Source organism: Halosimplex salinum (assembly GCF_003730195.1).
GTDB lineage: Archaea > Halobacteriota > Halobacteria > Halobacteriales > Haloarculaceae > Halosimplex > Halosimplex salinum.
Genome location: NZ_QWGG01000001.1, coordinates 111,561 through 337,542, shown reverse-complemented (window position 1 = coordinate 337,542; position 225,982 = coordinate 111,561). Strand labels below are relative to the sequence as shown.

General features: G+C 67.8%; 212 protein-coding genes, 2 tRNA genes and 1 pseudogene (2 of these 215 only partly in view). 112 read left to right on the top strand and 103 right to left on the bottom strand.

Going from position 1 to position 225,982, the window contains the following annotated elements; all coding sequences use genetic code 11:
• The 3 genes from D1409_RS01605 to D1409_RS01595 all read left to right on the top strand — a co-directional run.
• On the top strand, positions 1-649 hold the 3' end of the coding sequence (locus D1409_RS01605) for an FAD-binding oxidoreductase (protein ID WP_123533376.1). The gene continues 842 nt to the left of window position 1, outside the view; 649 of the gene's 1,491 nt are visible here — the last part of the coding sequence; the start codon falls outside the window, past its left edge; the stop codon is at positions 647-649.
• 85 nt (positions 650-734) lie between these two features.
• Positions 735-884 (top strand): DUF7512 family protein, encoded by a 150-nt coding sequence (locus D1409_RS25800; RefSeq protein ID WP_449404901.1) that lies wholly within the window; start codon positions 735-737, stop codon positions 882-884.
• A gap of 2 nt (positions 885-886) precedes the next feature.
• The gene (locus tag D1409_RS01595) at positions 887-1,876 is read left to right on the top strand and encodes a sulfite exporter TauE/SafE family protein (RefSeq protein ID WP_206424952.1); all 990 of its coding nucleotides are present in this window, start codon (positions 887-889) and stop codon (positions 1,874-1,876) included.
• Between the two features lie 55 nt (positions 1,877-1,931).
• Here the strand turns inward: D1409_RS01595 and D1409_RS01590 are convergent, their stop codons facing one another.
• Positions 1,932-3,014, bottom strand: a complete 1,083-nt coding sequence (locus D1409_RS01590) for a methyltransferase domain-containing protein (protein WP_123533370.1) — start codon at positions 3,012-3,014, stop codon at positions 1,932-1,934.
• Between the two features lie 151 nt (positions 3,015-3,165).
• Here D1409_RS01590 and D1409_RS01585 point away from each other — a divergent pair, with 151 nt between their 5' ends.
• The 3 genes from D1409_RS01585 to D1409_RS01575 all read left to right on the top strand — a co-directional run bounded on the left by D1409_RS01585 (position 3,166) and on the right by D1409_RS01575 (position 7,094).
• Entirely contained in the window at positions 3,166-4,062 is an 897-nt protein-coding gene (locus tag D1409_RS01585) for a helix-turn-helix transcriptional regulator (RefSeq protein WP_123533368.1), read from the top strand.
• Positions 4,063-4,352: 290 nt separating this feature from the next.
• Positions 4,353-4,781 (top strand): universal stress protein, encoded by a 429-nt coding sequence (locus tag D1409_RS01580; RefSeq protein WP_123533366.1) that lies wholly within the window; start codon positions 4,353-4,355, stop codon positions 4,779-4,781.
• 132 nt (positions 4,782-4,913) lie between these two features.
• Positions 4,914-7,094, top strand: coding sequence for a heavy metal translocating P-type ATPase (locus D1409_RS01575; protein WP_123533364.1), 2,181 nt, complete (start codon positions 4,914-4,916; stop codon positions 7,092-7,094).
• Between the two features lie 48 nt (positions 7,095-7,142).
• Here the strand turns inward: D1409_RS01575 and D1409_RS01570 are convergent, their stop codons facing one another.
• The gene (locus D1409_RS01570) at positions 7,143-7,934 is read right to left on the bottom strand and encodes a 2-oxo acid dehydrogenase subunit E2 (protein ID WP_123533362.1); all 792 of its coding nucleotides are present in this window, start codon (positions 7,932-7,934) and stop codon (positions 7,143-7,145) included.
• A gap of 677 nt (positions 7,935-8,611) precedes the next feature.
• On the opposite strand from D1409_RS01570, the gene heR reads away from it, so the two are divergent.
• Positions 8,612-9,454 carry a heliorhodopsin HeR gene (gene heR, locus D1409_RS01565; protein WP_268895801.1) on the top strand — a complete coding sequence of 281 codons (843 nt, stop codon included), beginning with the start codon at positions 8,612-8,614 and terminating at the stop codon, positions 9,452-9,454.
• Between the two features lie 143 nt (positions 9,455-9,597).
• On the opposite strand, the gene D1409_RS01560 is transcribed toward heR, so the two are convergent.
• Together D1409_RS01560 and D1409_RS01555 are read right to left on the bottom strand one after the other, a co-directional pair.
• Complete coding sequence (locus D1409_RS01560; protein ID WP_123533359.1) at positions 9,598-9,954, bottom strand: DsrE family protein; 357 nt, start codon at positions 9,952-9,954, stop codon at positions 9,598-9,600.
• A gap of 123 nt (positions 9,955-10,077) precedes the next feature.
• Positions 10,078-11,523, bottom strand: a complete 1,446-nt coding sequence (locus D1409_RS01555; RefSeq protein ID WP_123533357.1) for a dihydrolipoyl dehydrogenase — start codon at positions 11,521-11,523, stop codon at positions 10,078-10,080.
• Positions 11,524-12,204: 681 nt separating this feature from the next.
• Here D1409_RS01555 and D1409_RS01550 point away from each other — a divergent pair.
• From D1409_RS01550 to D1409_RS01540, 3 genes are all read left to right on the top strand, one after another.
• A complete protein-coding gene (locus D1409_RS01550) occupies positions 12,205-13,242 on the top strand; it encodes an NAD(P)/FAD-dependent oxidoreductase (RefSeq protein ID WP_123533355.1) in 1,038 nt (345 codons plus the stop codon).
• An 80-nt stretch (positions 13,243-13,322) separates the two neighbouring features.
• Entirely contained in the window at positions 13,323-14,036 is a 714-nt protein-coding gene (locus D1409_RS01545) for an NAD(P)H-hydrate epimerase (protein ID WP_123533353.1), read from the top strand.
• A 99-nt stretch (positions 14,037-14,135) separates the two neighbouring features.
• Entirely contained in the window at positions 14,136-14,888 is a 753-nt protein-coding gene (locus D1409_RS01540; RefSeq protein WP_123533351.1) for a proteasome assembly chaperone family protein, read from the top strand.
• 68 nt (positions 14,889-14,956) lie between these two features.
• On the opposite strand, the gene D1409_RS01535 is transcribed toward D1409_RS01540, so the two are convergent.
• Complete coding sequence (locus D1409_RS01535; protein ID WP_123533349.1) at positions 14,957-15,340, bottom strand: winged helix-turn-helix transcriptional regulator; 384 nt, start codon at positions 15,338-15,340, stop codon at positions 14,957-14,959.
• Between the two features lie 283 nt (positions 15,341-15,623).
• Positions 15,624-15,791, bottom strand: a complete 168-nt coding sequence (locus D1409_RS24230; protein ID WP_164471529.1) for a hypothetical protein — start codon at positions 15,789-15,791, stop codon at positions 15,624-15,626.
• Between the two features lie 100 nt (positions 15,792-15,891).
• On the opposite strand from D1409_RS24230, the gene D1409_RS01530 reads away from it, so the two are divergent.
• Both D1409_RS01530 and D1409_RS01525 read left to right on the top strand, forming a co-directional pair.
• A complete protein-coding gene (locus D1409_RS01530; protein ID WP_123533347.1) occupies positions 15,892-16,875 on the top strand; it encodes a D-2-hydroxyacid dehydrogenase in 984 nt (327 codons plus the stop codon).
• 105 nt (positions 16,876-16,980) lie between these two features.
• On the top strand, positions 16,981-18,306 hold the full coding sequence (locus D1409_RS01525; protein WP_206424951.1) for a YncE family protein: 1,326 nt from the start codon (positions 16,981-16,983) through the stop codon (positions 18,304-18,306).
• Positions 18,307-18,416: 110 nt separating this feature from the next.
• Here D1409_RS01525 and D1409_RS01520 read toward each other — a convergent pair whose 3' ends face one another.
• The 3 genes from D1409_RS01520 to D1409_RS01510 all read right to left on the bottom strand — a co-directional run bounded on the left by D1409_RS01520 (position 18,417) and on the right by D1409_RS01510 (position 21,252).
• A complete protein-coding gene (locus D1409_RS01520) occupies positions 18,417-19,226 on the bottom strand; it encodes a DUF7537 family lipoprotein (protein ID WP_235853476.1) in 810 nt (269 codons plus the stop codon).
• 300 nt (positions 19,227-19,526) lie between these two features.
• The gene (gene hpt / locus D1409_RS01515; protein ID WP_123533345.1) at positions 19,527-20,072 is read right to left on the bottom strand and encodes a hypoxanthine/guanine phosphoribosyltransferase; all 546 of its coding nucleotides are present in this window, start codon (positions 20,070-20,072) and stop codon (positions 19,527-19,529) included.
• Positions 20,073-20,154: 82 nt separating this feature from the next.
• The gene (locus tag D1409_RS01510) at positions 20,155-21,252 is read right to left on the bottom strand and encodes a BMP family ABC transporter substrate-binding protein (RefSeq protein ID WP_123533343.1); all 1,098 of its coding nucleotides are present in this window, start codon (positions 21,250-21,252) and stop codon (positions 20,155-20,157) included.
• Between the two features lie 240 nt (positions 21,253-21,492).
• Here D1409_RS01510 and D1409_RS01505 point away from each other — a divergent pair, with 240 nt between their 5' ends.
• The 3 genes from D1409_RS01505 to D1409_RS01495 are packed head-to-tail and all read left to right on the top strand — an operon-like array spanning position 21,493 to position 25,312.
• Complete coding sequence (locus D1409_RS01505; protein WP_206424950.1) at positions 21,493-23,232, top strand: ABC transporter ATP-binding protein; 1,740 nt, start codon at positions 21,493-21,495, stop codon at positions 23,230-23,232.
• Positions 23,229-24,320, top strand: coding sequence for an ABC transporter permease (locus D1409_RS01500; RefSeq protein WP_123533341.1), 1,092 nt, complete (start codon positions 23,229-23,231; stop codon positions 24,318-24,320). The genes D1409_RS01505 and D1409_RS01500 overlap by 4 nt, the downstream gene beginning before the upstream one ends.
• Positions 24,320-25,312, top strand: coding sequence for an ABC transporter permease (locus tag D1409_RS01495; RefSeq protein ID WP_123533339.1), 993 nt, complete (start codon positions 24,320-24,322; stop codon positions 25,310-25,312). The genes D1409_RS01500 and D1409_RS01495 overlap by 1 nt, the downstream gene beginning before the upstream one ends.
• Positions 25,313-25,330: 18 nt before the next feature.
• Here the strand turns inward: D1409_RS01495 and mobA are convergent, their stop codons facing one another.
• Positions 25,331-26,011, bottom strand: a complete 681-nt coding sequence (mobA, locus tag D1409_RS01490; RefSeq protein ID WP_123533337.1) for a molybdenum cofactor guanylyltransferase — start codon at positions 26,009-26,011, stop codon at positions 25,331-25,333.
• Positions 26,012-26,131: 120 nt separating this feature from the next.
• Between mobA and D1409_RS01485 the strand changes: the two genes are divergently transcribed.
• Entirely contained in the window at positions 26,132-26,965 is an 834-nt protein-coding gene (locus D1409_RS01485; protein ID WP_123533335.1) for a molybdopterin synthase, read from the top strand.
• 72 nt (positions 26,966-27,037) lie between these two features.
• Here D1409_RS01485 and D1409_RS01480 read toward each other — a convergent pair whose 3' ends face one another.
• The 15 genes from D1409_RS01480 to D1409_RS01410 all read right to left on the bottom strand — a co-directional run bounded on the left by D1409_RS01480 (position 27,038) and on the right by D1409_RS01410 (position 41,867).
• Positions 27,038-27,424, bottom strand: a complete 387-nt coding sequence (locus tag D1409_RS01480; protein ID WP_123533333.1) for a hypothetical protein — start codon at positions 27,422-27,424, stop codon at positions 27,038-27,040.
• Positions 27,425-27,521: 97 nt separating this feature from the next.
• Positions 27,522-28,712 carry a molybdopterin molybdotransferase MoeA gene (locus D1409_RS01475; protein ID WP_123533331.1) on the bottom strand — a complete coding sequence of 397 codons (1,191 nt, stop codon included), beginning with the start codon at positions 28,710-28,712 and terminating at the stop codon, positions 27,522-27,524.
• Between the two features lie 81 nt (positions 28,713-28,793).
• Positions 28,794-29,030 carry a DUF7511 domain-containing protein gene (locus tag D1409_RS01470; protein WP_123533329.1) on the bottom strand — a complete coding sequence of 79 codons (237 nt, stop codon included), beginning with the start codon at positions 29,028-29,030 and terminating at the stop codon, positions 28,794-28,796.
• Between the two features lie 110 nt (positions 29,031-29,140).
• A complete protein-coding gene (locus tag D1409_RS01465) occupies positions 29,141-30,451 on the bottom strand; it encodes a P-loop NTPase (protein WP_123533327.1) in 1,311 nt (436 codons plus the stop codon).
• A gap of 78 nt (positions 30,452-30,529) precedes the next feature.
• On the bottom strand, positions 30,530-31,369 hold the full coding sequence (locus D1409_RS01460; protein ID WP_123534775.1) for a HEAT repeat domain-containing protein: 840 nt from the start codon (positions 31,367-31,369) through the stop codon (positions 30,530-30,532).
• A complete protein-coding gene (locus D1409_RS01455) occupies positions 31,362-32,321 on the bottom strand; it encodes a hypothetical protein (protein ID WP_123533325.1) in 960 nt (319 codons plus the stop codon). The genes D1409_RS01460 and D1409_RS01455 overlap by 8 nt, the downstream gene beginning before the upstream one ends.
• Complete coding sequence (locus D1409_RS01450) at positions 32,318-33,022, bottom strand: molecular chaperone TorD family protein (RefSeq protein ID WP_123533324.1); 705 nt, start codon at positions 33,020-33,022, stop codon at positions 32,318-32,320. Before D1409_RS01450 ends, D1409_RS01455 begins: the two co-directional genes overlap by 4 nt.
• Positions 33,019-33,846, bottom strand: a complete 828-nt coding sequence (locus tag D1409_RS01445) for an ethylbenzene dehydrogenase-related protein (protein ID WP_123533321.1) — start codon at positions 33,844-33,846, stop codon at positions 33,019-33,021. The genes D1409_RS01450 and D1409_RS01445 overlap by 4 nt, the downstream gene beginning before the upstream one ends.
• 54 nt (positions 33,847-33,900) lie before the next feature.
• A complete protein-coding gene (gene narH, locus D1409_RS01440; RefSeq protein WP_123533320.1) occupies positions 33,901-34,971 on the bottom strand; it encodes a nitrate reductase subunit beta in 1,071 nt (356 codons plus the stop codon).
• Positions 34,968-38,045 carry a nitrate reductase subunit alpha gene (locus D1409_RS01435; protein WP_235853475.1) on the bottom strand — a complete coding sequence of 1,026 codons (3,078 nt, stop codon included), beginning with the start codon at positions 38,043-38,045 and terminating at the stop codon, positions 34,968-34,970. Before D1409_RS01435 ends, narH begins: the two co-directional genes overlap by 4 nt.
• Positions 38,042-38,236 carry a hypothetical protein gene (locus D1409_RS01430; RefSeq protein ID WP_123533318.1) on the bottom strand — a complete coding sequence of 65 codons (195 nt, stop codon included), beginning with the start codon at positions 38,234-38,236 and terminating at the stop codon, positions 38,042-38,044. The genes D1409_RS01435 and D1409_RS01430 overlap by 4 nt, the downstream gene beginning before the upstream one ends.
• On the bottom strand, positions 38,233-39,705 hold the full coding sequence (locus D1409_RS01425; RefSeq protein WP_123533316.1) for a cytochrome b: 1,473 nt from the start codon (positions 39,703-39,705) through the stop codon (positions 38,233-38,235). Before D1409_RS01425 ends, D1409_RS01430 begins: the two co-directional genes overlap by 4 nt.
• A complete protein-coding gene (locus D1409_RS01420) occupies positions 39,705-40,424 on the bottom strand; it encodes a QcrA and Rieske domain-containing protein (protein ID WP_123533314.1) in 720 nt (239 codons plus the stop codon). The genes D1409_RS01425 and D1409_RS01420 overlap by 1 nt, the downstream gene beginning before the upstream one ends.
• Positions 40,424-41,050, bottom strand: a complete 627-nt coding sequence (locus D1409_RS01415) for a hypothetical protein (RefSeq protein WP_123533312.1) — start codon at positions 41,048-41,050, stop codon at positions 40,424-40,426. The genes D1409_RS01420 and D1409_RS01415 overlap by 1 nt, the downstream gene beginning before the upstream one ends.
• 160 nt (positions 41,051-41,210) lie before the next feature.
• Positions 41,211-41,867 (bottom strand): helix-turn-helix domain-containing protein, encoded by a 657-nt coding sequence (locus D1409_RS01410; protein WP_123533310.1) that lies wholly within the window; start codon positions 41,865-41,867, stop codon positions 41,211-41,213.
• A 316-nt stretch (positions 41,868-42,183) separates the two neighbouring features.
• Here D1409_RS01410 and D1409_RS01405 point away from each other — a divergent pair, with 316 nt between their 5' ends.
• From D1409_RS01405 to D1409_RS01380, 6 genes are read left to right on the top strand one after another with little or no spacing between them, the layout of a single operon-like run.
• Entirely contained in the window at positions 42,184-45,351 is a 3,168-nt protein-coding gene (locus tag D1409_RS01405) for a molybdopterin-containing oxidoreductase family protein (protein ID WP_123533308.1), read from the top strand.
• Positions 45,351-46,526 (top strand): 4Fe-4S dicluster domain-containing protein, encoded by a 1,176-nt coding sequence (locus tag D1409_RS01400; protein WP_123533306.1) that lies wholly within the window; start codon positions 45,351-45,353, stop codon positions 46,524-46,526. Before D1409_RS01405 ends, D1409_RS01400 begins: the two co-directional genes overlap by 1 nt.
• Entirely contained in the window at positions 46,523-47,380 is an 858-nt protein-coding gene (locus D1409_RS01395; RefSeq protein ID WP_123533304.1) for a TorD/DmsD family molecular chaperone, read from the top strand. The genes D1409_RS01400 and D1409_RS01395 overlap by 4 nt, the downstream gene beginning before the upstream one ends.
• Positions 47,370-48,431 (top strand): ethylbenzene dehydrogenase-related protein, encoded by a 1,062-nt coding sequence (locus tag D1409_RS01390; protein ID WP_123533302.1) that lies wholly within the window; start codon positions 47,370-47,372, stop codon positions 48,429-48,431. Before D1409_RS01395 ends, D1409_RS01390 begins: the two co-directional genes overlap by 11 nt.
• Entirely contained in the window at positions 48,431-49,462 is a 1,032-nt protein-coding gene (locus D1409_RS01385) for a HEAT repeat domain-containing protein (RefSeq protein WP_123533300.1), read from the top strand. The genes D1409_RS01390 and D1409_RS01385 overlap by 1 nt, the downstream gene beginning before the upstream one ends.
• The gene (locus D1409_RS01380) at positions 49,459-50,202 is read left to right on the top strand and encodes a hypothetical protein (protein WP_123533298.1); all 744 of its coding nucleotides are present in this window, start codon (positions 49,459-49,461) and stop codon (positions 50,200-50,202) included. Before D1409_RS01385 ends, D1409_RS01380 begins: the two co-directional genes overlap by 4 nt.
• 39 nt (positions 50,203-50,241) lie before the next feature.
• Here the strand turns inward: D1409_RS01380 and D1409_RS01375 are convergent, their stop codons facing one another.
• On the bottom strand, positions 50,242-50,871 hold the full coding sequence (locus D1409_RS01375) for a DUF302 domain-containing protein (protein ID WP_206424949.1): 630 nt from the start codon (positions 50,869-50,871) through the stop codon (positions 50,242-50,244).
• A 355-nt stretch (positions 50,872-51,226) separates the two neighbouring features.
• Here D1409_RS01375 and D1409_RS01365 point away from each other — a divergent pair, with 355 nt between their 5' ends.
• From D1409_RS01365 to D1409_RS01355, 3 genes are all read left to right on the top strand, one after another.
• Positions 51,227-53,044 (top strand): LEA type 2 family protein, encoded by a 1,818-nt coding sequence (locus D1409_RS01365; protein ID WP_123533294.1) that lies wholly within the window; start codon positions 51,227-51,229, stop codon positions 53,042-53,044.
• A 144-nt stretch (positions 53,045-53,188) separates the two neighbouring features.
• Positions 53,189-53,509 carry a cupin domain-containing protein gene (locus tag D1409_RS01360; protein ID WP_123533292.1) on the top strand — a complete coding sequence of 107 codons (321 nt, stop codon included), beginning with the start codon at positions 53,189-53,191 and terminating at the stop codon, positions 53,507-53,509.
• Positions 53,510-54,013: 504 nt separating this feature from the next.
• Complete coding sequence (locus D1409_RS01355) at positions 54,014-54,283, top strand: hypothetical protein (protein ID WP_123533290.1); 270 nt, start codon at positions 54,014-54,016, stop codon at positions 54,281-54,283.
• A 283-nt stretch (positions 54,284-54,566) separates the two neighbouring features.
• On the opposite strand, the gene rdfA is transcribed toward D1409_RS01355, so the two are convergent.
• Positions 54,567-55,223 carry a rod-determining factor RdfA gene (rdfA, locus tag D1409_RS01350; protein WP_123533288.1) on the bottom strand — a complete coding sequence of 219 codons (657 nt, stop codon included), beginning with the start codon at positions 55,221-55,223 and terminating at the stop codon, positions 54,567-54,569.
• An 826-nt stretch (positions 55,224-56,049) separates the two neighbouring features.
• On the opposite strand from rdfA, the gene D1409_RS01345 reads away from it, so the two are divergent.
• Positions 56,050-57,216 carry an alpha-D-ribose 1-methylphosphonate 5-triphosphate diphosphatase gene (locus D1409_RS01345; protein ID WP_123533286.1) on the top strand — a complete coding sequence of 389 codons (1,167 nt, stop codon included), beginning with the start codon at positions 56,050-56,052 and terminating at the stop codon, positions 57,214-57,216.
• 110 nt (positions 57,217-57,326) lie between these two features.
• Positions 57,327-57,524: a DUF7511 domain-containing protein gene (locus D1409_RS01340; RefSeq protein WP_123533284.1), complete on the top strand. Its 198-nt coding sequence runs from the start codon at positions 57,327-57,329 to the stop codon at positions 57,522-57,524.
• 89 nt (positions 57,525-57,613) lie between these two features.
• Here the strand turns inward: D1409_RS01340 and D1409_RS01335 are convergent, their stop codons facing one another.
• Positions 57,614-58,228: a DUF7344 domain-containing protein gene (locus D1409_RS01335; RefSeq protein ID WP_123533282.1), complete on the bottom strand. Its 615-nt coding sequence runs from the start codon at positions 58,226-58,228 to the stop codon at positions 57,614-57,616.
• 707 nt (positions 58,229-58,935) lie between these two features.
• On the opposite strand from D1409_RS01335, the gene D1409_RS01330 reads away from it, so the two are divergent.
• Positions 58,936-59,286: a HalOD1 output domain-containing protein gene (locus D1409_RS01330; protein ID WP_206424948.1), complete on the top strand. Its 351-nt coding sequence runs from the start codon at positions 58,936-58,938 to the stop codon at positions 59,284-59,286.
• Here D1409_RS01330 and D1409_RS01325 read toward each other — a convergent pair.
• Both D1409_RS01325 and D1409_RS01320 read right to left on the bottom strand, forming a co-directional pair.
• The gene (locus tag D1409_RS01325) at positions 59,283-60,653 is read right to left on the bottom strand and encodes a nucleotide sugar dehydrogenase (RefSeq protein ID WP_123533280.1); all 1,371 of its coding nucleotides are present in this window, start codon (positions 60,651-60,653) and stop codon (positions 59,283-59,285) included. The genes D1409_RS01330 and D1409_RS01325 overlap by 4 nt on opposite strands.
• A complete protein-coding gene (locus D1409_RS01320) occupies positions 60,650-61,633 on the bottom strand; it encodes a Gfo/Idh/MocA family protein (protein ID WP_123533278.1) in 984 nt (327 codons plus the stop codon). The genes D1409_RS01325 and D1409_RS01320 overlap by 4 nt, the downstream gene beginning before the upstream one ends.
• A gap of 455 nt (positions 61,634-62,088) precedes the next feature.
• Here D1409_RS01320 and D1409_RS01315 point away from each other — a divergent pair, with 455 nt between their 5' ends.
• Positions 62,089-62,634, top strand: coding sequence for a DUF7344 domain-containing protein (locus D1409_RS01315; RefSeq protein ID WP_123533276.1), 546 nt, complete (start codon positions 62,089-62,091; stop codon positions 62,632-62,634).
• Positions 62,635-63,533: 899 nt separating this feature from the next.
• Here D1409_RS01315 and D1409_RS01310 read toward each other — a convergent pair.
• Positions 63,534-63,809, bottom strand: coding sequence for a winged helix-turn-helix domain-containing protein (locus D1409_RS01310; RefSeq protein ID WP_123533274.1), 276 nt, complete (start codon positions 63,807-63,809; stop codon positions 63,534-63,536).
• A 293-nt stretch (positions 63,810-64,102) separates the two neighbouring features.
• Here D1409_RS01310 and D1409_RS01305 point away from each other — a divergent pair, with 293 nt between their 5' ends.
• From D1409_RS01305 to D1409_RS01290, 4 genes are all read left to right on the top strand, one after another.
• Positions 64,103-64,681, top strand: a complete 579-nt coding sequence (locus tag D1409_RS01305; RefSeq protein ID WP_123533272.1) for a metal-dependent hydrolase — start codon at positions 64,103-64,105, stop codon at positions 64,679-64,681.
• A gap of 273 nt (positions 64,682-64,954) precedes the next feature.
• Entirely contained in the window at positions 64,955-65,437 is a 483-nt protein-coding gene (locus tag D1409_RS01300) for a DUF7344 domain-containing protein (RefSeq protein ID WP_123533270.1), read from the top strand.
• A gap of 69 nt (positions 65,438-65,506) precedes the next feature.
• Positions 65,507-66,106 (top strand): acyltransferase, encoded by a 600-nt coding sequence (locus tag D1409_RS01295; RefSeq protein ID WP_123534771.1) that lies wholly within the window; start codon positions 65,507-65,509, stop codon positions 66,104-66,106.
• The gene (locus D1409_RS01290; RefSeq protein ID WP_123533268.1) at positions 66,103-67,206 is read left to right on the top strand and encodes a DegT/DnrJ/EryC1/StrS family aminotransferase; all 1,104 of its coding nucleotides are present in this window, start codon (positions 66,103-66,105) and stop codon (positions 67,204-67,206) included. The genes D1409_RS01295 and D1409_RS01290 overlap by 4 nt, the downstream gene beginning before the upstream one ends.
• Before the next feature lie 48 nt (positions 67,207-67,254).
• Here D1409_RS01290 and D1409_RS01285 read toward each other — a convergent pair whose 3' ends face one another.
• Positions 67,255-69,009, bottom strand: a complete 1,755-nt coding sequence (locus tag D1409_RS01285) for an asparagine synthase-related protein (RefSeq protein ID WP_123533266.1) — start codon at positions 69,007-69,009, stop codon at positions 67,255-67,257.
• Positions 69,010-69,602: 593 nt separating this feature from the next.
• Here D1409_RS01285 and D1409_RS01280 point away from each other — a divergent pair.
• The 4 genes from D1409_RS01280 to D1409_RS01265 all read left to right on the top strand — a co-directional run bounded on the left by D1409_RS01280 (position 69,603) and on the right by D1409_RS01265 (position 73,317).
• Positions 69,603-70,511 (top strand): polysaccharide deacetylase family protein, encoded by a 909-nt coding sequence (locus D1409_RS01280; RefSeq protein WP_123533264.1) that lies wholly within the window; start codon positions 69,603-69,605, stop codon positions 70,509-70,511.
• Positions 70,512-70,732: 221 nt separating this feature from the next.
• Positions 70,733-71,698, top strand: a complete 966-nt coding sequence (locus D1409_RS01275) for an NAD-dependent epimerase/dehydratase family protein (RefSeq protein WP_123534769.1) — start codon at positions 70,733-70,735, stop codon at positions 71,696-71,698.
• A gap of 84 nt (positions 71,699-71,782) precedes the next feature.
• Entirely contained in the window at positions 71,783-72,766 is a 984-nt protein-coding gene (locus tag D1409_RS01270; RefSeq protein ID WP_123533262.1) for a glycosyltransferase family 2 protein, read from the top strand.
• Between the two features lie 278 nt (positions 72,767-73,044).
• Entirely contained in the window at positions 73,045-73,317 is a 273-nt protein-coding gene (locus tag D1409_RS01265; RefSeq protein ID WP_123533260.1) for a hypothetical protein, read from the top strand.
• A gap of 58 nt (positions 73,318-73,375) precedes the next feature.
• Here D1409_RS01265 and glmS read toward each other — a convergent pair whose 3' ends face one another.
• Positions 73,376-75,187: a glutamine--fructose-6-phosphate transaminase (isomerizing) gene (gene glmS / locus D1409_RS01260; RefSeq protein ID WP_123533258.1), complete on the bottom strand. Its 1,812-nt coding sequence runs from the start codon at positions 75,185-75,187 to the stop codon at positions 73,376-73,378.
• Positions 75,188-75,381: 194 nt separating this feature from the next.
• Positions 75,382-75,879 carry an HTH domain-containing protein gene (locus D1409_RS01255; RefSeq protein ID WP_123533256.1) on the bottom strand — a complete coding sequence of 166 codons (498 nt, stop codon included), beginning with the start codon at positions 75,877-75,879 and terminating at the stop codon, positions 75,382-75,384.
• A gap of 349 nt (positions 75,880-76,228) precedes the next feature.
• On the opposite strand from D1409_RS01255, the gene D1409_RS01250 reads away from it, so the two are divergent.
• Positions 76,229-76,900 carry a DUF502 domain-containing protein gene (locus D1409_RS01250; RefSeq protein ID WP_123533254.1) on the top strand — a complete coding sequence of 224 codons (672 nt, stop codon included), beginning with the start codon at positions 76,229-76,231 and terminating at the stop codon, positions 76,898-76,900.
• 4 nt (positions 76,901-76,904) lie between these two features.
• Here D1409_RS01250 and D1409_RS01245 read toward each other — a convergent pair whose 3' ends face one another.
• From D1409_RS01245 to D1409_RS01230, 4 genes are all read right to left on the bottom strand, one after another.
• A complete protein-coding gene (locus tag D1409_RS01245) occupies positions 76,905-77,525 on the bottom strand; it encodes a hypothetical protein (protein ID WP_123533253.1) in 621 nt (206 codons plus the stop codon).
• 97 nt (positions 77,526-77,622) lie between these two features.
• Positions 77,623-77,907 carry a DNA-directed RNA polymerase subunit L gene (locus D1409_RS01240; protein WP_123533251.1) on the bottom strand — a complete coding sequence of 95 codons (285 nt, stop codon included), beginning with the start codon at positions 77,905-77,907 and terminating at the stop codon, positions 77,623-77,625.
• A gap of 73 nt (positions 77,908-77,980) precedes the next feature.
• Entirely contained in the window at positions 77,981-78,253 is a 273-nt protein-coding gene (locus tag D1409_RS01235; protein WP_123533249.1) for a C2H2-type zinc finger protein, read from the bottom strand.
• Positions 78,250-79,650 (bottom strand): hypothetical protein, encoded by a 1,401-nt coding sequence (locus tag D1409_RS01230; protein WP_235853473.1) that lies wholly within the window; start codon positions 79,648-79,650, stop codon positions 78,250-78,252. Before D1409_RS01230 ends, D1409_RS01235 begins: the two co-directional genes overlap by 4 nt.
• A 184-nt stretch (positions 79,651-79,834) precedes the next feature.
• Between D1409_RS01230 and D1409_RS01225 the strand changes: the two genes are divergently transcribed.
• Positions 79,835-80,704, top strand: a complete 870-nt coding sequence (locus D1409_RS01225) for a cytochrome c oxidase subunit 3 (protein ID WP_123533247.1) — start codon at positions 79,835-79,837, stop codon at positions 80,702-80,704.
• A 40-nt stretch (positions 80,705-80,744) separates the two neighbouring features.
• Positions 80,745-80,987 (top strand): DUF7385 family protein, encoded by a 243-nt coding sequence (locus D1409_RS01220; RefSeq protein WP_123533244.1) that lies wholly within the window; start codon positions 80,745-80,747, stop codon positions 80,985-80,987.
• A 19-nt stretch (positions 80,988-81,006) separates the two neighbouring features.
• On the opposite strand, the gene D1409_RS01215 is transcribed toward D1409_RS01220, so the two are convergent.
• The 3 genes from D1409_RS01215 to D1409_RS01210 form a co-directional block, all read right to left on the bottom strand.
• Complete coding sequence (locus tag D1409_RS01215) at positions 81,007-81,360, bottom strand: hypothetical protein (protein ID WP_123533242.1); 354 nt, start codon at positions 81,358-81,360, stop codon at positions 81,007-81,009.
• A gap of 74 nt (positions 81,361-81,434) precedes the next feature.
• Positions 81,435-81,611 carry a hypothetical protein gene (locus D1409_RS24225; RefSeq protein ID WP_164471528.1) on the bottom strand — a complete coding sequence of 59 codons (177 nt, stop codon included), beginning with the start codon at positions 81,609-81,611 and terminating at the stop codon, positions 81,435-81,437.
• Between the two features lie 192 nt (positions 81,612-81,803).
• Positions 81,804-81,877: transfer RNA gene (locus D1409_RS01210), tRNA-Thr, on the bottom strand.
• Positions 81,878-82,104: 227 nt separating this feature from the next.
• On the opposite strand from D1409_RS01210, the gene D1409_RS25340 reads away from it, so the two are divergent.
• Entirely contained in the window at positions 82,105-82,734 is a 630-nt protein-coding gene (locus D1409_RS25340; RefSeq protein ID WP_123533240.1) for a plastocyanin/azurin family copper-binding protein, read from the top strand.
• On the opposite strand, the gene D1409_RS01200 is transcribed toward D1409_RS25340, so the two are convergent.
• Complete coding sequence (locus D1409_RS01200; protein ID WP_123533238.1) at positions 82,735-83,721, bottom strand: class I SAM-dependent methyltransferase; 987 nt, start codon at positions 83,719-83,721, stop codon at positions 82,735-82,737.
• Positions 83,722-83,841: 120 nt separating this feature from the next.
• Here D1409_RS01200 and dph5 point away from each other — a divergent pair, with 120 nt between their 5' ends.
• Positions 83,842-84,624, top strand: a complete 783-nt coding sequence (gene dph5, locus D1409_RS01195; protein WP_123533236.1) for a diphthine synthase — start codon at positions 83,842-83,844, stop codon at positions 84,622-84,624.
• Here dph5 and artA read toward each other — a convergent pair.
• From artA to D1409_RS01170, 5 genes are all read right to left on the bottom strand, one after another.
• The gene (gene artA / locus D1409_RS01190) at positions 84,613-85,638 is read right to left on the bottom strand and encodes an archaeosortase A (RefSeq protein WP_123533234.1); all 1,026 of its coding nucleotides are present in this window, start codon (positions 85,636-85,638) and stop codon (positions 84,613-84,615) included. The genes dph5 and artA overlap by 12 nt on opposite strands.
• Positions 85,639-85,803: 165 nt before the next feature.
• Entirely contained in the window at positions 85,804-88,863 is a 3,060-nt protein-coding gene (locus D1409_RS01185) for a DUF7282 domain-containing protein (RefSeq protein WP_123534765.1), read from the bottom strand.
• A 604-nt stretch (positions 88,864-89,467) separates the two neighbouring features.
• On the bottom strand, positions 89,468-90,220 hold the full coding sequence (locus D1409_RS01180) for a VOC family protein (protein WP_123533232.1): 753 nt from the start codon (positions 90,218-90,220) through the stop codon (positions 89,468-89,470).
• A 48-nt stretch (positions 90,221-90,268) separates the two neighbouring features.
• Entirely contained in the window at positions 90,269-90,706 is a 438-nt protein-coding gene (locus tag D1409_RS01175; RefSeq protein ID WP_123533230.1) for a TIGR04206 family protein, read from the bottom strand.
• Complete coding sequence (locus D1409_RS01170; RefSeq protein ID WP_123533228.1) at positions 90,703-91,812, bottom strand: OBG GTPase family GTP-binding protein; 1,110 nt, start codon at positions 91,810-91,812, stop codon at positions 90,703-90,705. Before D1409_RS01170 ends, D1409_RS01175 begins: the two co-directional genes overlap by 4 nt.
• A 144-nt stretch (positions 91,813-91,956) precedes the next feature.
• Between D1409_RS01170 and D1409_RS01165 the strand changes: the two genes are divergently transcribed.
• Entirely contained in the window at positions 91,957-92,157 is a 201-nt protein-coding gene (locus tag D1409_RS01165) for a VNG_1110C family protein (protein ID WP_123533225.1), read from the top strand.
• A 63-nt stretch (positions 92,158-92,220) separates the two neighbouring features.
• Here D1409_RS01165 and D1409_RS01160 read toward each other — a convergent pair whose 3' ends face one another.
• Together D1409_RS01160 and D1409_RS01155 are read right to left on the bottom strand one after the other, a co-directional pair.
• A complete protein-coding gene (locus D1409_RS01160) occupies positions 92,221-93,057 on the bottom strand; it encodes a TrmB family transcriptional regulator (RefSeq protein ID WP_123533223.1) in 837 nt (278 codons plus the stop codon).
• Between the two features lie 142 nt (positions 93,058-93,199).
• On the bottom strand, positions 93,200-94,189 hold the full coding sequence (locus D1409_RS01155; protein WP_123533222.1) for a transcription initiation factor IIB: 990 nt from the start codon (positions 94,187-94,189) through the stop codon (positions 93,200-93,202).
• Positions 94,190-94,488: 299 nt separating this feature from the next.
• On the opposite strand from D1409_RS01155, the gene D1409_RS01150 reads away from it, so the two are divergent.
• The 5 genes from D1409_RS01150 (at position 94,489) to D1409_RS01130 (ending at position 98,998) form a co-directional block, all read left to right on the top strand.
• Positions 94,489-94,977, top strand: coding sequence for a 50S ribosomal protein L11 (locus tag D1409_RS01150; RefSeq protein ID WP_123533220.1), 489 nt, complete (start codon positions 94,489-94,491; stop codon positions 94,975-94,977).
• A gap of 242 nt (positions 94,978-95,219) precedes the next feature.
• A complete protein-coding gene (locus D1409_RS01145) occupies positions 95,220-95,858 on the top strand; it encodes a 50S ribosomal protein L1 (RefSeq protein WP_123533218.1) in 639 nt (212 codons plus the stop codon).
• A 1-nt stretch (position 95,859) separates the two neighbouring features.
• Complete coding sequence (locus D1409_RS01140; RefSeq protein WP_123533216.1) at positions 95,860-96,900, top strand: 50S ribosomal protein L10; 1,041 nt, start codon at positions 95,860-95,862, stop codon at positions 96,898-96,900.
• 5 nt (positions 96,901-96,905) lie between these two features.
• Positions 96,906-97,256, top strand: coding sequence for a 50S ribosomal protein P1 (gene rpl12p / locus D1409_RS01135; protein WP_123533215.1), 351 nt, complete (start codon positions 96,906-96,908; stop codon positions 97,254-97,256).
• Positions 97,257-97,396: 140 nt separating this feature from the next.
• Complete coding sequence (locus tag D1409_RS01130) at positions 97,397-98,998, top strand: long-chain-fatty-acid--CoA ligase (RefSeq protein WP_123533213.1); 1,602 nt, start codon at positions 97,397-97,399, stop codon at positions 98,996-98,998.
• A 28-nt stretch (positions 98,999-99,026) separates the two neighbouring features.
• On the opposite strand, the gene D1409_RS01125 is transcribed toward D1409_RS01130, so the two are convergent.
• Entirely contained in the window at positions 99,027-99,452 is a 426-nt protein-coding gene (locus tag D1409_RS01125) for a hypothetical protein (protein ID WP_123533211.1), read from the bottom strand.
• Between the two features lie 169 nt (positions 99,453-99,621).
• Between D1409_RS01125 and D1409_RS01120 the strand changes: the two genes are divergently transcribed.
• Positions 99,622-100,860 (top strand): tripartite tricarboxylate transporter permease, encoded by a 1,239-nt coding sequence (locus D1409_RS01120; RefSeq protein ID WP_123533209.1) that lies wholly within the window; start codon positions 99,622-99,624, stop codon positions 100,858-100,860.
• 471 nt (positions 100,861-101,331) lie between these two features.
• Here D1409_RS01120 and corA read toward each other — a convergent pair whose 3' ends face one another.
• On the bottom strand, positions 101,332-102,309 hold the full coding sequence (gene corA, locus D1409_RS01115) for a magnesium/cobalt transporter CorA (RefSeq protein WP_123533207.1): 978 nt from the start codon (positions 102,307-102,309) through the stop codon (positions 101,332-101,334).
• Positions 102,306-102,476, bottom strand: coding sequence for a hypothetical protein (locus tag D1409_RS24220; protein ID WP_164471527.1), 171 nt, complete (start codon positions 102,474-102,476; stop codon positions 102,306-102,308). The genes corA and D1409_RS24220 overlap by 4 nt, the downstream gene beginning before the upstream one ends.
• Positions 102,477-102,594: 118 nt before the next feature.
• On the opposite strand from D1409_RS24220, the gene D1409_RS24215 reads away from it, so the two are divergent.
• On the top strand, positions 102,595-102,768 hold the full coding sequence (locus D1409_RS24215; protein WP_164471526.1) for a hypothetical protein: 174 nt from the start codon (positions 102,595-102,597) through the stop codon (positions 102,766-102,768).
• Between the two features lie 28 nt (positions 102,769-102,796).
• Here D1409_RS24215 and D1409_RS01110 read toward each other — a convergent pair whose 3' ends face one another.
• The 3 genes from D1409_RS01110 to D1409_RS01100 all read right to left on the bottom strand — a co-directional run bounded on the left by D1409_RS01110 (position 102,797) and on the right by D1409_RS01100 (position 105,553).
• Positions 102,797-103,444 (bottom strand): DUF6517 family protein, encoded by a 648-nt coding sequence (locus D1409_RS01110; protein WP_123533205.1) that lies wholly within the window; start codon positions 103,442-103,444, stop codon positions 102,797-102,799.
• A gap of 38 nt (positions 103,445-103,482) precedes the next feature.
• Positions 103,483-104,967, bottom strand: a complete 1,485-nt coding sequence (cysS, locus tag D1409_RS01105) for a cysteine--tRNA ligase (protein WP_123533203.1) — start codon at positions 104,965-104,967, stop codon at positions 103,483-103,485.
• A 61-nt stretch (positions 104,968-105,028) separates the two neighbouring features.
• The gene (locus tag D1409_RS01100) at positions 105,029-105,553 is read right to left on the bottom strand and encodes a DUF7523 family protein (protein WP_123533201.1); all 525 of its coding nucleotides are present in this window, start codon (positions 105,551-105,553) and stop codon (positions 105,029-105,031) included.
• 125 nt (positions 105,554-105,678) lie between these two features.
• Here D1409_RS01100 and D1409_RS01095 point away from each other — a divergent pair, with 125 nt between their 5' ends.
• Both D1409_RS01095 and D1409_RS01090 read left to right on the top strand, forming a co-directional pair.
• Positions 105,679-106,554: a CbiX/SirB N-terminal domain-containing protein gene (locus tag D1409_RS01095; protein WP_123533199.1), complete on the top strand. Its 876-nt coding sequence runs from the start codon at positions 105,679-105,681 to the stop codon at positions 106,552-106,554.
• Positions 106,555-106,645: 91 nt separating this feature from the next.
• Complete coding sequence (locus D1409_RS01090; RefSeq protein WP_164471572.1) at positions 106,646-107,806, top strand: DR2241 family protein; 1,161 nt, start codon at positions 106,646-106,648, stop codon at positions 107,804-107,806.
• 24 nt (positions 107,807-107,830) lie between these two features.
• Here D1409_RS01090 and D1409_RS01085 read toward each other — a convergent pair whose 3' ends face one another.
• Both D1409_RS01085 and D1409_RS01080 read right to left on the bottom strand, forming a co-directional pair.
• On the bottom strand, positions 107,831-108,409 hold the full coding sequence (locus tag D1409_RS01085; RefSeq protein WP_123533195.1) for a DUF7524 family protein: 579 nt from the start codon (positions 108,407-108,409) through the stop codon (positions 107,831-107,833).
• Between the two features lie 99 nt (positions 108,410-108,508).
• A complete protein-coding gene (locus D1409_RS01080) occupies positions 108,509-108,703 on the bottom strand; it encodes a methytransferase partner Trm112 (protein WP_123533193.1) in 195 nt (64 codons plus the stop codon).
• 102 nt (positions 108,704-108,805) lie between these two features.
• Between D1409_RS01080 and D1409_RS01075 the strand changes: the two genes are divergently transcribed.
• Positions 108,806-108,985 (top strand): hypothetical protein, encoded by a 180-nt coding sequence (locus D1409_RS01075; RefSeq protein WP_123533191.1) that lies wholly within the window; start codon positions 108,806-108,808, stop codon positions 108,983-108,985.
• 106 nt (positions 108,986-109,091) lie between these two features.
• Here the strand turns inward: D1409_RS01075 and D1409_RS01070 are convergent, their stop codons facing one another.
• Positions 109,092-110,477: an adenylosuccinate synthase gene (locus D1409_RS01070; RefSeq protein WP_123533189.1), complete on the bottom strand. Its 1,386-nt coding sequence runs from the start codon at positions 110,475-110,477 to the stop codon at positions 109,092-109,094.
• Positions 110,478-110,758: 281 nt separating this feature from the next.
• Here D1409_RS01070 and D1409_RS01065 point away from each other — a divergent pair, with 281 nt between their 5' ends.
• Positions 110,759-111,064, top strand: a complete 306-nt coding sequence (locus D1409_RS01065) for a hypothetical protein (protein ID WP_123533187.1) — start codon at positions 110,759-110,761, stop codon at positions 111,062-111,064.
• Positions 111,065-111,090: 26 nt separating this feature from the next.
• Here the strand turns inward: D1409_RS01065 and D1409_RS01060 are convergent, their stop codons facing one another.
• Positions 111,091-113,928 carry a DUF7527 domain-containing protein gene (locus D1409_RS01060; RefSeq protein WP_123533185.1) on the bottom strand — a complete coding sequence of 946 codons (2,838 nt, stop codon included), beginning with the start codon at positions 113,926-113,928 and terminating at the stop codon, positions 111,091-111,093.
• A 142-nt stretch (positions 113,929-114,070) separates the two neighbouring features.
• On the opposite strand from D1409_RS01060, the gene D1409_RS01055 reads away from it, so the two are divergent.
• The 10 genes from D1409_RS01055 to D1409_RS01010 all read left to right on the top strand — a co-directional run bounded on the left by D1409_RS01055 (position 114,071) and on the right by D1409_RS01010 (position 123,939).
• Positions 114,071-114,475, top strand: coding sequence for a DUF7541 family protein (locus D1409_RS01055; protein WP_123533183.1), 405 nt, complete (start codon positions 114,071-114,073; stop codon positions 114,473-114,475).
• 140 nt (positions 114,476-114,615) lie between these two features.
• Positions 114,616-114,864 carry a DUF6684 family protein gene (locus D1409_RS01050; RefSeq protein WP_123533181.1) on the top strand — a complete coding sequence of 83 codons (249 nt, stop codon included), beginning with the start codon at positions 114,616-114,618 and terminating at the stop codon, positions 114,862-114,864.
• Between the two features lie 188 nt (positions 114,865-115,052).
• The gene (gene ctaD, locus D1409_RS01045; protein ID WP_123533179.1) at positions 115,053-116,852 is read left to right on the top strand and encodes a cytochrome c oxidase subunit I; all 1,800 of its coding nucleotides are present in this window, start codon (positions 115,053-115,055) and stop codon (positions 116,850-116,852) included.
• Between the two features lie 390 nt (positions 116,853-117,242).
• Positions 117,243-117,527 (top strand): DUF7520 family protein, encoded by a 285-nt coding sequence (locus D1409_RS01040; protein WP_123533177.1) that lies wholly within the window; start codon positions 117,243-117,245, stop codon positions 117,525-117,527.
• A gap of 265 nt (positions 117,528-117,792) precedes the next feature.
• A complete protein-coding gene (locus tag D1409_RS01035) occupies positions 117,793-118,062 on the top strand; it encodes an NADH-quinone oxidoreductase subunit J (protein WP_123533175.1) in 270 nt (89 codons plus the stop codon).
• A complete protein-coding gene (locus D1409_RS01030) occupies positions 118,059-118,454 on the top strand; it encodes a hypothetical protein (protein WP_123533173.1) in 396 nt (131 codons plus the stop codon). Before D1409_RS01035 ends, D1409_RS01030 begins: the two co-directional genes overlap by 4 nt.
• Positions 118,454-118,759, top strand: coding sequence for an NADH-quinone oxidoreductase subunit NuoK (nuoK, locus tag D1409_RS01025; RefSeq protein WP_123533171.1), 306 nt, complete (start codon positions 118,454-118,456; stop codon positions 118,757-118,759). The genes D1409_RS01030 and nuoK overlap by 1 nt, the downstream gene beginning before the upstream one ends.
• Position 118,760: 1 nt before the next feature.
• Positions 118,761-120,854, top strand: a complete 2,094-nt coding sequence (gene nuoL, locus D1409_RS01020) for an NADH-quinone oxidoreductase subunit L (protein WP_123533169.1) — start codon at positions 118,761-118,763, stop codon at positions 120,852-120,854.
• Positions 120,854-122,413, top strand: a complete 1,560-nt coding sequence (locus tag D1409_RS01015) for a complex I subunit 4 family protein (protein WP_123533167.1) — start codon at positions 120,854-120,856, stop codon at positions 122,411-122,413. The genes nuoL and D1409_RS01015 overlap by 1 nt, the downstream gene beginning before the upstream one ends.
• Positions 122,407-123,939 (top strand): NADH-quinone oxidoreductase subunit N, encoded by a 1,533-nt coding sequence (locus tag D1409_RS01010; RefSeq protein WP_123533165.1) that lies wholly within the window; start codon positions 122,407-122,409, stop codon positions 123,937-123,939. The genes D1409_RS01015 and D1409_RS01010 overlap by 7 nt, the downstream gene beginning before the upstream one ends.
• Positions 123,940-124,127: 188 nt before the next feature.
• Here the strand turns inward: D1409_RS01010 and D1409_RS01005 are convergent, their stop codons facing one another.
• Positions 124,128-124,601: a redoxin domain-containing protein gene (locus tag D1409_RS01005; protein ID WP_123533163.1), complete on the bottom strand. Its 474-nt coding sequence runs from the start codon at positions 124,599-124,601 to the stop codon at positions 124,128-124,130.
• A 120-nt stretch (positions 124,602-124,721) separates the two neighbouring features.
• On the opposite strand from D1409_RS01005, the gene D1409_RS01000 reads away from it, so the two are divergent.
• Complete coding sequence (locus tag D1409_RS01000) at positions 124,722-125,669, top strand: mechanosensitive ion channel family protein (protein WP_123533161.1); 948 nt, start codon at positions 124,722-124,724, stop codon at positions 125,667-125,669.
• Positions 125,670-125,690: 21 nt separating this feature from the next.
• Here D1409_RS01000 and surE read toward each other — a convergent pair whose 3' ends face one another.
• On the bottom strand, positions 125,691-126,566 hold the full coding sequence (surE, locus tag D1409_RS00995; protein WP_123533159.1) for a 5'/3'-nucleotidase SurE: 876 nt from the start codon (positions 126,564-126,566) through the stop codon (positions 125,691-125,693).
• Positions 126,567-126,710: 144 nt separating this feature from the next.
• Here surE and D1409_RS00990 point away from each other — a divergent pair, with 144 nt between their 5' ends.
• On the top strand, positions 126,711-127,301 hold the full coding sequence (locus D1409_RS00990) for an NUDIX domain-containing protein (protein ID WP_123533157.1): 591 nt from the start codon (positions 126,711-126,713) through the stop codon (positions 127,299-127,301).
• A 22-nt stretch (positions 127,302-127,323) separates the two neighbouring features.
• On the opposite strand, the gene D1409_RS00985 is transcribed toward D1409_RS00990, so the two are convergent.
• The gene (locus D1409_RS00985; protein ID WP_123533155.1) at positions 127,324-128,712 is read right to left on the bottom strand and encodes a cytochrome P450; all 1,389 of its coding nucleotides are present in this window, start codon (positions 128,710-128,712) and stop codon (positions 127,324-127,326) included.
• 397 nt (positions 128,713-129,109) lie between these two features.
• Between D1409_RS00985 and D1409_RS00980 the strand changes: the two genes are divergently transcribed.
• From D1409_RS00980 to D1409_RS00930, 12 genes are all read left to right on the top strand, one after another.
• Positions 129,110-129,811, top strand: a complete 702-nt coding sequence (locus D1409_RS00980) for an O-methyltransferase (RefSeq protein WP_123533153.1) — start codon at positions 129,110-129,112, stop codon at positions 129,809-129,811.
• A gap of 46 nt (positions 129,812-129,857) precedes the next feature.
• Positions 129,858-131,726 carry an ABC transporter substrate-binding protein gene (locus D1409_RS00975; RefSeq protein ID WP_123533151.1) on the top strand — a complete coding sequence of 623 codons (1,869 nt, stop codon included), beginning with the start codon at positions 129,858-129,860 and terminating at the stop codon, positions 131,724-131,726.
• Between the two features lie 115 nt (positions 131,727-131,841).
• Positions 131,842-132,444 carry a chemotaxis protein CheC gene (locus D1409_RS00970; protein WP_123533149.1) on the top strand — a complete coding sequence of 201 codons (603 nt, stop codon included), beginning with the start codon at positions 131,842-131,844 and terminating at the stop codon, positions 132,442-132,444.
• Positions 132,445-132,696: 252 nt separating this feature from the next.
• A complete protein-coding gene (locus D1409_RS00965; RefSeq protein WP_123533147.1) occupies positions 132,697-133,953 on the top strand; it encodes an RNA-guided endonuclease InsQ/TnpB family protein in 1,257 nt (418 codons plus the stop codon).
• Between the two features lie 85 nt (positions 133,954-134,038).
• A complete protein-coding gene (locus D1409_RS00960; RefSeq protein ID WP_123533145.1) occupies positions 134,039-135,694 on the top strand; it encodes a long-chain fatty acid--CoA ligase in 1,656 nt (551 codons plus the stop codon).
• A gap of 120 nt (positions 135,695-135,814) precedes the next feature.
• Positions 135,815-136,969, top strand: a complete 1,155-nt coding sequence (locus D1409_RS00955; RefSeq protein ID WP_123533143.1) for an acyl-CoA dehydrogenase family protein — start codon at positions 135,815-135,817, stop codon at positions 136,967-136,969.
• 271 nt (positions 136,970-137,240) lie between these two features.
• Positions 137,241-139,142, top strand: a complete 1,902-nt coding sequence (locus D1409_RS00950; RefSeq protein ID WP_123533142.1) for a 2-oxoacid:acceptor oxidoreductase subunit alpha — start codon at positions 137,241-137,243, stop codon at positions 139,140-139,142.
• Between the two features lie 3 nt (positions 139,143-139,145).
• Positions 139,146-140,084, top strand: coding sequence for a thiamine pyrophosphate-dependent enzyme (locus D1409_RS00945; protein ID WP_123533140.1), 939 nt, complete (start codon positions 139,146-139,148; stop codon positions 140,082-140,084).
• Positions 140,085-140,208: 124 nt separating this feature from the next.
• A complete protein-coding gene (gene lrpA1, locus D1409_RS00940; RefSeq protein ID WP_123533138.1) occupies positions 140,209-140,637 on the top strand; it encodes an HTH-type transcriptional regulator LrpA1 in 429 nt (142 codons plus the stop codon).
• Positions 140,638-140,785: 148 nt separating this feature from the next.
• A complete protein-coding gene (locus D1409_RS24210) occupies positions 140,786-140,938 on the top strand; it encodes a hypothetical protein (protein WP_164471525.1) in 153 nt (50 codons plus the stop codon).
• A gap of 232 nt (positions 140,939-141,170) precedes the next feature.
• Positions 141,171-142,790, top strand: coding sequence for a DHH family phosphoesterase (locus D1409_RS00935; protein WP_123533136.1), 1,620 nt, complete (start codon positions 141,171-141,173; stop codon positions 142,788-142,790).
• Between the two features lie 69 nt (positions 142,791-142,859).
• A complete protein-coding gene (locus D1409_RS00930) occupies positions 142,860-143,651 on the top strand; it encodes a CBS pair associated ParBc domain-containing protein (protein ID WP_123533134.1) in 792 nt (263 codons plus the stop codon).
• Positions 143,652-143,666: 15 nt separating this feature from the next.
• On the opposite strand, the gene D1409_RS00925 is transcribed toward D1409_RS00930, so the two are convergent.
• Positions 143,667-144,650, bottom strand: a complete 984-nt coding sequence (locus tag D1409_RS00925) for a winged helix-turn-helix domain-containing protein (RefSeq protein ID WP_123533133.1) — start codon at positions 144,648-144,650, stop codon at positions 143,667-143,669.
• 106 nt (positions 144,651-144,756) lie between these two features.
• Between D1409_RS00925 and D1409_RS00920 the strand changes: the two genes are divergently transcribed.
• The 10 genes from D1409_RS00920 to D1409_RS00875 all read left to right on the top strand — a co-directional run bounded on the left by D1409_RS00920 (position 144,757) and on the right by D1409_RS00875 (position 155,805).
• Positions 144,757-145,827 (top strand): ABC transporter ATP-binding protein, encoded by a 1,071-nt coding sequence (locus D1409_RS00920; RefSeq protein ID WP_123533131.1) that lies wholly within the window; start codon positions 144,757-144,759, stop codon positions 145,825-145,827.
• The gene (locus tag D1409_RS00915) at positions 145,824-146,639 is read left to right on the top strand and encodes an ABC transporter permease (protein ID WP_123533129.1); all 816 of its coding nucleotides are present in this window, start codon (positions 145,824-145,826) and stop codon (positions 146,637-146,639) included. The genes D1409_RS00920 and D1409_RS00915 overlap by 4 nt, the downstream gene beginning before the upstream one ends.
• A 359-nt stretch (positions 146,640-146,998) precedes the next feature.
• Positions 146,999-147,979, top strand: a complete 981-nt coding sequence (locus tag D1409_RS00910; protein ID WP_235853472.1) for a hypothetical protein — start codon at positions 146,999-147,001, stop codon at positions 147,977-147,979.
• An 80-nt stretch (positions 147,980-148,059) separates the two neighbouring features.
• Positions 148,060-149,760 (top strand): acyl-CoA mutase large subunit family protein, encoded by a 1,701-nt coding sequence (locus tag D1409_RS00905; protein WP_123533127.1) that lies wholly within the window; start codon positions 148,060-148,062, stop codon positions 149,758-149,760.
• Between the two features lie 214 nt (positions 149,761-149,974).
• Positions 149,975-151,366, top strand: a complete 1,392-nt coding sequence (locus D1409_RS00900; RefSeq protein WP_123533125.1) for a substrate-binding protein — start codon at positions 149,975-149,977, stop codon at positions 151,364-151,366.
• Between the two features lie 131 nt (positions 151,367-151,497).
• A complete protein-coding gene (locus D1409_RS00895; RefSeq protein WP_123533123.1) occupies positions 151,498-152,487 on the top strand; it encodes a branched-chain amino acid ABC transporter permease in 990 nt (329 codons plus the stop codon).
• Positions 152,484-153,614 (top strand): branched-chain amino acid ABC transporter permease, encoded by a 1,131-nt coding sequence (locus tag D1409_RS00890; RefSeq protein ID WP_123533121.1) that lies wholly within the window; start codon positions 152,484-152,486, stop codon positions 153,612-153,614. Before D1409_RS00895 ends, D1409_RS00890 begins: the two co-directional genes overlap by 4 nt.
• Positions 153,611-154,372 carry an ABC transporter ATP-binding protein gene (locus D1409_RS00885; protein WP_123533119.1) on the top strand — a complete coding sequence of 254 codons (762 nt, stop codon included), beginning with the start codon at positions 153,611-153,613 and terminating at the stop codon, positions 154,370-154,372. The genes D1409_RS00890 and D1409_RS00885 overlap by 4 nt, the downstream gene beginning before the upstream one ends.
• Positions 154,369-155,112, top strand: a complete 744-nt coding sequence (locus tag D1409_RS00880; protein WP_123533117.1) for an ABC transporter ATP-binding protein — start codon at positions 154,369-154,371, stop codon at positions 155,110-155,112. Before D1409_RS00885 ends, D1409_RS00880 begins: the two co-directional genes overlap by 4 nt.
• Positions 155,113-155,118: 6 nt before the next feature.
• On the top strand, positions 155,119-155,805 hold the full coding sequence (locus D1409_RS00875; RefSeq protein WP_123533115.1) for a thioredoxin family protein: 687 nt from the start codon (positions 155,119-155,121) through the stop codon (positions 155,803-155,805).
• Between the two features lie 135 nt (positions 155,806-155,940).
• Here D1409_RS00875 and D1409_RS00870 read toward each other — a convergent pair whose 3' ends face one another.
• Positions 155,941-157,896 carry a methyl-accepting chemotaxis protein gene (locus tag D1409_RS00870; protein ID WP_235853471.1) on the bottom strand — a complete coding sequence of 652 codons (1,956 nt, stop codon included), beginning with the start codon at positions 157,894-157,896 and terminating at the stop codon, positions 155,941-155,943.
• Between the two features lie 272 nt (positions 157,897-158,168).
• On the opposite strand from D1409_RS00870, the gene D1409_RS00865 reads away from it, so the two are divergent.
• The 5 genes from D1409_RS00865 to D1409_RS00840 all read left to right on the top strand — a co-directional run bounded on the left by D1409_RS00865 (position 158,169) and on the right by D1409_RS00840 (position 167,072).
• A complete protein-coding gene (locus D1409_RS00865; protein WP_123533113.1) occupies positions 158,169-160,088 on the top strand; it encodes an acetate--CoA ligase in 1,920 nt (639 codons plus the stop codon).
• A 212-nt stretch (positions 160,089-160,300) separates the two neighbouring features.
• The gene (locus D1409_RS00860) at positions 160,301-162,439 is read left to right on the top strand and encodes a bacterio-opsin activator domain-containing protein (RefSeq protein WP_164471524.1); all 2,139 of its coding nucleotides are present in this window, start codon (positions 160,301-160,303) and stop codon (positions 162,437-162,439) included.
• 192 nt (positions 162,440-162,631) lie between these two features.
• Entirely contained in the window at positions 162,632-164,635 is a 2,004-nt protein-coding gene (acs, locus tag D1409_RS00855) for an acetate--CoA ligase (protein ID WP_123534759.1), read from the top strand.
• Between the two features lie 503 nt (positions 164,636-165,138).
• On the top strand, positions 165,139-166,695 hold the full coding sequence (locus D1409_RS00845) for a polysaccharide deacetylase family protein (RefSeq protein WP_123533107.1): 1,557 nt from the start codon (positions 165,139-165,141) through the stop codon (positions 166,693-166,695).
• A gap of 53 nt (positions 166,696-166,748) precedes the next feature.
• A complete protein-coding gene (locus D1409_RS00840) occupies positions 166,749-167,072 on the top strand; it encodes a DUF5783 family protein (RefSeq protein ID WP_123533105.1) in 324 nt (107 codons plus the stop codon).
• Positions 167,073-167,613: 541 nt separating this feature from the next.
• Here D1409_RS00840 and D1409_RS00835 read toward each other — a convergent pair.
• The 5 genes from D1409_RS00835 to D1409_RS00815 are packed head-to-tail and all read right to left on the bottom strand — an operon-like array spanning position 167,614 to position 171,988.
• Positions 167,614-168,075, bottom strand: coding sequence for a NuoI/complex I 23 kDa subunit family protein (locus D1409_RS00835; RefSeq protein ID WP_123533103.1), 462 nt, complete (start codon positions 168,073-168,075; stop codon positions 167,614-167,616).
• 46 nt (positions 168,076-168,121) lie between these two features.
• The gene (locus tag D1409_RS00830) at positions 168,122-169,195 is read right to left on the bottom strand and encodes a complex I subunit 1/NuoH family protein (protein ID WP_123533101.1); all 1,074 of its coding nucleotides are present in this window, start codon (positions 169,193-169,195) and stop codon (positions 168,122-168,124) included.
• Positions 169,195-170,880 (bottom strand): NADH-quinone oxidoreductase subunit D, encoded by a 1,686-nt coding sequence (locus D1409_RS00825; protein ID WP_123533099.1) that lies wholly within the window; start codon positions 170,878-170,880, stop codon positions 169,195-169,197. Before D1409_RS00825 ends, D1409_RS00830 begins: the two co-directional genes overlap by 1 nt.
• Positions 170,877-171,578, bottom strand: a complete 702-nt coding sequence (locus D1409_RS00820; protein WP_123533097.1) for an NADH-quinone oxidoreductase subunit B — start codon at positions 171,576-171,578, stop codon at positions 170,877-170,879. The genes D1409_RS00825 and D1409_RS00820 overlap by 4 nt, the downstream gene beginning before the upstream one ends.
• A gap of 2 nt (positions 171,579-171,580) precedes the next feature.
• Positions 171,581-171,988: an NADH-quinone oxidoreductase subunit A gene (locus D1409_RS00815; protein ID WP_123533095.1), complete on the bottom strand. Its 408-nt coding sequence runs from the start codon at positions 171,986-171,988 to the stop codon at positions 171,581-171,583.
• 230 nt (positions 171,989-172,218) lie between these two features.
• Between D1409_RS00815 and D1409_RS00810 the strand changes: the two genes are divergently transcribed.
• Positions 172,219-173,016 carry a class I SAM-dependent methyltransferase gene (locus D1409_RS00810; protein WP_206424947.1) on the top strand — a complete coding sequence of 266 codons (798 nt, stop codon included), beginning with the start codon at positions 172,219-172,221 and terminating at the stop codon, positions 173,014-173,016.
• 19 nt (positions 173,017-173,035) lie between these two features.
• Here D1409_RS00810 and purE read toward each other — a convergent pair whose 3' ends face one another.
• The 3 genes from purE to D1409_RS00795 form a co-directional block, all read right to left on the bottom strand.
• Positions 173,036-173,689, bottom strand: a complete 654-nt coding sequence (purE, locus tag D1409_RS00805; RefSeq protein WP_123533093.1) for a 5-(carboxyamino)imidazole ribonucleotide mutase — start codon at positions 173,687-173,689, stop codon at positions 173,036-173,038.
• Between the two features lie 49 nt (positions 173,690-173,738).
• A complete protein-coding gene (locus D1409_RS00800; RefSeq protein ID WP_123533091.1) occupies positions 173,739-174,950 on the bottom strand; it encodes a 5-(carboxyamino)imidazole ribonucleotide synthase in 1,212 nt (403 codons plus the stop codon).
• 63 nt (positions 174,951-175,013) lie between these two features.
• Positions 175,014-176,750, bottom strand: a complete 1,737-nt coding sequence (locus tag D1409_RS00795) for a flippase activity-associated protein Agl23 (protein ID WP_123533089.1) — start codon at positions 176,748-176,750, stop codon at positions 175,014-175,016.
• 199 nt (positions 176,751-176,949) lie between these two features.
• Between D1409_RS00795 and ribH the strand changes: the two genes are divergently transcribed.
• Together ribH and D1409_RS00785 are read left to right on the top strand one after the other, a co-directional pair.
• Positions 176,950-177,360 carry a 6,7-dimethyl-8-ribityllumazine synthase gene (ribH, locus tag D1409_RS00790; RefSeq protein ID WP_123533087.1) on the top strand — a complete coding sequence of 137 codons (411 nt, stop codon included), beginning with the start codon at positions 176,950-176,952 and terminating at the stop codon, positions 177,358-177,360.
• Positions 177,361-177,384: 24 nt separating this feature from the next.
• Positions 177,385-178,536, top strand: a complete 1,152-nt coding sequence (locus D1409_RS00785) for a pyridoxal phosphate-dependent aminotransferase (RefSeq protein WP_123533085.1) — start codon at positions 177,385-177,387, stop codon at positions 178,534-178,536.
• Between the two features lie 514 nt (positions 178,537-179,050).
• On the opposite strand, the gene D1409_RS00780 is transcribed toward D1409_RS00785, so the two are convergent.
• The 3 genes from D1409_RS00780 to D1409_RS24205 form a co-directional block, all read right to left on the bottom strand.
• Positions 179,051-179,530, bottom strand: a complete 480-nt coding sequence (locus tag D1409_RS00780; RefSeq protein WP_123533083.1) for an adenylyltransferase/cytidyltransferase family protein — start codon at positions 179,528-179,530, stop codon at positions 179,051-179,053.
• A complete protein-coding gene (locus tag D1409_RS00775) occupies positions 179,527-180,060 on the bottom strand; it encodes a Mov34/MPN/PAD-1 family protein (RefSeq protein ID WP_123533081.1) in 534 nt (177 codons plus the stop codon). Before D1409_RS00775 ends, D1409_RS00780 begins: the two co-directional genes overlap by 4 nt.
• A gap of 274 nt (positions 180,061-180,334) precedes the next feature.
• A complete protein-coding gene (locus D1409_RS24205) occupies positions 180,335-180,661 on the bottom strand; it encodes a hypothetical protein (protein WP_164471523.1) in 327 nt (108 codons plus the stop codon).
• A gap of 285 nt (positions 180,662-180,946) precedes the next feature.
• On the opposite strand from D1409_RS24205, the gene D1409_RS00770 reads away from it, so the two are divergent.
• A complete protein-coding gene (locus tag D1409_RS00770; RefSeq protein ID WP_123533079.1) occupies positions 180,947-182,857 on the top strand; it encodes a DHH family phosphoesterase in 1,911 nt (636 codons plus the stop codon).
• 16 nt (positions 182,858-182,873) lie between these two features.
• On the opposite strand, the gene D1409_RS00765 is transcribed toward D1409_RS00770, so the two are convergent.
• Both D1409_RS00765 and D1409_RS00760 read right to left on the bottom strand, forming a co-directional pair.
• A complete protein-coding gene (locus D1409_RS00765; RefSeq protein WP_394339013.1) occupies positions 182,874-184,550 on the bottom strand; it encodes a phospholipase D-like domain-containing protein in 1,677 nt (558 codons plus the stop codon).
• A 78-nt stretch (positions 184,551-184,628) separates the two neighbouring features.
• Positions 184,629-185,918 carry a HEAT repeat domain-containing protein gene (locus D1409_RS00760; RefSeq protein ID WP_123533077.1) on the bottom strand — a complete coding sequence of 430 codons (1,290 nt, stop codon included), beginning with the start codon at positions 185,916-185,918 and terminating at the stop codon, positions 184,629-184,631.
• Positions 185,919-186,229: 311 nt separating this feature from the next.
• On the opposite strand from D1409_RS00760, the gene D1409_RS00755 reads away from it, so the two are divergent.
• Positions 186,230-186,667: a plastocyanin/azurin family copper-binding protein gene (locus D1409_RS00755; protein ID WP_123534755.1), complete on the top strand. Its 438-nt coding sequence runs from the start codon at positions 186,230-186,232 to the stop codon at positions 186,665-186,667.
• 73 nt (positions 186,668-186,740) lie between these two features.
• On the opposite strand, the gene D1409_RS00750 is transcribed toward D1409_RS00755, so the two are convergent.
• The 10 genes from D1409_RS00750 to D1409_RS00705 form a co-directional block, all read right to left on the bottom strand.
• Positions 186,741-187,391 (bottom strand): 30S ribosomal protein S3ae, encoded by a 651-nt coding sequence (locus tag D1409_RS00750; RefSeq protein WP_123533075.1) that lies wholly within the window; start codon positions 187,389-187,391, stop codon positions 186,741-186,743.
• Positions 187,388-187,660, bottom strand: coding sequence for a KEOPS complex subunit Pcc1 (locus D1409_RS00745; protein WP_123533073.1), 273 nt, complete (start codon positions 187,658-187,660; stop codon positions 187,388-187,390). Before D1409_RS00745 ends, D1409_RS00750 begins: the two co-directional genes overlap by 4 nt.
• Complete coding sequence (locus D1409_RS00740; RefSeq protein WP_123533071.1) at positions 187,657-188,808, bottom strand: hypothetical protein; 1,152 nt, start codon at positions 188,806-188,808, stop codon at positions 187,657-187,659. The genes D1409_RS00745 and D1409_RS00740 overlap by 4 nt, the downstream gene beginning before the upstream one ends.
• Positions 188,809-189,273: a 30S ribosomal protein S15 gene (locus tag D1409_RS00735; RefSeq protein WP_123533069.1), complete on the bottom strand. Its 465-nt coding sequence runs from the start codon at positions 189,271-189,273 to the stop codon at positions 188,809-188,811.
• Positions 189,274-189,592: 319 nt separating this feature from the next.
• The gene (locus D1409_RS00730) at positions 189,593-190,984 is read right to left on the bottom strand and encodes a DUF7289 family protein (protein WP_123533067.1); all 1,392 of its coding nucleotides are present in this window, start codon (positions 190,982-190,984) and stop codon (positions 189,593-189,595) included.
• A gap of 188 nt (positions 190,985-191,172) precedes the next feature.
• Positions 191,173-191,973 carry a DUF7289 family protein gene (locus D1409_RS00725; protein ID WP_123533065.1) on the bottom strand — a complete coding sequence of 267 codons (801 nt, stop codon included), beginning with the start codon at positions 191,971-191,973 and terminating at the stop codon, positions 191,173-191,175.
• Positions 191,970-192,431, bottom strand: coding sequence for a DUF7266 family protein (locus D1409_RS00720; protein WP_164471522.1), 462 nt, complete (start codon positions 192,429-192,431; stop codon positions 191,970-191,972). Before D1409_RS00720 ends, D1409_RS00725 begins: the two co-directional genes overlap by 4 nt.
• A 55-nt stretch (positions 192,432-192,486) precedes the next feature.
• Complete coding sequence (locus tag D1409_RS00715) at positions 192,487-193,434, bottom strand: DUF7261 family protein (RefSeq protein ID WP_123533061.1); 948 nt, start codon at positions 193,432-193,434, stop codon at positions 192,487-192,489.
• Positions 193,422-194,078, bottom strand: a complete 657-nt coding sequence (locus D1409_RS00710; protein WP_235853469.1) for a DUF7288 family protein — start codon at positions 194,076-194,078, stop codon at positions 193,422-193,424. The genes D1409_RS00715 and D1409_RS00710 overlap by 13 nt, the downstream gene beginning before the upstream one ends.
• Entirely contained in the window at positions 194,075-194,668 is a 594-nt protein-coding gene (locus tag D1409_RS00705) for a DUF7287 family protein (RefSeq protein WP_235853468.1), read from the bottom strand. The genes D1409_RS00710 and D1409_RS00705 overlap by 4 nt, the downstream gene beginning before the upstream one ends.
• A 227-nt stretch (positions 194,669-194,895) precedes the next feature.
• Between D1409_RS00705 and D1409_RS00700 the strand changes: the two genes are divergently transcribed.
• The 4 genes from D1409_RS00700 (at position 194,896) to D1409_RS00685 (ending at position 198,547) form a co-directional block, all read left to right on the top strand.
• A tRNA-Ala gene (locus tag D1409_RS00700) sits at positions 194,896-194,967 on the top strand.
• A 168-nt stretch (positions 194,968-195,135) separates the two neighbouring features.
• Entirely contained in the window at positions 195,136-195,588 is a 453-nt protein-coding gene (locus D1409_RS00695; protein ID WP_123533059.1) for a peroxiredoxin, read from the top strand.
• A 60-nt stretch (positions 195,589-195,648) separates the two neighbouring features.
• On the top strand, positions 195,649-197,286 hold the full coding sequence (locus D1409_RS00690; RefSeq protein ID WP_123533058.1) for a hypothetical protein: 1,638 nt from the start codon (positions 195,649-195,651) through the stop codon (positions 197,284-197,286).
• Positions 197,287-197,368: 82 nt separating this feature from the next.
• Entirely contained in the window at positions 197,369-198,547 is a 1,179-nt protein-coding gene (locus D1409_RS00685; RefSeq protein ID WP_123533056.1) for a hypothetical protein, read from the top strand.
• 86 nt (positions 198,548-198,633) lie between these two features.
• Here D1409_RS00685 and D1409_RS00680 read toward each other — a convergent pair whose 3' ends face one another.
• On the bottom strand, positions 198,634-198,882 hold the full coding sequence (locus D1409_RS00680) for a hypothetical protein (protein WP_123533054.1): 249 nt from the start codon (positions 198,880-198,882) through the stop codon (positions 198,634-198,636).
• Between the two features lie 88 nt (positions 198,883-198,970).
• Here D1409_RS00680 and D1409_RS00675 point away from each other — a divergent pair, with 88 nt between their 5' ends.
• Entirely contained in the window at positions 198,971-199,930 is a 960-nt protein-coding gene (locus D1409_RS00675) for a hypothetical protein (protein WP_164471521.1), read from the top strand.
• 70 nt (positions 199,931-200,000) lie between these two features.
• Here the strand turns inward: D1409_RS00675 and D1409_RS00670 are convergent, their stop codons facing one another.
• From D1409_RS00670 to D1409_RS00650, 5 genes are all read right to left on the bottom strand, one after another.
• Positions 200,001-200,243: a hypothetical protein gene (locus tag D1409_RS00670; protein ID WP_123533049.1), complete on the bottom strand. Its 243-nt coding sequence runs from the start codon at positions 200,241-200,243 to the stop codon at positions 200,001-200,003.
• Between the two features lie 90 nt (positions 200,244-200,333).
• Positions 200,334-202,436, bottom strand: a complete 2,103-nt coding sequence (locus D1409_RS00665; protein WP_123533047.1) for a type II secretion system F family protein — start codon at positions 202,434-202,436, stop codon at positions 200,334-200,336.
• Positions 202,433-204,955: a type II/IV secretion system ATPase subunit gene (locus D1409_RS00660; protein ID WP_123533045.1), complete on the bottom strand. Its 2,523-nt coding sequence runs from the start codon at positions 204,953-204,955 to the stop codon at positions 202,433-202,435. The genes D1409_RS00665 and D1409_RS00660 overlap by 4 nt, the downstream gene beginning before the upstream one ends.
• 135 nt (positions 204,956-205,090) lie before the next feature.
• Complete coding sequence (locus D1409_RS00655) at positions 205,091-206,236, bottom strand: pyridoxal phosphate-dependent aminotransferase (protein WP_123533043.1); 1,146 nt, start codon at positions 206,234-206,236, stop codon at positions 205,091-205,093.
• Positions 206,233-206,721 (bottom strand): Lrp/AsnC family transcriptional regulator, encoded by a 489-nt coding sequence (locus tag D1409_RS00650; RefSeq protein ID WP_123533041.1) that lies wholly within the window; start codon positions 206,719-206,721, stop codon positions 206,233-206,235. The genes D1409_RS00655 and D1409_RS00650 overlap by 4 nt, the downstream gene beginning before the upstream one ends.
• A gap of 151 nt (positions 206,722-206,872) precedes the next feature.
• Here D1409_RS00650 and D1409_RS00645 point away from each other — a divergent pair, with 151 nt between their 5' ends.
• Positions 206,873-207,217 carry a hypothetical protein gene (locus D1409_RS00645; RefSeq protein WP_123533038.1) on the top strand — a complete coding sequence of 115 codons (345 nt, stop codon included), beginning with the start codon at positions 206,873-206,875 and terminating at the stop codon, positions 207,215-207,217.
• 51 nt (positions 207,218-207,268) lie between these two features.
• Here the strand turns inward: D1409_RS00645 and D1409_RS00640 are convergent, their stop codons facing one another.
• The gene (locus D1409_RS00640) at positions 207,269-208,066 is read right to left on the bottom strand and encodes an HpcH/HpaI aldolase family protein (protein ID WP_123533037.1); all 798 of its coding nucleotides are present in this window, start codon (positions 208,064-208,066) and stop codon (positions 207,269-207,271) included.
• A 192-nt stretch (positions 208,067-208,258) separates the two neighbouring features.
• Between D1409_RS00640 and D1409_RS00635 the strand changes: the two genes are divergently transcribed.
• Positions 208,259-208,831 carry a thioredoxin family protein gene (locus tag D1409_RS00635; RefSeq protein WP_123533035.1) on the top strand — a complete coding sequence of 191 codons (573 nt, stop codon included), beginning with the start codon at positions 208,259-208,261 and terminating at the stop codon, positions 208,829-208,831.
• Between the two features lie 117 nt (positions 208,832-208,948).
• Positions 208,949-209,179, top strand: a pseudogene (locus tag D1409_RS00630) (SDR family NAD(P)-dependent oxidoreductase); the annotation flags it as partial.
• 52 nt (positions 209,180-209,231) lie between these two features.
• Here the strand turns inward: D1409_RS00630 and gfo6 are convergent.
• The gene (gene gfo6, locus D1409_RS00625) at positions 209,232-210,302 is read right to left on the bottom strand and encodes a D-xylose 1-dehydrogenase Gfo6 (protein ID WP_123533033.1); all 1,071 of its coding nucleotides are present in this window, start codon (positions 210,300-210,302) and stop codon (positions 209,232-209,234) included.
• 135 nt (positions 210,303-210,437) lie between these two features.
• On the opposite strand from gfo6, the gene mvaD reads away from it, so the two are divergent.
• A complete protein-coding gene (gene mvaD / locus D1409_RS00620; protein WP_123533031.1) occupies positions 210,438-211,415 on the top strand; it encodes a phosphomevalonate decarboxylase MvaD in 978 nt (325 codons plus the stop codon).
• 38 nt (positions 211,416-211,453) lie between these two features.
• On the opposite strand, the gene D1409_RS00615 is transcribed toward mvaD, so the two are convergent.
• Positions 211,454-212,368 (bottom strand): universal stress protein, encoded by a 915-nt coding sequence (locus D1409_RS00615; protein WP_123533029.1) that lies wholly within the window; start codon positions 212,366-212,368, stop codon positions 211,454-211,456.
• 57 nt (positions 212,369-212,425) lie between these two features.
• Positions 212,426-213,310 carry a universal stress protein gene (locus D1409_RS00610; protein ID WP_123533027.1) on the bottom strand — a complete coding sequence of 295 codons (885 nt, stop codon included), beginning with the start codon at positions 213,308-213,310 and terminating at the stop codon, positions 212,426-212,428.
• 124 nt (positions 213,311-213,434) lie between these two features.
• On the opposite strand from D1409_RS00610, the gene D1409_RS00605 reads away from it, so the two are divergent.
• Positions 213,435-214,709, top strand: coding sequence for an NAD(P)/FAD-dependent oxidoreductase (locus D1409_RS00605; protein ID WP_123533025.1), 1,275 nt, complete (start codon positions 213,435-213,437; stop codon positions 214,707-214,709).
• Here the strand turns inward: D1409_RS00605 and D1409_RS00600 are convergent, their stop codons facing one another.
• Together D1409_RS00600 and D1409_RS00595 are read right to left on the bottom strand one after the other, a co-directional pair.
• A complete protein-coding gene (locus D1409_RS00600) occupies positions 214,710-215,717 on the bottom strand; it encodes a chemotaxis protein CheW (protein ID WP_123533023.1) in 1,008 nt (335 codons plus the stop codon).
• Positions 215,714-216,610: a ParA family protein gene (locus D1409_RS00595; RefSeq protein ID WP_123533021.1), complete on the bottom strand. Its 897-nt coding sequence runs from the start codon at positions 216,608-216,610 to the stop codon at positions 215,714-215,716. Before D1409_RS00595 ends, D1409_RS00600 begins: the two co-directional genes overlap by 4 nt.
• Positions 216,611-216,837: 227 nt before the next feature.
• Between D1409_RS00595 and D1409_RS00590 the strand changes: the two genes are divergently transcribed.
• A complete protein-coding gene (locus tag D1409_RS00590) occupies positions 216,838-217,365 on the top strand; it encodes a FlaD/FlaE family flagellar protein (RefSeq protein WP_123533019.1) in 528 nt (175 codons plus the stop codon).
• A 50-nt stretch (positions 217,366-217,415) separates the two neighbouring features.
• Here D1409_RS00590 and D1409_RS00585 read toward each other — a convergent pair whose 3' ends face one another.
• Positions 217,416-218,198 (bottom strand): TrmB family transcriptional regulator, encoded by a 783-nt coding sequence (locus tag D1409_RS00585; protein ID WP_123533017.1) that lies wholly within the window; start codon positions 218,196-218,198, stop codon positions 217,416-217,418.
• Positions 218,195-222,097, bottom strand: coding sequence for an MMPL family transporter (locus tag D1409_RS00580; RefSeq protein WP_123533014.1), 3,903 nt, complete (start codon positions 222,095-222,097; stop codon positions 218,195-218,197). The genes D1409_RS00585 and D1409_RS00580 overlap by 4 nt, the downstream gene beginning before the upstream one ends.
• 288 nt (positions 222,098-222,385) lie before the next feature.
• On the opposite strand from D1409_RS00580, the gene D1409_RS00575 reads away from it, so the two are divergent.
• The gene (locus tag D1409_RS00575) at positions 222,386-223,420 is read left to right on the top strand and encodes an acetate and sugar kinases/Hsc70/actin family protein (RefSeq protein WP_123533013.1); all 1,035 of its coding nucleotides are present in this window, start codon (positions 222,386-222,388) and stop codon (positions 223,418-223,420) included.
• Between the two features lie 18 nt (positions 223,421-223,438).
• On the opposite strand, the gene D1409_RS00570 is transcribed toward D1409_RS00575, so the two are convergent.
• The gene (locus D1409_RS00570; RefSeq protein ID WP_123533011.1) at positions 223,439-223,618 is read right to left on the bottom strand and encodes a hypothetical protein; all 180 of its coding nucleotides are present in this window, start codon (positions 223,616-223,618) and stop codon (positions 223,439-223,441) included.
• Positions 223,619-223,820: 202 nt separating this feature from the next.
• On the opposite strand from D1409_RS00570, the gene D1409_RS00565 reads away from it, so the two are divergent.
• Together D1409_RS00565 and D1409_RS24200 are read left to right on the top strand one after the other, a co-directional pair.
• Positions 223,821-225,170: a hypothetical protein gene (locus D1409_RS00565; RefSeq protein ID WP_123533009.1), complete on the top strand. Its 1,350-nt coding sequence runs from the start codon at positions 223,821-223,823 to the stop codon at positions 225,168-225,170.
• Positions 225,171-225,282: 112 nt separating this feature from the next.
• Positions 225,283-225,453 (top strand): hypothetical protein, encoded by a 171-nt coding sequence (locus tag D1409_RS24200; RefSeq protein ID WP_164471510.1) that lies wholly within the window; start codon positions 225,283-225,285, stop codon positions 225,451-225,453.
• Between the two features lie 109 nt (positions 225,454-225,562).
• Here D1409_RS24200 and D1409_RS00560 read toward each other — a convergent pair whose 3' ends face one another.
• Positions 225,563-225,982 carry the final stretch of a M24 family metallopeptidase gene (locus tag D1409_RS00560; protein WP_123533007.1) on the bottom strand. 672 nt of this gene lie beyond the right edge of the window, so 420 of the gene's 1,092 nt are visible here — the last part of the coding sequence; its start codon lies beyond the right edge, outside the window — the gene reads right to left on this strand; the stop codon is at positions 225,563-225,565.

Here is a 225,982-nt window from a genome sequence, read left to right as displayed (position 1 = left end):
AGCCGCGGTGCACGAATCCAAGATAGCGATCGCGGGCTGTTACGCGGGCCCGGTCGCGGACGGCGAACGCGCACTGGCACCCTTGCGAGAGATCGCCGAGCCGATCGCAGACTTCAGCGGACCGATGGCGTACGTCGAGTTACAGCAACTCTTCGACGAGGACTACCCCGACGGGATGCGCTACTACTGGAAGTCGCTGTACCTCGACGGCCTGTCGGAGTCCGCCATCGACCGAATCGCGTACTGGTCCGATGTGGCACCGTCACCGCTCTCGACAGTGGACGTCTGGCAGTTGGGTGGCGCGATCACCCAGGTTGGCGTCGAGGACAGCGCGTTCGCGGGGCGACACGCGCCGTTCCTGCTCGGTGTCGAAGCGAACTGGCAACGCCCGGAGGACGACGACGCCAACGTCGAGTGGGTGCGCGATTGTCTCGACGACATGCGCCGGTTCTCGGACGGGTCGGTGTACCTGAACTTCCCGGGATTCCTCGAAGAGGGAGACGACATGATGCGGTCCACGTTCGGACCGACGTACGAGCGGTTGGTCGCGCTCAAGGACGAGTACGACCCGACGAACCTGTTCCGCCTCAATCAGAACGTCGCGCCGTCCGAGAGCGCCCGGGCCGATGGCGGGGAACGACATGAGTGATCGAGACGCCGAGTTCGAAGGAGTCCGGCAGGTATCGACAGTCCGGGTCGTACTGTTGGGGATACTGGTAGTACCACCGAGCGTCCTGCTGATCGCTCCCGTACTCGGCGAGTCCGGGCAGGCCGCTGCCACGGTCGGGTACGTTCTGGCGGAGGCGCTCGTGCTGTACGTCGGATACGGGGCGCTGGCGCGGGTTTCTGGCCCGGCCGCCCGTGCGATCCTCGTGAGAACCTGACCGTGGAACCCCTCGGCCTCGGTCTCTCGACGATCGGTCTCCTCGTCGCGTTCGGCCTGCTCGTCGGCATCCTCTTCGGGTTCTTCGGGATGGGCGGGTCGTTCCTCGTGACGCCAGCGCTTCTGGTGGTCGGCTATCCGGCATCGGTGGCTGTCGGGAGCGGACTCGCGTTCGTCTTCGGTACCAGTGTCATCGGCGCGCTCGGACACCGCGACCACGGCCAGGTCAGCTACCCACTGGCGGCAGTGACGACTCTCGGAATGACGTTCGGTGTCGAGGTCGGTGCGCGAATCGTGTTCGTGCTCGCGGAACTCGGCAGTGCCGACGCCCTCGTCAGCGCGGCGTACGTCGGACTGCTCGGTGCAGTCGGGCTCTTCGTCCTCCGAGACGCCCGTATCGACGACACCGGTGTGGGAACGGGCCGAGTCGCTACCGCGGTGCAGGCCATCGCGTTCCCACCGATGCTGTCGCTACCTGGCGGTGCGACCGTCTCCGTGTGGGTCGTCCTGGTTGTCGGGTCGGTCGTCGGCGTTCTCTCTGGATGTCTCGGCGTCGGTGGGGGATTCCTTCTGCTCCCCGTCACGATATACGGGTTCGGCCTTCCCGCTGCGATCGCTGCTGGGACCAGCATCCTCCAGATCACGGTTTCGGGCGCGTTCGGGACGTTCGTCTACGCCCAGTCGAACGCCGTCGACGTCCCCGTTGTCGCCGTGTTACTCGTCGGCAGTGCGCTGGGCGCTCGCATCGGGACGAGCGCGACGCGACTGGTAAACGAAGGTGACGTCAGGGGATACTTCGCAGTGACGTTGCTCTCGGGGAGTGTCGCCACCGCAAGTAAGCAGGTAAGTGTGGTGTACGGCGTCGAGATGCTCGAAACCGTGAGCGCTGTCCTCATCTTTGGGACCGCGGTCCTGGTCAGTGGTGCGATCGTCCGCGCGTCGGTCACTGCGCTCAGAGCGAATCGACAGCGGTCGCCGCCACTGAATCACTAGCGACCGACGCGGGGAGACCGCCGCCGAAAACCGCGTCCAGTCAGGGAGGTCGTCGTCACGGCCTGGCTTCGAGTACCAGATTGAACGGTGTCTCGGTCGCCCGGCGGACGCTGGTGAACCCTCCCTCAGTGATCACCTCACGGAGACGCGCTTCGCCGGCCTGGTCTCCCAGGACCGGGTCGCCGCCCTGGGCGAGCGAGTTCGGGACACAGGCCATCGTCGAGGCGCAGTAGAACGCCCTGCCCACCGGGTTCAGGTTTTCCTCGACTCGATCGTTGGCGAACGGCTCGACCAGCATCCACGTCCCGTCGTCGGCGAGCGTCGCACGAACGTGTGAGGCCACACCGACCGGATCACCCATGTCGTGATATGCGTCGAACGTCATCACCAGGTCGTAATCGCCCCCGTCGTATTCCTTCGCGGTCGCCGCCTCGAAGCTGATACGGTCCGCGACACAGGCTTCTTCGGCGCGCTCGCGGGCGACATCGATCGAGTCGTCGTGGTAATCGATAGCGGTGAACTCCGACTCGGGATAGGCCTCGGCCACGATGATCGTCGAGGCAGCGTGTCCACAGCCGACGTCGGCCACGCGCGCACCCTCCCCGAGCTTCGCGTCCACTCCATCGAGCGCGGGAATCCACTCGGCAACGAGATTCGTCGCATAGCTGGGCCGGAAGAAGCGCTCCGTCCCGTGACACACGTCCTCGTCGTGCTCGTGCCAGCCCACGCCCTCACCGGTTCTGAAGTCGGCCTCGATCTCTGAGAGGGACTTCTGATACCCCATCAACCCCTGGAACGCGCCCACGAGGAACGCGGGGCTGTCCTCGTCGGCCAGCAGCGCCACCTGCTCAGGGGTGAGGCTGTAGCGCCCCGTCTCGGGGTCGTACGTGACGTATCCACCAGCCGCTCCGGCGGCGAGCCACTCGGCGACGTACGGTTCCGCAGTGTCGGTTCGCTCGGCCAACTCCGCGGGCAGGAGTGGTCCGTCGTCGGCCAGCGCCTCGTAGAGGCCGATCCTGTCGCCGATGACGATCAGTGGCGCGTAATAGGCCGCTCCGAGCTCGTTCACGGCCATTCCGACGAGTTCGTCCAGTCGTTCTCCGTCGATCGGTTCGTCCGCGGTAGTCGATGATACCATATCGGGACCGTGGGCCCGAGACCTATTGGCCTCATTCACGGAGACGACGTTCGACGGCGTGACATGCCGTTTCAGGACGTGAGAGGGGTTTCGCGTCGCGTACGGGATAGAACTACTACACGTGCCAGCGTACCCCAAGATAGAGGATGACATGGACACTTCCGAAGACGACCGGCTCACGTTCAATCCACCGGCATCGCCGATCGTGGAGGCCGTCATGCAGAACGCGCGGAATCAGCAGTATCTCAGCAAGCGCCTCGACGCAGCGGGCGACCGCGCCGACCCGGACCATCTCGGCGACATCGTCCGTCACGGTCCGGTTCTCGAAGCACTCCGGGCGGAGCCGTTAGACCGCCGCGAGATCGAGGACCGTCTCGACGTCTCGCGGGCGACGAGCCACCGCTTGACGAAGTGGCTCGACGAACAGGGATTCGTCGAGAAGACCGACGGCCGCTTCCAGTTGACGGGCCGTGGGGAGGCGGTCACCGACGAGGTGCTCCGGTTCGAGGCGAACGTGAGCACCGTCCACCGGATGGGTCCGCTGCTGGACGTCATCTGTCCGCATCACGCGGAGTTCGCCATCGAACCGATGATCGATTCGACCGTGACGGTCGCTGAACCGGCCGTCCCGGACCGGCCGGTCGAGCGGTTTATCTCGCTCGTCACCGACTCGGAGACGTTCCGGGGGTTCAACTCGACACACCTGGCGCCGTTGATGATAGGTGAGTTCTACCAGCGGGTGTTCGACGGTACGGAGGCCGAACTCATTTACACGCCACCCGTCGCCGAGACACTCCGTGAGACCTATCCGACCCGCGTGACGGAGGCAGTCGATCGCGGACAGTTACTCGTTCGGACCCGCGAAAAGTTACCCTACGGACTCGCAATCTTCGACGAACGCGTCGGACTCGGAGGATACGACGACGACACGGGGTTGATGCAGGTGTTCGTCGATACGGACTCTCCCATGGCTCGTGAGTGGGCCGAACGCGTCTACGCGTCGATCAAAGCGGACTCGGCTCCATTCGACAGCTCGGTGGATCAGTAACGTCTGTAGGCCGATCCTTGTGACCATTGTGAAACGGTGAGGGGTCAAATTCAGTCGCCTCACGCCTGCGAGGGCGATTCGTTCGACAGTCGAACCGGAGCCTGCAGCGCCCACACAGTTGCGCCGGGATAATCACCCGATCGTCCGGGGATTATCGGTCGAACGAGCACAGAGGCGCAGTCGTCGTACCGTGGTCTCGGGTGGCGTCTCGATCCTCGAAACAGTGTACGAGCGGACGCGCGGTGCGCTGAGCAGTAGACTCATTTCGATCCGCTATATATTATCTCCGTATGCCAGAGAACGTTCTCGTCGCCTTCGACGGGTCGCCGCTCTCCCAGCGTGCGCTCACGTACGCTATCGAGAACTTCTCGGACGCGACCATCACCACGATTTACGTCATCGATCCGATCGACTCGGTTGTCGACGTGGAGGCCGGCGGTTTACCAGTCGCCGAGGACTGGTACGACAACGCCCGGGAACGCGCAACCATAATCCACACGACGGCCACGGACCTCGCTGGAGAGTACGATATCGAACTGAATACGGTCACCGAAGTCGGCAGGCCGGCGCGAGCGATCCTCGAATACGCGGACGACCACGGTATCGACCAGATCGTCGCGGGGAGCCACGGCCGCTCGGGAATCGAACGTACGCTCCTCGGAAGCGTCGCCGAGACAGTCACCCGTCGAGCACGGATCCCGGTGACGATCGTCGGATGACCGGTCCACGACAGGGAAACGACACTGTGGCAGTCTCTGCGGGGAGAGGAACCCGGGTTCGCAGACGGTCGAACGAATATCCGCTGGCGTCCCGAAAACTGAAGCCCCAGACAGAGCGGAGGTGTAGAGAGCGTGGCCGTTACTGAATCATCTCCGCTATCCACGTGTACGATTCGAATCGAACGACGGGGTGGTCGTGGCGAAGCGGGAGCGCGGGCGCTCGAACGACACCTCCGGAGTGTATCGGGCGTCCACGACGTCGACGTCTCGTTCCGAACGGGAGACGCTCGGATCACCTACGACGAGAGCGTCACCGCCGAAGAAACGATTCGAGAAGCAGTCCGCGACCGGGACGTCTCGATCCGGGACGACTCCGGGCCGGCGACGGACGACGTGAGCACCCGCTCGGAACTCAAGCGGGAGGCGGTGTTCGTCGGCCTGACGCTGCTCGGGATGGCGACAGGGCTCGTAACGGGGTGGCTCGACGGACCGTCGCTCCTTCTGTGGACCGGCTACGGCGTCGCGTACGTCTTCGGCGGCTGGTACGGGCTCGTAGGAGCGGTCGAGACGCTCCGCCACGGTGCGGTCGACATCGACCTGTTGATGATCGTCGCCGCGCTCGGTGCGCTCTCGATCGGAGCGCCGTTCGAAGGCGCGATGTTGCTCTTCCTGTTCTCGCTGTCGAATACGCTCCAGCACTACGCGATCGGTCGCTCGCGTCGGGCGATCGAGTCCCTCGTCGAGATGCGGCCGGACGAAGCGCAGGTGCTACGCGACGGCGAGGAGGTCACCGTCCCCATCGACGAAGTCGCCGTCGGCGACGTGTTCGTCGTCCGCCCCGGCGACAAAATCCCGCTGGACGGCGTCGTCGCGTCCGGCACGGGGACGGTCGACCAGGCCTCGCTCACCGGCGAGTCCGTGCCCGTTCCGAAGGAGTCAGGCGACGAGGTGTTCGGCGGAACGATCAACGAGAGCGGGAGCCTCGAAATCGAAGTCACGCGGCAGGCCCACGAGTCGGCGATCAGCCGTCTCATCCACATGGTCGAGCGGGCGCAGAGCGAGAAGGCGCCGACACAGCGGCTCATCGACCGCCTCGAGCAACCGTACGTCGTCGGCGTGTTCGCACTCACGTTCGCAGCTATCGCTGTTCCGCTCGCGCTCGGGAGCGAGTTCACCAGTACGTTCTACCGAGCGATGACGCTCATGGTCGCCGCCTCGCCCTGTGCAGTCATCATTTCGACGCCCGCGGCGGTCCTTTCGGCGATCGCCTCCGGGGGCAGACAGGGCGTCCTGTTCAAGGGCGGCGAGCACGTGGAGGCGGCGGCGAACATCGACGCGGTCGCGTTCGACAAGACGGGAACGCTCACGCAGGGCGACACGCAGTTGACGGACGTTCTCGTCCGTGACGGTGCTGCAGACGAAGCGCTGACTTCCGACGGGCTGCTGTCCCTCGCCGCCGCGGTGCAGGCCCGCTCGGAGCATCACCTCGCTCGTGCGACCGTGACAGCGGCGGACGACCGGTCGCTCGACGTCCCCCACGCACAGCGGTTTCAGTCAGTCGCCGGGAAAGGCGTCCGGGCCGACGTCGAAGACGCGACCATCCACATCGGGAACCGGAGCTACTTCCGGACTGTCCTCGAAGACGCAGCGGTCGAGGGCCTCGAACCCGGTCTCGACCGGCTCCAGACGGTCGCGGCGGAGGGGAAAACGAGCGTCATGGTCGCCCGAGAGGCCCGCGGCGAAGTCACCGTGCTGGGGTGGCTCGCCTTCACCGACACGGTCCGCCCGGGCGCTGCCGAGATGATCGAGGATCTCCGCGAACTCGGCGTGAGGAACGTCGTCATGCTGACGGGCGACAACGAGCGGGTCGCACAGCGGATCGCCGATCAGGTCGGTATCGACGAAGTTCAGGCGGAACTGCTACCGGAGGAGAAAGTGGCGACCATCGAAGCCCTGGTCGAACGATACGAGAACGTCGCGATGGTCGGCGACGGCGTCAACGACGCGCCGGCGCTCGCCACAGCGACCCTCGGCGTGGCGATGGGCGGCGCGGGGACAGACGTCGCGCTCGACACTGCCGACGTGGTGTTGATGGGTGACGACCTCAGTAAGATCCCATACGTCCTCGGCCTCGGACGCGAGACCCGCCGGACGCTCACCGTCAATCTCGCGATCGCCTTCGGCGCGATCGCACTCATGGTCGGGACGATCCTCCTCCGAGGGATCCCGCTACCGCTCGCGGTGGTCGGTCACGAGGGGTCGACGGTCCTCGTCTCGCTGAACGGCCTTCGCTTGCTCGGCTTCCGTGGGTGAACAGTCTCCGTGGAGATGCCGGTCGGTTTCGCAATCGGCGACGATGGATCACGGTTCGTCCTGTGTCCGTAACCCGGAGGCGTCTTCGACGAGTTCCGTCAGTCGACGAACGAACCGGGTCGCGGGCGCGCCGTCGACGACGTCGTGATCGAACGTGACCGTCAGATCGAGCAACTCCCGGCTCTCGAGTTCCCCGTCGACGAGCCGCGGTTTTTCGCTGATTCCGCCGACGGTCAGTTGCAGCGTGTAGTTCGTGGGGCTGATCGCCCATCCGCCGCCCCCGCCGAACATTCCCACAGCGGTGATAGCGACGGTTCCCGCGACGTCTTTCCACCGCCGGGGAAACCACTGCGGCAGCCGCCAGATCAGCCGCCGAGCGAATCCGGGGAGTCGGAGCCCCACCTGTCCCCATCGGGAGAGTTCCGTCGGGTCCGGTGACTCCTGAGCGGACCGAATCTCGTCGTGAAGCGACCGTACCGACCGTCGGTTGGCTCCTCGAATGACGTGCGGGACGCCGATTCGCTCGCCCCGGATCGTCGTCTCGACGAGCACGTTCACGTCGACCTCGTCGAAGACGTGTACTCGTCCCCGCCAGTCTCGATAGGCGTTGATCTCGGGGTGGTCGTCGATGGCGTGGGCGAGACAGAAGGTGAGAAACGCGGTGAACGAGAGCCGCTCCCCCGTCTCCTCTTCGATAGTTCGGATGCGTCGTTTCGCCTCGGTGACGTCGACCTCTACGAGGCCGTGGACGTTGCTTCGCTTGCCCGCAGTTCGCATGTAATCGACGGTCCCCCGACGGCGAGGAGAGAACGGCTCGATCCGGTCTCCACCGTTGCTCATACCTCTGGTTACTCCGGTAGAACCATACTTCTTGACCTGCGGTGGGGGAGTTTCGAACCGTAGCGGAGTGACTGGCGGAGGAGACCGGCAGGCCATCGCGGTTCGAGGAAACCACCGAGTGAACGGACGGGCAGCGTTCGGACGCCACCGTTCGACGGCTCCCTCTGCAGCCAGATTTCGGCTCCCGAAATCAGCCGTCTCGAATCCGATATCAGCCGTCTCGAATCCGAAATCAGCCGTCTCGAAACCGAGATTATCCGTCTCATGGCCGAACAGAGGATACCTCCGAGGCTGGAACACCAGCCCGCAACGGCCGTCGTACTGGGAACGGACCCGAACAGCCACAGGACGCTGCGAAGGATCCGAACGGCAGAGTTAGTTCCACCTGGATTCGCGAAAATTCACGTCGCGGTCACCGATCGCAGGGGCGGCCCGGCGTCCGTGAGGAGTTTGTTCTCCGCCTCCCCGAGGGATTCTTCGTCCGTCGAGCGTCACTCGCCCGTTCACAGTTAGAACGATCGTAACAACAGCCACGATTGATGTAACTCCGGGCACAAGTGTTCCCGTGTCGTATCTACCTGACGGAGTGACCGAAGAGCTTCGAGGGCTCGACGAGAGCGGTCTCGCACAGATCCCGGATACTGCAACTGGGCCCTGTAGCCGACCCGTCTACTAACGTGTCACAGACAGAATCCTCGAACGCCGATGCGGCCGGGGAGCCGCGGCGGGCTGAAGCGGCGACGCCGCCGGTCACTGCCCCGCGGTATCGGCGTCTCCGTCGGTGGAACGCGGTGATGGCCGTCTTGCACTTCGTTCAGGGTGTCCTGATGGTCGTCCTGGCCGAGGACGTCCGCTGGCCGATCACTCGCACGCGATACGAGTTCGACGTCGCCAGCGAGACGCTCGCACCGGCGACTGTGCCGTGGGTCGACGTACAGCTCCCGCTGCTGGTCGCCGGGTTTCTCTTTCTCTCCGCGCTGGCACACGCGCTCATCGCCACCGTTCGCTACGGGGCGTACGTCGAGTACCTCGAGCGAGGGATGAATCCCTACCGGTGGTACGAGTACTCCGTGAGTGCGTCGCTGATGATCGTCGTCATCGCGATGCTCGCGGGGGTCTGGGACCTCGGAACCCTGATCGCCCTGTTCGGGCTCGTCGCGGTGATGAACCTCTGCGGGCTGTTGATGGAACAGCGCAATCAGGCGACCGACCGGACCGACTGGACGGCGTACTACGTCGGAACGCTCGCCGGACTGATCCCGTGGGTCGTCATCGGTGTCACGTTCGTCGGAAGCGTGGTCGCGGCGGGCAGCGAGTTCCCAGAGTTCGTGATCTACATCTACGTCTCCATCTTCGTGTTCTTCAATCTCTTCGCGCTGAACATGGTCCTGCAGTACCGCGAGACCTGGCGCTGGACCGACTACCTCTTCGGAGAGAAGACCTACATCGTCCTCAGCCTCGTCGCGAAGTCCCTCCTCGCGTGGCAGGTCTACTTCGGGACGTTGAACTCGCCCATATGAGGGCGTGAGAGACGGGACTCCGTCGCGGTCGTGGTCGTCTGAACGCACGGACCGGCGTCTCCCAGTTCACGGCGTCGACGGTCTGACGACCCGCGTCCGGGCGGACGACGGGGCCCGTTCAGGGAGCGAACGGCGAGCCCCGTTCAGAACGTGATGATCTCGTAGTCGTCGTCGACGAGCGAGCGGATGCTCGGGTGGCCGTCGTGGTCGTCGAGGGTGACGACGCCCGCGTCGGCGACCGCGTCTTCCACGCCGAACGCGCCGGCACAGAAGTCACAGACCGACGTGTCGCCCCTGACTGCCTGATAGAGGTCGTGGTAGTCGCTGTCCTCGTCTTCGAGTTCGGGGATCCACTGCGTCCCGGCGCCGTCGAAGATCAGTTCCACCTCGTCGCCCTCGGTCTCTGCGAACTCCTTGGCCGTCTCGAGTCCGTTGACGAGTCGACCCGTGTCCGCGTGCGATTCCGTTCCGGCGAGTACGATGACTGCTGCGTTCGTCATTACGTCCGTCACTGGGAGGGTCGACCACTAAAGGCCGCGCGAACGCCCCGGTAACCGGGTTACACGAGTGTTATCGCCCCCGGTCGCGGTCGGTGATGGCGGTCGTGGTCGTCGAACTGACGGTCAATGGTGGTGCTCGTGGTCGTGGTCGTGGTCACTGCCGCGGCTGAACTGGCCGGAGAACGCCCGCTGGACGACTTCGGGGAGCGCGGGGTGGATGTGGACCGACTCCCGGATGTCCTGCACAGTCCCCGACCCGGCCTTCATCGCGACGACGACCTCCTGGATCACCGTGGACGCGTCGGGGCCGACGATGTGACAGCCCAGTATCTCGCCCTCGAGGTCGACGATGACCTTCACGAAGCCCTCGGCTTTCATCGCGTCGCCGCGAGCCGTGTCCTCGTAGCGGTAAGTGTTGGTCGCGTACTCGCGGCCCTCGGCGCGGAGTGTCTCCTCCCGAGCGCCGACGCCGGCGACCTCCGGCGAGGCGAAGACCGCGAACGGCATCGCGCTGTAGTCGACCGGCCGCAGTTCGCTGCCGAAGATGTTCCGTGCGGCCGTCTGGGCCTCGTGGTTGGCGCTGTGTTTCAGCAGGTACTCGCCGACGATGTCGCCCAGCGCCCAGACGCCCTCCGCGTCGGTTCGGAGGTATTCGTCGGTCTCGATAAACCCGCGGTCGTCCGTCTGGACGCTCGTCGCGTCGAGGTTCAGCGTGTCGGCGTTCGACACGCGCCCGGCGGCGACCAGCAGTTCGTCGCCGGTCACGCTGACGGTGTCGGCGCCCTCGACGAGTCCCGCAGCCTCGCCGTACTCGTAGGGGTGCGCTTCGACCGTGAACTCGCCCCCGTCTTCGGTGACGGCCGTGGCCGCGTGTCCGGTGTGGACGGTGAACCGGTCACTGTAGCGGTCGGTGAACGCCGCGGCGACTTCCTCGTCGGCCTCGGGGAGGAGATTCGGACGCCGACCGACGATAGTGATATCACTTCCGAACGTCCCGAAGAACTGGGCGAGTTCGGCCGCGATGTAGCCGCCACCGACGATCACGAGGTGGTCGGGCGGCGTCTCCAGCTGGAGCGCCTCCGTGCTCGTCACGTAGTCGACGGACTCGATCCCGTCGATAGGGGGGATCGCGGGCCGCGAGCCGGCGGCGACGAGGATCGTCTCGGCCTGCAGTCGGGCGCCGTCGTCTTCGCCGCCCGACACCTCGATGGTCCGTTCGTCGACGAACCGGGCCTCGCCGTCGAACAGGCTGTGCTGGGGCGACGAACTGAGCCCGTTCCGGATCGACTCCGAATCGCCGTGGACCTCCTCGTTGACTTCGCGGACGATCTCGGCGAAGTCGACGTCCTCGACCGTCGCGTCGATCTTGAACTCGTCGGCGCGCTCGATCGTCTCCAGCACGTCCGCGTGGTACAGCAGTAGCTTCGACGGGATACAGCCGCGGTTGAGACAGGTGCCGCCGAGGCGTCCCCTCTCGACGACAGCGACCGACTGGCCCTGGTTCGCCGCGACGTTCGCGACGTCCAGTCCGGATCCGGAACCGATGAAGAGGAAGTCGAATGTCTCCATGACCGTCGGTACGAGCGCATCACTAATCAACGGCGAGTTACCACCCGGTAACCCCGCTCGGTCCTCGTCAGAACGACTCGCCGCTCGTCGACGGGTCCCGTCCGCCTGGCAGGACGACCACGGGCCTTACGCGTTCTATTCGCCGGACCGACGACAGCTACCGCGGGGCGAGCCGTCACAGACCTCGTCTGACCGTCTAAGGTCGAGACACCGGCCCCAGCGGCGCCCGACAGCCACACGTGGCAAATGCACGGATCAGATATACCGGCCACGGCGATAGATGGTATCGTATGTCACACGGCGGCAAAGGCACTCACGAGTGCGGCAAGTGCGGCCAGACGTTCGACACGGAGGAGGAACTCGAAGACCACGCGAGAGAGGAACACGACATGGAGATGTAATCGGACGACTGGTCGGTACCCCCGACGGTCGGACCCAGAGCGGTCCGCCCGAAGCGACCGGTCTGCTCGGTCGCCACACCCTGTTCGGCTCTCCGTCCGGTTTCGATCCTGACGTCTCTGAACTCCGATTCGATCCTGCGGTCTCCGAATCACGACGGGGACAGCGGGACGTGCCGCGCGGACCGACAGCGGCCCATCAGTGGCAAAACGAGACAGCGAGGCTCGTACGCTTACGTTTCCGGCCGCAGCTATTAGTCGACTCGCCGAGTAGTTCGAGCGCATGAGCGAGACCACCGAGAGCCACGAGTACGAAGTGGTCGTCGTGGGCGGCGGCCCGGCGGGGATGACGGCCGCGCTCTACAGCACGCGACTCGGACACCGGACGGCGGTCGTGAGTCGCGGCGGCGGTCGCGCGGCGATGATGCGACAGACGCACAACCTGCTGGGCGTCCGCGAGGAGACGAGCGGCGGCGAGTTCCTCGAGATCGGTCGGGAACAACTCGAGGAGTACGGCTGTGATATCCATCGAGACATGGTGACGTCGTGTTCCCGAGACGGCGGCGGCGACGAGGAGGACGGCGAACGGATACGGCTGTCGGGGAACAACGCGGACTACGGGGCCGAGATCGTCGTGCTCGCGACGGGGTTCAACGACGTGCGACCGGAGCCACCGCTGCCGCGAACCGGTCGCGGCCTCCACTACTGCCTGCACTGTGACGCTCACATGTTCGTCGACGAGTCCGTCTACGTCATGGGACACGGAGAGAGCGCCGCACACGTGGCGATGATCATGCTGAACTTCACCGACGAGGTCGACCTGCTGACCCGCGGTGTGGACCCCGAGTGGAGCGACGAGACGGCCGACGTGCTGGACCGGCACCCGATCGACGTGGTCCACGAGGACGTGACCGGCGTCCAGAACGGCGAGGACGGCTGGCTGAAAGCCCTCGAGTTCGAGAGCGGGTCCGTCCGCGAGTACAGGGGCGGGTTCGCGATGTACGGCGCCGAGTACAACAACGGGCTGGCGAGCGAACTCGGCTGTGCGATCAACGACGACGGGACCATCGATGTCGGCGACCACGGCAAGACGTCGGTCGACGACGTGTACGCCGTGGGGGACTGCACGCCCGGTCACAACCAGATCCCCGTCGCGCTCGGAGAGGGCGCGAGAGCCGGCATCGACGTGCACTTCCGGTTGCGAGACTTCCCGCGCGACCCCGAAGCACTCGACGAACTCGGCCCCGTCCGCTCCGAGGAAGTCCCCGGGGTCCCCGACGAACTACTCGAACAGGCGGTCGACTTCCACACCTACGACTGACCGGGTTTCCGCTCGCTCTCGCCGGTCGGTTGCGCGATCCACGACAAGCTACAACCGACAGCGGGTCGTCGGTCCGACCGATGGACCGGACACTGTTCGAGACGGGCCAGGGGCAGTCGGTGACGGCGGTGACGGCCGAGGAGATGCGCGCGGTCGACCGCGTCGCGGTCGAGACGTTCGGGCTCGGACTCCTGCAGATGATGGAGAACGCCGGTCGAAATATCGCGTCACACGTCCGCGAGAGAGGGCGAGAGGGCGTCACGGTGCTCGCCGGCAACGGCGGCAACGGCGGCGGCGGGCTCTGCGCCGCGCGCCACCTCGCGAACCGGGAGATCCCTGTCTCCGTCGTCCTCGATCGCGATCCAGACGACCTCGACGGCGCGGCGCGGTCACAGTACGACACCCTCGCCGCGATGGGCGTCCCGGTCGGCGGCGGGCCAGACGCGCTGACCGACAGCGACGCCGCAGTAGTCGTGGACGCGCTCGTCGGCTACGGCCTCGAGGGACCGCTCCGCGGCACGCCCGCCGACCTGCTCCGGGCCGTCGACGAGGACTCGACCGTCGTCTCCCTCGACGTTCCCTCCGGGCTGAACGCGACCACGGGGGAGCGAGCGGGCGTCGTCGCGGATTCCGACAGCGTCGTCACGCTCGCGCTCCCCAAGACCGGGCTCGCGGGCCTCGACGCCGACCTGGTGCTCGCGGACATCGCGGTCCCGTCGGGCGTCTACGAGGCGTTCGATATCCCGTACGCGAACCCGTTCCGCGACGGCTACCGGGTCTCGCTCGCGGAGTGAGTCCGTCGCGTCGAGGGCGATACCGCCGGAACTGCGCGGTCTGTCGCGTTCTCCGCACGCGCCTGTGTCGCTTTTGCCGTTCGAACGCGAAACTGGTGTATGAGTCACGCAGTCGTCTGGAACGAACACCTCAGGCTGAACAACCCCGTCTTCGTGGAGGGGCTTCCCGGACTCGGCCTCGTGGGCAAACTCGCGACCGACCACCTGATCGACCAGTTCGGGATGACCTACTACGCGAGCATCGAGTGTCCGAGCCTGCCGCAGGTCGGGGCGTATCACGGTGACGACCACAGAGTCCTCCCCGCGGTCCGCATCTACGCGGACGAACGGCGGGACCTGCTGGCCCTCCAGAGCGACGTGGCGGTGTCGCCACAGACCGTCTCGGACTTCGCGTCGTGTCTGACCGGCTTCCTCGTCGAGCGAAACGCGCTCCCGATCAACTTCAGCGGCATCGCGCGAGACGAGACCGCCGACTCCGCCGAAGAGCGCTCGCTGTGTGGCGTCGCGACCGGCGGCGGCGAGGAGACGCTGGCAGCCCTCGACATCGAACCGCCGTCCGAAGCCGGCCTCTGGAGCGGCCCGACCGGCGCGATGCTGAACGTCGCGCGCACCGAGGGGATCACGTCGCTCGGTCTGATCGTGGAGGCGGATCCGGAGCGGCCCGACCCCGAGGCGGCGTGTACGCTCATCGAGGACGGGATCGTGCCGGTCGCCGGCATCGACGTGGACGTCGACCCCCTGCGCGAGGCCGCGTCCGAGATCCGTGAGAACGAGCAGGCCCTCGCCGAGCGGATGCGCGAGTCAGAAGCGGACGAGAGCTCGAAAGCGGAGTCGCTCCGCATGTATCAGTGAGAGCGCTGCCGTCGAAGCCGGCGAGCGTCGCGGTCGCCCGGATCTGACAGCCGACCGACCGCGGCCGCTCAGGTCGAGTGCTCCTCGCCCTCGGGCTCGGTCAGGTACTGCTTCCCCCAGTCGCGCATCGCGTGGATGACGGGCCGGAGGGACTCGCCGTGGTCGGTGAGCGAGTAGTTCACTCGAAACGGCTTCTCACTGATGATCTCGCGGTTCACCAGCCCGTTCTCCTCCAGGTCCTCCAGGCTGTCCGAGAGCACCTTGCTCGAGATGCCGTCGACGTCCTCCTGGAGTTCGTTGAATCCGCTCGGACCGTTTTCGAGCAGCCTGTGCACGATGACCGGATGCCACTTCTTGCCGATGAGCGTCGCCGTCGTCGTGACGGGGCACCACTCCTCCCCTGCACACCAGACTTCGAGTCGCTCGTACGGGTCCGCGTTCGGGTCGTCCATACGAACGGGTCGTCAGCCGCCGGCATAACGGTAACTAATAGAAAGCCAGTAACGATACCGAATTGGCTTCGTTCGTCGACCCGTGTGCGATCGGGAAGTCCGCGACCGGAGACCCGACCGAGCGATTCCGGCCACTCCTTGCTCGGCGCGAAAACGGCGAAAACCGGACGCGTTCGAGGACCGAACCGTTCGGAAGCGGTCTCTCCCGCCGCGTTCGAGCGCGGAGGCCCAGCGGTCGAGCGACGGTGTCCGAGTTCGGTCTCAGCTCGCGCGGAAGAACCAGTCAGGACGGCCAGTTACAGTTCTCGCAGGGGTCGTCGCTATCGCGTTCGACCCGGTCCCGGATCTCCGCCCACGTGCCGTCGACGGTGTCGCCGTCGGGCTCTGCACCGCACCCGCGCACACCGATCAGGTGCCACGTCCCCGTCTCTTCGTTGTGAACTGCTTCCATACTCGGGGCGACGGGCCGAGACGAGTAAAGGCCCGGTGGTCGGCCGCTACGGGCCCGACCGGTCGAGAACGTTTATTTCGGTCACGGCCGACCACGTTCCATGGCCGGAGCAGAGCGGATCGTCGTGTTGAACCAGCCAGCACACGGGATACCCGCGAGCGAGTACGCCGCGGAACTCCGAAATCGACTCCCGAGCTACCACGTGACGCTCCCGCGGACGAGCGGGGAGGCCCACGAGGCGGTGGGGCAGGCGCGGGTCGTCACCGGACTGCACATGGACGAGGAACTGCTCGCGCGGGCCAGCGAGCTCCGACTGTTCGCCTGCGGGTCGGCCGGCGTCGGTCACCTGCCACTGGAGGCCTTCGAGGAGCGCGGCGTCGCGGTCACGAACGCCTCCGGCGTCCACGGACCGAACATCGCCGAACACGTCGTCGGCTGGCTCCTCGCGTTCGCTCGCCGCCTGGACGAGGGGTGGCGCCGCGAGCAGGACGAACTGTGGCAGCACTTCCGCGGCGGCGAGTTCCGGGGCTCGACCGTCACCGTCGTCGGCTTGGGCGCCATCGGAGAAGCGGTCGTCGAGCGACTGGACGGCTTCGGCGTCGAGGTGATCGGCGCTCGCTACACGCCCGACAAGGGCGGTCCCACGGACGAGGTGGTCGGGTTCACCGACGACGACGAGTTCGAAGGTGCGCTCGCGCGGTCGGACTACGTCGTCGTCGCCGCGCCGCTGACCGACGAGACGCGCGGCCTGATCGGGGAGTCGGAACTGGCCGCGATGCCGACCGACGCCGTGCTCGTCAACGTGGGCCGCGGCCCGATCGTCGACACGGACGCGCTCGTCGACGCGCTCCGGGGGAACAAACTCGGCGGCGCTGGGCTGGACGTGACCGACCCGGAACCCCTCCCCGCCGGTCACCCGCTCTGGGGGTTCGACAACGTCCGGATCACCCCCCACAACTCCGGTGCGACCCCCGAGTACTGGTCGCGTCTCGCCGACATCCTCGTCGAGAACCTCGAACAGATCGAGGAGACCGGCACCTACGGCGACCTGCGAAACCAGGTCGTGAGTCCCGACTCCGGGTAGCGCCGAGTGAGGCGTTGCGGGCTGATCGGACAGCACTCCGAGCGGGTCGGCGCGGCGCGCACACGCCACCAGCAGGTATTTTCGGCGACGGTTCGAGGGTGAGATATGACCGACGGCGACGGCGACGCCGACCGACTGTATCCGAATCGCGGCGGAGCGGACGGCGATGCGACGGACGGCCCGGGCGGCGAGTCGGGCGTCTCGCGGCGCGGCCTGCTCGCGGGGTCGGCGACCGCCGGCGCCGCGCTCGCGGCCGGCTGTTCGAGCGGGTCGAGCGGCGACGGGAGCGGGACCGACGGGACGGCGACCGGTGACGGCTCCGACGCCGAGGACACCGTCTTCGTGTTCAACACCGACGACGCGACGGTGAGCGTGATCGACCCGGAGCGCGACGAGGTGGTCGACACCCAGCACGTCGGCCTCTCGGCCTCGTTCCCGTCGAACCAGTACGCGCCGGCGTTGACCACCGATCCGGAAGACCCGCTCTGGCTGAACGTCGGCCGCGGCGTGCGCGCGGTCACGGCCGGGTCACTCTCGGAAGTCGCCCGCGCTGAGACGGGGTCGGGGTCGAACTGGCAGGAACTCACGCCGGACGGCGAGTCGGTCGTCGTCAGCGCCCGCGAACCGGCACACACCAACTACCGGATCGACGCGGACCGCGACTCGGAGACGTTCGGCGAGGTCGTCGACGAGATCGACCGCACGGACGAGGGCGGTCGCGGAGACAACGACGGGCCCGGCCCCTGCGACGTGACCGTCCACCCGGACGGTGCGTACGCGTACGTCCCCGACCTGTTCGGCGACACGCTGACCGTCCTCGACGTGGCGGAGTTCGAGATCGAGACGCAAATCGACGTGCCGCCGGTCGACGGCGACGACACCGCGGCCCCCTGGATGGGGACGGTCGCGCCCAGTGGCGACCGTCTGATCGTCGAACACAGAACTGGAACGGAGAGCGTCTGGGACACCAGCGAGCCCGCGGCGCCCGAACTCCTCGCGCAGTTGACGCCCGAGGACGGCCTCGGCGAGGGCGCGCTCACCAGCGAAATCGGGCCGGACTCGCGCTTCGGCTACGTGTTCACGCCTGGTACGAACGACGTGTCGGTCGTCGACATCGAGACCGAGGCGGTCGATGGGCGCATCTCGCTCGACGGGTCGGCGTTCGTCGGCACGTGGGGGCCGAGCCGCGAGAAACTGTACGTCCCCGTCCAGACGAACGACGAGGTGGCGGTGATCGACAACGCCTCGCGCGAACTCGTCGAGCGGATCCCGGTCGGGTCGGCGCCCTACGGCGCGACGGCCGCCCGCGTCCGGCCCGACCCCGACGAGTCGGCCAGCATCCTCGCGGCGATGGCCGCGGTCGGCCTCGACGTGGGCGAGGCGGACACGACCTACTGTATCGGCAACTGCGCCTGCGGCCACGAGCTGTAACAGTAGTCGACGAAACTGTTTCTCTGTTCAGAGCTGGCCGTGAAACGCACGGTCAGTGTGGCGGACGGATTGATCGAACCGGGCGACCCACTCGGTATCGGGTGGAGTGGTTACGACCCGGTTGTCGCGTTCTTCGCCCAGTCTGGTTTCTCGACGTCAGTGTTCCCCACGTCGGAGAGAGTGTATGTCCGTGAGTACCGCACGTTATCGATTAATTCGGGAGTTCTGACGAACGTGTACTGATAGTGGCGGACGATGCCGTCTCCGTCGAGCAGGAGTGTCGCGGAGAAGTTCTGGTAGGCCCAGCTCGCGTTCTCCCTCGGTGCCCATTTACCGTTCAATGCGTCGGTGTCGTTTGCCTCGTACCGCATCACTGGGACGCCTTGGAACATCTCGACGCCCTTCCGTTCGTAAGTGGCGTTGATAGCGCCGGAATCGTGGTCGTCGCCGAGGAGTCCACCACGCCAGAGATAATTCTCCCCTGACTCGTTGAGCACCGACGTGATGAAGACGGGTTTCACAGTCACATTACCTTCCGGTGACAGCGCGTATACCGTACTCCCGTTCGAGTATCTGGTGCCGTTAAACGCCTCGTAGCTGCCGCTTCTGTGGAGGATGTACTGTGAATCGCCGGGCTCGGCGAGATACTGCGTCGTGTCGTTCCAGTACGTGAAGTTCCTCTCATCACTCCACGGAGCGCCGTCCTTCTGGACCATCTCGGTCGTGAGGTTGAAACTCGCGTTGCCCATCGCGGCCGCGTGGGTGTCGAACACGGTGTGGTTGATGGCCGACGCGTTCGGGAAATCGCTGGGGGATGCGTCAGGTGTCGGTTCGTTCTCGCCCGTGACTGGAAGTCCACTACAGCCCGCGAGGACAAGGAGGGCGACGACGGCGACCGTCGAGAGCAGAGACGCACGCATGGACTAGTGTTGATAACTATACAGTTAACGCTTCGGTTACGTCCACCTATCAGAGATAGAGCGGGCCACCCGAGCCCGGTGTTGTGACTCTCGGGAGAATCAGTTCCGAACCCATTACAAGAGACGCGCCCTGTCTCTCACAGACAACTCTGTATATCAATCGGTTCCGATAGAATCACCAGCGGTCAGTACGCGCGCCGTGGTTACCAGATCTCCCGTTTCAGTCTCAACGACGATTCTGAACAGAGAAACCGTGCGACTATCTCCCGGTCGGAGAGCGCGATCCGGCGCCGACCCGCGTCAATGGACCGTGACCTCGCCGTCCTCGACGGTGATGTCGAGGAGGCTGGTCGCCTCGTAGTCGGTGTCGTCGAGCGCGCTGTCGCCGACCTTCCGGAGGACGACGACGATATCGGCGATCTCCGCGCCGATGTCGTCGAGCGCTTCCGTGATCGCGGCGAGCGTCCCGCCGGTCGAGAGCAGGTCGTCGACGATCAGCACGCGGTCGCCTTCCTCGATGTCGTTGATGTACATCTCGGAGGAGGAGTAGCCGGTCGACTTCTCCAGCGCGACCTCGTCGGGGAGGCCGTACTCGCGTTTTCGGATGACGACCAGCGGGATGTCCGTCTGGAGCGAGAGCGCGGTGGCGACGTGGATGCCCATCGCCTCCGGGGCGACGATCTTGTCCACTTCGAGGTCGGCGTTGCGGACGATGCCGACGACGACCTCGCGCAGGAGCGCGGGGTCGAGCATCGGGACGCCGTTGCTGATCGGGTGGACGAGATACTCGTAGCCGTCCTTGTCGATGATGGGCGCCTCGTGTAGCGACGCGCGGAGCCGTTCCATGCCGTCCGGTCCGCCGAGCGTCGGGAAAAAGTTCCTGTTTGCCGGCCGCGGTGGCCGACGGCGGTGCGAACGCGTCCGGGGATTACTCGGGGACGGAGCCCTCGACGCCCTCGACGTAGCTGCTCATGTCCTGGAACAGCGTCTCGTCGTCGGCGTCGGCGAACTTGCTGTCCGCCCACACGTCGGTGTCGCCGCTCTCGATGGCCGAGCGGGCGTCGTCGACGCTCGATTTCACGTCCTCCGGTACCTCGGGACCCCAGTCGGAGAGGCCGACGATGCCGTCGCCGAGGCCCTCCCAGTAGAAGTCGGCCTCCCACGAGCCGTCGTGGATGGCTTCGAGCGTGGGGCCGTAGAACTCCTCCCAGTGCCAGATCGGGGAGGTGACGTAGCTGTCGCCGCCCTGTTCGGCCATCGGGGCGTCGTAGCCGGTCGCCCAGATGTCCGCCTCGGCCGCGGCCTGGACCGCCGCCGCCGAGTCCTGGTGCTGGGCCATCACGTCGACGCCCTCGTCGACGAGCGCGGTCGCCGCCTCCTTCTCCTTGGGCGGGTCGTACCACGTGTTCGTCCAGCGGACCTTCGTCGTCACGTCCTCGTTGACCGAGCGCGCGCCGAGCGTGAACGCGTTGATGCCGCGGACGACTTCCGCGATGGGGAGCGCCGCGACGTAGCCGAGCGTGTCCGCCTCGGTGAGCATCCCCGCGGCGATTCCCGCCAGATAGCGCGCCTGGTACATCCGACCGAAGTACCGACCCATGTTCTCGCGAGTCTCGTAGCCCGAGCAGTGCTCGAAGAGCGTGTCGGGGCTGTCTTCGGCGACCGACACCATCGTGTCCATGTAGCCGAAGGTGTTGCCGAAGACGACGTCGTAGTCGTCCTGGACGTACTGCTCGAACACCGACTTCGCCTCGGAGGGCTCGACCGCCTCGGTGTGACCCGTCTCCAGCCAGTCGTACTCCTCGGCGACGGCCTGTCGCCCCTGTTCGTGGGCCCACGACCACCCCTGGTCGCCGACCTCGGAGTTGTAGACGAACGCGGCCTTGACGGTGTCGCTCCCGTCGGATCCGCCGTCTTCACCCTCGTCCGTCGCGGCGTCGCCCGACCCCGAACAGCCCGCAAGTCCGGTGGCGCCCGCGAGTCCCAGTGCCTTGATCGCCCTGCGTCGTGTGATGCCTGTCGACATTGTTACTTTCCGAACGCGAACCGGCCGCGACCCGTGCCGCCGGGCCGGACGACCGCTCCTCGTGTGGTACAGATTTATGGGAATTGATAAGGCTGCCTATAGCGCTGTACCGGGGGCCTTTTAGGACTATCGAGACCCTCTAGGTTCTGCCGCCTGCGGTCGTGTGTGGCGGGAACACGCGCCACCCGCCCGCGCTCCAAACGGTATCTTCAAGGAGGCTCGAAGCCCTGCCCGATAGTAATGGACGAGGACGCGTTCCTCCGGATGTCGGGCGTCCGCAAAACGTTCCCGGGCGTCGTCGCCAACGACGACGTCGACTTCTCCGTCCGCCGCGGCGAGATCCACGGTCTCCTCGGCGAGAACGGCGCCGGCAAGAGCACGCTGATGAAGATCCTCTACGGCCTGTACGACGCCGACGGGGGCAGCGTCCACCTCGGCGACCGCCGACTGAACCTGGACTCGCCGCAGGACGCCATCGACAGCGGCATCGGGATGGTCCACCAGCACTTCAAACTCATCCCGCGCCTCACCGTCGCCGAGAACGTCGTCCTCGGCGAGCGCGAACCGGCCCGCGCGTTCCGCCGGAGCGGGTCGGACAGCGCGGATAGCTGGCTCCCGGACGCGGTCCGCGACAGCCGCGTCGCTCGCGCCCTCGCGGAGCGGTTCTCGATCGGGCTCGACGCCTCGGCGACGGAGATCGAGGCGCTCGCCGACGACTACGGCTTCGACGTCGACGTGCACGCGCCGGTCCGCGAACTCGACGTGGGAGAGCGCCAGCGCGTGGAGATCCTCAAGGCGCTGTACCGGGACGTGGACGTGCTCGTTCTCGACGAACCGACGGCCGTCCTCACGCCCACGGAGGCCGACCGCCTCTTCGAGACGCTCCGGGCGCTGGCCGACCGCGGCATCGCGATCATCTTCATCACTCACAAGCTCTCGGAGGTGACGGCGATCACCGACCGCGTGACCGTCCTCAGGGAGGGCGAGAACGTCGGCACCGTCGAGACGAGCACCGTCGACCAGGCGGACCTGGCGCGGATGATGGTCGGGCGCGAGGTGCTGTTCTCGCTCGACAGGGAGCGCGTCGAACTCGGCGATCCGGTCCTCGACGCGACCGGACTGCGCGCGGACGACGACCGCGGTATCGAGGCGCTGTCGGGGATCGACCTCTCCGTCCGCGAGGGCGAGATCGTGGGGATCGCCGGCGTGAGCGGCAACGGCCAGCGCGAACTGGCGGAGGCCCTCGCCGGCGTCCGCTCGCCGACCGCGGGGTCGCTCTCGGTCGCGGGGACGGACCTCACCGACGAGTCGACCCGGACGTTCGTCGACGCGGGCGTCTCGTTCGTCCCCGAGGACCGCCACGAGTACGGCTGTGCCGAGGAGCTCTCGGTGATGCGCAACGCCACGCTGAAGGCGTTCCGCGACGGTCGGTTCGACGACGGTCCGTTCCTCGACTACGACGAACTGACGCGCTACGCGGAGTCGATCGTCGACGAGTTCGACGTGCGCGGCGTCCACGACGTACGCGAGGTTCCGGCGGGCGACCTCTCCGGCGGGAACCTACAGAAGCTCGTCCTCGGGCGCGAACTCGCCCGGGACCCGGACCTGCTGGTCGCCCACCAGCCGACCCGCGGCGTCGACGTGGGCGCCATCGAGTTCCTCCGCGAGGCGCTCCTGGACCAGCGCGAAGACGGGACCGGCGTCGTCCTCATCTCCGAGGATCTGGACGAACTGTTCGACCTGAGCGACCGCCTGCTCGTGATCTACGAGGGCGAGTTCGTCCACGAGACGACGCCGGAGGCAGCCGACCGCGAGCGCGTCGGCATGCGGATGACGGGCGGCGCGCCCGCGGCCGGAGACGAGGCCGTCGCGGACGCGAGCGCGTCCGGTGCGGCGATGACCGACGGGGGCGAGACAGGTGGCGAGAGCGACGCCGAGGCGGTCGACACCGCGGGGACAGAGGGAGGTGACGCGCGGTGAACGTCTCGGTCGAGCTCTCCGCCCGCAAAGACGTGCCCAGATGGCTGGCTGTCGGCACGCCCGTGTTCACCGTGCTCGGCGCGCTCGCACTGAGTGCCGTCGCGCTCGTCGCGCTGTCGGTCGACCCGATCGCGGCGTACAACACGATGTTCGTCGAGACGCTGACCGACCCGTTCGGCCTGCGACAGACCGCGACGCGGACCGTGCCGCTGGTGCTGACGGGGCTGGCGGTGTATCTCCCCCTCCGTGCCGGCCTCTGGAACGTCGGCGCGGAAGGCCAGCTGTACATGGGCGCGATCGCTGGGACGTGGATCGGGCTGAACGTCTCGCTCCCGATGGTCGCGCTGATCCCGCTGGCCGTCCTCGGCGCGGCGGTGGCAGGCGGTCTCTGGGCGGGTATCCCCGGCTATCTCAAGGCGAAGTGGGACGTGAACGAGATCATCACGACGCTCCTGCTCACGTTCGTCGCGACGCAGATCGCGAGTTACCTCGTCCGCGGGCCGATGCAGGGCGGGAGCGGGAACTTCCCCGGGAGCGACCTCCTCCCCGACGCGGCGCAGTTCCCCGCGATCCCCCTGCTGGACGTACACGCCGGCTTCCTCGTAGGACTGCTCGCGGTCGCGGCGACCGCGGTGCTGCTGGCCCGAACCAGAGCGGGATTCGAAGTGACGTTCGTCGGATCGAACCCGCTCGCGGGCGTCCAGGCGGGGATGAGCACGTTCCGCGTCTATCTCTTCGTCTTCCTCGTCGGCGGCGCGTTCGCGGGGATCGCCGGCTTCAACGAGATCTCCGGGGTGCAGGAGCGGCTCATCCCGGAGTTCTCGCCGGGGTACGGGTTCACCGCGATCCCCATCGCGCTCCTCGGGCGCAACGGCGCCGTTCGCGTGCTCCTGGCGGCGGCCTTCTTCGCCCTGCTGTTCGTCGGCGGGTCGAAACTGGAGGTCGCCTACGGCGTCCCGGCGGCGCTCGTGGACGTGATCCAGGCACTCGTGATCCTCTTTTTGATCACCGCCGAGTTCGTCAAGCGATACCGGGTCGACGTGGAACTCGGTCGAGAGCCGGCCGCCGGACCGGCGGGTGAGGCCTGATGGTGGGCTTTACCGCCGGACTCCTCGACGCGGCGGTGCGGGCGTCGACGGTGTTCATCTTCGCCGCGCTCGGCGAGATCATCAGCGAGCGCGGCGGCGTCCTCAACCTCGGCGTCGAGGGGATGATGCTCGTCGGCGCGCTCGGCGGGTTCGCGACGACCGCCGTCACCGGCAACTACTGGCTCGGGTTCCTCGTCGGGATGGCGCTCGGCACGCTGCTCGCGCTCGTCCACGCCTTCCTCTGTATCACGCTCAAATCGAGCCAGGTCATCAGCGGCATCATGCTCACGCTTCTCGGAACCGGCCTCACGACGTTCTTCGGCGCCGCCTGGGTCGACCGGTCGATCGACGGCTTCCCCCAGATGACCCTCCCGCTCGTCGGCCAGTACCTCGTCGAGATCCCGATCGTCGGCGAGGCGCTGTTCAGGAGCACCGCGCCGGACTTCATCGCGCTCGCGCTGGTGCCGATCGTCTGGTGGTTCCTCTTCCGGACGAACCTCGGGCTGGAGGTCATCGCCGTCGGCGAGGACCCCGAGACCGCCGACACGATGGGCGTCGACGTGTTCAAGATGCGCTACCTCTGTGTCCTGCTCGGCGGCGCGTTCGCCGGCGCAGCGGGCGCACACCTCTCGCTCGCGTTCTCGCAGCTCTGGGCGACGGGCATGACCGCCGGGCGCGGGTGGATCGCCGTCGCGCTCGTCATCTTCGCCCAGTGGCGCCCCGAGCGGGCGCTCGTCGGCGCGTACATCTTCGGCCTCCTCGACGCCCTCCAGTTGCGCTCGCAGGGCATCGACCTCGCGCTGGACGCCGCGACGCCGCTGGCCGGCGTCGTCAACCCCGTCCTCGAACTGCTGATGCACCCGACGATCATGTCCACGTACCCGTACCTCGCGACGATTCTCGTCCTCGTGGTCACGGTCGTCCGATTCGACGAGGCCGGGCTGGGCGCTCCGAGCGCACTGCTCGAACCGTACAGCCGCGAGACGGACTAACAGCGGATAGCGGCGCGCTCACTCCTCGCGGACCCGCTCGCGAACCGCGTCGAGGTCGGCCCTGGTGTTCACGTTCGTCGTCGCCGCGGCGAGTGGCGCGTCGGCGTCGTCGACCGCGATCCGCTCGACCGCGAGTTCATCGAGCAGCGCCATCATCGAGTCGCCGGCCGAGTGGTCACGTAACGCGGTAGTGAGCGCGGACCGCCGGTAGAGCGCGTGGAGCGGCTGGTCGAAGCCGTCGACGACCGGCACGACGGCGTCGACGGTCGTGGAGTCGGCCGTCGCGGCGCCGTCCGCATCGGAGTCGTCGCCTCCGGACTCGTGCAGCCGCGACCGCAACGCGTCGACGCTCTCGGGCGAGACCAGCGGCATGTCACAGGCACAGACGAACAGCCAGGGCGCGTCGACGACGTCGACGGCCGCCGCGAGGCCCGCGAGCGGGCCGGAACGGCCGGGGCTGTCGGCGACCGTCTCGACGGGCCGGTCGCCGAGGGCGTCTCGGAGTCGCTCGGCCTGTTCGTCGGTCGCCACGGAGAGCACCGGGGGGGTCTCGGTCGCGTCCGCGACCGCGTCGACGACGCGAGCGACGAGCGGTCTGCCGTCGAGCGTCGCCAGCGCCTTGTCGCCGTCGCCGAAGCGGGTGCTCCGGCCGCCGGCGAGGACGACGCCACGGACTCGGTCCGATCCGGTGTCGGTCACTCTCTCTGCCTAGGGCGGCGCGGGATATGGTACTGTCCCATCGCGACGAGGCGCTCGACCGGACGAACGGCCGAACAGGTCATGAGGAACGTTCAAGCCCGAGGAACCACGAGAACGGGTATGCAGGTCCTCGGGATCGTCGGACCGTCGGACTCGGGCAAGACGACGCTGGTCGAACGCCTCGCCGAACGACTCTCGGGCGACGGGCGGGTCGCGACGGTCAAACACCTCAAGACGGAGCCGACCGTCGACACCGAGGGGAAAGACACCGCCCGCCACCGCGCCGCCGGCGCGGCCGTGACGTTCGGGATCACCGACGACGCGGGGTGGTTCGCCACCGGCGCCGACCGCTCGCTCGACGAGACCCTCGACGAGGTCGCCGCCGACGCCGACTACGCGCTCGTCGAGGGGTACAGCGCCAGTCCGCTCCCGACCGTCGCCCTCGGCGGCCGCGACCACGCCGGCGAGACGGTCGCCACCGCGCCGGAGGCCGACGCGGTCGACCTCGACGAGGTCGTCGCGGCCGTCGACGCGCTCGAACCCTACGAGTCGCTGGGCTCGCTCGTCGCCGAGGTGAAAGCGTCGCCCGACGCCCGCTACGCCGGCGCTATCGCGACGTTCACGGGCCGCGTTCGGACGCAGGAGGACGCCGACGACGAGCCGACGGAGCACCTCGAGTTCGAGAAGTACGACGGCGTCGCCGAGGAGCGACTGGCGACCATCCGGTCGGAACTGGAGGCCCGGGACGGCGTCCACGAGGTCCGTATGCACCACCGGACCGGCGTCGTCGAGGCCGGCGAGGACATCGTCTTCGTGGTCGTCCTCGCGGGCCACCGCAGGGAGGCCTTCGAGACGGTCGAGGACGGCATCGACCGGCTGAAAGACGAAGTGCCGCTGTTCAAGAAGGAGGTCACCGTCGACGACGCCTTCTGGTCGCACGAGCGCCCGGAGTAGGAAACCGATCTGTCCCCTGTCGACGCCGTTGCTGAGTGGTCGAGTGCGTCCGGGACGCGACCTTCGTCTCGTTCAGCCGGGGCTCCCGTACTCGGTGTACTGCAGGAGCAACCCGGGGACGATGACTCCGACCAGGAAGACGACCCCCATCACGACTTCCGACGGGAGCGACGTGAGTTCGGAGAGTCCGAACAGGAGCGCCATGGCCAGCAGAACGAAGCCGCCGACGAGTCTGTTCTCGGCGGTCAGCAACCCTTCCCGCCTGTAGAGGATATACAGCGACAGCGCCACCAGAACGAGGATAGCGACGAGAACGACCCGAAACACCGCCATCGAGTCCGTGACGAGACTGTAGAACAGCCCGATTCCGACGCCCAGAAACGCGGCCCCGAGAGCCGCGATCCCGGCCCGGCTATCGAAGAACTGATCGGTACCGGTGTCGGCTTCGGGAGAGTCCATACCGCGTCGTTCGTGGTGACAGAGTAAATCTATACCGTCGTCGACTGACTCGGCGAGGTGGGACTCTCCGCACTGGCCGTCGCCAGCGGTCGGCCCGTCACTGCGACTCCCAGCGCTGGACGACCACCGGTTCGCCTGCGGCGACGCCCTCCAGACTTTCAGGGACGACGACCCAGCCGTCGGCCGCGGCGACCGACGAGAGGGCGCCGGCGCCGCCGCGGACCGGCTCGACCGTCCCGTCGCCGGTCTCGCGGACTCTGACGAACGATCGAACGCCGACCTCGCTCGCTACCTTCCGGTCGAGCGTCGCCTCGAACGCCGGGAACGACTCCGGTTCGAACCCGCCGGCGCGGGCGACCGCGGGACGGAGCAACTGGACCGCGGTCACGAGACACGAGACGGGATAGCCGGGGAGCGTCAGCACCGGCGTTCCGTCGACGACGCCGTAGCCGACGGGGTGGCCGGGCTTGAGCGCGACGCCGTGACCCAGCACCTCGCCCAGGTCGGCGACCACGTCCGCGATCAGGTCTCGCTCGCCGACCGAAGAGCCGCCGGTCGTCACCACGACGTCGTGGTCGGTGTCACCGGAGACCGCCTCGCGGAGCGCCGCCTCGTCGTCGCCGACGATGTCTCGGTACGTCGCCGCGCCGCCCCAGCGCTCGACCAGTCTGGAGACGGTCAGCCCGTTGGTCTCCGTCGTCTCGCCGTAGCCGGGGTCGAAGTCGACCAGTTCCTCGCCCGTCGGGATCACGCTGACCCGCGGGCGCGGCCGGACGGGGACGGTGCGGTGGCCGCCGGCCTTGAGGAGGCCGAGATCCGAGGGCCGGAGTCGTCTACCCGGTTCGAAGAGCGCGTCGCCGGTCTCGACGTCTTCGCCGGCCGGTGCGACGTTCTCCCCGGGCGGGACCGCCGCGAAGACCTCGATCCGGTCGCCGCGCTGTTCGGTCTCCTCGACCTTGACGACGGCGTCCGCGCCCTCGGGCATCGGGCTCCCGGTGTGGACGTAGCGCGCCTGTCGGCGGTCGACCGCGCCGTCGACGACCGCGAGGTCGACGGGCGAGTGTCCGCTGGCGTCGTGGGTGTCGGTCGCGACGACGGCGTAGCCGTCCATGGCGGCGCGATCGAAGCCCGGCACGTCCCGCTCGGCGGCGACCGGTTCGGCGAGCGTCCGCCCGTCCGCGTCGGCGACGGCGACCGAGTCCGCGTCCTCGGGCGGGTCGACCGCCGACAGCAACTCCTCGCGCGCCGCGGCGAGGCGCGTCACGTCCGCGAAGCCGTCGTGTCCCATTGTCGGCCGTTCAGCGCCGACGGACAAAAACGCCGCGGACCGGCCGGTCCCGCCCCGTTCACCGACCGCTCGCCGCGCCGGTCACCGCATCGATTCGCCGTCGACCACGAGGCTCCGGTCGACGGAGATCCACGTCGACATGCGCTCGACGCCGGTCGCGTCCGCCGGGTGGATCGTACACCGGTCCGGCCGGTCGTCGTACCTGACGAGCGCGAGTTCGAGCACCGGCGCGTTCGACCGCCCGGGTTGCCCGTCGGCGATCGACGGCGTCTGAGTCTCGGGAGCGGGTCCGTCGTCCGAGCGCGTGCGTCCGGACATCTGTTGGTCACGTGAACGGACGGAACTGCACCAGAAGAGGGCTGCTATGAACGTCATATAGCACAACGTAGGTGTGACGAGTCGACCCCGAACGCCGGGGACGGCCGTCGCTACGGTCTGACCGTTCGGAGCACCCACGTCTCGGGGTTCGCCTGCTCGACGTCGAACGGGGACACGTCTGCCGGGTCGTCGGCCCCCTCCGAGACCGAGGCGATGAAGGAGCGGACGGGCGAGGGGTCGCGATCGCTGACGAGTGCGAACTGCTCGCCCCGGTCGGTCGCCGCCACGGCCTCGCGGACGAGGTCGTGGCGGTCGTCCGCCGGGACGCCGCGCAGATCGACCGCGTCCTCGGGCACGTCCACCGCCCAGACCTCCTCGACGCGGTCGGCCGCGTCCTCGCCGAGTTCCCGCATCTGTTCGGGGAGGTCGCCTGACCGCGGCGTCCCCTGGACGCTCGGATCGAAGTCGAGTTCGGCGAGGACCGGCGCGTCGAGGTCGTCCAGCGGGTCGCCGTGCTCGAACAGGTCGTGTTCGTCGCCGCAGGACGGGCAAGTGAACCCCGCCATGTTGACGGCGACGCCGAGGACGGGCACGTCGTTCTCCCGGAACAGTTCGAGCGAGCGAGCGGTGTCCGTGACCGCGGCGTGGAAGGGGGTGGTCACGAAGACGACGCCGTCGAGGTGGACCTCCTGCAGGGTCGTCAGCACAACGTCGCCGGTTCCCGGCGGGAGGTCGACGACCAGCGTGTCGAGGTCGCCCCACGCGGTGTCCTCGAACAGCTCCGAGAGTGCGTCGTGGGCCATCGCGCCGCGCCAGGCCAGCGGCGCGCCGTCCTGCATCAGCCCGACGCTCATCACGTCGAGGTCGCCCGCCTCCACGGGGAGCGGGTTGCCGTCGTCGTCGGAGTAGACCGGGCCGCCGACGTCCAGCACGTCCGGGACGTTCGGGCCGTGGATGTCGGCGTCGAACAGGCCCACGTCCAGCCCCGCGCCGGCCATCGCGCAGGCGAGGTGGGTCGCGACGGTCGTCTTCCCGACGCCGCCCTTCGCACTGGCGACGGCGACGACGCGGTCCACGTCCGCGAGGCCGGGCGTCCGGTCCTCGTCGACGGATCCCGTCGCCTGTTCGACGTGGGCGTGGTCGACGCCGGGCACGTCCGAGACGGCGTGGATCATCGCGGTCGTGACCTGTTCGCCGCCCTGCGGGTCGAAGTCGCCCAGGTCGGCCACGACCGTGACGGCGCCATCGGAGACGGCCACGTCCGTCACGAGTCCGGCCTCGAAGACGTCCTTGCCGACTTCGGGGTCGCGGACCTGCCGGAGGGCGGCTTCGACCTGCTCTTTCAGGGCGGCGTCGGGCGTTTCCTGGTCGGTACCGTCTGCGTCGGACTCGGTTCGGTCGGGGTCGTTATATTCGGACATTGTGGGGTGGACAGCGTCGTCGAACGTCGATGGCGTGTCGCGGTCTCTGACCTGTCGGTCGAGCGGTCGCCGCGGCGGTCAGAGGTCTGGCTGGCGATTCAGGTGGTCCTCGCCGGGCAGGGTCGTGTCGCCGCGGTCGAGCGCGCCGGTGAACTGCCGCCGGAAGCGGCCGGGATCGGCCTCCAGCGCCCGCGCGGCGGTCCCGCGGACGATCCGCGGTTCGGACTCGTCGGCCGCGGTCTCCCGGAGCGCTTCGCGGGCGCGGTCGTCGTCGACGCCCGCCAGCAGGTGGACCGCCCACTCGCGGACGCGCTCGCTCTCGTCGTCGACCGCGTCGAGCAGCGGTTCGAGGGCGTCCTCGCCGCGGCGCTTGAACACGGAGACGAGCGCGTTCCGGCGGACAGCGTGGTGGTCCGCGTCGAGCGCCGCCTCGATGCGGTCGGCGTGGCGCTCGCGGTCGAGTCGGTCGAGCGCGACGACCGCCTCGGCGCGGACCCACGGGTCGTCGTCCTCGGTGATCTGCAGCGCCGCTCGCTCGGCCTGCTCCCCGCCGAGTTTCGCGAGCGCCTCGACCGAGAACTGGCGCACGTCCGACTCCTCGTCGTGTAGCCCGGCGGTCACGAGCGCCTCGACGATGGCCGGGTCGCGCTCCTCCTCGGCGAGCGCGAGCGCGGCCCGCTGGCGCTCGACGGCGTCGCCGGTCGCGAGCCGTTCGAGCTTCTCCTCGGCGGTGTCGCTGGCGATCAGTGAGACGTCGGTCGCCGCGAGTTCCCGCGGGGTCGCCTCGCCGATCTCGACGCCCTCGCGGCTCACTTCGATGTCTTCCAGCCCGGCGTGGTCGGCGCCGAACCCGGGACTCTGCTCGGGGTGGACCCGCGGGTCGGTCGGTCCGTCGGTCGCCTCCTCGGGGTCACGCATCGGCGACACCTCCCGCGGACGGAGCGGTCCCGTCGGAATGGATATCTCCGGCCATCGGTCCCCACTCGCGGGCGAGGAGGACGAGGCCGAACGCGAACGCCACGGCGCGGGGGAGCGTCGCCGGGACGCCGGCGGACAGCAGGAGCGCCGCGGCCACTGCCGGGCCGAGGGCGCCTCGGCGGGCGTCCGCGACCGTCGTCGCGAGAGCGCCGCCGATACCGAGCGCGAGGAGGACGAACGGGACCGAACCGGCCCCGAACGCCACGAGGACGACGGCGCCTGCGACGAACGGCGCGCTCACCGCGCCGACGGTCACGGCGAACGCGGCGACGACCCACAGGCCGAGGTCGACCCCGTCGAGGGCGCGTGCGATCGGCAGTGCGGCCAGCGTCGCGAACGCGAGCGTCGCGCCCGCCGGTCGGAGCGTCGCGGTCGCGACGCCGGCCGACGCCGCGAGCGAGACGGCGAGCGCGGCGACGCCGAGGCCGGTCACGAGCGCGGGCCGGGCGATCCGGCTGAGCGTGGCGCGCGAGAGCGGTCGAGTGGAGTGGCCAGCGCGCCCACGAAATTCGATAGCGAGCACCGCACTCGCGCCCGCGACGGTCGCGGCGGCCGCCGGGAGCCACGCCGCGGCGTCGACGGCACCCAGGAGCGCGAACACCCCGACGGCGGCGAGGGCGACCCGCTCGGCCCGTCGGTCGGTCGCCGCGGCGAGTCCGATCACCGCGAACGCCGGCACGAACGCTGCGATCGTCGCCATCGTCGGCGTCGACCCGCGCAGCACCGGTGGGAGCGTGGCGGGTGCGTTTCGGAGCACTCGGAGCACGAGGACGCCCACCGTCGGGGCCAGCGCGAGCGCCCCGAGGAGCGTCGCGACGGAGACCGGCAGTCCGCCCTCGCCGCGCCGTCGAGCGCCGGCCACGTCGGCGCGGCCAGCGGTCGGTCGACTCACGGCTCCGCCTCCAGCCGGTCGGCCAGGTCGTCGGTGTCGGCGGCGACCAGTCGCCGGCAGAAGTCGGCGAGTTCGCCGTAGACGCCCGTGCCCGGCTCGTCCGCTATCGCGGCGGCGACTCCCTCGGTGAGCTCCGCCAGATGGCGGTCGAGGAAGTCGAGGCGTGCGCGGGCCGCGTCGGCGTCGACCGCCGCCTCGCGGCGACAGAGGTAGCCGGCGAACTCCAGTTCCAGCCGCAGGTGGTCGTGGTTCTCGCGGCGCTCCGTGTCGACCTCGACGCCGAAGTAGTCGTACGCTCTCGCGAGGTCGAGGTTCACGTCGTTCCACGACGCCTCCGGGCGGTAGGCCGACTCGTACAGCGACACCGTCGGTCCTTCGGCGTCGATAGTGCCGTCGGTGCGGTCCTCGACCGTCGTGTGCCCGACGACGAACAGGTCGTTGAACCGCGCCGAGACCGTCTCGCGGTCGTCCTCGGTCGACAGGTCCGGGGGCGCCACGTTTAGATCCGTGCGGTCGAGCAGGCGCCGACACTCGCGGTCCAGCGCGCCCGACGCGAACGCCTCGTACAGTTCGGGGTCGGGCTCCGTCGTCGCCCGGGCGAGGAGCGCGTAGAGCGCGCCGCGCGCGGCGGCGTCGCGGTCCGCGTCCGTCGGCGGTTCGGCGGGGTCGGCCGGCGGCCGCTCGGTCGGGGCGTCGCTCACGTGGGCTCACCCCGCGTTCGGCGCACACCCTCGATGGTCACGACGGTCGTGAGCAGGATGGCGAGTCCGGCGACCGTCCAGAGGATGGTCTCGTAGGGCGGGCCCTGCGGTCCCGGTCCCATGGCGAGGTAGTGCCACTCGCTGACGGCCTTGCGACCGGCCCGTTCGTCGTACGACCCGTTCCAGACCGCGATGGAGAGGTCGATGTCCTGCTCGCCGGAGAGGGCGGTCCGGTTGCCCGCCGCGGCGGCCTCGCGGGTGAATGTGACGTGCCACTCGCCCTCCTCGTGGACCGCTTCGGTGGAGACGGTCGTCCGCTCGAAGTCGGTCGTCGTGCCCGCGCCGCCCGCGAGCAGTTCCTCGGTCCGCTCGTCGCCGGTCCAGTACCAGACGTTCACGCGGTTGTCGGTCCCGCCCATCGCGATGGGCGGTCGGGCGCTCTCGTTCTCCGGGAACTGGACCGCCACGGCGTCGGCGAACGCGCGCGGCCCCGAGGTGTTCCGGTCGGCCGTCGCGTCGTCCCACGACACGCGGACGAAGACGTGCGAGTCGTTGGTCGCCGCGCGGACCCGCGCGTGGTCCGCCGACACGTTACCCGCCTCGGGCAGGCCGCTCGGCGCGCTCGACAGCGCCATCTCGACGCTCGGCACGGTCGTCCACGACTCCGCGGCCGGGTCCGACGCGTTCGCACCGACGTCGCCGACGGGCACCTCGTTGGCCGGCCGCGCGCTCGTCAGCGACGGCACGACCGCCGCGACGGCTATCGCGAGCACGACGAGGGCGGTGACCGCGAGCCACGACTGGGCGGGCCCCTCGCGCGCCATCAGTCGAACACCTCCAGAGCGAGCTCTGGCGAGCTCGACGTTCGTTCGCTTCGCTCACTCATCGTCGAACACCTCCAGTCTGTACTGCTGTGCCGGATTCTTGTCCTGGAGCATCTCCATGAGTTCGCTCTCGCCGCCGCGACGCACGCGGTCGCGGTGGCGTTCGATCGTGTCCAGCGCGTCGTTCACGCGGTCGCCGAACAGCTCTTCGAGGTAGTCGTTCGGGATGCGGTCCACGGACTCGAGGGTCTCGCCGTCCTCGGAGTGCTGTGGCGGCGCGTACGGCGGGATGTAGTAGACGTTCGGCACCGTCTCGAACTCCGGGTGGAGCGGCAGCGCCACCTCGTACTCCTCGACGAGCTTGTAGATGGGGCCGTCCTCGTCGTCGAGGTAGCCGACCAGCCGGAGCTGTGGCGGACACTCCTCCGCGCAGGCGGTCGCGTGGACCGTGTCGTCCGGCCCCTCGCCCTCGAGGCGCGGGAAGCAGAAGATGCACTTCTCCGACTTCTTCGAGACGGCGTTGTAGTACACCTTCTTGTAGGGGCAGCCCTCGACGCAGTAGCGGTAGCCCCGACAGCGCTCCTGGTCGACGAGGACGATGCCGTCCTCCTCGCGCTTGTAGAGGGCCTTCCGCGGACAGGCCTCGACGCAGGAGGGGTGGGTGCAGTGGTTGCAGATCCGCGGGAGGTAGAAGTAGTAGCTGTTGGGGTACTCGCCCGCGCCCTGGTCCTCGTCCCAGTTCGGCCCCCACTCGGGGTCGCTCTGGGGGGCGAGCGGTTCGTCGCTGCCGTCGTAGAATATCTCCTCGTGGTTGAACTCCCAGTCGCCGCCGTACTCCTCCTGACCGGGGATCTCGCCGGGCTGGCGCTCGCTGTGGTCGTCGGACTGCCAGCCGCCGCCCGAATCCTCCCAGCCCTCGGGGTAGCCCTCGCCGGGCTTGGTCTCGACGTTGTTCCAGTACATGTGCTCGCGGCCGCCGCCCTCCGTCCAGAGCGTCTTGCACGCGACCGTACACGTCTGACAGCCGATGCACTTGTTCAGGTCCATCACCATCGCGACCTGGTGGTCGACGCCGTCCGCGATGTCGATGTGCGTGTCCTCCTCCTGCGCGTCGTCGGTGCTCACGCGGCATCACCTCCGTCGTCCGCCACGGGTTCTCCGTCGTCCGCCACGGGTTCTCCGCCGTCCGCCACAGGTTCTCCGCCGTCAGTCAACCGCACGTCGGCCTCGGCGTCGTCCTCGCTCTCTCCCTCGCCCTGGTCGGCCGGGCGCACGTCGACGCGCACGTCGGAGTTGACGCCCGTCGGCCCCCAGTAGTTGGGGAAGAAGTAGAGATGCTCGCCGGTGTCGGCGGGGTACTGGACCAGCTGGGTCGGCTTCATGTACATCGGGACGAGCGTGTTGAAGTTGTCCCGGCCGGGGTACTGGAACTTCTCCCAGGAGAAGAAGTGTCTGACCGTGCCGGGTTCGCTCGACGGGTAGATCTTCGCCTGCACCTCGACGCTCCCGAGGTCGTTGAACACCTCGACGGTGTCCCCGTCCTCGATACCGCGCTCCTCGGCGTCCTCGGGGTTGAGGAACACCGTGGGTTCGCCCCGCTGCAGGCGGAGCATCGTCTCGTTGTCCCGCCACGTCGAGTGGATCGACCACCGACTGTGCGGCGTGCTGTACGAGAGCGGGTAGCTCCCGCCGGTGTTCTCCGGCCCCTCCTTGTGGGTCGGCAGTTCCTCGCCGAGTTCGAGGAACCAGTCGTGGTCGACGTAGTACTGCTGGCGCCCCGTGAACGTCGGCCAGGGCTCCTTGTCCTGCACGTACTGCTTCCACGGCGTGTAGGCTTCCCCGTCCTCGATGTCCGAGGTCCAGTGGTCCCCGGACGCGAGGAACCGCTGGGGCTGTTCGTCGATGTCCTCGAACGTGATCTGCTCGTCGCTCCCTTCGGGATTGGTCTCTTCGGAGTGTTCGAGGATGTACTCACAGGCCGCTCTGTCCTCGGCGAGGGCTCCCTCCTCGCCGGTCTCCCAGTCGCGGACGTAGTCGTCGTAGATCGACTGCAGGTCGATCTCGCGGTCGAACTTCCGGTCGTCGATGGGTTCGACGCCGCGCTCGGTGGCGACCTCCTGTATCTTCTCGGCGAGCAGGCGGAAGATCTCCCAGTCGGTCTTGGCCTCGCCGAGCGGTTCGACGGCGGGCGTGAACGGGTGCACGTAGCTGTGCATGTCCGTCATCGAGAGGTCGTGTTTCTCGTAGTGGCTCGCCGCCGGGAGGACGATGTCCGAGTACAGCGCCGTCGAGTCCATTCGGAAGTTGATGTCCACGACGAGGTCGAGTTTGGGCCACAGGGTCTCCTCGACGGCGACGTTGCCCTTGGCCTGGTTGAAGTAGTTCCCGCGCCAGACGAACATCGTCGACGGGTCCGGGCGGGAGCCGTCGTCGCGTTCCTCGGGGTAGACGGGCATCCACCCCTCGTCGATGGACTCGCGGATCTTGTCGGCGGTGTCCTCGTCGGTGTTGTCGAGGATGCCCGCGTGGAAGTAGGTCCACAGCGTCGTCGGCACGCCGCGCACGCTCCCGGTCGGGAAGGAGAGGGTCTTCCAGCCGTGGAACGTCCAGATCTTCTCCTGCCCGACGTAGTGGTCGAGGCCGGTCCCTTGCTCCCCGAGGTTCCCGGTGAGGGTGACCAGTAGCTGGATAGCGCGGTTCCCGAGGTCGTTGTGGTACCAGTCGTTGACGCCCTTGCCGTGGATGATCTTCGCCTTGCCCGCCTCGGCGAACTCGCGAGCGATCCGCTGATACGTCTCCTCGCCGACGCCCGTCTCCTCGTGGACCGTCTCGGGGGTGTACTCCGCGAGTTCGTCCCTGAGGTTCTCCCAGACCGACCGAACCTCGACGGTGTCCCCGTCCGCGTCTTCGGACAGGTCGACCGACCGCTCGACGGCCAGTCGTGGGTCGAAGTCGAGTTCGATGCTCGCCTCGGAGTCGTGCTGGCCGTCGCGGTCGCCCAGCGACCCCGGAGCCAGCCGCAGGGCCCCGTCGCCGTCGACCATCACGAACGCCTTCTCCGGCCGGTCGACGTCCGCGCCGAGGCCCGGTACCTCGCTCGCGCGGAGGAACTTGCCGGTGTCCTCGCGGACGAGCAGCGGCATGTCGGTCTGCTCTTTCAGGTGGGCCTCGTCGTACAGTTCCTCGTCGACGATGGTCTGGGCCATCCCGAGCGCAAGTGCGGTGTCGGTGCCGCCCTGCGGGGAGATCCACTCGTCGGTGTGGATCGCCGTCTGGGAGTAGTCGGTGAACACGCCGACGCGCTTGGTCCCGTTGTAGCCGGCGTCGAGGAAGAACTTCGCGTCGGGGATGCGCGTGACGTTGATGTTCGACCCCCACGCGATGATGTAGTCGGCGTTGTACCAGTCGGCGCTCTCGGCGTTGTCAGTCTGGGTCCCCCAGGTGATCGGCTGACCCGGCGGCAGGTCGGAGTACCAGTCGTAGAAGCTGTGACTGACGCCTCCGAGGAGGTTGACGAGTCGAGACCCCGAAGCGAACGAGACGGGCGACATCGCGGGAATCGGCGTGAACCCCGAGATGGCGTCGTACCGGCCTGCCTCGACCTCGTCGACGACGTGCTCCGCGATCTCCGTCAGCGCCTCGTCCCAGGAGATGCGCTGCCACTTGCCCTCGCCGCGCTCGCCGGTGCGGCGCATCGGGTACTTGATGCGCTGGTCGGCGTTGACGTAGTCCGTGTAACAGGCGCCCTTCTGACAGCCGCGCGGGTTGGGGTCGGGCAGGCTCTCGTCGAAGTTCGGGTAGTCGCCGGCCTGTTCCTCGCGCCAGACCTGCCCGTTCTTGACGTAGACGTTCCACGAACAGGACCCGGTGCAGTTGACCGAGTGGGTCGACCTGTGTTTGGAGTCCCAGTCCCACTGCTCGCGGTACAGGTCCTCCCACTCGCGGTAGGGGTAGTCACCGATCGGGTCGTTCACGACCTGCAGCCGCGTCATCTGGAGGAAGTCCTGTGCGAGCCCGGTCTGGGAGGCCCCCGCGCCGGCGACGCCGGCCGCGCCGACGCCCTTCAGGAAGTCGCGGCGGGAGACGTCGATGTCCGCGCCGCCGTCAGTCTCGGCACGGTCGGTCGCTTCGCTGTCGATACCAGTCGTCTCGACCTCGGTCGTGTCGTGTTCGTCGGTCATGTGGGAATCGTCGGTCATTGCTTCGAGATCAGCACGGTCGCGAGTCCGAGTGCGACGCCGAGCGCCGCGAGCGCGACGCCGGGGAGCGTGTCGCCACCGACCTCCAGCCCCGCGGCTATCAGCGCGACGCCGGCGAGTTTCGTGAGCCTGTCCAGCCAGCGGTATCGACGCGCGGACATCGTGACGGCGTGTCGCACCTCGTCGCTCATCGGTCGCCCTCCTCCGGCGCGTCGTCGGCCGATTCGGTGCCGTCGGCCGGTTCGTCGTTACTCCCGTCGGACTCCTGGTCCGACGAGGCATCACCCGCGATACCGCCGTTCGCCAGCTCGACGTCGGCGGACCCGCCGCCGCCCGAGGGCTCGTCGCCGAACCCGCCCAGCGTCGCGTAGGTGAGCAGGCCCGAACCGATGGGCACACCGACGAGCGCGCCGATCAGGAGCGGTTTGATAGCGTCCGTCGACGTGCCGAGCACGTCCGCGACCATGACGTCCATCCCCGCGATGGAGGCGACCATGATGAACGTGACACCGGCGATGCCGACGGCCGTCTGCCAGGGCCGCTCGATCGGGTCGGCCGTGAAGTGGACCGGGTCGTCGTGGTAGTCGACGAAGGGCCAGAGCGCGACGGCCCCGAACACCAGCCCCGGCAGGAGGAGCCCGCCGACGAACTCGGAACTGACGTGGACGCCGAGCAGGTCGAAGCTCATCCACGACGGGACGAGCTTCAGGAACCCGTAGCCCCACATCAGGAACCAGTCGGGCATGATGAGCGCCGGGGTGGAGGCGGGGTCGTTGGGTCCGTACTCGGCGATGTTGTGGACCGGCAGGAACCCCGCGAGCAGCGACAGCGTCGCCAGGGTCAGGAAGAAGACGACGGCGCTGACCGCCGCCTGGTTCGGGAACGCCGGCAGACCGACCACGACGCTGTCGTCGTCGCGGTCGACGGTCTCGCGACCGCCCACGTCCGCCTCACGAGTGTCCTCGGTGTGTTTCTGCCGCATCAGGATCACCATGTGGACGGCGATCAGCCCCGCGATGACCACCGGTATCACGAACACGTGGAGGAAGTAGAACCGCGGTATCGTGGCGCTGGAGGGGAACTCACCCCCGAAGACGAGTTTGCCGATCAGGTCGCCGACCAGCGGCACCGACAGCGCGACGTTGTAACCGATGCCCACGGCGGTGCTCGCGAACTCGTCGAACGGGAGCGCGTAGCCCGTGTAGGCCGCGAACATCGACATCCCGGCGAGCCCGGTGCCGACGAGCCAGTTCGGCTCGCGCGGGTTGCGATACGCGCCGGTGAAGAACACCCGTAACATGTGCAGCGCCATCGAGGCGACGAACAGGTGGGCCGCCCAGTGGTGCATCCGGCGGATCAGCATGCCGAACGGCACGTCGTAGGTGATGTTGAGGACGCTCGCGAACGCCTCCGGGAGTTCCTCGCCCTGGTACTCGGCGACGCTCCCGTCGTACTCGACGTCCGAGGTCGAGGGCTCGAAGAAGAAGCCGAGGAACACGCCCGTCAGCACGAGGATCAGGAAGCAGAACAGGGCCACCTCGCCGAGCAGGAACGAGTCCTCGGCGGGGAACGCCTTGCCCAGCAGCGACTGCTCGTCGGTCAGGCCGAGCCGGGCGTCGGCCCAGTCGTACGTGCGATAGAGCGGGTCGAGTCGGCTCATCACTCACCTCCGGGGCCGACGGGCCCCTCGAAGTCGCCGGTCGCGACCAGATACCCCTCGCTCGACAGCGTGATGGGGAGTTGCGGGAGCGCGCGGGCCGGCGGTCCGCCGGTGACGGACGCGCCCGACAGCGGGTCGAACCGGCCGGAGTGACACGGACAGACCAGCGTCTGTCCGTCCCTGTTGGCGACCATACAGCCCGCGTGCGTGCAGACCTTCGAGTACGCGGCGTAGCCGCCGACGGTGGACTCCATCCGCGTCTCGCCGCCGTAGGCGTCCTCGGCGAAGCGGACGAGCAGCGTCGGTGCCCTGTCGATGCCGGGCCTGGGCTCCGGGAAGACGGTGAGCAGTTCGCCCTCGCTCAGGCGGCCTTCCTCGATCCGCTCGCCGTTCTCGTCGACCAGCGGGACGCCGTCGGAGTAGACGGGCCCGGAGTAGCCCCGCTCGAACACGCGAGTGAGGCTCGCGAGCGGCGCGGCGAGGCTCCCGAGCGCCGTCAGCCCGCCGACCGTCGCCAGTGCCTTGGCGTAGTCGCGCCGTTCCATCTCGGCGCGCGCGTCGCCCCAGAACTCCTGGTAGATGCTCGGTCGCTCCGCGGTCCCGCCGCTCCCGCAGGGACAACACTCCTCGGACGGTTCGCCGCCGGCACCGTCTGCCAGCGGGTAGTCGGCCGTCAGGTCGACGTCGTCGAGGTCCGGTCTGGGCGTGTCGTCCGTCATCAGTGGTCCCTCCGTTCGGCGACTTCGACGTGCGGCATGAACCAGGCGTAGTAGGAGACGGTCAGCCCGGTCAGCGACATGAACATCCCGAACGCGTAGATGCCGAAGAACTGCGTTCGCGCGAGCGTGAGGTACTCGCCGGTGAACAGCGCGGCGAAGGCGATGGTCAGAACCGTCAGTCCGCCCATCGCGAGGAGCCCCTCTTTCGCGTCGCTCGCGTCGTGATACTCGACGACCCAGCGGTCGTCGGTCTCGATCCACGGGAAGGTTATCACCCCACCGTCAGACCGGGGCTCTGACGAGGGTCGCCTCGCTCCACTCGGCTCCCCGCCGTCGGTCACGGCCGCCGACTCTCCCTCGGGCGGTCTGGCCAGTCGGTCCATGAACCGATGGAAGAAGGCCAGCACGCCCAGCAGCGCCAGCAGGGCGACCCAGACGATGACGCCGACCTGGCTGGGCGAGAGCTTCGTCGGCGTGTCGACGAAGCCGTCGAGCGGCCGGATCTCGCTGACGCTGTGGTCGATCGCGATCTCCTCCGAAGGAGGCTCGCCCTGCATCGCGACGTACCACGTCGGCACCAGCACGGCGAGCACTACCAGTACGACGACGAGTGTCCTGGTACGCATTGTCACACCTTCGAATAGATTCGGCAAACGTTCTTTTGACTGCCAGTAACTTGCGTGACAATCAGGCGAGCCGGACCGCCGAAGGAAGCGGCCCGTGGCCGCTCGACCGCAGTCCCGCTCGGCGAGCGGCTGGCGGTCCGCCCGGGGGAGAGGAGACCGCTCACGCCGACCCCTCCAGCAGCGAGTCCAGCACCTTCGACTGGGCGGAGGCGAGGTGTTCGGCGAACGTCGACGGGCTGATGTCGAGTTCGTCGGCGACTTCCGTCGCGTTGGCCGAGCGCGGCCGCTGGAAGTAGCCCATCTCCATCGCCGTCTCGAGCACCTCCTGCTGGCGATCGGTGAGTCTGCCGCGGTCGACGAGGACCATGTCGTCGGTCTCGCCGTCGCCCGTTCGGGCGAGGCGGTCGATACGGACGGACCCGTATATCTCGTCGAGTTCGTCGACGGCCGCGCGGACAGTCTCGACGTCGGTCGCGTGGAAACTCAGTCGGAGCGTCCCCCGCGACGCGGTCACGTCGCTGACGGGCGTCCCGAGCGCCTCGACGGCCTCGCAGATGCAGTCGCTCCCGTCACGGGTGAACCGTACCCGTTCCGACCTGTCGGTCTCGAAGACGACCGACGCGTCGTCGGGGAGTTCGGAGTCGTCGTAGTCGCCGACGATGTCGTACTCCTCGACCACCCGGCCGTCGTCACCCCGGCGACTCCACGTCGCCGACCGGGCGATGGTGTCGCCCCCGGTCGACGCCGCCACCGGGCACGCGTCTGCCGCCTCCACGGCGAGCCTGACCTGGATTCCGCCTGTCGGTTCAGCTCCCATAGTCGGGCGAACGCCGTCCCCCATTAAGAACCCCTTTCGGCGCTCTCAGAGGTTGGGAATTTCATTCGAACCTGTTCGCGTCGTTTAAGTCACCGATACGGCCCCGTCGTCGGCGACCCCGTCCGCCCCCACGTGATTCCGAGAGGGGACTTGAACGCCCGCAGTATCGTGGCGCACCTGACTGAAAGACGGGGGGAACACTTTCGCCCCCGTTTCCCGGGGCTGGGAACGGGCTTACGGGTTGAGGTGGCGGGGATTACTCACGGGTAGATATGCGCCAGACACTGGCGAGCAGAGTAACGGGAGGTGACCGAGCGTGACGCTGTCGCGACGCGACTTCCTGGCGGCCGCCGGCGCCGGGAGCGTCGGCGCCCTGGTCGGGACGGCGTGGGGAGCGACCCAGGCGGTCGACCCCGTCACGTCGGTCGAGAACCCGCTCAAGTCGTACCCGAATCGCGACTGGGAGCAGGTGTACCACGACATCTACGACTACGACGAGGTAGACTGGACGGTCTGTCACCCCAACTGTACCCAGTCGTGTGCGCTGAACTTCTACATGAAAAACGGCGTCCCGATCCGGGCCGAGCAGGTCTATCACAACGAGGACCCCTCGGTCGGCCCCTCGGGCTACGAGGACGCCGGCGTGACCCAGCACTGGAACCCGCGCGGGTGTATGAAGGGCCTGACGCTCCACCGTCGGACGTTCGAGCCCTCGCGGATCAAGTACCCGATGGTCCGCAAGGGGTGGGACCCCGACGACCCCAACCCCGAGGGCCGCGGCGAGGACGAGTTCGAGCGGGTCTCGTGGGACGAGGCGATCGACCTCATCGCCGAGAAGATGGCGAACCTGGAGGACGAGAAGCGGTTCCACATCTTCAACGCGATCAAGTCCGACGGCCTGTTCACGCGCCACGGCTCCGGCCGCCGACTCGCTTCCATCTTCGGTGGCTGCGAGTGGACCGAGTACGACTGGTACGCCGACTTGCCGCCGGGACACGTCATCACGACCGGCTACCAGACCTCCGACTCCGACGCATCGGCGTGGCGACAGGCCGACTACACCATCATCCAGGGCAAAAATCTCATCCACAACAAGCTCGCTGACAACCACTTCCTGCAGGAGACCCGCGAGCGCGGCGGGAAGATGGTCGGCGTCTACCCGGACTACGCGCCGACGGTCCAGAAGTGCGACCGCTGGCTCCCCGTCCGACCGGGCAGTGACCCCGCGTTCGCGCTCGGTATCGCCTACGTCATTATCGACGAGGAACTGTACGACGCCGACTTCATGCGGCAGTTCACCAGCCTGCCGCTCCTCGTTCGGGAGGACGACGGCAAGTACCTCCGCGCTCACGAGGTGTTCGAGGACCACGAGGCGCCGCCCGAGGACCCCGAGCACCAGCACGAGGAGAACGACTGGGGCGACTTCGTCGCCGTCGGCGAGGACGGCGAACTGGTCGCGGTCACTCGCGAGGACGTCGGCGAGGAGACGCCCACGACGGCGCAGCTGGACGCCGAGCGAGACGTCGAACTGACCGACGGCTCGACGGTCTCGGTGCGGACCGACTTCGCGCGCCAGCGCGACAACGTGATGGAGCGCTACGACCCCGAGACCGTCGAGGACATCACGACCATCCCGGCCGACGCGCTGAAGAAGACCGCGCGGGAGTTCGCCGAGGCGGAGAAGGGGCAGTGGTTCACGGGCGAGGGGATCAACCACTGGTTCCACTCCAACGACTCGCTCCAGCGGGCCATCTTCTTCGTTCAGTCGATGCTCGGCAACATCGGCGACGTGGGCCAGGGCTACTACAACTACTCCGGCCAGTACAAGATCGAACTGCTGGACGGGTATCCCCACTACGTCAACCCGGACGGCCACGCGGCCCACGGGATGTACCCGGGCTACGCCTTCGCCTTCTTCGGCGGCGAGCAACTCGACCCCCACGAGGTGCGCGGCGACTTCGACCGCGAGCTGGAGCTCGTCCCACAGGGCGACGCCGAGGAGCCGGTGATGCCGACCAACGCCGAGTCGTACACGATGTCCCGGCCGGAGATCCTGTGGACGATGAACTGCAACCTCCTGAACCAGACCAAACACCAGGAGCACGTCATCGAGAACTTCGTGAAACACCCGGACACCGGCAACGAGTGTTTCATCGTCTCTGACATGCACATGACCTACTCCGCCCGGCACGCGGACATCGTGCTCCCGGTCCCCTCCTGGCTGGAGTGTGAGTACCCGGACATCACCGTCGGCCCGGAGAACCCGTTCGTCCACATGGACCACGGGGTGATGGACCCCATCTACGACACGAAACAGGACGGGGAGGCCGTCGCGATGGTGGCCGAGAAACTGGACGAGAAGATCCCGCCCGAGGAGCGCAACGTCGACTCCTACCGCGAGTACTTCGCGGAGTTCCTCGACGAGGACGGGGACGTGACCAACTACATCCAGGACACCTTCGACAGGGGGATGACGACCCGCGGAATCAATGTCGACGACCTCTGGGACGGCCCCGAGCGCCTGAACATGAAGACCTACCCGCGGATCCCCTTCTACTCGCAGATCCACGAGGACCGACCGTTCTACACCAAGACCGGCCGGATGGAGTTCCACAAGGAGGAAGACCGGTTCCTCGAACTCGGTCGCGACGACCTCGACCACGTCGAGAGCGTCGAGGGGACCCCCTACGGCGTGAACCAGAAGTGGGAGGACGCGAAAGACGAGGAGAACCCCCTCTATCACGACGAGGACAAGCAGTTCTACTACAACACGCCCCATCCGAAGTACCGGACCCACTCCTCGTGGGGGATGACCGACTGGAACCTCATCTGGTCGGCCCGTGACTTCGGGAGCGTCAACGCCGACCCCGAGGGGACCGAACGACTCGTCGACGACTTCTCGTTCCCGACGGGCGACGGCGAGACGGAGGACGCGCCCCCGCTCGGCGAGGCGTTCGTCGAGATCCACCCCGAAGACGCCGCGAACATCGACGTGGAGACGGGCGACTACGTCCGCATCTCCGGCAAACGCGGCGACCTCGTCGTCCGCGCGATGGTCAGCGAACGACAGCGGCCCCGCTCTGCAGGAGACATGGGCCAGTTGACGATCTGGCACGGCTGGTGGCCCCAGCACTTCCCGGACGACGAGGAGGACCCCGACGGGATCAAGGGGTACAACACGACGACGAACATCTGGCTCGACCCGCTCCAGGAGACCGACGACCTCGTCCACAAGGCGGTGTTCGGCGACCCGAACGTCTCCGAGGAGGTCCCCGAGGAGATCGCCTGGCACGGGGCCGAGCTCGAACACGGCTACGAGGAGACCGTCTGGGCGCCGACGGGGACCAACCGCGACGACCTCGTCGACGTCGAGAAGTACGCGGAAGCGGACTGGAAACCGGCCGACGCCCGGAAGGACGACGCCTTCCAGAGCTACGTCGGCGGGTCGCTGCAGGACGGCGCCGCGAGCGGAGGTGACGACTGATGCCACAGGTGAAAAATCCACAACTCGGCCGGGAGCACGACTACCCCTACGAACGCCGCGAGGAAGAGCGCGACTACCACTGGGGGATGGTCATCAACACGAACCGCTGTATCAACTGCAACACCTGCTCATTCGCCTGCAAGTCCACCTGGACCAGCGGCAAGGGCGAGGAGTACATGTGGTGGATGAACGTCGAGACCGAGCCCTACGGCGGCTACCCGATGGGCTGGGACATGCGCCTGCTCGACGACCTCGACGCCGGCCAGACCATCTTCGAGGCCGCCGAACAGGGCGAGAAGGTCCGGGGCTACATCGCCGACAAGGAAGAGTGGGAGTACCCCGCGCTCGGCGACGACCAGGTCCACGGCGAGTACCCCACGGGCGAGGTCGTCGAGAGCGACTTAGAGGAGGGCAAGCACCACGACATCTGGCAGTTCTACCTGCCGCGACTCTGCAACCACTGCAAGAACCCCGCCTGTCTCGCGGCCTGTCCGCGCCAGGCCATCTACAAGCGCGAGGAGGACGGCATCGTCCTGCTCGACCAGGAGCGCTGTCGCGGGTATCGACGGTGCGTGAAGGGCTGTCCGTACCACAAGCCGATGTACAACCCCGAGACCGGAGTTTCAGAAAAGCCCGTCGGCTGTTACCCCCGCATCGAGGAGGGGTTCGTCCCGCGATGTGTCTCCTCGTGTATCGGGAAGACGCGCCTGCACGGCAACATCAACCGGGGGCCCGACGCCGAGTCACCGGGTGGCGACGCCCCCGGCGGCCGGTCGCCGATCAACTACCTCGTCCACTCCGACGAGAAGGTGGCGCTGCCCCTCTATCCGCAGTTCGGCACGCGCCCGCAGGTGTTCTACATGCCGCCGTATCACGTGCCGCCGGAGTTCCTCACGCAGATGTTCACGCCCAACACGGAGGTCAAACTGAACGACTGGCCCGGCGACACGTACCGGGAGTCGATCGAGATCGTCCAGGACCGCGTGCGTAACCCGTCGCATCACGTCCTCGGCATCCTCCAGCTGTTCGGTGCGACGACGGAGCTCATCGAGACCTACGAGGTCACGGAGCACCGCGTCAAGGGGTGGAACCGCGAGGGCGAGAAGGTCGCGGACCTCCCCTTCGAGGAGGAACTCGAAGTCCGCGAGGGCGAGCAGTGGACCAACCAGCCATGACGAGACTCGACGAAGCGGACGGTACGTCCGCCACGACAGGCACCGACGCACGACCGACCGGCGGAGACGGTGCCAGGGTCGACGCTGCCGGCGTCGACGACGGCGTCCGCGACCCGGCGGCCGCCGAGGCGCTCCAGGCGTCGCGGGCGACGCTCTACGGGGCTGTCGGCGGCGCCTTCTGCTATCCCGACGAAGCGATGCGCGCGACGCTGACCGACGACGACGCTCGCGACGGCGTGTTGCAGGCCGCCGAGCGACTCGGACTCCGCGCCGAGGCCGAGCGGTTCCTCGACGCCGTCGCCGACGCCTCGGTGTCCGACCTCGAATCCGCGTACAACGCGCTGTTCGGCCTCCCGGACGGGGGCGAGTACCCCGTCGTACCCTACGAGGCCCACTACACGACCGGGTCGGACGTGGGCGAGTCCCAGCGCCGGATCGCGACCGTCGTCGGGCTGATGGAGACGTTCGGCGTCGAGCCCGGCGAGTCGTTCGCCGAACGGCAGGACCACGTCGCGGCCGAACTGGAGTTGATGCAGGTGATCACGGCCCAGCGCGCGGTCGCGATCCACGAGGGCGACGGGACGGCTGCCGAGCGACTGGCCGACGCCGAGGCGACCGTGCTGGACGAACACCTCGTCGAGTTCGTCCCGGCGTTCGCCCACGACGTTGAGCGGACCGTCGGCGACGACGACGGACCGGGCAGACGCGCCTATCGCGCGAGTGCGACGCTCGCCGCCGACCTGGTCAGACGCGACCACGCCGACAGCCGGGCGGACGGCGACACGGACGACGCGAGCGACGCCGACCATGCGGACGCCGGCGCGTCGACGGAGGTGAGCGACGATGCGGAGTGACGACGGCGGCGACGCGACGCTGTCTCGCCTGGCGAAGCGGCTCCCGCTCGACGGGCAGGCGGCGAAGACCGCGACGACGCTCGCCGTCGTGACGGTCGCGGTGCTACTGGTCGGGCAGGCCGCGGTCGTCGCGGCGGTCACGGGCGGCGCCCAGCCGCTTGAGAGCGTCGACAGCGTCCCGAGCGAGCCGTCGGCGGTCGAGTGGCAGGACGCGGAGACCCGGACGGTCTCGCTGTCCAAACAGCAGATGGCGCCGCCGTTCGGCGGCGGAAGCGTCGACGAACTCGACGTGCAGACGGTCGCCAACGAGAGCCACGTCGCGGTCCGCCTGTCGTGGGAGGACCCGACGCGGGACGCCGACATCGCGGAGCCGACCAACTTCAGCGACGGCGCGGCGGTGATGCTACGGACCGGCAATCAGCCCCCGATCACGATGGGCGCCGCGGGCGACCCGGTCAACATCTGGTACTGGCGGGCGAGCTGGCGTCACGGACCCGAACAGAGCGAGGGCGCCGGCGACATGTACGCCTACCCGCACGACGACTCGGTGACCCGACCGGGGCAGCAGGCCGGGAACCCGCTGTCAGGGCCGGAGTACGAGAACGGCGCGCAGAACTACTACGCGAAGGGCTTCGGGTCGCTGAGCCACGCGTCCGCCCAGCCGGTCCGGGCGAGCGGCGAGCGGACCGACGACGGCTGGGAGGTCACCTTCGTCCGCGAGCGCACGGGCGCTGGAGAGTACGACGCGGCGGTCACGGACGAGCAGGTGTACGTCGCCTTCGCCGTCTGGAACGGGAGCGCCGACGAGGTAAACGGCCAGAAATCGATCACGCTCCAGTACTCGACGATGGACCCCGATACCGCTGACCTCACCCTCCCCGACAGCGGCGGCGACGGGGCCGGGGACGGAGGCAGTCTCCAGGTCGGAGACGGCGAATCCGGCGGCGGCGGGGCCCCGGACGGGCGCACGCTCGCGCTCCCCGGGTTCATCAGCGGGCTCGTCCTCTCGGCCGTCCTCGTCTGGTTCGTCGCCTACTGGAGGATGACCTGATGACCGACGACTACGCCAACTGGAGCGCCCGCGGCCGCGCGCCGGCCGAGGACGAGGCCGGACTCCAAGCGGCGCTGGAGGGCGAACAGCCGGAGAAGCGCGAGGCCGCGCTCGCGCTGGTCGACGAGGCCGAAGCCGGACTCGCCGACGCGACCGTCGACGCCCTCGTCGGCCTCGCCCGCTCGGCCGACGACGCAAAGACGCGACAGTTCGCGGTCGAGGCGCTCGGCGTCGCGGGCCGCGAGCGGGAGACGATCACGGACGCGCTGGACGACCCCGACGAGTGGGTTCGCGCGGAGGCGGTCGTCGCCCTCTCGCGGACGGCACCGGGCGCGACTGTACCGTTGCGCGACGCCCTGACGGACGACCACCCGGCCGTCCGCCGGAACGCGCTCATCGCCCTCGCGCGAGTCGAGGGCGACGCCGAGACGCTGGTCGACCGGCTGAAGAACGACCCCGCCCCCGCGGTCCGCGAGTACGCCGCGCAGTTCCTGCCCGACGAGGCGGAGACGGAGCGGGCGGTTCGCCTGCTCGCCGCGGTGCTCGCGCGGGACCCGGGATCGTTCGTCCGTGCGAAGGCCGCCGAGGGACTGGGCGACCTCGGGACCGACCGCGCCGAGGAAGCGCTGGAGCGCCACGGGATCGAGGACCGGAGCGACGACGTGTGCCGGACCGCCGAGCAGGCGCTCGCCCGTTCGCGCGGCGTCGAGCCCGAGGAACTCGACGTGACCAGCGGTTCGCAGGGCTCGGATCCAGCCGCACCGGGCGCCCGGACCGGAACCGACCGGGCGAAACCGCCCGGCGGGTCCGACGCGCCGCCGGGTCGCTTCGACGACGGCCCGGGCGCACCGCAACCGGGAGCCGCGCCGGTCGACGGCGTGACCGGCCAGGTGGGCTCGCATCCCGGCCCCGACCCGCGGCCGCAGGGACACCGCGAGTCGCCGACCCGGTACGACAGCGACTCGCACGCCGGCGCGGAATCGAGCGACGGAGACGACCGTTCGAACCACGGCGACTCCGACAACTCATGACCGACCACTCGAACCCACCGACTGACCACTCGAACGGATCGACCGACCGTCCGAACACATCGACTGACCGCTCGAACGCATCGACCGACGGCGAGACGTACTCGCTCGGTGCACAGCCCGCAGCGACCGACCGCGGAGGCGGCGACGGAGCCGGAGCGGCCGACCGCACCGACGGAGAACCGGCCGACGACGAGGTGATGGGCGTCCCGATCCCCGAGGAACACGTCGGCGCGTTCGTCGCGGAGGCGTTCGAGGACCCCGAGCGGACGACGAGCTGGGCCGACATCGTCGACCTGCTGGTCGCGCCCCAGGCCCGCGACGCCTGGGACGAGCTCTCGGCCGCCGAACAGACCGTCGAAGTGCTCGACCGGGCCGCCGAGTACGACCGGCGGGCGACCGACGAACTGGAGCGCATCAAGACCAACAAGAGCGAACCCACCCCCGAGATCCGGTCGGCCTTCGACGAGGCGAAACGCCTCCGTCGCAACGCCGACGCCTTCCGCGACGGGGTGGCCGCCGCCTACGCCGAGGGCCGGATCGACGACGACGAACTCGTCGGTGCGGTCGAGGACTCGGCGTTCGACACCGGCCAGATCGCTCGCCGCGAGGACGAACTGGAGACGGTCACGAACGCCTACGGGTTCGACTTCCGCCCCTACGGCGGGACGCTGTTCGACGAAGATCAGGAGGGCGACGGAGACGAGGGCGGACTCGACCCCGACGTCCCCGAGACGTTCTGATCGGGATCGAAGTCGGCCGGTCCCGTCTGGCGGGACGGGCTACTCGCCGCCCGACGCGAGCCCGTCGAGCGCGGACCGGATCTGTTCGAGCCGGTCGCTCTGGCCCTCGATGCCGTGTCTCCGGGCGAGATACTCCGGGTCGTTGTAGGCCACTCTCGTCTGTCCGTCCTCCTCCCAGACGAGCAGCTTCTGCGGGAGGTCGATCGCGACCGTCCTGCTGGCCTGCATCAGCGGCGTCCCGACGGCGGGGTTGCCGAATATCAGGAGCGTGGTCGGTGGGAGTTCCTCGTCGACTGACGCGGCGTTCTCCGCGTGGTCGACAGTCGTCATCAGCGTCAGCGGGCCGTCCTCACCGTCGCTCTCGATCCGGTCCACGGTCGCTTCGACGCTCTCATCGGCGGTGATGGTCACGACCCCGTCGGCCTGCGATACGTCCTCTGTCGCTGTCTGGTCGGTCTCGGATGTCATCGGTGTCTCCGTGGGCGTGTCGGTCTGGGCCGGGGACGCTGTCTGCGTGGGCGACCCCGTCTGCGCGGCGGGATCTGTCTGCGTCGGGGAACCGTCCGTCGTGGCGGCCGGTCCCCCGGCACCGCCGTCGTCGGTCTGACAACCGGCGGTGCCGACGACGGCCGCACCGCCCAGCAGTCTGACCAGTGTTCGTCGTTTCATCCGCCGCGACCTTTTCGTGTCGTCGAGTTAATTATTCGGCGCCATCGGGATCGATACCCGGAGTTACGCACGGTAGATCGCGCTTACACGGTTCGAGGACCGCTCGCTCCGGCGGTGCGACGAGTTCGACGGAGACCGCGGTGAGAGTCACCGAGGCACGGAGAAGAGAACCGAGGTACGGAGAAGAGGACCGAGACCGCGGTGAAAATCGGTGGCGACCCACGCAGATCCCTGTCACTGGCGAGACCGTAACTCACGACTTCCGATCGACAGTTACGCAGATCCGGTCGACGTCCTGCCGAGTTCACCGACTCGAGCCGAACCCTTTTCCCGTTGCAGGGGTTCCCCTCCGGTGATGCTTTCTCGCCGCCGGATCAAGCGGGTCGTCGCGATATCTCTCGGAGTCGTGCTGCTGTCGGCGGTCGCCGTCGGCGTGCTCGTCGGGACGGGCGTCCTCTCGGAGCCGTCGGTCTCGGGCGTCGAGAGCGAGTGGGGGACGGTGACCGGCGAGACGACGGAGATCAGGACGACCGCGACCGTGGACAACCCGAACCCGGTCGGCGTGCCGGGCGTGGTCGACGTGGCGTACTCGGCCCGACTGAACGACGTCGTCCTCGCCCGCGGCGAGGAGACTGGCGTCGGCTTCGGCACGGGAACGAGCGAGTTGCGACTCTCGACGCAGATGTCCAACACGAGGATCGCGGACTGGTGGGTCACCCACGTCAACGGCGACGAGCGGTCGACGCTGCGCGTCGAGGCGACGGTCTCCGGTCCGGGGTTCTCCCGGGAGGTGCCCGCCCAGCGCTCGACCGTCGAGACGGACCTGCTGGGCGGCTTCGCCGGCGACGGCGAGCGGACGGTCGACTTCCAGGGCGAACCGTTCCTCCGCGTGCGAGGCCAGACCGCGGAGTGGGGCGAGGCCGACGAGTCGGTGACGCCGCTGACCGTCAGTTCGACGGTCGAGAACGTCCACGACTACCCGGTGACCCTCGACGGCGTCGAGTACACCGTCGAGATGAACGACGTGACGCTGGCCGACGACCGTCGGCTGTCGGGCGTCGCAGTGGACCCCGGCGAGACGGGGACGCTCGACGTGCGGATGGCGCTCGATTCGGCGAAGATGGCCGACTGGTGGGCGAACCACGTGAACGACAGCGAGCGGAGCGAGGTCTCCGTCCGACTCTACGGCCTCGTCGAACGCGACGGCGAGTACGAGCGGGTCCCGCTCCGGATCTACGAGCGGTCGCTCGACCTCGAGACCGACGTGCTCGGCGGCGGGGCGACGGGCGTGACTGCCCGGGAGCCGCCGGCGCAGGACGTCTCGTTCGATCGCCCGGAGGTCGCGGACGCGGACCGGGAGTGGGGCGAGGTCACCGACGCGACCACGGAGGTGCTGACGACGGTCGCGCTGAACAACACCAACAGCGACGCGGCGATAAACGACCTGCTCGCGCTCGACGTGTCGCAGCGAACCGAGATCAACGGCGTCCCGGTCGCCAGCGGCCACCGGCGGGTCGCGAGTCTCGACGCCGGTCGGTCCGAGTTCGAGCTCGCGTCGGCGATGAACAACTCCCGCGTGCCGTCGTGGTGGGCGCGTCACATCAACGGCGGCGAGCGGTCGACGATCCGGACTATCCCGACGGTTCGTGCCGACCTCGGGTTCACGCAGTTCGACGTGTCCGTCCCCGACCGGACGAGCGAGTTCGAGACCGACGTGCTGGCCGGGATCGGTGACGCGGAGTCCGAGACGGTCACCGTCGGCGGGCGGGAGACGCTCGTCGTCCGGCCGGGATCGGTCGCGTGGGGGACGGCGACGCCCGAGACCGCACCGGTCGACGTGCGCGCGACCCTGGAAAATCAGCAGCGCGAGGAAGTGACCGTCACCGCCATCGACTACCGGGTGACACTCGGCGGCGTGGTGCTCGCGAACCGGACCGTCCCGGAGAGCTACACCGTCCCGCCGGGCGAGTCGCGGGCCGTCGAGTTCACGATGGAACTCGACAACTCGCGGATGGACGAGTGGTGGGTCCGCCACGTGCGGAACGGCGAGTCCTCGGCGATGGAAGTCGCCGTCACCGCGACTATCGAGACGCCGGCCGGCACCGAGACCGTCCCGCTCGACTCTCTGAGCGGGAACTCGACGGTCGCGACCGACGTGCTCGCCGACGACTGAGCGAGCGCGGCCCGCCGCCGCTGGACCGCGTGGTGTCTCGCGCCGCTGGACCGTGGTGTCTCTCCGCCGGGCCGTCTGTCGCGCCGTCGGTCCGGTGGCGAACCGGCGAAGTTTATTACGGATTCGCTGACATAGTGTCGGCCGATGGCACCTACCAAAGTCAACTACGCGGACGTGGACCCGGTCGGCGGCGGCCTGCACTTCCTGCGCGACGACCTCGACTGCGAGAACCTCGGGGTCTCCGTGCTGGAGTGTGACCCCGACTGGACCGGCAAACCACACGACCACGCCGAGGACGGACAGGAAGAGGTGTACGTACTCGTCGAGGGTGCGGCCACAGTCACCGTCGACGGCGAAGACGTCTCGATGACGGCGGGCGACGCCCTCCGGATCGACCCCGAGGAAGAACGCCAGATCGTAAACGGCAGCTCGGAGAGCACGTTCGTCCTCGCCGGCGCCCCCTGACTCCGGCCGCCGACCGGCGCACCGTCACTCAAAGTACCATAAATTCGTACATCACTCGAACAATATACGAATCGGCAGACAGTTTTCGGGCCGAGTGTCGGGTAGAGCGGTGGAAGTAGCTCTTCTCCCGCCGATTCGTCGTTTTCGAGCGGCGATCGAAATAGGGTGCTCGAGGAAAACCGCGTAGAGAAACGGAATAGTATCGGGTCAGGAGCGAGTCGCTTAGACGAACAGTACCGAACTTCGATCGTTTGGAAGACCGTACTGATTGTAGATATATGTCGGGGGCGGACCATCTCGGTCGGATTCGACGGGGTGCTCGGGTGGCTGTGGGCCACCCAGTGTGGGTCGGTACGACCGGCTTACCGGACTCGTAACCCCAGTGCAACGGTCGGGAGAGTGGTGCACCTGTCGGGACAGGCGTCCGGGTTTATACGATAGAATCGGCTATACAGGGACGATTCCGCGTCCGCAGGCCTGTGGACGGCGGATCGGAGCACCAGCATGAGACGGAACTTCAAGGGGACGGACCGAGGCAAGCGCGTGATCAGCGGCGACGGCTCGGCAGTCGGGACGCTCGTCCGCGTCGACGGCGACCGGGCGCACGTGTTGCTCGACCCGGAGCGCGCGGAGCACCGGGACGTCGGCCCCACCGACGCCGGCGCGTCCCGGTCGACGCTCACCATCGACCGACGGACCGTCGCCGAGAGCACGAACGAGCGCATAGAGCTGACCGACGACGCCGACCTGCTCGAGCGACGGAGGCACGCGTGAGCGACGACGACTCCGAACCCGAATCACCGCCGCCGAGATTTCCCTGACGCGGTCGAACGCGCGCCCGATCCCACCGCGTCTGCCTCGAGAGCTACTCCGTCGCACTCACCGTCGGGTCCGGGCCATCGACGAACGTTCGTCTCGATGACTGGACGGACGTTCGTCCCCATGACCCGACGGTTGCCAGACCCGGCCGTTCGACGCTCCGACCGGAGACGGCCCCGCCTGTTCGGACGAGCCCAGAACTGGCCCCTTCGGACGAGTCCGGCCCGCGAACACCGGCTCACTGGTCGCGCGACTCGGATTTTCGACCGTGACCGTCGCTGCCCTCACCTGATCCCGAGCAGTCGCATTCGGCGTCGCGGAGGAGCGAGACCACCTCGCGGTCGGCGCCGCAGTCGTGACAGCGGACTCTGAGGTCGAGGAAGACGTCGAAGTCGCCGAGCGTCATCCGGTCGGCCGATCGATGGCGCTCGAGGGTCCCCTCGGCGACGGTCTGTGTCCGCCCGAGCAGTCGCTGGATCGTCTCCACGTCCGTGTCGACCGGGTCGGCGCCATCACAGGGCGACGACGCCTCGCGGACCTCCGTGAGATACGTGTGGATCGACTGGTGTGAGACGAAGTCCTCGCGGAGCGCGTCGACGTCCACCCCGCTCCGCGCGAGTTCGTTGCGCACCTCGGCTTTCCGCCCCTCGCTCACGTCCGGCTCGGTCAGCGTCTCGTAGGTCCGCTCGACGACGCGCTCCGTCGGGCTCCCGTCGGCCCGGCGCATCGCGGTGCGGAGGAGCGCCTCGTTGAACTCGTCGGCCAGGTCTCGAAGACTCGTCCGCGACCTGCCCGCACCGGTCCAGCGGGCCTCCAGCCGATCGCCCATCCCGTCGAGGTCGTACTCGGCGATGAGTCGGGCGACCTTGCTCCGCGTCGTAGCGTCCGAACCCATGTCAAGGTCTCACTCACGGCTCCGACTTACACCTATCGGTGCGAGATCATGTTCGTGCCGGAGGGGACCGAAACCGTCGCTGAGCGGTGTCGTACGTCGAAGATGGACGCCCGCGCCGGCTCGTTCGGGTCACGGGCGGTCGAGCCGACGGACGTCCACGGACCGCTGGTAGACGCAGCCGTCTTCCCGTGTGACGCCCCGTGCGGGGCGCCACACCGAAGGAGCGGCCGACCGGTGGGCTGGGAAGCCGACGGGAACGGGAGCCTCGTCGGCGATGCACAGGGGTTCGGGCGTGTCAGGTGGTGCCGGTCGTTGGGTCGACGGCATCCGAAGTGTGGGGTGAGAGACTGTTAAACGGCCACAATCGTTCACGAGGGAGCGAACGCGGTAAAGGCCGGCTACGGCGAGACAACCGGTCGTTTCCCCGCTCGACGCTCCAGAGCTGCGGATATCGAATCGATCGGTCGACGCGACGGCCGTCAACGTCCGAAACCTCCGGAACGCCTCGATCGGCCATACCGCCGTGTTCCCGCTCCTATGCCGGCATATGCGACGTATAACCAAGTGTCGACTGACCGTCCGCTCAGTCGGGGAGAGGGAGACGTGGTGGACCCCGTTCGGATGCCATGTTCCGCCGACCCGGAGTTCGCCGCCCCGACCGCTCGACGGGAAGCGGCGACGGCCGCCCCGAACCGGCCCCGTTCGTTCTTTCGACGCCCGGATACCGATCGCGACCGGCGAGGACGGTCGGAACTGCCCGAACCGGTCGTATCGCAGACCTTAGCCCACCTATAACTATCGCTGTCGCCCGTTACGGTGGACTACGATGAGTGAACCGACCGACGAGAACCGCGTCGTCGTCGAGGGCGGGACGGTCGTCACCCCCGACACGGCGCTGGAGGGCGGGCGAGTCGTCCTCGACGGCGATCAGATCCTCGCCGTCGACGCGCCGGCCGACAGCACCGACCAGCCGACGGGCGCGAGCCGTCGGGTCGACGCGACCGGCCAGGTCGTCCTGCCGGGACTGATAGACTTGCACGGCGACGACGTCGAGCGGTACCTGTACCCCCGTTCCGGCGAGCGCGTCGACACGCGAATGGCGCTCGCGGCCGCCGACAGACTGACCATGGCCGCGGGCGTGACCACCAAGTTCGACGCGATCGCGTTCGAGGACGCGCCCGAGAAGAACCGGTCGATCGAGGGCGCGAGCGAGCTCCTGGAGACGGTCGCGGCCGACGAGGGACTCCTGGCCGACCATCGCGTCCACGCGCGCTGTGAGGTCACTGACGCGGCGTCGGTCGCCGCCGTGGGCGATCTGGCGGACCGACCGGTCGTCGACGTGGTCTCGCTGATGGCGCACGCGCCGGGCCGCGGTCAGTTCGCCGACGAGACGGATTTCGCCAGTCGCTACGCGGACGGGCGCGGCGCCGCGACCGACGAGGCCGCCCGGGTCGGGCGCGAACGGCGTGACGTGACCGAGGCCACCGTCCGCGAGCGGGTAGCCGACCTGGCTACCGACCTCGCGAGCACCGACGTGTTGCTCGCCACCCACGACGACGGCGACCCGGCCGCCGTCGACGACGCCGTCGACCACGGCGTCGAACTCTGCGAGTATCCCGTGTCGCTCGCGGCCGCCCGCCGGGCCACCGACCGGGGCGCAGCGACGGCGATGGGCGCCCCGAACCTCGTTCGCGGCGGGAGCCTCTGGGGGAATCTGGACGCCCGGGAAGCGATCGACGCGGGCGTCGTCGACCTGCTCTGCTCGGACTATCGCCCGCAGGCCCTGCTCGCGTCGGTGTTCGTCGACACCGGCGAACCGCTCGAACGGCGCGTCGCCCGCGTCACGAGCGAGCCGGCAGCGGTCGCCGGCCTCGACGACCGGGGCACACTCTCACCGGGCGCGCGTGCGGACCTCGTCGTCGTCGATCCGGACCCCGTTCCGACGGTGTCGAGAGCGTTCGTGGCCGGCGAGGAAGTGTACCGCTGTCAGTGATCGCGTGACGGGGACAGTTGCGACGGTTGCATCGAGTTTCGAGTGTATAGGCCCGCTACGGATTCTGTAGACGACCAATTACAATGGGTAGCTGGGGTGATTGTCGTCGTATGTCGACGGAAAGGACCGGTCAGTGGCAGAGTGATCGCGAAGCGCCGACGTGGGAACTGCGGGCGGTGGTGGAGCGGTACGACGACGAGCCGGACCAGTGCACCATCTACCCGGCGGGCGTCGACGACCACACCCGGATGGCGACCTGGATCTCGGCGACCGAACCGTCGTTCGTCGAACTCGGTGCGGTGCGCTGAGTCGACCGGTAGCGACGCTCTCTTTTCGAGCTGATTGTTGAACACCGTCCGGTGACGGAGCGTGAAAAAATCGGAGGACGGACCGGATGTCAGTCGGTCTGGCGCTGGTCGAGTGACTGCGCGGTGGCGACGCCGACGATGCCGAACAGCACGACGACCGAAACGAGGGTCGGCGTGAGCAGTGCGACACCGAGCTGGCTCGCGGCCAGCAACAGCGTGCCGGCGGCGGTCAGCGAGCCGTAGTACAGCGGCCACGGCCGGTCTACCTCGTCGGACTCCTCGAGGTACTCGTAGAGCTGCTCGGCGTTCGGACCGAGCGAGATACGGCCGCGGTTCTGGTTGAACTCGACGATGTCCATGTTGTCCATCTTCGGCAGATGGCACTGGTAGAGCCCGACGTACACGCACTTGCGTTCGTTGGACGTCACCTGAGCGACTGTCGTGCCGTTCTCGACGGCGGCGACGTGCTCCGCGAGCTCTCCGAGGGACACGGTTCCGCCGTGTTCCTTGAGATAGTGCAACACCGTCCGGCGTCGCTCGTTTTTGAGGATCTCGAAGACGTGGTCGAGCGGCAGTTCCGAGCTCGTCTCCGGCTCCTCCGCCGCGCTCGCGGCGGCCGCTTCCGCCTCGCTGGCTTCCGACTGCTCGTCGGTTTCCTCCGGGAGGAGGTCCTGGTCGTCTGCACGCTGGGACGTGGACGACATCAGCCCCTCACCTCCAGGAGCGGGCGCTCTTCGGGCGGAGTTCGATCGGTCGATCCGCCGTGGAAACGATTACTCATCGTTCGCCCGCTGGAACGTGTCTGCTCGTCCCCGGGAAACAGTTGATGGTCGATTCGTGTCCGATTCGTGGGATATGTCTGCATTCATGTGTCCGTACCCCCGGCGCTGGAGACCCCTCCACAGAGTGTGTTGCGCCGTCCGTCCGTGACGAGTCACGGACACTTAATCTTTCTTGATTGAACAATCCCGACCGCGCAAATAACGATCTCATTACCGGACGCCCTCAGTTTTCGCAGGGCAGTAGTGAGTGGTTGCCACCGAAACTCCTCGATTAGGGGGGCCGTTCCCGAGGTAATGGACCCATTTCGACCGATTGTCGGCGCCACTCCCGGACGAACGCCGACGTGTGACTATCGTCACACCCTACCGAACGGTTCGGCCGTCGACACGTCGTCCGATTTCGGCTCGCCCGCGAGACAACCGACACTTACCGTCGGCGGGATGTGTCCGTTATCAGACGTGTAAGTAGATGGAACGGATGGCGCGCAGCAGTCGGGCATCGCTTACGGTGTCTGCGACGGACTCGATGGTCGCCGGTGGCGGGAACGTACTTGGTGACCCTCAGTTACGGACCCGAAGATTCTTACTACCCCGTCCAGACCTTCGGAGTGAATTCGAATGGATTCTGCATGCCAGGACGACAGGGGCCGGGGTTCGTGACGATGTCGAACCGAACGACCGACGGCAAGGGCGGTGGGACCGACTCTACGCAGGTCGTCTACTCGACAGCGGCCGAGCGTGAGGACGAGACGGATATCAGCATCGCCGTGATCGAAGTGCTGGCCGAGGCGCGTGGGGTCGAACCCGTCGAGATGGACGAACCGCTCTACGACGTGGTCGACCCGGACGCGCTCGACCAGTTGTTCACGGGCCAGGCCGAGACCGCAGTCGGCGGACGCGTCGTCTTCGAACTCGGCGACCACGAAGTCACCGTCCACGCGGACGGCGACATCCTCGTCAGAACGGTCGACTCAGGCTAGCGCTCGTCGGACCCGTCTCCGAGTCGCGACACGGGGTGTGGTACGGCATCGGCGTCTAACTGGCGTCGCGCGTCGACGACCACCAGGTCGTCGAACGCCTCCCACGGGATCTCGACGAACTCGTCGTGAGCGGTGGCGATCACCGCAAGGTCCAGCTCCCTCGCGCCGATCTCGTCGAGTGACACCCGTTCGACGCCCGACGGCGGTGAACTCGTGCACACGGGGTCGACCGCGTAGACGCTGTCGGCGCGGTCGGCCAGGAGTTCGGCCACGTCGACTCCCGGGGACGCGCGCGTCTCGTCGACGCCCGGCCGATAGGTGAGGCCGAACACCGCGGCGGTGCTATCGCCCAGGTCTCGCCCCTGGTCCGATAGCGCGTCGACGGCCTGATCGACGGTGTACTCCGGCATGTACTCGTTGACGTGCCTGGCCGTCTGGAGGAGCGGTGTCGCCGATTCGAACTCGGAGATGACGAAGTACGGGTAGTACGGGATGCAGTGGCCGCCGACGCCGGGACCGGGGTCGTGGATGTCGCAGAACGGCTGGGTGTTCGCGACCTCGATCGCCTCGGTCACGTCGACGCCGAACTCCCCGGAGAGGGTGGCGAGTTCGTTCGCCAGCCCGATGTTCACGTCGCGGTAGAGCCCCTCGAACACCTTCACGCACTCCGCCGTCGTGCAGTCGTCGACGGTGATCACCTCGGCGTCGGTGATCTCGCCGTAGATCAGTTCGGCGACGCGAGCGCTCTCGTCGTCCGCGCCGCCGACCACCTTCGGGTGACTCCCGCGGATGTCCCGCAGGGCGCGGCCGCTCATCGTCCGTTCGGGACAGAACGCGAGGCCGAACTCCCCGAGTTCGAGGCCGCTCTCGGCTTCGAGCCACGGGCCGACGCGGTCGCGGCAGGTCCGGGGCGGGACCGTCGACTCGATGACGACCGTGTCGCCGGCGTCGAGGCCCGCGCCGACCGACCGGACGGCGGCCTCGAGCGTCGAGAGGTCCGGCTGGTCGTCCTCGACGAGGGTGGGGACGATGACGACGTGGACGCTCGCGGCGGCGGCCGACGCCGTCGCGTCGGTCGTCGCCGAGAGAGACCCGTCGGCGACGAGTCGCCGGACCGTCTCCGGGAGACCGGGCTCCCCCTCGACCGGACACTCGCCCGCGTCGACCGCGCGAGCGACGTCCTCGTCGATGTCGACGCCGGTCACGTTACCGGACACGGCGGCGTAGACGGCGGCGAGCGGGAGGCCCATCTTCCCGAGGCCGTACACCGCGACCGGGACCGACCCGCCGGTGAAGGCCCGGCGCTGCGTCGCTTCGGGCGCCTCCGCTCCGTGGAGTCGCGTCGGCTCAGAGCGCTGGGGCTTCACGGGTTCGGCACCTCGGTCGGGGTCGTGTCCGCGTCGCCCTCCGCGGCCGCCTCGATCCGGGCCGCCAGTTCGACGGCGCGGATCCCGTCTTCGCCCGTCGTCCGCGGCTCGGTGCCGTCGCGGACGGACTCCACGAACGACGAGAGCTCGTTTTTCAGCGGCTCGCCGGTCTCGACGGTCGGGCGTTCGATGACGCTCTCGTGTCGGTAGCGCACGTCGCCGTCGGTCGCGACGTACTCGGGGAGCGAGTGGCGGTGGATCTGCACCGACTGGTCCATGTAGTCGACCTCGACGTGGCAGTCCTCGGCGGTCACGGCGAGGTCGCGCACCCGCTCCTGGGTGACGCGGCTGGCCGTGAGCGACGCGACGAGTCCGTCTTCGAACTCGAGTTGGGCGACGACGTGGCCGCCGTCCGCGGCGCCCACGGCGGACACGTCGGTGACCGCCTCGTCGGTGAGCGAGCAGATCACGTCGATGTCGTGGATCATCAGGTCGAAGACCACGCTGTCGACGCTGTCGCGGTCGACCGGCGGACCCTGTCGACGGGCCGCGAACGCGATGGGGTCGGCGTCGACCATCACGTCCCGGAGCGCGACGATCGCGGGGTTGTACCGTTCGATGTGACCGACGCCGACGACGAGGCCGCGGTCGCGCGCCGCCGCGAGCAGGTCGTGTCCCACCTCGGGGTCGGCGACGAACGGCTTCTCGACGAGTATGTTCGTCCCGGCGTCGATGGCCTCGCGGGCGACCGCCTCGTGAAACCGCGTCGGCACGGCGACCGAGACGCCGTCCGTCCGTGCGAGCAGTTCGTCCCGGCTCATGGCGCGAGTGTCGAACTCGGCGGCCACGGAGTCGGCTCGTTCGCGGTCGACGTCCGTGACACCGACCAGGTCGACGTCGTGGAGTTCACTGTACACGCGAGCGTGATGACGCCCCATGTTTCCGACGCCGACGACGCCGGCTCGAACCCTGTCCGTCATCGATTCCCCCCGCGTCGACCGGTCTCACGGATCGTTCGAACCCGATCTCGTCGCGCGCCCCCGCACGGCTGCTGCGCGTCGACCCGCGTCAAGGGCTGGCTCGGCGAACGTAGCCCGTCGTTCCGCGGCGATAGTGTGGCTGCCGGAGTCGGCCGTCCCTGGCTCATGAATCACCCGGTGGTAGCGCTGAGAGTCGGCTTTGTTATGCGTTTCCTTTGACTAGTAGCGGGCTGTTACGGGGAGCGTGGGGCGACGACCGGAGGGGCGACATCGCAGATTTCGGTCGTAGCGGCCGTCTCTCCGCTCAAATTCTCCGTTCCTCTACACCCCGCCGGAGTAACCGGTTCGTAACAAAGTGATACCCACTAATCTGCCTGCCTGTGTCGAGATACGACAACGACGGGGCCACGATATGTGGCAATCCGCTGACAGAACGGCGCGGGGGCTAATCGGGGATGTCGATAGAGGACGAGACCCTGACCCAGGACGTCGTCTTCGACATCTTGAGTAGCGCGAGACGACGGTACGTTCTCTACTTACTCCGCACCGAAGACGCTCCGGTCGAGCTTACCGAGCTGGCCGAGGACGTCGCGGCCTGGGAGAACGACACGACTGTCGAAGAACTGACCAAACAGCAGCGCAAACGCGTGTACGTCTCGCTGTACCAGACGCACGTGCCGAAACTCGAGGACGCCGGCCTCGTCGAGTACGACCAGGACACGGGCGAGGTCGAGCTTACGTCGGCCGCCAACGACGTCGACCAGTACCTGAACCCCAGCGAGCGCGAGGTCCCGTGGCAGTACCTCTATCTGCCGCTCGCGATCCTCGGGATCTCGCTGGTCGCTCTGTCGAACCTGAACGTCTGGATCTTCGCGGACATGACCGAAGTGACGCTGGGCGTCATCATCTTTTCCGGCTTCCTCCTCACCGTCGGCGCACACATCGTCGTCTGGGCGATGAACCGCCGTCAGGTCCCGGACGACCTGCGTCGTCAGGCGTGACCGGCGAGGACAGCCAGTGGGTCTCGGACCGCCTGAGCGGCGCCACACGACGCTTCGACCGTCGCCGACACCCGAAGTGTCGGTGCTCGAGACGACGCCGACGAGACGCCGCGCTGTCCGCTGCGCGTGGCGAGCGTCGCCCGAGTCGGGCGGTGGTCGAGACTACGTGGTCGCAATCGCGGCCGCCAGAAACCAGCGGCTGTCGCTCGAACGGACGCCCGCAGTCAGTCCTCGGCGACGTCTTCGGGGAGCAGCTGTTCAGGGTCCCGCTTGTACGCTGGAGTGTCCGCGAACTGCGCGATCCGCTCCAGATCACTGTCGGAGAGATGTTCCGTCATCGACTGATCGGTGGTCCTACGACTCCATAGTAATCCATCCCCTAAAGCCGCTTCGCGATACGCGGTCGAACAGCGCCTGTTCGGCCACTGCTCGGCACGTATCCGGGAATCGATCGCCCCTATCACGACTGTCCCTGCCGGGTAGTCGGCACGCCGGTCGCCGGAATCCCGCAATCGGGTAGAAACCGCCTCCACTGGCCCGCAGCACCGACGAACGATGCCAGATCCTCTCGTATCGGACGGACACACGTCGCTGGGCTCGCCGACCTCGACCACGGTTCGCGAGCGCGAGCGACCGCCCGCGGAATGGACCCCGTTCCTGCGATCCGGTGGACCCTAACTTGTTCTTACCCGCCAGAAAGCATTACAAACCTATGCCTGTAAAGTGGGCTGCCCGCGGGCGGGTCACGTCGGGCGACGAGTCGGTTGACACGGGCGGTATATGGGGGCGTTACCGTCGTTTGAATCAGCTTACTCGGCGAATTTCGAAGAAGAGGGCTCGGGACGGGGCAGCCGGCGGTGGCGGTCGCTTCGTCGGCAGTCGCGACGGGGGCGGCTGGGTCAGACCATGTTCTCCGCTTCGATCTTGTCCCAGACGGCGCGTCCTTGCTCGGTGAGCCCGTAGACGCGGCCCTTCTTCCGGTCGTCGGAGACCAGGAGGTCTACGAGCTCTCGTTCTCGCAGGCGCTGGAGCGCCCGCGAGACGTGTGCGATGCCCACGTCCTCGTCGGAAGCGATCTGCGACGGCGTCGAGGGGCCGTCTGCGAGTCGCTTGAGGACCGCGACACGGTAGCGCGAACTGATGACGAAGCTGACGTCGTCCCAATCTGTGCTCATTGTTGAATGCGGAAGTTGCGGGATACGGTGTGAACGCCTGCGACCCACACCAGGTCGGTAACCGGGTACTCACACGGCTGTTGTCTGTGGGACCCGCTTGCGTCCCAGTTTCCGCTGTACTCACACCGAGTCGGCTACCACGTAAAGAGGTTTCGACGCTCCAGATATTTCGCTTTCCGTACCGCGATTACCGCCCGAAGAACGCCGAGGCTGACTCCCCGGCCGAAGCCGTAACGAGACCATAACAATCCGGCAGGCTTCCCCCCACCCGCGCATGAACAGGATCCGCTGATATGTGGCCCTGGGAACACCTCGCGGTCGGCTACCTCGCCTACACCGCGCTCAGTAGACTCGTCTTCCGAGCCCCGCCGACTACCGGCGGCGCCGTCGCGGTCGCCCTCGGCACGCAGTTCCCCGACCTCGTGGACAAGCCGCTGGGCTGGTGGCTCGGCGTCGTCCCCGGCGGGACGACCGTCGCCCACTCGCTGCTGACCGCGGTCCCGCTCTGCCTGCTCGTCCTCCTGGTCGCCGTCCCGACGGGACGGGGACGGCTCGCCGTCGCGTTCGCCGTCGGCTACCTGAGTCATCTCCCGGGGGACGTCCTGTATCCAGTCGTCCTCGGCGGCGACCCCAAACTGTGGTTCCTGCTCTGGCCGCTCACGCCCGCGCCCGGATCGGGCCCGTCCGCGGTCCTCCCGCACTTCTTCGAACTGGTCGAACTGTTCGCGGCCTTCCTCTCGACCCCGCTCGGGGCCGTCTACCTGGTGAGCGAACTCCTGTTCCTGGCGGTCGCGGTCAGGGTCTGGTTCCTCGACGGCAGCCCCGGACTCGAGTGGACGCCGCTGCGCGCGAGCCGGGTGAAGAAACTGTGATCCGCCCGGCGGGTCGGGAGGCCGAGGGCACCGCTCCGGATCACGGCCCGGCCGACGAACCGCGAGTTGGCCGCCCCATCCCCAGATGCCGAACACTCGTTCAGAAAGTTAGAACGCGAAATGTGACAATGTGGAACGTATTTGCGGCAGTTACCGCCTGACACGGGAGGGTCGTGGCTGCGTGCCGGCGCCTCCTGCCGGGATCAGTTATACCGAACGTACCCCCGACGACCCGGGCGAGAATATATAACTATCGAACGAGAAGGTCCAGATATGGGGTCAGAGCACCCACAGGAGAGTCGGCAGACCGACCCGGACCGGCAGCGACGCGAGTCTTCGGGGGGAGACTCGCGGTCGGGCGACGGGTCGGGGGCCGACGGGGTATCGAACGAGCAGCGGGGTCGCGGCCATGTCTCCGGGGAAGCGAGTCAGGTGTCGGTCGACGACCTCTTCGAGCTCCTGGCGCACCCGGGCAACCGATACGCGCTCGCGTATCTCGTCCGTACCGACGGAGTCGTTCCGCTCGACGAACTCGTCGAGTCGGTGATCGAGCGAGGGGGGACGCCCGACGGCATCACGACCGCCGACTTCCGCGACCAGATCGCGACGCGACTCGTCCACTCGAACCTGCCGAAACTCGACGACGCCGGGCTCGCCGACTACGACGCTTCGGAGAAGACAGTCCGGTCGACGGAGGCGACGGCGGTCGCGGTCCCGTATCTCGAACTCGCGATGGAGCAGTTCTCGCCCGACTGAGCGTCACGGAGCCTGCACTGACAGGTCCTCATTAACAAAGGACGGTCCGTGCCGACAGTCGACCGTCACATGAGCGAGCACGACCTCCAGACAGTCCAGACCGGGGAGCGCTGCGACATCGCCGAGACGGCGGTCGTCGGCGAACCCCACGACGCGAGCGACGGCCGGACGCGGATCGGCGACGACGCCACCATCCGCGGGGGCACGATCGTCTACACCGACGTCGAGATCGGCGACGGCTTCTCGACCGGACACCACGCGCTCGTCCGCGACGGGACGACTATCGGCGACGACGTCCTCGTGGGCAGCCACACGGTCCTCGACGGCGACCTCGACGTGGGGTCGGGCGTGAGCTGTCAGACCGGCGTCTACCTCCCGCCCGAGACCACCGTCGGCGACGACGTCTTCCTCGGGCCCCACGCCGTCGTCACGAATGACCCGTACCCCGTCCGGTCGACGAGCGAACTCGTCGGCGCCACGCTCGAATCCGACGTCTCCGTCGGCGCGAACGCGACGATCCTCCCCGGGGTCACCGTCGGCGAGAACGCCTTCGTCGCCGCCGGCGCCGTCGTCGCCGAGGACGTGCCGGCGGACACGCTCGCGGTGGGCGCTCCCGCCGAACACGCACCGCTTCCCGAGGAACTCCGCGGGGGGAACGATTTACCATGAGTCTCGAAGACCACCGCGAAGTCCCGATCGCCGCGCCCGCGATCGGCGAGCGGGAACGCGAACGGGTGGACAACGTGCTCGACAGCGGCATGCTCGCCGACGGGGAGGAGGTCCGCGCGTTCGAGCGGGAGTTCGCGACGACCTGCCACGTCGACCACGGCGTCGCGACCTCCAACGGGACGACCGCGCTCCACACCGCGCTCCGCGCCTGCGGCATCGGCGAGGGCGACACCGTCCTCACGACGCCGTTCTCCTTCGTCGCGACCGCCAACGCCGTCCGCTTCTGCGGCGCCGAGCCCGTCTTCGCCGACATCGACCCGGAGACGTACAACCTCGACCCCGCCTCCGTCCGCGAGGCCATCGAGATCCGCGGCGGCGACGTGGACGCGATCCTGCCGGTCCACCTCTACGGGCTGCCCGCGGAGATGGACGCGCTGTGCGCCCTGGCAGAGGAGTACGACGCGGCGCTGATCGAGGACGCGGCGCAGGCTCACGGGGCTCGCTACGACGGGGAACCGGTCGGGTCGTTCGGCGACGCGGCCACGTTCTCCTTCTACCCGACGAAGAACATGACCACCGCCGAGGGCGGGATGGTCGTCACCGACGACGCCGAGATCGCTGACCGCGCCGCGCGGTTCGTCAACCACGGCCGCAACGACCGGTACGAGCACGTCGAACTCGGACACAACTTTCGGATGACGAACGTCGCCGCGGCCATCGGCCGCGTGCAGTTGAAGCGACTCTCGCGGTTCGTCCGCGCGCGGCGCGACAACGCGGCCGCGCTCACCGAGGTCATCGAGGATACGCCGCTCGATCCGCCGACCGTTCCCGACGGGCTCGACCACGCCTTCCACCAGTACACCGTCCGAGCGCCGGACCGCGACCGACTGGCCGACCACCTCGAAGAGAAGGGCGTCGGCACCGGCATCTACTACCCGACGCCGATCCACGAACAGCCCGCGTACGACGGCGTCGACGAGCGGTTCCCGGTCGCCGAGCGGGCGGCGACGGAGGTGCTCTCCCTGCCGGTCCACCCGGGGCTCACGGAGGCCGACCGCGACGCGGTCGTCGACGCGGTCGCTATGTACCAGATCCAGTAACGCCGAAGGTCGGTCGCGGAGAAGCGCGGACTCTTCTGCAGGTCGCTTTCAGACTTCGACTGCGCGACGAGTGACAGATCGGCCACGGCCGTCGAGGTGCGTTCGCGCCCACAGCTCTATCCCCGTCAGCGCGGCGACCGGCGTGAACGTGGAGAGTTCTCCGGCGGCGAGCGCGTCGTGGAGCGCCGTCACGCCGTCGGCGTCGACGACGTCGCGTTCACCCACCCGTTCCAGCAGGTCGTCGACGAACCGGCGGAAGCGGTCGTCGGTCGCGTACCGGCCGAGGTAGGCGTCACCGTCGGTCGCCAGGGACGCGGCCTCGGCCGTCGTGCCCCCGCCCCGGACGTCCGGTCGCGAGGTCCCGCCGCTCCCGTTTCCGGTGGGGATCTGGGCCAGTTCGGGGTCGAGCCGGCGGACGACCGCCCGGCGGATCGGCGGCTGACCGCCCGCGACGGGGTCCGAGAGGGGGCGCGTCCCCACGCGGTAACAGGCCGGCATCCGCGCGGTGGTGTCGAGCAGCGACTCGGCGGTGAGGCTCCGGGTCCCGACCTGACTCCGCTGGACCGAACGACCCCGGAGGTCGGTGGCGGCCCGGAGCGTCCGGGCGGCGTCGACCGCCGTCCGTTCGCTCGGGCCGTCGACGCAGGCAGAGACGGTCTCGGTGGCCGCGTCGAGCGGGTCGACGGCCACCGTCAGGAGGTCACGGACCGCGTCCGCGGGGAGCAGTCGCTCGTGTTCGTAGAGCGCGGCGGCGGCCGAGTCGCCGGCCTGGAGCGTCCCCGCCCAGGGCGCGACGCCGAATCCGGGGTCGCCGTAGAGCAGCGTGTCGGCGTCGTCGTGGAGTCGGCCCGTGGCGTAGGAGAGTGCGTCGACCGTCGTCCACGGGACCATCGCGTCGGTCGCTTCGACGGCGTCGGCGACGGCGTCGACGAGATGGCGGTCGGGGTCGTCGTGGACCTGTCTGTTCGGGACGTCCAGGTAGGCGGCGACCTGCGCGGCCGACTCGCGGTCACCCGCAGTCCGGTGGCCACAGGTCAGCGTCTCGACCGGGACCGACTCGTCGGCGAGCACGCCCGCCGCGATCCGACTGTCTCCGTCTCCCGGGAACCACAGGGAACCGTCCGCGGCCGTCGTCGCCGCGTCGACGAGCGCCCGCCGGTAGTCGGCGAGCCAGCGGTCCGGGTAGCCCGACGGGGCGAGTCCTTCCGACGTCGGTTCCCAGTAGCGCTCCGTCCGCGCCTCGCCGTCGAAGACCAGGTGGGTCGCCGGCGGGAGGCTCTTCACCCCTTCGACCAGCGTCCGCTCGCCGAGGACCCCGCCGAACGAGAGCAGGTCGGCGACCGAACGCGGGTCGAGCGCCGGGTCGTCGACGCACGAGAGGAGCGGACTCAGTTCGGACGCGAAGTCGATCCCGTCACCGGTCGCGTAGTAGAGCGGTCGGCTCCCCGCCCTGTCGGTCGCCAGGTGGACCACGTCGGCGCGGGTGTCGACGCACGCGAGCGCGAACGGGCCGTCGAGTCGTGCGAGCGTCTCCCGTCCGTCGTCGACGACGCCGCGGAACAGCTCACCCCAGGAGAGGCCGAGTCGGTCCCGGTTCGAGACTACCCCGTAGACGACCCCTATCAGTCCCTCGCTGCGCCAGACGACGTTCGCGTCCGGGTCCCGGCTGGCGTGTTCCAGCACGCCGAACGCGGCCGATCCGTCGCTCGCCCGGTCGAGTTCGTACCAGTCTTCCCGGTAGAGCGCCGCCGCCATCTCGTCGAGCCGTCCGTCCCCCGACACGGTACCGATCAGTCCCGTCATAGACCGAGCGTGGCCGCACCCGGGTATTGTTATTGGCTCCCTGAACTGTTCGCGCTCCGATATCAGTGTCGATAGCGACCGAATGTCCCCGCCCCGCACGGCGAATCGGACCGCCCGGTCACCGTGTCAATCGAGCGCGGAGATTTCGTATTCGATATCAGATACGAGCCGTGATAAGACAGAATACTGTCTACAGATCGCACGATCGACCGGCGATCGACCGGCAACCCACATCGAACGCAGACGCAACGTTTCCGGTAGTTTGGAACGGTCTCGACGTCCTGTTTCGGTCTCGCATCTGCAGGGCCGCGGATCGATTCGAACCGGCTCGTGAGACAGGATCGTCGGATTCTCGCCCGAGAATGCCCATATACCGCGGCTCTGCGACCAACCGCACATTTCACACATACAGTTCTATGAAACTGAATTACCTCGAAACTATGTTACTAAGGAATTCGTCTTGTCCGAACGGAGAATCGCGGAAGACGGCCGTGGGGACAGGCCCCGGTCCGTCCGGGCCGGTCGGCGGGTAGCGACGGTATAACAATCACTCCGAGTAGCGTCCGTCGTGACGTGAACGGGTGTATCGACGCGTGGGATCGGTAGTCCTCTCGATAGATGCCGAACTGGGCTGGGGGTTCGTCGACTACGAGACCCCGCCCGAGGACAGGGTCGCGAGCGGTCGCTCGGGGTGGCAGACGCTCTGTCGGTTGCTCGACGAACGTGACCTGCGGGCCACGTGGGCCGTCGTCGGCCACCTCCTGCACGACGCCTGCGACGGGCGCCACCTGGACCACCCGATCGGCTCGGACTGGTTCGCGCCCGAACGCGGAGCGTGGGCCGACCGTCGGGACGTTACCTGTGCCCCTGACCTCGTCGAACGGGTCAGGGCGTCGGGACCGGACCACGACATCGGCTGCCACACGTACTCGCACGTCGAGTTCGGCGACCCCGGGACAACCCGGGACACCGCCGCCGCCGAGCTCGAACGCGCTCGCGGCGTGATGGACGCGTTCGGACTGGACCCCCGGTCGTTCGTCTTCCCGCGGAACAACGTCGGCCACGTCGACCTCCTGTCGGAGTACGGGTTCGAATCCTACCGGGGGCAGCGCCCGGTTCCGAGACGGTCCCTGACGGAGAAGCTCCGCACCGTCGCCTACGGCGGCGGCCATCCGCCGCTGGTCACCCCGCAGATCCACGACAGCGGTCTCGTGAACATTCCGGCGTCGCTGTTCCTCTACAGTTTCGAGGGAGTGGCGCTACGGGCCGCCCGTCACGCCGTGGGCGACCCGGTCGTGAAACTCGTCGAGCGTGGGCTCGACGCCGCCGCCGAGGAGGACGGCGTCCTCCACCTCTGGCTCCATCCGAACAACCTCGTCGGCGAGCCCGAGCGACAGCGGATCGAATCCGTCCTCCGTGCGATCGACGCCCGCCGCGACGAGGTCCCCGTCGAGACGATGGCCGACGTGGCGAGGCGCGAGCGAGCGGCGCGCGTGCGTTGAGGGGGCGCTGACTCGACGCAATCGGGCGTTTCAGTCGCTGATACTCGCGAAAGCGGCGGCTATGGACGAGTCAGGAGACGAATAACAAAGAGCGCGGTCCCCGCTACTCGGACCGATGTGTGTGTCAGAGCCAGCGGGCCGGGCGCGAGCGGCGGGAGCCGAACGAGACGGTGACGGCCGACAGCCGGGCGACCGTGCACGGGTCGAAGGGGTGGGCCGTCGTGTCGACTGAACTCGGTGCCGACCTCGTGGGACAGTCGGTCCTCGTGACCGGCGGTGCGGGCTTCATCGGGAGTCGCCTTGCAGCAGCGCTGACCGACCACTGCGAGGTGACCGTGCTCGACGACCTCTCGCGGGGTGACGCGGAGCGCGTCCCGTCCGGGGCCGAACTGATCCGGGGCGACGTTCGCGACCCGGCGGACCTCGAGAGCGCGATAGACGGCGCGGACGTCGTGTTTCACCAGGCCGCGCTCGCGGACGTGCGGACATCCCTCCGCTCGCCCGTGGAGGGGAACCTCCGCACCGCATCGGGGACAGTGAAGGTGCTCGAGGCGGCCAGACGCGAGGACGCGCGCGTCGTCACCGCGTCGAGCGCGGCGGTGTACGGTCAGCCCGACGCGCTCCCGATCCACGAGTCCGACCGGACGGCCCCGACCACCCCGTACGGGATCGACAAGCTCGCCGCCGACCAGTACACCCGCGCCTTCGCGGACCTGTACGGCCTCCCGACCGTCGCCCTGCGGTACTTCAACGTCTACGGGCCGGGCGTGACCGACGGCCCCGACAGCGGCGTCGTGAGCGCGTTCCTCGACCGGGCCCGATCGGACGCCGTCCTGACGGTCCACGGCGACGGGACCCAGACGCGCGACTTCGTCCACGTCGACGACGTCGTACAGGCCAACCTCCGCGCAGCGACTACCGAAACGAGCGGCCGGGCGTACAACGTGGGGACCGGGACTGGGGTCGCCGTGCGAGAGGTCGCCGAGCGGGTGACGCGGGTCCTCGACTCCGACAGCGACATCGTCCACGGGGACCGCCGCGAGGGCGACATCCAGCACAGTCGGGCGTCGATCGGACGCGCGCGGAGCGAACTCGGATACGAGCCGACAGTTTCCTTCGGCGAGGGACTGGAGACGCTGGTCGACGACGACCGGGCCGCTGTCCCCGGGCGAGTCGGCCGGCAGTGAGCCCCAAACCTGGCCCTTCGGCCGTATGCCGGCCATAACAAAACCCGACGTGTCCCTAGGAGCGATAGGCGACCAGACACGCATATGTATCAGAATACGACAATCGGCGTCGTCGTGCCGGCGTACAACGAAGCGGGCTTCGTCGGCGACGTCATCGACACGATCCCGGAGTTCGTGGACAGGATCTACGCAGTCGACGACGCCTCGACGGACGAGACGTGGGACGAGATCTGCGAACGTGCCGAGAAGTTGAACACCCCGACACCGGAGCTGGTCGGTGACGGGGGAACCGAACGACGCGTGGTCCCCATCCAGCACAGCGAGAACCGCGGCGTCGGCGGCGCCATCAAGACCGGCTACCAGCACGCCCTCGCCGACGGCATCGAGGTCGTCACGGTCATGGGCGCCGACGGCCAGATGGACCCGGACCTGATAGACCGGATCATCGACCCCGTCGTCGACGGCCGCGCCGACTACGCCAAGGGCAACCGCCTCCTCCTCGGCGACCACTACGACTCGATGCCGCGCTTCCGGTACGTCGGCAACGTCGCTCTGACGTATCTGACTCGAATAGCCAGCGGTTACTGGGAGCTCGGCGACCCGCAGAACGGCTACACCGCGATCTCCGACCGGGCGCTCGAGGCCGCCGACATCGACGAGATGTACGAGTTCTACGGCTACTGCAACGACCTCCTCGTCAAACTGAACGTCGCGGACATGCGCGTCGTCGACGTGCCGACACCGGCCGTGTACGGCGAGGAGGAGAGTCACATCAGCTACTCGTCGTACATCCCCCGCGTCTCGGGTATGCTGTTCCGTAACTTCCTCTGGCGCCTCCGCGCGAAGTACGTCGAGGAGCGCCTCCACCCGGTCGCGCTCTGTTACGCGCTGGGCGGCGGCGGACTCGTCGCGGGCGTCCTGGGCGGATTCCTCGGACTCGTGTCCGACGTGTCCGTCCCCGCACCGGCGCTGTTCGGGTTCGGTCTGCTCTTCCTCCTGGTCGCGATGGCGCTGGACAAGCGCTCGAACGAACATCTCACGGCAGTCGTCTCGACCGTCCTCTCGTAACGGGCCGAATTCGGGCGGTAAGAGGAGCTTATCGGCGGTTGCCCTATCGATCCCCCGGGTAAGCGACGGCAAACGTCGTGCGTTCCCGGGCGGATGCGTGGCTCACGGTACCACGGCCCGCTGCAACTACACCGCAAGTAATTGGTAACCGAACAGCGCGTTTCTACGGGGAAATTCGTCCCAAACCGACAGTAGCGTTATACGAGTAGGTGGGCATTACCGGAAACGTGACCCCGAGTCGTGGCGGGCGACGGCCGGCCGGCACGGGACGATGAACAATGACCGAAGAAAACGATAACGCCGATATGTGGACGGATGAACAGACGACGTCGCGCGGGGGATCCGACCTCCCGACGGACTGGCGCGACCAGCCCGTCGACCCCGACCTCGAAGAGAACCTCGGATACGAGCTGATCGCGTGGGAGAAGATCAACGTCGTGGACAACCCGGATCAGGTCATCTTCCTCCCGAACTCGGAAGAGCAGCTCCGGGACGACGCGTTCATCGTCTCGTCGGAGAGTTCGGTGTGTGATCTGACGGACAAGCGATGAGGCGACGGCGGTCGAGCGTTCGTCGACCGACGGCGAGTGCGACGAGTGCGACGGCGGGTCACTCCACGGTGACGCTTTTGGCCAGGTTGCGCGGCTTGTCGACCGGCCGGTCGAGTAGCGTCGCCGTATGATAGGACAGGAGTTGTAGCTGGACGTTCGCGAGGAGGCCGACGAGTTCGGGATGGGTTTCCGGCACCCACAACACGTCGTCGGCGACCTCGGCGACCGACTTCTCCGACCGCGGGGCGACCGCCACGACCGGTGCCCCGCGGGCACTCACCTCCTCTATACTCCCGAGTAGCTTCTCCGTGTGCGCGCCCGTGCAGACGGCGAACACCGGCGTCGACGGCGTCACGAGCGCCAGCGGCCCGTGTTTCAGCTCGCCCGCCGGGAACCCCTCGGCGTGTTCGTAGGAGATCTCCTTGAGCTTGAGCGCCCCCTCGAGCGCGACCGGGTGGGCGGTCCCCCGACCGACGAAGAAGTACGCGTCGCTGTCGTCGTAGCGCCGCGCGAACGACGGCGCCCGCGTCTCGGACAGCACCGACTCGACGTCGTCCGGGAGGCGGTCGAGCGCCGACAGGAGCGCCGGCGCGCTGTCGCTGTGGTCCCCTCGCACGTCGCGGCGGATGCGCTCGGCGAGGAGCGTCAGCGTCGCCACCTGAGAGGAGAACGTCTTCGTCGCCGCGACGCCGATCTCGGGCCCGGCCCGGATCAGGACCGCGGCGTCGCACTCGCGCGCCGCCGTCGACCCGACGACGTTCGTGACCGCGAGCGTCCGCAGCCCCTCCGAGGCGCCGCGCCTGAGCGCGGCCAGCGTGTCCGCGGTCTCGCCGCTCTGCGTGACGCCGACGAGGACCGTCCCCGCCTCCGTCGGTGGCGCCGTCATCGCGTACTCGCTCGCGAGGAAAGCCCGCGCCGGGACGCCCCGGTCGCGGAGGAGCTGCGCGCCGTAGAGCGCGGCGTGATAGCTCGTCCCGCAGGCCACGAACTGGACGCGGTCCACGTCCGCGAACGCCCCGTCGGGCAGCGATTCGAGGGCGACCGCTCCGCCGTCCGTGCGGCCCCGCACCGCCTGCGCGATCGCCGTCGGCTGTTCGTCGATCTCCTTTCGCATGTAGTGGTCGAACGCCCCTTTCTCGACGTCCTCGGAGTTCCAGTCGATGGACTCGATAGGACGCTCGACCGGCGATCCCTCGGTGTCGGTGATCTCGTAGCTGCTGGGCGTCACCCGGATCACGTCGCCGTCTTCGAGGTACACCACGTCGTCGGTGAACTCCAGGAACGCGGGGACGTCGCTGGCGAGGTGGTACGCCTCCGTCCCCCGCCCGAAGACGAGCGGAGAGCCCTCGCGAGCGGCGTAGACGGCCTCCTCGTCCTCGTGGACGAGCGCGACGGCGTAGCTCCCCGAGAGGTCGTCGACCGCGAGCCGGAACGCCGTCTCGACGCTCGCACCGGAGTCGAGGTACTCCTCGACGAGGTGGGGAACCACCTCGGTGTCCGTCTCGCTGGTGAACGTGTGACCGGCGCTCTGCAGTCGCTCTCTGAGTGTCGCGTGGTTCTCGATGATCCCGTTGTGGACGACTGCGAGGTCACCGTAGCAGTCCGTGTGTGGGTGGGCGTTGGCGTTCGTCGGTGCGCCGTGCGTGCTCCAGCGGGTGTGTCCGAGACCGACGCGGCCGACGAGCGGTCTGCGCGAGAGGAGGGCCTCGAGGTCGTCGACCTGCCCTTCGCGCTTGACGACCTCGACGCCGTCGCCGTTCGCGACGGCGACGCCCGCCGAGTCGTACCCCCGATACTCGAGGTTCTGGAGGCCGGTCAGGAGGGTCGATACGGCGTCGTCCGCGCCGACGGCAGCGGTGATTCCGCACATCACTCCCACCCCGCGGCGAACGAGTCGAATCCGTCGGTTGCGGTCGCGTGACGTCGCGCGACTGGCGGCTCTACCATACCCTCGAAGAGCGACGAGTACGGTATTGTTATGTTTCGGCTTTCGCCCCGCCGCGGCGAGTAGGGAGCGGATATGGCGGGACGACGCCGACGTCTGAATCTGCCGATAGCGGCCCGTTATCGCTCGGCGACGAGTTGCTGGCCCTCACTCAGCGTGTCGAGGGCCGAAATAAAGTCCCCGACGGTGTACGACGAATCGTCCATCTCACAGGGGAAGACACCGGTGAGCGTGCCGTCGCAGTACAACGCGACAGTGACGCGGGGCGGGACCAGCGCGCGCGCCGTCTCGTTCGTGATGCTCGAGTCGAGCGTCCGCGTCTCGAAGAAGGGACTCGTGGAGGCGTCGAACTCGTCGCCCCACTCGTCGAGTTCGCGAAAGCGGTCGAGGAGCGCCGCCTCGGCGTCCGTCTCCGTGCAGGTTCCGCAGAGACAGAGTCGGTTGCCGGTGACCTTCACGGAGACGCCGTCGATCGTGGACTCCTCCGAGAGCTCGTCGAGCCTGGAGATGAGCGTCTCCTGTGTCGCTTTCACTCCCAGCGGCGGGAGCATCGAGCGGACGAACACGTCGACGTGTCGCCGGTCCGCGGTCGCGAAACTGTCGCTGGCCGATCGCATCCACGCCCGAAAGTTCGATTCACCCCGCTGGTGGGAACGGTCTCGTGTCACAGTCGCTACGGTCAAGTCACTCGACGCTCTTGAACGGGGTCGACTGTTCACGACGTAACAGCGTAGTACTAGTCACGAATATCCGAGTAACACCCGGAAACCGGCCCACGGACTGCGCACGGCGATCCTCCACTGACCGCGTCACTACCACTGGCCGCGTCACTGGCCGTCGACGCGCCGACCGCTGCTCGACCGAAGTATGGCTGGCGCCAACCGACGGGAACGTGACGACTACCCTCGGTAGCGTCGTCGTTCTCGTCGGCCACAGGTTTTTCATTTCGCGGGACCACCCCGGAGTATGCGGGTGACCCGTCGTCTCAAGGAGAGTTTCGTCGCGGGACTGATCCTCGTCGCGCCGCTCGCGGTCACGCTCTACGTCCTTCGGATCCTGGTCTCGTGGTCGCTCCAGTTCGTCAATCCGATCGTCGTGGAGTTCGGACTCGTCGAGACCGCGGCGAACGTCGAACTCGCCGCGCAGGGCATCGCCGTCGCGCTGATCGTGTCGGTGATCACGCTCCTCGGACTGGTGGCGCAGTGGTCGGTCGGGAAACACCTGTTCGGCAACCTCGGGCGGACGATCAACGTCGTCCCGCTCGTGAGCACCATCTACGGGAGCGTCCGACAGGTCGCGACCTCGCTGGTCGAGAGCGGGTCGCAGTTCGAGCGCACCGTCCTCGTCGAGTACCCGCGGGAGGACGTCTACTCGATCGGACTGGTGACCGGCGAAGGGCGGTCGAGCATCGACGAGGTGGCCGGCGAACGAGCGTACTCGGTGTTCCTGCCCAACAGCCCGAACCCGACCGCCGGCCGCCTCGTGATGGTCCCGGAGTCGCAGATCCACGAGACGGACATGAGCGTCCGGGAAGGGCTACGGATGGTCGTCACGACCGGCATGGGCGGCGAAGAGGCGGACCCCATCGACGCGTACGACGAGTACGACGAGCCCGTCGTCGCCGACCCGGATCGATAGTCGCTCACTCGGGGAGGACGTCCCCGAGCGACGCGCCGACGGCCATCACGACGCCGGTGACGAGACACTGGGCGAACGCGACCGACGGGTCGCTCCAGTCCACCCGGCGCCAGACTGTCATGAGGCCGATCGACATCCCCGAGGCGATGGCGAGGATGCCGATCAGTCGCCGGGGGACCACCCCGGCGATCATGTCCGACTCGACCTCCTCGAACCGGGCGGCGTAGAGGATGCCCAGCACGACGGCGAGTCCGAACAGCGCCGTCACCGCGAGCGCGGGGACCGAATAGGCGATGTCCTCGCCGATCTCCAGCGTACCGCCCTCGACGATCATCGGGATGCCGAAGACGAACGCGCCGACGACCGCCTCGCCCGCGTCCCGCAGGTCGAAGGAGTCGCGGATCCGCCCGAACACCCGGGGCGTCCCCGCGCGGCGCGCCGTACGCATCGCCTCGCGGACCTGCTCGCGCTCCTCGGGGGAGTCGACCATGTCCTCCAGCGTCTCGAGGTCGTCGAGGACGTCGTCGATGTCGGGTTCCGGTTCGGGATCGGTCGGCCCCCCGTCGGCGCGTGCCGACGTCGTTCCGCCACTCGCGTCCGACGTATCGTCCCGTTCGGTGCCCATGCCCGGGTCGACGGGCGAGCGGACAAAAAGGGTACTCACGCGCGACCGGGCGCGACGGCTCGCGGACGTGGTGAGAGCGGAGAGAACGGAGTTCCGGTCAGGCGGCCGCTTCGAACGCTTCGCGGAAGGAGTCGGACTTGTCGACGACGCGCTGGGCGCCGTCCTCGAGCGCGTCGAGGGCGTCGACCCCCTCCTCGGTCTTGATCGTCAGCACGGGGTCGGTCTGGCCCCCGGACTGCTCGGGGTTCACGTCGTACGTCGCCGCGGTGATCCCCTCGCTCTCCAGCAGTGCACCCTTCAGCACGTTCATGAAGGTGTGGTCTTCGCCCGCGATCTCGATAGAGATCATCGTCGGCTCTTTCTCGATGACCCGAAGTTCCATACCCGTATCCAGCGCGCTCGCGCGCATCAAACTTACGTTACGACGGGAGCGGGTCACACCGACGTGACGACCGTCAGACCACCGCGTACACCATCAGGAACCCGAAGTAGAGCAGGACGAGCAGCGCCACCGCCTTCAGTCGGAAGCGGCCGAGCCTGCTCGTCTCGGCGTCGTACGCCTCCTCGTACGCCTGCCGCTCGTCGTCGTCCACGGCGTCGGGGTGGGACCGTCCGCGGTGGAGCGCGAGCAGGAACTCGCTGTCGAAGGGCCGTCCGCAGTGGCGACACTCGACGGCCGTTCGGTCGGGCGGTACGTCGTAGGCCGGCTCGGGGCTGTCGTGTCTCATGGGAGGTAGGGGAGGGGCACGTCCGGTCGGGTGACGATCCAGAGGCTCGCCATCGTGTAGAAGATCATGACGGCGATGAACGGATACTGGCTGCGGATTGCCTGCAGGCGGCCCGGGAAGAGGTCGAAGGCCGTCGTGTGGGCGGCGAGGATGCCCAGCAGGTGCCCGCCGAGGACGCCCGCGATGGCGACGCCGCCGAACCAGCCCGGGACGACGAGCAGGGGCGGGTCGACGGTCGCCAGCGGCGCCGTCACCGCCGCGGCGAGCGCCGGCGTCAGCGAGAGGAAGTAGCCGAGGAAGTGCGCGACGTGATAGCCGGCGGCGATAGCCAGCAGCGGCGGCGCGAATCGGCGGGCGAGCGTCGCGCTCGCGACGAAAGTCGGGGCGGTCCGACGCGAGAGTCGCGCGGCGAGCAGGTAGACCCCGAAGAAGAGGGCGAACCCGGCGACCATCGCACCGGGGTAGAGGAGGATGGGTGGGAACCCGAGGCCGACGAGGCCGCGGGCGAGGTCCCGCCACGCGGGCGTCGCGACGAAGCCGTCGAAGGTCGTCACCCAGAGGAGCGCGACGACGAACGCGGCCTCGTCGACGCCGTCGAGCAGGTCCGTCGAGAGCCTGGCGCCGGGGAACCGAAGCGCGAGCGACCCGTCCGCGTCGCGGCCGACCGGCGCCACGGCGCCGTAGTAGCGGAACACCCGCGCCACCGGGTCGACCGCCCCGAACCACGTGTCTGGCCCGTAGACGACCGTGCCGGCGAGCGTCACGACAGAGTAGGCGACCACCGTGAGCGCGAGGACGCGCGGCTCGTCGGCCAGCGGACTGACGACCTCGACCCAGACGAGGACGAGCAGCCCGGCCACGCTGGGCCAGGCGCCGAAGCGCCAGCGGTAGCGCCGGCCCAGGTCGGGGAGGGCCGCACCGATCGTCCGCCAGGGGTTCAGCGCCGGCCAGGCGTTGCCGACGAGATACGTGCTCATCGCGAATCCGGCCCACCACCCCGCCCAGACGATCACGACCGCCGGGTTCGAGAGCGGGTCGGTCGGGCCGACGAACCCCGTCACGACGACGCCGACCAGGCCGACGACGCCGAGCGCGCCGACAGCCCAGCGCAGCGTCCGCTCGCCGGGGAGCCCGACCGGCCGGCGACGCTCGACCAGCCAGTCCAGCGCCGAGCGGTCGGTCACGAAGCTGGCGAGCAGGAACGAGGCCCCGACGACGGCGCCACCGGTGGCCAGCATCAGCCACGTCGGCACGGACAGCGACTCGCGGGCCGCACCGCCCAGCGACCCGCCGTGGGCGAGGACGGGCCGCGCCAGCGCGGCGAGTGTGAGCGCCGTGACTCCCGCGGGGAGCGTCCGCCGCACCGACCGCCGTATCGACCGCCGTCGTCGGTCCATCTGTCGGGGCTTAGGTGCCCCACCCGGTGAAAGTATCGAAGCCGAGCGGCGGACCGCCGTCGACTCGCGTCGCTTCGTCCGTCGGCGCGAACACGTTCGGCGTCCCACACGAACGATCGGGCGATACCGGACGGCCGAGGACGGTTTGAGAGGCTTTTTAGTGTTGCTGGCGCAAGCGTCCCGTATGAGTCTCGCGGACGATACGACAGAGGACCACGGGGACCACGGCGGTCACCACCTGCCAGCGGTCGAGGACTGGCCGCGCGGGTTCGGCGAGGCGAGCTGGTGGCCGTTCATCACCGCCGTCGGCGCGGCGGGCATCTACGTCGCCGCCGCGCTCTTCGTGCTCGGACGGGCCGAAGACCCGCTCGTCGGACCGATGGTCGGCCCGGCCGCCACGGTCGCAAGCATCGTGCTCTTCCTCGCAGGCCTGTACGGCTGGCTGTACCACGCGTTCGTCGTCAACTTCTGGGAGCGGGGCACCGACCACCACAGCGCCCACACGCTCAGGCTCGCGATGATCTGTTTCCTCGGGTCGGAGGTCGCCACCTTCGGCGCCGGCTTCGTCTACTACTTCTTCATCCGGGCGGGCGCCTGGCCGCCCGAGAACCTCCCGCACCTGCTGGGCAGTCTCATCGTCATCAACACGGCGATTCTCGTCCTCAGCAGTTTCACCCTCCACTTCGGTCACGTCGCACTCCGGAAGGGCAACCGGTCCCGGTTCCTCCAGTGGATGGCCGTAACGCTCACGCTCGGGATCGTGTTCATCGGCGGGCAGGTGTACGAGTACTACGAGTTCATCGTCAACGAGGGGTTCACCCTCACCGAGGGCGCGTTCGGGTCGGCGTTCTACGGCCTGACCGGTCTCCACGGCCTGCACGTGAGCCTCGGGGCCGTCCTGCTCGGCATCGTCTTCGTGCGCGCCCTGAAGGGCCAGTACTCCGCGGAGCGACACACCTCCGTCAGCACCGCCTCGATGTACTGGCACTTCGTCGACGTCGTCTGGATCTTCCTCGTCGTCGTCCTCTACGTCGGCGCGGAGATCGGCGCCTGAGCGCCGGGAGTTTCAAGACGTCTTCTCCCCATCAGGGGGTATGGAACCGCTCGACGTCGAGGACGGGTTCGACGTCCACGACTACCGCCACGGCCTGAAGCTTCGCACCCAGGAGCGGGAGACGATGCACCTCGAGAACCGAAACGAGTTCGTCTGTCCCGCCTGTCGCGAGGTGTTCGAGCACCTGTTCGTCTCCGAGAAACGGCAGCACACCTTCGGCGACCCCGGTGCCCCGTTCTGCGTGGTCCGCACCGACGACCAGCTACTCCTCCTCACTCACTGAGTCCCCGTTCCGCTCTCGCTCAGGACTCGGCCGGACGCCAGAGACCGGTCACCAACAGTCCCAGCAGGACGAAGTACGTCGCCAGCCCCCAGCAAGCCGCGGCGACGAGCCACAGGCCGCCCGCCCGCACTGCGAGCGCCCCGGCACCCACGATCAGCAGGACGCTCGCCGTGCGAACCGGCGCACGCTCCCACAGCTCGGCGGCCGGCGTGTCCGCGACGAACAGCGTCTCGACGGCCAGCGCCGCCGCGACACCCGCCACGGCGACGGCCGGTCGACCGAGCAGCGACAGTGACTCCGTAATCGCGAGGGAAGCGAGCAGTGCGCCGCCGCTCGCGGTCGCGAGCAGTGCGTCCCTGGTCCACGTGTCCACGGCCGTGTCAGGGTGTCGGACGGAGAAATAGGTTCAGGACTGTCGCGTCGGTTCGTGTCGTCCGGCGCGCCGCGTCAGGTCGTGAACCCTGATTCGGCCTCGTGCTCTCCGAGCACCCACTCCAGTTCCTCGATGGCCCGGAGGATTGCGACCTCCGCCTCGTCCTCGAGCTCCGAGGAGGGCGGGTCGTGTCTGTCGTACGCGTCCTCGAGCTCGGCGATCCGTTCCCGGATGTCGTCCTCTGACCGCATACTCCCTACGACCGCCCGAACCGGCTTCATGGTACCGGTCGTGCGATCAGATCCGGACCGCCTGCTACCCGTGCAACGTCGAGAGAAAGAGCCGGTGAAGGGATTTGAACCACGGTCGGAGCGGAGCTCCTCCCTGATTCAAATCCCTTCACGTAGTCGCTTCGCTCCTCACGTCAGTTCGTCGCAGAAGCAAGCCGGTGAAGGGATTTGAACCCTTGGCCTAATCCTTACGAAGGATTCGCTCTACCAGTCTGAGCTACACCGGCACACTCGATGCCCTCGTGTGCCACGCCCTGCGCCGCTTCGCAGGACTCCGGCGCGTCCTCGCTTCACTTTATCGTACCGCCGATAACCGCAATAAGGATTGCGAATCGAGGCGCGTCTGTGGCGGTCTCACGTGGACCGCAGCGGCGCCCGGCCCGTCGCCCCCCGAGACTCCGAATACGGCTATCGCAAGCCCGCTCCACAAGCGGATCCCCGCGTAATCACCGGTGTGAGACGACGCACGTATCTCGCGACCGTCGGATCGACAGTGACTGGCCTCTCGGTCGCGCTCGCCGGGTGCGGAGGTGCGCCGGGCGGCGGCGCGGACGAAGACACCGCCGCCGACGAGGACGACACGCCGGCCGGCGACGGCGCGGACGACACGACGGAACCCGACGGCGGAGACGGGGAGACCGACGCCGACGGCGAGACGGCGGCAGGCGGGTCGAGCGAAGTCGAGATGGTGACCGAGGACGACGAGTACTACTTCGACCCGATCGGTCTGTTCGTCGAACCCGGCACGACCGTCACGTGGATCAACGTCTCGGGCGCGCACTCGACGGTCGCCTACGCCGAATCGAACGATCAGGCCGAGACCACGCGAATCCCCTCCGACGCGGAACCGTGGAACAGCGACATCCTGAGCGAAGCGGACGCGACGTTCGAGCACACGCTCGAGACGCCGGGCACGTACGACTACTTCTGCGGGCCGCACAAGAGCCTGGGCATGGTCGGGCGTCTCGTCGTCGGCCAACCCGGTGGCCCCGGAGGGGAAGGCAGCGCGCCGGACGGAGAGCTCCCGGACAGCCAGACGATCGTCGACCAGGGCTCGGTCAGTTACGACGAGTTCAGCGGGTGATCAGTCGACCCGCGTCAGGCGGACGTCGAGACAGACGTTCAGTTCGTGCGGCGCGTACGACCGGACGGTGTGGCGCCGTTCGACGCTCACGTCGTACTCCGGTTCCGCCGCCTCGCGGATAGCCCGCTCGCCCGGGCCGAACGGGTCGTCCTCGTGCTGGATGTCGTAGTAGTGCACGACGCACTCGTCGCTCGCCAGCGCGACAGCCGTCTCGAGGAACTCGTCGGCGCTGTGGGGCAGGTTCATCACCAGTCGGTCGGCCCAGCCCTCGTACTCCGCCGCGACCTCGCGCACGTCCCCGCAGATGCCCGTGACGCTGTCCTCGACGCCGTTTCGGCGGGCGTTCTCACGGAGGTACTCGATGGCCGCGTCGTTGATGTCGACGCCGACGGCCGTCGCGCCGCGCTTCGCGAACGGGATCACGAACGGCCCGACGCCCGCGAACATGTCGAAGGCGTGCTCGCCGGGGTCGACCTGCTCGACGACGCGGTGGCGCTCCGTCGCGAGGCGCGGCGAGAAGTACACCGTCGAGAGGTCGAGCGCGAACTCACAGCCGTACTCGCGGTGGACCGCCTCGGTGCTCTCGCCGGCCAGCACGTCCCAGTCGCGGATTCGCTCGGTTCCCTTCACTTTCGACGCGCGGTTCACGACCGTCTTGACCGGCAGGTCGGAGTCGACGATGGCGTCGGCGAGCGCCCGCGCCCGCTCCGGGTCGTCCTCGTCGACGATCACCACGTCGCCAAGCCGCTCGTACGTCGGGTCGAACGAGAGCACGTCCGCCGGCATCGTCTGCGTCTCCCGCGCGGCGGCCTCGCGGGTGACGACCGCGAACTCGTCGGGAACCGCTTCCGGGTCGCTGACGGGGACGAACAGCGCGCCGTCGGCGACCTCGATCTCGTAGTCCTCCGCGATCAGGTCGGCGTCGGCGAGCCTGCGTCTCGTCGCCTCTCCGTCTTCGCGGGGCACCCGGACGCAGGGGACTTCCATACCTTGAGTAGGTCGCTGTCCCGCGGTAAGCCTGACGCTTCCGGCGTGGAAGGTGGCCGGATTCGACCGCGCTCGGCCTCGGTTCGCGAGGCTTAATCCGCTGGGGGCGAGAGTCACCCCATGCTCACATTCGTCGGACTCGGACTCTACGACGAGCGGTCGGTGACCGTCGCCGGCCGCGACGCCATCCGGTCTGCCGACCGCGTCGTCGCCGAGTTCTACACCAGCAAACTCGCCGGCGCGACGCTCGACGACCTGGAAGCGTACCACGACACCGACATCGAGGTCCGCGACCGCGCCGGCGTCGAACAGTCCCCCGGAGACATCCTCGACGACGCCGCCGATTCCGACGTCGTCTTCCTCACCGCGGGGGACACGATGATCTCCACCACCCACACCGACCTCCGACTGCGCGCTCACGAACGGGACGTCGAGACCCGCGTCGTCCACGGGACGACCGCCCAGGCCGCCGCGAGCGCGCTCACCGGCCTCCAGAACTACCGCTTCGGGAAGGCGACCACGCTCCCCTTCGAGCGGTCACACGCCGGCGACGCGCTCCCGCAGAGCGTCCTCGACACCGTCGACGAGAACCGCCAGCGCGGCCTCCACACGCTCGTCTTCCTCGACATCGACGCCGCCAACGACGACTACATGCGCGCCGACGAGGCGGCCGCTCGCCTCGTCGAAGCCTCGGACGACGACGTGCTCGGCGTGGTCGTCGCCCGTGCAGGGAGCCCTGACCCCGTCGTCCGCGCCGACTACCTCTCCGTGCTCGCCGAGGAGTCGTTCGGCGATCCGCTCCATCTACTGGTCGTGCCCGGAGACCTCCATCTCATGGAACGCGATGCGCTCGCCGCACTCGGCGGTGCGCCGGCGGACGCGCTGGAAGCACTAGTCGTCTGACCGAGCGCCGTCGCCGTCGCCGCCGTCCGCCGCGACCGGCTGGACGTCGAGGGCCGCCCGGAGGTCGTACTCAGACCCCGTCACGACGAACAGCAGGTCCTCGATTATCCCCATGACCTCCGGGAGTTCCCGGACGACGAGGTAGGTGATCCCCACGAGCGCGACCACCGAGAGCCCCTGAGCGATGATGCGGTCGACCACGATGTACGAGACCATGTACGGGTCTTCCAGCGAGAATATCGACATCACGAGGTCGGGAAAGACGTCGAAGCGCTGCTCGCCGAACCCGACGGCGATCATGACGTTCCGGCCGAGGTTCAGTCCGTAGATGACCGGGATCGAGACCGCGAGGGCGCGGAGCTTGCGGCGTAGCGGCGCTTCGACTGCCGCTATCAGGCCGCCGAAGATCGCCATGCTCCCGATGCCGGTACAGGCGATGATGATCGAGTAGAAGATCGTGTGCCCGTCGGTGGTGAATGCGAACGTGTTCTCGTAGAGGTGCTCCTTCTCGCCGATGATGTAATTGTCGTACACGACGACGCGTTCGCCGCCGACGACGGTTTCGTGTCCCCGAACCAGCTCCGGGTTCGATCCGACGAGCGAGATGAGCAGGTCCGTCTGCGCGGCGACCGCCTCGACGAGGAACTGGCGGAGAACCGGAATCGTCTCGAACGGGAAGAATATCGCACCCATCACGACGACGGCACGCGAGAGGACGAACAGGGAGTCCCGTCCCTGCCAGAGCAGGTAGCCGACGTAGAACGCGGCGGGGACGGCGACGAGTGCGCCCACACCTTCGATGACGCTCTTCTGGACGAACGCGAAGTGATACAGGAGACTGAACCAGAAGACGCCGAACAGCGCCCAGCCCGCAACCCCGACGGAGCGGGCGTACTCCCGCTCGCCCTGCCAGTCGAGAACCGCGGTCACGAGAAACGCCGCGAGCGTCAGCCACGCCAGCGGGTCCGAGAACTGCGTGGCCCACTCCAGTCCGGCGAGTACGGCGTCTAACATCTGTCGTTGTCATCCCTAATCGGATCGCAAGTATATGCTTTGTCGTTAGGTGTCGGGCACGCGCACGAGCGCCGAACCCGCCGGTGGGTGGCGCTGTCGCTGTCCGGTGTAGCGTCCAAAAAATGTCGAATGAGTCGAATCGGGCGTCAGCCCGATGGGTTACCCTTAGTCGCGGCGGCGCGCTGCGATCAGCGCGGCACCGAGCAGGGCGATGAGCGAGACTGCGACACCGAAGCCGGCACCGTCGTCTTCGGTGGTCGGCGTCGGGGTGTCCTCAGGCTCGTCGGTCTCGTCAGCCGGCTCGTCCGTCGGCGTGTCCGTCGGCTCGTCCGTCGGCGTGTCCGTCGGCTCGTCCGTCGGGGTCGGCGTCGGGCTCGGGGTGTCCGTCGGCGTCGCCGTCGGGGTCGGCGTCGGAGTGTCGACGTCCAGCGAGACGGACGCGCTGTCAGTCACTGCGCCACCGTCGGCAGTGTACGGCGCGTCGGCCTCGGGGAAGTCGTACAGGTTGTTCGAGTTGTCGTCGAGGTGCGGCATGGCGACCAGCGTGGTCGTCTCGGAGACATCCTCGTCCAGGTCGATGCGCACGTTGGAGTGCTGACCCGGCTCGAGGTAGCGGCTGGTGCCGATCACGTCGCCGCTCGCGCTACCCTCGTGGATGGCGATGAAGCCACCGTCGGAGAGCGTCGCGGACTCGACGCGAACTTCCTGGTTCTCCTCGGGGACTGCCTGGTCGTTGAAGGTGACCGAGGCAGTCGCCTCACCGAGGATGCGACCGTCGTACGGGCCACCGATGCGGTCGCCGCCGCGGCGAACGTTAACGGTGAAGTTGATGCCCGCACCGCGCTGGCTGAAGTCACCGGAGGCGGCGAAGGTGCGGTCCTCGCTCACGTGGGTGTTCAGCGTGGTCAGGAACGGACTGGTGTCCTCCTGACTGTTGATGCGGAGGCCGAGCTTCGTACCCGGAGCGACGTTCGTGTCGCCGCGGATAGTCTGGCTGTCCTCGTTGCGGATGATGACCTCGTCGTCGGCGTTCGTCTGGAGGTTGGCTTCAGCGTCGTAGTACGTCCATTCGGAGTCGACCGTGCCGCCGCCCTCGCCGCCGAGGACCGGGCCGATCGCGTCGTACTCTTCGAAGCCGAAGCTGGCGTTCCAGGCGTCGTTGTCGACGAGCTTGTCCTCATCCACACCGCTGAGCTTCACAGCGATGTAGTAGGTGTCGTTCTGGTAGTCCGGGATGACTACCGTGTTCGTCGTGTCGAGGTCGAACGTCCGCGGCTGACGGTTAGCCTGCGGTTCGAGCTCCTCGAAGGCTGCAGTGAACGTCGGGAACAGGTTCCCGATGTTGGCGTTGTTCTCGACGTAGTTGGATTCCTCGTTCAGGAACGCCTGCGTGGCGTTCGTGCCCGCGTCCGTGCGGTTGCGGAGGATACCTTCCAGACCCGAGGCGGAGACCTGGTGAACGATGAGTTCACCCTCGGTCGCCTGGTCGGACTGGGTCAGGTTGCCGTCGATGTCATCCTCGGTGTTGTCGGTGTTCTCGTCGATGAATTGGAGGTCGACCTGGTCCGTTTTACCGGCCGGGACAACCCACACGTCGCTGCTTTCGGTCGAACGAGAGTTGATCGACACTGCACCGACGTCGTCTTCGTCGACCTCGGTGAAGTTGAAGTTGTTCAGGTCATCGTCCTCGTCGTTCGCGACGACCGCGAGGTCGTACGAGGCCGCGTCGATCGTAGCGATTGCTGCGTAGTCGATGTGGGAGTCGGGCGCGTTCGCGACGTCAGTGAAGCCGAGCTGACCGTTGTCAGCTGCGGCCTGACGCAGGTCCTGCATGAACGCACCGGACTCGTTACCGAAGTTCGTGACGTTGTCGTCACCCTGGGCGGAGAAGATCCGCTCAGAGATGTTCGTACCGGTCATGTACGTGTTCCATTCGAGGACGACCTGCCCGTCGCCGTCCTCGTCAGCAACCGTCACGTTCGTCACGTAGTTGGTCTCGCTCTTGCTACCGACCTGCACGGTAGCCTGAGCGCCTTCTTCGCTGTTCTGAAGGTTGATCGGGATCTCGACGACGTCACCGCGTTCCTCTTCGAAGACACCGCCACCGAAGGAGGCGGAGCTAGCGGACGGGAATTCGTCGACCGAGAATTCGCCGGCGGTCACGTCGACGCCGGTCTTGACGTCGGTCACGGTGACCGTGTAGTCACCAGCGTCGACGTCACTCGGGGAGTACGAGTAGCTCGCGTCGACAATGTTACCGCCGTTGTCGAGACGTGCTTCCTCGTACTTGGTGGACGGACCGTCGATGGTCACGGCGAGTCGGGAGTTGCCACGGATGGCGTCCCCGCTCACGTCGAGCTCGACGTCCTCGTTGTGCTCGAACAGGGAACCGTCCTGGTCGAGGGACGCGGACAGCTGCAGCGAGTCGATCGTGATGTACTTGACCTTACGGTCGCCCGTGTTGTCGATGTCCTGCGCACCGCTGGTCGGGTTGAACACCAGTCGGTAGGTGTCGCCCGAGGACAGACGGTCGGTGTTGAAGACGAATCGCTGAGCGTCCTCGCCGGTCGACCCTTCCAGGATCGTGGAGTTGGTGTCCGCGTTCTGGAAGAGGAACGGCGTGTTGTCAGCGGATCCGTCTTCGGTGTTGGACCCCGATGCGTCGATGGTTATCGGGGTACCCTGGTAGACGCGCTGGGCGCTACCTTCGGTGTTGTAGTCGTTATTCGAGTAAGCGAGCGTTGCTGCGGAGAGGTCAACCGAGACGTTCCCCGTGTTGTACAGCCCGTCACTCGAACCCGTACTGACGAGGTTGTTGAACTGCACCTTCACCTCGTCGGCCGGGCTCAGGTTGCCCCAACCGTTGCCGGTACCGAGAACGACCTCGGCGTTTTCGCCAGCGGTTTCGTCAGTAGTGACGTCGGTCAGGTCGAAGTCAGCGGCCGAGTCCGTACTGTAGTTGACGAACTCACCACTACCGGCGCTCCGGATGTAGACTTCGACGTCTTCAGCGGCGACGTCGCCCGCTTCTGAGTTGAGCGATTCGACACCACTACGGTTGAACTCAACCGTGATGGCGTTGTTGGACTCTGTAGCGCTCGTTACGCCAGGGTCCGTGTTAGCCGCAGCGGCTGTTCCTGCGAATGCGACGGTGCCTCCGAACACGGAGACGACCATCAGCACCGTCAGGAACAAACTGCGAAGTTTGTCGTTAGTTCCTGTCATAGTTTGTTGGATCTTCTATCAGCGGCCACAGTAGCTTTCAAACCGCGCGGACACGCGACCGATAGTCGGCCGCGCCGAACCGACAGCGGGATACTCAATACTGCAGCCATGGGTAGGGGTACGGTACGAACCACCATCGGATGTAATAAATGCTTTGTGGTCACGTCCGCGGGATGAACGGTCCGTTCGTGGCACAGAACCCCACGTAGAACCCGTTTGTGACTGGTTACCGCACCCTCGACCACGTGTCAGACACCTGTCTTACGGGCGGCTGACTGGCGGGATATTAAATACCGAAACCGGGGCCGTAAGCACAGCCTACCGACCGTGTAGATGGGTTCGACCGGGTCGACTGTCACTGCGCCGAGCACAGTCGACCGCGAGTAGTGTGATTCTCGCCGCTCGATCTTCAGGTCGCTCCGCATCCTTCTACCGTCCGCGGACGCACGACACCTGACTACGACGTGAGGACTTCCACTTCGTGGCCGTCCGGATCCTTCCCGACCACCTTTTTCCCGCTCGGGAGTGCTTCGCACACCGCTCGCGGCAAAAAGATGGGGCAAAAAAGCGGCCGCTCGCTTCGCTCGCGCCCGTTCAGTCCCTTCTACGACGTGACGACTTCTACTTCGTGCCCATCCGGGTCCTTGGTGAACGCGTAGTTGTTGTCACAGCTCTCGGGGTCGCGGTAGTCCTCGGCCTCCCGCGTCATCAGCGAGTCCCAGCCGTCGTGCAGGTCGCCGACGCGGACGGCGAGGTGGCCCCAGGCGTCACCCAGTTCGTACGTGCGCCCGTCGTAATTGTAGGTGAGTTCGACGGCCATCGCCTCCTCGGCGGCGTCCTCGGGCTTCAGGAAGTAGTTCGCGAAGGTGTCCGCTTCCCAGCGGCCGGTGTGCTCGTACTCGAACTTGCGGGTCCACCAGCCCAGCGCCTCGTCGGCGTCCTCGACGCGGATCATCGTGTGGTCGATGCTCCAGCGTGCGCCGTGGTCGCGCTCGACGATCTCGATCTCGTGGCCGTCCGGGTCTTTCACGAACGCGTACCCCGGGTTGTCCTCCGGCCGTCGGTAGTCCTCGACGCCCTCGTCCATCAGTTCGTAGTAGGCGTCGTTGACGTCTTCGACGCGGACCGCGATGTGGCCCCAGCCGTCGCCCATGGTGTACGACCGGCCGTCGTGGTTGTAGGTCAGTTCGAGCAGTGCGCCCTCGTCGTGAACGTCTTCGGGGCCGAGGAAGACGTTCGTGAAGGTGTCAGCCTCCCAGCGGCCCTTCTCCTCGTAGTCGAGGTGTGTCGTGTACCAGTCGAGCGATTCGTCCAGGTCTTCGACGCGCATCATCACGTGGTCGAGCGTACCGTCCATATCCGAAAACTGGGTAGCCAGCTAGAAGAGGATACCGAACGCGGAAGATCAGGGTCTGCTCGTCCACGCCGCGAGCCAGAGCCCGACGACCCCCAGCGGGATCGCCACGACACCGGCCCGATACGAGGAGAATCCGACGGCCGCGTAGAGCACGTCCAGTCCCGCAAGGGCGAACAGCCCGGCGGTGACGCGACGGTCCTCACGTCCGACCCGGGAGAGCGCCGCGCTGGCGACCCCCGAGACGTAGAGGAGCGACGCGACAGGCCAGGCTAACAGCGCGGTCGGAATGTCGCGCGTGTACACGAAGACGTAGTGGTAGACCGAGGTCAGCGTGAGCGTCTCCGGGTTCGCGAGCGCGACCGAGAGGACGAGGCTGTACCCGTCACCGTACGGAATGACTAGCCAGGGGACGACCCCGGCAGCGGCGACGACGAGCGCCCGTCTGGCGGGAGGGACGGGCGAGTCCTCGGCTTCCCGGCGGCTCATCGCGTCGTCAGGATGCGGAGCACGTCCTCGTCGGCGAGTTCGTGGTCCATCCCGACCTGCTGTTCGTCGTGTTTGGCGCTCGGACCGGAGACGCGCGCGAACCGGAAGCGGTCCTCGAACTCCCCGCCGAGTTTCTCGCACGCGTCCTCGATCGTATCCCCTTCGCGCAGGACGAGCGGTTCGTCGTAGTCGACACCGCGGCCCGGTTTGTCCATGTAGATCCGGATGAGCCCGAGCTCCTCCCAGATCGCCTCCTTGAGCGCGTCGAGCCCCTTCTGTTCCTCGGCGCTGATGAAGATGGCATCCTCCGGGTCGATGTCGTGCTCGCGGAGCTGGTCGTGGACGGTGTCGAGGTAGTCGGGTTCGATGAGGTCGGCCTTGTTGACCGTCACGAGCGACGGGAGGTACTCGCGGTTGTCGAGCACGCCGTCGAGCAGGCGGTCGATGTCGACCTGTTCCCCGATGTTGACGTCGGCGTTCACGTATCCGCGCTCGCGCAGGACGCTCTTGATCGTCTCCTCGTCCAGTTCGAGGTCGGTGCTCGCGGTGACGTTGATCCCGTCCTTGTGTTTCTTCCGCACGGTAACGCGGGGGGGTTCGGTGTCGATGCGAACCTTGTTGTTGTACAGTTCCTCGGAGAGACGCGCGTACTGGTCGATCTCGAAGACGGAAAGGACGAAGACGACGAGGTCGGCGGTGCGGACGACCGAGAGGACGGCCTGTCCGTCGCCGCGCCCCTCCGCGGCCCCCTCGATGAGCCCGGGCACGTCGAGCATCTGGATGTTCGCGCCGTTGTACTGCAGCATGCCGGGGTTGACGTCGAGCGTCGTGAACTCGTAGGAACCGACCTCGCTCTCGGCGTTCGTGAGGGCGTTCAGGAGCGTGGACTTGCCGACGCTCGGGAAGCCGACCAGCGCGACGGTCGCGTCGCCGGTCTTCTCGACGGCGTATCCCGACCCGCCGCCGGCGGAGGACTGGTTCTCCAGCTTCTCCTTTTTCTCCGCGAGCTTCGCTTTCAGCCGACCGATGTGGCTCTCGGTCGACTTGTTGTAGGGCGTGGTCGCGATCTCCTCTTCGATCTCGCGGATCTCCTCTTCGAGCCCCATTATCAGTGAGTCGGCAAGCGGTACCGAAAAAGGTGTTCTTCCCGACCGGGTGGGGCCCGCGGCGCGCCCCATCGACACATGTTGACAGAAGAGAACGAGCGGCGTTTCGATACACTAATACGACGAGAGCCGACAGGATCGATCATGTCGGATCCGGACCGACTCCGTGACAGCACGGAGATCCTCCTGCCAGCCAGCGCGATCGATGGGCTGAAAGCGGACCTCGAAGAGCGGTTTACACTCACGATCCGTCAGGAGGAGTGCCAGGTTCGGATCATCGGGAGCCCGGTCGAGATAAAGAGCGCGAGCGACTTCCTCGCGCGCAACGGGATCTCGGTCGCCTGAATCGGTGTCACTCGGTCGACTCGATGCCCGCGGTCGGCGTCGAGTCGGAGCGGCTTCTGCAGGTCAGGCCGGTCCAGACGCTTCGGGGCCGAACCGAATTGCGTTCGCGAGGAGCGGTCGCATCATCCCGACCAGCGGCGCGCGTTCGTCGTCGGTCCAGACGGCGCTGTGGCGGTCGACTCCGGGGAGATCCGTCTCCAGGTCCGAACTGACGAGCAGTTCGCTGCCGTCGGCCATGAGGATCGCGCTGATCTCGCCGGCTTCGATGGGATGGTCCGTCCACCACGTCCAGGTCTCGAGGACGGTCGCACCGGGTGCGGCGTCCGCGATAGCGTCGCGGATCGCCGGGCTCGGCGATCCGGCGGTGACCGCGACGCCGCGTTCGTCGGCGGCCGACAGCGCCTCGAGCAGGTCGTCGGTCAGCAGGCTCTCGACGGCGACGACGACGAGCAGTTCTCCGGTCGCGTCCGCGGCGAGGCCCGCGAGGCGGTCGCTGACGGCGTCGTCGCCCTCGACGACCCAGACGCCGGCTCGTTCCTCGCGGGGTTCGGGCGACTTGAGTCGCGGGAGGAGGCCTTCGAGGCGGTCGAGGCGCTCGCCGTACTCGCGGCGGATAGTCTCGACGGCGTCGCGGGGGTCCGACGCGCGAAACCGGCGCGGCTGGGAGTCCTGGACGTCGGCGAGTCCGCGCTCCTGGAGGGACTCGACGCTGTCGTAGACGCGCGGGCGGGGCACGTCGGCGACCTCCGCGAGTTCGCGGGCGGTGCCGTGGCCGATGCGCGTCAGGGCGACGAAACACTTCGCTTCGTAGGCCGTCAGTCCGAACGTCTCGAGGAGCGAGGTCGTCTCGGAGACGAGGTCGTCCTCGTCGGGTCCGACGGGGGACTCGTCGTTCGACATGGATACTGGTGGTCTCTCAGAGGACATTGCACGGTCGACGGGATAACGGTGGTCGTTCGAGACGGTCGCGTCCGGTCCCGGGCCTCGGCGGGCCGGACCGACCGTCTGTAGCGCGGTCTCCGTCTGCTGTCGACATCGGAGCTCAGGCGACCTGGTCGTCGGCGTCGAGCAGTTCGGTGTACCGGTCGCGGATCGTCACCGCGGAGACGTCGGCCACGTCGGCGACCTCGTGCTGGGTCACGTCGACGTTCGTCAGCCGACCGGCGGCGTAGATGGCCGCCGCAGCGAGTCCGACGGGGTTCTTGCCCGAGTGGACCCCCTCGCGCTTGCCGGCTTCGAGCAGCTCCATCGCCCGCTGTTTGGTCTCCTCGGGGAGGTCGAGGTCGGAGGTCAGACGCGGGACGAACTGTGCCGGGTCGGTCGGCTTCATCGCGAGTTCGAGCTCCCGGGCGATGTAGCGGTAGGCGCGCGCGAACTCCTTGCGCTCGACACGGCTGACCACTTCGAGTTCGTCGAGCGTGCGCGGGACGCCCGCTTGACGCGCGCCCGCGTAAAGGGAGCCTGTCGCCATCGCTTCGATGGAGCGGCCGGGGATGAGTTCCTCGTCGAGCGCGCGGCGATAGATGACGCTGGCCGTCTCGCGGGCGTCCTTCGGGATGCCGAGCGCGGAGGCCATCCGGTCGAATTCGCCGAGCGCCTGCTTGAGGTTCCGGTCCTGGGCGCTCTGGGAGCGGAAGCGTTCGTCCCAGGTTCGCAGGCGGGACATCTGCTCGCGCTTCTTCGGGGAGAGCGTCTGCCCGTTGGCGTCCTTGTTCTGCCAGTCGATCACCGAGGAGAGTCCCTTGTCGTGGAGCATCTCCGTCGTCGGCGATCCGACGCGGCTCTTCTCGGCCTTGTCGCGGGCGTCGAACGACCGCCACTCCGGCCCGCGGTCGACGACGTCCTCCTCGAGAACGACGCCGCACTCCTGACACACCATCTCACCGCGCTTCTCGTCGGTGATCCCCGCGGCACCGCACTCGGGGCACTCGTCTCGCTCGCGTTCGGACTCGGTCGCTGCCTCGGACTCGTCGTCCTCGCGTTCGAAGGGCTGAACGTGACGGCCCGTGACTCGCTGGTTCGTGCTTGTCATGGTGGTGCCGGACCGGCGGCGTGTCGCCACCGGTCCGTTGTTCGCATCCGATCGTCAGGACTGAGTACGGAAATAGGTATCGCACGGTTGTTACAGCAGTAGTTACAGAATTCAGTCGTGGCGGATCGACGGGTTTCGGGGGCTCAGGAGAGGGGGAGCCCTGGGGACGGCAATCTGACGGAGCGACGGTCGGAGCTACACCGGGGTGGGTATTGTTCGTTGTACCCAACATGTGTCGTCGTGGCACGGAGCGTCCGGGAAAAGCAATTCTTAAACCGGCCCCGCCGGTTTCCACGTGTATGGCTGGAACTATCGAAGTGCTCGTCCCGGGCGGGCAGGCCAATCCGGGCCCGCCCCTCGGACCGGAGCTCGGTCCGACACCCGTGGACGTGCAGGCTGTCGTCCAGGAGATCAACGACCAGACCGAAGCGTTCGACGGCACCGAAGTCCCCGTTACCATCGAGTACGAGGACGACGGGTCGTTCTCGATCGAGGTCGGCGTCCCGCCGACGGCCGAACTCATCAAGGACGAGGCCGGCTTCGACACGGGCAGCGGCGAACCCCAGGAGACCTTCGTCGCCGACCTCACCGCGGAGCAGGTCAAGCAGATCGCCGAGCAGAAACACCCCGACCTGCTCGCCTACGACCTGAAGAACGCCGCGAAGGAAGTCGTCGGCACCTGCACCTCGCTCGGTGTGACCATCGAGGGGAACAACCCGCGCGAGTTCAAAGAGCGGATCGACGAGGGCGAGTACGACGACGTCTTTGCGGACGAAGCGGCAGCGTAGTCCGCAAACGCTCGTCAGACTCGCAAAACGAACGCAGTGCGGTATTTCTCGGCGGTCTCCGGTGATAGAGCTGCGGGTGGGTCGCTGCGAGAGGGGCCGGTGGCCGTGACAGTCGGTCACGAAGTGGCCTCTGAACGGCGGTTCGACGGGTTTAAGTTTCGCATCGGCGTCCCCACAGGTGAGACAGGCTTTGCCTGTTTCACTGACCCGTAGGAGCCGTTGGCGTACTACGGAGGTGAACAATGGCAGATCAGGAAATAGAGAACGCAGTAACTCGTGCACTCGAGGACGCACCGCCCCGGAATTTCCGGGAGACGGTCGACCTCGCGATAAATCTGCGCGACATCGACTTAGACGACCCGTCGAACCGCGTCGACCAGGACGTGGTCCTCCCGTCCGGGACCGGACAGGAGACCCAGATCGTCGTGTTCGCGGAGGGCGAGACCGCCCTGCGCGCCGAAGAAGCCGCCGAGGAAGTCCTCGACGGCGACGATCTCGCAGACCTGGGAGACAACGAGAACGAGGCCAAGGACCTGGCCGACGAGACCGACTTCTTCCTCGCGGAGGAGTCGCTCATGCAGGACATCGGTCGCTACCTCGGGACCGTGCTCGGTCCCCGAGGGAAGATGCCCGACCCGATCGCGCCGGACGACGACGTGGTCGAGATGGTCGAGCGACTGAAAAACTCCGTCACGATCCGCAGTGGCGACCGACGCACGTTCCACACCCGCGTCGGTGCCGAGGAGATGTCCGCCGAGGAGATCGGCGACAACATCGACGTGATCCTCCGGCGCCTGCACGCCGACCTGGAGAAAGGTCCCCTCAACATCGACACCATCTACGTGAAGACGACGATGGGGCCGGCAGTGGAGGTCGCCTAACATGAGCGCAGAACGCAAGACAGAGACCATCCCGCAGTGGAAGCAGGAGGAGGTCGCCGACATCGTCGAGATGATCGAGTCCTACGACAGCGTGGGCATCGTCGACATCACTGGCATCCCCTCCCGACAGCTGCAGGACATGCGCCGAGACCTGTACGGCACCGCCGAGCTGCGCGTCTCGCGCAACACGCTCGTCGTGCGTGCACTCCAGGAGGTCGACGACGGCCTCGAAGTCCTGACCGACTACGTGTCGGGCCAGGTCGGCCTCGTCGGCACCAACGAGAACCCGTTCGGGCTCTTCCAGCAGCTGGAAGCCTCGAAGACCCCGGCACCGATCAACGCCGGCGAGGTCGCCTCGAACGACATCGTCATCCCGGAGGGTGACACGGGGATCGACCCCGGCCCGTTCGTCGGCGACCTCCAGCAGGTCGGCGCGAACGCGCGCATCCAGGAAGGGTCGATCCAGGTCCTCGAGGACTCGACGGTCCTCTCGGCTGGCGAGGAAGTCTCGACGGACCTGTCGAACGTCCTGAGCGAGCTCGGTATCGAGCCCAAGGAAGTCGGGCTGGACCTGCGCGCCGTCTACGCGGAGGGCGTGCTGTTCGAACCCGAAGAGCTCGAACTGGACGTCGAGGAGTACCAGGCGGACATCGAGGCGGCGGCCGCACGCGCCCGCAACCTCGCCGTCAACGCGGTCTTCCCGACCGACCAGACCGCTCCGACGCTGCTCCAGAAGGCTCGGGGCGACGCGAAGAGCCTCGGCCTGCAGGCGTCCATCGAGAGCCCGGACCTGGCCGACGACCTCGTCTCGAAAGCCGACGCGCAGGTACGCGCGCTGGCGGCGCAGGTCGACGACCCCGAGGCCCTCCCGGAGGACCTGCAGGACGTCGAGGAGCCCGCGACCGAATCGACCGACGACCAACCCGACACCGAGGACGGCGCCGACGAGAGCGACGAGTCCGAAGCCGAGGCCGACGAGGCCGCGGACGAGGATGACGACGACGACGAGGACGCCGGCGACGCACTCGGAGCGATGTTCTAACAACAATGGAATACGTTTACGCAGCACTCATCCTGAACGAGACCGACGCAGAGATCAACGAAGAAAACCTGACGGACGTGCTCGAGGCCGCCGGCGTCGACGTGGAGGAGTCCCGCGTCAAGGCGCTCGTCGCGGCGCTCGAAGACGTCGACATCAACGAGGCAGTCGAGCAGGCCGCCGCAGTCCCCGCCGCGACCGGTGGGGCCGCGGGCGGCGCCGCCAGCGCGGACGAGTCCGCGGACGAGGGCGGCGACGACGACGAGGCCGAGGAAGCCGACGCCGACGAAGGCGGCGACGACGACGACGACGAAGACGAGGACGCGAGCGGCGAGGGCCTCGGCGAGCTGTTCGGCTAACGCCGGTCACACCTTCTCCGATTTATTCCGCCGCCGAGCCGCGGCACTCGTGCGGGCACTCCCAGTTCTGCGAACTCACGGGTCGCCGCGGAAACCTTCATAAAAATACGAGATGAATATGCCGTAGTGGAGTCAGTACGATGAACGTACCACTGCGGACGACGGACTTCCTCGACCGGGGCGTCGACCTGTACGACGACGTGACGGCGGTCGTCACAGACGAGGGGCGGGAGTTCACCTACGACGAGTTCGCCGAGCGGGTGAACCAGGTGTCGAACGCGTTGCTGGACGCCGGACTCGAACGGGGCGACAGAGTGGCGCTCGTCGCCGGAAACACGCACTACTTCCTGGAGACGGAGTTCGCTACCCAGCAACTGGGGATGGTGTTCGTGCCGATCAACTACCGGTTGACGCCCGGCGACTACGAGTACATCCTGAACGACTGCGAGGCGCGAGTCGTGATCGCCGACCACGAGTTCGCGGAGAAGGTCGAGGCGGTCAGAGACGACGTGCCCGCGAGTCGCTTCGTCGGGTACGAGTCCGACCGGATCGACGGCGACTGGGAGGACTACGAGACCTGGGTGAGCGACTACCCGACCGACGGGCCGGAACGGCCCGTCATCGCCGAGGACGACGACGCCACGATCAACTACACGTCGGGGACGACCGGCGACCCGAAGGGAGTAGTCCGAACCCACCGGACCGAGCACTACCACGCGCTCCTGTTGACCCACCACATGGACATCTCGGACGACGACACCTACCTGTGGACGCTCCCGATGTTCCACTGTAACGGCTGGGGGTACACCTACGCCCTGACCGGCGTCGGTGCGACACACGTCTGCCAGCGAGGGTTCGACCCCGGTCGGACCTTCGAGCGGATGGTCGAGCGCGACGTGTCGCACCTCTGTGGCGCGCCGACGGTGCTGAACAGGCTCATCACGTACTACGAAGAACACGAACCGGAGACCACGGGCGAGAGCGACGTGCGACTGACGACCGCCGGGAGCGCGCCACCGAAGGCCACCCTCCAGACGGTCGAGGAGGAGTTCGGCTGGGAGATGATCCAGCTCTACGGGCTGACGGAGACGGCGCCGCTCATCACGACCAGCAACTCGGCGCGCCGACTCGGCGAGACGGACGACCGGTTCGGTCTCAAGCAGAAACAGGGGTTCGGCGTCCTCGCCACGCGAATTCGCGTCGTCGACGACGACGGCGAGGACGTTCCCCCGGACGGCACGACGAAGGGCGAGGTCGTCGTGAAAGGCAACCAGGTGATGGACCGGTATCTCAACAAGCCCGAGCAGACCGAGGATGCGTTCAGCGGACGCGTGGACGGGTGGTTCCACACGGGCGACATCGCGACGGTCGACGAGAACGGGATGATCCAGATCCAGGACCGGAAGAAGGACATCATCATCACCGGGGGCGAGAACGTCTCCTCGATCGAGGTCGAGGACGTCCTCTACGACCACCCGGACGTGCTGAAGGCGGCCGTCGTCGCGGCACCCGACGACGAGTGGGGCGAGCGCGTCCACGGCGTCGTCGTCGAGCAGGACGACGCCGACCTGTCCGAGGAGGAGGTGATCGACTTCGCCGCCGACCACCTCGCGAGCTACAAGAAGCCCAGAAGCATCGACTTCGTCGACGACCTGCCCGAGACGGCCACGGGCAAGGTCCAGAAGTACGAACTGCGCGAACGGTACTGGGAAGGCGAGGAGACGCGGGTCGGACAGGGGTAGTCGAGCGGCTGAATCACCGGCGGTCGGCTCACGACCGCCGTCGGCCGACGACCGCAACCGCGATGCAAGCGGCCGCGAGGAGGGCGTAGGCCGCGGTTCGCTCGGGGGTATCGAACGCGCGGGCGCTCCCGAGCCACGTACCGGCCGCGAGCGCGAACGCCGATGCGGCCGCCAGACCGGCGAGGAGGACCCGCGAGTCGAGGCCCCGCGATGGCCACAGGTCGACGCGGCCGAGGCGCTCGACGGCCGACACCACGACGTCTCTGGGCTCTGTCTCGTTGTCGGTCCCGTCGCGGTCGGTCGACCCGGTTCCGTCCGAACCCGCCCGGCCGAGGTCGGATCGGAAGATCGCCGTCCCGATCCGTCTCGTGTCGTCCGTGGTCGACCCGTCCGCTGCCGATTCGCCCGACACCGATTCGTCGGGCGCCGAGTCGTCTCCCGTAGCGTCGGTCATCTCTCACCCGGACGGACGACCCCCTCCCAAAAGGCACCGGATCCAGGGGTGCCCCCCCGGAAACTCGTCACAAAGTATAAATAGGAAATTACGAGCCGGCGGACTCGACGGAGTTGGACGGGGAGTCGGGCCGAGGGTTTATCCGCGATTCCGGGACCACTCCGTCGCGATGGACCCCCTCGGCGTTCGCGTCGTCGTCGACCCCGGTGAGACGCTCCTGTTCTGCGGCTTTCTCGCCGGCGGCGTGGCGCTGGGGACCGTCAGCGGACTGACGCCGGGCATCCACGCCAACACGTTCGCGCTCTTGCTCGCCGGGGTCGCGCCGTCGGTCCCCGGCCCCGTGCGGTTCGTCGGCGCGGCGATGCTCGCCGCCGGAACGGTCCACACCTTCCTCGACGTGGTGCCCGCACTGGCGCTCGGCGTCCCCGACCCCGCGATGGCCAGTTCCGCGCTCCCGGGCCATCGACTCGTGCTGGCCGGCCGGGGGCGAGAGGCGTTGCGGCTGTCGGCGCTGGGTAGCGCCGGCGCGGTGGTGCTGGCCGTGCCGCTGGCGCTCCCGATGACCCACGCGATGACCACCGTCTACCCGACCCTTCGGGCGAACCTACCGCTCGTGCTGGGCGCGGTGGTGGTCGTCCTCGTCGTGACCGAGGCGTCCAATCTCGGTCGACTGGGTGCGGCCCTCTCCGTGGCGACGAGCGGCGCGCTCGGCGCAGTCGCGCTCGACCTCCCGGCGGGCGGGCTGGTCGGTTCCGGGGGGATGCTCGCACCGCTGTTCACCGGTCTGTTCGGCGCGCCGGTCCTGCTCGACGCCTTGACCGGCAAGGGCGTCCCCGAGCAGGAGGAACCCCGGGTGACCGTCTCCCGGCGAGGGGTCGCGGGGTTCGCGTTCGTCGGGACGCTCTCCGGGGCTGTCGTGGGGTACGTGCCCGGCGTGTCCAGTGCCATCGCGGCGACGGTCGCGCTGTTGGCTGTCTCCGGTGACGGCCCGCGCGCGTTCGTCGTGACCACGAGCGGCGTGAACACCGCGAACACGATCTTCGCCCTGCTGGCGCTGGTCGCGCTCGGGACGCCCCGGACCGGCGTGATGGTCGCCGTGGAGGAGGCCGGTGTCCCGCTGGATCTTCCGGTACTGCTCGGGAGCGTGCTCGCGGCGGCCGCTGCCGGGTTCGTGCTGGTGGTGACCCTCGGTGACGGCTATCTGCGGCGAGTCGGGCGGATGGACTACACGCGGCTGTCTATCGGGGTGCTGTGCCTGATCGTTCTGGTCGTGGGCGTGTTGACCGGCCCGCTCGGCATCGGCGTGTTCGGCGTGTCGACGCTCGTGGGGCTGGTGCCCGTGAAGTTCGGTTCGCGTCGAGCGTCGTTGATGGGTGTCCTGCTGGTTCCGTTGATTCTGGGCGTGTGATTGGGTTTCTGGGGTGGTCGAAACGGATTCGACCCGCTCGCTAGCAGTCGTCTCCACCGCAGGAAGCAGCAACCGGTGAAAGCCCTCGACCCGCTCGCTACGAAATGAACCGACCGCGGGCGACGGCAAGCGCTGAAAGCCCTCGACCCGCTCGCTCTGAGTTGGAATGGCTGCTGAGAACAACGAGTGCTGAAAGCCCTCGACCCGCTCGCGGTCGCTGACCGGGATATTCTCGGTCGCTTCGCTCCCTCGAATGGTACCCGCTCAGACGACTCTGTTCGCTCCGCTCACCGCGAGCGCGTCTCGCCCTTTCAGTCCACCAGGAGAACAGCACCCGCACAGCACCGCAATCAGCCTCACACCTCCCCAACCGATTCGCTCGGTCACTCCGTTCCCTCGCTCATCCCTCGCACGATGCTGTCGCGGGATGAACCCCGCGACAGCGCGCGCCAGAGTGGGAGTTCGGGAGTTTCAGATGTAGTCCTCGCGGCGGAAGTAGCCGAGCATGACGAGACCGACGACGAGCATCCCGATCATGACGGCGGGGTAGCCGTGGGTCCAGCTGAGTTCTGGCATGTTGTAGGGACTGTCGGCGAAGTTCATGCCGTAGACGCCGACGACGAAGGTGAGCGGGATGAAGATGGTCGCGACGACGGTGAGCACTTTCATCACCTCGTTGGTCGACTGGGAGACGGTGTTGAGGTAGATGTCGCGCGCGCCGGAGGCGAGGTCGCGGTAGGTCTCGGTGAGGTCGACGAGCTGGACGAGGTGGTCGTACACGTCGCGGTAGTACTTCTCCGTGTCCTCCTGGATCTGCTTGGGGTCGCCGCGGGCGAGGACGCCGACGGCCTCGCGGGCCGGCCAGGCGAGTTTTCGGAAGGAGAGCAGTTCCCGGCGGACGCTGTTTATCTCTTCGAGGGTGTCGATGTCGGTGGAGGTGGTCACCGCGTCCTCGACGGCCTCGATGTCGTCCTCGATCTGGTCGAGAAGCGTGAAGTACTGGTCGACGACGGTGTCGATGATGCGGTAGGCGGTGAAGTCGGGGCCGCGGTGGAGGAACCGCTCGTCGCCCGAGGTCACGGCGCGGCGGACGCGCTCGATCGAGTCGGCGGAGACGGGTGTGAGCGAGACGACCCAGTCCTCGCCGATGAAGATACCGATGGGTTCGTCGCCGATCTCCTCGTCGAAGGTGGTCTCGCCGCCGCGGAGCGTCGCGAGTTTCACGACGACGAAGGTGTAGTCGTCGTACTCCTCGGTCTTGGCGCGGACGTTGTTCCGCACGTCCTCGATGGCGAGCGGATGCAGGTCGAAACAGTCGGCGACCCGGTCCATCTCCGCGCGGTCGGCCTCGGCGGCGTGGACCCACGTCGTCCCCCGTGCGGCCTTCGCCTCTGCGAGGTCGTCGTACTCGGTCACTTCCTCGGCGCGGTAGACCAGCGCGGTCGTCACGCCACACCCTCCGAGTTGGCCGAGCGACCGATGGCCGCGAGCGTGACCCCGACCATCACTGCGGTCACCGAGAAGGCACGCCCCGGATACTCCGTACCGACGCCGACCACGTACCCCAGCAGGCCCAGGACCGTCAGGCCGATGCCGGTGACGAACGTCGCGTTCATGTCCCGCCCGATGGCCCCGAAGGCCAAAAGCGTACACGGCCAGCAAGGCCGATACCGCTCACGACCGGGGCCCCGCGCCGGCAGAAAGCACTTGTCCGACCCGCCGGACACGTCGGTCATGGTACACTGTCCGGAATGTGAGGCAGAGATAGCCGACAGCGAGGACGTGGAGTTCGTCGACATGGACGCGAAGATGGCCGGTATCTTCCGGTCCTCGAAGCGCTTCTACGTGGCGGCCTGCGCCGACTGCGGCGCCGCGATCGGGAGCGGCGTCGCCGGCGGTGGCGGCTGATCCGGACCGGGGCGACCGAGACGGGGCGTCAGGGCGCCGGGTGACGCAGGCCTTCGAGAAGCGCGTCGACGCGGGAGCGCTCGTCGACCCGTTCCGGGTGGACGGCGACGGCAACGACGTGGTCCCCGTCGTGTTCGACCGTCGCGAGGTGGATGGTGACGTTCGTCTCCATCCCGTTCATCGACTGTCGGGCGCTGTACTCGGAGACCGTGCGTTCGCCGTCGAGGAACTGTACCGATCGGTTGGACTCGAACTGCGTGTTCGAGAGGCCGCCGGCGGAACTCACGAGTCGGCGGACGAGGTGGTCGGCGGACCACTCGTCGACGGGGTTGACGGACTGGCCGGCGATGGTCGCGGCCGGCGTGGTGTACACGGTCATGCGGGCGAAGTCGCCCTCGACGCCCGGAGCGACCGACACGGTCCGATTGTACCGCCTGACCTCGCTCGAGAGCGTGACCTCGCGGGTCTGACCGCCGGCGGTGACGTTCAGCGTCCGGTTGGGCGACGTGCTGGCCGCGAGTCGATACTCCGTCTCGTCGAGCGTCTGCTCGTCGACCTCCATCGCGTCCGCGGCGAACTCCAGCGGCTGGTCCCCGGTGAGGAAGCCGAGACAGCCGGCGCTCGCCAGCAGGGTGACGAGGCCGACCGCGATACCGAACTTTCGAACAGTCGTCATACCCGGACCTGACCGCGACGCGGGATAAACCCGCCGGCCTACTCGAAGCGGTAGGTCGGCCCGTCGTCGCTGTCCTCGACCTCGATCCCGAGGTCGTCGAGCGCGTCGCGCAACTCGTCGGCGCGCTCGTAGTTGCCAGCCTCCCGCTCCTCCGCGCGCAGGTCGAGGACGAGTTCGACCAGGTCCTCCGCGACCCGGACCTCGCCGCCGTCGGGGCCGCCGAAGGAGAGTCCGAACACGTCGCCGCCGAGCTCCTCGAACGCGTCGACCGCCCGCTTGAGCGCCGGGAAGTCGTAGCGGTCGCGCTCGTCGACGTGGGCGTTGACCGCCGACGCGAGGTCGAGGAGGGCGGCCATCGCCTCCCGCGTGTTGAGGTCGTCGTTCATCGCCGCCTCGAAGTCGGTCCGGGTCACGTCGACGGCCTCGCGGAGCGCGGAGTCGGGCTCGGTGGCGTAGGCGTCGACGCCGTCCGCCGCTTCGACCGCCCGTTCGTAGCCCCGCTCCAGTCGCTCCCAGCGCTCCTCGGCCTCTGCGAGCGTCTCCTCGGAGAAGGTCGGGTCGGCCGAGTACACCGTCGAGACGAAGAACGTCCTGAGCACGTCGACGCCGAACTCGTCGATGGCGGCCCGGGCGCTCGTGAAGTTCTGGAGGCTCGAGGACATCTTCTCGTCCTCGACCTGCACCATCCCCGTGTGGAGCCAGTAGTTGGCGAACTCCTGGCCGGTCGCGCACTCGCTCTGGGCGATCTCGTTCTCGTTGTGTGGGAAGACGAGATCTGATCCCGCGACGTGGATGTCGAAGGTATCGCCGAGGTGCGTCGTCGACATCGCCGAGCACTCGATGTGCCAGCCCGGTCGGCCCTCGCCCCACGGCGAGTCCCACGTCTGGGCCGTCTCGGCGGCTTCCTCGGCGGGTGCGGCGTCGTCGTGGCGGTGTTCCTCGATGTCCTCGGGCGCGACGCCGCCGGCCTTCCAGAGCGCGAAGTCCGCGGGGTTGCGCTTCTCCGCGCGCTCGTCCTCGTCGCCCTGGGCCTCGGAGTCCTCGATATCCTGGTTCGAGAGCTTGCCGTAGTCGTCGTCGGCGGACACGTCGAAGTACACCGAGCCGTTGGACTCGTAGGCGTAGCCCGCATCGACGAGCGTCTCGACCATCGCGATTATCTCGTCGATATGCTCCGAGACGCGGGGGTACACGTCGGCGCGCTTGAGGTTGAGCGCGCGCATGTCCTCGATGAACGACTGGGTGTAGTGGCGAGCGACGTCGGCTTCGTCGTCGCCGACCTCGCCGACGCGAGCGACGATCTTCTCGTTCACGTCGGTGAAGTTCTCGACGTGGCGGACGTCGTAGCCCAGGTAGTCGAGCCACCGGTGGATCACGTCGGTGTGCGTCCACGTGCGGGCGTGGCCGACGTGGGCGGGGTCCGAGGTGGTGAGGCCACAGAGATAGAGCAGGACTTCGTCGTCGGTCACCGGCTCGAACGCCTCGCGCTCGCCCGTGAGCGTGTTCGTCACCTGAAGCGTCATTGTCTGAGTCTGTTCGGCGGCGCGTTTCAATGCGTCGGATGGCTATCGCGCCGTGGTACGGTCACGCCGCCAACGCGTCCTCGACCGCCCTGAGCGCGTCCGGTCCCGCCCGTCGCTCGACGACGACCACGAGCGAGTCACCGCCGACCGCCGCCGCCTCCACCGACACCTCGGCGGTTTCGAGACGCCCGAGCACCTGCCGGAGCGCGGCCGCGTCCGCGTCACCGCCCGCCGTGATAGCCGTCAGCGACCCGGAGTCTGGGACCAAGGCGAGGTCGCCGACGACGAGCAGCGCGTCGGCGGGGTCGCCCTCGCCGAGGCCGCTCTGCATGCTCACCGGCGGGTCGGAGCCCGGGCGTTCGTAGTCGGGGAGGTCCTCGGCGTAGCGACGGAGCGCGGCGACGACCGCGTCCTCGGGAGCGTCAGCGACCGAGGGCTCGGAAGCGCTCGCTCTTCCGGCGTCGGTCTCGCCGTCCACGTCGAGGAAGCGGGCGGCGGCGCTGTAGTTGACCACGCCCGCGCGGAGCGCGTCGTGGAGGAACGGGTGTCGGCGCACGGCCTCGCGGGTGTCCGCGGCGAGAGTCATATCCGCCGGATGGACGGCGGACGCGAAAAATCCCTCGGGCCGCCGCGGTCGGCGAACGGACGAGGACTACTCCGTTGGAGGCGACCAACGAAGCCCCTAAGGGATGGTTTTCCCTATCGAGGGGTATGGAAGCGCTCGTCATCGTCGCCCACGGTTCGCATCTCAACGCCGGGTCGAGCACGCCGACGTTCGACCACGCCGACACCATTCGCGCGACCGGCGCCTTCGACGAAGTTCGGGAAGGGTTCTGGAAGGAAGAGCCCTCCTTCCGCGAGGTCCTGCGCACCGTCGAGAGCGACGAGGTGTACGTCGTCCCGCTGTTCATCTCGGAGGGGTACTTCACCGAGGAGGTCATCCCCCGGGAGCTCCGCCTCGACGACTGGGACCCCGAGACGTGGGACTCCGACGGCACCAGCGCGACCCACGCGACGCTGGAAGCGACGGACGTGGACAAGACGGTCCACTACTGCGGCCCCGTGGGGACCCACGAGGCGATGAGCGACGTGATCGTCCAGCGCGCCGAGTCGGTGACCGGCGACCCCGACGTGGGCGAGGGGTTCGGCCTCGCCGTCGTCGGCCACGGCACCGAGCGCAACGAGAACTCCGCGAAGGCCATCGAGTACCACGCCGACCGCATCGGCGAGATGGACCGCTTCGACGAGGTGAAGGCGCTGTTCATGGACGAGGACCCCGAGGTCGACGACGTGACGGACTTCTTCGAGAGCGACGACATCGTGGTCGTCCCCCTCTTCGTCGCCGACGGCTACCACACCCAGGAGGACATCCCGGAGGACATGGGGCTGACCGACGACTACCGGACCGGCTGGGACACCCCGACCGAGGTCGACGGCCACCGGATCTGGTACTCCGGCGCGGTCGGCACCGAACCGCTGATGGCCGACGTGGTGCTGGAGCGGGCGGCCGACGCCGGTGCGGACGTGGCGGCGGCGGTCGAGCGCGTGCGCGAGGAGACGGGCGGTGCGGGCGCGACCGGCGACTGACGATGCCGGGCCGCGAACCGGGGACGGTCGCCCGCGGACGGACGGCTTTATTCGGGTTCAGTCCGTCGCTCCGGGTATGAACGCCGCGCAGGTGGACTCGGCGCAGGTGGAGGCGCTCGCGGAGGCCGCCGCGGACGGCATCGAGTTCGACGGGTTCGCGGCCGAGGCCGAGGGCGACGGGTACGTCCTCGCCACGGAGGCGGGCTCGAAGCGGGTCGTCCACGGCGACGCCCTCGACGACGCCGCCGCCGAGTACGCCCCCTACGTCACGAACTGGTACTTCTGGCACGCGGAAGCGCCGCAGGCGGAGGACCGCTGGGCGTACCTCCGCTGGCTCGAACGCGCCGACGACGAACGGGTCCCCGACCGTTACGACGCGCTGGAAGCGGGAACCACTCGCGAGTGGGGACAGCTCCGCGTGACCGTCACCGTCGACGAGGCGGGGACGCGCCGCTACGAACTCCGCCACGTCGACGACGCCGACGCCGCGCCCGCGGACCTGACCGACCACGACGACCCGCTGGACGCGCGCCAGCTCGCGAAACACGACGACCGGGACCGGTATCGCCCGCTCAAGACCGCACCTACTCTCCAGACCGGGTGGCGCTTCGCCGACCTCGGACCCGGGGAACTCGTGCGGGCCGTCGAGAGTTTCTACCCCGCGACGGTCGCCAACTGGCACCGCGAACGCGAGGGGGAACTCGACATCTCCCACTGGCGCGAGACGATCGGTCGACAGAGCGGCATCTACGGCGTCGTGAGGACGTGGGACCGCGGCGAGGGGCACGAACACGTCGACTGGGTGGCCGAGGCCTGCTGTGTCGACTCCCAGTGCGTCAAACGGCGGGAGTGGCAGTACGACGAGGAGACCGACCTCGATGTCGACGGCGGCGACGGGGAGTTCCCGTGCCGGGAGCCCTGTTCGGTCGTCATCGCCGCCGCGCGCCGCTGGACGAAACTCGAGGGCGAGCAGTCGCGCACCTACGAGTTCGAGCTGACGCCGAGCGAGAAAGAGCAGATCGAGGACATCGTCGACGCCGTCGCCGACGGCCGCACGGAGGAGATCCGCGAGGCCGACGTGTACGAGGGGGCGAACCGGTATCGGGCCCGCTTCCTCCGGGCGAAGCGCTTCGACGACGACGGGAACCTCTCGGGCGTCTCGACCGATCCCGAGGAAGCGGAGGGCGGTGCAGACGCCGACGGGTCGAGCGCCGACGAGGACGAAGCCGCCGAGGAAGCGAGCGACGACTGACTGCGAGCGCCGCGGGCGAACCGGTCAGTCGCCGGTGAGGACGATGTAGACGGCGACGAGGACGCCGACGAGGACGGCGATGGCGCCGGCGACGACCACCACGTTGTCGACGAGCAGCGCGACGGTCGCGGCGACGACCAGCGCGACGACGCCCAGGACGAGCACGGCGAACTCCGGGCTGTCGGCGACCGAAGCGAGGGGCGAACCGCCGCTCCCCGAGTCCGGCGCTCTGGGCTGTGGTTCGGAGAGCGACTCGTCCACTTCGACGGTCTGTTGGGTCTCCTCGGGTTCGGTGATCCTGACGGTGACGTAGCGGGTCTCGGCGCCGTAGGCGGAGGCGATCTTCAGCGTGCCCGTCGCCTCGCCGGAGCCGTTCACGCGGACGTGGACCGCCCGCTGGCTCTCGCCGTCCACGAAGTGGTTGCTGGCCTCGATGGTCGCTATCTCGGAGAGGTCGTCGTCGAGGTGTAGGTGGACGTGCACCGACTGGCCGTGGTTGACCATCGCGATGTCGAACGACCCGTCGGTCTCGAAGGCGTCGGGGACCTCGATCGCGTGGAGGCGCTCCCGGTTGACGTGGACGGGCAACGTATCCTCAGACACGTCCTCCTGTGGGCGTGGACGGTAGAAAAAGGTTCAGGCCGGTTCACCGGGTGGGCCGTCGCTCGCCGGCGATTCAGCGGTCGGCAGGGCCGCGTCCGCTCAGGCCGGCGCCTCGTCGCGCATGTCCGGCGGGAGCAGGTTCGGGATGCCGTCCTCGATGGGGTAGGTCTCGCCGCACTCCGTACAGGTGAGCGTCCCCGCCAGGATCTCTTCGTCGTCGCGCTCGGTCACGTCGAGTTCCAGGTCGTGCTTGTCGAGCGGACAGCAGATGATGTCCATCAGGTTCTCCTTCATGTCCGAACCTCCGGAACGGTGGCAAAAAAGCGTGCCGGACGGACGCTCCCCGTGCGCCGGACCGCCGACAGCCCTATCTGTCTATTCGCTGTACGATACTGTATGGCACACAGTCCCGAACTGCCGGTGCGATACGTCTGTCGGAACTGCCAGATCACCCACGCTGGCACGCCGGTCCACGAGTCCGGTGGCAGCCACGCGTTCGAAGCGCCCGACGTCTGTGGCGGGTGTGGCGAGTCGGACTTCGTCGAACTCGGCGACTGGGTTCACTTCCACGAGTAGTCGCGACGCTCGACGGCCGTGTCACACACCGCGACAGAACGTGGCGGCCCCCAGAGGGATCCGCCCGGACCGCGGGCCTCGAGTCGGTCGTGGCCGGACGGAGCGATCAGAAGGGGTTCTCGCGGACGATGGTCTCCGAGCGGCCGGGGCCGACGCCGACGGCGTACACCGCCGCGTCGAGTTCGTCTTCGAGGTACTCGAGGTAGGTGCGGGCGTTCTCCGGGAGCGCCTCGTAGCCCTGCTCGGCGACCTCGGCCCAGTCGCGCTCGGCCCAGCCCTCGAACGTGCGGAACTCCGCCTCGCAGTCGGCCCACTGCTCGGTCGTCGCGGGCATGGTTTCGAGTTCCTCGCCGTCGAGCGTGTACGTGTGGCCGACCTTCACCTCGTCGAGGCCGGCGAGCGTGTCGACGTGGTTGACTGCGAGCCCGGTGAACCCGTTCACGCGCGCAGCGTGGCGGAGCATCGGCACGTCGAGCCACCCGACGCGGCGCGGGCGTCCGGTGACGGTCCCGTACTCGCCGCCCGCTTCGCGGATGTGGACGGCCAGTTCCTCGCGCTCGGTCCGCGGATTCTCGGGGTCGCCGTCGTAGTCCGGCGTGTCGCCGGGGACGCCGCCGAGTTCCGTCGGCATCGGGCCGCTCCCGACCCGCGAGAGGTACGCCTTGACGATCCCGACGACCTCGCCGTCGCCGACGACTGCCGGAGAGAGTCCGCTCCCGGTGCAGGCGCCGCCCGCGGTCGGGTTTGACGAGGTGACGAAGGGGTAGTTGCCGTGGTCGATGTCGAGGACGGTGCCCTGCGCGCCCTCGAACATGACGTTCGCGCCGTCGTCCATCGCGCTGGCGAGGTAGTCGCCGGCGTTGACGGTCATGTCCTCCTCCGCGAGGCGCTCGCCGTAGCCGGCGAACTCGTCGTAGAGGGCTTCGAGGTCGAGCGCGTCGGGGTCCTCGAGGTCGTCGATGTCGAGCCCGTACACGTCCTCGACGAGCGCCCGCTTCTGCGGGACGGCGTACTCGAGGCGCTCGCGCAGGACGTCGGCGTCGAGCAGGTCGCCGACGCGGACGCCCCGTCGGCCGGCCTTGTCCTCGTAAGTCGGACCGATGCCGCGGCCGGTCGTGCCGATCTCGTCGTCGTCTTCGCTCTTTACGTCCTCCTCGATGCCGTCGAGGAGGCGGTGATACGGGAGGATGACGTGGGCGCGTTCGGCCACGCGGACGTCGGGGTCGAGGCCCCGCTCGCGGAGCGTGTCGAGCTCGTCGAAGAGCGTTCGCGGGTTGACGACACAGCCGTTACCGAGCACGTTGACCTTGCCGCGGATCGCACCGCTCGGTACGAGCGAGAGCTTGTACTCCGTGCCCTCGTGGACGACGGTGTGGCCGGCGTTGTCGCCGCCCTGGTAGCGAACGACGACGTCGGCTTCCTCGCCGTAGACGTCGACGATGCCACCCTTCCCCTCGTCGCCGAGCTGCGAACCGACGATGGTGACGGTCATACACCCGAGATTCCTCCCACCGGGGTAAACAGATTACGGTCCACCGCGCCGCCCGCTCGTCCTCACCGACTGCCACGTCACGCCGCGGATCGCCCGTCTGCGCCGGTTTCTTTCGCGCTCCCGTGACCGGAATCGTTAACTGCTACCACAGAGAACTCGAGAAGTGTCAGCCGTTCGCACGTCGCCGACAGTAAACGGACCCCGGTCGACGGGTCCGCCGTCGCCCGATTCTCAGTCCGACAGCAACCTTTAAAACCCTCAAACACAAGTTAACAATTGCCATGATAGACAGACTTGAGAAGGAAGTAGACATGCTGGAGCGACATCTGCAGGTCCTGCGGATGGTCATCCAGAACGAGCCTATCGGCATCGTGAAGATGTCCAACGAGACAGGCTACCCACACCACAAGGTCCGGTACTCGCTGCGCGTTCTCGAGGAAGAGAACCTGATCGAGCCGTCCAGTCAGGGCGCGATCACGACGGAACAGACGGGGGAGTTCGTCGAGGACCTCGACGGCAAGATCGACCACATCATCGAGAAGCTCGAGGGAATGAAGATCGAAGAAGCGGCCGAAGTCGAGAACTGATTCTGCCGCCCGAGTCGACCGTTCGTCTACAACTCGGGCACGGCCAGATGGAACTTCTCTTCTCGCGCCTCGACCAGACAGAGGTGGTACCCCTGTTTGCGCGTCAGTTTCACGAAGCTCGCTCGCTTGTCGCGACTCAGTAGCCCGCCGCTCGTCGCTTCGGCGGCCGTCTCCAGCGCCTCGGGCTCGAAGAAACTCGACGTGACGAGGAACGAAGCCCCGAGCGTCTCGGTCGACTCGCCGACGTGCGAGGAGGCCGTGACCAGCGAGGACATCATGCTCTCGCTCGCGGCCTGCCGCGAGTCGTTCATGTTCGCGGTCAACAGCGCGTTCCCCATTCGGTCGCGCATCACCACGTCGAACGACTCCTGACTGCGTCGCTCCTGTCCGTCCTCCGTGTACTCGGTCGCGACGACGCCGTTGAGCTCCGCACGGTCGATCTTCGGGATCGCGTCGTAGAGGTCCTGCAGTTCCGCGACCTTCCCGGTGTCTCGGATCTCGTACAGCAGGTCGTTGATCACCCAGGTGACGAACTGGAACTGGATGGTCTCGCGGAGGAACTCGTCGAACGGGCGGCCGCCGACGGAGGCGTTCTCGCTGTCGAACTGCGTGTGGTACTCCAGCCCGAGGTTCTCGCCGACGTCCTGCCGGCCGGCCTCGCCCGCGTGGGCCGTCTCCAGCGTCGCCTGTCCCTTCGACTCGTATCGGACGAAGAGGTTCGTCTGGTCGAGAGCCTCCCCGGGACTCAGCCGCTGGTCGGCGTCCACCGCGGCGCCGAATTCGGCCTCGATGTCGTCGATCTGGGTCTCGAGGCGGTTCACCTCCTCCTGGAGGTCGGCCACTTCCTCCTCCATCGCGTCGCGCTCCGTGCGCAACTGGTCGCGGTCGGACTCCACGCGCTCGATGCGAGCCTGCAGGTCGTCGCGCTCCGCGCGCACGTCATCCAGTTGCGCCCGCAGGTCGTCGCGTTCGGACTCCGCCGCCGCGAGCTCCGCTTCGAGGTCCCGGATCTCCGTCTCGCGGTCCGCGAGTTCGGCTTCCAGGTCGGCGACGCGCGCGTCGGACTTGTCCGACCCCGCGGGCTCGCTGCGCGGTTCGGTCGTCGACCGCTCCGTCCGCGCGTCCGCCGCCCCGTTCCCCGCGGGTTCGTCGCGACCGGCCGACCGCTCGTCCTGCCGGTGACCGCTCGACTCGCTCGACCGGTCGGGAGTCGCTTCCGCCGGCCCCTCGGTCGCCGCCGAGACTGCCGAATCCACCGACTCTCGACCACCCGAGTCGTCCGCCGTCTCCGACGCCTCGTCCGCCCGGGGCGAACTCGTCCGCCCGGGGTCGAGCGACGGGATCGAGTACGTCTCTAGCTGGGCCGGACTGCCCGTGGCCCCCGCGCCGCCCGCGCTCCCGCCGGACGAGGTCGTCTCCTCGGTTCGACCGCCGGAGTCGGGCGCGCGGTCCGCCGCCCCCGCCTGATCGGTGCTCTCGCGTCGGTCAGTTCTGCCGCGGTCCGGCTCGGAGGCGCTGTCCGTCCGCGCGTCCGTCGACGGCTCCGCCGGGGCGTCCGTCGAAGTGGAGTTGGAGTCACGCTCGCGCACACGCCCGTCGTCCTGTGCAGTGTCCGCTTCCGACCGCCTGGCCGCCCCGTCGCGTCGCCCCTCGGTTCGGTCCCGGTCGCGTCGTTCGGTGGTCCGCTCCCGCGACGCACGTGCGTCGTCGGTCTCGTCGGCTCCGGTCCGGCGTTCCGTTCGCTCCGACCGGTCCGACCCGGTGGATCCCGTCGCCCCGGCCGACCGGTCGACGTCGGTGTCGGACCCCCGGTCGTCGGCGCCCGAACGGTCCGTCGCGGGCTCGCGCCGTTCCGCAGTGTCGTTCCGGGCGCCGGTGGCGCGGTCGCCGGTCGCCGTCCCGGCCCCATCGCGGTCACTCCGTCCGCTCTCGGCCGTGCGATCGCCGGTCCGGTTCGCCCCTGTCGTCGACGCGTTCGCCGACCGGTCCGACGCGTCCGCCGACCGGTCCGCCGCGGTCGACCGGTCCGCTGTCGTCTCCGTGTCCGTGCCCGTCGTGTCCGTGCCCGCGCCCGCCGCAGTCTCGTCGGACACCGCGTCGGGCCCGGGTGTCGTGTCCTCGGCCGGCTCGGCTCCGGTGGCGTCAGCCGCGGGCGTCGAGTCCGACCGCCCCGTCGCCGGTTCGCCGTCGTCTTCGTCGGTCGTCGGAGCGGGGTCGTCGTCAGGTTCGCCAGCGTCGGGCGAGGGGTCGTCGCTCGCATCGGCGGCGTCGGCTCCGGTGCCCGCGGCCGACGCGCCGGCGGCGCTCTCGTCTTCGCCCGAGTCCGCGTCGGGGATCTCGACGGGTTCGAGCTCCGCGGGGCGGACCTGGAAGATGCCGACCTCGTCGTCGGCCTGGTCGAACGCCTCGTCGTCGGTGAGGAGCTGTCCGCTGTTGCCGACCCACGCGACGGCCATCGAGCGGCCGCGGTGGTAGACGACGTAGTAGTCCCCGCTGAGTACGTTCTCCGAGAGCTCGATGAAGCCGGTGAACCCCCCGTCGGAGAGCGTGCCGTCTACCTCCGAGAGCGGCGTGTCCTCGGAGTAGTACTTCGCGCGCACCTCGTCGTTGCGCTCCTGCATGAGCGCGAGCAACGGGAGCGCGGGCGACGGCGCCCGGTAGGCGGTGCCCGAGGCGTCCTCGAAGTCGTCGATGGTGCCGCCGAGGATCCCGACGGCCGTCCCGTTGAGCATACAGAGTTTCGCGCCACCGGCCGTCACGATGCCGGAGAACTCCTCGTCGGCGAGGTCGTGCAGGCCGCGATAGCCGTCCCGGAACGGCGACGACTCCCACTCGTCGAACTGCTCCACAGCGCGCGTGGTCATTGTCTTGCACAAGCCCCATGCGGACCAAATACTTTGCGCCCACGACCGACGTTCGACCGGCCCCCGAGCGACCCCCGCTCCCCGAGCGACCCCCGCTCCGAAGTCCGGTGTACATATCACCCACCGGTCCCAACCCGGGGGTATGGAAGAGCAACCGGGACTCTCGGACCAGTATCGGACGGCCAGTCCGTGGCCGCTCCTCGTGGCTGTGGGCTTCGCCCTCTCGGAAGTCGGCGTCTTCCTCGACATCTTCCCCATCGCAGTCGGTGGAATCCTCCTGCTCGGCGGGAGCGTCGCCGGCATCCTGGGCGAGTCGGGGTACACGCGCCGCCCCTGGCGGACACTGGCGTTCCTCGGGGTCGGTTTCGCCGTCCTCGGCGGCGCGCTCGTCGCGACCCAGCTGCCCGGCTCCTCCGTCGGACTGCTCGAGATCGTCGGTGACCCCAACGGCATCGTCGGTCGTGGGCTCGCCGTCGTCGTCGGGGGCACGATGCTCGTCGTCGCCGGCGCGGTCAGCCAGGCGGTCGGCCGGACGCAGGGCGTCTGATCGCCGCGAGCAGCGCGAGCCGGTCGCTTCCGTCAGCGTCTCGCAGTGCCGTCCGACCGAGTTCGAGAATCCGCCGTCGAGGTCGGCGCTCGCCGGCGCGAACCGACACTCTATTTATCCGCGTCTCCGAAGACGGGCGTATGTCAGAGAAGGTCTTCGACCGCGAGACGCTCCTCGACCTGACGGTCAACTTCATCCCGCTCGGCATCCTGATCTTCTTCATCGGCGCGTTCGCCCTGTTCCCGACGTGGGGCGTCGACCCGCTCATCTCGGGGCTCCAGTTCGCGATCGTCGGCGTCACGGCCGTCCTCCTCGTCATCCTGACGTACTACGCCGGCAAGGCCATCTCCACCGCGGAATCGGAGATGGAAGCCGAACACGGCGAGTGAAGGTCACGCGCGACCGTCGGAGCGCCCGCGACGCCACTGCTCGTTCTGAACGGCCGTCTCACGCCGAGAGCGCCCGCCAGCGGAGAGCGCTGTCTCTCACTATTTTCCATCCGAGACGCTACAGGGCGAACGTATTCGGCAGAAGAGATTCCTAACCATTCATATGGTACCAGTCCCGAGGTGCGAGCATGGCATCAGGGCAGCTCGTGCTGACGGTACTGATGGGGGTTTTCCTCGTCGGTGTCGCCGCTTTCCTGTCACGAGTCGAGGACTGGCGTTCGTACACTCCGCTGGCGAGCGGTGGCGGCGGCGGCTACGGTGAAGCCGGTGCCCACGTCCACCGCGAGAAGCCGGCCGGTATCACGCGCTGGCTGACGACGGTCGACCACAAGGACATCGGGATCCTCTACGGCACGTACGGCGTCATCGCGTTCGCCGTGGGCGGCCTCATGGCGTTTCTCATCCGACTGCAACTCGTCGCCCCGACGGGCGCGGTCGTCGGGAACGAGTTCTACAACGCCATCCTGACGAGTCACGGCATCACGATGCTGTTCCTGTTCGGGACGCCGATCATCGCGGCGTTCTCGAACTACTTCATCCCGCTGCTGATCGGCGCCGACGACATGGCGTTCCCGCGGATCAACGCCATCGCGTTCTGGCTCCTGCCGCCGGGCGCGCTGCTCATCTGGGCGGGCTTCTTCCTGCCGGGGATGAGCGGTGCCCAGACGGCGTGGACGATGTACACGCCGCTGTCCGTCGAGCAGACCAACGTCGGCGTCGACCTCATGCTGCTGGGCCTGCACCTCACCGGCGTCTCGGCGACGATGGGTGCGATCAACTTCATCGCGACCATCTTCACCGAGCGCGACGACGACGTGACCTGGGCGAACCTCGACATCTTCTCGTGGACCATCCTCACCCAGTCGGCGCTCATCCTCTTCGCGTTCCCGCTGCTGGGGAGCGCCATCGTCATGCTCCTGCTCGACCGCAACCTCGCGACGACGTTCTACGCGGTCGGTGAAGGTGGCGGACCGATGCTCTGGCAGCATCTGTTCTGGTTCTTCGGCCACCCCGAGGTGTACATCCTCGTGCTCCCGCCGATGGGGCTCGTGAGCTACATCCTGCCGCGCTTCTCCGGCCGGAAGCTGTTCGGGTTCAAGTTCGTCGTCTATTCGACGCTGGCCATCGGGGTCCTGAGCTTCGGCGTCTGGGCCCACCACATGTTCACGACGGGTATCGACCCGCGCCTGCGCGCCTCGTTCATGGCCGTCTCGCTCGCGATCGCGATACCGTCCGCGGTCAAGACGTTCAACTGGATCACGACGATGTGGAACGGGAAGGTGCGCCTGACGACGCCGATGCTGTTCTGTATCGGCTTCATCTCGAACTTCATCCTCGGCGGGGTGACGGGCGTGTTCCTCGCGTCCGTCCCCGTCGACCAGGTGCTCCACGACACCTACTACGTCGTCGGGCACTTCCACTACATCGTGATGGGCGCCATCGGGTTTGCCATCTTCGCCGGCGTCTACTTCTGGTTCCCCATCTTCACGGGCCGGATGTACCAGCGCACGCTCGGCAAGTGGCACTTCTGGCTCTCGATGATCGGGACCAACGTGACGTTCTTCGCCATGCTGTTCCTGGGCTACCTGGGCATGCCGCGCCGGTACGCCACCTACGACTTCAACTCGGCCATCGCGCCGCTGGACATGGTGACGCTGATGCACCAGGCGGCGTCCGCGGGAGCGATCCTCCTGCTGATCGGCCAGCTCATCTTCGTCTGGAACATCCTCCAGTCCTGGCTCGAAGCCCCGAAGCTCGAGGACGCCGACCCGTGGGACCTCAAGGAGACCGACCAGCACGGCCGCGAGTTCCAGTGGCACGAGCGCCGCACCGCGACCGCCCTCGCGGACGGCGGTGAAGAGGAAGAGGCCGTGACCGACGGCGGCGAAGTCGTCGACGACGACGCTGACGACACGAGCGACGACTGACGACGCCGACGACCCGAACGACGACTGACGACGCTGACGACACGAGCGACGACTGACGACGCCGACGACCCGAACGACGGCTGACGACGCCGTAGCTGTTTTCCGACGCGCTTTCACGCTCGACCGCGCCGACACCGCGGAGCGGTGCGCGACTCGATCGGTTCGGCCGCGGCTGTGGACAGTAGTGTTCGGGCGACGAGTACGACGGCCTCCGTCAGGAGCCGATGACGAGTACGAACGCGGAGACGGCCATGAGCACCGCGATCGCGGTGAGGACGAACAGGAGGAGTTCTTTCTCGGAGAAGCCGGAGTCGTCTTCGAAGTCGCTCATACCGGGGGTTACGGGCGGAATGTGAAAAGGCTAACCACCTGCGAGCCGAACTCTCCGACGTGACAGAGAACACGAACCGGGCGCCGCTGACCGAGCGCGTCTCGGGACCGCGCGTAGTGGTCGCAGTGTACCTGGCGGTGCTCGGTGTCGCCGGGACGATGGGCGCGTTGCTCGGGTACGTCAACCCGGAGGGGATGGACCCCGAACTGTTCTTCCTGATCGACCTCCCGGCCACGCCGCTCGGGATGGCGACGTTCGGCGTCGTGACCGTCGGCGTCGGGCTCGGGGTGCTCCTGCTCGCCGTCCGGTACGTCTCGCGGTTCGACGAAGACCGGATCGAGTAGCGGCGACAGGGTTAGACTGGCAGGGTCGGCAGGTCGCAGACGGATAGGGCGGCCACCGCGCGCGAGACGCGCGTGGAGGCGTCGAACCGTCGTTCGGGCGCCGCGAGGGGGCCGAACCGAACACGTCAGGTGTCTCTCAGGGGGGCGAGGGGCCCCGGACGGGGGGGACGCTTCGAATCTCTAACGGTTTTGGCCGTGTGAGCGGCCACGCGCGGGACGATACAGAAATCTTCAAAGGGCGTCCGGTAGGAGGTTCCAGACAACGATGGCATTGCTCGAGTCAATCGCGTTTGCGCTGTTCGCCATAGTCACACTGGGGAGCAGCCTCGGCGTCGTGATGGTGCGCGACGTCTGGCATTCGGCACTGATGCTGGGCGTCGCGTTGCTGTCAGTCGCAGTGTACTACGTCATGCTGCGCGCCGAGTTCATCGCCGCGATGCAAGTACTGGTGTACGTCGGTGGGGTCCTCATCCTCATCACGTTCGCCATCATGCTCACGGAGAACGAATCCCAGTCCGACGAGGTGGCGACATGACCACCCGCCCGCGACTGGCGACCGACGTCAACTACGTCAACGGGCTGGCCGCGCTGGCACTGTTCGCCGTCATGGGCTACGTGTTCATGACGAGCGAACTCGGCATGCCGGCCGGCTTCGCCGACGGCTCTATCACGGCCAGCATCGGCTACGCGATGTTCGACATGCTCGACCAGGCCGCGATCGAGGCCGAAGGGTTCCTGGTCGCGTTCATCGTCATCGCGCTCGTCCTCGACGCGGCGCTCGACGGCGCGGTCATGCTCGCCCGCCGCGAGGACGACGAGAGCGTCGTCGCGGCGATCACCGACGGCGGCCGCCCGCTGTCCGGGCGGGAGTCCGACGGGGCCGACGCCGAGACCGCGACCGACGACGTCACTGGAGGGGACGACTGATGGCTATCCAGACCCAGTACTTCCTCCTGCTGTCGGCGGCGGTGTTCTGCATCGGCGTCTACGGCATCCTCACGCGGCGGAACGCGCTGGTGTTCCTGATGTCCGTGGAGTTGATGCTCAACGCGGCGAACATCAACCTCGTGGCCTTCTCCTTCCACCACGGGAACCTCACGGGACAGGTCTTCTCGCTGTTCACGATGGCGCTCGCCGCCGCGGAGGTCGCTATCGGCATCGGTATCGTCCTGGTGCTGTATCGCAACTTCGAGGACATCGACGTGACCAAAGCAGCTACGATGAGGTGGTAAGATGGCAGGTGCATTTGACTTCGTTCCCGCGATCGCGGCGCTTCCACTCCTGGCGTTCGTCGTCTCCCTGTTCGCCGGGCAGTACATGCCGAAACGCGGCGCCGAGGCCGGCATCCTCGCGACCGCCGGCTCGCTGGTCCTGTCGATCTGGACCGCGCTGACCGTCGCCGGGATCACCGGCTCGGCCACGTCGTACAACGAGAACCTGTACACGTGGGTCGCCGGCGTCGCCGACGGCGCGGTGACGCTCCGACTCGGCGTGCTCGTCGACCCGCTGACGGCGCTCATGCTCGTCATCGTGTCGCTCATCGCCCTGCTCGTCCACGTCTTCTCGCTGGGCTACATGAACGACGAGGGCGAGACGGGCCTGCCGCGCTACTACGCCGGACTCGGGCTGTTCACCGCGAGCATGCTCGCGTTCGTCTTCTCGAACAACCTCCTGATGGCGTTCATGTTCTTCGAGCTGGTCGGGCTCTGCTCGTATCTCCTGATCGGCTTCTGGTTCCGCGAGGACGGCCCGCCGTCGGCCGCGAAGAAGGCGTTCCTCGTCACCCGCTTCGGTGACTACTTCTTCCTCATCGGCGTGGTCGGCGTCTTCGCCACCTTCGGCACCGGCCTGTTCGCCCCCATCACCGAGGGCGGCACGGTAGTCGCCGAGAGCTTCCCGCAGATGGCCGAACACGCGCTCGAAGACGGCGAGAGCTTCTTCGGCTACAGCGCACAGACGTGGATCACGATCCTCGGGATGCTCGTGCTGGGCGGCGTCGTCGGCAAGTCGGCGCAGTTCCCGCTGCACACGTGGCTGCCCGACGCGATGGAGGGTCCGACGCCGGTCTCTGCGCTCATCCACGCGGCGACGATGGTCGCGGCCGGGGTCTACCTGGTCGCCCGGATGTACGGCTTCTACCTGCTCTCGCCGACGGCGCTCGCGGTCATCGCGCTGATCGGTGGGTTCACCGCCCTGTTCGCGGCGACGATGGGCGTCGTCAAGCAGGAACTCAAGCAGGTGCTCGCGTACTCCACCATCTCGCAGTACGGATACATGATGCTCGCACTGGGGAGCGGGGGCTACGTCGCCGCCGTCTTTCACCTGACCACCCACGCGATCTTCAAGGCGCTCCTGTTCTTGGGCGCCGGGTCGGTCATCATCGCAATGCACCACAACGAGAACATGTGGGACATGGGCGGACTCAAGGATCGGATGCCCGTCACCTACTGGACGTTCCTCTCCGGGTCGCTCGCGCTCGCGGGCATCGTCCCGTTCGCGGGCTTCTGGTCCAAGGACGAGGTGCTGTTCGAGGCGCTCATCCACGGGTTCGGGAGCACGGGGACGCTCGGGACCATGTTCCTCGTCGCGTACGCGATGGGGCTCCTGGCCGTCTTCTTCACCGGCTTCTACACCTTCCGGATGGTGTACCTCACCTTCCACGGTGACGCTCGCACCGACGTCGCGCGTGACCCCGAGCCGGTCGGCTGGAACGTGAAGGGGCCGCTGTCCGTGCTCGGTATCGGCGCCGCGACGGTGGGCCTCATCAACATGAAGCCCATCGCCGACCTGACGGGGCTCCACATCGACTTCCTGCACAAGTGGCTGCTGGGCCCGGAGGAGGGCGGCTGGCCGGCCCTCACCTCGACGGGGCTGCACCACTACGAAGAGCTGATGCACAACGTCGCCGGGATCGACCCGGCGTATCCGCTCGGCGAGACGACGACGCTGCTCGTCTCGGCGCTCGTCTCGCTGAGTCTCGCGCTCGCCGGCGTGCTCGTCGCGCGGAGCCTGTACAACGAGCCCGAACCCGTCGAGCACACGGACAAGCTGGGAGGTGCGAAGACGCTGCTCATGCACAACTACTATCAGGACGAGTATCAGGTGTGGCTGGCACAGGGCGTGACGGTGCCGCTCGCGCGAGCGGCGGACAAGTTCGACCAGGGCGTCGTCGACGGCGTGGTCAACGGGATCAGTAGCGTGAGCCTCTTCACCGGCTCGCGCTTCCGACGCATCCAGTCGGGCGTCGTCACGAACTACGCGGCGCTGATGACGCTCTCGCTCGTGCTCCTGCTTGTCGTCTTCGTCGTCCTCGGAGGTGGTGTCTGATGCCCGTCGCAGGTCCCATCGAAGCGCTGCTGGCAGTGACGCTCGTCGGCGCGCTGGCGGTCTTCCTCGCCCCCGACGAGTGGGCGGGCAAACTCGCGACGGCGATCAGTCTGGTCCCCGTCGCGGTGAGTGCGTGGATGTACACGGCGTTCGACGGCGCCGGAAACGCCCTGCTGGGCGGCGACCTGGCCTTCGAGTCGACGATCGGCTGGGTCCAACTCGGCCGGTACGAACTCGCCTACCACGTCGGTCTCGACGGGATCAGCATGCCGCTGCTCCTGCTGACGACCGTGCTGACGACGCTCGCGCTGGTGAGTTCCTGGACGCCCATCGACGAGCGCCAGTCCCAGTTCTACGGGCTGATGCTCCTGATGGAGGCCAGCCTGATCGGCGTGTTCTCCGCGCTCGACTTCTTCATGTGGCTGGTGTTCTGGGAGGCCGTGCTCATCCCGATGTACTTCCTCATCGGCGTCTGGGGCGGCCCCCGCCGGAAGTACGCCGCCATCAAGTTCTTCGTCTACACGAACGTGGCGACGCTGATCATGTTCGTGGGCTTCATGGCGCTCGTCTTCGGGCTCGGCGACTCCATCTCGACGTTCGACATGCCCGAGATCGCCCAGGCGCTCCGGGCGGGTGGGAACCTCTCGGCGGTCGCCGGCATCCAGCCCGCGAACCTGTCGCTGATCGCGTTCACGCTCATGTTCGCCGGGTTCGCGGTGAAGGTGCCCGTCTTCCCCGTCCACACGTGGCTGCCGGACGCACACGTCGAGGCGCCCACGCCGGTGTCGGTCATGCTGGCGGGCGTCCTCCTGAAGATGGGGACCTACGCCCTGCTGCGGTTCAACTTCACGATGCTCCGAGAGGTCGCCGAGGCCAACGCGGCGATCATCGTCGCCTTCGGCGTCCTGAGCATCATCTACGGCGCGATGCTCGCGCTGGCTCAGCAGGATCTGAAACGCATCGTCGCCTACTCCTCCATCTCGTCGATGGGCTACGTCATCGTCGGACTGGTCGCGTTCACGCCCCACGGCTTCGGCGGCGCGACCTTCCAGATGATCTCCCACGGCCTCATCTCGGGGCTGATGTTCATGACGGTCGGCGTCATCTACAACGAGACCCACACCCGGATGGTCGGCGACATCTCCGGAATCGCGGACCGGATGCCCTGGGCGGTCGGCATCTTCGTCGCCGCCGCGTTCGGCTACATGGGCCTGCCGTTCATGGCCGGCTTCGCCGCCGAGTACCTCATCTTCCAGGGCGCGTTCGCGTCGTCGGTCATCCCGGCCGCGCCGCTGGTGACCGGCGTCGCGATGTTCGGTATCGTCATCGTCGCGGGCTACCTGCTCTGGGCGATGCAGCGGACGCTGTTCGGCGAGTACAGCCTCGCGACCGACTACGACGTGTCGCGCGCACCCGTCCACGACGTGGCGCCGCTGGTGGTGCTCCTGGCGCTGGTCATCGTGCTCGGCGTGCGCCCGGGACTGGTGTACCAGATGATTCAGGACGCTGTTAACCCACTTCTCGACACTGCGCTTCAGGGAGGTGTCGCGCTATGGTAGTCGACATCGCCGGCTTCCAGGTGGCCGACTGGGTCGCGCTGGTGCCGTCGCTGATACTCGGCGTGACGGCGATGCTGCTGTTCATCGTCGACAGCATCGAGCCTCGACCGGGCACGAGTTCCAACACCGTGCTGGCCGGGCTGTCGACGCTCGGCGCGCTCGGCGCGTTCCTCGTCGCCGGCTACTTCCTCGTGCTCGGCGTCGGGCAACCGCGGGGCACGGGCGCGGTCGACCTGTTCAACGGCCAGCTGGTCGTCGACGGGATGAGCCTGTTCTTCGTGGTCATCGTCGGCAGCGTGACGGCGCTCGTCACGCTGGCGAGCTACGACTACCTCGAGGGGCAGGAGTACCAGGCGGAGTACTACGGGCTGGTCATCATGGCGGCGACGGGCATGTCGCTGATGGCATCAGCCAACAGCCTCGCGACGATCTTCGTCAGCCTCGAACTCTCCAGTCTGCCCTCCTACGCGCTGGTCGCGTTCCTGAAGAAGAACCGCGGCAGCGTCGAGGGCGGGCTGAAGTACCTCCTCGTCGGCGCGCTGTCCTCGTCCGTGCTGGTCTACGGGATCAGCCTCGTCTACGCCGCGAGCGGGAGCCTCCAGCTGAACGCGGTGGCCGATGCGCTGGCCGGCGGGTCGTCCGTCCCGGTCGGCATCCTCGGCGTCGGGATCATCATGGTCCTGCTCGGGTTCGCGTTCAAGACGGCGAGCGTCCCGTTCCACTTCTGGGCGCCCGAGGCATACGAGGGCGCGCCCGCGCCCGTCTCGGCGTTCCTCTCGTCGGCCTCGAAGGCCGCCGGGTTCGTCGTCGCCTTCCGCGTGTTCCTGACGGCCTTCCCCGAGGTCGGCGGCCTCGCGGGCGGCGACCCGATGGTCGACTGGGTCACCGCCGTGACGGTGCTGGCGGTCGTCACGATGACGGTCGGCAACTTCGCGGCCGCGACCCAGGAGAAGGTCAAGCGGATGCTCGCCTACTCGTCGGTGGGCCACGCCGGCTACGCCCTCATCGGGCTGGCGGCGCTGAACGCCCCCGACCAGGGCTTCGTCCTCGGCGCGAGCATGATGCACCTGCTCGTCTACGGGTTCATGAACACCGGCGCGTTCCTGTTCATCGCGCTCACCGAGCACTGGGGCATCGGCCGCACCTTCCAGGACTTCAACGGCCTCTCGACGCAGGCGCCGCTGGCCTGCGCCGCGATGACCGTCTTCCTGTTCAGTCTGGCCGGCCTGCCCATCGGCGGCGGGTTCATCTCGAAGCTCTACCTGCTGGCGGCGACGGCCCAGGCCGGGTCGTGGCTGCTCGGCGCGGCGCTCATCGTCAACAGCGCCCTCTCGCTGTTCTACTACAGCAGGGTCGTCAAGGCGATGTGGATCGAGGACCCCAGCGCCGACCTCGAGGTGGACTCGTACCCGAGTTCGCTGTACGCCGCCGTCGTCATCGCGGCGTTCGTGACGTTCGCGCTGCTGCCCGCGTTCGGCCTCCTCTCGCCGAGCGCCTTCGACGCCGCGTCGGTCCTCTTCGGCTGACCGACCGCCGATTTTTCGCGTTCTTCGCGTTTCCGGTCGTTCTCTCCGCCAAGAGTGACATCGACGGCGACCGCCGACGTGACCGGGCGGTGCGAGCCCCGCCAGCGAAGCCGAGCGCACGCGGCCGTAGCTCTCGGAGCCCGGTTCCCGGAAAGAGGCCGCAGTGGAAGGGTGACCGTTCGACTGCGTCAGGCCGACCGGACGGCGTCGAGCAGTTCGTCGTAGTCGGGTTCGTTGGTCGGGTCGTCGGCGACCCAGGCGTAGACGACGGTACCCTCGTCGTCGAGGACGAACACCGCGCGGTTGGCGTTGCCGTACAGACCGAGGTCGGGGATGTCCGTCTCGAGGTCGTAGGCGCGGATGGCGTCGCCGTTCATGTCGCTGACGAGGTTGAACTCGATGCCGTGTTTCTCGCGGAAGGCGCCCTGCGAGAACGGCGAGTCCGCGCTGACACCGAGGATGGTGGCGCCCGCGTCCTCGAAGTCGTCGAGTCGCTCCTGGAAGGCGACCATCTCGCTGGTGCAGGGCGGTGTGAACGCGCCGGGGAAGAAGGCGAGGACGACCGGACCGTCGCCGACGTGGTCGGCCAGGTCGAAGTCCTCGTGGTCACTCGTGCCGAGCGTCGCGGTGAACGTGGGTGCGGAGTCGCCTGTGGATACCATCGTCCCATCGTACGTCTCTCTGTCAGATAAATGTCGTACCGAACCGGTTGCCCCCGATATCGGCCGCGTCGGGTCGTCAGTCGGGAGGCCTTAGTATCGTCGTCCCCAGCAGACTGGCAGATGCGACGCGTCGGGTACCTCTCGTTGGTCGCCGCGGGCACAGCCGCTGTCGCGAGCCGGTTCGTCGCCGAGGCGATCGAACCGCGGAGCGTCTGGGGGCTGTCCGCGGAACAGGTCGCAGTCACCGCGCTGATCGGCGTCGCCGTCGTCCTCGCGACGTTCGGGTCATACCGCGTCGTCAGCGGGTGGCTGCTGGAACGGTCGGCCTCGAAACGTCGCCAGCACGACCTCAGGAACGTCCTCCGATTGACGTTCGGGCTCGCCGGGACCGTCGGACTGCTTGGCGTCGTCACCGAGCAGTGGCTCGGCGTCCTCTTCTCGCTGGGGATCGTCGGCTTCGGGATCACGTTCGCGCTCCAGCAGCCGCTGTTCTCGCTCATCGGCTGGGTGTACATCATGGTCAACCGACCGTACCAGGTGGGCGACCGGGTGGCTATCGAGGACTCCAAGGGCGACGTGGTCGAGGTGAACTTCCTCGTGACGACGCTGTGGGAGATAAACGGCGAACTCGTCTCCTCGAACCAGCCCTCGGGGCGGACGATCACGCTCCCGAACTCCGTCGTGCTCTCCTCGCACGTCAAGAACTTCACGCAAGAGGCGTTCCCGTACGTCTGGAACGAGATCAGCGTGGAAGTGGCCTACGAGACGGACCTCGCGTTCGCGCGCGAGACGATGGTCCGCATCGCGGACGACGTCGTCGGCGAGGAGATGGAGCGCAACGTCGAGCGCTACCGGAAGCGCCTGGCCGAGACGCCGGTCGAACTCGAGGTGAACTCGCGCCCGACGGTCAACGTCGAACAGGAGACGTCGTGGGTGAAGCTGAAAGTTCGGTACATCGTCCACCCGCGACGCGGCCAGCGGACGAAGAACGAACTCTACGAGCGGATCCTCGCTGCGTTCAACGAGCACCCCGACCGCGTGAAGTTCCCGGTGAGCCGCAACCGGTGAGCCCCGTTCGCGGTCCGCCGCTTACGCCGAGGATCGTTCGCACCGCTCGTTGCGAGCTGCGACCGCCCTTTCGATCACCGGACAGTCGACCGGTGCGACCGGGACCGAGAGCGGCGAGACCGCGATCGCACCGTCGCGAAGGGCGCCCTGCTCCGAGTCCGCTGGGAGCGAGGAAGGCGGGAGTTCGCCCGGCGCGGGCGAGTCCTCGGCGAGGCGATTCTGGGGGCCGTAGTAGTGCTCGAACAGGACCGACCCGTCGTCGTCCCTGACCGTGGCGTCGTAGAACTCGCGCGGTTCGGTCACGCGCATCGGCGCGTCGTCGGTCACCAGTCCGTCTCGTCCCACCGGGACGTTCACGTTCAGAAGGTCCGCGCACCCGTCGCGGCGGTGACTCTCGACGAGGGCCGGGAGCAGCGAGGTGGCGACGTCGGCCGCGGCCGCGTAGTTGAACTCGGCTTCCGGTCGCGGCAGCAGCGATCCGGGGTCGTACGACGAGAGGGCGACGGCGGGGACGTCGAGCCACGCGGCCTCGACGGCGGCGCCGACGGTGCCCGACTGGCCGAGAACGTACGACCCCACGTTCGGACCGTGGTTACAGCCCGAGACGACCGCGTCGGGGGTACTGTCCAGTCCCCGGAGGCCGAAGGCTGCGCAGTCAGCGGGCATGCCGTCGACGGCGTACCCGGCGTCCGTCTCCTCGTAGGAGATCCGGCGCTGGCGCGTGCGCCCGACCCCGCTGACGTCTCCCTCCGGCGCGACGACCGTCACGTCTGCCTCCTCCGAGAGCCTGTCCGCGACTGCCCGGAGACCGTGGCCGTCGATACCGTCGTCGTTCGTCACGAGGACGTGTTCTATCTCGTCACCGAGTCCAGCGTCGCTCCCGTCGGTCCCGTCCATTCGTACTCACGACGGTTCAGTCGGGTCCCCCGAAAAAGGTACTCCTCACTGACGGGACACACCGGCAGGCCCGAGAGCGGCGCGAACCCGAACCGTCGATCGTGTCAGACACGTTTATTATCACGCACCGTCGACGATGTGTCAATGCCCAACACGCCACCCGACTACTGCCCGTCGTGTGGTGGGCGGCTGGAACCGGTCGACCCGCCGGCCGTCCAGCGCTGCGCTGACTGCGGCGAGTACGAGTTCTTCAATCCTATCCCCACGGCACGGATCGCCGTCCTCGACAGCGGGGGACGGAGTCTCCCGGGCAGTGCGGCGACGCCGCACGACGGCGACGGCGTGCTCCTCGTGAAAGTCGACGTGCCGGACCGGGACCTCTGGGGGACACCGGGCGGGATGGTCGAGGCCGGCGAGGACCCCGACGTAGCGGGCGCCCGCGAGCTCGAGGAGGAGACGACGCTGACCGTCGACCCCGCCGATCTGGTGCTGTTCGACGCGCGGACGTTCGTCAAGTTCGAGGCCACGCACAAGACCTGCCTCTGCTACGCCGTCGACGCGGCGGACGTGTCCGGGACGCCCGAGGCCGACGACGAGGTGGCCGACGCGCGGTTCTGGACGCCCGACGAACTCGCCGCCGCCGAGGACCGACTGCTGACCAGCTGGCCCGAGGCGTACAAGGACCTGCAATGGTGGGTCGACGAGGGACGGGCGGCGCTCGAGAGAGACCGGTGACGCGAGAGTGCGGCGCTGGAGACTACCGCTCGACCAGTTCCATCTCCATCGTCTGCCGGGGATGCATCGTCAGCGACGGCATGAGTTCCAGTGGCGTCTCTCCGGAAAAGTCGAGTTCGTACTCGGAGACGACGGTGGCGACGATGAGCTTCGCCTCCAGCAGCGAGAGATGTTTCCCGATGCAGTGGCGCGGCCCGCCGCCGAAGGGGAAGTACGCGAAGCGCGGCCGGTCGGCACGTCGGTCCGGGCTGAACCGCTCGGGGTCGAACGACTCGGGGTCGTCCCAGTAGCGCTCGGAGCGGTGGACGCCCCACTGGGGCAGCATGATCGTCGCCCCGCTGGGTACACGGTACCCGCCGAGTTCGACGGGCTCGGTCGGCTCCCGGAAGATGGTGAACACCGGCGGATAGAGCCGCATCGCCTCGTCGATCACCCAGCCGAGGTACTCGAACTCCCGGACGTGTTCCATGCCCGGCCTGTCGCCGCCCAGCACCTCGTCGACCTCCGCCTGGACGCGACGCTCCGCGTCGGGATGCTCGGAGAGAAGGAACCACGTGTAGGTGAGCGTCAGCGCGGTGGTGTCGTGGCCCGCCAGCAGCATCGTCATCATCTCGTCGCGGAGTTGCTCCGCCGACTGCTCCCCGCGGTTCTGCGCGCGCAGGAGGACCGAGAGGAAGTCCATCGGCGGGTCGCCGTCGCTGGCGGCGTCGGCGCCGTCGTCGCCCCGCCCGACGACAGAGACACCGTCGACTCCCTCGGTCCCACGGCGCGTCTCGATGACCTCGTCGAGCACGGCGTCGAGCGTGTTCACGGCCGCTTCGAACTCGTCGTCGCCCGGCATCGGCACCCACTCGGGCATCGCGAACCGGAGCGGGTCGGGTTCGAACCGCCGACCCAGCGGTTCGAGCTGGTCCTGGACCGTCCGGACGCGCTCCGGCGAGAGCTCGACGCCCATCATCAGGTCGAGGATGACGTTCAGCGTCACGCGGGCCATCTCGCTCTCGACGTCGACGGTGTCGCCCGCCGACCACCCCGCGACCATCGACTCGGCGTGGCCGGTGATCCGGTCGGCCATGCCCGAGAGACGAGACATCTGGAAGGCCGGGGTGGCGAGTTTCCGCTGTGCCTGCCAGGTGTCGCCCTCGCTCAGGAGGAGGCCGTCGCCCAGCAGGTCGCCCAGCGCGTCGTTCTGGAAGTCGGGCTTGCGGAAGCTGTCGGACTCCGAGACGAGCACGCGCTCGATGTCGGTTGGGTCGGTCACCATGTAGGTGTTCATCGGCCCCATGTCGAAGTTGGCCACGTCGTCGTAGGCCTCCTCGAGCGCCGAGATGAACGAGAACGGGTCGCGGGCGTACCGCCGACTGCTCCCGAACAGCGGTTCCCCTTTCGGCCCCGGCGGCGTCTCTGACATGTCCGGGGTTACGGCCGTACCAGTAAGAATGTCTCGACGGTCAGGGGTTGTCGTCGTCGGGAAACCAGTATTCACGGCAACAGCGACCGCCAATCGAGCTATCGAACACAGCGTGAAAGCCCCGACCGCCTTCGGTCGTGCGGCTCGCTGCGCGCGCTCGCTTCGCTCGCGTGCTTACGTCGCCGTGCTTCCCGAAGGCGGTCGCCCCTTTCATTCCCACCCGATTTCCCTGTTCGGCGGCCGACGCTAGAGGCGAGCGAACCGAGGCGCTCACACTGTCAGCGGTCGCCAGAACGCGGTTCAGGGCCCCGGCCATCGACTCCAGTCTGAACACCCATTCCCGGCACGGACTACCGCGGCGGGGTCGCTTTTTCAGTGCGGGCGTCGAAGCCCGGATATGGCGGATTACGAGATATCGGAGTTCCTGGAATCGTTCGCGACCGCGCTGGGTCCCGAATCCGACGAAGTGATCGAGGAGATGGGCGCGCAGGCGCGCAGGGAAGGGTTCCCGTACGTCGGGCCCGCGGTGGGCGGGTGGCTGGCGATGTGTGCGCGCTTCGCCGACGCCGACCGGGTCTTCGAGTTCGGGTCCGGCTTCGGCTACTCGGCGTACTGGTTCGCCCGCGAACTCCCGGCTGACGGTGAAGTCGTCCTCACGGAGATCGACGCCGACGAACTCGACCAGGCCCGCGAGTACCTCGCCCGCGGCGGCCTCGCCGACCGCGCGGCGTTCGAACACGGCGACGCCATCGAGACGATCGAGTCCTACGACGGCCCCTTCGACGTGGTGCTGATCGACTGCCAGAAGGAGCGCTACGCCGAGGCGTTCGAGGCCGTCCGCGACAAGGTCGCCCCCGGTGGGATCGTCGCCGCCGACAACGCCGTCGCCGGCGGGTCGATCGACGCCGGCGATCTCAGAGCACACTTCGAGGACGGCGGCGCCGATGCTGGGTCGGGGGAAGCGACCGACGGCCCGGAGATGGACGCGATGACTCGCGGCATCGCCGACTACCTCGAAGCGGTCCGCGGGGACGAGGCCTTCGAGACGACGCTCCTCCCCCTGGGCGAGGGCGTCGCGGTCAGCCAGCGCGAGTGGTGAGTCGAGACAGCCGGGTTTTATTATCTCCTGCGTGTCACGTCGGGCAATGGCCGACGACGAGCCATCCAGACGACGGGTGCTTGCGTGGGGTGGAACCGGACTCGCGACGCTACTCGGTGGGTGTAGCGGACTCCTGAGGGAGGGAGAGACGCCCACCGGGACGCGACCACCGACGGCGTCCCCGACCGAGACGCCGACGGCGGCACCGACGCCGACGCCGTGGTCGACCGACACGCCGACGGACACGCCCACGGACACGCCGACCGACACCGAGACGCCGACGGACACGGAGGCGCCGACGGACGAGGTGTACGACACGACGCTGGTCGGAGTAACGACCGACGGACCGCCCTCGGACCTGCAGTTCAACCGCTTCCGGGTGACCCGGCTGGCCGATACGGCCACGAACCTGATCTACGAGCCGCTGGCGAAGTATCACTACGGGCGCGGGAAGTTCGTCCCCTACGCTGCGACCGACTGGGAAGTGACTCCCTCGACGATGACGGTGACGCTCCGGGAGGATCTGTCGTGGCACGACGGGCAAGCGGTGACCGCGTCTGACCTCGCGCTGCAGATCGAACTGTCGCGCAAGACCGGCCACGACATCTGGGACTACGTGACCGCCGTGACCGCTCGCGACGAGCGAACGGTCGTGCTGACGCTGGCGGAGGAGACACACCCGAAGATCCTCGAACACGCGCTGTTGACGGACCGCTTGCACGCCCACCCCGGCAGATACGAGCCGTTTCGCGAGCGCGACGATGAGGCGCTCACCGACTATCAGGAAAGGAAGCCGATCGGCAACGGCCCCTTCCGCCTGGTGTCGGCGGACTCACACGAGTTCCGACTGGAGCGGTTCGCGGACCACCCGCTCGCGGACCGAGTGACGTTCAGGTGGTACGAACTCAGGTACGTCGACACCAACTCGTCGATCCACCGGGCACTGCTGAACGACTCGGTGGACGTCGTGAACTCGGTGTTCACGCCGGCGCGGATCGTCGCGGACCTCCCGGGTCACTTTCGCGAAGCGCGGGTGCCCTCGAAGTGGGGATACGGTGTCCTCTTCGACCACACCGACGACCACTTCGGGACGCGCGAGGTCAGACAGGCCGTCGCGCACGTGGTCGACCGCGAGCAGGTCGCCGAGAACGCCGGTCCGCGCATCAAGACCGCCCCCGCGGTTCCCTGCGGGATCACCGCCGGAGACCAGGAGCGCTGGCTGGGCGAGGAGCAGTCCTCGTACCCGGACTACGGCGCCGACGCGTCCCGGACCGACGCGGCCGCGGACGTACTCGAATCCGCCGGATACAGCAAGTCTGGCGGGACGTGGCGGGACGCGTCGGGCGAACCGGTGTCGGTGGACTTCCTGTCGCCCAACGGGTGGAGCGACTGGACGCCGTCGAGCCAGACCGTCGTCGACCAGTTGAACTCGTTCGGCTTCGACGCCTCCCTCGAGACCGTCTCGGCGGGCGACTGGTTCCACCGGTTGATGAACGGGGAGTTCTCGATGGGCGCGTTCTTCTGGACGGCCCAGGGAAGCGAGGCCGCGTTCCCCTACTTCACCGCCCGGTACCAGATCGAAGCATCGCCCATCGACGGCGGTCACAACTTCCCCGAGGGAGAACGGACCGTCCCCGCCCGCGACGGGCCCGGTGAGACGACGATCGACCCGCGAGCGAAACTCGACGACCTGCGGACGACCGGCGACGCCGACGAGGCGACGGAACTCGTCCGGGACCTGGCCTGGCACAACGCTCACGACCTGCCGATGCTCGGTGTCACCGAGAAGTTCGACCAGTCGTTCGTCTCGACCGACGAGTGGACGGCGCCCGAGTCGGGGGCCGATGCCTACGGGGTCCGCTGGCCGCCCTCGTGGCTGGTTCGGACGGGACAGCTCCGGGCGGATCCGACCTGACCGGTCTGTCGCCGGCTCAGACCCTCGGACGCGTCACCAGTCTCGATTGCGAAAATCGGGGGGGACCGCTTATGTGTGTCCCGTCGAAACCGGACTCCACCCCTCAGGGTCGCCTATGAGTCTGAAGATAGATATACGGAAACTCGGGTTGTTCAACAAGATGGCAAAGGAGGGCGGGAGCACCGTCGCGGACCACCTCAGCCAGATGACGGGGATGGAGACCGAGATGGAGATCACCAAGATCAACTTCATCGACATCCCCGACATAAAAACTCACGTGGGCGACGCCGAGCAGATCGGTATCAGTATCGAGATGCTCGAACCCCCTCACGGGCACATCCTCTTTCTGATCGAGGCGCGAAGCGCCAAGGAACTCTCCCACGGGATGATCGGCGACATGGGCGAGACCGACCCGGCCTCGAAGGGGTTCACCGACATGGAGCGGTCGGCGATCCAGGAGATCGGGAACATCATGACGAGCGGGTTCATCGACGGGTGGGCGAACGTCCTCGACACGACCATCGACATCGGCCCGCCCTCCTTTATATTCGGTCCGGGGAGCGGAATGGTCGACGACCTCGTCGGCGACCGCGAGAGCGACATGGCCCTGATGTTCGACTCCCACGTCCAGGCGCCCGACTCCAACGTCGACGTGAAGGTGTACACCTTCCCCGAACTGGAGGAGCTCGTCTCGCTGATGCAGCAGATCGAGGTCTAGACGGAACCGACGGCCCGTCGGCGACAGCGGGGTGGGGCGACCGATCCGCTGGCCCCGCGGGACGCGACGAGGAAACGCGACTCGGAAGACTGGGAGTTTATAGATAGTGCGAGGCGAAAACCCACGGCTTTAGCCGTGGGATGAAGCCGACAACAGGGCAATAAGCCACGCTCGAATGCTCGGCCGGATATTCTACGCCAGTCACAGGTTTTAATATATTTCTATTCATGATTAATTATTATCACAGAACGGATGCTGGAGACGACCCGCACCCACGTCGTACGCATCACGAACCTCAGTCAGGTTCGTGACGACCTCGACCGGTGTGGGTTCTCCGCATCTAAACTGTGGAACGTTGGCCGATACTACATCCAACAACGGTGGGACGAAACTGGTGAGATACCCGACGACACCGAGTTGAAATCGGAGCTGAAAGACCACGAACGCTACAGTGACCTGCATTCGCAGTCGAGTCAGCGAGTTCTCGAAGAACTTGCTGAGGCGTTCACTGGCTGGTACAACTCTGACGACGGCGACAACCCACCGGGCTACCGAAAACGCGGCGACGATCACCCGCGTTCTACCGTGACGTGGAAGCAGAACGGCATCAAGCACGACGGCAAACACAATCACATCCGTCTCTCGAAGGGCTGGAACCTGAAAGAGAGTCGGTATGACTTCATCCTCGCGGAGTACAAAACGCGGCCCGACGTAGAAGTCGAGAACATCCAGCAGGTGCGCGCCGTCTGGAACGGTGACGAGTGGGAACTCCACTTCGTCTGCAAGAAAGAGATTCCAGTCGAAGACGCACCCGGCAACAACACGGCTGGGATCGATCTCGGCATCAGCAACTACCTCGCAATCGACTACGAGGGCGTCCTCTCGGAGCTGTATCCGGGGAATACGCTGAAAGAGAACAAACACTACTTCACCCGCGAAGAATATCGATCCGAGGGTGAGAACGGCCCGTCGAAGCGTGCGCTAACGGCACGGCAGACACTCTCCCGACGTAAAAACCACTTCCTCCATGCCCTCTCGAAACACATCGTACAACGGTGTGTCGAAGAAAGTGTGGAGACGATAGCGGTCGGCGACCTCAGCGACATCCGAGAGGACGAGACCGGCGATTCTCAGAACTGGGGTGCGTCGGGGAACAAGAAACTCCACGGATGGGAGTTCGACCGCTTCATCCGCCAGCTCGAGTACAAGGCCGAAGAACACGGTATCCTCGTCGACCGCGTGGACGAGGAAAACACCTCGAAGACGTGTTCGTGTTGCGGGCAGATTCGAGACGCAAATCGCCTGGAGCGGGGGTTGTACGTCTGTTCGTCGTGCGAAACAACGATGAACGCGGACGTGAATGGAGCAGTGAACATCCGCAGAAAGATAACTCAGAGTCCCCCAACTGGGGATATGAGTAACGGCTGTTTGGCCCAGCCCGGAGTCTACCTGTTCGACCGCGAGACCGGACGGTTCACACCGAGAGAGCAGGCAGACTGCAAACCCTAATATCCCACCGCTCGGGAATCCCATGGCTTCAGCCGTGGGAGGAGGTCAAGCGGGCTTCTTGTACCTCCGACCCTTGTGTTAGCACATGCCAGGCGGAACCGACCAGACCCTGCGGCCGTTCCTGTGGAGAGCCGAGCGACTGTACCCGGAGACGGAGATCGTCTCTCGGACACACGACGGCGTCGTCAGGTACGACTACGACGAGTACGCCGACCGGACGGCACAGCTCGCCAACGCCCTGGACGACGCGGGGTACGGCGACGGCGAGCGCCTCGGTACCTTCTGCTGGAACCACCACCGCCACTACGAGACGTACTTCGGCGTCCCCGGTATCGGTGCCCAGCTACACACGATCAACCCGCTGCTCCCCGACGAGCACGTCCAGTACATCGTCGAGAACGCCCAGGACGAGACGATATTCGTCGACCACTCCCTCCTCCCGAAGCTCGAGGGCGCGTACGCGGACGACCCATCGTCGTTCGAGTCCGTCGAGCGGTTCGTCGTGATGGGCGAGACGGTGCCAGATACCGACCTCGAGGCCGTCGCCTACGAGTCGTTCATCGAGGACAAGCCGACGAGCTACGACTGGCCGGACAACGACGGGGACCAGCGCGCCGGGCTCTGCTACACCTCCGGGACGACGGGTCGCCCGAAGGGCGTCGAGTACACCCAGCAGATGCTCTGGAGTCACACGATGGCGCTCCAGCAGCCACAGGGGATCCCCATCGACGACGACGACGTCGTGATGCCGGTCGTCCCGATGTTCCACGTCAACGCGTGGGGCCTGCCGTTCTCGACGACGGCCGGCGGCGCGAAACACGTCTACCCGGGACCCCAGCCCGGACCCGAGGACCTCGCGACCCTCATCGAAGAGGAGGGGGTGACGATCACGGCGGGGGTGCCCACGGTGTGGCTGGGGCTGATGGAGTACGTGAAGGAGAACGACGTCGACCTCTCGGCGCTCAACACGCTCGTCGTCGGCGGGAGCGCTGCGCCCGAGGCGATGATCCGGTTCTTCGACGACCACGGCGTGGAACTGCTCCACGCGTGGGGTATGACCGAGACCTCGCCGGTCGGGTCGGCCGCCCACCTGAAGAGCGACCTTGCGGACGCCGACTACGAGACGCAACTGGAGAAACGCTCCAAGCAGGGCCTCATCACGCCGGGACTCCAGTACAGGGTCATCGACGACGACGGCAACGAGGTACCCGCAAACGGCGAGGACTTCGGCGAACTGTGGGTCAAAGGGCCGTGGGTGACGACGGAGTACTTCGAGCGGCCGGAGGCGAACGAACTCGAGTTCGAAGACGGCTACCTGAAGACGGGCGACGTGGTCTCCGTCGACGAGGACGGCTACATCAAGATCGTCGACCGGGCGAAAGACGTGATCAAGAGCGGCGGCGAGTGGATCTCCTCGCAGGAACTGGAGAACGAACTGATGGCCCACGACGACGTGGCCGAGGCCGCCGTCATCGGCGTGCCCCACGAACGCTGGCAGGAACGGCCGCTCGCGCTGGTCGTCCCGAACGAGGGCGTGGATCACGACGCGCTCGAGTCCAGCCTCAGCGACCACGTCCTCGAATCCTACCCCAAGTGGTGGGTGCCGGACAACGTCGTCTTCATCGACGAGGTCCCCAAGACCGCGACTGGAAAGTTCAACAAACAGGCCCTCCGCGAGGAGTACGGCGACGAGTCGCTCGTCGAGGGCCGCGTCCCCGAGGACGCGGCGCCCGGGACCTAACTGGGAGCTGACACCGGGTCTCGTCTCCGATTCGCTCGACCGCACGGGGAAACGAACAACTCTCCGTCCGTTTCTCGGCGTGCCAGCGGTTATTTCCTGTTCGCGCCCCTGGGACGGGACATGGAACTTCTAGACGAGCGACTGGTCCCCGAGGGAGCCCGCGACGTCAAACAGCAGGCCCGCGAGTTCGCGGCCGAACACATCGCGCCGAACGCCGAGGCGTACTTCGAGTCCGGCGAGTACCCCCACGAGGTCCTCGAAGCCGGGATGGACGCCGGACTGGTCGCACAGGACATCGGCGAGGAGTACGGCGGCAAAGGGTTCGACCTCCATCAGGTCCTCGCGATCGCCGAGGAGTTCTACCGGGCCGACGCCGGCATCGCGCTCACCCTCCAGTTGGCGAGTTTCGGCGCGGAGATCCTCGAAGAACACGGCGACGAGGCGCTCAAATCGGAGTACCTCCCGCCGGTCGCGGAGAACGAACAGATCACGGGGCTCGCTGTCTCCGAACCCGACACCGGGAGCGACCTCGCCGGGATGAGCACTACCGCGGAGGAGGACGGCGACGAGTACGTCCTGAACGGCGAGAAGTACTGGATCGGCAACGGGGTCGAGGCCGACTGGGTGACGGTGTACGCCAAGACCGGCGACGACCCGAACAACCGGTACGGCAACTACTCGCTGTTCGTCGTGCCGACGGACACGGACGGGTACGACGCGGAGCACATCCCCGAGAAGATGGCCTTCCGCGCGTCGAAGCAGGCTCACCTTACCCTCGAAGACTGCCGCGTGCCCGAAGACCACATGATCGGCGTGGAGGGCGCGGGCTTCTACATGCTCGCGGAGTTCTTCAACCACGGCCGCGTCGTCGTCGGCGGCCACGGCATCGGGATGGCCGCGGCGGCCATCGAAGAGGCCTGGGACTTCGTCCACGACCGCGAGGCGTTCGGCCGGTCGGTCGACGAGTTCCAGGCCGTCCAGCACAAGCTCGCGGACATGCGGACGGAGTTCGAGGCCGCCCGCGCGCTGAACTGGCGGGCCGCCGACCACGTCGCCGACAGCGACGACGCCGGCTTCTGGGCGGCGATGGCGAAGCTCAAGTCGACGGAGACGGCCAACGACTGCGCACAGAAGGCCATGCAGCTCCACGGCGGCCGCTCGGTGCTCCACGACCGACGGATCGCCCGCGTCTACCGCGACGTGCGAGTCCCCGTCATCTACGAGGGAGCGAACGACATCCAGCGCAACCTGATCTACAACCAGACCCCGAAGTGACCCCGTTCTGACCGGGGTTCGAACTGCTTACTCCGTGATAGGTGGACCGTATCGAGAGATACAGAATCCGATTCTGTTGTGCCGAACACCGGTGAGTATGCGAGCGGTATCTGTCCTGTGCGTGCGGTTGTCACCCCATCGCCAGTTCCGGCGCGAGAGCGCTCGTACCCATCCTTCACGATTATTAAGCGGTGACAGAGTGAAAACGCTTTAGTCGGGGCCAGTCCTCGTTTCGTTCACGGCACCCGAATCGGGGCCGATCGATGTATCCATGACAGATCAGGAACTAATATGGCGGATCGCGGGTGGTTCCGGCGACGGTATCGACAGCAACAGTCGGTACTTCGCCAAGGCCCTCATGCGCTCGGGTCTCGACGTTTTCACACACCGACACTATCCGTCCCGGATCCGGGGCGGCCACACGTACGTCGAAGTACGGGCAACCCCGGACGGGGCGGCCTCGCGCGGGGACGGCTACAACTTCCTCCTCGCACTCGGTGACAGTTTCGCGCGGAACCCCTCGGAAGACGCCTACTACGGCAACGAGGAACTGAAACCCCTCTCGGAGAATCTGGACGACCTCCGGGAAGGCGGCATCATCGTGTACGACTCCGGCCTCATCGACGAGGAGCAGGTCGCGGAGCTCAACCTGGAGGAGCGTGCCGAGGAGAACGACTGGCACGTCTACCCGGTCGACCTGCGCGGCATCGCGAAGGAACACGGCCGCGAGATCATGCGCAACAACGCCGGTATCGGCGTCACGGCCGCGCTCCTCGACATGGACACCTCGGAGTACGAGGGCATCATGGAGGAGATGTGGAGCGACGACATCCTCGAGGCCAACCTCGCGGTCATCCAGGACGGCTACGAGCAGGCCCAGGAGTTCGAGCAGAACCACGACATCTCCATGCCGGACCACGAGGAGCCGGAGGAGCCCCAGGCGCTGGTGTCGGGCAGTGACGCCATCGCCTACGGCGCGCTCGACGCCGGCTGTCGGTTCATCGCCGGCTACCCCATGACGCCGTGGACCGACGTGTTCACGATCATGTCCCAGAACCTCCCGCAGTTCGGGGGGATCTCGGAGCAGGTCGAAGACGAGATCGCAGCGGCCGCGCTGGCGCTCGGCGCCAGCCACACCGGCGTCAAATCCATGTCCGGGTCCTCGGGCGGCGGGTTCGCGCTGATGAGCGAACCGCTCGGACTCGCGGAGATGTCCGAGACGCCGGTCGTCCTCATCGAGGCCATGCGCGCGGGGCCCTCGACGGGGATGCCGACGAAGCCCGAGCAGGCCGACCTCGAACACGTCCTCTACACGAGTCAGGGCGACTCGACGCGCGTCGTCCTCGCGCCGGGCGACCAGCAGGAGTGTTACGAGCAGATCCGGACCGCCTTCGAACTCGCCTACGACTACCAGATCCCGGCGCTTCTGATCTACGACCAGAAGCTCCAGGGCGAACTCCGCAACGTCGACGCGAGCTTCTTCGACCAGGAGCCCGACGGCGACCCGGGTTCGGTCATCACCGAAGAGGAGATCGCGGAGGCCGCGGAGCACCACGCAGGGAAGTTCAAGCGCTTCCAGTACGACGCCGAGGGCGGCAAGGAGGGCGTCAGCCCGCGCTCGGTGCCGGGCCAGAAGGGCGGTCGCTTCCTCGCGACCGGCAACGAGCACAACGAGGCCGGCCACATCAGCGAGGACCCGGACAACCGCGTCCTGCAGATGAACCGCCGGCTCGGCAAGCTCGAGTCCATCCGAGAGGAGCTCGACGAGAAGGGCAACCAGACCCACCACGGCCCCGACGAGGCCGAGTACGGTATCATGTGCTGGGGCAGCCATCAGGGGACGGTCTTCGAGGCCGTCGACCGGCTCAACGACGACGGTCACTCGGTCAAGGCCATCGGCGTCAGCGACCTGATGCCCTACCCCGAAGAGGAGGTGTCGGCGTTCCTCGAGTCCGTCGAGGAGTGTCTCGTCGTCGAGATGAACGCCACCGCCCAGTTCCGCGGCCTCACCCAGAAGGAGCTCGGTCGCTTCGGGCCGAAGCTCTCCAGTCTGCTCAAGTACAACGGGAACCCGTTCGAACCGGCGGAGATCGTCGAGGGCTTCGAGTCCAGCATCGAGGGCGAGGAACTGGCCGTCAGCAACATGAAGTACGTACCAGCGGCAGGTGACTAACCAATGAGTGCATTCAGCGCCATCGGCGAACAGCGAGAGGCGGACGAGGACGAGTTCACACCCGGGATCGAGCCGCAGCCGACGTGGTGTCCGGGCTGTGGCGACTTCGCGGTGAACAACGCGCTCAAGAAAGCGATGTCCAAGCTCGGGAAGAACCCCGACGAGGTCCTCCTGTGTACGGGCATCGGCTGTTCGGGTAAGCTGAACAGCTACTTCGAGAGCTACGGCTTCCACACCATCCACGGGCGCTCCCTGCCCGTGGCGCGTGCGGCGAAGCTCGCGAACCCCGGCGTCGAGGTCGTCGCGGCCGGCGGCGACGGCGACGGCTACGGGATCGGCGGGAACCACTTCATGCACACCGCCCGCGAGAACCACGACATGACCTACATCGTGTTCAACAACGAGATCTTCGGCCTCACGAAGGGCCAGACCTCGCCGACGAGCCCGAAAGGTCACAAGTCCAAGACCCAGCCCAGCGGGAGCGCCAAACAGCCCGTTCGGCCGCTGTCGCTGTCGCTGGCGTCCGGGGCGTCCTACGTCGCACGCACGGCGGCGGTCAACCCGAACCAGGCCGCGGAGATCATCGCCGAGGCCGTCGAACACGACGGGTTCGCGCACATCGACTTCCTCACGCAGTGTCCGACCTGGAACAAGGACGCACGCCAGTACGTCCCCTACACGGACGTCCAGGACTCGGACGACTACGACTTCGACGTCACGAACCGGGAGGAAGCCGGGAAGATGATGTACGAGGTCGAATCCAAGCTCTACGAGGGCGAGGTGCTGACCGGTCGCTTCTACAAGGCCGAGGACCGCCCCTCGTACGGCGAGGAGAAGCGCGCCACCGGAGAGATGCCCGAGGAGCCGCTGGCAGAGCGCTACTACGACGAGGACGCCGAGTGGGAGCGCTGCGCCGAGCAGCTCATCCAGAAGCACACGTAGACGAAGCGCGTCGACGGCTCGACGGTTCCGCTCCCGACGGGCCGAACCGCCGGCCCCGAACGGGGCGCCACAGTCTGTTTGTGGTTTCGGAAGATATTTTTCGCGGCGCGGTAATATTGTATGTATGAGCGCCGAATCCACGGAGGAACGAATCCTCTCCGTGCTGGAGGAGGACGCCCAGGCCTCCTACGCCGAGATCGCCGACCGGGTGGACGTCTCGAAACCGACAGTCCGCAAGTACATCCAGCGCCTCGAAGAGGAGGAGGTGATCGTCGGGTACTCCGCCGACGTGGACCCCAAGAAACTCCCCAGCCAGTCGATCGCCCTCGTCGGGATGGACGTCGAGAGCGAACGCTACGTCGAGGCGATCCGCGAACTCAAGGACGTCCCGGAGATCGAGTCGCTGTACACCTCCAGCGGCGACCACATGCTGATGGCCGAAGTGCGGGCACAGGACGGCGACGCCGTCGGCGAGGTGATCGAGTCGCGGATCAAGGGCGTCGCGGGCGTCACCGCCGCCCACCCCTCCTTCCTCCAGGAACGGCTGAAGTAACTCGTACTCGAAGGCGGTCTCTCGGTCCCGATCGGCGCCCGTGACCTGCTACGGAGCGTTCCCCTCACTCGATACCGACTGCCAGGCCCCCGGGATAGCGGAGCGAACGCGTCAGAAAGCATTTACTATCGAACGGGGTAGGACGACTATGGACGATTTCGGCGGCGGCGGTGGCGGCGGCGGCCCGGCTTCGCCACCTTCGACGATGGAAGGCGCGGACTCGTCGTCTGCTGGCCCCGGAGTGATACTGGCGATTCTGGTGTTCCTGGGCGTAAGTATCTGTGTCCTCTACCTCCTGTGACGGCGAGCGGATGCAGCGAGCGGTCTTCGAAATACATCGAACGGCCTGCGAGATGCAGCGAGCGGCCTTCGACCGACGCTGCACAGTCACGCGACCGGTGTGAGCGCGGGTAACCGGCAGCGCTCGCGCCGAGGCCGTTTTCGCTCGTGGTTTGGCCGGAGAGGTTACTCCGTGACTTCCGACGAAGAAGACGGTAGCAGGATTTTTACGCCCAGTTCCCCGAGCGGGGTGTATGACGTCCCGCCTGGTGCTCGGGAGCGGAAAGCTGGCGGGTGTACTCGTAGACGAGCTCTCCGAGCGGCAGGGCCGATTACAGGTTCTCTCGGACGACGAGAACGCCGTGGAGACGTACCGCGAGGAGGGCGTCGCGGCGGAGGTCGGCGACGTGACCGACGACGCGACGCTGGCCGACTGCGGAACGCCGGAAACCGTCGCGGTCGCGAGCCGGAACCCGGAGACGAACGTCGCGGCCGCGCGTGCCGTCAGACGGGTGTTCTCGGACGTGTTCCTCCTCGCGTACACGGGGTTCGAAGCGACCGCCGACCAGACGACCGTCCTCGAGTCGATCGCGGACCAAGTCGTCGATCCGGTGGCCGCGACGACCGAGCGACTGATCGACCGCGCCGGCGACGCGGGACTTCGGGCGCGCAAACTGACGAGCGTCCTCCGGGACATCGGCGGGCGACTGGCGATCGTCACACACGACAACCCGGACCCGGACGCAATCGCGAGCGCCGTCACGCTCGGTCGGATCGCCGGGGCGACCGGGTGTGAGCCGATGATCTACTACTACGGCGACATCACCCACCAGGAGAACAGGGCGTTCGTCAACTTGCTGGATTTCGACCTCGTGGAACTCGACCCCGGAGCGGACCTGCCCGACTCGGACGGGGTGGCGCTCGTCGACCACTCCAGGCCGGGAGTCAACGACGGCCTCCCGGCGGACACGCCGGTCGACATCGTCATCGACCACCACCCGCCGCGGTTCCCGGTGGACGCGCGGTTCGTCGACCTGCGCAGCGACGTCGGCGCGACGAGCACGCTGCTCGTCGACTACCTCAGGACGCTCGGCATCACCCCCACGCGCGAGGTGGCGACGGGGCTGCTGTTCGGGATCCGCATCGACACGGACGAGTACACGCGCGAGGTGAGCGCCGACGATTTCGAAGCGACGGCGTTTCTCGTCCCGCACGCGGACGCGGGGACGCTGGACCGGATCGAGTCGCCGAGCATCAGCGCCGAGACGCTGGAGACCGTCGCGCGGGCGATCCGCAACCGCGAGCGCAGCGGGTCGGCCCTGCTGAGCGGGGTCGGCCAGCTCTCGGACCGCGACGCGCTCGCGCAGGCCGCCGACCGCCTGCTCGACCTCGAGGACGTGACGACGACGCTCGTCTACGGCGTCAAGGACGGGACGATATACATCTCAGCGCGAGCGCGCGGGACCGACCTGGACCTGGGCGAGACGCTCCGTGACGCGTTCGGCCAGATCGGGAGCGCCGGCGGCCACGCCGACATGGCCGGCGCGCAGATATCGCTGGGGCTGCTGGACGCCATCGACGCCGACGACGAGTCGCTGAGCGAGGTGGTCAGGGCGATCGTCACCGACCGCTTCATGGACTCGATGGGATCCCACGGGAACAAGGTCCTGACCGGCCTCTACGCCGACGACTACCACGGGTCGGGGACCACCGACGGGTCGCTCTCGCTCGACGACCTCGCCGACGCGACCGAGCGGTCCACCGAGGGAGGGGCGGACCGAGCGACCGACGCGGGGCAGTGGACGACCGCCGACTCCGACGCGGACGATACCGGCGCCGACGAGGACGAGGACGAGGACGAGGAGAGCGACTGACGCGGCCTGCGGTCGGGGATCGCGGCGGAGCCGGTGTGTTTTTGAGCGCCCGACGACTCGGGACAGGTAATGGTCGAGGACGGCGCGCTGGCGGTCAAAGACTACATGACCCGCGAAGTGGACACCGTCTCGCCCGACGACACGGTCGGCGACGTGGCCCGACGGATCGCGGAGAGCACGGAGCACAGCGGATTTCCCGTGACCGACGGCCGCCACGTCGAGGGGTTCGTCAGCGCTCGCGACCTCCTCCAGCAGGCCGACCACGAACCCATCTTCAAGGTGATGAGCGACGACCTGCTGGTCGCCCACCCGGAGATGAACATCGACGACGCCGCGCGCGTCATCCTGCGGTCGGGGATCCAGAAGCTCCCCGTCGTCGACGACGCCGGCAACCTCGTCGGCATCATCAGCAACGCCGACGTGATCCGCTCGCAGATCGAACGCGCCACGCCGGGGAAGGTGGACAACCTGATGCAGACGCTGGAGAACATCCACGGCGTCGCCGTCTCGCAGGAACGCCGCGAGGTGCCGCTGGCCGAACTGACGCCGACGCAGGCGAAGGTGTACGCCGACGAACTGGAAGGGCGCCGGTACGAACTCGACCGCGGGCTCGCCGAGCCGCTGGTCGTCATCGACAACGACAGCGACCTCCTCCTGGCCGACGGCCACCACCGCGTCAAGGCGGCCGCCCGACTCGGCATCGACCGGATGGACGCCTACGTCATCGTCCTCTCGAAACCCGTCGACCTCGGGATGGCCAAGACGGCGCGGAAGGAGGACCTCCACGACATCTCCGACATCGCCGTCGTCGACTACGCCCACCACCCGCTGGTCCAGAAGACCAAGCGGCTACAGGACTGACCGGCGCGGACCGACTCACTCGCACTCGCGCTCGTACTCGACGACGTTCGTCTCGCTATCGAGCCACAGCGACAGGCAGTCGTCGTCGAGGGGCACGTCGATCCGGACGCGAACCGGGCCGGTCGATTCGAGGGCGGCGCTTGCCAGCCCGCAGAAGGGCAGGTCGATGTGGGGACGGCCGCGAAGCGGTTCGCCGTGATCCTCGTAGAAGGCGACGACCGCCGGGTGGTCGACGACGCACGCGCCCGGTGGAACCTCGAACGAGAGCCCGCACTGCCGGCAGTCGAACGCCGCGAGGACGGTGTCCTCGGGGAGGTCGGCCTCGATCTGTGAGGGCATCGTCGGCTCCTCCACGGGGAGGGTCGCGTCCGTCGGCCCCCAGCAGTTCGGACAGACGCCCGCGCGCGCCCGCTGGATGTCCTGTCGCGTGTCGAGCGTCGTGATCTCGACGAGTTCGTCGGGGGAGTGCTCGGCGGCGACGATCGGCGGGAGGATCGTCGCGGCGAACCGGTGATGATCGGGACAGCGCAGGCGGAAGTACTGGTCCTCGTAGACGCCTTCGAGCGCGCGCTGACAGTCCGGGTACGGGCAGTCGTAGCTCGTTTCGCCGCGGACCACCTCGCCCGTGTCGCTGTAGCGCCCCGACTCGACGGCGCCGACGATCTGGAGGCCGTGGTTGAGCAGGTAGTACTCGTCGCCGTCCTTGGCGACCAGCCGTCCCGTCAGCTTCTCCAGGTGGTAGCTGAAGTTCCCGGCGTCCGCGACGCCGACCGCGCGGCGCAGCTCGGCGAACGTCTTCCCCGACCACTGCCAGTTGGCGTAGCGCTCGACGGCCAGCTCCCTGACGATGGCCAGTCGCGTCTCGTCTGCGAGCAGGTCGAACACCGCCGTCGGGTCCGCCCCGTCTGTCGACCTCGAGTCACCCGTCAGATCTTCCGACCCCGAGTCACTCCTCACCCCGCTCGAATCCGTCCCGGCGGACCCGCTTCGCTCGGCCATACCCCCCGTTCCCCGGCCGCCGGAAAAACTGTTGTGTCGTGTCAGTCCCCAAACTGAACAGCCGTGCAGGAAATGGTTATGGGCTGACACCGACTGATCCGTGTGTATGACGACGACACCCGAACGGGTCCCCGACGAGGCGGTGGGTGACGAGCGGACCGGGTCGGTGGCCGACACGGACACGGCGCTCTCTGTACGGAACCTCACGAAGACGTTCGGCGACGGTGACGAAGTGGTTCGAGCGGTGGACGACGTGAGTCTCGAGGTCGAGCCCGGGACGGTCGTCGGGGTGCTCGGGCCGAACGGCGCCGGCAAGACGACGCTCATCAAGTCGGTCCTGGGGCTCGTGATCGCCGACGCGGGCGACGTACGGCTGGCGGGCGTGGACGTGTACGCCGATCCGCGGGCGGCCTACGGCCGCGTCGGCGCGATGCTCGAGGGCGCGCGCAACGTCTACTGGAAGCTCACGGTCCGGGAGAACCTGGAGTACTTCGCGGCGATCGGCGGCGAGTCGCCGGGGCCGCTCAGCGAGCGCCACGACGACCTGCTCGAACAGCTATCGCTGACGGAGAAGGCAGACGCCCCCGTCAACGACCTCTCCCGGGGGCAAAAGCAAAAGGTGTCGCTGGCGTGTGCGCTGGCGCGCAACGTCGAGGTGGCCTTCCTCGACGAGCCGACGCTCGGGCTGGACGTCGAGTCGTCGGTCGACCTCCGGCGGGAGATCCGCCGGCTCGCCGAGCAGGAGGAGATGACGATCATCCTCTCCAGTCACGACATGGACGTGGTGCAGGAGGTGTGTGACCGCGTCGTCATCATGAACGACGGCGAGGTGGTCGCCGACGACGCCGTCTCCGACCTGATAGACGTGTTCCGCACGTTCGCGTACCGCGTCGTCGTCGGGGCCGACGACCGCGCCGCCGTCCTCGACGAGGCGACGCGTGACCGCCTCCGCGACGCCTACGGGGTCGAGGAGTTCGAGCGGCACGGCGATCGGACGGCCTTCGAGGTGACCCTCGGCGAGCCGGAGCGGTTCTACGACCTCATGGACGACCTGCGGGCCGGCGGGGTCACGGTCCACGAGGTCGAGTCGGTCGACCCGGACCTGGAGGAGGTGTTCCTCGAACTGACGGGCGACGCGGGAGAGGGGGAGGACGCCTTCGGAGGTGACGACCGATGAGCACCGGGACCGCGAGCGGTGAGCGACGCGGGCGCGGGACCGCGACCGTCCGGACGCTGCTGTGGGCGCAGGCGAAGAAGCGGGCGCTGTTGCTGTATCGCTACCCGCTGAACACGCTCTCGGGCCTGGCGATGACATTCGTGTTCTTCGCGATGGTCTTCTTCGGCGGGCGGGCCATCTCGGGACAGGCGCTGACGGACAGTCTGGAGGGGATACTCGTCGGCTACTTCCTCTGGAGCATGGCGCTGACCGCGTTCTCCGGCCTCGCCTGGAGCGTCACCCGCGAGTCCCAGTGGGGGACGCTCGAACAGCTGTACATGTCCCCCTTCGGCTACGGTCGGGTGATGCTCGCCGGCATCACGGTCGGCATCGTCGAGAGCTTCGGCTGGGGCGCGGCGACGCTCGCGTTCATGCTCGCGCTGACCGGCGAGTCGCTCCACCTCCCCGTCGGGACTATCGTCGTCCTCACCGTCCTCGCCATCGCGCCCGCGGTCGGCATGGGGTTTTTCTTCGGCGGGCTCGCGCTCCTGTACAAGCGCGTCGAGAACGTCTTCAACATCCTCCAGTTCGTCTTCATCGGGCTGATCGCCTCCCCCTCCGTCGGCGTGTTCTGGGTCCGTCTGCTCCCGATCTCTCAGGGGAGCTACCTCCTCACCCGCTCGATGCGCGAGGGGCTCCGCCTGTGGGAGCTCCCGCCGGACGAACTCGGCCTCCTGCTCGGCACGGCCGTCGTCTACTTCGGCCTGGGTTACGCCGCGTTCCAGTGGATGGGCCGGCGCGCCCGGCGACAGGGGCTTATGGGCCACTACTGAACGGGGAGTCCGGTTTCGACCGGGAGATGGCCCGAAACCAGCGGTAATCACACCATACGGGAGCGTAGTCACGAGATACTTCGCCGAGCGGGTGGGCGCGCGGGACCTGTTAACCCGTCACCAGCCGGCCTCGATTCGGCGGTAACCGGTAGCGAAGCGCACGTTCCGCTGTATCTCCCCGCAAGAACGTATATAAGCATAGCTCTGACTTACCGGGATATGGCACTGATTTACGCGCAGAGCAGTCCTCGGTTGTGTGGGCTTACTCCGCGAACGGCGACGACCGCGGCAGGCGGTTCGACTACCGAAGAGGCTCGGCAGATTCGCTCGACGCCGGTCCGCGCGGCGGACGGAGGTCGGTGAGCGTGTCGACGACGGAACAGCTCGGCGAGCACAGCGGGGCCGACCACCTGCGGTCGGTGCAGGCCGTCACGCTCCCCGAGCGCGTCCGGGAGCTGGCCGACGCGTACGACCGTCACTTCGAGGAGCGCGACCGGTTCCTCTGGCAGTGGATCTACTCGCTGTTTCCCTCCTTTACCCTCTCGTCGGTCGCCGACGAGCACGCGGCCCACGTTCGGGAGCAGAAGACGGTCCTCACGATGTACGTCACGGTGCTCGACGACCTGATCGAGTGCCACGGCGACCGCCGGACGTTCCGGGAGGCGTGCCGACTCCACGCCGACCACGTCGACGCGGACCCGGAGCGGGCCGCCGTGGACGCCGAGACGTTCGCGTTCATCCAGCGGCTCTGGACGGAGTTCGAGGACGGCCTCGACGACGCGCCGCGCCGCGAGGAGTTCGCCGACGTGTTCGCTTACGACTTCGGACAGACCGCCGACGCGATGGAGTACAGCGCGCTCGTCAGCGACAACCCCCAGATGGCGAACCTGACCGGCGCGACCCAGTACGACTCGCACAACATGGTAATGTTCCCCTACGCCGACGTGGACCTGATGTACTCGCCGGCGTTCGACCCGGCGGACCTGGGCGCCGTTCGGAACACCCTCTGGGACCTCCAGGAGATGGCCCGGATCGGTAACTGGCTGACGACGTGGGAGCGCGAGGTCGTCGAGGGCGACTACTCGGCCGGCGTCGTCGTCGCCGCCATCGAGGAGGGCGTCGTCTCCCACACGGAGGTCGCGGCGGCCGACGACTGCGAGGGCGTCGTCGAGGCCATCAGGGCCAGCGGCCTCGAAGAGCGGTTCCGTCGCCGCTGGCAGCGCACGTACGACGACGTCAAGTCCCGCCGCGCCGACGCCGGAAGCGTCGACCTCTCCGCGCTCCTCACCGGCATGGAGACCGTCTTCGAGTACCACCTCGCCAGCGAGGGCCTGAAGTAACCGCGACGCCCGCCGCTGTCGGCCGGCACCGGTTCGCGTCCGCCCGAACCCTTATGCGCGCTCCGGCAATATTTGCGCGCATGTTCGACGACGAGGACCTCGCCGCGATCCGCGAGTCCCGCGAGGAGTGGGAGGCAGAGACCCTCGGTCCGGTCCTCGACGGGTACGGCGAGCGAAGAGACCGGTTCGCGACGGTGTCGAACCACGAGGTCGACCGGCTCTACACCCCCGAGGACGTCGCCGACACCGAGTACGACGAGGACCTGGGATTCCCGGGCGAACCCCCCTACACGCGCGGGGTGTACCCGACGATGTACCGCGGGCGCACGTGGACGATGCGGCAGTTCGCCGGGTTCGGCACGCCGACCGAGACCAACGAGCGCTTCCACTACCTCATCGACGAGGGCCAGACCGGCCTCTCGACCGCGTTCGACATGCCCTCGCTGATGGGACTCGACTCCGACGACCCGATGAGCGACGGCGAGGTCGGCCGGGAGGGAGTCGCCGTCGACACCCTCCGTGACATGGAGATCATCTTCGACGGCATCGACGTGAGCGAGGTGTCGACCTCCTTCACGATCAACCCGAGCGCGCCGGTGGTGTACGCGATGTACGTCGCCATCGCCGACCAGCAGGGCGTCCCCCGCGAGGAGGTCCGGGGGACCCTGCAGAACGACATGCTCAAGGAGTTCATCGCGCAGAAGGAGTGGGTCGTCCCGCCCCGCCCCTCGATGGACCTCGTCGTCGATACCGTGGAGTACGCGGTCGACGAGACGCCGAAGTTCAACCCCATCTCCATCTCCGGGTACCACATCCGCGAGGCCGGGTCGACCGCGATACAGGAACTGGCGTTCACGCTCGCCGACGGCCTCGCCTACGTCGAGGCCTGCGAGGAGCGCGGCCTCGACGTCGACGAGTTCGGCCCGCAACTGTCCTTCTTCTTCAACTCGCACAACGCCATCTTCGAGGAAGTGGCGAAGTTCCGCGCCGGGCGGCGGGTCTGGGCGACGCTGATCGACGAGTGGTACGACGGCGGTGAGGCCGCGCAGGCGATGAAGTTCCACACCCAGACCGCGGGGCAGTCCCTGACCGCACAGCAACCGCTCAACAACGTCGTCCGGGTGACCATCCAGGCGCTCGCGGGCGTCCTCGGCGGCACCCAGAGCCTCCACACCAACAGCTTCGACGAGGCGCTGGCGCTCCCGAGCGAGCAGGCCGTCCGCGTCGCGCTCCGCACCCAGCAGATCATCGCCGAGGAGTCCGGCGCCGCGGACATCGTCGACCCGCTGGGCGGGAGCTACGCGGTCGAAGCGCTCACCGACGAGGTGGAGGCCGAGACGATGGCGTACATCGAGGAGATCCGCGAGATGGGCGACGGCTCGATGCTGGAGGGCGTCCTGACGGGCATCGACCAGGGCTACTTCCACCGGGAGATCCAGGACGCGGCCTACGAGTACCAGGAGCGCGTCGAGGACGGCGAGGAGGTCGTCGTCGGCGTCAACGCCTACGAGATCGAGGAGGACACCGAACCGGAACTGCTCCGGGTCGACGAGGAGGTCCAGCGGACCCAGCTCTCCCGGCTGGAGGACGTGAAAGCCGAGCGCGACGACGACGCGGTCGAGGAGACGCTCGCGGCGCTCGACGAGGCGATCGAGACCGACGAGAACGTGATGCCGTACATCGTCGACGCGGTCAAGGCGTACGCGACGATGGGCGAGATCATGGCGCTGTTCGAGCGCCACTACGGGTCCTACGAGGAGCGGATCGGCATGACTGGGTGAGTCCGGCCGGAGACGCCCGCTTCGGCGCGTCCGTCTCCGCGACGTGCGCCCCGCGAGACGACCCGGACCACCGGCCCTCGGGCTTCTCCCCGTCCGGCGAGTGGTTCCCACGAAGGCACTAACTCGCCACGGACGGGCGATTCGACGGGTGTGTCACTATCATTTTCCATAATTATGCACAACTATTATGATGGTGGTCGTCAGGTGTCTGGGTATGTCACACGATGGCAAATCCGTTTCGCGGCGTGGGCTACTGAAAAACGCGGGTGCGGCTGGAACCGTCGGCCTGGTCGGACTGGCGGGCTGTAGCGAAGGTGGCGACGGAGACGGTGACGGTGACGGCGACGGCGGCGGCGGTGGCGGCGACGGCGGGGACGACTACCCCGCGCTGGGCAACTACCCGATCGACGGAGACACTGCCACGTTCGGCTTCAACGTCCCGAAGTCCGGTCCCTACTCCTCGGAGGGCGAGGACGAGCTGCGAGCCTACGAACTCGCCGTCGAGCACCTCAACAACGGGGGCGGATGGGTCGACGAGTTCGAGGACCTCTCGGGTGAGGGCGTCCTCGACTACGAGATCGACTTCGTGGAGGGCGACACGGCGACCGACGCCTCCGCGGCGGACGAGTCGGCCTCGCGGATGGTCCAGCGCGACGACGTGATCATGTTCTCCGGCGGCTCCTCGAGCGCAGTCGCCATCGCACAGCAGGGCGTCGCACAGCGCGAGAAGGTCCTGTTCATGTGCTGTCTGACCCACTCCAACGACACCACCGGGAAGGACTGCGTGCGCTACAGCTTCCGGGAGATGTTCAACGCCTACATGACCGGGCAGGCGCTCACGCCCGTCGTCACCGAGGAGTACGGCGACGACCTGGACTTCTACCAGCTGTACGCCGACTACTCGTGGGGGCAGACCCAGCAGGCGTCGATGAAGCAGTTCTTCGAGGAGGCGGGCTGGAACGAGGTCGACAGCGTCGCGACGCCGCTCGACACCAGCGACTTCTCGTCGTACCTCTCGGAGGCCCAGAGCTCCGGGGCGGACGTCCTCTTCCTCAACCACTACGGCCTGGACGGCGCGAACTCCCTCACGGACGCCGTCGACGCCGGCATCGACGAGGACATGGAGATCGTGATGCCGCTGTACAACCGCCCGATGGCCGAGGCCGCGAGCGGAGCCATCGACGGCATCTACGGGACCATCGCGTGGGACTCCCAGATCGACAACGAGCCGTCGAACCAGTTCGCCGAGGTGTTCGGCGAGGAGTACGACGGCCGCAGTCCGTCCGGCCCGGCCCAGCTCGCATACGCGCAGACGCTCCAGTACGCGGCCGCCGCCGAGCGAGCGGGCACGTTCTACCCGCCCGAAGTGATCCGCGAACTCGAGGACTACGACTACGACAACATCGGCATGGGCGAGGAGACGATGCGCGCCTGTGACCACCAGGCACAGCGTGCGATCCCCGTCGTCCGCGGTCTCCCCGAGTCGGAGCAGGAAGGCGGCAACTTCTTCGAGATCGTCGACATCACCTCGCGCGACGACGTGGGCTACGGCTGCGACGAAGGCCCCGCTGCGGAGTGTGAACTCGGCGAGTACGGCGACGAGTAACGACGCCGACTCTCTCCACCCCTTACAATTATATACGTGATTCCCCGACGATAAAATATCATGAATGGCATTCACACCCAGACTATGGACTGCACCGCCGACCAGCCCCGGCCGATCGAGGTGAGACGAGCGTGAGCCTCGTCGGAGAGCTCGTCGTCCTGCTCGTCAACGGCCTCCAGACCGGCGCGATCTACGTCTTGCTGGCCATCGGGCTCTCGATCATCCTGGGGACGCTGAAGTTCGTCAACTTCGCCCACGGCGCCCTCTACGTGGTCGGCGCCTACATCGGCCTGTTGATCACCCAGCAGATATCGATCGCGAACGGACAGCTCGCCGAGTGGGGGTTCCCGACGCTCGGCCTCGGCTGGGGCTTCATCGCCGCGCTCGTGATCGTGCCCCCCATCGTGTTCGTGGTGGGACTCGCGATGGAGCGATTCGTGGCTCGCCCGTTCTACGACCGCCCGGACACCGACCAGATCCTGGTCACCTTCGGCCTCGCGATCGTCGTCCAGGAGCTGATCCACGCGCTGATCGGCCCGCGGAGCTACACGTACGACATCCCGAGCGAGATCGCCGGCGGCATCCCGTTCTCGGGGCCGGTCGGCGTCCCGCTCTCGGCCGTGACGATCGACGTCTGGCGCGTGTGGGTGATCGCGATCACGGCCACGCTCGTCATCGCCGTGTACGCCATCGTCGAGTACACCGACTTCGGCCTCGTCGTCAAGGCCGGCACTCGTGACCCGGAGATGGTCCGACTGCTCGGGATACGCATCACTCGACCGTACCTCGTGATGTTCGGGATCGGCGCCGGACTCGCCGGCGTCGCGGGCGTGGTCGGCGCGCCCCTCTCGAACATCAACCCCGAGATCGGGATGACCATCCTCGTCCCCGCCTTCCTGACCGTCGTCATCGGTGGCGTCGGTTCCATCCGCGGTGCGGTGCTCGGCGGGACGCTCATCGGGATGGTACAGGTGACGCTCATCTCGCTGGGGACCGTCTCGCTTGGCAGCCTCTCGATCAACTTCACTCCCTGGGCGCAGGTCGGTATCTACGCGCTCGCGGTCGTCGTCCTGTTGACGCGACCACAGGGACTGCTCGGCTCCGAGGAGGTGACGGCATGAGCGACGAAGTCGGCTCGGCCGCGGAGACCGAGGCGGACTCCGAACCCGTCGACGAGTCGCCCACCCTGTACGAACGGTGGCGTCAGATCCACGACAACGAGTCGACCGTCGCGGCCCTCACGATCCTGGGCGTCGCGCTCGCTCCGTTCGTGCTGGTGACGCTCCCGACCCAGCTGGGCCTCCCCAGCGAGTACAGCTGGTACCACAACCTGCTCACGCTGACGCTCATCTGGGGCATCTTCGCGCTGGGCTACGACCTCCTGCTGGGCTTCACCGGCCTGCTGTCCTTCGGGCACGCGATCTTCTGGGGGACCTCGGCGTACGCCGCGGGCATCTTCAGCGCGAACGTGACCGGGAGCCCGCTCGCGATGATACTCGTCGGGACGCTCACGGCGGTCCTGATGGCGTGGATCATCGGCTGGATCTCCCTGCGCCGCGGCGGGATCTACTTCGCCATCCTCACGCTTGCGTTCGGACAGATGATCTACTACATCTTCCTGTCGCCGCTCGGCGACATCACCGGCGGCGAGAACGGGTTCACCGGCGTCCAGGTCGGGTCGCTCTTCGGCGTCGTCGACCTCGGCCGGGCCGTCCCGTTCGTCCCGGAGGCGTTCGTCGACTCGTGGATGTACGTGTTCGTCGGCGCCGCGATGATCCTCTCCGTCGTGGTCGGCTATCGCATCCTCAACTCGCCCTACGGCGCCGTCCTGCGGGCGATCCGCGAGAACGAACAGCGCGCCGAGTTCGTCGGACTGAACGTCTGGCGCTACAAGCTGATGGCGTTCATCCTCTCGGGGGCGTTCGCAGGCCTCGCGGGGAGCCTCTACGTCATCCAGCGCTCGTTCGTCCCGATCGAGAACACCCTCAACTGGACGGTCAGCGGCGACATCGTCGTCATCACCGTTCTCGGGGGCGTCGGGTCGCTGTTCGGCCCCGTCTTCGGTGCCGGGCTCTACATGTACGTCGCCAACATCGTCAGCGGGATGCCCGTGATTGGCGAGTTCTGGCACATGATCCTCGGCATCGTCTTCATCGCCGTCGTCGCCACGATGCCCCACGGCATCTGGGGCCGGGTCGACTGGCTCCGCGACAGAGTCGCCGACGCCATCGGAGGTGACGAGCGATGACCGCGATCCTCGAGACCCGCGACCTCGTCAAGGAGTTCGGGGGCCTCGTCGCGACCGACCACGTGAACCTCACCATCGAGGAGGGCGAACTGGTCTCGCTCATCGGTCCCAACGGCGCCGGCAAGTCCACGCTGATCAACCTGATCACGCGGATGCTCGAAGAGACGGAGGGCGAGATCTTCTTCGAGGGCGACCCGATAACCGACCTCGAACCCCACGAGGTGGTCCAGCGAGGCATCGGGAAGTCGTTCCAGACGGCCTCGATCTTCCCGGAACTCACCGTCGAGGAGAACGCCAACATCGCCTCGTTCGGCGCCGAACACGGCTCGTTCCGGTTCAACTTCCTGAAACACCGGAGCAGCTACCCGGCGGTCCAGCAGCGCACCCTGGACACCCTGGAGGCCGTCGGCCTGCGCTCGCAGAAGGACACGACCGCGGCCGACCTCCCCTACGGGGACAAACGCCGGCTCGAGATCGGCATCGCGCTGGCGAGCGAACCGGCGCTCCTCCTGATGGACGAGCCGACCGCCGGCATGTCCCCGGAGGAGACCCAGTCGACGGTCGAACTGATCGAGGACCTCCAGGAAGAGATGGACCTGACCATCCTGCTGGTCGAACACGACATGGAGATCGTCTTCAGCGTCTCCGACCGCATCGCCGTCCTCAACCGCGGCAGTATCATCGCGGAGGGGCCGCCCGACGAGGTCCAGGGCGATCCGAGCGTGCAGGAGGCGTATCTGGGAGGTGTCGAGCTGTGAGCCTGCTCGAACTCGACGCGGTCGACAGCTACTACGGGCAGAGCCACATCCTCCGCGACGTGTCGATGCGCGTCGAGGAGGGCGAGATCTGCGCCCTGCTCGGGCGGAACGGCGCCGGCAAGACGACGACGCTGCGCAGCATCGCCGGCGCGCGACCGCCCGAGGTGCGCACCGGCCGGATCACCTACAAGGACCGGGACATCACCGACATGGAGACCGAGGACATCTCCGTCCTCGGGATCTCGCACGTCCCGGAGGAGCGGCGCGTGTTCGCGAACCTCACCGTCGAGGAGAACCTCCACCTCGCGGACGTGGTCAAGAACCGGTCGAACACCTGGGGACGCGACCTCGACTTCGAGCACGAGGGACAGTCCATCGAGCAGATCCTCGAGGACTTCCCGCGGCTCAGCGAGCGACAGCAGCAGATGGCCGGCACGCTCTCGGGCGGCGAACAGCAGATGCTCGCCATCGCCCGGGCGCTCAAGCAGAGCACCGACCTGCTGATGCTCGACGAGCCCTACGAGGGGCTCGCGCCGCAGATCATCGAGACCGTCGAGGGCGCCATCGAGCGGATCCGCGACGAGGGGACGACGGTCCTGCTGGTCGAGCAGAACGCCGTCGCGGCGATGAAGATCGCCGACCGGTGTTACGTCATCGACCAGGGCAGCGTCGTCTTCGAGGGGCCGGCCGAAGAACTGCGGAACGACGAGGAGACGCGCGAGCGATACCTCGGCGTCTGATCTACAATGTCACGAACTATGGACGAACCGACGGTCGACGCACACATCGACGCCCTCGTCGACGAGGGCGTCCTCGACCACGACGAAGCGACCGACGAGATAACCACGAGCGACGACTTCGAACAGTCACGCCACATCTACTACGACACGTACCTCGACGTGGACGAGGCGGAGTTCCACCGCTCGGTCGCCGACGCGTTCGACCTCCCCTCCCCGGAGGCGGCCGCCGAGCGGGTCGACCGCCTCCAGGTCACCCGGGAGGAGTTCGCGACGTACCTGACGCTGTCCGCACGGCTCGACGGCTACGGCGTCGAGGAGCTGGCGCAGATGGCCAACATCGTCGCCGAGGTCGGGCCGGACTCGCCGGTGCCCGGAGCGGTGACGGAGCTCGACGACGACAGCTACGCGGAGTTCCTCGCCGACCACGACCGGGCGGTGGTGACGGTGTGGAAACGCGGCTGTGCGCCCTGTGAGGGCATGAAGGAGGAACTGGACGAGATACTGTCCGCGCTCCCCGCGGACGCCGCCGTGGGCGGCCTCGACGGCGAGCAGTGCCCGGACTTCTGCCGCGAACACAAGGTCAACGCCGCGCCCGCGGTCGTCTTCTTCGAGGACGGCGACCTGCTCGACGCCGTGACCGGCCGGACCAGCCCCGGTCCGCTCGGCGAGCGCGCCGCCGAACTGTACGACTGAGCGTCCCGCGGACGGGACGACGTTTTCTTCTGTTTCACACGTCCCGAGAGCGTCAGCGGTGTGTCTGAACGGTCGTGCGGTGATGGCCCGGACGAAAGGTACAGAGAACGGAGACGCCAGCGCGACGCCGCTCGGCTAGTTGTGGAGCTGTTCGACGCTCTCGACGAGGTCCGTGACCGACTGGGTCTGCGATTCGGTCGTCTCGACGATCCGGCGGGCGGCCGCCTCCGCGTCCTCGGCGTGTTCGCGGGCGTCCTCGATGGTCGTCGTGACGCCCTCGATGGCGTCGGCCTGGCTGTCGTTGGCGTCGGCGACCTCCTCGATGCCGCTGGCGGTCTCGTCGACCGCGTCGGCGATGTCGTCGAGGGCGTCGAGCGCCTCGGAGATCTCCTCCTCGGCGCGCTGGATCTGTCGGTTGGACGCCTCGACCGTGTCGACGGTGTCGGTCGCCTGCTCCTGGATCTCGGTGACCGACCGGGAGATGCGGTCCGCGTACTCGCTGGTCTCCGTGGCGAGCGTCTTGACCTCGTCGGCGACGACGGCGAAGCCCTCGCCGGACTCGCCGGCGCGGGCCGCCTCGATGTTCGCGTTCAGCGCGAGCATGTTCGTCTGCTCGGCCACGTCGGCGATGATCTCGATGATCTCGCTGACCTCGTCCATGCGCTCTTCGAGGCCGGTGACGCTGTTCACGAGCTCGTCGCTCGTGTCCGTCAGTTCGTCCGTGACCGCCTGTGCCTCCTCGCTCGCGGTCGCTCCCTCGTCGACGGCGGACTTCGCCCGACCGGCCGCGGCGCTGACCTCGTTCGAGGTGGCGGCGATCTCCTCCATCGTCGCGCTGACGTTCTGGATGTCCTCGGCCGCTTCGGCGAGGATCTCGTTTTGCTCGACGACCGAGCCCTCGATGTCGACTGCCGCGTCGGCGGACTCGTCGGTCGCGGCCGCCAGTTCGCCCGCGTTCCCCTCGACCTGCTGGATGAGTCGCTCCAGCGTCCCGGCCATCTCGTTGAGTTCGCCGACGACGTTCAGCAGCGACTCGTCGACGTGACCGTCCTCGTTGTCGAACGACGCCCGGGCCTTGAGGTCACCCGACTGGATGGCGCGCATCGTCTCCTCCAGTTCGGTGACGAGACTCGCCGTCTGCTCGTGGCGGAGGACGTCCGACGTCCGGTCCTGCACCATCTCGACGACCCCGACCAGTTCGCCGTCGTCGTCGTAGATCGGGGCGGCGGAGAACGAGATGTGGACGTCCTCGCCGTGCTGGTCCTGCATCACGCTCGTGTCCCGGTACAGCGTGAACGAGGCGTCCTCGACTCTCGGTACGTCGTACTCTTCGTCGGTCCGCTCGGGCGCATCGATCACTTTGTCCGCGAGCGTCTTCCCTCGCCGGCCGTCCGGGTAGAAGGCCATACTCGCCATCTCCATCTCCATCGCGTCAGGCTCGGAGACGCCGGTCAGCGCCTCTAGCTGCGCGTTCCACGTGAGGATGTCTCCGCCGGGGCCGAGCACGAACAGCGGCGTCCCGATGTGGTGGAGCACGTCGTGGTAGTCCAGCGCGTCGCTTCTCAGCCCCTCGCGACTGTCGCCGGCGGCGGCAGCGTCGCTGCTGACCTGCTCCGTCGTCTCCGTGGTCTCGCTCGCGTCGTAGGCCGCCGCACCCGCCGTGAACACGTCGTTCGCACTCCGAAGGCCGTCGCGGAGGTCACCCCGAGCGTCGTCGAGCGCGTCGTGCGCCGCGGCGTCGAGTTCGTCGCGGAGACGGTCGAACACCGCGTCGACGAGCGCGTCCGAGACGACCCGCTGGGACGCGGCGAACTCCCGCGCGCCGATCCCCGCCGCCCGGTACTCCGCGACCAGGTCGCCGAGCGCGTCGTCGCCGAGCGAGAACGGGTCGCGGACGTGTCGGTCGCCGACCGCGGCCGCTTCGGTGCCGCCGTACACCGATTCGAGGGCGTCGAGGTCGGGGTCGTACCGCTCGATGAGCGACCCGCTCGCATCGTCGACTACCACCCCGCCGTCTGGTTCGGCCGGCGGCCCGCCGCCGACTCGCTTTCGGAGCCGGCGGAGTACCGCTTCGGGTGTGTGCTGTGTCATCGTACGCGATTCAACATCAATGTTGTATAAAAACCCACGCCGCGAATTATCGATTCGGATAACGAATCCGGGGTCCGAGAGGGGTCGTATGGGTCGATCTGCCGTTCCTGGCGAGTACCCGACTCCGGGCCGACGGAGTGGCGATATCGTTCGAGTGACTGTCGCGGCCCCGCGTCCCGTCGAGGGGACCGATCGCGTGTCGGCGGGACGACGCCGCCGGGTGGTCGAGCGGCGCGGATCATTTATGTCGATGCCCGCGCGAATCCTACAGGATGGACGACGAGTCCGGAGTCGAGAGCCATCCGCGGAACGGGCGGACGGTCGATCCGCCGCCCGCCTTCACGGACCAGGCGAACGTCACGGCGGCCGAGGCTGCGGCGTTCGCCGAGGACTGGCCCGACTGCTGGGACGAGGCGGGCGAGATGCTGGACTGGGCGGACGCGTACGGGACCGTGTTCGAGTCGGGCGACGGGAACGGGCGCTGGTTCCCGGACGGGCGGCTGAACGCGTCCGTCAACTGCGTCGACCGCCACCTCGACGAGCGCAAGACGCAGGCGGCGATCAAGTGGATCGGCAAACGCGGCGAACGCCGGACGTACACGTATCTCGACCTCTATCACGAGGTCAACGAGTTCGCCGCCGGCCTGCGGTCGCTCGGCATCGGGGAGGGCGACGTGGTGACCCTCTACATGCCCGCGATCCCCGAACTGCCGATCGCGATGCTGGCGTGTGCCCGCATCGGCGCGCCCCACAACGTGGTGTTCGCCGGCTTCTCCGCCGCGGCACTCGCCGAGCGCATGGAGCGCTCCGAGTCGGAGTTCCTGGTCACCTGCGACGGCTACTACCGTCGCGGGAACGCGATCCACCAGAAGAACAAGGCGGACAACGCTCGTATCTCGACGGACCACGAGGTGACCGACGTGGTCGTCGTCGAGCGACTGGACGACGAGAGCGTCCGACTCGGCGAGGACGACCACGCCTACGACGGGCTCCTGGCCGACCACCGCGGCGAGGAGGTCGACCCCGTCTCGCGCGCCGCCACGGACCCGCTGTTCCTGATCTACACCTCGGGGACGACCGGCGAACCGACCGGCGTCCGGCACACGACCGGCGGCTATCTCGCCCACGCCGCGTGGACGAGCCACGCCGTGCTGGACCTCGAACCCGCCGACACCTACTGGTGTTCGGCGGACATCGGCTGGATCACCGGACACACGTACCTCGTGTACGGCCCACTCTCGCTTGGCACGACGACGCTCCTCTACGAGGGGACGCCGGACCACCCGGAGAAAGACCGCGTGTGGGAGGTGATCGAGCGCAACGCCGTCGACGTGTTCTACACGGCGCCGACGGCCATCCGCGCGTTCATGAAGTGGGGGACTGAACACCCCGACTCCCACGATCTGTCCAGTCTCAGGCTCCTCGGGTCGGTCGGCGAACCGCTCAACCCCAGCGCGTGGTCGTGGTACTACGAACACGTCGGCGGCGAGGACTGTCCCATCGTCGACACCTGGTGGCAGACCGAGACCGGGGCCATCCTGCTGTCGACGCTGCCGGGCGTCGACGCGATGAAGCCGGGGAGCGCCGGCCCCGCCTTGCCGGGCATCGACGTGACGGTCGTCGGCCCGACCGGCGCGCCGGCGACGGCCACCGAGGGCGGCCGACTCGCCGTCACGAAGCCCTGGCCAGGGATGCCCCTCGACCTCGAGACCGACGGCGAGGGCGACGACTGGCGCTACGTGACCGAGGACGTGGCACGCATCGACGAGGACGGCTACGTGACGGTGCTCGGCCGCCTCGACGACACGGTGGCCGTCGGGAACCACAGGCTCGGGACGATGGAACTGGAGAGCGCGATCGCCGACGTCGAGGGCGTCGCCGAGGCCGCCATCGTCGACGTCCGCGACGGCGAGGCCGAGAACACCATCTACGCGTTCGTCAGCACGGACGAGCGCCACGAGTGCGAACAGCGCCTGCGCGACCGGATCACCGACAGCGTCGAGCGGACGATCGGCCCGTTCGCCGTCCCCGAGGCGTTCGTCTTCACGCCGGAACTCCCGAAGACCCGCTCGGGGAAGCTCATGCGACGCCTCCTCAAGGACATCGCGAACGACGGCGAGTTCGGCGACACCAGCGCGCTCCGAAACCCCGAGATCGTCGGCGAGATCGAGTCCGCGCTCGAACGGATGTGAGGTCGCCGGGCCGACGCAGCGGCCACGCCGCCGACCGGGCCGGAGCGTCGCACGCCCGCGTTTCGCCGATTGTGACTTCACGAAACGCGTAGTCGTCGCGCGAACCGACCTGTCGATACCCGGTAGCTTTCAGAGTGGGAGCGGCCTGTAAATGCAGGCGTACGGCCGAACGATTTATTTCGTTCTACCCGAATACCCGAAACGATCCGCAGATGCAAGGGACAGGAGTGGGTGGGGCCCACGCTGACGGCCTCGGGGACGAGGCGTACGACCAGTTGCGGCAGTCGGCGGCGACCTACAGGGAGGCGCTGGTCGTCCGGCTCTGTGGGGAGGTGGGGCTCCGGCCGCCCGAGATAGCGCGCGTCAGGCCGTCGGACTTCGTCGCTCGCTCGACGGAGAACGGGACCCACCACCGCCTGTCTGTCACGGACGACGACGGCGAACCGACGCGGGAGGCGTACGTCCCGTCGTCGGTCCGGGCGGCCGTCAGGCGCTACGTCAACGAGCAGGGGGTCGCCGACTCGGACCGCCTCGTCGACGTGACGCCGCGGCGGATCCAGATGTTACTGTCGGAAGTCGCGGACCGCGCCGCGTCGGTGACGGGCGACGAGACCCTCGCGGACGTCTCCTCGGCGGACCTCTGTCGCTACTACGCGCGCCGCCTCGTCCACGACGAGGACGTCGACCCGCGGGTCGTGCTCGCCGTCGGCCCGTGGGCCGGTCTCGAGAGCCTCTGTCGACACCTCGACCCGGTGGACGTGGACGCCGTCCTCGGCGAGCTCGAACGGGCGGGCCTCCCCGGACCGGGCGCGGAGTGGGACCCGGCGGCGCTGGGCCGCGCGCTCGCGACGGCGGACCTCGGGGTCCTCGTCACCGACGGCGACGGCACGGTCGAGTACGCCAACGACCGACTCACGAATCTGACGGGCTATCCGAACGGCGACCTCACCGGAACGCCGGTCGAGCGCCTCTACGCGGCGGACGACGGGGGAGCGCTCGACGACGTCGACGGCGCCACTCGGGTGCGCCTCGTCGGCCGCGACGGCGACCGGGTCGACGCGGTCCAGGTCGCCGCACCGCTGGCAGACGGGAGCGCTCACGTCGCCGCGTTCGTCGAACCCGACGGTGACGAGTCGACGGAGCCGACCGACCGGCCGCGGACGCTCCCGCGAGTGACCGGCGCTATCGAGGCGCTCGGTGTGGCAACGGACGTGCTCGGGACCGCCTCGAAACGCACCGAGGTCGGGGTCCGGATCTGCGACCGCCTCGCCGCGACCGACGCCTACTCGTTCGCGTGGATGGGGTCGACTACCGGCGACCGCGGCGTCGTCTCGACGGCCTGGGCCGGCGTCGACGAGTCCGTCGCCGAGGCGCTCGCGGAGGCGACGACCGAGGACGACGACCTTCGAACCGCCCGGAGCGGCCGACCCGACGCCGTCCGCGTGCTCGGGAACGGCACCCGCGAACTCCGTCCGCCGTCGCTGGCGGCCGAGAACGGCGAGCAGCCGCCCGACCCGTCTATCGCGATCGTCCCGCTGACCTACGGTGACACGACCCACGGTCTCCTCGCGCTCGGGACCACCGGGGACGACGCGTTCGGTCCCGACGAGCGACGCCTGCTCGCCACGCTCGGCTGGCAGATCGGACAGGCGATCACCGACATCAAGCGCAAGAACCTCCTGCTCGCCGACAGCGTCATCGAACTGGAGTTCCGCGTCGAGAGCGAGCGCGCCTTCTTCGTCACCGCCAGCGAGCACCTCGGCGCCTCGTTCGAACTCCAGGGGATCGTCCCCGGCGAAGGGGGGTCGCTCCTGTACTTCGTGACGATGCGCGGGACCTCGCCCGAGGAAGCCGTCGAGTTCGCCGCCGACGTGGACAGCATCGAGAACGCCAGGTTGATCCGCGACTACGACGAGAGCTACCTCGTCGAGTTCGTCGTCGACGGCGAGGAACCGGCGACCACGCTCACCGAACTGGGCGGACACGTCGTCGAGTTCCTCGTCGAGGACGGCGCCCAGCGCATCACCGCCGAGTTCACGACCGAGACCGACGTGCGCGCCGTGTTCAACGGCTTCCAGTCGCCGTTCCAGGGCTCGGCGCTCCTCTCGAAACAGGAGGTCGAGCGGCCGGTCCAGACGACCGACGGCTTCCGCCGCTCGCTCGAGGACGACCTCACCTCGAAACAGCAGTCGGTCCTCCGCGCGGCCTACCTCGCCGGCTACTTCGAGTGGCCCCGCGGGAGCACCGCCGAGGAACTCGCCGACTCCATCGGCGTCTCCTCGCCGACCCTCCACAACCACCTCCGGAAGGCCCAGCAGAAACTGCTGACCGCCTTCTTCGACGACGAGTGACCGACACCCTCTCGATACGAGGGGAGTCCCCCGGGTCCGACCCGCGGGATCGGTCGGACGGCACCCGTCGGAATCGTCGCGAAAGATAGTTAGACGGGTCGCTTAAGAGTCTCGTTGGTGATATACGGGACGAACCATGTCACCGAGAGACAGCCACCGCCCGACGCGGCCGACAGCGCGGGGGCGATAACCATGTCAGAGGAGCCAGACACGCAACTCGAATCGCGGATGACCGAACAGGACTACTTCCGTCCGCCCACCGAGTTCGTCGGCCAGGCCAACGTAAGCGACCCGGAGATCTACGACCGGTTCGACGAGAACTACCCCGAGGCCTTCGAGGAGTACGCCGAACTCCTCGAGTGGGACGAACACTGGGACGAAGTACTGGACGACAGCAACCCGCCGTTCTACGAGTGGTTCTCCGGCGGACAGCTCAACGCCTCCTACAACTGCATCGACCGCCACCTGGAGGAGCGCAAGAACCAGGCGGCGTTCATCTGGGAGGGGACGGACGCCGAGGAACGCGAGACCATCACCTATCAGGAGCTGTACAACCGCGTCAACGCCACCGCGGCATCGCTGCAGGACGTGGGCGTCGAGGAGGACGACGTCGTCACGTGTCACCTCCCGATGCTCCCCGCGCTCCCGGTGACGATGCTGGCCTGCGCTCGCATCGGCGCACCGCACTCCGAGGTGTTCGCCGGCTTCTCCGCGCAGGCACTGGCCGACCGCATCGACGACGCCGACTCCGACGTCGTCGTCACCTGCGACGGTTACTACCGCCGCGGCGAGTTCCTCAACCACAAGGAGAAGTGCGACGAGGCGCTCGAACTCGCCGAGTCGGACGTGGACACCGTCGTCCTGTGGACTCGCCACGACGAACTCCACGAGGACGTCGAGATCGGCAGCGACGACCCGTACGTCCTCGCCGACGAACTGCTCGCCAACAACGAGCGCGCCCGCGTCGACCCCGTCTCCCGGGACGCCGAGGACCCGCTCTTCCTGATGTACACCTCCGGCACGACCGGCCAGCCCAAGGGGTGTCAGCACCGCACCGGCGGCTACCTCTCCTACGTCACCGCCACCTCGAAGTACGTCCTCGACATCAAGCCCGAGGACACCTACTGGTGTGCCGCGGACATCGGGTGGATCACCGGTCACTCCTACATCGTCTACGGCCCGCTCTCGCTGGGCACGACCTCGGTGATGTACGAGGACACGCCGGACCACCCCCACAAGGGCCGCATCTGGGAGATCGCGGAGCGCTACGACGTGGACATCTTCCACACCTCTCCCACCGCCGTCCGCATGTTCATGAAGTGGGGCGCCGAGTACATCGAGGACTACGACTTCGACTTCCGCCACATGACGACGGTCGGCGAACCCATCCAGCCCGAGGCCTGGCTCTGGTACTACAAACACATCGGCGACGAGAGCGCCGTCATCGTCGACACGTGGTGGCAGACCGAGACCGGCGGCCACCTCATCACGAACCTCCCCGCGCTCAAGGACATGAAGCCCGGGTCCGCGGGCCTGCCCGCACCGGGCATCCAGCCGGCGCTCTACGACGACAGCGGCGACCCGATGGAGCCCGCCAGCGGCAAGGCCGGCAACCTCGTCATCGAGAACCCCTGGCCCGGCATGCTCCAGACGGTGTACGGCGACGACGAGCGCTTCATCGAGGAGTACTGGCAGGACTTCTCCGAGACCGACAGCTCCGACCCCGACGACTGGGTGTACAAGGCCGGCGACGGCGCCGTCCACGAGGAGGACGGCTACTTCCGCGTCCTCGGCCGCCTCGACGACGTGATGAACGTCGCCGGGCACCGTCTCGGGACCATGGAACTCGAATCCGCCGTCTCCGAAGTGGCGGACGTCGCCGAAGCCGCCGTCGCCGCTCGCGACCACGACGAGAAGGGCGAAGTCCCGGACGTGTACGTCGTCGTCCGCGAGGGCATCGACGCCAGCCAGGAGGAGGTCCGCGACCGCATCGTCGAAGCCGTCGAAGACGAGATCGGGAAGTTCGCTCGCCCGGCCCGCGTCGTCTTCGTCGACGACCTCCCGAAGACCCGCTCCGGGAAGATCATGCGCCGCCTCCTCGAGAACATCTCCAACGGCGACGAACTCGGCGACACCACTACCCTGCGTGACCCGAGCGTCCCCGAAGAGATCCGCGACCAGGTCCACGGCGACTGAGCCACTACTCGCCGTCGGTCGCCGATTTCGACGGCGAGTTCGCTTTCTTCCGTTCACTCGCGCCCCCTCGAACGCGCCGGTTCCGACGCCGAAGCCCGCTTCCCGCCGACCCACCGAAGAACTGACCGACCGACGTTAGACGCCGTCTACGCGGCACGAATGCTGATGTTAACTATTACCACAGGAACGTTGGATCGCTGTGGATTCAGATCGTGCAACTAACACGACGACAATTGGTCAGAGTATCGGTCGGGGTATCGGTCGGTGCGACGGGGCAGCGAGTTCCCGAAACCGATGCGGAGCGCGACGGGCAGCGGTTCACGGTCGGGTACGGGGCCGTCCCGTCCACCGGGGCGCGGTCCGGTTCGTCCTCGTCGAGGTTGCTCACGGGCCCCGTACTCTCCGACGAGATGTCGGACCCCGAGACGAGCGAAGGCGGTCGAACGAGCGGCGGCGCCGGCTACGGCGTCGCGGCGTACGGTAGCCCAGCGGAGTGACTCGGCATGGTCGAACACACACCGAACCACGAACTCAACAGGTACGAACCGGGCGATACGGACTGGACGCACTCGCCCGACATGCGGACGATCGAGGAGCGACTCGTCGTGCGAGACGCCGAAGCGAACCTCCAGACGTACACCCCCCACGAGGCGGCCACGTTCATCGCGACGGACACGGGTGCCGTGTACGACGGTGACGGCGACTCCTGGAACGCGGCGACACGGGACGCGGAGACGTTCCAGGCCGACCAGGTCCGGTCGACCCAGGGGTTCATCCACGGACGCACGCTCGACGAAAACGGCGCCGGCCGCATCTCGAATCCGGCGCCACCGAGCTGGCCGATGGAGATGCCCTCGCACGTCGCCACGTATCCCAGTCGCGACACGCCGGTGGTCATGATCCACAGCGAGGGCAGCCACATCGAGGAGTACGAAGACCTCTATCCGCGAATGCGCGACCGGGGGTTCCCCTGGATGATGGGCGCGACTCCGGCGCGGCTCCGAAAGGAAAATGCCGACCAGCTCCTCTCGACCGACCAGCTCAAGGAGATGCTGTTACACGGCTGTGAGGTCGGCCTGTACACCGGAAGCGGCAACTCCGACGAAGGCGGTCGGCTGACCGAGCCCGGCGGTGGGAGCGACGGCGTCGAGTCCATGGACGACCTGCTCCGGATCGCCCTCCAGCAAAAGCGCGGCCTCGAGGAGCTGGGATTCCCAGTCGCTCACCTCCAGCCGAGACAGGGCCGCGGGCTCAACATGGGCGAACTCGACGACCCGCAGTTCTACGCGATTCGCTCGCTGTTCGCCGCGTCGGGCCACGGCTGGGCGACCGGGTCGCCCCACTACCCCGCGACGGCGACGATCGGCAAACACGGACAGAGCTCGGCCATCATCGAGCGGAGCGACCAGGCGACGGCGGACGAGGTGAAGGAGATGATAGACCGGTTGACCAAGCGGCCGAAAGACCGCCTGCGGCTGTTCTTCCACAGCCACAAGGTCGACGACTGGTCGCGCCTCGACGAGGTGTTCGACTACATCGCCGACAAGCGAGACGCGGGCGACCTGCACGTCGCCTCCTCCACCGGCGGGCTCCTCATCCCGTGGTCGCTCCCGGAAGGCGACATCGTCCAGGAGTCCGAGCCGAAGTTCGACCGCTTCGAGGACAGTTTCTGGCTCCCGTTCGGGAACGAACCCGTCGTCGAGAACTCCGGGACGGACCCCCACTGGACGATCGGAAACGAGTTCGGCGACGAAGTCTTCGGCGGGCTGCGGACGCGGGACATCCAGTTGAACCCGCACTTCACGACGATGATGGTCCAGTTCGACGCGCGCGCACCGCTCGGCGGCAACGACGTGACGGTCCGAGTCGACTCCTTCGAGGACTTCCCCCGAGTCGAGACCAGCTTCAGGGTGAACCGGTCCTGGGAGACGGTGTACTGTCCCGTCGGCGTCCCGCGCACCGACACCGGGGAGGCTCAAGGGAAGACCAAGTGGGAACTCGACATCTGGACGAAAGCCGCCGAACTCGACGTCACGAACGTCCAGATCTACCCCTGCTGAACGGCCCTCACCGAACGAAGTCGTTTACACTCGCGCGACCGTATCGCCGGGCGATGACGGCTTTCGACCCGGAGAAGTTCGAGGACAAGTACGTCCACTACATGGACGAACTCCAGACCGCCTACAGGAACGCCTACCAGCACTTCCACGGGCGGTACGACTCGACGCTCCTGAAGGCGATCGACCGCCAGGTGCTCGACGGGAGTGAGCCGTTCTACGAGGGCAACGGCCAGTTCCGGGTCGAACTCCCGGAGAATCCGCGTGAACGCGCAGGGCCGGTTCCCGTCGACGACGAGACGTTCGACGCCGTCCTCCGGGAGTTCGTCGACCGGATCGAACTCGAACTGCGGCGTCTCTTCGAGTTCGAAGACGGCTGAGAGGAGCGAACCGCTCGGCTCAGCCCAGGTACTTGTTCTCGGCGTCGACGGTGTTGGGGAGTCGGTCGGTCCGGTCGCCGAAGGTCGCTGCCGCGTCGTGCGCGTCGAACGGCGCTATCGGTGCCGGTTCGTCGGTCGAGTCCGCTTCGACGTCGGTTTCGTCCGTGGTCTCCGCTGGCGATGCGTGTCGGGTCTCGGGGGCCGCGTGTGTGCTCGTGTGGATCGTGATGTCGGGCGTTCGGCGAGCTGGACGACGCTGTCTGGACGGAAAATCAACGTACTGCTACTACGAGCGTCGTCCCTGACATCGTGAATCTATCCGTCTGGATGCGAGCAATTATAATAAATGTTCATGATCTAGGCGCGAATCGTCCGACGAACCACTCCGCAATAACGTGGTCTCGTCGAGCGAAGCGAGACGAGGCTCGAAAGACGAGCAAAGTGAGTCTTTCGGTGGCGAAAAAGCCGCTCCCTCACTGCGTTCGGTCGCGGTGAACCGCCTCGCGCCAACGGCGCTCGGCGGACGAAAAAATAGGCTCTCCTACTGGTAGTCCAGTTCGCCTTCGCCCTCGCCGATCCACGCACCGCGGTCCGGTTCTCGGGACTCCAGCGGGTCGATGTCCTTGTACCAGGGGACGTTCTTGAGCTGTTCCTTGTCGAGGACGAACTCGTCTTTCGTGTCGGCGGTCCACTCGAAGTTCTGGGTCAGCAGGATGGCGTCGACGGGGCAGACCTCCTCGCAGAGTCGGCAGTAGATGCACTGGCCGATGTGGAGGTTGTACTGCTCGCCGTTGCGCTGGTCGTCGGTGACGATCTGGATGGTGTTGTTCGGGCAGACGTTCTCGCACTGCCGGCACCAGATGCACCGCTCCTGGCTGAACTTGTGGACGCCGCGGAACCGGGGGCTGACCTCGGGTTCCGTCTCGGGGTACTCGACGGTGAACGTCTCGCCGTCGAGGGCGTGTTTCATCGTCGTTGCCATCGATTTGAGGATGCCTATCATTGGGAGTCACCTCCGACTGTCGGGAGCGTCGAGGCTGGAGTCGGGGTCATGCGGCGGCCACCCCGACGATGACCGCGGTCAGCACCAGATTCGCGAACGAGAGGACGAGCATGCCCTTCCACCCGATCTGGATGAGCTGGTCGACGCGCACGCGGGGGACCGCCGAGCGGGCCCACTGCGTGAACAGGTACACCGAGATCATCTTGATGAAGAACCAGACGACCCCGGGCAGGACCGGCCCCGACGCGCCGCCGAGGAAGATCGTCGCGATGATCGCGCCCCCGAGGAAGATGTGGATGAACTCGCCGAGGTAGATGAGCACGAAGTAGACGGAGGAGTACTCCGTCTGGTACCCGGCGACGATCTCCGTCGGCGCCTCGGGGATGTCGAACGGGTTGCGCCCGACCTCCGCGAGGTTCGCGATCAGGAACAGCGCGAACGCGAACGGGTTGACGAACGCGAACCACGACGGGATCGCGATCCCGCCGAGACTGACGAGCGTCTGCTGTTGCACCTCGACGATGGTCGACATGCGGAGCGAGCCGGCGAAGATGACGACCGACGCGCCCGTGATGACCAGCGGAATCTCGTAGGCGAGGTTCTGCGCGACCGCGCGGAGCCCGCCGAGGAACGAGAACTTGTTGTTCGACGCGTAGCCGGCCATCAGCAGGCCCAGCGACGCGATCGACGCGACCGCGAACACGTACGCCAGTCCGATCTCCGGGTCGGCCAGCTGGAGACCGTGTCCGAACGGGATGACCGCGAACCCGAGCAGGGCCGAGCTGGCGATGATCAGCGGCGCCAGGTCCCACGCCGGGCGGTCGACTTCCGACGGGACGATGAGCTCCTTCGAGAGGAGTCGGACTGCGTCCGCCGGGATGATCAACAGTCCGTACGGGCCGTGTCGGTTGACGGCGATTCGGTCCGTGAACGCCGCGGTGATCTTCCGCTTGCCCCAGATGCCGAGCACCGCAGTCATCGTGAGCAGGACCGTCGCGATCACGCCGGCAGCGACGACCGAGAGGACGATCAGGACCGCGGGTTCGCTCGCGTCGAGTCCGAGCAGGTCCGCGATGATCGACGGGAACGGCGTCTCCGAGTTCGACTGGAGCGGTATCATCACCGATCCACCTCCCCGAGGACGATGTCGAGGCTACCGAGCGAGGCGATCATGTCGGGGACGAACTCGCCCTCGGACATGACCGGCAGGGTCTGCAGGTTCGAGAAGCACGGGCTCCGGATCTTGAAGCGCGCGGGCTTGTCGGTGCCGTCCGAGCGGATGTAGATGCCGAGTTCGCCCTTGGCGGCCTCGACCGCGCGGTAGATCTCCGTGTCGGGGTCCGGGCGGAGCGTGCGGGGCACGTTCGCCTGGATGTCGCGCTCGTCTTCCGGCCAGTCCTCGAGCAGGTCGACACACTGCTCGATGATGCGGGCCGACTGCTCGACTTCCTGCATCCGGCAGAGGACGCGCGCGTAGTTGTCGCAGCCGTCCTCCGTGACGACGTCCCAGTCGAGTTCGGAGTAGTAGCCGTACGGGTCGTCGCGGCGCAGGTCGTAGTCGATGCCCGACCCGCGGGCGACCGGCCCCGTCGCGCCGTACTGCTTGGCCTCTTCCGGCGGCAGGATGCCCGTGTCGACGCAGCGCATCTGGAAGATCTCGTTCGAGGTGACGAGGTTGTGGTACTCCTTGAGCTTCTCCGGCATGTCGTCGAGGAAGTCCCGCGTCTTCTCGAAGAACTCCTCGCGGGGCTCGGGCAGGTCCCACGCCACGCCGCCCAGCCGGAGGTAGTTGAACATCAGTCGCTGGCCGGTCAGGTCCTCGAGGAGGTCCTGGACGACCTCGCGGTCGCGGAACGCGTACTGGAAGACCGCGGTGAAGTCACCGAACACGTCCAGCGCGAACGTCCCCAGCGCGAGCATGTGCGCCGCGATGCGGGACATCTCCGCGGACATCGTTCGGATGACCTGCGCGTACTCGGGCACCTCGATGTCGGCCAGGTCCTCCGCCGCGCGGGCGTACGCCCACTCGTTGAGGATGCCGGCCGAGACGTAGTCCCACCGGTCGGGGTAGGGCATGATCTGGTGGCGGTAGGTGCCCTGCTGGCACATCTGCTCCTCGCAGCGGTGCAGGTAGCCGATGTCGGGCTCGACGTGGGCGATCTGCTCGCCGTCGAGCACCGTCTCGACGTGGAGCACGCCGTGGGTCGCCGGGTGGTGCGGACCGATGTTGATGAACATCGTGTCCGGGTCGTCCTCGGAGCGCTTGTCGTCCGCGAGCGGGTTGGCGTGCTCGCGGAGGGTGACGACCTGCGGCTCCTCGCCGCTGAAGTCCTGGGAGAGCGGGTGGCCCTGCCAGGTCTCGGGCAGGAGGATCCGCCGCATGTCCGGGTGCCCCTCGTAGTCGATACCGACCAGGTCGTACGCCTCGCGCTCGTGCCAGTCGGCCGTGCGGTACACGGGCTCCGCGGTCTGGCTGACCGGATCGGACTTCGGCGAGGGGACGACGACCGACACTTCCTGCGTGGGGTCGTCGTACTTGCGGAGATGGTAGATAGACTCGTAGCGGTCGTCGTAGTCCTGTGCGGTCACGCACGCGCAGTGGTCGAAGCCCGCCTCGTCGCGCAGCGCGAACAGGGCGTCCTGCACCTCGTCGGGTCGCACGACGAATCCCTCCGCGTTGACGTGGCTCTCGCGGTCGATGACCGTGTCGCCGAGCAGGTCGGCGAGCGCGTCGTAGTCGACGCCCTCCTCGGTGACGCCCACGTCGCGCGTCGCGAGCGGGTCGTCGGGTTCCTCTAAACTCATGGCGAGTCACTCCAGTTGTACCGCATGACCAGGTCCTCTTCGTCGATCTGGTCGGCGAGTTTGTCCACGAGTTCGTCCTGTTCGAGGTCGCCGAACTGCTCCAGTTCGTACGGCTTGACCGTCACCGGCGCGGACTCGCCGTTGGCGATTCGCTCCTGGAGCTTGGCGACGCCGTAGATGAGCGCCTCGGGGCGAGGCGGACAGCCCGGGACGTGGATGTCGACCGGGATGACCTCCTCCGCGCCCTTGACGACGTTGTAGCCCTCCTGGAACGGGCCGCCGGAGATGGTGCACGAACCCATGGAGACGACGAACTTGGGCTCGGGCATCTGGTCGTAGACGCGCTTCATCCGCGGGGCGAACTTCGAGACGATGGTCCCCGGGACGATGATCACGTCGGCCTGGCGCGGCGAGGCGCGCGGGACGCCCGCACCGAAACGATCCAGATCGTGTTTGATCGCGTAGGTGTGGATCATCTCGATGCTGCAACAGGCGATCCCGAACTGCAGCATGAACATCGACGAGCCCCGCACCCAGTTCATGAACTGGTCGAACTTCGTGAGGATGAACGGGGTCGAGCCGAACGCCTCCCGCAGCGTCGAGTTGAAGCGGCTGTCGACGCCCTCGCCCAGCCGTGCCTCCTGGGTGGATTCGATTTCTGCTCCGTGCTTGGTCGTGCGTGTGTTGTCGCTACTCATGATTACTGTTCGACCCGCTGTGCTTGAGCCCGCGGGCTGCGGACCCATTTGACCGCGCCGTTACGCCACGCCCAGCCGAGCCCGATGACGAGGATGCCGATGAACGCGAGCATCGGAACGAGCGCCTCCGCGAGCCCGACGTTCGCCACGGCGTCCTGGTAGATGACCGTCCACGGGAAGATGAGGACGGTCTCGATGTCGAAGACGACGAACAGCAGCGCGACCATGTAGTACTGAATGTTGAACTTGATGCGCGTGTCGCCCGTCGGGACCTCGCCGCTCTCGTAGACGGCGCGTTTCCCCTGTTCCGGCACGCTCGGCCGCAACAGCGACGATACCGCCATCATACTGAGCGGGATCGCCAGCGCGACCAGCGCGAGCGCCCCGATGGCTATCCATGGGTTACTCATGACTCTCTATCGTTCGACGGTTTGGGGTGGTGCCATATAAGGGTTGATTGTTGTCCTCGGCGCCTCTCGGCCTGCGATTTCCGGCCGACGGGTAATCCGGGTCTACCCGAACCCGTTCGACCGCGAGTATCGCCGCGTGACAGCCGCACCGGCGAACATACGGCCCGTGCGGCAGTTCCACCGACACGCTCTTTGTCCCGCCGCCGTTTCGGTCGTAGTCGAGCACGTTCATGTCCTCCGACAGTCCGTTCGCAAGCGCCGAGACGTACTACGCCCAGTACCGGCCCCGATACGGCGACCGGCCGATAGCCCACCTCGTCGACCGGTTCGACCTCGACGACGACTCGCGCGCGCTCGACCTCGGCTGTGGCGCCGGCCAGATCACGATTCCGCTCGCCGCGCACGTCGGAACCGCGGTCGGCATGGACCCCAACTCGCGGATGATCGACGGGGCGCGCGGGCAGGCTCGCGCCGCCGACCGGGAGAACGTCGAGTGGACGGTCGGTTCCGACGCCGACCTGCGCGGAGCGGTCGGCGAGGAACTGGGCCCGTTCACGGTGACGACGATGGGTCGCTCGTTCCACTGGATGGACCGCGGACCGACGCTCGACCGGATCCGCGAACTCACAGAACCGGGCGGCGGCGTCGCCGTCTTCGGCGACACGGAGTGGCTCACGAGCGGGCGTCGCGCGTGGCAGGACGAGGTGTACGACCTCGCCGCAGACTACCTCGACGACCTGCCCGAGCGGACCGGTCAGCGGACCGAACCGTACGAGAACCCCTACGACGAACTGATCGCCGACCACGGGTTCGAAGCCGTCGAAGTCGCCACGTTCGAGTCGACCCGCGAGTGGACCGTCGACGAAGTCGTCGGCTACGTGTTCTCGCTGTCCTTCTGCTCGCCGGCGACTTTCGGCGACGAGAAAGACGACTTCGAGGCCGATCTCCGAGAGCGACTCGACGAACTCGGCGGTCCATTCGAACAGGACGAGGAAGTGCGCGTGATCTCGGGGCGAAAGCTGGCGTGAGCGACGGTGAAGGTCGCGGCTACTCCTCGTCCCAGTACTGCTCTTTGAATCCGGGCGTCCCGAGTTCGTGCAGGTCCCGCGAGACCTTCCCGACCTCCTCCTGCAGTTCCTGATGGTAGTCGACGAGGCGCTCGCGGATCTCCGGGTGCTGACGCGAGAGGATCTGTGCCGCCGTCAGGGCTGCGTTGAACGACTTCCCTGCGTCGACTGCGGTGATGGGCGCGCCCTGTGGCATCCCGATAACGGAGTCGACGGACTTCTCCTGCACGGGGACGCCGACGACCGGGAGCGGGTACGCGATGGAGGCGGTCATGTTCGGCAGGTCTGCCGATTTCCCGCCCGCGCCGGCGATGATCACGTCGAGTCCCCGGGCCTCGGCCGTCTCGGCGTAGGCGTACATGAGATCCGGCGTCCGGTGGGCCGAGACGACGAACGTCTCGAAGGTGAACCGGCTCTCGGGGGCGTCCTCGTAGTCAGTCTGCTCGTCGAAGCCGAGTTCGTCCGCGAGGGCGGCGTAGGCGCCCGGGCGCTTGCCCTTCCCGCCGGCCATCGTCGGCAGGTCCGAGTCCGACCCCATGACGATGCCCACGTCGGGCGTCTCCTCGCTGGGCAGGTCCATCTCGGCCTGTTCGTGTAGCTGGTCGATGATCGACTGGACGGAGTCGGCGGTCATGGGCGGGTGTGCGCGGGGGGAGACCGTAAGCGTGTGCGGTTCGAGGCGGCTACCGGAACGTCAGTCCGTCGCGCAGTTCGCGCACCTCGGCGAGCAGTTCCTCGCGGTCCGCGTCGCCCCTCCCGACGTGGGTCACGTGGCCCATCTTCCGCAGCGGGTACACCTCGTGTTTGCCGTACCAGTGGAGGTGCGCGCGCGGCGTCTCGAACACCTCGTCCTCCCCGGAGAGCACGGCGTCCTGTCGCTCGTCCACGTCGCCGAGGATGTTCGCGGACACCGTCGGCGCGCGCCGGTCGGTCGGTCCCAGCGGCCGGCCCGTCACGGCGCGGACGTGCTGCTCGAACTGGGAGGTGTGACACCCCTCGATGGTCCAGTGCCCGGAGTTGTGCGGCCGCGGGGCGATCTCGTTCAGCAGGATCTCGTCGTCGGGCCCCTGGAAGAACTCGATCCCGAAGACGCCGCGGCCCTCCATCACGTCGAGGACGTCGAGCGCCACCGTCCGGGCACGCTCGCGGACCGATTCCTCCGCTCGTGCCGGCGAGACGGTCTCGCGGAGGATCTCTTCCTCGTGGATCGTCTCGGTGACGGGGAACGTGTCGCGTTCGTGGCCCCCGTCCTCGGTGAGGGCGCTCCCGTTACAGCCCATCACAGCGAGTTCGCGCTCGTAGTCCACGAACTCCTCGACCATGGCGACGCCGGACGGGTCCGCCTGGCTCCCGCCCTGCGCGGCGTCGACGATCTCGGCGAAGGCGTCCTCCACCTCGTCGGGTGACTCCACGGGGACGTTCCCGCGGCCGTCGTACCCGCCCTTGCGGGCTTTGAGCATGGCCGGGTAGCCGAGTTCGTCGAGCGCGTCGCGCAGTTCGTCGGCGGAGTCGACCTGCCGGAACTCGGGGACGGGGACGCCGGCGTCGGCGAGGCGGCGCTTCTGGACGAGTTTGTCCTCGATGATCCGGAGTGTCTCGGGGTCCGGGTGGACCGGCGTGTCCGTCTCCTCGGACACCCGTTCGAGCAACGCGGGGTCGGCGAGTTCGATCTCGAAGGTGAGGACGTCGGAGCGCTCCGCGAGTTCGCGCACCGTCTCGGGGTCGTCGAAGTCGCCGACGATCTGGTCGCGAGTGACCGGTGCGGCCGGCGGGTCGGGCGTCGGATCGGTGACGACGACCTCGACGCCCAGCGGCGCGGCCGCCTCGGCGAGCATCCGGCCGAGCTGTCCGCCGCCGACGACGCCGAGGGTGAGACCCGGCGATGAGAGTGTCATTACCGCCGGGTTGCCGAGCGCGGGGAATAAGCGTGTCTGTCTGACCCGATCCGAGACCGGTCGTCACCCGGCGGAGCCGTTCGTGTACTCCTCGCGCACGTAGAAGTCGACCTCCGTATCCCAGCCCCGCATCAGGTGCGTCCGGGACTCGTAGCCCGAGAGCACGGTCGAGAACCGCGATTCGTCTATCGGTCTGGCGACGACGACGGGCGGCCGGGACTGTTCGACCGTCCGCACGAACTGGTCGGGCGACCCGGCGCAGGCCACGTCCGCGTCGGCCCGCTCGAAGTACCACGGCAGCGGGAGGACGTTCGTCCACGGCGAGCACGCGGGCCGGAGGGGCCCCGTCGCGTTCGGGTCGGTCACGAAGTAGTCGCCGTAGAGGACCACGTCGGTGCCTTCGTGACCGGCCGCCGCCTCGTCGAGCGTCCGCATGACCGACTGCACGTCCCCGGCCGGCTGGGCGTACTGGACGAGTTCGTTCTCGTCGGGCGGGGGCGACTGGTACACCCCGCCGACGCCGGCGACGACGACCTGCCCGGCGACTGCGAGGAGGACGAGCATCGCGACGGCCGCGCTGACCGCGTCGTCGTCGGCGACGGCGTCGCGTCCCCAGCGAACGAACAGGCCGACACCGACCGCCGCTGGGATCGCCAGCGGCACGACGGCGTGGAGGGTCGCCCACGGCGCTTTGATGTCCGTGACGAGCGGGTAGCCCAGCACGGAGACGAACCCCCAGTAGGCGGCGAACGAGACGAGGTCAGAGGGCCCTCCGTCCCGGTAGCGGTCGGCGACGAACCCGACGACGGCGAGCAGGCAGACGGCGAGCGCGCCGTGGCGGAGCGTCACGAGAAAGTCGGCGAGATACGGGAGATAGGGGTGGTCCTGCCCGCTGCCGGCGACCCAGTGTCCCCAGAGCTTCCGGGCCGACCCGACCGTGGCGACTCGGACCGTCGCGGGCAGGAGCGTCGGGTCGGCGAGGGCGGCGCCCAGTCCGGGTCCCTCGCCGGTCCGCCCGCGCGGCGCGTAGAAGAAGACGATCACGGCGAGGAACTCCGCGACACCGAGCAGGAGCGCGTCGACGTGGCGCCGGGCCGTCGCGAGCACACGCCGGACGTACCCGACCGCGACCGCCGCCGGGTCCGAGTCACTGTCGGCCGCGCGGAACAGTCGATGGTCGAGCAGGAGTCCCGCCGCGCCGACCCACGTCAGCAGGTAGAGGAGGGCGTTCTCCTTGACGGTGAATCCGAGCGCGGTGAACGCGACGCCCGCGTAGAAGTAGCGCCGCCGTCCGGTGTCGACAGTGCGGACGAACAGCGCGAAGGCGGTCACCATGAACGCCGCCACCAGCGGGTCGCCGCGCATGAACCGGGAGTAGTAGAGCACGACGGGCGTGAACGCGAGCAGTCCCGCGAGCGCGACGACCTCGACGTCCCGCAGTCGGTCGCGGAAACAGAGCGCGACCAGCGGGAAGAACCCGGTGACGACGGCGACGATCACTCGCATGCTGAAGTCCGTCGCACCGAGAGCGCCGAAGACGACCTCGTTGACGTGCTGGAAGAACGGGCCGTGGATCCCGGGCCGATACCTGACGGTCCCCGTCTCGGCGTAGTCGACCACCCAGTACGCCACGCGCCCCTCGTCCCAGTGGGCGGTCCGGGCACCCAGTTCGTAGAACCGGGCGACGAATCCGACGAGGACGGTCGCGACGACGGCCGTGTGGACTCGGTCGAGTCCGTACCGCTCCAGACGGTCGCGTGCTGTGTCCATCGGCCGGGATCTGTCGTCCGCGGTTGCCATCGATCCCGACGACGGGCGGCCGGGTTAGAGCCCTACTGGTTGGAAAAACAACCGTTTGAAACACCGAAAGGGAGCGTCGCCGCTGTGTCGCGGTTCCGGGTGCGAAGCGGGCGCTCGCGGGGACGACCGCCCGGGATCGATCGGGGCGTTCCGGGGCGGGTTCGGTAGTTCTTTTACCCGTGCTGGCTTGGCCGCAGGTATGGTACAGCTCGGTCTGGTGATCGCCCAGTTCGACAAGGAGGGGTCGGTCATCGACGGGATGGAGGCCGCGGCTCGCGATGCCGCCGCCGAGCGCGACGCGGAGGTCGTCGCGACCGTCGAGGTGCCCGGTTCCTACGACACGCCGCTGGCCGCCGACCGACTGGCCCGCCGCGAGGAGATCGACGCCGTCGCCGTCCTCGGCGCTATCGTCGAGGGGGACACCGACCACGACCAAGTCATCGCCGACGCCGCCGCGCAGGGGCTGACAGACGTGAGCCTCGACCGCGACACGCCGGTCGCCTTCGGCGTCATCGGCCCCGGCATGAGCACGGCCGAGGCGACGGCCCGCACCGACTACGGGGGGACGGTCGTCGACAGCGCCGTCGACCTCGTCGAAGAACTGCCCTGACCGCACACAACTCACGACACAATCATGGACTTCGCAGCACGCGTCGAACGGATCGAACCGAGCGCAACAGTCGCTATCAGCAACAAGGCGTCCGAACTCGAGGCCGAGGGCGTCGACGTCGTCGACCTCTCCGTCGGCGACATCGTCGACTTCGACACCCCCGAGAACGTCAAACAGGCCGCCAAGGACGCCCTCGACGCCGGCCACACCGGCTACACCCCCTCGAACGGCATCCCCGCCCTCAAGTCGGCCATCGTCGACAAGCTCCACGCCGACGGACTGGAACAGTACGACACTGAGAACATCGTCGTCACCCCCGGCGGCAAGCAGGGCCTCTTCGAGGTCGTCCAGACGCTCGTCGACGACGGCGACGAGGTCGCCCTGATCGACCCGGCGTGGGTCTCCTACGAGGCGATGGTGAAAGTCGCCGACGGGTCCCTCACCCGCGTCGACACCGCGCAGTACGACTTCCAGCTCGAGCCCGCGCTCGACGACCTGGCCGAGGCCGTCTCGGACGACACCGAGATCCTCGTCGTCAACTCGCCGGGCAACCCACACGGCGCCGTCTACTCCGACGAAGCGCTGGAGGGCGTCCGCGACATCGCCGTCGAACACGACGTGACCGTGATCTCCGACGAGATCTACAAGGAGATCACCTACGACGGCGTCGAGCCGACGAGCATCGGCTCGCTGGAGGGCATGGAAGACAGGACCATCACCCTCAACGGCTTCTCGAAGGCCTACGCGATGACGGGCTGGCGGCTCGGTTACTACGCCGCCGACGAGGATATCGTCGACCAGGCCGGCAAGATCCACGGCCACTCCGTCACTTGCGCCGTCAACTTCGTCCAGCACGCCGGCGTCGAAGCACTGGAGAACACCGACGAGGCCGTCGAGGAGATGCGCTCGGCCTTCGAGGACCGCCGCGACATGCTCGTCGACCTCTTCGCCGAGCACGGCAAGGACGTTCCGACGCCCGAGGGCGCGTTCTACCTCATGCTGCCGGTCGCTGACGACGACGTCGCCTGGGCCGAGGAGGCCATCGAGACCGCCCACGTCGCCACGGTCCCCGGGAGCGCCTTCGGGACTCCGGGCTGGGTCCGACTCGCCTACGCCAACAGCGAGGACCGCCTCCGCGAGGGCGTCGAGCGCCTCGCCGAACACGACCTCTTGTAATCTGTTCTGTCGCTCGACTCTCGGTCTCTTTCTGCTTGCCCGGTAGTCGACAGCAAGCGATGGAAACCTTCGGCCCGCTCGCTTCGAGTTGGAGTGACCGCAGGAACGGAGAGCGTTGAAAGCCCTCGACGCGCTCGCGGTCGCTGAAGCGGGATATCCGCGCTCGAATAACAGCATCGCACTGCACTCGCGCGGATAGTGCCCGCTCAGGCGACTAACAGAAACGCGAGCGCGCCTCGCCCTTTCAGTCCACCAGGACCGCGATCACACCGCCCCGCACGGCACCGCAGACAGCCACATGCCTCCCCAACCGATTGCGCTTCTCGGCCTGCGGCCTGCGATGCTCATCCCTCGCACGATGCTGTCGCGAGACGAGACTCGCGACAGCGCGCGCCAACTTAGAATGGCCGGGAGCGCGTGCCGGAGCGAGAGCGACGGCCGCGCGACCCGGGGAAAGGCAGGCGCTCTGGTGCCGGGCGGTCTCTACGGGCCGGAGTAACGAGAGACCCGCAGACTACCCGCGCTCTTCGAGGATGCGGTCGACGATGGCGCCGGAGGAGAGCAGAGCGTCGTCGTAGTCGGGGTCGTAGGCGGTCGCGCGGCGGACCTCGCAGTCGATGCCGCGCTCGTCGAGCGCACTTCGGATGCCGTCGGCGTCGTGATGCTGGTCGTAGCCCAGCGCGATGACGGCGGGGTCGAGTTCCTCGATGGGCGTGAAGATGTCGTCGGGGTGGCCCAGTCGCGCCTCGTCCACGGGGTCGAGGCCGGCGACCATCTCACGACGCTGGGGACCGGCGATCACCGGCGATGCCTTGTGCGTCACGTTCTCCGTACGGGCGACGATCACCACGAGTGAGTCGCCCATCGCCTTCGCGTCGCGGAGGTAGTGGAGATGCCCCGGGTGGAGGACGTCGAACGTTCCCTGGGCGACGACGACGTCGGTCTCGTCGGTGTCAGAACGGATCCTGTCCGCATCCGCGTTCCCGCCGGTCATCGCTGTCCCCACTCGTCACCGGTGCCGTCGGCACGGCGGTCGACGCCCTCGTCGAGGAGCTCGTCGTCGATGTCGTCTTGCGTGAAGTCGAAGAACTCGTCTTCGGGCATCTCGATGTCGAGCACCGGCAGGTCGACGGGGTTGCCCTTGCGGTCGAAGGCCTGCCAGTCGGTCTTGCCGTAAGGAGCCCCGATGATGACGTGGACCTTCCCCTTGCCGAACGTCTGGAGGTCGGCGTCGCTGGGTCGGAGGACGCCGTTGGGGTGAGAGTGGATCGAGCCGGCGGCCCGCGAGCTGTTGGGGATCATGCTGGAGTCGACTGTGGCGCTCACCGGGTTCGACTCGGTCCCCGGGATGACGAGGATGTCGGTGAGGACCGTGCCCTCGTAGTCGAGGTCGAACTTGCGGGCGTCCTCGCCGCGCAGGAAGCCCATGTACTCGTCCGGGTGAGCGTCCTCCGACGCTTCGAGCGCGAACTCCAGCGCCCCTTCGGCGATGCCGACCACCTCGCCCGAACGGAACAGTCCCATGTCACTGCCTCGGGCAGCGCGCATAACAAGCCTTTCCAAACCATCTTTTTCCCGGAGGGGTCGCGTAGCGACCCCTCCGGCAAAAACATGGGTGAAAAAGCCGGACGCTCCCTTCGGTCGCGTCCGGTGAACCGCGCTCGCTTCGCTCGCGCGGATGCTCAATACAGGTGAAGCACCTATCGTTGAGCGCAGAGGATACATCTCGCACAGACAGTTCTAGCAACGACGGTCTCTGAAGGGCTTGAGAGCGGCGGACAGTCTACCAGCCCCAACATTACAGAACTGTAAGATCGTTTCCGGCTTTCCCGCGTAGGGTCGATCTCACTTCCTCGGTTATCTTCGGTGACTGTCGTCCCAGCAGAGAAGGGATCTGTGACCGCGAATTGTACCGACCGACGATGCAGACGTGGCAGCTGTCATTCCGTTCGGGCAGTGTCGCAATGTCAGCCAGGACGATTCCGGTCACCGAGATCGCCGTCTTCACGCCCTCAATCCGTCCGCGGGCGTCGCGTCCGATCTTCCGATCCGCGATACCGGCGGCACGCATCGCATCCTTGACGAGGCGTTCAGTCTCACCTATCGGACGGTCTACTCGCATCATGACCAGTATCTAATTTCAGTACAGGTGATATTAATAGCGATTTTACCATCAACTGAATGTCCAGGAAGGACTACATTGCAAGAGACGCAAATTGTACGTAGCATTCGCGCGAACGCAGTGAGCGCGATTCACGCGGCCGAACGGAGTGAGGCCGCGCCTTTTTCACCCATGTTTTTGCCGGCCGGGTGCCCGCAGCGCCGAAGGCGCGAGGACACCCGGCCGGGAAAAAGATGGTCGAGCGAGTTTCCGAAGCTTAAACTGCGGTCGGAGCGGTATCGGGATCATATGACTCCTGTACCTGACGCCGGGAATTCCGGCGTCGCGGTCCCCGACGGTGGGACCACCGTCTACGACCTCGCTGCGAACTGTGACTTCGAGTACGTCTCGGAGGGCGACCTGTATCTCGCGGAGGTCAACGGCGTCGTCGAGTACGGCGTCTTCGTCGACCTCTCCGAGGACGTGTCCGGCCTCATCCACGGGTCGAATCTACTGGGTAGCTACGAGGTCGGCGACGAACTCGTCGTCGAACTCGAAGAAGTGCGCGAGAACGGCGACCTCGCCTTCAACGAGGTCGACGTCCCCGAGTACACGCTCGAAACGATCGCGCGCGACAGCCACCCCGTCGCCGACCTCGGCGACTCGGTCGGCGAGTCGATCACGCTGGAGGGCGTCGTCGTCCAGATAAAACAGACCGGCGGCCCGACCGTGTTCCAGGTCCGCGACGCCACCGGCATCGCGCCCTGCACCGCCTTCGAGGAGGCGGGCGTGCGTGCCTACGAGGACGTGCAGCTCGACGACGTAGTCCGCGTCGACGGCTACGTCGAGACCCGAGAGGGCAGTATCCAGGTCGAGATCGACGACCTCACCGTCCTCGAAGGGGAGGACGCGGCGACGCTCCGCGAGGAACAGGCCGACGACCTCGACGACCTCGCCGAGCCCCACGACCCCGACCCGCTCGTCGAGTGGGACGCCTTCGAGAAACTCCACGACGACCTGCGAGCGGTCGCTCGCCGGCTCCGGCGCACCGTGCTGGAAGGGCGCCCGATCCGGATGCGTCACCACGCCGACGGTGACGGCATCTGCGCGAGCGTCCCGATGCAGGTCGCGCTGGAGCGGTTCATCGAGGACACCTACGAGGACCCCGACGCCGCCCAGCACCTCCTCAAGCGCCTGCCGAGCAAGGCGCCGTACTACGAGATGGAGGACGTAACCCGCGACCTGAACTTCGCGCTGGAGGACCGCAAGCGCCACGGACAGCGCCTCCCGCTCCTCCTGATGCTCGACAACGGGTCGACCGAGGAGGACACGCCCGCCTACCGCAACCTCGCGCACTACGACGTGCCCATCGTCGTCGTCGACCACCACCACCCCGACCCCGACGCCGTCGAGGACCTCCTCGACGAGCACGTCAACCCCTACCTCCACGACGAGGACTACCGCATCACGACGGGCATGATGTGCGTCGAACTCGCGCGGATGATCGACCCGGACATCACCGACGAACTGCGCCACGTCCCGGCCGTCGCGGGCCTCTCGGACCGCTCGGAGGCCGACGCGATGGACGACTACCTCGCGCTCGCAAACGAGAAGGGCTACGACGAGTCCGAACTGCGCGACGTGGGCGAGGCGCTCGACTACGCCACCTTCTGGCTCAAGTACGACGACGGCGGCCAGCTCATCACCGACGCGCTCAACGTCGACTGCGACGACGAGGCCCGCCACCGCGAACTCGTCGACTTCCTCGCGACCAGCGCCGAGCGAGACGTGGAGCGACAGCTCGACGCCGCGATGCCACACGTCGATCACGAGCGCCTCGACAACGACGCCCACCTCTACCGCATCGACGTCGAGAACCACGCCCACCGTTTCACCTACCCCGCGCCGGGCAAGACCACAGGCAAGATCCACGACAACAAGGTCGCCGAGACCGGCGACCCCGTGATCACCATCGGCTACGGGCCCGACTTCGCCGTCCTCCGGTCGGACGGCGTCCGCCTGGACATCCCGAACATGGTCGAAGAGCTGAAAGACGAGGTCCACGGCGGCGGCGTCAGCGGCGGCGGCCACCTCGTCGTCGGGTCGATCAAGTTCGTCCGCGGCATGCGCGAGACCGTCATCGACGCCCTCGTCGAGAAGATGGCCGACGCCGAGATCGACGAGGAGCTCGGTAGTTCCGCCGCGTTCGTCGAGGACTGACGACGAAACGCACGACTTACCCTTCGACGCCCACGTTCTCACCGAACTCGATCCGGCGAGCGACCAGCACCGCGAGCAGGAGACAGCCGACGACCCCGGCCGAGATGCCGACTGGCAGGGAGCGCGCCGATCCGTCGCTCCAGTCGGCCTCGAAGGCGTCGCGGTAGTACGTCCCCACCGCGTCGCCCTCCAGCGAGAGGACGACCTCGCGGTTCTCCCGAATGGACTCGCCGTTCCAGTTGAGACTCCCGAGGAGCACCTGGTCGCCGTCGACGACCACGCCCTTCGCGTGGATCTTCTCGAACTCGCCCCGGGGGTCGGCCAGCTTCGCCGACAGCGACAGGTCCTCGCGGTCGGCGACTTCGCGGAGGTGGTCGACGAGTCGACGGTTCTCCTCCTCGACGTACCAGGCGCTACTCAGCAGGACCCGGACGTCGACGCCGCGGCGGGCAGCTCTGAGCGTCGCACGGAGGAATCGCTGGTCCGGGCCGTCGATAGACATCTGGATCACGTCGATCGATTCGTCGGCGTCGTCGAGCGCGGCCGTGACCGCTTCCCCGGCGTTGTCGGGAGCGACGAACAGCCGCGTTCGGTCGACGGGGACCGTCTCGGGGGTCCGTCGACTCGGATAGGACCCGTTCGCGGCGTCGGACGGCTCGAACGAGCGGCCCCGCCGAACCTGCGACCATGGGCGGGCCGCCCGCCACTCAGCGTCCGCGCGGAAGGTGTCGGCGAGTCCGCGGACGATCTCCGGCTGTGAGACGACGACGCCCCAGCCTCGGCTCGCACGGCCGCCCGTCCCCGCGGGCTTCCAGTTCTCCGTCAGCACGACCGCGCGGTCGTCGACGACGGCGTATTTCGCGTGGTGGAAGGCGTAGCGACCGTGCGGACCGCCGAGGAGTTCGACCGTGACGCCGGCATCGACCAGCGAGTCGAGCACGCGGGCCTGTCGGTCGCTGACTCCGTCGACTGGCTGGCCGTCGAGGAGGACACGCACCTCGACGCCGCGGTCGGCGGCGCGTTCGAGTTCCCGAGCGACCCGTTCAGAGCTGAACGTGTACCCTGCGAGCAGGATCCGGCTGTCCGCGTCGCGGATCGTCTCGACCGGGAGGGCGGGCGCGTCCGGGAGCGTGAACGCCTCGACCTCGCCGCCGGTCGCGGTGACCACCGGCCGCTCCGTCTCCCCGAGCGGATCCCACGTGATTGCGCCGCGGTCGTCGAAGCGACCGATCTTCCCTTCGGGCGCGTCACGGTAGCGAGCCGTCGCGACGGTCTCGTTCCCGCGGGACAGGTGAATCCGGTCACCGCCGTTCGCGAGCGCGATCGAGCCGTTTGCGTCGAGGACCGGGAGGTCGGTGAGGTTCCGGACTGCTGACGGCGCGGCCGTGACCGCGACGCGGCCGCCGACCGTCCGGTTCGGCAGCGAGAGCCCCGTATCGTCGTCTTCGAGACGGTACTCGCCGAGCGCGGTCCCGTTCGGCGCGTCGAGGACGACGAACTCCCCGCGGTCGCCGTCGGCGACGGGGTTCGGATAGACGGCCGCGATCTCGGGGAGGGAGGGCTGGGAAGACTGGATCGCATCGGTCGGTTCGGTAACGGGTGGCTGACCAGCCCCCGCCAGCGAACCGACTGCGGGGACGGCGGAACCCGCGGCTCCGGCGACGAGCAGACAGACCACCGCGAGCCACGCCACTCTGGACACGCGAGTGGCTGGTCCGGCTCTCCGATATAAAGTTACGCGCGGTGCCGCGAAAAACCGCCGTCGACTCCTCTAAACTGCTTTCTCGGCTTCGGACTGGACGATGTAGGCGCGGTCGTCGGTGTAGTCTTCGAGGACGTCGAGCGCGCGCTCGGTGCCGATCTGGTTGAGCGCCCACGCGGCGCTCGCTCGCACTTCGTTCGCCTCGTCGTTCTCCAGCACGTCCGAGAGCGGTTCGATGGCGCGGGTGTCGCCGAGCAGACCGAGCGAGCGGGCGGCCGCGCTCCGGATCTCGTAGTTGTCCGCGTCGAGTCGGTTCGCGACGGGCTGGACCGACTCCTCGCTGCCGATCTCGCCGAGCGAGCGCAGGGTGGCCTTCTGGAGCGCGGCGTCGCCGTCGCCGTCGATGAAGTCGTGGAGCGTCTCCGCGCCGCGCTCGTCGCCCATCTTCCCGAGGATCTCGACCGGGCGCTTGTTACGCTTCTGTGCACGCTGGTGGACGGCGTCGAACGCCTCGTCGGACCCCATCCGCCAGAGCGCGTCGAGGATGTTCTCCTCCATGAAGTCGGAGTCGAACGTCTCCAGGGCCTTCACGATGGGGTCGACCTCGCCCATCTTTTCGTAGATCTTCACCGCGTTCCACTCCGCGGGGAAGTCCTTGCGGTTCTCGGACTCCAGCACGTCGTAGAACCCCTCGGCGTCGAGCTGTTCGCGGACAGTCAGGTCGTCCCACTCCTCGGCGGCCTCGAGGTCGTCCTCGAGCGCTTCGGCGTCTTCGAGGAGGGTCGCGATGGTCTCTGCGTCCTCGTCGGGGTCGAGGGTGCTCCCCTCGACGACCTGCGCGGCCTGGTCGAGCGCGTCGGCCAGGTCGTCCGTCTCGTCGCTCTCCGGGGAGATCTCGGTGTCGAGCTCGTCGGCGAGCGTTCCCAGATACGACTGGACGGCGGTCACCACGTCGGGGCGACCGTCCTCGGTCCAGCGCGTGTCCGCGACGGTCGATTCGGCTCCTTCGAGGACCGTGACGACGTCCTCGGCGTAGGGGCCGCGCTGGTCTTCCAGCTGGTCGCGGAGGTCGGCGATGCGGTCTTCGAGTTCCGCCGCCGGGTCCTCGGCGTCCTCGTCGTCCTCGTCAGGTTCAGGCAGGTCGGCGGCCTCGAGGTCGGCCTCGATCTCGTTGAGGTCCTCCTCGACGTCGTCGAGGTCGGCCTCTGTCTCGGCGGCCTCGAGGTCGGCCCCGGCGTCGTCGAGGCGCTGGTCGAGCGTGTCCGCCGACAGTTCCGTCGACTCCTCGGCGTCGCCGGCGTCCGCTGCTTCCTCGGTCGCGGCGTCCTCGTCGGCCGCTTCGTCGTCCCCGTTGCTCATACCCCGAAATGCGACTCTTTGGGGCAAAGGCGTTTCCATTCACGGTCCCCCGTCCGACCCGGACGAGTGGTCCCGTCGGCGCCCGCGTCTCGATAGCCCCCTATGCGGTGTCGATCCGGGACGGGTCGCCGGTCTTCGCGTACGGAGCGGTGCTGGTCGCCGACCGGTCGGGCGAGCGTCTCGTCCCGATCGGTCTCGGCCGCGGACTGGACGACGGTTCCACCGTTCGACAGCTACGGAGCGGAGAGGAACTCGGGTCCCGGCCGGCGGATATCGAGTCCTCTATTTGCTCCGAGTCCCGATCCCCGAATATGAACAGACGGGCGTTCCTCGGGACCGCGGGAAGCGTCGCCGTCGCGGTCGGACTGGCTGGCTGTGGCGAGAGTAGCGGCGACACCGGCGACCACGACATCGGCATGACCGCGCGGAAGTTCGACCCCGCCTCGGTCGAGGTCCCGGTCGGGACGACCGTCGTCTGGAAGAACACGAGCAGCCACGCCCACACTGTCACCGCCTACGAGGACGCCATCCCGGACGGGGCCGACTACTGGGCGACCGGCGAGTTCGACGGCCAGTCCGCCGCCGAGAGCGGCTGGCTCGACGGCAACGAGGGCGCGCTCTACCAGGACGACACCTACGAGCACACGTTCGAGACGCCGGGTATTCACGACTACTTCTGCGTGCCGCACGAAACGGGCGGGATGGTCGGGTCGGTCGTCGTCACCGAGGACGCCGAGACCGACTCGTAGTCGAGAGCCGGTGCTCGCGGCGCTGTCCACCTTTTACGGTCGCGTGCGAAAGAAATCGAAAAGTCCCGCGTCGTCAGTCGGCGGTCTCGTCGACGGCGACTTCGTCTTCGTCGACGTCGACGCTGGTCTCCTCTTCGGCGGCGACTTCCTCGGGGCGAGCCTCGAGGGTCAGCTTCTGGATCTCCACGCGGCGCAGCGGGTAGATGGTCTTGGCCTCGTTGTAGATGGCCGAGGAGAGTCGCCCCTCGACGACGCTGTCCACGAGGTCGGCGTAGGTGCGGTCCTGTGCGCTCTCCTCGACGATGTCGATCATCGTGCGGCGGATGGCCTTCTCCTGGCTCTCGTCGGCGCTCTTGGTCGTGAGCGCGACGGGCTGGATCTGGACGCGGTAGTCGTCCGTGGTGAGGACGGTGATGTACGCCTGGATCTTCGAGGAGCCGCGGCGGACGAGCGAGCGCAGGTAGTCCCGCGTCAGCTCGTGTTTGACGAACTCGGTGTACGCCGAGTCCGACGCGACCTCGTTGACCTTGAAGGTCAGCTTGGTGTTGTTCTCGCTGGCGTCGTTGCGCAGGTCGCCCAGCGTGGTCTCGATGGTGCGGCCGAGCACCTTGTCCGGTTCGTCCGCGGGGGTCTCACCGAGTTCCTCCCGGTCGAACTGCTCGGGAGCCATCAGTGTGTACCACCGCTTCTCTTGCTTCTGCCGTGAAACTGATCGTTCGCTCATGTGTTGGTGTCTGTGTCTGGTGTGTCGTCTGTCCGCGCTGTACTCCGCTCCTCGTCGCCGCCGAGTCGGTCCGCGACCCGGCAGTTGACCACGTAGTCGTCGACCGTCGACCGCAGTCCGTTCGTCGTCTTCCGATCGACCGTCGTCACGACCGCGTCGCCGTCGACGCGCGTCGCCATCTCCGCGGTGTTGTCTGGGGCGAGCGCCGCCGCGACGCGGGCGGCCTCGTCCTCGTCACCGTGGGTCGTCGTGATCGTCGCTCGTCTCATACTGCCTCCCTGAACGCGGTGATGAACGCGCCCGTCTCGACGTCGAAGCGCACCCGTCCGCCGGTCCGCGTCGTCGCGGCGGTGCCGTCGACGCTCTCGGCGGCCGACGTCACGATCGGTCCGAGTTCGCGCTCGTCGGCCACTGCGACCGCCGCGCCGTCCGTGACGGCGAGCGTCACGGGCTCGGGCGAGCGGTAGGCGTGGACGAGCCGCGCCATCGTCCCGACGGGCGCGTCCTCCGTCTCCGCGCGCGCGACGAACAGGCCGTCGTACCGGCCCGTCGTCGCGTCCGCGACGGCGTCGTGAGCGCGCTGTGCGTGCGAGCGCCACGCGTCGAGCGCGGCGGCCCGCACGTCGTGACCGAGAGCGAGCGCGACGCCGGTACCGGGCTCCTCCCGGGCCACCGCGTCGAGCACGTCCGCGTACCCGCCGACGGTTTCGAACGGGCCGCCCGCGTACGGGCGGAGGATCCGTTCGACCGCGTCGCCACCTCGGGCCGGACACGCGTCGTCGCCGGCGACGGCGAGTGAGACCAGCGACGCGACGCGCCGCCGACCCTGCTCGTCGAGTTCGGACGCGTCGACGCCGTCGTCGGTCGCGTCGAACCCGAGCGTCGCGAGCGCGTCCGCGACTGCCCCGGTGTCGCCCGAGAACGGGCCGTGGACGAGCGTCGAGTGAGCGAGGCCGTCGACGAGGTCGGTCGTCGGGACGGCCACGCCGAGACGGCGGTCGATGCCGGCGTCCGCGACGGCGTCGGCGACCGAACTCCCGGCCGCGCGCCCGTCGGCGAGCACGCCGGCGAGTGCGAGTGCAGGGTCGGGCTCGGTCCCGAGTTCCCGCGCGACGGCGAACGCCGTCTCGCTCGCGGGTTCCGCGCCGCCGGACAGCGAACAGTCGGCCGTGGGGTCGGTACGGCCGACGGCGACGGTCAGGTCGGCCTCGGTCGAGCGCTCCGCGTCGACCGGGAGCGTCGCGAGACTGACCTGGAACAGTCGGTCGTGGTCGGCCAGCGCCCGCGCGAGGACGCCGCTGGCGGCCAGCGCGTCGCCGGTGGCGGCCCCGACGAACCGGACGAAGCCGGCGTCGCGGAGCCGGCCGGCGACCTCGCCGGCGGCGGGGGCGTCCTCGGAGCGGGCGGTGGCGGACATCTATTCGAGGAGTTCGGCCGCGGTGTCGGCGCTGTAGGTGAACTCCTCGTCGATCTCGTCGCCGCGGTAGTAGTCGGCGAGGCGGCGGATCTTCGACTCGGTGTTCTGGAGCGCGCGCTTGTTCTGGTGGTCGGTCGGGTTCTCGTCCATGTGCTCGTGCAGACGGACGGCCCGCTCGAGGAGGCTGTGGAGGTCCTCGGGCAGCTCGGGGTCGGCGTCGTTCTCTTCTAGGATCTCGGTGACCTTCTTGCCGGTGGCCAGCGAGACGTCCGGGACGGGCGTCCCGTTGACGCCTTCGTCGCGGAGCTTCAGGCCGATCTGGCTCGGGCTGTGGCCCTGTTCGGCCAGCTCGACGACGCGAGCCTCGATCTCCGATTCGTCTACGTCACTCCACTCCGGGGGTTCGTCTGCCGCCGGCTTGTCCGAACCGGACGAGCCGCGACGGCGTGTGTGCATTCGTGCCATGTCTCTGAGTTGGAACGCGAGGACCGCTAGTCGGCGGTCGTGAGACCGCGCAGTGCGTGTGTGCGCCGTGGCGGGGTGCGCGATGCGCACCCGCAGATCGGCGCGAACACGGCCGCAATCCCGAGTCGCGCGAGGCATCGAAAGAGGCCTCGAATTGCGCGAGCGGTGAAACCGCGAGCGCGCAATCGCGCGACGAGTCAGATTTGCGGTCGTGCGTTCCCACCGGAGAGTGCCGTCTGGCACACTAAACAGTTTCCATCGTCCGAGCCGCCGACGCGGCGCCGGCAGGACGGGGCCCCGCGGCCGCGTTACCCCGCCGTCACCGACTGGTGACGTTTATCGGGTTGACAGTCACGTGGAGGTAGGTGAGTTTCGTGATGTCGCCGTCGAGCTGGAGGTCGACGTCCTCGACGGAGTTGTCGTACGTGAAGTCGTTGGGGTTGCCGTTGATGTCGATGGTATCGCAGACGATGCCGCCGACGATGTAGGCGTTCCCGTTCAGGTCACACGTCGACCCCGGCGCGTAGACGAACGCCGACAGCTTCGAGTTCCCGTTCATGTCGAACTCCCCGCTGGAGTGCATGACGATAGAGAACTGCCCGGGCGAGTAGCTCCCGTCGAGCGTATCACTGATCGCCACGTCGTCCCGGACGAGCACCTGCGTCGAGTTCGGACCGTCGACCGAGACGGACGTGGGTTCGAACTGCCCGTCGACGACGATGGTGACGTTGCCGTCGTTGGTGTTCACGTCGAGACCGCCGCTGTAGTCCCCGTCGACGTAGTAGACGCCGTCCGTCCCGATGCTGGTGAGCGCCGTGCTCGTGTCACAGTTCGACGGGTCGTTCTCACAGAAGTCGATCTTGTCCTCGATCCGGGTGTCCGCGAGCGGGTAGGCCACGCCCGTCTCGTGGGGCGACGGCTTCGGGTCGTTCCCGTTGACGGTGACGCCCGCCTGCGCCGTCGTCGCCACCACGTCGTCGAAGTCCTCGTTGAACGGGACGACCAGTTCGATACGGGCCGTCTCGTTCGCGTCGTCGAACGTCACGTTCCCGCTCGTTCGCTGTTCGAAGTAGCGCCCCCACGCCGCGTAGTACTCGCTGTGGACGGTGACGTTGACGCGCCCGTTCTCCAGCGGATTGACGAACTCGGCGTTCGACTTCCGGTTCGGATACTCGATAGACATCGGAGCGCCCTTCTCGACCGTCGCCGAGGAGCCGAGCGTCGGCCCGCCGCCCACGGTGATGATCGGCAGTGTCAGCGTCGCCGACCGGAAGTGAAACTCCGGCGGCGAGAGCATCGTCGCCCCCGATTCGGTCCGCTTCCAGACGCCACCGCCCTGGTAGGCGATCGCCTCCTCGCCGTTCTCGTAGAGGACCGACCCGAGCGTGACGTTGACCACCGTCTCCGTCTCGTCGTCGACCGTGTCGGTGTAGGAGACGTTCATCCAGCCCCGCGAATCGTCGACCGAGTACCCGTCGCTGCCACGGGCCGTCAACTGGACGCCCTGTCTGCTCGTCCCGCCCAGCGCGACCATCGCGCTCCGCGAGTCGAACTGCGTCAGCGCCTTCTCCGCCCGCCCCGTGTCGAGCTGTCCGCGCGTGTCGTCCAGCGCCGTCGCTCCGACGCTCACGACGACAGCCGTCCCGCCGACGACGATCGCGAACAGCAACACGATCCCCAGCACGCTACTCACGCCGCGTTCCTCACTCATCGCTCGTCACCCCCTTCGCCCTCACACCGAATAAACCGGCACCTCCGTTTATCAGTTCCAGGAACGGAACCGGACAGCTGGTTCCGAGACGCCGATTTCGGCGCGCTCGTGCATTCCGTCGGCCGATACCACGTGCGATAACGTCGGAGACGAGGGGTCGTGCGGGTGTGAGTCGAGCCATCATGGTGTCAGGGTTTGAGTGCGACCGAGATCCGGGTGTCGACGACGTAGATCCGGTCGGGCGTGTACTGGAGTTCGCACTCGATGCGTTCGGGGCCGGCCGTCGAGCACTCGAGGTCGTCGTCGGCCTCGAGCATCCGCTTCCAGAGGTCCCGCCGGGGAGAGGTGACGTTGATCCAGACGTCGTCGTAGACGCCCGTATCGTCGGCCAGCGGCACGACGCGCTGGTAGGCGTTCGCGCGCACCAGCACCGTCGAGCTCTTGATCGACTGGGGGCCGCTTGTCGAGGAGGCGGTGTTGATGATCGGGATCATCGTCCGGTCCTCGTCGAGCACCGGCTCCCAGGACCTGAGGACGACTCCGCCGTCGTCTTCGACGCGGAACACCGCGCCGTTGGCGTACACCAGTTCGGCGCCCTGGTCCCGGTAGACGATCGGACGGACCTTGAACACGCGCGTGGTCATGAAGGAGGGATCGCCGTTGTCGGGGTCACTGACCTCGATCAGCGTCGGGTCGTCCATGTACAGCGACGCGTCCGCGAGGCTGATCTCCGTCGCGCGACTCGGCGCACCTCGCTCGGTCACGTCCGCCATGTTGTCGGAGAGCACCTCCATCGCCCGCTCCGCGTTGTTCGTCTGCTGGGCGTCGCGAGCCCCCTCGAGCGAACTGAGTCCTGCCAGCGAGACGACCGCGACGACCGCCGCGATCAGCGAGAAGACCAGCACGAACCCGATCAGGTCGCTGACCGCGCGCTCCGCCGAGGAGTCGCCGGACCCGCGCGGCGCGCCCACCGGACTGTGGTCTCTCATCCGCGCACCTCCAGACGGTTCGCGCTCGGGTCGTAGACGACCGAAACCCGGCCGCCCTGGATCCTGTCGGTCTTCAGGTCCGTCTCCGTCTCCAGTCGGATCTCGACCGACACGTCGGGATCGGACGCCGAGAGGTTCAGCCACTCGCTCGAGCCCGCGTTCCCGATCTCGATGTTGTACCCCGCCCCGGCGACCGTCGATGGAAGCGACGCGTTGGCCGAGAACCGGCCAGTGGGTTCGCCCGCCCGGACGAGCCTGTCGGCAGCGCTGACCTCCCCGGCCAGTTGCTCCCCGACCACGCCCAGTTCCGTCCTGACGACGTCCCGTCGCTGGTCTGTCACGAAGTCACCCGCGGCCATCAGGAGGCCGGTGATCACGAGCGAGGCGACCGCCAGCGAGAGCGTGTATTCGAGGGCGGTCGACTGCCCCCGAACGGCACCGCCGAGGTCCCCGGTCACGGTGAGGGCCCCTCCGCCGGACGAGGTCTCCCGTCCGCGACGGCGCGGCGGCGGGCTACCCATCGTACTCACCCGGGGCGACCCGAATCGTCGACTCGTAGCGCAGTTCCGGCGTCCAGTACGCCAGGTCGACCTCCATCGAGTAGAGCACGTCCTCGGTCGTCGGGTCGTCGGAGTCGGCCGACCCGTAGCTCTCCTCGGCGTCGACTATCACCGAGTACTCGCCGGAGGCGACCGACCCGTTCTCGAACTGCAGGTCGTAGGAGCCGGACACCTCGTGCAGGTCCAGCGCCGAGCACGGACTCCCGTTGACCGTCCCGTCGGAGAAGTCGATGGAGATGGCCGCCGTCCCCGTCGTGGCACACGTGTCGTAGACGCCCGAGTCGTTGACGCCGATCTCGTAGTCGGTCCCGTCGTAGGAGACGTTGAGATACCAGTTCGTCACGTCCCCCGCGACGACGCGGAACTCCTCGTCGACCGGCCCGTTCCAGTTGTCCACGTCCACCCGGAACCGGCGGGTGTCCGAGACGCCGTTCGCTAGCGTCCAGTCGTCGTCGTCGAACTCGCTCTGGAAGTCGCCGGAGTCGTCCGAGATATTCGTCCCGCGAGTCGTCGACGAGACGGTCACGTCCGTCAGCCGGCCGTTCGTGGCCTGCTGGGTCCGCGTCACGTTGTAGTAGGCCGTCATCGCCTGCGTGACGTTCTTCTCGAGACCGGCGTGGTCGCTGTCGTTGACCTCGTGGGCGTACCGGAACGCGTCCTCGGCGGTCGTCGACGTCGCCCGCTGGAAGGCGTGGGCGTCCGCCGTCCCCGCCGTCTCGCTGCGCGTCGCGAGGTTCTCCGTGTAGATGGCCGCGTTCATCACCAGCGCCAGCGCGACGAACACCACCGCCAGCGCGAACGCGCCGACGAGGATGATCTGCGCCCGGTCCGACCGCCCCGGACCGCCCGCGCGGCGGTCGCCGCGAGCGTCACCGTGCCCGAACGGCCTCAGATCCGCCACACGACCACCTCCACGCGGACCACGTTGTACACCGACGAGTCGGACGCCGGCGGCGCGAAGAACGTCGGTTCGTCGCTGATCTCCGTCCCGGTCGGGGCCTCCTCGTAGTCGTGGATCTCGTCGTTCTCGGCGAGCGCGAGCGTCCACGTCGCCTGGACCGAGTTGTCGCTCGGCCGACCCTGGTAGACGTACTGTCGGGTGTCCGGGGCCCCGCCGGCGCCCTGGTACCGGAGGTAGACGTTGTACGCCACACCGCCGCGATTGAACGACCGGTTCAGCATCCGTCCGAACTCGTTCGGTGGCGCGTCGCTCGTGAAGTAGCCCAGTCTGCTCGTGTTGTAGAACTGCTCGCTCGAGGCGTTCCACGAGAGCAGCGCCCGCTCCAGTGCGCCCGTCTCCGCCGCGCTCGCGAGGACCCCCCGGGCAGTCGATTCCTGCTGGTTCTCGATGTGCTGGCTCGACGTACTCGCCGACAGCGGCGTCACCGCCGTCATCTCCAGCGCGAACACGACCGCGGACAGCAGAATGAGCCCCGCGACCACTCCCTCCAGCGTGTGCGCTTGCCCCCGGTCAGTCGCCGCTCCGGCGGGTCGCTGAGTGTCTCCTTCACCCGACCGCCCGCGCGGCGGGCGACGAGCGCTCACCACATCACCACCTCCACGGTCACGTCCTCCCCGTCGAGCAGCGCGACCCGCTGTGCGCTGACCGTCTTCCCGCCGCCCCCGGAGGGCTTCGATCCGCCCGAGAGCACCGTCCCGCAACCGCCCGACTTCTCGACGAGCGTCGGCGGCGACGCGCTTGCGTCCCAGCAGAGCACGCTATCTTCACCCGAGTCGTCGAGGTCGCCTCGTATCGTGACGTTCACCGGCGCGTAGTCGCGTATCCCCACTCTGTCGGCGAGCGTCGTCCCGTCGTACTGACAGGCTGCCGGCACACCCGTGGTGAACAGCTCTGCCGTACACTCTCCGTCGAGCACGTACGGCGTACTCGCGTCGCTCAGCGTCCCTTGCGTCAGGTCGTCCGCGACGCGGTTGACCGCCGGTGTCTCCGTCTGCGCGCCGCCCGAGAACGGCTCCAGCATCCCCGGGACGAACGCGAGGACGAACGTCAACGCCAGCAGGAAGATACTCATCCCGATGGCGAAATCCAGCGTGGTCTGACCGCGTCGCTCACGACTCGCCGTGCGTCGGTCCGCGTCCCCCGCGGACCCGATTCCCGGTCCGTTCCCTTGCATCGTATGTTCTGACGGTGGCCGTCGACGCCGCCCGTGGTCCCCCTGACGGCGCCCCGACCGTGCCTTGCCCCGAGCAACGACGTACCCCCTTATATCCGTTGGTCCGAGATTACAGCGTTTGATATTCGCACCGTCGGTCGACTGACATTCGGCGTGGTACTCGCTGACGCGCCTTTCTTCGCTTCGATGGGTTTATGAAATGTCCCCGGCTACCTGAATTTGCGTGCGGGCTCGTAGATCAGTGGTAGATCATCCCCCTGGCACGGGGAAGGCCCCGGGTTCAAATCCCGGCGAGTCCACTATCTTCTCCGGCGAACTTCTCGGCGAGCACCGCTTCGCGTGTGCTCGCCTTCGTGAGCCGGGCCGTAGTGCTGTTCGAGCCGGGATTCGAACCCTGGAAGTCACAGGCCGCGTTCACTGTCTGCCCCCACCCCAACTCCTTTCGCCACAGAAACTAACCCGCCGGTATGCTCGAAGCAGGCGACCCCGCACCGGAGATCAGCGCGCAGAACCAGTACGGCGACACCGTCACCCCCGACTTCTCGGAGCCGACGGTGGTTTACTTCTACCCGAAAGACTTCACCGGCGGCTGTACCGTCGAGGCCAACGACTTCCAGAGCGCCCTCCCGCAGTTCCGCGAGGGCGGGATCACCGTCTACGGCGTCTCGATGGACGACGTGGAGACCCACGCCGACTTCGCCGAGGAGGAAGGCATCGTCTTCGACCTGCTGGCCGACCCCGACGGCGAGGTCGCCGAGGCGTTCGGCCTCGACACCAGCGACGGCCGCACCACGCGACGCACCTTCGTCCTCGCAGACGGCGAAGTGACGGCGGTGTACGACCCCGACCTGGCCGACCCGGAAGGGCACGCCCGCGAAGTGCTGCGGGACGTGCGAAACGAACACGTCCAGGGCGGGTGATCGCCCCGAGCCGACCGACGTTGCGATAGGTTGATACGTCGGCGTTCCGAGGTGTGTGTCATGGGAACAGATCGGGACACGGACGCGGCTCCCGACGGGGTGGCCCTGACCGACGGCGGGGAACCGACGACAGTCGTCCTCGGCGACTCCGTGGCGTGGGGGCAAGGGCTCCCCCACGAGGAGAAGTTCGCGACGCGGTTTCACGAACGGATATCCGGTGGTAACGGGGAGTTATCGAGGGCGGCGTTCAAAGCCCACTCCGGCGCGGTCTTCGACACCGACAGGGACGACGTGACGCTCCGGTTGGCGGACGCCGGGAAACTCGCCGGGACGACCCGGCGAGGGCGTCACGAGTTCCCCGCGGGCGCGTTCTCGCTCGAAGACCAACTGGAGCGACTCCCCGCGGACTACACTGACGAGGAGCGGCCGTCGAGTCTGGAGACCCGCCGAGCGTACGATCCCGACGACACGGTCGACGTGGTCGTCGTCACTGCCGGCATCAACGACATCGGCGGCGGGACGATCGGAAACCCGTTGCAGAACCCCGACAGGACGGAGACTGCGGTCCGGGAGTACTGCTACCAGTGGACGAAACCGTTCCTCGAAGACGTCCGCGAGTCGTTCCCCGAGGCGACAGTCGTCGTGACGGGCTATCACCTGATCATGAGCACGGGACCGGAGGGAACCGACGTCCTCTCGGACGCCGCGATGGCCGCGGGACTCGGCGTGGTGTTCGGCGTGTCGGCCGGGACGGCGGCAGTGACCGGTGCGCTGTACGGCACCGCGGAGGTGGCCCAGCAGCGGGCCGCGGCGAACATGGAGTACTTCTACCAGCAGTCGACGCACTACCTACGCAAGGCCGTCTCGGAGGCGAACGCCGCCGAACCGGGGTCGACCGTGCTGTTCGCGTCGCCGAACTTCGACCGCGAGAACGCGGCGAACGCGGACGACCCGTGGGTGTGGCCGGCGGGGTCGACGGGCGACGACGCGGTCGAGTCCGACCGGAAAGCCGTCTGTGAAGCGATGCGGGGACCGCCGATACACGACGGAACGATGAAGTGTCCGATCGCGGCGACGTTCCACCCCAACGCCGACGGCGCGGCGGCGATAGCGCGGGCCATGTCCGAGCGCCACGCCGAGTCGACCGGGTCGCGCTCGCTCCGCGAGACCACCGAAAAACTCGCCGCCGACGAGTCCGGGCCGACGAGCGTCCGAGACGCGATGGAGCGGTACGCCGGCGTCGACGACCTGCTCGATCCCTCGGCCGGCCTCCGCACCTGTCTCGACCAGACCGTCGTCGACAGCGTCAGAGTCGTCGTCGAAACGAGCGACGCCACCGACGCCGGGAACCAGAACGCGTCCGTCGTGCTCGACCTGGGCGACCTAGAGCGGACGCTCGACGACACGTTCGGGCAGCGACTGTTCAACCACGCCAACTTCGGCACCGGTGAGATAGACACCTTCGCGATAGACCCCCTGCTCGACACCGACCGGACCGAGCGGGACCCGCTTCGCCTCTGGGAGATCGACCGGACCGTCCTCGAACAGGATCAGGGGGACTTCGCCGGGTTCTTCAACAGCCAGTGGTGGAAGATCGAATCGTTCGAACTGTTCCTCAACGGGGTCCGGGTCGTCGAGTCGGCGTCGTTCTCCCTCGACGGCGACGACAGCCAGTCGTTCGACTACCCCGCGTCCTGAGACGCGTTCTCGCCGTTCCGCCGCGCTCGGAACGTACCGAACTGTCCCGAGGATTCATATGACGTTGGAGTGACACCAACGTATGACTCACGTGAGCGTTCGTCGTGACCTGTCGGCCGGCGATCCCGCGGACGGGATCCGGTCGGTCGCCGAGAGGCACGGGGCAACGGAGCCGTACTCGCTCCGGGCACTGCTCGGCGGGTCGCGGGTGACCGGGGCGATCTGGCGCGGATTCGACCACCGCTGGGAGTACAACCACCGGCTCAACCGGTTCGGGAGCTACGTGCGACAGCGAGCGGCCGGCTGGGCCGTCGGACACGCCGCCGCGTCGGGGACCGGGTCGGACACGGCTCAGTTCGAGGAGTTCTACACCGTCGTCCACACACCGGGCGTCCGCTTCGAGGCCGGGACCGTCACCGTCCCCATCGACGGGTCGGAGGCGTCGCGGATCCCCTTCGAGATGGACGTTCACCACCGGCTGGACGGACCGGTCGACGGCGACGAGACCGTCGAGGTCGTCCTCAACGGGTTCGACGTGAGCGCGCAGGCCGACGCCGACAAACTAATCCACTTCGACCTGACCCTCGGTGATCTCGACGTGTCGGACGACCGCGAGACCGCGTCGTTCACCGTCGACGGGTCGTTCAAGGCCGCCTGCGAGACGCCGGAGTGTTCCGAAGAGGGAGTCGACTACGAACTCGACGTCCACTACCTGCTGGTCCGGGGTGCGGACGACGCGCTCACCGTCGCCGATGGCGGCAGGGCGGAGAACGCGTACGAGTGGGGCGTCGGCGGCGAAGACGAGGAGATCCACGCCGAAAATTACGGCCAGGACTCGGTGATAGTCGACGCCGTCCGCGGCGCGGACCCGGACAACACGCTCGCGTTCGACTCGATATCGATCGACGTCCAGCAACACGAGCGAGACGGAGTCGGCCATCCGGCGCTGGCAAACGCGGAGGCCGTCCACCTGCTGGCGTGGAACACCGCGGTCGAGTCCCCCAGCTGGGCGGAGGGACAGCTCACCGCGGACGCCCACCTGTTCTTCAAGAACTGGGAGTACGGGATGTCGTCGAACAACGTGTTCGCCCTGCGGGACGCCGGTCGGGCCGAGTTCGACGTGTCGCTGACGCTCCTGCGGTTCGACGGGGCGGAGACGCACGACGCGCGCAGCCGCGACGATACCCTCGACTGGGAGGGCGGCAACGCCGACCCGAACACAGACGACGCCGTGGTCGAGACGGGGGTCGGCTCCGAGTAGTCGGTCGTCACGCCGTCACGCGCAGGTCCCGCGCCGGGGGCCAGTTTCGGTCCGCGAATCGCGCGAGCGTCCGCGACCCTCGCGGGTCAGTTCCCGGCGAGCCAGTCCGGCGACTCCTCGTAGGTCTCCGTGGCGTCGGTCGCGGCGCGTTCGTCGGCGGCGTCGACGAGCGCTTCGATTTCGGCGCGCGTGCCGTCCGGTCGTTTGTGCAGGTACCACTCGACGAGTTCCTCGCGACTCACGTCGTCGAGGAGCGCGTCGGCGACGCGCGTCGACCACAGCACGTAGCGGTCGCGCGACCGCCTGTACACTCGCAGGTCCGGGTCGCTCTCCATGGTTCGTCGGTTCCATGGAAGCCACCGACTTGAGTCCACGTATTCGCCCGTCGAAGCCGTATTGTCGCTCGGGCCCCTACGCAGGGTGATGCACCGGAGGGTGGCCGTGGTCGCACTGTTCGTTGTCGTGGCGGGGTGTAGCGCCGTGCCGTTCGGAGCCGGCGGGCCGCCGGAGCAGCCCGACACCGTCACGCCGGTCCCGGTCACCGACAGCGAGACAGCGTCGGACAGGACCGTCGTCCCGCCGCTCCCGCCGGGCGTGCGAGCGGACGGACAGGTTGACGCGACAGCGCTCTCGCGGGCGCACCGCTCGTTCCTCGAGAACCGGTCGTACACCTGGAGCGTCAGGTACGACACCGGCGCCGACGGCCTCACCGACGAGGAGTTCGTCCGCCGCGCCGTCGTCGGGAACGAGACGTTCCTCGTCGAACAGACCAGCCCCGGCCCCGACTCGAACACGACGCTGTACGTCAACGGGACGGGCGGATTCCTGCGGTCCGTGGCGGGCAACGACACCCGTTACGAACTCCTGCAGGCCCCCGGCGACCACACGGACTACGCGTTCGCCGACGAGGCTATCGGCCGGTTTCTCGACGGCCCAGAGTTCGACGTGACGCTGGTCGAACGGGGCGGCCAGACCTTCTTCAGGCTCTACGCCGCGGAGGGACCGATCCCGGAGCCGCTCGCCGGCGACAGGGTCGCGATCACCAACTTCAGCGCGACGGCGTACGTGACTCCCGACGGATTCGTCCGCTCGCTCGCCGTCGACTACGACCGCCACACCAGTGGCGAGCGCTCGCACGTCACGTTCCGCTACGACTACAGCCTGGTCGGTGACTCCTCACCGGTCGTCCCCCACTGGACCGGGGAGGTCCCGCAGCGCTCGACGCCGGAACCCGCCGGACAGGGGACCTCCACCGCCGACGGCTCCACGGAGACGCCCACAGCCGATGGCACAACGGAGACACCGGACGAGGGAGGGACCGCGACGCCGACCGATAGCCTCGACGGGAGGACGCCGTCTCCCGGTGATGGCGACTCCCGGTGATAGCGACTCCGGCGGAACCGAAGACGAGAGAGGGGAGTGAACGGCAGGAGCGGGGCGGGGGCGGACCGACTCAGGACGTGATCTGGAGCATCCCGTCGTTGACCGAGAGGTCGGTCACGTCGTCGGGAACGTCGAACTCGAACTGCCGGTCGCCGGCGACGACGATGGCGACGTCACCGACCACGTCGAGTTGCGCGTCGACGCCCCTGCCGAAGTCGACGACGATTATCGTCCTCTCGTCGTGGTCGCGACGCGTTATCGCGATGTCGTCGTTCTCGTCCGCGGCGGACTGGAGCGCGTTCGGAGCATCCATAGCCACGGTTGGGTCGTCGGCAACATGAGGTGACTGCAGGAGTGTGCCGGCCGGAACGCCGGCCGAGCGGTGGTCGAGCTCCGGTCCGCGTCAGGACATCAGCGTGACGACGTACCAGACGACGAGCGCGATGGTCGGGAGGATGACGGCGAACTTCATTCCCGCCAGCAGGCTCACGTCTCGGATGTACCCCGCGATGAACGAGGAGAGCAACGCCTGCAGGACGACGGCGTGGAAGAAGAGGACAGAGAGCATCTGCGTGTTGACGCCGCTGAAGCTCCCGCCGGGAGCCTGCCCCCCGGCGCCGCCACCGCCCCCGCCGGTCTGCGTGGCGAGGTCGGACATGACGTTGAGGAACTTGATCTTCAGCAGGGCCATCACGCCCAGCAGCGTGAGGTAGGTCATGATGATGATGACCATCTGCATCCGCGTCCGCGACTTGCGTTCCAGTTCGATGTCGTCCTGGTTCTCCGAGGCCTGCGCGGCCGTCGAGAGCACGTCCTGGATCTGGCTGGAGGCCTCCTGGGACTCGCTTATCAGCTTGACCGTCCGGGCGAGACGTGGGATGTGATACCGGTTGTTGAACTCTCTGAGCGCGTTCTTGAGGCTGGTCCCGTAGTTGACCTTCGCGTGCATCGTCTCTAGCTCGTCGGCCATCCGGCCCGACGAGGTGTCGGCGACGACACGGATCGACTCGAGGAGGGTCATCCCGGTGTCGTTGGCGCTGGCGAGTTTGCGGAGGTTCTCCGAGAGGTTGCCGACGACGCTGCGCCGGGTCCGGAGGTTCCACTCGTAGAAGAACGCGACCGGGAGGAGGTTGAGGTACAGCGGGATGTACACCCAGATGAACGTCCCCGTGATGACGGGGTATTTCCAGCGTTTGGCCGGCGTCCCCATGTTCTCCGGGATGTCCCCGCCCCGCGGCACGACCAGTTCGGGGATGCTCATCGGCGCCATGTGGAAGATGATGACGACCGCGAACGTGGCGATAGTGATCGGGACGGTGACCCCGAGCACGTACAGCGGGTTGTCGCGGAAGAAGATGTGCGGACGCCTGAGTATCTGCATCGCGCGGTACGTCCCTTCGCGGTTCTTGATGCGGTCGAAGACGCCGTACGTGCCGGTGTATCCCTCGACGAGGCCGAGACTCAGCAGTCCGTCGTCGGCCTCGGAGTAGGTCTCCTCGTCGCTCCGGGAGGGGCGGAGGTAGCCGTCCCCGATGGAGTCCTGCGTGACCGTCGACGTGAGCACGAGGAAGCCGACCCCGGTCAGCGGGATGAGGCCGTACACCGTCCCCATCATCATGTCCATCTTCGACCCCGAGGACATCATGCTCATGATCACGAGGATGATGATGAGGAGGAGCGGGAACAGCGAGAGGGTCATGTACATCTCGCCGAACAGCTCCAGCGTGTCCAGCATCTTCTTCTGCTCCTGCTGGGCGGTCCGCATGTGCTTGTCCTTCTGGTCTTCCAGGAAGGAGGTCATGTCACCGCCGGAGTCGACGATAGAGAGCATGTCCGTCAGGAACTGGCTGAGCTCGTCGCTCGGCGTCTCCATCGCCTGGTTTCGGATGGCGGTCCGGTAGTCGGTGTCGAAGTACTCCGTCTCCAGGACGAGCGACTGGAACTCCTTCGCGACCTCGCCGTAGGTGTCGTCGGCCTGAGCCATCGCCTGGAGAATCTCGAGCTGGTTCAGCCCGCCCACGGAGAGGGCGTACATGAAGGCGATAGAATCGGAGAGCAGCACGTTGATCTCGCGTTCGCGAGCGTTCGCACGGAAGTAGGGGATCGACACGAGCGAGCCGAAGCCGACGCCGAAGCCGATGGCGCCGAACACGAGCCCGGACACGAAGACGATGACCGGGATCTTCAGCATCGAGACGATCGGTTTGACCGACTCGGGCAGGCGGATGCCGAGGAACTGCGGGTCGGTGATCCCGAGCATCTGGAGGATCAGGTAGCCGAGCAACATCCCCAGCAGCCAGAGCGTCAGGCCGGCGACGGTGCCGACCGCGAGCGCCCGGGAGATGTACATCTCGACGTTGTCGTCCATCCGCGCCGCGGAGAGCTTGTCGTCGATGCCCGAGACGAAGTCGCCCTCCTCGTCGAACAGCGTCTGGTACAGGGGGTAGAACGTGTCGCCGACGCTGTTCGCGCCGCCGATCTGCCGGGATTCGCGCCCGAGGCTCATGCCTCGTCAGCCTCCGCACCGGCCGCCGGCACGAACTCGCTGAAGTCGATCTCCTCGTCCTCTTCGTCCTCCTGCGGACTCTCGAGGGGCGCGATATCGTCCTGTTCCTCGACGCCCGTGAGCGCGCTGACGATGTCCGAGGTCTCTTTCTCGCGGAACTGCTGGAAGAGCGGCTCCGCGTTCTCCAGGATGTCCCGCGCCTCGTCGAGCATCTCCGCGGGCGGGTCCGGCCGCGGCACCATCTCCTCCTTGTCGGGGTCGATGTTGATCTTGACGGACTCCATCTCCCGGAGGTCCTCGAGCGAGCGCTCGAGTTTCCCCTCCGCGATGAGGGCGATGATCGTGTCGGGGTCGTTGATGAACGCCTGGACCGTCGCCGCGACCTCCGTGTAGGTGTTGAGGTTCTGTTCGATGAGGTATGCGAGGACGGCCTTGCGCTTGAACAGCTCCTCGTCGAGTCGCTCCTGTTTCCACCCGCGGTCGAACTTGAGCTCCTCCAGCGTGTTGGAGTTGCCCATCTGGAGGTACTCGTCGGTCTCGGCCTGCCACTCGTACACGTCGCGGACGTTGATCTCGTCGTGTTCCGCGGAGTACTCGTTGATCTCGGTGAGGTTCTTGTTCCGGCGGACCTTGTTGCCGTTGACCCGCGTCTGGGTCTGGATCGACACGAGGTCGAGCGCCGTGAACAGCGTCTTCGAGACGTTGATCGGCTCGGTCGTGAACCGCTTGATGACCTCGCCGACCGTGTCGGCGTGGAACGTCGAGTAGGCCGTGTGCCCGGTCGACATCACCTGGAAGAGGTCACGACCCTCCTCACCACGCACCTCGCCCATCACGATGTAGTCGGGGCGCTGGCGCAGTGCGGCCTCCAGCAGGTCGAACTCGTCGATGTCGCCCTTGTCGTCCTCGCCGAAGGAGGGGCGGGTGACGCTGGCGACCCAGTTCCGCTGGGGCAGTTCGACCTCGCGCGTGTCCTCGATGGAGACGATCTTCGCGTTACTCGGGATGAACAGCGAGACGGCGTTCAGCGACGTGGTCTTCCCGGACGCCGTACCGCCCGCGAAGATCATCGACTTGTTGTTCTCGATGCACAGCCAGAGGAACGCCATCTCGTCGAGCGAGAACGTGTTCCAGTTGATGAGGTCGACCGGCGTGAACGGCACGTCCTTGAACTGACGGATGGTGTAGTTGGTCCCGTGGTCGGACACCTCGCGCCCGAGGGTCAACTGCGACCGCGACCCGTCCGGGAGCGTGGCGTCGACCTGCGGTTGGCGCTTGGAGATGCCTTTCCCCGAGCGCTGGGCGAGCTTGACGACGAAATCGTCGAGCTCCTGCTCGCCGTGCGTGACGTTGGTGATGATGTTCTCGTACTCGGAGTGGTAGACGAACACCCGCGAGTGGTACCCGTCACAGGAGATGTCCTCCACGTTGATGTCGTGTTTGACCGGGTCGATCCGCGCGTAGCCGACGAAGTCGCGTTTCAACCGGTAGAGGAGCTTCTCGACCTGGTACTCGCTGAGGTCCCGCGGGTCGTCTTCGACGACTTCGTCCTCCGGTCGCGCCGCGATCCCGTCGAGCTGGCCCCCTTCGACCTCGACTTCGAGATCCATGCCCAGCGCCCCCTTGAGCTGGTCCATCATCCCGAGGTTCTCCTGCTGGCCCGGCTGGTAGAGGTCGTAGCGTTCGAGCAGGCGCTCGGTCTCGCGCTGGATGACGTTGGCCCGGTCGGCCTCCGACCCCTCGACGACCACGTCGTCGTCCGAGTACTTGATCGCCGACCTGAGCTTCCCGGAGAGGAACTCGGCCAGCTGGACCTCGATGTCGTTCTCGTAGGGCTCGATGGCGTAGTACTTCTTCTCGTTCTCCTTCCGCGAGTGGAAGATGACGATGCAGGCGTAGGGCTTGTTCACCCAGTAGCGCTCTACCTCGGTGAAGTGAGCCTTCTTCTCGATCGGCACCGCCTTCTCCAGGTCGTAGCGGTTGACGACGGTCGTGTGCCCGTCGACCGTCGAGAAGAAGGCGTCCTCGTCGAGGTCGGGATTGACGTCGACCGTCCGCTCGTCGACGATGGCCGCGAGGCGGTCGGCCGCGCTCCCGGCCTCGCCCAGTCGGTCCTCCGTCTCGTCCGGGTCGAACCCGAGGTACTCCTCGCGGTCGAACGGTATCTGGTCGCCGTTGCTGTCCCGCGGGATCTCGCCGTCCTCGTCGTAGTAGTACTCCTGTTTGAAGTGCTCCCAGGTGTAGCGGTCCTTGACGACGATCGAGCGCTCGGCCTCGATCCGGTCTCCCCACACCTGATCGAGTGTCTTGGCCGCGCTCGCTCCCGATTCGAGCCGGTCCTCGACGTCCAGCGGGTCGAACCCGAGGTACTCGCTCCGGTCGAAGCGACCGCCCGTGTGCACGTCCCGACGCAGATCGTTCCACGTGTACTCACCCACGGTCGCGCCGCCCCCTGAGAAGCGGTCCGCCCCCGATCCGACCTGGTCAGACTCGTTGCCCCCCGTGCCATCAATTGCCATTACAGGCTAACTACCGGTAAGGCAGAAAAAGCTTTACGCCCCGAACGCGGCGAACGATAATCTACCCGTACTGCGCAACGAGCGGCGGTAGGGAGTCCATAACCGGTGACCACGCGCGAGCCTCGCGCCCAGTTGTCAACTGATAAACGATTCGATGCGCGCCATCGCCGTCTTCAGATCGCTCAGACTGGTCGCGTAGGAGACGCGGAGATGTCCCTCGCCGCCAGCACCGAAGACGTCTCCCGGGACCACCGCGACGCGTTCCTCCTCGAGCAGCGCCTCGGCGAACTCGTCGCTGTCGTCCCACGGGCACTCCGGGAACGCGTAGAAGGCGCCGGCCGCCGGGAAGCAGTCGATCCCCATCTCCTCGAATCGAGAGAGGACGAAGTTCCGGCGGCGGTCGTACTGCGCGCGCATCTCCCGGACGTCGTCGTCGCAGGTGTCCAGCGCCTCGACCGCCGCGTACTGGGCCGTGGTCGGCGCCGAGAGCATCGTGTACTGGTGGATGCGGTTCATCGCCTCGGTCGCCTCGGGCGGCGCGAGCGCGTACCCGAGTCGCAGGCCGGTCATCGCGTAGGCCTTCGAGAAGCCGTTGAACACGACCGTCCGCTCGCGCATGCCCGGGAGCGTCGCGATCGAGGCGTGGTCGTGTTCGTAGCTGAGTTCGGAGTAGATCTCGTCGGAGAAGACGAGGAGGTCGTGCTCGCGGGCGAACTCGGCGACCGGTTCGAGTTCCTCGCGAGTCATCGTCGCGCCGGTCGGGTTGTTCGGGTAACACATGACGAGCACCTCCGCGTCGGCGGCGCCCGACGACTCCAGCACCTCGCGGGTGAGTTTGAACTCGTCCGCCGCGCGGGTCGGCACGTCGACCACCTCGGCCCCGGTGAAGCGCGCACCGGGGACGTAGGAGACGTAACACGGCTGGGCGATGGCGACCGAGTCGCCGTGGTCGAGGAACGCCCGGAAGGCCAGGTCGACCGCCTCGCTCGCGCCCGAGGTGACGAGTATCTCCTCGTCCGCGTCGTAGTCCAGTCCGTAGCGCTCGCGAGCGTCCACGGCGATCTGCTCGCGGAGTTCGCGCATCCCGCGGTTGGCGGTGTAGGAGGTCTGTCCTCGCTCCAGCGAGGCGATGGCGGCGTCGCGGGCGGCCCACGGCGGGGCGAAGTCGGGTTCACCGACCCCCAGCGAGATGATGTCGTCGTACTCCTCGGCGAGTTCGAAGAACTTGCGGATGCCCGAGGGCGGCACCGACGCGACGCGGTCGATCGGCTCGAACGTCATGGCGAGATCGACAGGCGGTCGTCGTCGTGGCCGTCCCCGAACTCGACGCCGCGCTCCTTGTAGCTCTCCATGATGTAGTGGGTCACCGTCTGGGTGATCTCGGGGACGGGCGCCACCTTCTCGCTGATGAACCGCGACACCTGGCTCATCGAGTCGCCCTCGACCTCCATGGCGAAGTCGTAGTCGCCGCTGACGAGGCGCAGTCCCTGTACCTCGGGGAACTTCGCGAGGCGCTCGGCGATGTCGTCGTAGCCCGTCTCGCGGTCGAGCGTCACGTTCAACTCGACGGCCGCGCGCACGCGCTCGGGTTCGACCTTGTCCCAGTCGACGACGGCCTGGTAGCCCTTGATCACGCCCTCGCTCTCGAGAGCCTCGACGGCGGCTTCGACCTCGCTCTCGCTGAGGTCGGTCTGTCGGGCCAGGTCCTCGGTCGAGTACCGCGCGTTCTCGCGGAGCAACGCCAGTATCTCCTCGCGGTCGCTCATACCTACCTACCGGCCCACTGCGGACAAAAGGGTTTCTCCATGCCGTCACCTCGTGGCACACCACGCGCCCGGGAACGCCCGCCAGCCCGGCGACTGTCGAACGCTGCCGGAACAGGCGGCTTTATGCGACGCTCGGCCATACACCGCGGATATGCTCGATACCGACCCGTCGGGCGGCGACGACGCGCCCGACGGCGGCTGGGCGTTCGTCGCGGATCGCGACGGCGCAGCGCGACTCATCGACGCACTGCTCGACCTCGACGCCGACGAGACGTACACGCGCTCCGAGATCGCCGACCGCGCCGGCGTCCCGCTCAAGACGCTGTACCTGAACGGTCTGCTCGAGGAGTGCGCCGACCTCGGACTGCTGTCCCAGGCCGGCGGCGACGGCGAGTCACCGACCGGCGAGGAGACGCGGTACCACGTCCACGCGGACAGCACCATCCTGGAGGCGGCCGCGGTGTTCGACGACGCCTGTCGCTCCCGCTCGGACTGAGTAACCGCGGCGCACGGGGTACGGGAGCGGTCCGAGCGCGCCCGCTCGGCGCTACCGCGACCGGTCGCCCTCGAAGTCGTCGAGCCAGCCGGTGACCGCCGGCTTCAGCGCGCCGGTCGTGCTCCCGACGTGGAGGAGCTGGTAGCCGTTCTCGGCCTTCTCGTTCACGTCGTCCATCCCGAAGCCGAGGCCGCCCAGCGCCACGTCCGAGTCGACGGCCGCCGAGCGGACCGTCTCGATCCCCTCCTGCACGTCGGGATGGTCGAACTCGCCGGGGTGGCCCAGCGACACGGAGAGGTCGAGCGGGCCGGCGAAGACGAAGTCCAGTTCCGGGACCGCGACGATGTCGTCGATGGCGTCGACGGCCTCGCGGTTCTCGACGGTGACGCCGAAGAACACCTCCTCGTCCTCCGTCGCGACGTAGTCCTCGGCCAGTCCCCAGCGGCGCGCTCGCGGGTTCGCCATCCCGCGATCGCCCGGTTCGCCGTCGTACTCGAAGCGGGCCGCGCGGGCCGCTCGTTCGACTTCCTCGACACCGGTGACCCGGGAGAGGAAGAGATTCCGGACGCCCGCGTCGAGGGCCTTTCGGACGAGTTCGGGTTCGGTCGTCGGGATCCGGGCGAGGAGTTCCGTCCCGGTGCCCTCCGCGGCGCGGAGCAGATCCTCCATGGCCGTCGCGTCCCAGGGGCTCGGCCCGCCGTGTTCGAAGTCGAGCCAGACGAAGTCCACTCCCAGATCCCCGTAGAACTCGATCAGCGTCGGGCTGTACGTGTTGTCGAGGACGCCGAGTGCGACCTCTCCGGCTTCGATTCGGTCTCGGACGGCGTTCTCGCGATGGCTGTCGACCATATCGGTCGTTCGGCCGACGCGTCCGTAAGGGTGGTGCAGGCAACTCCACGGTGCAGTGCGAGGCCGGTCCGAGACACCGGTCGCGAGACTGGTCCGAGACAGCGCTCGCGCGGCCGGTCCGAGACAGCGCACCTGCCCCCGCTCCGAGACACCCGAAACGTCTTTCTGACGGGTTCCGTACACTCGACTGTCATGGTCGCACTCGATTCGGAGGAAGACGCGCTCGACCGCGGCGACGCCGCACCGTCGTTCGAACTGCCCGGCGTCGACGGCGAGACCCACGGTCTGGACGACTTCGCCGACAGCGAGGCGCTGTTGCTCGTGTTCACCTGCAACCACTGCCCGTACGCGCAGGCGAAGTTCGACGAGTTGAACGCGCTCGCGGCGGAGTACGACGACAGCGAGCTATCGGTCGTCGGTGTCAACCCGAACGACGCCGAGGAGTACCCCGAGGACTCCTTCGACGAGATGGCCGAGTACGTCGAGAGCGGGGAGGTGCAGTACGACGCCTACCTGCGCGACGAGAGCCAGGAGGTCGCCGCCGCCTACGGCGCGGCCTGCACGCCCGACCCGTTCCTCTTCGCGCGCGAGGACGGCGAGTTCCGACTGGCCTACCACGGTCGCCTCGACGACGCGCCCAACCCCGACGACGAGCCGAGCGAGCGCGAGATGAAGGCAATCGTCGACCGCCTGCTCGCCGGCGAGGAGATCGACGACGAGTTCCGACCGAGCCGGGGTTGTTCGATCAAGTGGAAAGACGAGTGAGCGGCTGACTGGGGGCGTTCCCCGGCATCGGCGGCCGCGAGCCGAAGTTCCAAGCGCCGCCCCGCCGAGGAGCGTGCCTCGGGAACGACCAGCTCCGACTTCTCCGGCGAGACAGTCATCGTGACCGGCGGCACCTCCGGTATCGGCCGCGAGGTCGCGCTCCGCTACGGCGAGGCGGGCGCGACAGTGATCGTCGCGGACATGCGCGAGGAGCCGAAAGAAGACGACGTCTCGGCGCCGACGCACGAGGCCATCGAGGACGTGGGCGGCCGCGGGCAGTTCGTCGAGACGGACGTCTCCGACCCGGACCAGGTGGGGTCCGTCGTGGAGGCGCCCCGTGAGTTCGGGGAACCGGCGCCTTCGGCGCCGGATGCTTAGTAGCCCGTCAACGCTACTCCGCTCACAGATCGAGTTCGACGCGCTGTCCGCTCTCGGCGGATTCGTAGAGGGCGCGGATGACGCGCATGTCGACCATGCCGTGTTCGCCGTCGGGTTCGGGGTCGAGACCGTGCTGGAGGCGGTTGGCGAAGTAGTCGAACTCCTCGCGCATCTGGTCGACCGGTTCCGGCCGGTACTCGCCCTCGATGCCCGGCCCGGATACCCGGAGCACCTTCCGGGTGTTCGGGAAGAACAGCCCCTCGATGCTCAGTTCACCCTCGGTACCGACGAACCGGAGGCTCGAGGCCAGTGTCGCGCTGTGCGTGACGGTACACGAGGCGAGTTTCCCATCGGGGAACTCGAGCTGGAACGCCGCGTGCTCGTCGGTGCCCTCGTAGGCCGGCTGTTCGGACTCCGTCCGGGCGTACACCGCCTGGGGCTCTTCCTCCAGGATGAACCGGATCGTGTTCAGCGGGTAGATCCCGATGTCGTTGAGCGTCGTCCCGCCGGAGAGGTCGGGGTCGAACCGCCAGCTCGTCTCGTCGACTGCGTCGAGGATCCGGTCCGACATGTGCCCGAGTATCGAGACGACGTCGCCGATGGCGCCCTCCCGGATCAGTTCCCGGGCGCGGCGAGCCACCGGTTCTGTCTGGAGTCGGTAGGCGACCATCAACGGCACGTCCGTCTCCCGGCAGGCGTCGACGGTCGCCCGTGCGTCCTCGACGGTTGCTTCGAGGGGCTTCTCACAGAGGACCGCCTTGTCGTGCGCGGCCGCTGATTCGACGTTTTCGCGGTGGAGTCCGTTCGGCGTGCAGACGTACACCGCGTCGTAGGCGTCGGTCGCCGCGCCGTCGGCGTACTCGTCGTAGGTGAGCGTCGCCTCGATCCCCTCCACGTCGGCCGCGACGTCCTCGGCCTTCTCCGTGCTGGAACTGACTAGGGTCGTCGTCGTGCAGTAGTCGGCGTTTTCGACGGCGGGGATCGATAGCTCGCGCGTCCACCACCCGAGTCCGATCATCGCGAACCGGATCGGGTCCTCGTCCGTCGGGCGTTCCCAGTCGCGATCACTGAAGCTGTCGAGATCGATCTCCATAGGCGAGGATTCACCCCGCACAACAGATAATTGTCACGCACGAGGCGCCGCTACTGCGACACTCGCCCGAACACAGCGCACCGTCCGACAGGCCGGAGCCATAACAGCAAAGTACGGACCCGCGGATTCCCGGGTATGAAGGCGACCGCGAAGGCCCACCCGATCCAGGGGCTGGTCAAGTACCACGGGATGCGCGACGAGGAGCTCCGACTCCCGTATCACGACTCCATCAGCCTCTGTACCGCGCCGAGCCACACGAAGACCACCGCCGAGTTCGACCCCGACCTCGACGAGGACGAGTACCGCATCGACGGCGAACCCGTCGACGGCCGCGGTGCCGAGCGGGTCCGCGCGGTCGTCGACGAAGTCCGCGAGCGCGCGGGCATCGACCACCGCGTCCGCTTCGTCTCCGAGAACTCCTTCCCGACGAACATCGGGTTCGGCTCCTCCTCCTCCGGCTTCGCCGCCGCCGCGATGGCGTTGACCGAGGCCGCGGGCCTCGACCTCTCCCGGCCCGAGATCTCGACCATCGCTCGCCGAGGCTCCTCCTCGGCCGCTCGCGCCGTCACGGGCGCCTACTCGCACCTGCGCACGGGGGCGGACGACCACGACTGCCGGTCCGAGCGCATCGACGTCGCCGACGAGTTAGAGGAAGACGTTCGTATCGTCGCCGGGATGGTCCCCAGTTACAAGGAGACCGAAGCCGCGCACAGAGAGGCCGCCGAGAGCCACATGTTCGAGGGGCGACTGGCCCACATCCACGAGCAGATCGCCGAGATGCGCGGCGAACTCCGCGCGGGCGACTTCGACGCCGCCTTCGAGCGCGCCGAACACGACTCCCTGTCGCTCGCGGCGACGACGATGACCGGCCCCGCCGGCTGGGTGTACTGGCAGCCCCGCACCATCGAGATATTCAACGCCGTCCGCGAACTCCGCGAGGAGGGCGTCCCCGTCTACTTCTCCGTCGACACGGGCGCCAGCGTCTACGTCAACACCACCGCCGAGTACGTGGACCGCGTCGAGCGCGTCGTCGCCGACTGCGGCGTCGACACGCGCGTCTGGGAGATCGGCGGTCCCGCAACGATCCTCGACGAGAGCGACGCGCTGTTCTGAAGGCTCGGATTTCAGGCCCGAAAAACACTCTCAGACCGTCACGACGACTCGTCGGCTCGAACCGAGAACACCGGCACCGGCGAGTGACGCATCAGCCGCTCGGTCGTGCTGCCGAGGAGGACCCTGTCGAGGCCGCTGTGGCCGTGGGTCCCCATCGTCACGAAGTCGACCGACGAGTCGTCGACGTAGTCGAGCAGGGCGGACCCGGGTGATCCCTCGACGACGTCGGTGGTCGCGTCGAGTCCCGCCTCGCGCGCTCGGCCGGCGACGCGCTCGGTCGCGTCTTCACCGCTCTCGACCAGCGGGTCCAGCAGGTCGCCCGTGGCGACGTCGCCCCCGCCGCCGGCGCCGGCCACGCTACTTCCCGTTCCGCCCGCGAGCGCGCTCACGTCGATCACGTACACCGCGTGGACCGTCGCGTCGAACGCGTCGGCGACGGAGAGTCCGTGGTCGACCGCCGCCTCAGCCGCGGGACTCCCGTCGGTGGGGATCAAGACGTCGTCGTAGTCGGTGGACGGCGGCCCGTTCACCGCTCGAACCGTCACGACTGGCACCCGCGATTCTCGGACGACCCGTGCGCTCGTACTGCCGGTCAACACCCGCGAGATCCCCGTTCGACCGTGAGTTCCCATCACCACGAGGTCGACCCCGTTCTCGACGGCGTAGTCGTCGATCGCTTCGGCCGGATCGCCGTCGACGACGGCGGTCTCGACGGGGCGATCGCCCATCGATTCGGCCGCGGACGCGACCGCGGCCTCGGCGTCGGCCTCCAGCTCCGCGACGAACTCCTCGTCGACCCCGCCCGCGTCGAACGGGCCGGCCTCGCCGTCGACGTCCACCGCGCCGAGGACGTGAATCGTCGCGTCGAACGCCTCGGACAGCGCGAGCGCGTGGCCGGCGGCCAGCTCGGCGGTATCGCTCCCGTCGGTCGGGACGAGGATGTGGTCGTACATACTGCGGATTGGGGTTCCGAACGTTTCAACGACAGGATGGGGGCGCCACGCCGCGGATCAGTCCGCGTCGGGGCGGGCGGCCAGCACGGGAACGGGTGACCGGCGGACGAGCCGTTCGGTCGTGCTCCCGAGGAGGACCCGGTCCAGGCCGCTCCGGCCGTGGGTCCCCATCGTCACGAGGTCTATCGACGCCTCGTCGACGTAGTCGAGCAGTTCTGCGGCCGGGAACCCGGGTTCGACCGCGGTCACCGCCTCCGGCCCGGCCGCGCGGACGCGTTCGGCGATCGATTCGGTGGCGTCCTCGCCCGCCTCGGTCAGGCGCTCGATCCGGGCGGTCGGCGGTGTGGCCGCCGACCCGGTCGCGACCGCGCCGATGTCGACCACGTGGACGACGTGGACCGTCGCGTCGAACGCGTCGGCGACCGCGACCGCGTGGTCGACGGCCGCGCCGGACGCCTCGCTCCCGTCGGTGGGAACCAGCACGTCGTCGTAGTCGGTCACGGGCGGAGCGTCCGTGTTCCGTGCAGTGAGGACCGGAACGGTCGCGTGCCGGAGGACGTGTTGCGTGACGCTCCCGGTGACGAGGCGCCTGAGACCGCGCTGGCCGCGGGTCCCCATCGCGACGGCGTCGACGGGGTGGTCGGCCGCGTATTCGACGATCGCTCTGGCAGGGTCGCCCCGGACGACCGCCGCCTCGACCGTGACGCCCTCGGGAGCCAGCGCGGCGGTGTCGTCGAGGGCGGACTCGCACTCGGCCTCGACGCGCTCGACGAACGCCTCGTCGACCCCGCCCACGTCGAACGGGCCGGCCGCCCGGTCCACGTCTGCGACGCCGAGGACCCGCACCGTCGCGTCGAACGCCTCGGCCAGTGCCATGGCGTGACGGGCCGCTCGTTCGGCGTGTTCGCTGCCGTCCGTCGGAACGAGGATCGACTCGTACATGAGTGATCGTTCTCGGGCGCGGTATTTCAAGGGTCCGCGGAGTCGCGGTTTCGGGAACGCGCGAACACGCCGGCTCGGTCCTCCCCGTCAGTGGGCTTTTCTCGGTCCGAGCCTCAGTTCCGGCATGCGCGTCGCCGTCTTCGGTGCCGGATACGCCGGACTGACACTCGCCCGCGAACTCGAATCGGAACTCCCCGCGGACGCGGAGCTGGTGGTCGTCGACGAGGACGGCAGTCACCTCGTTCAGCACGAACTCCACCGCGTGGTCCGCCGCCCGGGCCTCGCCGACGAGATCGTGGTCGACCTCCACGACGTCCTCGACCGCGCGATCGTCCGGGAGGCGACGGTCACCGACCTCGACACCGCGGCGGGCGTCGCCACGCTCGACCACGGTGACGTCGTCCCCGGGACGGACGGCGAGGACGAATCGACGACCGTCGTCGGCGAACCGACGGCGACGGCGGGCGAGACCCGTCTCCAGTACGACGTGGGCGCGGTCTGCCTCGGCGCGGCGACGAACTACTACGACCTCGTCGGCGTCGAAGAGCACTCCACGCCGCTCAAGCGCATCGACCACGCCGAGCAGGTGCGCGCGGACTTCCTCGACGCCGTCGCGGCGGGCGACCCGGTGGACCCCACCCGCGTCGTCGTCGGCGGCGCGGGTCTCTCCGGGGTGCAGGTCGCCGGCGAACTCGCCGCGCTCGCCAGCGACGAGGGCGCCCGCGAGTCGACAGAGGTCGTCCTGCTCGAACAGGAGGCCACCGTCGCGCCGCGGTTCCCCGAGAACTTCCAGCGGGCGGTCCGGGACGAACTCGAAGCACGGGACGTCCGCGTCGAGACCGGTCGGGCGGTCGCACGGGCCGACGACGACGCGATCACCTTCACCGACGACGAGACGATGGCGTACGAGCAGCTCGTGTGGACGGGCGGCATCCGCGGGTCGGACGCGCTCGACGGCGAGCGCCCGGTCGTCCGCAACACGCTCCGCTACGAGGACGGCACCTTCGTCGTCGGCGACGCCGGGCGCATCGTCGACACGAACGGCGAGGCCGTCCCCGCCAGCGCACAGGCGGCCATCCGCGAGGCCGGCGTCGCCGCCGACAACATCGCCCGCCTCGTCGAGCACGAGCGCTCGGGGACCGGCGGGTTCGAACCCCGACTCGACGGCTACCGCTTCGACTCGCTGGGCTGGCTCGTGAGCATCGGCGACGGCGCCGTCGCGCAGGTCGGTCCAACGGTACTGAGAGGACAGGCCGCGAAGGCGCTGAAAACCTCCGTCGGCGCGGGCTACCTCTCCAGCGTCGGCGCCGTCGAGAACGCGGTCGACCTCGTGCGCGAGGAGGTGGGATGGCCGGACGGTGAGGACGACGATTCGGTCGAGAAGAGCGAGACGGAGTAGTCAGCCGGCCACTTCGTCCAGATCGAGTTCGGGCGTCGTCCAGATGACGAACTCGCCGTCGCGGTCGACGACGCCGTTGACGTGGTCCTGGTCGACCGGCGAGGGGTTGACCTCGTCTTCGGTGATGGGGGTCACCTGGTTCACGTCGTCGACGACCCAGCCGACGGCGCCCTGGTCGTCGAACGCCTCGGGGTCGAAGACGACGATCAGGTCCTTGCTCCCCTCCTCGGGGATGTCCAGCAGGTGCTTCGGGTCGAGGATGGTCGTGATCTGGCCGCGCAGGTCGACGACGCCCTCGACGCAGTCGGGCGTGTTGGGCACTCGCGTCACCGTCTCGCGCTTGACGATCTCCTCGACGTACTCGATGTCGAGACAGTACTGCTCGCTCCCGAGCGAGAACTCCAGTACCCGGGTCTCCTCGCCGGTCTCCGTCTCCGACGCGTCCGCGCGGCCGGCGGCCCCCGTCACTCCGACGCCCGCGTCGTCCGCCGACTCGTCGTCAGAATCGGCTGCCTCGTCGGCGTTCGTCGACGTCAGTCCGGCCTCGCGGGCCATCTCCTCGACGTCGACGTCCACGTCGCCCACGTCCGCGCCGGGGATGTGGATCGTCCCGTCGCCGTCGTCCGACTCGACCGCCGCCTCGTCGACGTCCAGGTTCGCCACGGCCTCGGCGGCGGCCCGGTCGACGCTGTCGGCGTCCGCGTCACTCGCGTCGTCGGCCGACTCGGCGGAATCGGACGACTCGTCGACCGCGGGTTCGGTCTCCGTGGCCGTCTCGTCGGCGGATTCGCTGTCCGCAGGTTCGTCAGCCGATTCGGCGTTCGCAGGTTCGTCGGCGGATTCGGCCTCCGAAGTCGTCTCGTCGTCCGATTCGGCGTCGGCGCTCTCGTCTTCGGCGGCTCGGTCGGCGTCGTGTTCGTCGCTCGATCCGTCGGTCTGTGGCCGGGAACCCTCGCGCATCTCGCGGATGCGCCGGGCGCGGTCCATGCGTTCGTCGTCGTCTGTCATGCTGGTACCTCCGTGTAGCCGAACTGCCGGTCCAGGTCCGCCGCGATGTCCAGGAACACGTCGGCCATGTCGACCGACGGGTCGTAGGCGAAGATCGACTCGCCCGCCGAGAACGCCCGCTGGAGCGCGACGCGCTTGCGCACCTCCCAGACTGGGTCGTCGGCGAACACCGCCTCGAACCACTCGAGCATCGCCTCGTCCTCGCCGGTCGTCTCGACGCGGTTCGCGACCACGCCGAGCGTGTCGACGGCGATGTCCGTCTGTGCCTCCAGCGCGCCCATCTGGTCGACGAGCAACTCGATCGCCCGCTCCGAGGTCGCCTCGGTCAGCGCCGGGACGAGGATGTTCCGCGTCGCGTAGATGCCCGTGTCCGTCAGCTTCCCGTAGAACGGCGGCGAGTCGACGACGACGTAGTCGTAGTCGTCTTCGACGGCCGCGAGCGCCTCGTCGAGCGTGTCGAGCGCGTGCCCGCCGGACACCGTATCGGGCGTGACGTTGACCGCGAGCGCGGACAGCGCCTCGGGGTCGATTCCCACGTCGCCGGCGGTCGCCCGGGCGACCAGATCCGCGATGGTCAACTCGCGCTCGGCCTGGAGCATGTCGATGTTGCTCGGCACCACGTCCATCTCGGGATGTTCGACGATCAGGTCGCCCAGCCGGTCGCGCTGGTCGGCGTCGGTCAGCACGTCGAACAGCGACGGCGGCGCGGCGTCGTAGTCGTCGAGCAGTCCCAGCCCCTCGGTCGCGTTGCCCTGTGGGTCGAGGTCGACGAACAACACGTCCCGGCCGCGCTCGCCGAGCGCGGCCGCGACGTTGATCGCGACGGTCGTCTTGCCAGTCCCGCCCTTCGCGTTGGTCACGCAGACGCGCGCCGGTCCGGTACTTGTCGCCACGTTACTCCGCTGTCGGCCCTACCGGCTTATAAAAATACGCGCCGGGCTATCAGAAGCTGAAATCGGCCGGCGGCGCGGCCGTCGGCCCGAGTTCGAGACCGACCGACGACCGAAACCCGAAGACCGCGTCCGTTCGGTAGACGGCCGATCGCGGCGGAAACGCCGTCAGACGGGCGTCTGACCGTGTGCAAGATTTATCAGGACGGGGTCGAATACGGACAGTATCGATGACGATCAACCCCCGGGACTACGACCTCAACGAGCTACGCGAGATGGCGCGCAAGCGCAAAGACACCGACGCCGGCGGGGCGCGGCCGGACGACCCTCGCACGGAGGATCCGCGACCGGACGACCCGACGGAGATGGAGTGGGGACCGCTGGACGACGGCGGCGACGTGAGCATGTCCGCCGGTGACTCCTTCCGGGCGGGGCTGTACCGCGAGCTCCTCCCGCTGGTCGGCGCGAACGACGACCTGCAGAAGCCGTATCTGCGGGGCGTCCCGGACACCTACGCCGCGGAGTTCGTCGTCTTCGAGTGGCTGGAGTTCCTCCTGATGCACGCCGGGTACCAGGGCGCCGCGGACGCGCTCCACTACTACGAGTCGATCGACTGGATCACCGAGGACGTCTCCGGACAGCTCAACGACTACCTGCTCGGCATCGACGAGAACGGGTCGAACGACGACGCCGACCTCGACGTCGACGACCACATGCTCAGTCTGGTGTACATCGCGAAGCTCACCGGGATGCAGTAACGGTCCGAGTCCCGCCACGACCGAGACGCCGACCGCGGGGGTGGTCGGCGCTACACTTTCTCTTCGACCGTTTCGCCGAGGTGACTGCGGAGCAACTGCAGGAGCACGGTCGCGATCCCGGTATCCGAGCTCCAGATCGCGGTCTCCATCCTGACGCCCGGCAGGTCCTCGCCGCCGAGGACGCTCAGCAGGACGGTGTCGCCGTCGACGGCGAGCATCCGGCCGGCCGCACTGGCCGTCAGCTCCTCCGGGAACGACATGATCTGGACTGGAGAGTCCTCGAACGCCGCCGCGACGTCCGGGTCTTCGACGTACTCGCCGGAGACCCACACGTCGACCTCCTCGGCCCGCTCCCCGAGCGCGGCCACGACTTCCTCGTCGACCAGTTCCGGGCTGCTCGCGAAGAGGACTCGCTCCTCGGCGTCGGCGACGATCTGCCGGATACGCGAGGACACGTTGTCCTGCCCGTGGACCGTCCAGACGCCCTCCTGGTGTTCGTCCTCGTGGTCCGTGCCGCGGCGGACGGTCTCGAGGTACTCGAAGGCCCGCTCCTGCTCGCGCTCGAAGCGCTCGGCGAGCGTCTCGCGGGCCTCCTCCAGCGGGACCGCCCGGTACTGGATGGGGTTGGACTGCTGGACCTCGACGAGCCCCCGCTCCTCCAGGTTCTCCGCCGCGCCGTACACCTGCGAGCGGGGCACGTCGGTCATCCGGTCGACGTCGCGGGCGGTCCCGGTGCCCAGCCGTTCCAGCGCGATGAACACCGCCGCCTCGTACTTCGAGAGTCCCAGTCGCTGGAGCGCCTCGGCCGCCGCGTCCTCGTCCGCGTCGGTCATCGGTCACCGTCCCGTCCGTCGGTCCGGCGACCGTCCGTCCGCCGCTCCGTGTCGGGTCGCTCGTAGCCGTCCTCGGCGGTCGAATCGCCGTCGGCGCCGTTCGTCCGCACGTCCGCCGACGTCTGTCCGTCAGACGCCGCCTGGCCGTCCGTCGACGCCTGACCGTCCGTCGCCACGCCGTCGTCGCTGGCGTGTTCGTCGAGCCACGTGTGATACACGCGTTCGAACTCGTCGACGGAGAGGCCGCCCTCGGCGAAGTGCCGGCCCGCGTCGGCGAGGTCGCGTTCGTCCACGCGACCGTCAGCGAGGATGCTCTCGGCCACGTCCGTCGTGACCGGCACGACGTCCGGGCCGGCGACCGGGACGACGTGGTCCGGGAACAGCAACTCGCCGTCGAACGCGACCGACTCACCGTCCCCGAGGTCCGAGGGGACCGCGAGCGTGTACTCGACCTCGGCTCGGGTGTCGGACGGGAGGCCCCAGAGAGCGTACACCCGACCGTCCGCGGCGACCCGCTCGATCGGCTCCGGCGAGACGCTGTCGAGCGTGATCGTCCCGACCGACGGGGCGTCGCGGAGGACGACCCGCCCGGACGCCGACGGGAGCGAGACGGTCACGCGGACGGTGCCTCCGGGGCGAACGCGCCCCGGGTCGAGCGAGCGGGTCGCGAACGGCGGCGCGTCGCCGTTCGTCCGCGCCGTCGCCGTCGGGACGCCGGACGCGGGTGCAGCGTCGGTCGCGTCAGTCGTGGTGGGCGCCGGAGCGTCGGCAGCGCTCGCGGCAGCGGTGTCGACCGAACTGGCTGCGCCCGTTCCGTCGCCGCCGACCGGACCGCCGTCGAACGAGTCGGCGCCGGACGCACCGGCACCGATCGGGTCCTCGCCAGCCGAATCGTCCGGTTCGAAGGCCCCGGTGGGCCCCGCGTACCGCGACCACACGGCGAGGAGGCTCGGGAGGACGAACACGCTCGCGAAGAACGCGTAGACGATGGTGAGCCCGGTGATGAAGCCGAACTGCTGGAGCGGCGGGAGGATGGCGAACACGAGGACGCCGAACCCGCCGACCGTCGTCGCGGCGCTCCCGAGCAGGGCCCCGCCGGTCCCGGTGACAGCGGTTCGCATCGCGTCGCTCGCCGACCCGTTTCGGTCGAGTTCGAGGCTGAACCGCTCGCTGACGTGGATGCTGTAGGCCACTCCGAGCCCGATGGTCAGGCTGGTGATCATCCCCGTCAGGAGGTTGAACGGGATGTCCAGCAGGTACATCGTCCCGAGGATCCACGAGACGTTGAACACGACCGGCAGCAGGGTCACCAGACCCAGGGTCGCGCTCCCCTCGGCGACGCGGTAGACGACCATCAGGAAGACGAAGGAGACGACGAGCGTGATGATCAAGCTCTCGACGACCGTCTGGAGCAGGTCGTCCTGCACGATCTTGTCGACGATCGGCCGACCGGTCGCGGTGACGGTCACGCCGTCGCCGGTGACGGCCGACTCGACGTCGTCCATCTGGTTCGCGACCGCCGACCCCGACGCGCCGCCTTTCAACGAGACCGTCAGGCGTAGCGCGCGGTACTCGCCGTCCTCGCGATGGACGACTTCGCCGGCCTCACCCGGCGCCGCGGCGAACAGGCCGTCGTAGACGCCCTCGACGTTCCGGTCGGGGACGCCGTCGCCGTCGGTGTCGGCGGCCGCGAAGGTGGCGTTGAACGTCTCGTTGGTCGCCGCGACCGAGCGCATGACCGTGAGCGGGCTCCGCACGTCGGCCTCGCCGTTGGAGAGTCTGACCGTCGCGTCCTTCTCGGCGGCCAGTCTTCCGGTTCGGTTCACCCGCTCCAGCGCGTCCGCGCTGGCAACGTCGTCCTCGAAGAGGAACTCGGCGGTCGCGTCCTCCCGGAGGAAGTTGTCGTTGACGTACTCGAAGGTCGCGCGCATGGAGTACTCGCCCGGGCGCATCTGCTCGGGCAGCGAGTCCATCCACTCGGGGGGCTCCTCGGCGATGAAGTCCTTCTGCTCGAAGGAGGTGTCGACGTTGGTCGCGCCGTACGCGCCGCCGGCGCTGACCAGCAGCGTGAGGACGATGACGGCCCACGGCGCCCGCTCGGCCGCGGTCGCACCGACCGAGAGCACTCGACTGAACGCGCCGCCGCCGGTGCCGAAGGCGCGCTTCCGGCGGTCGAACCCGAACCGCTCCAGCAGGCTGTCGGCCTCCACCTTGAGCGCCGGGATCAGCGCACCGAACACCACGAGCGCGGCGGCGATCCCGACCGCGCTCACGACGCCGAACTCGCGGATCGGCCCCACCGGACTGGTGAGGTTCGAGAGGAAGCCGATGACCGTCGTCGCGGTCACGAGCACGAGCGCGGTGCCGACGCCCGCCAGCGCGGTCCGCATCGACCCGGCGACGGAGGCGTCGTCGCCGTCGGTCGCGAGTCCGCGCTCCTCCCTGTGACGCATGAAGACGTGGATCGCGTAGTCGATAGAGAGCCCGATCAGGAGCACCGGAATGGCGACGAACAGCTGGTTGAACGCGATCCCCATCCAGCCCATGTACCCGAAGGTGAGGAGCAAGACGAGGGCCAGTCCGACCACGCCCAGCACGATGTCGAGCAGGTCGCGATAGGCGAACGTGAGGACGATCAGGACGAACACGGCCGCGAAGGGGCCGACGACGACCAGGCTGTCCTCCATCGACCGGTTGGTCTCGTCGGCGATGATGCCGGCACCGAAGGTCATCGTCTCGTCACCGAGTTCCTGGTGGGCGAGGCTCTGGATCGTGGTCTGCGAGCGCTGGATGCGCTCGCTGGCCGACCCCTGGGAGACCGCCGAATCGGTGGTCTGCGTGAGGACGATCATCGACGCCTCGGCCGAGGTCGCCCCCGGCTCGTAGCCCGTCGGCATCAGCGCGAACGCGTCACCGCTCCCGTCCGCACCGAGGACGCGCTCGACGGTCGACTCGACGGCCGACGCGTTCATCGATTCGAGCTGTTCGGTCTGCTCGGCCAGCGGCGGCATCGACCCGTTCTCGACGCGCTGCTGGAGGCGCTCGCTGTCGGACTCGAGTGCCGCCGCTCGCTCCTCTAGAGCGCGGGCGTCGGGTGCGAGGACGCGCTCGATCCCGGCGTACACCGTTCCGAACTGGGCAGCGATCTCCCCGCTTCGCTCCCGGTAGGTCGACTCGTTGATCTCCCCCTGCGCGTAGGAGGCGTTCAGCGCCGCCTGCTGGGACTGGAGCGACCGAGCCTCCCCGGTCAGGTCCGCGAACGTCGCGGTCTGGTCGGCCGACAGTCCCGTCGTCGCCGCCTCTCGCGTGGCGGTCAGGTTCCGCTCGATCGCCGCGGCGCGCTGGCGGTAGGTCTCGTCGTCGACCTCGTCGCGTGCGTGCGAGCGGTTGAGTTCGACGTACGACTGCTGGAGCCCGCGGGTCCGGTTGAGCGCGTCGCTCAGTCGAGCGCCCCGTTGCTCGAGGCGACGCTGGTCAGCGCGCAACGCCGCTCCGCGCTCACTGAGGTTCTCGCCCTGTTCATGCCGGATCGCCGCCGTCGCGACGACGTTCGCGATCCCGACCGGCGCCTGCGACTCCGAGAGCGTCCGGTTGATCTCCGAGTCGTCGAGCGCGGCCCGTTCGAACCGCAACTGGTCGAGCAGCGCCTCGCGACTGAGCACGTCGTCACCGCGGACGACTACCTGTACGGTCGTGGTGTCCTCGTCCGCACCGAAGTTCGAGTTCACGTAGTCGAGCTTCTCGGCCTCCGTCGAGTCGGTCTCGAACTGCGAGAGCGACGAGGAGTCCTCGACCTGCGCGGCACCGGCGCCGACCGCGCCGATCACGACGAGCAACGCGACGATCACCAGCCGCCTGCGTGCGACGATACCGTTCGCGATATCACCGATACCGACCATCAGCTGTCCCTCCTGTCGACGATTAGGCTGTGTTTTCCCATCACGACAAGTCTGTTGTTAGAATCCTACTAACGGACTGGCTTAAGCGTACCGAATGGTCAGTGGGCTGGAACCCGGGCCGCCGGCGACGTCGGCAGGTGCGAGGCAGTCACGCGACCGGCGGCGCAGCGGCGGGCGCACCGTCTCCTAATTTCCGGGAGCGGGCGCGGTAATTTCCGGGCCGGCCGACGTTCACAGAAACGATAATCTGCGGGGTACATTTATCCGGGGAGACGGATTAGCCGGGGTATGAGCGACGACGAGGCGGTTCCGATCGGTGTGAAGCTCGGGAGTACGCGAACGGTGATCGCGTACCCGGACGACGACGGCGAGATACAGACGATCCGGACGCTGACGTGTCTGGCGACCTACGAGGACGCGCTCACGGGCGAGGAGCGAGTCCTCTACGGCGAGGAGGCGGCCACCGAGTACCCGGACGAGGTCCAGTTCATGCTCCGGTCGGGACTGCCCGAGGACGAGGAGCGGGCGGAACTCACGAAGACGTTCTTCGAGGAGGTCATCGACGCCAACGACGTGCCCGAGAACAGCGGCGTGGTGTACGCCATCCCGACCATCGACAACCCCGAAGGGCTCGAGAACCTCGAAGACGTGATCGAGAGCTCCTCGATCGGCACCGCACTGGTCGAGAGCTACCCCGAGTCGCTGTGCGGCGCGATCCCCGCCCGCGGCGACGACCTGGAGGCGATAGAGGAGATCTTCGTCGCGGTCAACATGGGGTCGACGAACCTCGAAGCGTCGGGTTACCGCCGGGGCGAACAGCTCGCGCCCTTCACGACCGGCGCCGTCACCGGCAACGAGGTCGACCGGATGATCGCCAACTACGTCGAGGAGGAGACCCAGGGTCGGGTCAACATCGACACGCAGACCGCTCGGGAGTACAAGGAGGAGCACGCCGACTTCGACTCCTTCGAGCCGTTCACGGACATCATCCAGCAGCCCGGCGGCGGCTCTCACGAGTTCACCATCGAGCGGAGCGTCATGGACGCCTGCAACGAGTACCTCGACGACGCCGTCGAGGAGTTCTGCAACACCTTCCTCCCCGAACTCGCCAACGACTACATGAAAGTGTACCAGCTCGCGCTGGACAACCGTATCGTCCTCACCGGCGGGATGGCCTGCATCCCCGGCATCGTCTCCGAGTTCGAGCGCCGGGTGAGCGAGGAACTCGACCGCGAGGTCGAAGCCGTCGCCGCCAGCCAGCCCGATATCTCGCCGTCGCTGGGCGCCCAGCGGATCGCGGGCCGCCTCGTCAGCAACCACTGAGGCCGGAGTTCGCCCGGTCTACGCGCCCGCCCAGCTCTCGAACCACGAGACGAATCCGCGCGTCGCGGCGTCGAGATCGCCGTACTCTCGCGTTCCTGGTTCACACCGCGTGCCCGTCGCGTCCGCGCCCGTCCGATCACCACGCCCGGCGGCCTCACCACGGAGGTCCGCGGGCAGTTCTATCGTGAATCGAGCCATCCACGGCCTCGTTTCGTGAGTTCACTTGTAAAACACCGTCAGACGGGCGTCTGCCGCGGATGTAGGCCCGCGCTACCGCGTCGGCGCGTCACCCGATCCCGTCACTCCGCGCGACCGGGCCGCTCCGAGTCCGTACGCCGTCCTGAGACGTATCAGTCAGCGATCCTAGTCACTCATTACCCCCGGGAGTGTACGACTCCCCATGGCCCCGATTATCAATTCGTATAACCCAGAGGGCGTCGACGAATCGACGCTCCGGGGGACGGGGCGTGGGGGAATTCTCTCGGACGGGTACCTGCGAGACGAACCGCTCGCGGCGTACCTCGGGGACGACGAACGGCCGGTGATCGCGCGCTCGAACACCAAGAAGGGCGTCTCCCGGGGGACCATCGACGGGGACGAGACCGAGCAGATCGCACCCGGGGACGGGTATCGGGCCTTCGCGCTCGCGACCGACACCAGACTGCTCTTTGTCGTCGGTGATACCGACGACGGCGACCGCTCGATCAGCGTTCCGCTGGCCGACGTGGAGGTCGTCGAACACAGCGAGAGCGTGCTCGCCAGCGAGTTCGTCGTCACGACCGCGGCGGACGTGCAGTGGTACTTCCCGTGTCGCGACGACCTCTCGTCGATGGTCGACTACCTCGACGCCGCGTCGATGCGATGGATCGCGGTCGAGGAGCGACTGGACGACGCCAGAGCGGCCGTCGACGACGCCGACAGCCTGACGCGCTCGCGCATGTACGACGACGCGATGGCGGCCGTCCGCGACGCGATGGCCGAGACCGACGCAGCCCGACAGAGCGAACGCGAGCTCAGCGAGTCGGGCGTCCGTGCCATCACGGCGCGCATCGAACGCGTCGAAAACCGCATCGCCGACGTTCGACTCCGGGCGCTGGAGGGGCGCGCCGCCCACACCATCGACCTGGCCGAGGACCACTGGCGCGACGGCGAGTACGAGGCCGCCCACGACGCGTACGGCGTCGCCCACGACGACTACGAGGAGGCGCTCGCCGCGAACGCCCACGACGACGAGGTCGCCGACCGCCTCCGGCAGAAGCTCGAACGGGTCGAACGCAACGTCGCGGCGCTCGAACGGGCGCCCGTCGACAACGCGGAGGACGCCCGCGACCGGGCCGAGGAGACGGACGACCTCCGCGAGCGAGCCGACGAACTGGAGTTCGCGCTCGACCGCTACCGGACGGCGCTCGAACTCGACTGGGGGCGCTCGGCCAAGCGCTTCGAGGGCGACCCGGCCGCCATCCGCGACGCCATCGACACCGTGGCCCGGGAACTCGTCGAGACGCGCCGTCGATTCGCCGCACAGCGCGTCCAGCAGGGGGACCGCCACCGTGACGGTGGCCAGCTCTCGCGCGCCGAATCGTGCTATCGAGCGGCCCTCGACGCGCTGGCACAGACCGTCGCGCCCGCCCGCGAGCTCGTCCCGGACGAACTCGACGCGGTGACCGACCACCGCGACGCCGTCGAGGCCCGCCTCCGCCAGCTGGACACGACCGACGACCAGACGCCGATCCCCAGCGGCTCGCACTGACGACCGTACATTCCTCCGCTATCGCACTCAGACGCCCGGAGAGCACCGCTCGTCGCCACCGATGGCGTGGAACGTAACTATTTATAGTGTGCCGCAGTGTACTAGGAATATAATGCCCGAGTGTTCGAACTGCGGCGAGCGCATGAGCCACAACGACGAGACGACGAAGCTCACGGAGTACGTCTGCGCTCGCTGTCACAACACGGAGATCGTTCGAAAGCCCGCCTACCGCGTGACGGCCTCGAGCACGGCGGAGTCGGCCGCGGTCGCCGACGACGACTGAACGGTTCGACGGACTCGGTTCTCGCGTCTTTCTTCTGGTGAGCGGTCGCACCGATAGAACTGGCGTGTGCCCGGTTTCGGACGACAGCGCCGGCTGAGATCTGGACCGCTCAGCGATGCAGAACGGTGTGACGTGCTATCGCGGGTCCGTCGCCGACGGGGTCGACGGTCTCGGTCGGCCAGTCGCCCGTCCCGGTCAGCAGTTCGATCCCCTCGTCGGTGACGAGGTGGGTGTCCTCGCTCTTCGCGCCCTGGACGGTCGGGTTCCAGGCGTAGGCCATCGGCAGGTGGACGGGGTCCTCGCCGTCGGGGTTCCCGAACCACTCCCGGCCGGCGTACCCGGCGGCACCGCCCTGGTGGTGGTTGCGCCACTCGCCCTCGTAGCCGACCGCGGCGTAGGCGTCCTGGATCGACTCGAACACGTCGCCGGCGGTCCCGCCCTCGCGGCCGACCGACTGCGTGGCGGCGAGCGCGCTCGCCTCGACGCGCGTGGCGGCCTCGGTCCGCTCGTCGAGCCACTCGGGCGCGTC

Bases quoted from the DNA above. Each gene is read 5' to 3' on its own strand.
- D1409_RS01590 (WP_123533370.1), bottom strand. From the start codon at position 3,014: ATGGTATCATCGACTACCGCGGACGAACCGATCGACGGAGAACGACTG.
- D1409_RS01585 (WP_123533368.1), top strand. From the start codon at position 3,166: ATGGACACTTCCGAAGACGACCGGCTCACGTTCAATCCACCGGCATCG.
- D1409_RS01580 (WP_123533366.1), top strand. From the start codon at position 4,353: ATGCCAGAGAACGTTCTCGTCGCCTTCGACGGGTCGCCGCTCTCCCAG.
- D1409_RS01570 (WP_123533362.1), bottom strand. From the start codon at position 7,934: ATGAGCAACGGTGGAGACCGGATCGAGCCGTTCTCTCCTCGCCGTCGG.
- D1409_RS01560 (WP_123533359.1), bottom strand. From the start codon at position 9,954: ATGACGAACGCAGCAGTCATCGTACTCGCCGGAACGGAATCGCACGCG.
- D1409_RS01555 (WP_123533357.1), bottom strand. From the start codon at position 11,523: ATGGAGACATTCGACTTCCTCTTCATCGGTTCCGGATCCGGACTGGAC.
- D1409_RS01550 (WP_123533355.1), top strand. From the start codon at position 12,205: ATGAGCGAGACCACCGAGAGCCACGAGTACGAAGTGGTCGTCGTGGGC.
- D1409_RS01545 (WP_123533353.1), top strand. From the start codon at position 13,323: ATGGACCGGACACTGTTCGAGACGGGCCAGGGGCAGTCGGTGACGGCG.
- D1409_RS01540 (WP_123533351.1), top strand. From the start codon at position 14,136: ATGAGTCACGCAGTCGTCTGGAACGAACACCTCAGGCTGAACAACCCC.
- D1409_RS01535 (WP_123533349.1), bottom strand. From the start codon at position 15,340: ATGGACGACCCGAACGCGGACCCGTACGAGCGACTCGAAGTCTGGTGT.
- D1409_RS24230 (WP_164471529.1), bottom strand. From the start codon at position 15,791: ATGGAAGCAGTTCACAACGAAGAGACGGGGACGTGGCACCTGATCGGT.
- D1409_RS01530 (WP_123533347.1), top strand. From the start codon at position 15,892: ATGGCCGGAGCAGAGCGGATCGTCGTGTTGAACCAGCCAGCACACGGG.
- D1409_RS01525 (WP_206424951.1), top strand. From the start codon at position 16,981: ATGACCGACGGCGACGGCGACGCCGACCGACTGTATCCGAATCGCGGC.
- D1409_RS01520 (WP_235853476.1), bottom strand. From the start codon at position 19,226: ATGCGTGCGTCTCTGCTCTCGACGGTCGCCGTCGTCGCCCTCCTTGTC.
- hpt (WP_123533345.1), bottom strand. From the start codon at position 20,072: ATGGAACGGCTCCGCGCGTCGCTACACGAGGCGCCCATCATCGACAAG.
- D1409_RS01510 (WP_123533343.1), bottom strand. From the start codon at position 21,252: ATGTCGACAGGCATCACACGACGCAGGGCGATCAAGGCACTGGGACTC.
- D1409_RS01505 (WP_206424950.1), top strand. From the start codon at position 21,493: ATGGACGAGGACGCGTTCCTCCGGATGTCGGGCGTCCGCAAAACGTTC.
- D1409_RS01495 (WP_123533339.1), top strand. From the start codon at position 24,320: ATGGTGGGCTTTACCGCCGGACTCCTCGACGCGGCGGTGCGGGCGTCG.
- D1409_RS01485 (WP_123533335.1), top strand. From the start codon at position 26,132: ATGCAGGTCCTCGGGATCGTCGGACCGTCGGACTCGGGCAAGACGACG.
- D1409_RS01480 (WP_123533333.1), bottom strand. From the start codon at position 27,424: ATGGACTCTCCCGAAGCCGACACCGGTACCGATCAGTTCTTCGATAGC.
- D1409_RS01475 (WP_123533331.1), bottom strand. From the start codon at position 28,712: ATGGGACACGACGGCTTCGCGGACGTGACGCGCCTCGCCGCGGCGCGC.
- D1409_RS01470 (WP_123533329.1), bottom strand. From the start codon at position 29,030: ATGTCCGGACGCACGCGCTCGGACGACGGACCCGCTCCCGAGACTCAG.
- D1409_RS01465 (WP_123533327.1), bottom strand. From the start codon at position 30,451: ATGTCCGAATATAACGACCCCGACCGAACCGAGTCCGACGCAGACGGT.
- D1409_RS01460 (WP_123534775.1), bottom strand. From the start codon at position 31,369: ATGCGTGACCCCGAGGAGGCGACCGACGGACCGACCGACCCGCGGGTC.
- D1409_RS01445 (WP_123533321.1), bottom strand. From the start codon at position 33,846: ATGGCGCGCGAGGGGCCCGCCCAGTCGTGGCTCGCGGTCACCGCCCTC.
- D1409_RS01435 (WP_235853475.1), bottom strand. From the start codon at position 38,045: ATGACCGACGATTCCCACATGACCGACGAACACGACACGACCGAGGTC.
- D1409_RS01430 (WP_123533318.1), bottom strand. From the start codon at position 38,236: ATGAGCGACGAGGTGCGACACGCCGTCACGATGTCCGCGCGTCGATAC.
- D1409_RS01425 (WP_123533316.1), bottom strand. From the start codon at position 39,705: ATGAGCCGACTCGACCCGCTCTATCGCACGTACGACTGGGCCGACGCC.
- D1409_RS01420 (WP_123533314.1), bottom strand. From the start codon at position 40,424: ATGACGGACGACACGCCCAGACCGGACCTCGACGACGTCGACCTGACG.
- D1409_RS01415 (WP_123533312.1), bottom strand. From the start codon at position 41,050: ATGCGTACCAGGACACTCGTCGTCGTACTGGTAGTGCTCGCCGTGCTG.
- D1409_RS01410 (WP_123533310.1), bottom strand. From the start codon at position 41,867: ATGGGAGCTGAACCGACAGGCGGAATCCAGGTCAGGCTCGCCGTGGAG.
- D1409_RS01400 (WP_123533306.1), top strand. From the start codon at position 45,351: ATGCCACAGGTGAAAAATCCACAACTCGGCCGGGAGCACGACTACCCC.
- D1409_RS01395 (WP_123533304.1), top strand. From the start codon at position 46,523: ATGACGAGACTCGACGAAGCGGACGGTACGTCCGCCACGACAGGCACC.
- D1409_RS01390 (WP_123533302.1), top strand. From the start codon at position 47,370: ATGCGGAGTGACGACGGCGGCGACGCGACGCTGTCTCGCCTGGCGAAG.
- D1409_RS01385 (WP_123533300.1), top strand. From the start codon at position 48,431: ATGACCGACGACTACGCCAACTGGAGCGCCCGCGGCCGCGCGCCGGCC.
- D1409_RS01380 (WP_123533298.1), top strand. From the start codon at position 49,459: ATGACCGACCACTCGAACCCACCGACTGACCACTCGAACGGATCGACC.
- D1409_RS01375 (WP_206424949.1), bottom strand. From the start codon at position 50,871: ATGAAACGACGAACACTGGTCAGACTGCTGGGCGGTGCGGCCGTCGTC.
- D1409_RS01365 (WP_123533294.1), top strand. From the start codon at position 51,227: ATGCTTTCTCGCCGCCGGATCAAGCGGGTCGTCGCGATATCTCTCGGA.
- D1409_RS01360 (WP_123533292.1), top strand. From the start codon at position 53,189: ATGGCACCTACCAAAGTCAACTACGCGGACGTGGACCCGGTCGGCGGC.
- D1409_RS01355 (WP_123533290.1), top strand. From the start codon at position 54,014: ATGAGACGGAACTTCAAGGGGACGGACCGAGGCAAGCGCGTGATCAGC.
- rdfA (WP_123533288.1), bottom strand. From the start codon at position 55,223: ATGGGTTCGGACGCTACGACGCGGAGCAAGGTCGCCCGACTCATCGCC.
- D1409_RS01345 (WP_123533286.1), top strand. From the start codon at position 56,050: ATGAGTGAACCGACCGACGAGAACCGCGTCGTCGTCGAGGGCGGGACG.
- D1409_RS01340 (WP_123533284.1), top strand. From the start codon at position 57,327: ATGTCGACGGAAAGGACCGGTCAGTGGCAGAGTGATCGCGAAGCGCCG.
- D1409_RS01335 (WP_123533282.1), bottom strand. From the start codon at position 58,228: ATGTCGTCCACGTCCCAGCGTGCAGACGACCAGGACCTCCTCCCGGAG.
- D1409_RS01330 (WP_206424948.1), top strand. From the start codon at position 58,936: ATGCCAGGACGACAGGGGCCGGGGTTCGTGACGATGTCGAACCGAACG.
- D1409_RS01320 (WP_123533278.1), bottom strand. From the start codon at position 61,633: ATGACGGACAGGGTTCGAGCCGGCGTCGTCGGCGTCGGAAACATGGGG.
- D1409_RS01315 (WP_123533276.1), top strand. From the start codon at position 62,089: ATGTCGATAGAGGACGAGACCCTGACCCAGGACGTCGTCTTCGACATC.
- D1409_RS01310 (WP_123533274.1), bottom strand. From the start codon at position 63,809: ATGAGCACAGATTGGGACGACGTCAGCTTCGTCATCAGTTCGCGCTAC.
- D1409_RS01305 (WP_123533272.1), top strand. From the start codon at position 64,103: ATGTGGCCCTGGGAACACCTCGCGGTCGGCTACCTCGCCTACACCGCG.
- D1409_RS01300 (WP_123533270.1), top strand. From the start codon at position 64,955: ATGGGGTCAGAGCACCCACAGGAGAGTCGGCAGACCGACCCGGACCGG.
- D1409_RS01295 (WP_123534771.1), top strand. From the start codon at position 65,507: ATGAGCGAGCACGACCTCCAGACAGTCCAGACCGGGGAGCGCTGCGAC.
- D1409_RS01290 (WP_123533268.1), top strand. From the start codon at position 66,103: ATGAGTCTCGAAGACCACCGCGAAGTCCCGATCGCCGCGCCCGCGATC.
- D1409_RS01285 (WP_123533266.1), bottom strand. From the start codon at position 69,009: ATGACGGGACTGATCGGTACCGTGTCGGGGGACGGACGGCTCGACGAG.
- D1409_RS01270 (WP_123533262.1), top strand. From the start codon at position 71,783: ATGTATCAGAATACGACAATCGGCGTCGTCGTGCCGGCGTACAACGAA.
- D1409_RS01265 (WP_123533260.1), top strand. From the start codon at position 73,045: ATGACCGAAGAAAACGATAACGCCGATATGTGGACGGATGAACAGACG.
- glmS (WP_123533258.1), bottom strand. From the start codon at position 75,187: ATGTGCGGAATCACCGCTGCCGTCGGCGCGGACGACGCCGTATCGACC.
- D1409_RS01255 (WP_123533256.1), bottom strand. From the start codon at position 75,879: ATGCGATCGGCCAGCGACAGTTTCGCGACCGCGGACCGGCGACACGTC.
- D1409_RS01250 (WP_123533254.1), top strand. From the start codon at position 76,229: ATGCGGGTGACCCGTCGTCTCAAGGAGAGTTTCGTCGCGGGACTGATC.
- D1409_RS01245 (WP_123533253.1), bottom strand. From the start codon at position 77,525: ATGGGCACCGAACGGGACGATACGTCGGACGCGAGTGGCGGAACGACG.
- D1409_RS01240 (WP_123533251.1), bottom strand. From the start codon at position 77,907: ATGGAACTTCGGGTCATCGAGAAAGAGCCGACGATGATCTCTATCGAG.
- D1409_RS01235 (WP_123533249.1), bottom strand. From the start codon at position 78,253: ATGAGACACGACAGCCCCGAGCCGGCCTACGACGTACCGCCCGACCGA.
- D1409_RS01230 (WP_235853473.1), bottom strand. From the start codon at position 79,650: ATGGACCGACGACGGCGGTCGATACGGCGGTCGGTGCGGCGGACGCTC.
- D1409_RS01225 (WP_123533247.1), top strand. From the start codon at position 79,835: ATGAGTCTCGCGGACGATACGACAGAGGACCACGGGGACCACGGCGGT.
- D1409_RS01220 (WP_123533244.1), top strand. From the start codon at position 80,745: ATGGAACCGCTCGACGTCGAGGACGGGTTCGACGTCCACGACTACCGC.
- D1409_RS24225 (WP_164471528.1), bottom strand. From the start codon at position 81,611: ATGCGGTCAGAGGACGACATCCGGGAACGGATCGCCGAGCTCGAGGAC.
- D1409_RS01200 (WP_123533238.1), bottom strand. From the start codon at position 83,721: ATGGAAGTCCCCTGCGTCCGGGTGCCCCGCGAAGACGGAGAGGCGACG.
- dph5 (WP_123533236.1), top strand. From the start codon at position 83,842: ATGCTCACATTCGTCGGACTCGGACTCTACGACGAGCGGTCGGTGACC.
- artA (WP_123533234.1), bottom strand. From the start codon at position 85,638: ATGTTAGACGCCGTACTCGCCGGACTGGAGTGGGCCACGCAGTTCTCG.
- D1409_RS01185 (WP_123534765.1), bottom strand. From the start codon at position 88,863: ATGACAGGAACTAACGACAAACTTCGCAGTTTGTTCCTGACGGTGCTG.
- D1409_RS01180 (WP_123533232.1), bottom strand. From the start codon at position 90,220: ATGGACGGTACGCTCGACCACGTGATGATGCGCGTCGAAGACCTGGAC.
- D1409_RS01175 (WP_123533230.1), bottom strand. From the start codon at position 90,706: ATGAGCCGCCGGGAAGCCGAGGACTCGCCCGTCCCTCCCGCCAGACGG.
- D1409_RS01170 (WP_123533228.1), bottom strand. From the start codon at position 91,812: ATGGGGCTCGAAGAGGAGATCCGCGAGATCGAAGAGGAGATCGCGACC.
- D1409_RS01165 (WP_123533225.1), top strand. From the start codon at position 91,957: ATGTCGGATCCGGACCGACTCCGTGACAGCACGGAGATCCTCCTGCCA.
- D1409_RS01160 (WP_123533223.1), bottom strand. From the start codon at position 93,057: ATGTCGAACGACGAGTCCCCCGTCGGACCCGACGAGGACGACCTCGTC.
- D1409_RS01155 (WP_123533222.1), bottom strand. From the start codon at position 94,189: ATGACAAGCACGAACCAGCGAGTCACGGGCCGTCACGTTCAGCCCTTC.
- D1409_RS01150 (WP_123533220.1), top strand. From the start codon at position 94,489: ATGGCTGGAACTATCGAAGTGCTCGTCCCGGGCGGGCAGGCCAATCCG.
- D1409_RS01145 (WP_123533218.1), top strand. From the start codon at position 95,220: ATGGCAGATCAGGAAATAGAGAACGCAGTAACTCGTGCACTCGAGGAC.
- D1409_RS01140 (WP_123533216.1), top strand. From the start codon at position 95,860: ATGAGCGCAGAACGCAAGACAGAGACCATCCCGCAGTGGAAGCAGGAG.
- rpl12p (WP_123533215.1), top strand. From the start codon at position 96,906: ATGGAATACGTTTACGCAGCACTCATCCTGAACGAGACCGACGCAGAG.
- D1409_RS01130 (WP_123533213.1), top strand. From the start codon at position 97,397: ATGAACGTACCACTGCGGACGACGGACTTCCTCGACCGGGGCGTCGAC.
- D1409_RS01125 (WP_123533211.1), bottom strand. From the start codon at position 99,452: ATGACCGACGCTACGGGAGACGACTCGGCGCCCGACGAATCGGTGTCG.
- D1409_RS01120 (WP_123533209.1), top strand. From the start codon at position 99,622: ATGGACCCCCTCGGCGTTCGCGTCGTCGTCGACCCCGGTGAGACGCTC.
- D1409_RS24220 (WP_164471527.1), bottom strand. From the start codon at position 102,476: ATGAACGCGACGTTCGTCACCGGCATCGGCCTGACGGTCCTGGGCCTG.
- D1409_RS24215 (WP_164471526.1), top strand. From the start codon at position 102,595: ATGGTACACTGTCCGGAATGTGAGGCAGAGATAGCCGACAGCGAGGAC.
- D1409_RS01110 (WP_123533205.1), bottom strand. From the start codon at position 103,444: ATGACGACTGTTCGAAAGTTCGGTATCGCGGTCGGCCTCGTCACCCTG.
- cysS (WP_123533203.1), bottom strand. From the start codon at position 104,967: ATGACGCTTCAGGTGACGAACACGCTCACGGGCGAGCGCGAGGCGTTC.
- D1409_RS01100 (WP_123533201.1), bottom strand. From the start codon at position 105,553: ATGACTCTCGCCGCGGACACCCGCGAGGCCGTGCGCCGACACCCGTTC.
- D1409_RS01095 (WP_123533199.1), top strand. From the start codon at position 105,679: ATGGAAGCGCTCGTCATCGTCGCCCACGGTTCGCATCTCAACGCCGGG.
- D1409_RS01080 (WP_123533193.1), bottom strand. From the start codon at position 108,703: ATGAAGGAGAACCTGATGGACATCATCTGCTGTCCGCTCGACAAGCAC.
- D1409_RS01075 (WP_123533191.1), top strand. From the start codon at position 108,806: ATGGCACACAGTCCCGAACTGCCGGTGCGATACGTCTGTCGGAACTGC.
- D1409_RS01070 (WP_123533189.1), bottom strand. From the start codon at position 110,477: ATGACCGTCACCATCGTCGGTTCGCAGCTCGGCGACGAGGGGAAGGGT.
- D1409_RS01065 (WP_123533187.1), top strand. From the start codon at position 110,759: ATGATAGACAGACTTGAGAAGGAAGTAGACATGCTGGAGCGACATCTG.
- D1409_RS01060 (WP_123533185.1), bottom strand. From the start codon at position 113,928: ATGACCACGCGCGCTGTGGAGCAGTTCGACGAGTGGGAGTCGTCGCCG.
- D1409_RS01055 (WP_123533183.1), top strand. From the start codon at position 114,071: ATGGAAGAGCAACCGGGACTCTCGGACCAGTATCGGACGGCCAGTCCG.
- D1409_RS01050 (WP_123533181.1), top strand. From the start codon at position 114,616: ATGTCAGAGAAGGTCTTCGACCGCGAGACGCTCCTCGACCTGACGGTC.
- ctaD (WP_123533179.1), top strand. From the start codon at position 115,053: ATGGCATCAGGGCAGCTCGTGCTGACGGTACTGATGGGGGTTTTCCTC.
- D1409_RS01035 (WP_123533175.1), top strand. From the start codon at position 117,793: ATGGCATTGCTCGAGTCAATCGCGTTTGCGCTGTTCGCCATAGTCACA.
- D1409_RS01030 (WP_123533173.1), top strand. From the start codon at position 118,059: ATGACCACCCGCCCGCGACTGGCGACCGACGTCAACTACGTCAACGGG.
- nuoK (WP_123533171.1), top strand. From the start codon at position 118,454: ATGGCTATCCAGACCCAGTACTTCCTCCTGCTGTCGGCGGCGGTGTTC.
- nuoL (WP_123533169.1), top strand. From the start codon at position 118,761: ATGGCAGGTGCATTTGACTTCGTTCCCGCGATCGCGGCGCTTCCACTC.
- D1409_RS01015 (WP_123533167.1), top strand. From the start codon at position 120,854: ATGCCCGTCGCAGGTCCCATCGAAGCGCTGCTGGCAGTGACGCTCGTC.
- D1409_RS01010 (WP_123533165.1), top strand. From the start codon at position 122,407: ATGGTAGTCGACATCGCCGGCTTCCAGGTGGCCGACTGGGTCGCGCTG.
- D1409_RS01005 (WP_123533163.1), bottom strand. From the start codon at position 124,601: ATGGTATCCACAGGCGACTCCGCACCCACGTTCACCGCGACGCTCGGC.
- D1409_RS01000 (WP_123533161.1), top strand. From the start codon at position 124,722: ATGCGACGCGTCGGGTACCTCTCGTTGGTCGCCGCGGGCACAGCCGCT.
- surE (WP_123533159.1), bottom strand. From the start codon at position 126,566: ATGGACGGGACCGACGGGAGCGACGCTGGACTCGGTGACGAGATAGAA.
- D1409_RS00990 (WP_123533157.1), top strand. From the start codon at position 126,711: ATGCCCAACACGCCACCCGACTACTGCCCGTCGTGTGGTGGGCGGCTG.
- D1409_RS00985 (WP_123533155.1), bottom strand. From the start codon at position 128,712: ATGTCAGAGACGCCGCCGGGGCCGAAAGGGGAACCGCTGTTCGGGAGC.
- D1409_RS00980 (WP_123533153.1), top strand. From the start codon at position 129,110: ATGGCGGATTACGAGATATCGGAGTTCCTGGAATCGTTCGCGACCGCG.
- D1409_RS00975 (WP_123533151.1), top strand. From the start codon at position 129,858: ATGGCCGACGACGAGCCATCCAGACGACGGGTGCTTGCGTGGGGTGGA.
- D1409_RS00970 (WP_123533149.1), top strand. From the start codon at position 131,842: ATGAGTCTGAAGATAGATATACGGAAACTCGGGTTGTTCAACAAGATG.
- D1409_RS00965 (WP_123533147.1), top strand. From the start codon at position 132,697: ATGCTGGAGACGACCCGCACCCACGTCGTACGCATCACGAACCTCAGT.
- D1409_RS00960 (WP_123533145.1), top strand. From the start codon at position 134,039: ATGCCAGGCGGAACCGACCAGACCCTGCGGCCGTTCCTGTGGAGAGCC.
- D1409_RS00955 (WP_123533143.1), top strand. From the start codon at position 135,815: ATGGAACTTCTAGACGAGCGACTGGTCCCCGAGGGAGCCCGCGACGTC.
- D1409_RS00950 (WP_123533142.1), top strand. From the start codon at position 137,241: ATGACAGATCAGGAACTAATATGGCGGATCGCGGGTGGTTCCGGCGAC.
- D1409_RS00945 (WP_123533140.1), top strand. From the start codon at position 139,146: ATGAGTGCATTCAGCGCCATCGGCGAACAGCGAGAGGCGGACGAGGAC.
- lrpA1 (WP_123533138.1), top strand. From the start codon at position 140,209: ATGAGCGCCGAATCCACGGAGGAACGAATCCTCTCCGTGCTGGAGGAG.
- D1409_RS24210 (WP_164471525.1), top strand. From the start codon at position 140,786: ATGGACGATTTCGGCGGCGGCGGTGGCGGCGGCGGCCCGGCTTCGCCA.
- D1409_RS00935 (WP_123533136.1), top strand. From the start codon at position 141,171: ATGACGTCCCGCCTGGTGCTCGGGAGCGGAAAGCTGGCGGGTGTACTC.
- D1409_RS00930 (WP_123533134.1), top strand. From the start codon at position 142,860: ATGGTCGAGGACGGCGCGCTGGCGGTCAAAGACTACATGACCCGCGAA.
- D1409_RS00925 (WP_123533133.1), bottom strand. From the start codon at position 144,650: ATGGCCGAGCGAAGCGGGTCCGCCGGGACGGATTCGAGCGGGGTGAGG.
- D1409_RS00920 (WP_123533131.1), top strand. From the start codon at position 144,757: ATGACGACGACACCCGAACGGGTCCCCGACGAGGCGGTGGGTGACGAG.
- D1409_RS00915 (WP_123533129.1), top strand. From the start codon at position 145,824: ATGAGCACCGGGACCGCGAGCGGTGAGCGACGCGGGCGCGGGACCGCG.
- D1409_RS00905 (WP_123533127.1), top strand. From the start codon at position 148,060: ATGTTCGACGACGAGGACCTCGCCGCGATCCGCGAGTCCCGCGAGGAG.
- D1409_RS00900 (WP_123533125.1), top strand. From the start codon at position 149,975: ATGTCACACGATGGCAAATCCGTTTCGCGGCGTGGGCTACTGAAAAAC.
- D1409_RS00890 (WP_123533121.1), top strand. From the start codon at position 152,484: ATGAGCGACGAAGTCGGCTCGGCCGCGGAGACCGAGGCGGACTCCGAA.
- D1409_RS00885 (WP_123533119.1), top strand. From the start codon at position 153,611: ATGACCGCGATCCTCGAGACCCGCGACCTCGTCAAGGAGTTCGGGGGC.
- D1409_RS00875 (WP_123533115.1), top strand. From the start codon at position 155,119: ATGTCACGAACTATGGACGAACCGACGGTCGACGCACACATCGACGCC.
- D1409_RS00870 (WP_235853471.1), bottom strand. From the start codon at position 157,896: ATGACACAGCACACACCCGAAGCGGTACTCCGCCGGCTCCGAAAGCGA.
- D1409_RS00865 (WP_123533113.1), top strand. From the start codon at position 158,169: ATGGACGACGAGTCCGGAGTCGAGAGCCATCCGCGGAACGGGCGGACG.
- D1409_RS00860 (WP_164471524.1), top strand. From the start codon at position 160,301: ATGCAAGGGACAGGAGTGGGTGGGGCCCACGCTGACGGCCTCGGGGAC.
- acs (WP_123534759.1), top strand. From the start codon at position 162,632: ATGTCAGAGGAGCCAGACACGCAACTCGAATCGCGGATGACCGAACAG.
- D1409_RS00845 (WP_123533107.1), top strand. From the start codon at position 165,139: ATGGTCGAACACACACCGAACCACGAACTCAACAGGTACGAACCGGGC.
- D1409_RS00840 (WP_123533105.1), top strand. From the start codon at position 166,749: ATGACGGCTTTCGACCCGGAGAAGTTCGAGGACAAGTACGTCCACTAC.
- D1409_RS00835 (WP_123533103.1), bottom strand. From the start codon at position 168,075: ATGATAGGCATCCTCAAATCGATGGCAACGACGATGAAACACGCCCTC.
- D1409_RS00830 (WP_123533101.1), bottom strand. From the start codon at position 169,195: ATGATACCGCTCCAGTCGAACTCGGAGACGCCGTTCCCGTCGATCATC.
- D1409_RS00825 (WP_123533099.1), bottom strand. From the start codon at position 170,880: ATGAGTTTAGAGGAACCCGACGACCCGCTCGCGACGCGCGACGTGGGC.
- D1409_RS00820 (WP_123533097.1), bottom strand. From the start codon at position 171,578: ATGAGTAGCGACAACACACGCACGACCAAGCACGGAGCAGAAATCGAA.
- D1409_RS00815 (WP_123533095.1), bottom strand. From the start codon at position 171,988: ATGAGTAACCCATGGATAGCCATCGGGGCGCTCGCGCTGGTCGCGCTG.
- D1409_RS00810 (WP_206424947.1), top strand. From the start codon at position 172,219: ATGTCCTCCGACAGTCCGTTCGCAAGCGCCGAGACGTACTACGCCCAG.
- purE (WP_123533093.1), bottom strand. From the start codon at position 173,689: ATGACCGCCGACTCCGTCCAGTCGATCATCGACCAGCTACACGAACAG.
- D1409_RS00800 (WP_123533091.1), bottom strand. From the start codon at position 174,950: ATGACACTCTCATCGCCGGGTCTCACCCTCGGCGTCGTCGGCGGCGGA.
- D1409_RS00795 (WP_123533089.1), bottom strand. From the start codon at position 176,750: ATGGCAACCGCGGACGACAGATCCCGGCCGATGGACACAGCACGCGAC.
- ribH (WP_123533087.1), top strand. From the start codon at position 176,950: ATGGTACAGCTCGGTCTGGTGATCGCCCAGTTCGACAAGGAGGGGTCG.
- D1409_RS00785 (WP_123533085.1), top strand. From the start codon at position 177,385: ATGGACTTCGCAGCACGCGTCGAACGGATCGAACCGAGCGCAACAGTC.
- D1409_RS00780 (WP_123533083.1), bottom strand. From the start codon at position 179,530: ATGACCGGCGGGAACGCGGATGCGGACAGGATCCGTTCTGACACCGAC.
- D1409_RS00775 (WP_123533081.1), bottom strand. From the start codon at position 180,060: ATGGGACTGTTCCGTTCGGGCGAGGTGGTCGGCATCGCCGAAGGGGCG.
- D1409_RS24205 (WP_164471523.1), bottom strand. From the start codon at position 180,661: ATGATGCGAGTAGACCGTCCGATAGGTGAGACTGAACGCCTCGTCAAG.
- D1409_RS00770 (WP_123533079.1), top strand. From the start codon at position 180,947: ATGACTCCTGTACCTGACGCCGGGAATTCCGGCGTCGCGGTCCCCGAC.
- D1409_RS00760 (WP_123533077.1), bottom strand. From the start codon at position 185,918: ATGAGCAACGGGGACGACGAAGCGGCCGACGAGGACGCCGCGACCGAG.
- D1409_RS00755 (WP_123534755.1), top strand. From the start codon at position 186,230: ATGAACAGACGGGCGTTCCTCGGGACCGCGGGAAGCGTCGCCGTCGCG.
- D1409_RS00750 (WP_123533075.1), bottom strand. From the start codon at position 187,391: ATGAGCGAACGATCAGTTTCACGGCAGAAGCAAGAGAAGCGGTGGTAC.
- D1409_RS00745 (WP_123533073.1), bottom strand. From the start codon at position 187,660: ATGAGACGAGCGACGATCACGACGACCCACGGTGACGAGGACGAGGCC.
- D1409_RS00740 (WP_123533071.1), bottom strand. From the start codon at position 188,808: ATGTCCGCCACCGCCCGCTCCGAGGACGCCCCCGCCGCCGGCGAGGTC.
- D1409_RS00735 (WP_123533069.1), bottom strand. From the start codon at position 189,273: ATGGCACGAATGCACACACGCCGTCGCGGCTCGTCCGGTTCGGACAAG.
- D1409_RS00730 (WP_123533067.1), bottom strand. From the start codon at position 190,984: ATGAGTGAGGAACGCGGCGTGAGTAGCGTGCTGGGGATCGTGTTGCTG.
- D1409_RS00725 (WP_123533065.1), bottom strand. From the start codon at position 191,973: ATGAGAGACCACAGTCCGGTGGGCGCGCCGCGCGGGTCCGGCGACTCC.
- D1409_RS00705 (WP_235853468.1), bottom strand. From the start codon at position 194,668: ATGCAAGGGAACGGACCGGGAATCGGGTCCGCGGGGGACGCGGACCGA.
- D1409_RS00695 (WP_123533059.1), top strand. From the start codon at position 195,136: ATGCTCGAAGCAGGCGACCCCGCACCGGAGATCAGCGCGCAGAACCAG.
- D1409_RS00690 (WP_123533058.1), top strand. From the start codon at position 195,649: ATGGGAACAGATCGGGACACGGACGCGGCTCCCGACGGGGTGGCCCTG.
- D1409_RS00685 (WP_123533056.1), top strand. From the start codon at position 197,369: ATGACTCACGTGAGCGTTCGTCGTGACCTGTCGGCCGGCGATCCCGCG.
- D1409_RS00680 (WP_123533054.1), bottom strand. From the start codon at position 198,882: ATGGAGAGCGACCCGGACCTGCGAGTGTACAGGCGGTCGCGCGACCGC.
- D1409_RS00675 (WP_164471521.1), top strand. From the start codon at position 198,971: ATGCACCGGAGGGTGGCCGTGGTCGCACTGTTCGTTGTCGTGGCGGGG.
- D1409_RS00670 (WP_123533049.1), bottom strand. From the start codon at position 200,243: ATGGATGCTCCGAACGCGCTCCAGTCCGCCGCGGACGAGAACGACGAC.
- D1409_RS00665 (WP_123533047.1), bottom strand. From the start codon at position 202,436: ATGAGCCTCGGGCGCGAATCCCGGCAGATCGGCGGCGCGAACAGCGTC.
- D1409_RS00660 (WP_123533045.1), bottom strand. From the start codon at position 204,955: ATGGCAATTGATGGCACGGGGGGCAACGAGTCTGACCAGGTCGGATCG.
- D1409_RS00655 (WP_123533043.1), bottom strand. From the start codon at position 206,236: ATGACGTTCGAGCCGATCGACCGCGTCGCGTCGGTGCCGCCCTCGGGC.
- D1409_RS00650 (WP_123533041.1), bottom strand. From the start codon at position 206,721: ATGAGCGACCGCGAGGAGATACTGGCGTTGCTCCGCGAGAACGCGCGG.
- D1409_RS00645 (WP_123533038.1), top strand. From the start codon at position 206,873: ATGCTCGATACCGACCCGTCGGGCGGCGACGACGCGCCCGACGGCGGC.
- D1409_RS00640 (WP_123533037.1), bottom strand. From the start codon at position 208,066: ATGGTCGACAGCCATCGCGAGAACGCCGTCCGAGACCGAATCGAAGCC.
- D1409_RS00635 (WP_123533035.1), top strand. From the start codon at position 208,259: ATGGTCGCACTCGATTCGGAGGAAGACGCGCTCGACCGCGGCGACGCC.
- gfo6 (WP_123533033.1), bottom strand. From the start codon at position 210,302: ATGGAGATCGATCTCGACAGCTTCAGTGATCGCGACTGGGAACGCCCG.
- mvaD (WP_123533031.1), top strand. From the start codon at position 210,438: ATGAAGGCGACCGCGAAGGCCCACCCGATCCAGGGGCTGGTCAAGTAC.
- D1409_RS00615 (WP_123533029.1), bottom strand. From the start codon at position 212,368: ATGTACGACCACATCCTCGTCCCGACCGACGGGAGCGATACCGCCGAG.
- D1409_RS00610 (WP_123533027.1), bottom strand. From the start codon at position 213,310: ATGTACGAGTCGATCCTCGTTCCGACGGACGGCAGCGAACACGCCGAA.
- D1409_RS00605 (WP_123533025.1), top strand. From the start codon at position 213,435: ATGCGCGTCGCCGTCTTCGGTGCCGGATACGCCGGACTGACACTCGCC.
- D1409_RS00600 (WP_123533023.1), bottom strand. From the start codon at position 215,717: ATGACAGACGACGACGAACGCATGGACCGCGCCCGGCGCATCCGCGAG.
- D1409_RS00590 (WP_123533019.1), top strand. From the start codon at position 216,838: ATGACGATCAACCCCCGGGACTACGACCTCAACGAGCTACGCGAGATG.
- D1409_RS00585 (WP_123533017.1), bottom strand. From the start codon at position 218,198: ATGACCGACGCGGACGAGGACGCGGCGGCCGAGGCGCTCCAGCGACTG.
- D1409_RS00580 (WP_123533014.1), bottom strand. From the start codon at position 222,097: ATGGTCGGTATCGGTGATATCGCGAACGGTATCGTCGCACGCAGGCGG.
- D1409_RS00575 (WP_123533013.1), top strand. From the start codon at position 222,386: ATGAGCGACGACGAGGCGGTTCCGATCGGTGTGAAGCTCGGGAGTACG.
- D1409_RS00570 (WP_123533011.1), bottom strand. From the start codon at position 223,618: ATGGCTCGATTCACGATAGAACTGCCCGCGGACCTCCGTGGTGAGGCC.
- D1409_RS00565 (WP_123533009.1), top strand. From the start codon at position 223,821: ATGGCCCCGATTATCAATTCGTATAACCCAGAGGGCGTCGACGAATCG.
- D1409_RS24200 (WP_164471510.1), top strand. From the start codon at position 225,283: ATGCCCGAGTGTTCGAACTGCGGCGAGCGCATGAGCCACAACGACGAG.